This window comes from Rhodococcus sp. NPDC057135 (assembly GCF_042670865.1).
Classification (GTDB): Bacteria; Actinomycetota; Actinomycetes; order Mycobacteriales; family Mycobacteriaceae; genus Rhodococcus_F.
This window is the reverse complement of record NZ_JBHUUU010000005.1, coordinates 1-226,516: the sequence shown is the minus strand read 5'-3', so window position 1 is coordinate 226,516 and position 226,516 is coordinate 1. Positions and strand designations below refer to the sequence as shown.

Annotated in this window: 226 protein-coding genes and 3 riboswitches; of the genes, 101 read left to right on the top strand and 125 right to left on the bottom strand. The window is 62.9% G+C overall.

Translation table 11 applies throughout. From position 1 onward, the window contains the following. Positions 1–208: 208 nt before the first annotated feature. The 5 genes from ACFT1A_RS11815 to ACFT1A_RS11795 form a co-directional block, all read right to left on the bottom strand. The gene (locus ACFT1A_RS11815; RefSeq protein ID WP_003402602.1) at positions 209–310 is read right to left on the bottom strand and encodes a 30S ribosomal protein bS22; all 102 of its coding nucleotides are present in this window, start codon (positions 308–310) and stop codon (positions 209–211) included. A gap of 244 nt (positions 311–554) precedes the next feature. Next, entirely contained in the window at positions 555–791 is a 237-nt protein-coding gene (locus tag ACFT1A_RS11810) for a helix-turn-helix domain-containing protein (protein WP_003941845.1), read from the bottom strand. A gap of 126 nt (positions 792–917) precedes the next feature. Continuing rightward, entirely contained in the window at positions 918–1,733 is an 816-nt protein-coding gene (gene proC / locus ACFT1A_RS11805; protein WP_378447127.1) for a pyrroline-5-carboxylate reductase, read from the bottom strand. A 34-nt stretch (positions 1,734–1,767) separates the two neighbouring features. Then, positions 1,768–2,613 (bottom strand): thioesterase family protein, encoded by an 846-nt coding sequence (locus ACFT1A_RS11800; protein ID WP_378447126.1) that lies wholly within the window; start codon positions 2,611–2,613, stop codon positions 1,768–1,770. Then, complete coding sequence (locus ACFT1A_RS11795; protein WP_378447271.1) at positions 2,610–3,248, bottom strand: MerR family transcriptional regulator; 639 nt, start codon at positions 3,246–3,248, stop codon at positions 2,610–2,612. The genes ACFT1A_RS11800 and ACFT1A_RS11795 overlap by 4 nt, the downstream gene beginning before the upstream one ends. A 151-nt stretch (positions 3,249–3,399) precedes the next feature. On the opposite strand from ACFT1A_RS11795, the gene ACFT1A_RS11790 reads away from it, so the two are divergent. From ACFT1A_RS11790 to ACFT1A_RS11775, 4 genes are all read left to right on the top strand, one after another. Then, positions 3,400–4,023, top strand: a complete 624-nt coding sequence (locus ACFT1A_RS11790) for a TetR/AcrR family transcriptional regulator (protein ID WP_214882357.1) — start codon at positions 3,400–3,402, stop codon at positions 4,021–4,023. Positions 4,024–4,178: 155 nt separating this feature from the next. Then, positions 4,179–5,645, top strand: coding sequence for a wax ester/triacylglycerol synthase domain-containing protein (locus tag ACFT1A_RS11785; protein ID WP_378447125.1), 1,467 nt, complete (start codon positions 4,179–4,181; stop codon positions 5,643–5,645). A gap of 3 nt (positions 5,646–5,648) precedes the next feature. Next, positions 5,649–7,985 carry a glycerol-3-phosphate 1-O-acyltransferase gene (locus ACFT1A_RS11780; RefSeq protein WP_378447124.1) on the top strand — a complete coding sequence of 779 codons (2,337 nt, stop codon included), beginning with the start codon at positions 5,649–5,651 and terminating at the stop codon, positions 7,983–7,985. Beyond that, positions 7,982–9,415, top strand: a complete 1,434-nt coding sequence (locus ACFT1A_RS11775; RefSeq protein ID WP_378447123.1) for an HAD-IB family hydrolase — start codon at positions 7,982–7,984, stop codon at positions 9,413–9,415. The genes ACFT1A_RS11780 and ACFT1A_RS11775 overlap by 4 nt, the downstream gene beginning before the upstream one ends. Here ACFT1A_RS11775 and ACFT1A_RS11770 read toward each other — a convergent pair. Genes ACFT1A_RS11770 through ACFT1A_RS11760 form a run of 3 tightly spaced genes read right to left on the bottom strand, consistent with a single transcriptional unit; the run spans position 9,395 to position 12,337 of the window. Further along, positions 9,395–10,279 carry a sugar phosphate isomerase/epimerase family protein gene (locus tag ACFT1A_RS11770; RefSeq protein ID WP_378447122.1) on the bottom strand — a complete coding sequence of 295 codons (885 nt, stop codon included), beginning with the start codon at positions 10,277–10,279 and terminating at the stop codon, positions 9,395–9,397. The genes ACFT1A_RS11775 and ACFT1A_RS11770 overlap by 21 nt on opposite strands. A gap of 7 nt (positions 10,280–10,286) precedes the next feature. Further along, entirely contained in the window at positions 10,287–11,387 is a 1,101-nt protein-coding gene (locus ACFT1A_RS11765) for a hypothetical protein (protein ID WP_378447121.1), read from the bottom strand. Beyond that, positions 11,387–12,337, bottom strand: a complete 951-nt coding sequence (locus ACFT1A_RS11760) for a Ppx/GppA phosphatase family protein (protein ID WP_003941975.1) — start codon at positions 12,335–12,337, stop codon at positions 11,387–11,389. The genes ACFT1A_RS11765 and ACFT1A_RS11760 overlap by 1 nt, the downstream gene beginning before the upstream one ends. Before the next feature lie 66 nt (positions 12,338–12,403). On the opposite strand from ACFT1A_RS11760, the gene ACFT1A_RS11755 reads away from it, so the two are divergent. Further along, positions 12,404–13,189, top strand: coding sequence for a hypothetical protein (locus ACFT1A_RS11755; RefSeq protein WP_003941928.1), 786 nt, complete (start codon positions 12,404–12,406; stop codon positions 13,187–13,189). Between the two features lie 88 nt (positions 13,190–13,277). Here ACFT1A_RS11755 and ACFT1A_RS11750 read toward each other — a convergent pair whose 3' ends face one another. The 8 genes from ACFT1A_RS11750 to ACFT1A_RS11715 form a co-directional block, all read right to left on the bottom strand. Continuing rightward, positions 13,278–13,967 carry a response regulator transcription factor gene (locus ACFT1A_RS11750; protein ID WP_003942020.1) on the bottom strand — a complete coding sequence of 230 codons (690 nt, stop codon included), beginning with the start codon at positions 13,965–13,967 and terminating at the stop codon, positions 13,278–13,280. After that, positions 13,964–15,199, bottom strand: a complete 1,236-nt coding sequence (locus ACFT1A_RS11745) for a cell wall metabolism sensor histidine kinase WalK (protein ID WP_283304914.1) — start codon at positions 15,197–15,199, stop codon at positions 13,964–13,966. Before ACFT1A_RS11745 ends, ACFT1A_RS11750 begins: the two co-directional genes overlap by 4 nt. A 162-nt stretch (positions 15,200–15,361) precedes the next feature. Further along, the gene (locus ACFT1A_RS11740; RefSeq protein ID WP_378447120.1) at positions 15,362–16,117 is read right to left on the bottom strand and encodes a phosphoglyceromutase; all 756 of its coding nucleotides are present in this window, start codon (positions 16,115–16,117) and stop codon (positions 15,362–15,364) included. 46 nt (positions 16,118–16,163) lie between these two features. Further along, positions 16,164–17,765, bottom strand: coding sequence for an AMP-binding protein (locus ACFT1A_RS11735; protein WP_378447119.1), 1,602 nt, complete (start codon positions 17,763–17,765; stop codon positions 16,164–16,166). A gap of 139 nt (positions 17,766–17,904) precedes the next feature. After that, positions 17,905–18,402, bottom strand: a complete 498-nt coding sequence (locus tag ACFT1A_RS11730) for a YbjN domain-containing protein (RefSeq protein ID WP_003941943.1) — start codon at positions 18,400–18,402, stop codon at positions 17,905–17,907. After that, a complete protein-coding gene (gene mshA, locus ACFT1A_RS11725) occupies positions 18,399–19,727 on the bottom strand; it encodes a D-inositol-3-phosphate glycosyltransferase (RefSeq protein WP_378447270.1) in 1,329 nt (442 codons plus the stop codon). The genes ACFT1A_RS11730 and mshA overlap by 4 nt, the downstream gene beginning before the upstream one ends. A 42-nt stretch (positions 19,728–19,769) precedes the next feature. Further along, positions 19,770–20,597, bottom strand: a complete 828-nt coding sequence (locus tag ACFT1A_RS11720) for an alpha/beta fold hydrolase (RefSeq protein WP_058038159.1) — start codon at positions 20,595–20,597, stop codon at positions 19,770–19,772. Continuing rightward, a complete protein-coding gene (locus ACFT1A_RS11715) occupies positions 20,543–21,769 on the bottom strand; it encodes an MFS transporter (RefSeq protein WP_378447118.1) in 1,227 nt (408 codons plus the stop codon). Before ACFT1A_RS11715 ends, ACFT1A_RS11720 begins: the two co-directional genes overlap by 55 nt. A gap of 111 nt (positions 21,770–21,880) precedes the next feature. Between ACFT1A_RS11715 and ACFT1A_RS11710 the strand changes: the two genes are divergently transcribed. The 3 genes from ACFT1A_RS11710 to ACFT1A_RS11700 all read left to right on the top strand — a co-directional run bounded on the left by ACFT1A_RS11710 (position 21,881) and on the right by ACFT1A_RS11700 (position 24,113). Further along, entirely contained in the window at positions 21,881–22,654 is a 774-nt protein-coding gene (locus ACFT1A_RS11710; RefSeq protein WP_019744397.1) for a PIG-L family deacetylase, read from the top strand. 65 nt (positions 22,655–22,719) lie between these two features. Beyond that, complete coding sequence (locus ACFT1A_RS11705) at positions 22,720–23,112, top strand: PaaI family thioesterase (protein WP_003942017.1); 393 nt, start codon at positions 22,720–22,722, stop codon at positions 23,110–23,112. Next, entirely contained in the window at positions 23,109–24,113 is a 1,005-nt protein-coding gene (locus tag ACFT1A_RS11700; protein ID WP_378447117.1) for a tocopherol cyclase family protein, read from the top strand. Before ACFT1A_RS11705 ends, ACFT1A_RS11700 begins: the two co-directional genes overlap by 4 nt. On the opposite strand, the gene ACFT1A_RS11695 is transcribed toward ACFT1A_RS11700, so the two are convergent. Next, positions 24,079–24,948, bottom strand: a complete 870-nt coding sequence (locus ACFT1A_RS11695) for a LysR family transcriptional regulator (RefSeq protein ID WP_378447116.1) — start codon at positions 24,946–24,948, stop codon at positions 24,079–24,081. The genes ACFT1A_RS11700 and ACFT1A_RS11695 overlap by 35 nt on opposite strands. Positions 24,949–25,018: 70 nt before the next feature. Between ACFT1A_RS11695 and ACFT1A_RS11690 the strand changes: the two genes are divergently transcribed. Then, entirely contained in the window at positions 25,019–25,378 is a 360-nt protein-coding gene (locus ACFT1A_RS11690) for a YybH family protein (RefSeq protein ID WP_378447115.1), read from the top strand. Positions 25,379–25,393: 15 nt separating this feature from the next. Here the strand turns inward: ACFT1A_RS11690 and ACFT1A_RS11685 are convergent, their stop codons facing one another. Continuing rightward, positions 25,394–26,665: an ROK family protein gene (locus ACFT1A_RS11685; RefSeq protein ID WP_378447114.1), complete on the bottom strand. Its 1,272-nt coding sequence runs from the start codon at positions 26,663–26,665 to the stop codon at positions 25,394–25,396. 342 nt (positions 26,666–27,007) lie between these two features. On the opposite strand from ACFT1A_RS11685, the gene ACFT1A_RS11680 reads away from it, so the two are divergent. From ACFT1A_RS11680 to ACFT1A_RS11670, 3 genes are read left to right on the top strand one after another with little or no spacing between them, the layout of a single operon-like run. Beyond that, positions 27,008–27,985: a TauD/TfdA dioxygenase family protein gene (locus tag ACFT1A_RS11680; RefSeq protein WP_378447113.1), complete on the top strand. Its 978-nt coding sequence runs from the start codon at positions 27,008–27,010 to the stop codon at positions 27,983–27,985. Continuing rightward, positions 27,982–30,303, top strand: a complete 2,322-nt coding sequence (locus ACFT1A_RS11675; protein ID WP_378447112.1) for an arylsulfatase — start codon at positions 27,982–27,984, stop codon at positions 30,301–30,303. Before ACFT1A_RS11680 ends, ACFT1A_RS11675 begins: the two co-directional genes overlap by 4 nt. Positions 30,304–30,318: 15 nt before the next feature. Further along, the gene (locus ACFT1A_RS11670) at positions 30,319–31,068 is read left to right on the top strand and encodes an SDR family NAD(P)-dependent oxidoreductase (RefSeq protein ID WP_378447111.1); all 750 of its coding nucleotides are present in this window, start codon (positions 30,319–30,321) and stop codon (positions 31,066–31,068) included. 15 nt (positions 31,069–31,083) lie between these two features. On the opposite strand, the gene ACFT1A_RS11665 is transcribed toward ACFT1A_RS11670, so the two are convergent. From ACFT1A_RS11665 to ACFT1A_RS11650, 4 genes are all read right to left on the bottom strand, one after another. Then, entirely contained in the window at positions 31,084–31,842 is a 759-nt protein-coding gene (locus tag ACFT1A_RS11665; protein WP_378447110.1) for an ESX secretion-associated protein EspG, read from the bottom strand. Further along, on the bottom strand, positions 31,839–33,389 hold the full coding sequence (locus ACFT1A_RS11660; protein WP_378447109.1) for a hypothetical protein: 1,551 nt from the start codon (positions 33,387–33,389) through the stop codon (positions 31,839–31,841). The genes ACFT1A_RS11665 and ACFT1A_RS11660 overlap by 4 nt, the downstream gene beginning before the upstream one ends. Positions 33,390–33,519: 130 nt before the next feature. After that, on the bottom strand, positions 33,520–34,716 hold the full coding sequence (locus ACFT1A_RS11655) for an Ig-like domain-containing protein (RefSeq protein WP_378447108.1): 1,197 nt from the start codon (positions 34,714–34,716) through the stop codon (positions 33,520–33,522). Positions 34,717–34,748: 32 nt separating this feature from the next. Continuing rightward, positions 34,749–35,840 carry a UDP-N-acetylmuramate dehydrogenase gene (locus tag ACFT1A_RS11650; protein WP_378447107.1) on the bottom strand — a complete coding sequence of 364 codons (1,092 nt, stop codon included), beginning with the start codon at positions 35,838–35,840 and terminating at the stop codon, positions 34,749–34,751. A 26-nt stretch (positions 35,841–35,866) separates the two neighbouring features. Here ACFT1A_RS11650 and ACFT1A_RS11645 point away from each other — a divergent pair, with 26 nt between their 5' ends. The 3 genes from ACFT1A_RS11645 to ACFT1A_RS11635 all read left to right on the top strand — a co-directional run bounded on the left by ACFT1A_RS11645 (position 35,867) and on the right by ACFT1A_RS11635 (position 37,761). Further along, a complete protein-coding gene (locus ACFT1A_RS11645; RefSeq protein WP_378447106.1) occupies positions 35,867–36,364 on the top strand; it encodes a DUF2505 domain-containing protein in 498 nt (165 codons plus the stop codon). Positions 36,365–36,464: 100 nt separating this feature from the next. Beyond that, positions 36,465–36,965 (top strand): DUF2505 domain-containing protein, encoded by a 501-nt coding sequence (locus ACFT1A_RS11640; protein ID WP_378447105.1) that lies wholly within the window; start codon positions 36,465–36,467, stop codon positions 36,963–36,965. Positions 36,966–36,972: 7 nt separating this feature from the next. Continuing rightward, entirely contained in the window at positions 36,973–37,761 is a 789-nt protein-coding gene (locus ACFT1A_RS11635) for a class I SAM-dependent methyltransferase (protein ID WP_230816907.1), read from the top strand. Positions 37,762–37,831: 70 nt separating this feature from the next. On the opposite strand, the gene ACFT1A_RS11630 is transcribed toward ACFT1A_RS11635, so the two are convergent. The 3 genes from ACFT1A_RS11630 to ACFT1A_RS11620 all read right to left on the bottom strand — a co-directional run bounded on the left by ACFT1A_RS11630 (position 37,832) and on the right by ACFT1A_RS11620 (position 42,280). Continuing rightward, positions 37,832–39,874 (bottom strand): Ig-like domain-containing protein, encoded by a 2,043-nt coding sequence (locus ACFT1A_RS11630; RefSeq protein ID WP_378447104.1) that lies wholly within the window; start codon positions 39,872–39,874, stop codon positions 37,832–37,834. 81 nt (positions 39,875–39,955) lie between these two features. Continuing rightward, entirely contained in the window at positions 39,956–41,389 is a 1,434-nt protein-coding gene (locus tag ACFT1A_RS11625; RefSeq protein ID WP_378447103.1) for an Ig-like domain-containing protein, read from the bottom strand. 312 nt (positions 41,390–41,701) lie between these two features. After that, positions 41,702–42,280 carry a hypothetical protein gene (locus tag ACFT1A_RS11620; protein WP_378447102.1) on the bottom strand — a complete coding sequence of 193 codons (579 nt, stop codon included), beginning with the start codon at positions 42,278–42,280 and terminating at the stop codon, positions 41,702–41,704. A 127-nt stretch (positions 42,281–42,407) separates the two neighbouring features. On the opposite strand from ACFT1A_RS11620, the gene ACFT1A_RS11615 reads away from it, so the two are divergent. Beyond that, positions 42,408–43,178: a DUF2993 domain-containing protein gene (locus ACFT1A_RS11615; protein WP_378447101.1), complete on the top strand. Its 771-nt coding sequence runs from the start codon at positions 42,408–42,410 to the stop codon at positions 43,176–43,178. On the opposite strand, the gene deoC is transcribed toward ACFT1A_RS11615, so the two are convergent. Continuing rightward, a complete protein-coding gene (gene deoC / locus ACFT1A_RS11610) occupies positions 43,175–43,840 on the bottom strand; it encodes a deoxyribose-phosphate aldolase (protein ID WP_317552510.1) in 666 nt (221 codons plus the stop codon). The genes ACFT1A_RS11615 and deoC overlap by 4 nt on opposite strands. A 64-nt stretch (positions 43,841–43,904) precedes the next feature. On the opposite strand from deoC, the gene purU reads away from it, so the two are divergent. Further along, entirely contained in the window at positions 43,905–44,792 is an 888-nt protein-coding gene (purU, locus tag ACFT1A_RS11605; protein ID WP_003941509.1) for a formyltetrahydrofolate deformylase, read from the top strand. Between the two features lie 12 nt (positions 44,793–44,804). On the opposite strand, the gene ACFT1A_RS11600 is transcribed toward purU, so the two are convergent. The 5 genes from ACFT1A_RS11600 to ACFT1A_RS11580 form a co-directional block, all read right to left on the bottom strand. Next, positions 44,805–45,836 carry an alpha/beta fold hydrolase gene (locus ACFT1A_RS11600; protein WP_021333908.1) on the bottom strand — a complete coding sequence of 344 codons (1,032 nt, stop codon included), beginning with the start codon at positions 45,834–45,836 and terminating at the stop codon, positions 44,805–44,807. Between the two features lie 145 nt (positions 45,837–45,981). Then, complete coding sequence (locus ACFT1A_RS11595) at positions 45,982–46,278, bottom strand: DUF2516 family protein (RefSeq protein ID WP_003941505.1); 297 nt, start codon at positions 46,276–46,278, stop codon at positions 45,982–45,984. Positions 46,279–46,373: 95 nt separating this feature from the next. Further along, positions 46,374–47,201 carry a heparin-binding hemagglutinin gene (locus ACFT1A_RS11590; RefSeq protein WP_378447100.1) on the bottom strand — a complete coding sequence of 276 codons (828 nt, stop codon included), beginning with the start codon at positions 47,199–47,201 and terminating at the stop codon, positions 46,374–46,376. Further along, positions 47,194–47,700, bottom strand: a complete 507-nt coding sequence (locus tag ACFT1A_RS11585; protein WP_230816898.1) for a helix-turn-helix domain-containing protein — start codon at positions 47,698–47,700, stop codon at positions 47,194–47,196. Before ACFT1A_RS11585 ends, ACFT1A_RS11590 begins: the two co-directional genes overlap by 8 nt. Before the next feature lie 103 nt (positions 47,701–47,803). Beyond that, complete coding sequence (locus ACFT1A_RS11580) at positions 47,804–49,084, bottom strand: DUF445 domain-containing protein (protein ID WP_378447269.1); 1,281 nt, start codon at positions 49,082–49,084, stop codon at positions 47,804–47,806. Positions 49,085–49,255: 171 nt separating this feature from the next. Here ACFT1A_RS11580 and ACFT1A_RS11575 point away from each other — a divergent pair, with 171 nt between their 5' ends. Together ACFT1A_RS11575 and ACFT1A_RS11570 are read left to right on the top strand one after the other, a co-directional pair. Beyond that, the gene (locus ACFT1A_RS11575) at positions 49,256–49,990 is read left to right on the top strand and encodes a TetR/AcrR family transcriptional regulator (RefSeq protein ID WP_378447099.1); all 735 of its coding nucleotides are present in this window, start codon (positions 49,256–49,258) and stop codon (positions 49,988–49,990) included. 57 nt (positions 49,991–50,047) lie between these two features. Next, positions 50,048–50,902, top strand: coding sequence for a polyphosphate kinase 2 family protein (locus tag ACFT1A_RS11570; protein ID WP_378447098.1), 855 nt, complete (start codon positions 50,048–50,050; stop codon positions 50,900–50,902). A gap of 16 nt (positions 50,903–50,918) precedes the next feature. Here the strand turns inward: ACFT1A_RS11570 and ACFT1A_RS11565 are convergent, their stop codons facing one another. Next, the gene (locus ACFT1A_RS11565; RefSeq protein ID WP_378447097.1) at positions 50,919–51,140 is read right to left on the bottom strand and encodes a hypothetical protein; all 222 of its coding nucleotides are present in this window, start codon (positions 51,138–51,140) and stop codon (positions 50,919–50,921) included. 114 nt (positions 51,141–51,254) lie between these two features. Between ACFT1A_RS11565 and ACFT1A_RS11560 the strand changes: the two genes are divergently transcribed. Next, the gene (locus tag ACFT1A_RS11560) at positions 51,255–51,827 is read left to right on the top strand and encodes a DUF2231 domain-containing protein (RefSeq protein ID WP_378447096.1); all 573 of its coding nucleotides are present in this window, start codon (positions 51,255–51,257) and stop codon (positions 51,825–51,827) included. Positions 51,828–51,849: 22 nt separating this feature from the next. Here ACFT1A_RS11560 and ACFT1A_RS11555 read toward each other — a convergent pair whose 3' ends face one another. Further along, positions 51,850–52,263 carry a DUF6292 family protein gene (locus ACFT1A_RS11555; RefSeq protein ID WP_378447095.1) on the bottom strand — a complete coding sequence of 138 codons (414 nt, stop codon included), beginning with the start codon at positions 52,261–52,263 and terminating at the stop codon, positions 51,850–51,852. A gap of 120 nt (positions 52,264–52,383) precedes the next feature. On the opposite strand from ACFT1A_RS11555, the gene ACFT1A_RS11550 reads away from it, so the two are divergent. Further along, positions 52,384–53,652, top strand: coding sequence for a glycosyltransferase (locus ACFT1A_RS11550; RefSeq protein ID WP_378447094.1), 1,269 nt, complete (start codon positions 52,384–52,386; stop codon positions 53,650–53,652). A 54-nt stretch (positions 53,653–53,706) separates the two neighbouring features. Here ACFT1A_RS11550 and ACFT1A_RS11545 read toward each other — a convergent pair whose 3' ends face one another. Next, the gene (locus ACFT1A_RS11545; RefSeq protein ID WP_283304882.1) at positions 53,707–54,150 is read right to left on the bottom strand and encodes an STAS domain-containing protein; all 444 of its coding nucleotides are present in this window, start codon (positions 54,148–54,150) and stop codon (positions 53,707–53,709) included. A 391-nt stretch (positions 54,151–54,541) separates the two neighbouring features. On the opposite strand from ACFT1A_RS11545, the gene ACFT1A_RS11540 reads away from it, so the two are divergent. Next, positions 54,542–54,973, top strand: coding sequence for an ATP-binding protein (locus ACFT1A_RS11540; protein ID WP_230816889.1), 432 nt, complete (start codon positions 54,542–54,544; stop codon positions 54,971–54,973). Continuing rightward, complete coding sequence (locus tag ACFT1A_RS11535) at positions 54,970–55,764, top strand: RNA polymerase sigma factor SigF (RefSeq protein ID WP_020906739.1); 795 nt, start codon at positions 54,970–54,972, stop codon at positions 55,762–55,764. The genes ACFT1A_RS11540 and ACFT1A_RS11535 overlap by 4 nt, the downstream gene beginning before the upstream one ends. Positions 55,765–55,769: 5 nt before the next feature. On the opposite strand, the gene ACFT1A_RS11530 is transcribed toward ACFT1A_RS11535, so the two are convergent. From ACFT1A_RS11530 to aceA, 4 genes are all read right to left on the bottom strand, one after another. After that, positions 55,770–56,810, bottom strand: a complete 1,041-nt coding sequence (locus ACFT1A_RS11530) for an NAD(P)-dependent alcohol dehydrogenase (RefSeq protein ID WP_378447093.1) — start codon at positions 56,808–56,810, stop codon at positions 55,770–55,772. A gap of 72 nt (positions 56,811–56,882) precedes the next feature. Then, complete coding sequence (metE, locus tag ACFT1A_RS11525) at positions 56,883–59,189, bottom strand: 5-methyltetrahydropteroyltriglutamate--homocysteine S-methyltransferase (RefSeq protein ID WP_378447092.1); 2,307 nt, start codon at positions 59,187–59,189, stop codon at positions 56,883–56,885. A 92-nt stretch (positions 59,190–59,281) separates the two neighbouring features. After that, positions 59,282–60,178, bottom strand: a complete 897-nt coding sequence (locus ACFT1A_RS11520; protein ID WP_003941541.1) for a 3-hydroxybutyryl-CoA dehydrogenase — start codon at positions 60,176–60,178, stop codon at positions 59,282–59,284. Between the two features lie 200 nt (positions 60,179–60,378). Further along, the gene (gene aceA / locus ACFT1A_RS11515) at positions 60,379–61,668 is read right to left on the bottom strand and encodes an isocitrate lyase (protein WP_003941533.1); all 1,290 of its coding nucleotides are present in this window, start codon (positions 61,666–61,668) and stop codon (positions 60,379–60,381) included. 514 nt (positions 61,669–62,182) lie between these two features. Between aceA and ACFT1A_RS11510 the strand changes: the two genes are divergently transcribed. The 4 genes from ACFT1A_RS11510 to ramB all read left to right on the top strand — a co-directional run bounded on the left by ACFT1A_RS11510 (position 62,183) and on the right by ramB (position 66,058). After that, positions 62,183–62,815: a serine/threonine protein kinase gene (locus ACFT1A_RS11510; RefSeq protein WP_378447091.1), complete on the top strand. Its 633-nt coding sequence runs from the start codon at positions 62,183–62,185 to the stop codon at positions 62,813–62,815. A 79-nt stretch (positions 62,816–62,894) separates the two neighbouring features. Next, entirely contained in the window at positions 62,895–63,182 is a 288-nt protein-coding gene (locus ACFT1A_RS11505; RefSeq protein WP_378447090.1) for an FmdB family zinc ribbon protein, read from the top strand. Between the two features lie 81 nt (positions 63,183–63,263). Then, positions 63,264–64,523, top strand: coding sequence for a formamidase (fmdA, locus tag ACFT1A_RS11500; protein WP_019744435.1), 1,260 nt, complete (start codon positions 63,264–63,266; stop codon positions 64,521–64,523). A 122-nt stretch (positions 64,524–64,645) separates the two neighbouring features. Beyond that, complete coding sequence (ramB, locus tag ACFT1A_RS11495; protein ID WP_230816883.1) at positions 64,646–66,058, top strand: acetate metabolism transcriptional regulator RamB; 1,413 nt, start codon at positions 64,646–64,648, stop codon at positions 66,056–66,058. Positions 66,059–66,063: 5 nt separating this feature from the next. Here ramB and ACFT1A_RS11490 read toward each other — a convergent pair whose 3' ends face one another. The 9 genes from ACFT1A_RS11490 to ACFT1A_RS11450 all read right to left on the bottom strand — a co-directional run bounded on the left by ACFT1A_RS11490 (position 66,064) and on the right by ACFT1A_RS11450 (position 75,283). After that, complete coding sequence (locus ACFT1A_RS11490; RefSeq protein WP_378447089.1) at positions 66,064–66,954, bottom strand: alpha/beta hydrolase; 891 nt, start codon at positions 66,952–66,954, stop codon at positions 66,064–66,066. Between the two features lie 143 nt (positions 66,955–67,097). Then, complete coding sequence (locus tag ACFT1A_RS11485) at positions 67,098–68,117, bottom strand: alpha/beta hydrolase (RefSeq protein WP_378447088.1); 1,020 nt, start codon at positions 68,115–68,117, stop codon at positions 67,098–67,100. A gap of 68 nt (positions 68,118–68,185) precedes the next feature. Beyond that, the gene (locus ACFT1A_RS11480) at positions 68,186–69,826 is read right to left on the bottom strand and encodes a class I adenylate-forming enzyme family protein (protein ID WP_378447087.1); all 1,641 of its coding nucleotides are present in this window, start codon (positions 69,824–69,826) and stop codon (positions 68,186–68,188) included. A 9-nt stretch (positions 69,827–69,835) separates the two neighbouring features. Then, positions 69,836–70,540: an ABC transporter ATP-binding protein gene (locus ACFT1A_RS11475; RefSeq protein ID WP_378447086.1), complete on the bottom strand. Its 705-nt coding sequence runs from the start codon at positions 70,538–70,540 to the stop codon at positions 69,836–69,838. Between the two features lie 2 nt (positions 70,541–70,542). Further along, complete coding sequence (locus tag ACFT1A_RS11470; RefSeq protein WP_378447085.1) at positions 70,543–71,316, bottom strand: ABC transporter ATP-binding protein; 774 nt, start codon at positions 71,314–71,316, stop codon at positions 70,543–70,545. Then, positions 71,313–72,272: a branched-chain amino acid ABC transporter permease gene (locus ACFT1A_RS11465; RefSeq protein WP_378447084.1), complete on the bottom strand. Its 960-nt coding sequence runs from the start codon at positions 72,270–72,272 to the stop codon at positions 71,313–71,315. Before ACFT1A_RS11465 ends, ACFT1A_RS11470 begins: the two co-directional genes overlap by 4 nt. Positions 72,273–72,340: 68 nt before the next feature. Continuing rightward, positions 72,341–73,216 (bottom strand): branched-chain amino acid ABC transporter permease, encoded by an 876-nt coding sequence (locus ACFT1A_RS11460; protein ID WP_054186876.1) that lies wholly within the window; start codon positions 73,214–73,216, stop codon positions 72,341–72,343. Between the two features lie 15 nt (positions 73,217–73,231). After that, positions 73,232–74,416, bottom strand: coding sequence for an ABC transporter substrate-binding protein (locus tag ACFT1A_RS11455; protein WP_378447083.1), 1,185 nt, complete (start codon positions 74,414–74,416; stop codon positions 73,232–73,234). A 126-nt stretch (positions 74,417–74,542) separates the two neighbouring features. Then, the gene (locus ACFT1A_RS11450; RefSeq protein ID WP_378447082.1) at positions 74,543–75,283 is read right to left on the bottom strand and encodes a TetR/AcrR family transcriptional regulator; all 741 of its coding nucleotides are present in this window, start codon (positions 75,281–75,283) and stop codon (positions 74,543–74,545) included. Between the two features lie 267 nt (positions 75,284–75,550). On the opposite strand from ACFT1A_RS11450, the gene urtA reads away from it, so the two are divergent. From urtA to ACFT1A_RS11410, 8 genes are all read left to right on the top strand, one after another. Further along, positions 75,551–76,807 carry an urea ABC transporter substrate-binding protein gene (gene urtA, locus ACFT1A_RS11445; RefSeq protein WP_378447081.1) on the top strand — a complete coding sequence of 419 codons (1,257 nt, stop codon included), beginning with the start codon at positions 75,551–75,553 and terminating at the stop codon, positions 76,805–76,807. A 54-nt stretch (positions 76,808–76,861) separates the two neighbouring features. Beyond that, the gene (urtB, locus tag ACFT1A_RS11440) at positions 76,862–77,746 is read left to right on the top strand and encodes an urea ABC transporter permease subunit UrtB (RefSeq protein WP_095970422.1); all 885 of its coding nucleotides are present in this window, start codon (positions 76,862–76,864) and stop codon (positions 77,744–77,746) included. Continuing rightward, positions 77,743–78,849 (top strand): urea ABC transporter permease subunit UrtC, encoded by a 1,107-nt coding sequence (gene urtC, locus ACFT1A_RS11435; protein WP_317552531.1) that lies wholly within the window; start codon positions 77,743–77,745, stop codon positions 78,847–78,849. The genes urtB and urtC overlap by 4 nt, the downstream gene beginning before the upstream one ends. Next, positions 78,846–79,676 carry an urea ABC transporter ATP-binding protein UrtD gene (gene urtD, locus ACFT1A_RS11430; protein WP_378447080.1) on the top strand — a complete coding sequence of 277 codons (831 nt, stop codon included), beginning with the start codon at positions 78,846–78,848 and terminating at the stop codon, positions 79,674–79,676. The genes urtC and urtD overlap by 4 nt, the downstream gene beginning before the upstream one ends. A gap of 3 nt (positions 79,677–79,679) precedes the next feature. Next, a complete protein-coding gene (gene urtE / locus ACFT1A_RS11425; protein ID WP_050656708.1) occupies positions 79,680–80,372 on the top strand; it encodes an urea ABC transporter ATP-binding subunit UrtE in 693 nt (230 codons plus the stop codon). A gap of 1 nt (position 80,373) precedes the next feature. Beyond that, positions 80,374–81,063, top strand: coding sequence for a GntR family transcriptional regulator (locus tag ACFT1A_RS11420; protein WP_378447079.1), 690 nt, complete (start codon positions 80,374–80,376; stop codon positions 81,061–81,063). 190 nt (positions 81,064–81,253) lie between these two features. Further along, complete coding sequence (locus tag ACFT1A_RS11415; RefSeq protein ID WP_378447078.1) at positions 81,254–81,637, top strand: hypothetical protein; 384 nt, start codon at positions 81,254–81,256, stop codon at positions 81,635–81,637. Positions 81,638–81,682: 45 nt separating this feature from the next. Beyond that, positions 81,683–82,171: a hypothetical protein gene (locus ACFT1A_RS11410; protein WP_378447077.1), complete on the top strand. Its 489-nt coding sequence runs from the start codon at positions 81,683–81,685 to the stop codon at positions 82,169–82,171. Between the two features lie 358 nt (positions 82,172–82,529). Here ACFT1A_RS11410 and ACFT1A_RS11405 read toward each other — a convergent pair whose 3' ends face one another. From ACFT1A_RS11405 to ACFT1A_RS11395, 3 genes are read right to left on the bottom strand one after another with little or no spacing between them, the layout of a single operon-like run. Beyond that, entirely contained in the window at positions 82,530–83,135 is a 606-nt protein-coding gene (locus tag ACFT1A_RS11405; RefSeq protein ID WP_378447076.1) for a signal peptidase I, read from the bottom strand. 10 nt (positions 83,136–83,145) lie between these two features. After that, positions 83,146–83,748 carry a hypothetical protein gene (locus ACFT1A_RS11400; RefSeq protein ID WP_378447075.1) on the bottom strand — a complete coding sequence of 201 codons (603 nt, stop codon included), beginning with the start codon at positions 83,746–83,748 and terminating at the stop codon, positions 83,146–83,148. A gap of 22 nt (positions 83,749–83,770) precedes the next feature. Then, positions 83,771–84,400, bottom strand: coding sequence for a SipW-dependent-type signal peptide-containing protein (locus ACFT1A_RS11395; protein ID WP_378447074.1), 630 nt, complete (start codon positions 84,398–84,400; stop codon positions 83,771–83,773). 227 nt (positions 84,401–84,627) lie between these two features. On the opposite strand from ACFT1A_RS11395, the gene ACFT1A_RS11390 reads away from it, so the two are divergent. The 6 genes from ACFT1A_RS11390 to atzF all read left to right on the top strand — a co-directional run bounded on the left by ACFT1A_RS11390 (position 84,628) and on the right by atzF (position 90,816). Then, entirely contained in the window at positions 84,628–85,617 is a 990-nt protein-coding gene (locus ACFT1A_RS11390; protein ID WP_039973481.1) for an LLM class flavin-dependent oxidoreductase, read from the top strand. 9 nt (positions 85,618–85,626) lie between these two features. Beyond that, a complete protein-coding gene (locus ACFT1A_RS11385; protein WP_378447073.1) occupies positions 85,627–86,880 on the top strand; it encodes an MFS transporter in 1,254 nt (417 codons plus the stop codon). 96 nt (positions 86,881–86,976) lie between these two features. After that, positions 86,977–87,783, top strand: a complete 807-nt coding sequence (locus ACFT1A_RS11380) for an SDR family NAD(P)-dependent oxidoreductase (RefSeq protein WP_378447072.1) — start codon at positions 86,977–86,979, stop codon at positions 87,781–87,783. After that, entirely contained in the window at positions 87,780–88,313 is a 534-nt protein-coding gene (locus tag ACFT1A_RS11375; protein WP_378447071.1) for a carboxymuconolactone decarboxylase family protein, read from the top strand. The genes ACFT1A_RS11380 and ACFT1A_RS11375 overlap by 4 nt, the downstream gene beginning before the upstream one ends. Positions 88,314–88,388: 75 nt before the next feature. Further along, complete coding sequence (locus ACFT1A_RS11370; RefSeq protein WP_378447070.1) at positions 88,389–89,090, top strand: GntR family transcriptional regulator; 702 nt, start codon at positions 88,389–88,391, stop codon at positions 89,088–89,090. Next, positions 89,050–90,816, top strand: a complete 1,767-nt coding sequence (gene atzF, locus ACFT1A_RS11365) for an allophanate hydrolase (RefSeq protein WP_378447069.1) — start codon at positions 89,050–89,052, stop codon at positions 90,814–90,816. The genes ACFT1A_RS11370 and atzF overlap by 41 nt, the downstream gene beginning before the upstream one ends. A gap of 3 nt (positions 90,817–90,819) precedes the next feature. Here atzF and ACFT1A_RS11360 read toward each other — a convergent pair whose 3' ends face one another. Further along, complete coding sequence (locus ACFT1A_RS11360) at positions 90,820–91,395, bottom strand: TetR family transcriptional regulator (protein WP_378447068.1); 576 nt, start codon at positions 91,393–91,395, stop codon at positions 90,820–90,822. Positions 91,396–91,463: 68 nt separating this feature from the next. Between ACFT1A_RS11360 and ACFT1A_RS11355 the strand changes: the two genes are divergently transcribed. Next, entirely contained in the window at positions 91,464–93,065 is a 1,602-nt protein-coding gene (locus ACFT1A_RS11355) for an MFS transporter (protein WP_378447067.1), read from the top strand. 52 nt (positions 93,066–93,117) lie between these two features. On the opposite strand, the gene ACFT1A_RS11350 is transcribed toward ACFT1A_RS11355, so the two are convergent. Beyond that, entirely contained in the window at positions 93,118–93,969 is an 852-nt protein-coding gene (locus ACFT1A_RS11350) for an SDR family oxidoreductase (protein ID WP_378447066.1), read from the bottom strand. A gap of 118 nt (positions 93,970–94,087) precedes the next feature. Here ACFT1A_RS11350 and ACFT1A_RS11345 point away from each other — a divergent pair, with 118 nt between their 5' ends. Then, positions 94,088–94,537, top strand: coding sequence for a winged helix-turn-helix transcriptional regulator (locus ACFT1A_RS11345; RefSeq protein ID WP_378447065.1), 450 nt, complete (start codon positions 94,088–94,090; stop codon positions 94,535–94,537). Here ACFT1A_RS11345 and ACFT1A_RS11340 read toward each other — a convergent pair. The 3 genes from ACFT1A_RS11340 to ACFT1A_RS11330 all read right to left on the bottom strand — a co-directional run bounded on the left by ACFT1A_RS11340 (position 94,513) and on the right by ACFT1A_RS11330 (position 98,128). Beyond that, positions 94,513–95,505 carry an iron-siderophore ABC transporter substrate-binding protein gene (locus ACFT1A_RS11340; RefSeq protein WP_378447064.1) on the bottom strand — a complete coding sequence of 331 codons (993 nt, stop codon included), beginning with the start codon at positions 95,503–95,505 and terminating at the stop codon, positions 94,513–94,515. The two genes, ACFT1A_RS11345 and ACFT1A_RS11340, sit on opposite strands and share 25 nt — an antisense overlap. Positions 95,506–95,688: 183 nt before the next feature. Next, the gene (lpdA, locus tag ACFT1A_RS11335; RefSeq protein ID WP_003941477.1) at positions 95,689–97,092 is read right to left on the bottom strand and encodes a dihydrolipoyl dehydrogenase; all 1,404 of its coding nucleotides are present in this window, start codon (positions 97,090–97,092) and stop codon (positions 95,689–95,691) included. 49 nt (positions 97,093–97,141) lie between these two features. Continuing rightward, positions 97,142–98,128 (bottom strand): dipeptidase, encoded by a 987-nt coding sequence (locus tag ACFT1A_RS11330; protein WP_378447063.1) that lies wholly within the window; start codon positions 98,126–98,128, stop codon positions 97,142–97,144. A 233-nt stretch (positions 98,129–98,361) separates the two neighbouring features. On the opposite strand from ACFT1A_RS11330, the gene ACFT1A_RS11325 reads away from it, so the two are divergent. The 3 genes from ACFT1A_RS11325 (at position 98,362) to ACFT1A_RS11315 (ending at position 102,807) form a co-directional block, all read left to right on the top strand. Next, positions 98,362–99,411, top strand: coding sequence for an alpha/beta hydrolase (locus ACFT1A_RS11325; RefSeq protein ID WP_378447062.1), 1,050 nt, complete (start codon positions 98,362–98,364; stop codon positions 99,409–99,411). 243 nt (positions 99,412–99,654) lie between these two features. Beyond that, positions 99,655–100,671: an alpha/beta hydrolase gene (locus ACFT1A_RS11320; protein ID WP_378447061.1), complete on the top strand. Its 1,017-nt coding sequence runs from the start codon at positions 99,655–99,657 to the stop codon at positions 100,669–100,671. An 84-nt stretch (positions 100,672–100,755) separates the two neighbouring features. Continuing rightward, positions 100,756–102,807, top strand: a complete 2,052-nt coding sequence (locus ACFT1A_RS11315) for a prolyl oligopeptidase family protein (protein WP_378447060.1) — start codon at positions 100,756–100,758, stop codon at positions 102,805–102,807. Between the two features lie 4 nt (positions 102,808–102,811). Here the strand turns inward: ACFT1A_RS11315 and ACFT1A_RS11310 are convergent, their stop codons facing one another. Beyond that, positions 102,812–103,645, bottom strand: a complete 834-nt coding sequence (locus ACFT1A_RS11310) for an alpha/beta fold hydrolase (RefSeq protein ID WP_042450422.1) — start codon at positions 103,643–103,645, stop codon at positions 102,812–102,814. A gap of 51 nt (positions 103,646–103,696) precedes the next feature. After that, positions 103,697–104,611 (bottom strand): polyphosphate kinase 2, encoded by a 915-nt coding sequence (ppk2, locus tag ACFT1A_RS11305; RefSeq protein WP_283567056.1) that lies wholly within the window; start codon positions 104,609–104,611, stop codon positions 103,697–103,699. 145 nt (positions 104,612–104,756) lie between these two features. Between ppk2 and ACFT1A_RS11300 the strand changes: the two genes are divergently transcribed. After that, entirely contained in the window at positions 104,757–104,960 is a 204-nt protein-coding gene (locus ACFT1A_RS11300) for a PspC domain-containing protein (protein ID WP_003941534.1), read from the top strand. A gap of 93 nt (positions 104,961–105,053) precedes the next feature. On the opposite strand, the gene ACFT1A_RS11295 is transcribed toward ACFT1A_RS11300, so the two are convergent. The 6 genes from ACFT1A_RS11295 to ACFT1A_RS11270 form a co-directional block, all read right to left on the bottom strand. Continuing rightward, positions 105,054–105,197, bottom strand: a complete 144-nt coding sequence (locus tag ACFT1A_RS11295; RefSeq protein ID WP_003941503.1) for a hypothetical protein — start codon at positions 105,195–105,197, stop codon at positions 105,054–105,056. 63 nt (positions 105,198–105,260) lie between these two features. Next, complete coding sequence (locus ACFT1A_RS11290) at positions 105,261–105,446, bottom strand: hypothetical protein (protein ID WP_223304379.1); 186 nt, start codon at positions 105,444–105,446, stop codon at positions 105,261–105,263. A 212-nt stretch (positions 105,447–105,658) separates the two neighbouring features. Continuing rightward, positions 105,659–107,104, bottom strand: coding sequence for a wax ester/triacylglycerol synthase domain-containing protein (locus ACFT1A_RS11285; protein WP_378447059.1), 1,446 nt, complete (start codon positions 107,102–107,104; stop codon positions 105,659–105,661). A 136-nt stretch (positions 107,105–107,240) separates the two neighbouring features. Further along, positions 107,241–108,701, bottom strand: a complete 1,461-nt coding sequence (locus ACFT1A_RS11280; protein WP_378447058.1) for a wax ester/triacylglycerol synthase domain-containing protein — start codon at positions 108,699–108,701, stop codon at positions 107,241–107,243. Positions 108,702–109,161: 460 nt separating this feature from the next. Next, on the bottom strand, positions 109,162–109,356 hold the full coding sequence (locus ACFT1A_RS11275) for a hypothetical protein (RefSeq protein WP_031331808.1): 195 nt from the start codon (positions 109,354–109,356) through the stop codon (positions 109,162–109,164). 236 nt (positions 109,357–109,592) lie between these two features. Continuing rightward, the gene (locus ACFT1A_RS11270; RefSeq protein ID WP_153212751.1) at positions 109,593–109,736 is read right to left on the bottom strand and encodes a hypothetical protein; all 144 of its coding nucleotides are present in this window, start codon (positions 109,734–109,736) and stop codon (positions 109,593–109,595) included. Positions 109,737–110,301: 565 nt separating this feature from the next. Between ACFT1A_RS11270 and ACFT1A_RS11265 the strand changes: the two genes are divergently transcribed. Next, positions 110,302–111,138 (top strand): DUF559 domain-containing protein, encoded by an 837-nt coding sequence (locus tag ACFT1A_RS11265; protein ID WP_378447057.1) that lies wholly within the window; start codon positions 110,302–110,304, stop codon positions 111,136–111,138. Positions 111,139–111,292: 154 nt separating this feature from the next. Here ACFT1A_RS11265 and groL read toward each other — a convergent pair whose 3' ends face one another. The 3 genes from groL to ACFT1A_RS11250 form a co-directional block, all read right to left on the bottom strand. Beyond that, a complete protein-coding gene (groL, locus tag ACFT1A_RS11260; RefSeq protein WP_003941476.1) occupies positions 111,293–112,918 on the bottom strand; it encodes a chaperonin GroEL in 1,626 nt (541 codons plus the stop codon). Positions 112,919–113,191: 273 nt separating this feature from the next. After that, positions 113,192–113,749 carry a DUF6764 family protein gene (locus tag ACFT1A_RS11255; protein ID WP_019744475.1) on the bottom strand — a complete coding sequence of 186 codons (558 nt, stop codon included), beginning with the start codon at positions 113,747–113,749 and terminating at the stop codon, positions 113,192–113,194. A gap of 81 nt (positions 113,750–113,830) precedes the next feature. Next, positions 113,831–114,616 carry an HAD-IIA family hydrolase gene (locus ACFT1A_RS11250; RefSeq protein ID WP_064443292.1) on the bottom strand — a complete coding sequence of 262 codons (786 nt, stop codon included), beginning with the start codon at positions 114,614–114,616 and terminating at the stop codon, positions 113,831–113,833. 82 nt (positions 114,617–114,698) lie between these two features. On the opposite strand from ACFT1A_RS11250, the gene ACFT1A_RS11245 reads away from it, so the two are divergent. Both ACFT1A_RS11245 and ACFT1A_RS11240 read left to right on the top strand, forming a co-directional pair. Beyond that, positions 114,699–115,844 (top strand): PucR family transcriptional regulator, encoded by a 1,146-nt coding sequence (locus tag ACFT1A_RS11245; protein ID WP_378447056.1) that lies wholly within the window; start codon positions 114,699–114,701, stop codon positions 115,842–115,844. Positions 115,845–115,999: 155 nt separating this feature from the next. Next, positions 116,000–117,253, top strand: a complete 1,254-nt coding sequence (locus ACFT1A_RS11240; RefSeq protein ID WP_378447055.1) for an NAD(P)/FAD-dependent oxidoreductase — start codon at positions 116,000–116,002, stop codon at positions 117,251–117,253. Here ACFT1A_RS11240 and ACFT1A_RS11235 read toward each other — a convergent pair. Beyond that, on the bottom strand, positions 117,225–118,616 hold the full coding sequence (locus ACFT1A_RS11235; RefSeq protein WP_378447054.1) for an amino acid permease: 1,392 nt from the start codon (positions 118,614–118,616) through the stop codon (positions 117,225–117,227). The two genes, ACFT1A_RS11240 and ACFT1A_RS11235, sit on opposite strands and share 29 nt — an antisense overlap. A gap of 189 nt (positions 118,617–118,805) precedes the next feature. Here ACFT1A_RS11235 and ACFT1A_RS11230 point away from each other — a divergent pair, with 189 nt between their 5' ends. The 8 genes from ACFT1A_RS11230 to ACFT1A_RS11195 all read left to right on the top strand — a co-directional run bounded on the left by ACFT1A_RS11230 (position 118,806) and on the right by ACFT1A_RS11195 (position 127,583). Beyond that, the gene (locus ACFT1A_RS11230) at positions 118,806–119,276 is read left to right on the top strand and encodes an SRPBCC family protein (protein ID WP_378447053.1); all 471 of its coding nucleotides are present in this window, start codon (positions 118,806–118,808) and stop codon (positions 119,274–119,276) included. 34 nt (positions 119,277–119,310) lie between these two features. Further along, complete coding sequence (locus tag ACFT1A_RS11225) at positions 119,311–119,763, top strand: hypothetical protein (RefSeq protein ID WP_378447052.1); 453 nt, start codon at positions 119,311–119,313, stop codon at positions 119,761–119,763. After that, positions 119,753–120,772: a MerR family DNA-binding transcriptional regulator gene (locus ACFT1A_RS11220; RefSeq protein WP_378447051.1), complete on the top strand. Its 1,020-nt coding sequence runs from the start codon at positions 119,753–119,755 to the stop codon at positions 120,770–120,772. Before ACFT1A_RS11225 ends, ACFT1A_RS11220 begins: the two co-directional genes overlap by 11 nt. A gap of 72 nt (positions 120,773–120,844) precedes the next feature. After that, the gene (locus ACFT1A_RS11215; protein ID WP_003941540.1) at positions 120,845–121,558 is read left to right on the top strand and encodes a phosphatidylserine decarboxylase; all 714 of its coding nucleotides are present in this window, start codon (positions 120,845–120,847) and stop codon (positions 121,556–121,558) included. Between the two features lie 59 nt (positions 121,559–121,617). Next, positions 121,618–122,448, top strand: a complete 831-nt coding sequence (locus tag ACFT1A_RS11210; protein ID WP_230816953.1) for a phosphatidylcholine/phosphatidylserine synthase — start codon at positions 121,618–121,620, stop codon at positions 122,446–122,448. A gap of 21 nt (positions 122,449–122,469) precedes the next feature. Beyond that, the gene (locus tag ACFT1A_RS11205) at positions 122,470–124,647 is read left to right on the top strand and encodes an AAA family ATPase (protein WP_378447050.1); all 2,178 of its coding nucleotides are present in this window, start codon (positions 122,470–122,472) and stop codon (positions 124,645–124,647) included. A 9-nt stretch (positions 124,648–124,656) separates the two neighbouring features. Then, entirely contained in the window at positions 124,657–126,279 is a 1,623-nt protein-coding gene (locus ACFT1A_RS11200; protein ID WP_378447049.1) for an amidohydrolase, read from the top strand. Positions 126,280–126,344: 65 nt separating this feature from the next. Beyond that, positions 126,345–127,583, top strand: coding sequence for a DUF222 domain-containing protein (locus tag ACFT1A_RS11195; protein WP_378447048.1), 1,239 nt, complete (start codon positions 126,345–126,347; stop codon positions 127,581–127,583). A gap of 88 nt (positions 127,584–127,671) precedes the next feature. Here the strand turns inward: ACFT1A_RS11195 and ACFT1A_RS11190 are convergent, their stop codons facing one another. The 3 genes from ACFT1A_RS11190 to ACFT1A_RS11180 are packed head-to-tail and all read right to left on the bottom strand — an operon-like array spanning position 127,672 to position 130,762. Continuing rightward, on the bottom strand, positions 127,672–128,691 hold the full coding sequence (locus ACFT1A_RS11190; RefSeq protein WP_378447047.1) for a DUF2804 domain-containing protein: 1,020 nt from the start codon (positions 128,689–128,691) through the stop codon (positions 127,672–127,674). A gap of 2 nt (positions 128,692–128,693) precedes the next feature. Continuing rightward, on the bottom strand, positions 128,694–129,446 hold the full coding sequence (locus tag ACFT1A_RS11185; protein WP_007730096.1) for an isocitrate lyase/phosphoenolpyruvate mutase family protein: 753 nt from the start codon (positions 129,444–129,446) through the stop codon (positions 128,694–128,696). A 47-nt stretch (positions 129,447–129,493) separates the two neighbouring features. After that, positions 129,494–130,762 (bottom strand): cytochrome P450, encoded by a 1,269-nt coding sequence (locus ACFT1A_RS11180; RefSeq protein WP_378447046.1) that lies wholly within the window; start codon positions 130,760–130,762, stop codon positions 129,494–129,496. Between the two features lie 128 nt (positions 130,763–130,890). On the opposite strand from ACFT1A_RS11180, the gene ACFT1A_RS11175 reads away from it, so the two are divergent. The 4 genes from ACFT1A_RS11175 to ACFT1A_RS11160 are packed head-to-tail and all read left to right on the top strand — an operon-like array spanning position 130,891 to position 135,805. Beyond that, the gene (locus ACFT1A_RS11175; protein ID WP_378447045.1) at positions 130,891–131,526 is read left to right on the top strand and encodes a TetR/AcrR family transcriptional regulator; all 636 of its coding nucleotides are present in this window, start codon (positions 130,891–130,893) and stop codon (positions 131,524–131,526) included. A gap of 9 nt (positions 131,527–131,535) precedes the next feature. Next, positions 131,536–132,951: a hypothetical protein gene (locus ACFT1A_RS11170; protein WP_378447044.1), complete on the top strand. Its 1,416-nt coding sequence runs from the start codon at positions 131,536–131,538 to the stop codon at positions 132,949–132,951. Between the two features lie 13 nt (positions 132,952–132,964). Further along, positions 132,965–134,377 carry a hypothetical protein gene (locus tag ACFT1A_RS11165; protein WP_378447043.1) on the top strand — a complete coding sequence of 471 codons (1,413 nt, stop codon included), beginning with the start codon at positions 132,965–132,967 and terminating at the stop codon, positions 134,375–134,377. Positions 134,378–134,425: 48 nt separating this feature from the next. After that, a complete protein-coding gene (locus ACFT1A_RS11160; RefSeq protein WP_378447042.1) occupies positions 134,426–135,805 on the top strand; it encodes a hypothetical protein in 1,380 nt (459 codons plus the stop codon). Here the strand turns inward: ACFT1A_RS11160 and ACFT1A_RS11155 are convergent. Further along, on the bottom strand, positions 135,762–136,187 hold the full coding sequence (locus ACFT1A_RS11155) for an NUDIX domain-containing protein (protein WP_378447041.1): 426 nt from the start codon (positions 136,185–136,187) through the stop codon (positions 135,762–135,764). The genes ACFT1A_RS11160 and ACFT1A_RS11155 overlap by 44 nt on opposite strands. A gap of 190 nt (positions 136,188–136,377) precedes the next feature. Here ACFT1A_RS11155 and ACFT1A_RS11150 point away from each other — a divergent pair, with 190 nt between their 5' ends. Genes ACFT1A_RS11150 through mnhG form a run of 6 tightly spaced genes read left to right on the top strand, consistent with a single transcriptional unit; the run spans position 136,378 to position 142,717 of the window. Then, a complete protein-coding gene (locus ACFT1A_RS11150; protein WP_378447040.1) occupies positions 136,378–139,215 on the top strand; it encodes a Na+/H+ antiporter subunit A in 2,838 nt (945 codons plus the stop codon). Then, a complete protein-coding gene (locus tag ACFT1A_RS11145; protein WP_230816834.1) occupies positions 139,212–139,844 on the top strand; it encodes a Na(+)/H(+) antiporter subunit C in 633 nt (210 codons plus the stop codon). Before ACFT1A_RS11150 ends, ACFT1A_RS11145 begins: the two co-directional genes overlap by 4 nt. Continuing rightward, positions 139,841–141,541 (top strand): Na+/H+ antiporter subunit D, encoded by a 1,701-nt coding sequence (locus ACFT1A_RS11140; protein WP_378447039.1) that lies wholly within the window; start codon positions 139,841–139,843, stop codon positions 141,539–141,541. Before ACFT1A_RS11145 ends, ACFT1A_RS11140 begins: the two co-directional genes overlap by 4 nt. Next, on the top strand, positions 141,538–142,110 hold the full coding sequence (locus ACFT1A_RS11135; RefSeq protein WP_378447038.1) for a Na+/H+ antiporter subunit E: 573 nt from the start codon (positions 141,538–141,540) through the stop codon (positions 142,108–142,110). Before ACFT1A_RS11140 ends, ACFT1A_RS11135 begins: the two co-directional genes overlap by 4 nt. Next, positions 142,107–142,376, top strand: a complete 270-nt coding sequence (locus ACFT1A_RS11130; RefSeq protein ID WP_003945061.1) for a monovalent cation/H+ antiporter complex subunit F — start codon at positions 142,107–142,109, stop codon at positions 142,374–142,376. The genes ACFT1A_RS11135 and ACFT1A_RS11130 overlap by 4 nt, the downstream gene beginning before the upstream one ends. After that, on the top strand, positions 142,373–142,717 hold the full coding sequence (mnhG, locus tag ACFT1A_RS11125; RefSeq protein WP_378447037.1) for a monovalent cation/H(+) antiporter subunit G: 345 nt from the start codon (positions 142,373–142,375) through the stop codon (positions 142,715–142,717). Before ACFT1A_RS11130 ends, mnhG begins: the two co-directional genes overlap by 4 nt. Here mnhG and ACFT1A_RS11120 read toward each other — a convergent pair. From ACFT1A_RS11120 to ACFT1A_RS11100, 5 genes are all read right to left on the bottom strand, one after another. Continuing rightward, complete coding sequence (locus ACFT1A_RS11120; protein ID WP_378447036.1) at positions 142,683–144,050, bottom strand: DUF5933 domain-containing protein; 1,368 nt, start codon at positions 144,048–144,050, stop codon at positions 142,683–142,685. The genes mnhG and ACFT1A_RS11120 overlap by 35 nt on opposite strands. A 107-nt stretch (positions 144,051–144,157) precedes the next feature. Continuing rightward, positions 144,158–145,282 (bottom strand): glutamate--cysteine ligase, encoded by a 1,125-nt coding sequence (locus tag ACFT1A_RS11115; protein WP_003945034.1) that lies wholly within the window; start codon positions 145,280–145,282, stop codon positions 144,158–144,160. A gap of 90 nt (positions 145,283–145,372) precedes the next feature. Continuing rightward, entirely contained in the window at positions 145,373–146,074 is a 702-nt protein-coding gene (locus tag ACFT1A_RS11110; RefSeq protein ID WP_007730117.1) for a superoxide dismutase family protein, read from the bottom strand. 95 nt (positions 146,075–146,169) lie between these two features. Continuing rightward, entirely contained in the window at positions 146,170–146,766 is a 597-nt protein-coding gene (locus ACFT1A_RS11105) for a LytR C-terminal domain-containing protein (RefSeq protein ID WP_317825021.1), read from the bottom strand. 53 nt (positions 146,767–146,819) lie between these two features. Next, entirely contained in the window at positions 146,820–147,170 is a 351-nt protein-coding gene (locus ACFT1A_RS11100) for a DUF3263 domain-containing protein (RefSeq protein ID WP_378447035.1), read from the bottom strand. 244 nt (positions 147,171–147,414) lie between these two features. On the opposite strand from ACFT1A_RS11100, the gene ACFT1A_RS11095 reads away from it, so the two are divergent. The 3 genes from ACFT1A_RS11095 to ACFT1A_RS11085 are packed head-to-tail and all read left to right on the top strand — an operon-like array spanning position 147,415 to position 149,783. Next, positions 147,415–148,014, top strand: a complete 600-nt coding sequence (locus tag ACFT1A_RS11095) for a peptide deformylase (RefSeq protein ID WP_230816827.1) — start codon at positions 147,415–147,417, stop codon at positions 148,012–148,014. Between the two features lie 40 nt (positions 148,015–148,054). After that, positions 148,055–148,966, top strand: coding sequence for a GNAT family N-acetyltransferase (locus ACFT1A_RS11090; RefSeq protein ID WP_378447034.1), 912 nt, complete (start codon positions 148,055–148,057; stop codon positions 148,964–148,966). Between the two features lie 16 nt (positions 148,967–148,982). Beyond that, on the top strand, positions 148,983–149,783 hold the full coding sequence (locus ACFT1A_RS11085; RefSeq protein WP_378447033.1) for an exodeoxyribonuclease III: 801 nt from the start codon (positions 148,983–148,985) through the stop codon (positions 149,781–149,783). Positions 149,784–149,827: 44 nt separating this feature from the next. On the opposite strand, the gene ACFT1A_RS11080 is transcribed toward ACFT1A_RS11085, so the two are convergent. Continuing rightward, positions 149,828–150,178: a GNAT family N-acetyltransferase gene (locus ACFT1A_RS11080; RefSeq protein ID WP_283307539.1), complete on the bottom strand. Its 351-nt coding sequence runs from the start codon at positions 150,176–150,178 to the stop codon at positions 149,828–149,830. A 248-nt stretch (positions 150,179–150,426) separates the two neighbouring features. On the opposite strand from ACFT1A_RS11080, the gene thiD reads away from it, so the two are divergent. Then, positions 150,427–151,269, top strand: coding sequence for a bifunctional hydroxymethylpyrimidine kinase/phosphomethylpyrimidine kinase (gene thiD, locus ACFT1A_RS11075; protein ID WP_378447032.1), 843 nt, complete (start codon positions 150,427–150,429; stop codon positions 151,267–151,269). 18 nt (positions 151,270–151,287) lie between these two features. On the opposite strand, the gene ACFT1A_RS11070 is transcribed toward thiD, so the two are convergent. The 7 genes from ACFT1A_RS11070 to thiO all read right to left on the bottom strand — a co-directional run bounded on the left by ACFT1A_RS11070 (position 151,288) and on the right by thiO (position 157,749). Next, positions 151,288–152,139 (bottom strand): adenylate/guanylate cyclase domain-containing protein, encoded by an 852-nt coding sequence (locus ACFT1A_RS11070; protein WP_230816822.1) that lies wholly within the window; start codon positions 152,137–152,139, stop codon positions 151,288–151,290. 121 nt (positions 152,140–152,260) lie between these two features. Then, on the bottom strand, positions 152,261–153,712 hold the full coding sequence (locus ACFT1A_RS11065) for a M20/M25/M40 family metallo-hydrolase (RefSeq protein WP_378447031.1): 1,452 nt from the start codon (positions 153,710–153,712) through the stop codon (positions 152,261–152,263). A 132-nt stretch (positions 153,713–153,844) separates the two neighbouring features. Further along, complete coding sequence (locus ACFT1A_RS11060; protein WP_003945038.1) at positions 153,845–154,615, bottom strand: ABC transporter permease; 771 nt, start codon at positions 154,613–154,615, stop codon at positions 153,845–153,847. After that, positions 154,615–155,604: an ABC transporter ATP-binding protein gene (locus ACFT1A_RS11055; RefSeq protein ID WP_378447030.1), complete on the bottom strand. Its 990-nt coding sequence runs from the start codon at positions 155,602–155,604 to the stop codon at positions 154,615–154,617. Before ACFT1A_RS11055 ends, ACFT1A_RS11060 begins: the two co-directional genes overlap by 1 nt. A gap of 129 nt (positions 155,605–155,733) precedes the next feature. Beyond that, a complete protein-coding gene (locus ACFT1A_RS11050) occupies positions 155,734–156,486 on the bottom strand; it encodes a thiazole synthase (protein WP_378447029.1) in 753 nt (250 codons plus the stop codon). Continuing rightward, entirely contained in the window at positions 156,479–156,694 is a 216-nt protein-coding gene (gene thiS, locus ACFT1A_RS11045; protein ID WP_378447028.1) for a sulfur carrier protein ThiS, read from the bottom strand. The genes ACFT1A_RS11050 and thiS overlap by 8 nt, the downstream gene beginning before the upstream one ends. Beyond that, positions 156,691–157,749 (bottom strand): glycine oxidase ThiO, encoded by a 1,059-nt coding sequence (gene thiO / locus ACFT1A_RS11040; protein WP_378447268.1) that lies wholly within the window; start codon positions 157,747–157,749, stop codon positions 156,691–156,693. Before thiO ends, thiS begins: the two co-directional genes overlap by 4 nt. A 20-nt stretch (positions 157,750–157,769) precedes the next feature. Further along, positions 157,770–157,916: riboswitch (TPP riboswitch) on the bottom strand. A 26-nt stretch (positions 157,917–157,942) separates the two neighbouring features. Here thiO and thiE point away from each other — a divergent pair. Together thiE and ACFT1A_RS11030 are read left to right on the top strand one after the other, a co-directional pair. Beyond that, positions 157,943–158,638 carry a thiamine phosphate synthase gene (gene thiE / locus ACFT1A_RS11035; RefSeq protein WP_230816258.1) on the top strand — a complete coding sequence of 232 codons (696 nt, stop codon included), beginning with the start codon at positions 157,943–157,945 and terminating at the stop codon, positions 158,636–158,638. A 249-nt stretch (positions 158,639–158,887) separates the two neighbouring features. Then, entirely contained in the window at positions 158,888–159,019 is a 132-nt protein-coding gene (locus ACFT1A_RS11030; protein WP_269068504.1) for a hypothetical protein, read from the top strand. Between the two features lie 93 nt (positions 159,020–159,112). Here the strand turns inward: ACFT1A_RS11030 and ACFT1A_RS11025 are convergent, their stop codons facing one another. Continuing rightward, positions 159,113–159,724, bottom strand: a complete 612-nt coding sequence (locus tag ACFT1A_RS11025) for an NUDIX domain-containing protein (RefSeq protein ID WP_378447027.1) — start codon at positions 159,722–159,724, stop codon at positions 159,113–159,115. A gap of 161 nt (positions 159,725–159,885) precedes the next feature. Between ACFT1A_RS11025 and ACFT1A_RS11020 the strand changes: the two genes are divergently transcribed. The 3 genes from ACFT1A_RS11020 to ACFT1A_RS11010 are packed head-to-tail and all read left to right on the top strand — an operon-like array spanning position 159,886 to position 164,583. Next, on the top strand, positions 159,886–161,247 hold the full coding sequence (locus ACFT1A_RS11020) for a hypothetical protein (protein WP_378447026.1): 1,362 nt from the start codon (positions 159,886–159,888) through the stop codon (positions 161,245–161,247). A gap of 47 nt (positions 161,248–161,294) precedes the next feature. Beyond that, positions 161,295–162,248: a glutamate ABC transporter substrate-binding protein gene (locus ACFT1A_RS11015; RefSeq protein WP_378447267.1), complete on the top strand. Its 954-nt coding sequence runs from the start codon at positions 161,295–161,297 to the stop codon at positions 162,246–162,248. 7 nt (positions 162,249–162,255) lie between these two features. After that, positions 162,256–164,583, top strand: coding sequence for a tetratricopeptide repeat protein (locus ACFT1A_RS11010; protein WP_378447025.1), 2,328 nt, complete (start codon positions 162,256–162,258; stop codon positions 164,581–164,583). Between the two features lie 32 nt (positions 164,584–164,615). Here the strand turns inward: ACFT1A_RS11010 and ACFT1A_RS11005 are convergent, their stop codons facing one another. The 6 genes from ACFT1A_RS11005 to ACFT1A_RS10980 form a co-directional block, all read right to left on the bottom strand. Then, the gene (locus ACFT1A_RS11005; protein ID WP_378447024.1) at positions 164,616–165,815 is read right to left on the bottom strand and encodes an acetate kinase; all 1,200 of its coding nucleotides are present in this window, start codon (positions 165,813–165,815) and stop codon (positions 164,616–164,618) included. 2 nt (positions 165,816–165,817) lie between these two features. Further along, complete coding sequence (gene pta / locus ACFT1A_RS11000) at positions 165,818–167,896, bottom strand: phosphate acetyltransferase (protein WP_317552592.1); 2,079 nt, start codon at positions 167,894–167,896, stop codon at positions 165,818–165,820. Positions 167,897–168,042: 146 nt separating this feature from the next. Beyond that, on the bottom strand, positions 168,043–169,056 hold the full coding sequence (fgd, locus tag ACFT1A_RS10995; protein ID WP_003944371.1) for a glucose-6-phosphate dehydrogenase (coenzyme-F420): 1,014 nt from the start codon (positions 169,054–169,056) through the stop codon (positions 168,043–168,045). Between the two features lie 95 nt (positions 169,057–169,151). Next, on the bottom strand, positions 169,152–169,499 hold the full coding sequence (locus ACFT1A_RS10990; RefSeq protein ID WP_230816265.1) for a YidH family protein: 348 nt from the start codon (positions 169,497–169,499) through the stop codon (positions 169,152–169,154). Further along, positions 169,496–169,969, bottom strand: a complete 474-nt coding sequence (locus tag ACFT1A_RS10985; RefSeq protein WP_378447023.1) for an RDD family protein — start codon at positions 169,967–169,969, stop codon at positions 169,496–169,498. Before ACFT1A_RS10985 ends, ACFT1A_RS10990 begins: the two co-directional genes overlap by 4 nt. Then, the gene (locus tag ACFT1A_RS10980; protein WP_378447022.1) at positions 169,969–170,703 is read right to left on the bottom strand and encodes a hypothetical protein; all 735 of its coding nucleotides are present in this window, start codon (positions 170,701–170,703) and stop codon (positions 169,969–169,971) included. The genes ACFT1A_RS10985 and ACFT1A_RS10980 overlap by 1 nt, the downstream gene beginning before the upstream one ends. 115 nt (positions 170,704–170,818) lie before the next feature. Between ACFT1A_RS10980 and ACFT1A_RS10975 the strand changes: the two genes are divergently transcribed. Then, entirely contained in the window at positions 170,819–171,760 is a 942-nt protein-coding gene (locus ACFT1A_RS10975; RefSeq protein WP_317552595.1) for an alpha/beta hydrolase family protein, read from the top strand. Positions 171,761–171,801: 41 nt separating this feature from the next. Here the strand turns inward: ACFT1A_RS10975 and ACFT1A_RS10970 are convergent, their stop codons facing one another. The 15 genes from ACFT1A_RS10970 to ACFT1A_RS10900 all read right to left on the bottom strand — a co-directional run bounded on the left by ACFT1A_RS10970 (position 171,802) and on the right by ACFT1A_RS10900 (position 186,494). Further along, complete coding sequence (locus ACFT1A_RS10970) at positions 171,802–172,944, bottom strand: LLM class flavin-dependent oxidoreductase (protein ID WP_378447021.1); 1,143 nt, start codon at positions 172,942–172,944, stop codon at positions 171,802–171,804. Beyond that, entirely contained in the window at positions 172,941–173,765 is an 825-nt protein-coding gene (locus ACFT1A_RS10965; RefSeq protein ID WP_378447020.1) for a DUF1684 domain-containing protein, read from the bottom strand. The genes ACFT1A_RS10970 and ACFT1A_RS10965 overlap by 4 nt, the downstream gene beginning before the upstream one ends. Continuing rightward, entirely contained in the window at positions 173,762–175,132 is a 1,371-nt protein-coding gene (locus ACFT1A_RS10960; protein ID WP_378447019.1) for an NtaA/DmoA family FMN-dependent monooxygenase, read from the bottom strand. The genes ACFT1A_RS10965 and ACFT1A_RS10960 overlap by 4 nt, the downstream gene beginning before the upstream one ends. A gap of 24 nt (positions 175,133–175,156) precedes the next feature. After that, the gene (locus ACFT1A_RS10955; RefSeq protein WP_378447018.1) at positions 175,157–176,275 is read right to left on the bottom strand and encodes an LLM class flavin-dependent oxidoreductase; all 1,119 of its coding nucleotides are present in this window, start codon (positions 176,273–176,275) and stop codon (positions 175,157–175,159) included. Next, positions 176,262–177,884 (bottom strand): dipeptide ABC transporter ATP-binding protein, encoded by a 1,623-nt coding sequence (locus ACFT1A_RS10950; RefSeq protein WP_378447017.1) that lies wholly within the window; start codon positions 177,882–177,884, stop codon positions 176,262–176,264. The genes ACFT1A_RS10955 and ACFT1A_RS10950 overlap by 14 nt, the downstream gene beginning before the upstream one ends. Next, the gene (locus tag ACFT1A_RS10945) at positions 177,881–178,771 is read right to left on the bottom strand and encodes an ABC transporter permease (RefSeq protein WP_378447016.1); all 891 of its coding nucleotides are present in this window, start codon (positions 178,769–178,771) and stop codon (positions 177,881–177,883) included. Before ACFT1A_RS10945 ends, ACFT1A_RS10950 begins: the two co-directional genes overlap by 4 nt. Continuing rightward, the gene (locus ACFT1A_RS10940) at positions 178,764–179,762 is read right to left on the bottom strand and encodes an ABC transporter permease (protein ID WP_378447015.1); all 999 of its coding nucleotides are present in this window, start codon (positions 179,760–179,762) and stop codon (positions 178,764–178,766) included. Before ACFT1A_RS10940 ends, ACFT1A_RS10945 begins: the two co-directional genes overlap by 8 nt. Positions 179,763–179,764: 2 nt before the next feature. After that, complete coding sequence (locus ACFT1A_RS10935) at positions 179,765–181,405, bottom strand: ABC transporter substrate-binding protein (RefSeq protein WP_378447014.1); 1,641 nt, start codon at positions 181,403–181,405, stop codon at positions 179,765–179,767. A gap of 148 nt (positions 181,406–181,553) precedes the next feature. Then, positions 181,554–181,643, bottom strand: coding sequence for a putative leader peptide (locus ACFT1A_RS10930; protein ID WP_310504006.1), 90 nt, complete (start codon positions 181,641–181,643; stop codon positions 181,554–181,556). Between the two features lie 8 nt (positions 181,644–181,651). Beyond that, a riboswitch (SAM riboswitch) is annotated at positions 181,652–181,746 on the bottom strand. 17 nt (positions 181,747–181,763) lie between these two features. Beyond that, positions 181,764–182,354 carry a GNAT family N-acetyltransferase gene (locus ACFT1A_RS10925; RefSeq protein ID WP_378447013.1) on the bottom strand — a complete coding sequence of 197 codons (591 nt, stop codon included), beginning with the start codon at positions 182,352–182,354 and terminating at the stop codon, positions 181,764–181,766. A gap of 8 nt (positions 182,355–182,362) precedes the next feature. After that, on the bottom strand, positions 182,363–183,472 hold the full coding sequence (locus tag ACFT1A_RS10920; protein ID WP_378447012.1) for an FAD-dependent oxidoreductase: 1,110 nt from the start codon (positions 183,470–183,472) through the stop codon (positions 182,363–182,365). 10 nt (positions 183,473–183,482) lie between these two features. Beyond that, entirely contained in the window at positions 183,483–184,454 is a 972-nt protein-coding gene (locus ACFT1A_RS10915; protein WP_378447011.1) for an ABC transporter substrate-binding protein, read from the bottom strand. Positions 184,455–184,488: 34 nt separating this feature from the next. Then, positions 184,489–185,274: an amino acid ABC transporter ATP-binding protein gene (locus tag ACFT1A_RS10910; protein ID WP_378447010.1), complete on the bottom strand. Its 786-nt coding sequence runs from the start codon at positions 185,272–185,274 to the stop codon at positions 184,489–184,491. Further along, positions 185,271–186,245 (bottom strand): amino acid ABC transporter permease, encoded by a 975-nt coding sequence (locus tag ACFT1A_RS10905; RefSeq protein WP_378447009.1) that lies wholly within the window; start codon positions 186,243–186,245, stop codon positions 185,271–185,273. Before ACFT1A_RS10905 ends, ACFT1A_RS10910 begins: the two co-directional genes overlap by 4 nt. Positions 186,246–186,416: 171 nt before the next feature. Continuing rightward, the gene (locus ACFT1A_RS10900) at positions 186,417–186,494 is read right to left on the bottom strand and encodes a putative leader peptide (RefSeq protein WP_378447266.1); all 78 of its coding nucleotides are present in this window, start codon (positions 186,492–186,494) and stop codon (positions 186,417–186,419) included. A gap of 7 nt (positions 186,495–186,501) precedes the next feature. Next, a riboswitch (SAM riboswitch) is annotated at positions 186,502–186,596 on the bottom strand. A gap of 199 nt (positions 186,597–186,795) precedes the next feature. On the opposite strand from ACFT1A_RS10900, the gene ACFT1A_RS10895 reads away from it, so the two are divergent. The 8 genes from ACFT1A_RS10895 (at position 186,796) to ACFT1A_RS10860 (ending at position 193,359) form a co-directional block, all read left to right on the top strand. After that, positions 186,796–187,563 (top strand): sulfite exporter TauE/SafE family protein, encoded by a 768-nt coding sequence (locus ACFT1A_RS10895; RefSeq protein ID WP_317552607.1) that lies wholly within the window; start codon positions 186,796–186,798, stop codon positions 187,561–187,563. Positions 187,564–187,600: 37 nt separating this feature from the next. Beyond that, on the top strand, positions 187,601–188,416 hold the full coding sequence (locus ACFT1A_RS10890) for an HAD-IIA family hydrolase (RefSeq protein ID WP_378447008.1): 816 nt from the start codon (positions 187,601–187,603) through the stop codon (positions 188,414–188,416). Between the two features lie 287 nt (positions 188,417–188,703). Beyond that, positions 188,704–189,282, top strand: coding sequence for an alternate-type signal peptide domain-containing protein (locus tag ACFT1A_RS10885; protein ID WP_007726829.1), 579 nt, complete (start codon positions 188,704–188,706; stop codon positions 189,280–189,282). 7 nt (positions 189,283–189,289) lie between these two features. Beyond that, positions 189,290–189,877 (top strand): hypothetical protein, encoded by a 588-nt coding sequence (locus ACFT1A_RS10880; protein ID WP_378447007.1) that lies wholly within the window; start codon positions 189,290–189,292, stop codon positions 189,875–189,877. 29 nt (positions 189,878–189,906) lie between these two features. Continuing rightward, the gene (locus tag ACFT1A_RS10875) at positions 189,907–190,566 is read left to right on the top strand and encodes a signal peptidase I (protein WP_378447006.1); all 660 of its coding nucleotides are present in this window, start codon (positions 189,907–189,909) and stop codon (positions 190,564–190,566) included. Further along, the gene (locus ACFT1A_RS10870) at positions 190,556–191,155 is read left to right on the top strand and encodes a hypothetical protein (protein ID WP_378447005.1); all 600 of its coding nucleotides are present in this window, start codon (positions 190,556–190,558) and stop codon (positions 191,153–191,155) included. Before ACFT1A_RS10875 ends, ACFT1A_RS10870 begins: the two co-directional genes overlap by 11 nt. Before the next feature lie 6 nt (positions 191,156–191,161). After that, positions 191,162–192,775: a signal peptidase I gene (locus ACFT1A_RS10865; protein WP_378447004.1), complete on the top strand. Its 1,614-nt coding sequence runs from the start codon at positions 191,162–191,164 to the stop codon at positions 192,773–192,775. Beyond that, positions 192,775–193,359, top strand: a complete 585-nt coding sequence (locus ACFT1A_RS10860; RefSeq protein WP_378447003.1) for an alternate-type signal peptide domain-containing protein — start codon at positions 192,775–192,777, stop codon at positions 193,357–193,359. Before ACFT1A_RS10865 ends, ACFT1A_RS10860 begins: the two co-directional genes overlap by 1 nt. Before the next feature lie 4 nt (positions 193,360–193,363). Here the strand turns inward: ACFT1A_RS10860 and ACFT1A_RS10855 are convergent, their stop codons facing one another. The 3 genes from ACFT1A_RS10855 to ACFT1A_RS10845 are packed head-to-tail and all read right to left on the bottom strand — an operon-like array spanning position 193,364 to position 195,484. Continuing rightward, positions 193,364–194,587, bottom strand: coding sequence for an O-succinylhomoserine sulfhydrylase (locus ACFT1A_RS10855; protein WP_378447002.1), 1,224 nt, complete (start codon positions 194,585–194,587; stop codon positions 193,364–193,366). Continuing rightward, positions 194,584–195,012, bottom strand: coding sequence for a rhodanese-like domain-containing protein (locus tag ACFT1A_RS10850; protein ID WP_230816478.1), 429 nt, complete (start codon positions 195,010–195,012; stop codon positions 194,584–194,586). The genes ACFT1A_RS10855 and ACFT1A_RS10850 overlap by 4 nt, the downstream gene beginning before the upstream one ends. Positions 195,013–195,058: 46 nt before the next feature. Continuing rightward, positions 195,059–195,484, bottom strand: a complete 426-nt coding sequence (locus ACFT1A_RS10845) for a hypothetical protein (RefSeq protein ID WP_378447001.1) — start codon at positions 195,482–195,484, stop codon at positions 195,059–195,061. A 230-nt stretch (positions 195,485–195,714) separates the two neighbouring features. Between ACFT1A_RS10845 and ACFT1A_RS10840 the strand changes: the two genes are divergently transcribed. Both ACFT1A_RS10840 and ACFT1A_RS10835 read left to right on the top strand, forming a co-directional pair. Beyond that, complete coding sequence (locus ACFT1A_RS10840) at positions 195,715–197,112, top strand: FAD-dependent oxidoreductase (RefSeq protein WP_378447000.1); 1,398 nt, start codon at positions 195,715–195,717, stop codon at positions 197,110–197,112. Positions 197,113–197,221: 109 nt separating this feature from the next. After that, on the top strand, positions 197,222–198,061 hold the full coding sequence (locus ACFT1A_RS10835; RefSeq protein ID WP_317552612.1) for an amidohydrolase family protein: 840 nt from the start codon (positions 197,222–197,224) through the stop codon (positions 198,059–198,061). On the opposite strand, the gene ACFT1A_RS10830 is transcribed toward ACFT1A_RS10835, so the two are convergent. From ACFT1A_RS10830 to ACFT1A_RS10805, 6 genes are all read right to left on the bottom strand, one after another. Then, positions 197,965–198,447: a DUF456 domain-containing protein gene (locus tag ACFT1A_RS10830; protein WP_378446999.1), complete on the bottom strand. Its 483-nt coding sequence runs from the start codon at positions 198,445–198,447 to the stop codon at positions 197,965–197,967. The two genes, ACFT1A_RS10835 and ACFT1A_RS10830, sit on opposite strands and share 97 nt — an antisense overlap. After that, entirely contained in the window at positions 198,444–199,679 is a 1,236-nt protein-coding gene (gene purT, locus ACFT1A_RS10825; protein WP_378446998.1) for a formate-dependent phosphoribosylglycinamide formyltransferase, read from the bottom strand. The genes ACFT1A_RS10830 and purT overlap by 4 nt, the downstream gene beginning before the upstream one ends. Positions 199,680–199,719: 40 nt before the next feature. After that, positions 199,720–201,225 (bottom strand): diguanylate cyclase, encoded by a 1,506-nt coding sequence (locus ACFT1A_RS10820; RefSeq protein WP_378446997.1) that lies wholly within the window; start codon positions 201,223–201,225, stop codon positions 199,720–199,722. A gap of 258 nt (positions 201,226–201,483) precedes the next feature. Then, entirely contained in the window at positions 201,484–201,630 is a 147-nt protein-coding gene (locus ACFT1A_RS10815) for a hypothetical protein (RefSeq protein ID WP_003944356.1), read from the bottom strand. A 362-nt stretch (positions 201,631–201,992) separates the two neighbouring features. Further along, on the bottom strand, positions 201,993–202,115 hold the full coding sequence (locus tag ACFT1A_RS10810; protein WP_378446996.1) for a hypothetical protein: 123 nt from the start codon (positions 202,113–202,115) through the stop codon (positions 201,993–201,995). A gap of 209 nt (positions 202,116–202,324) precedes the next feature. Then, the gene (locus ACFT1A_RS10805) at positions 202,325–202,447 is read right to left on the bottom strand and encodes a hypothetical protein (RefSeq protein ID WP_378446995.1); all 123 of its coding nucleotides are present in this window, start codon (positions 202,445–202,447) and stop codon (positions 202,325–202,327) included. A gap of 320 nt (positions 202,448–202,767) precedes the next feature. On the opposite strand from ACFT1A_RS10805, the gene ACFT1A_RS10800 reads away from it, so the two are divergent. The 3 genes from ACFT1A_RS10800 (at position 202,768) to ACFT1A_RS10790 (ending at position 207,772) form a co-directional block, all read left to right on the top strand. Continuing rightward, positions 202,768–204,501 carry an ABC transporter ATP-binding protein gene (locus tag ACFT1A_RS10800; protein WP_378446994.1) on the top strand — a complete coding sequence of 578 codons (1,734 nt, stop codon included), beginning with the start codon at positions 202,768–202,770 and terminating at the stop codon, positions 204,499–204,501. Continuing rightward, on the top strand, positions 204,498–206,564 hold the full coding sequence (locus ACFT1A_RS10795; protein ID WP_378446993.1) for an ABC transporter ATP-binding protein: 2,067 nt from the start codon (positions 204,498–204,500) through the stop codon (positions 206,562–206,564). The genes ACFT1A_RS10800 and ACFT1A_RS10795 overlap by 4 nt, the downstream gene beginning before the upstream one ends. Positions 206,565–206,671: 107 nt before the next feature. Beyond that, positions 206,672–207,772 (top strand): CaiB/BaiF CoA transferase family protein, encoded by a 1,101-nt coding sequence (locus tag ACFT1A_RS10790; RefSeq protein WP_378446992.1) that lies wholly within the window; start codon positions 206,672–206,674, stop codon positions 207,770–207,772. Positions 207,773–207,831: 59 nt separating this feature from the next. On the opposite strand, the gene ACFT1A_RS10785 is transcribed toward ACFT1A_RS10790, so the two are convergent. Together ACFT1A_RS10785 and ACFT1A_RS10780 are read right to left on the bottom strand one after the other, a co-directional pair. Next, entirely contained in the window at positions 207,832–208,935 is a 1,104-nt protein-coding gene (locus tag ACFT1A_RS10785; protein ID WP_378446991.1) for a class I SAM-dependent methyltransferase, read from the bottom strand. 47 nt (positions 208,936–208,982) lie between these two features. After that, positions 208,983–210,458 carry a PLP-dependent aminotransferase family protein gene (locus ACFT1A_RS10780; RefSeq protein WP_378446990.1) on the bottom strand — a complete coding sequence of 492 codons (1,476 nt, stop codon included), beginning with the start codon at positions 210,456–210,458 and terminating at the stop codon, positions 208,983–208,985. Between the two features lie 61 nt (positions 210,459–210,519). Here ACFT1A_RS10780 and ACFT1A_RS10775 point away from each other — a divergent pair, with 61 nt between their 5' ends. Beyond that, a complete protein-coding gene (locus ACFT1A_RS10775) occupies positions 210,520–210,750 on the top strand; it encodes a hypothetical protein (RefSeq protein WP_378446989.1) in 231 nt (76 codons plus the stop codon). 45 nt (positions 210,751–210,795) lie between these two features. Then, positions 210,796–211,266 (top strand): hypothetical protein, encoded by a 471-nt coding sequence (locus ACFT1A_RS10770; RefSeq protein ID WP_378447265.1) that lies wholly within the window; start codon positions 210,796–210,798, stop codon positions 211,264–211,266. A gap of 52 nt (positions 211,267–211,318) precedes the next feature. Here the strand turns inward: ACFT1A_RS10770 and ACFT1A_RS10765 are convergent, their stop codons facing one another. Further along, on the bottom strand, positions 211,319–212,608 hold the full coding sequence (locus ACFT1A_RS10765) for an adenylosuccinate synthase (protein WP_003944351.1): 1,290 nt from the start codon (positions 212,606–212,608) through the stop codon (positions 211,319–211,321). Positions 212,609–212,890: 282 nt separating this feature from the next. On the opposite strand from ACFT1A_RS10765, the gene ACFT1A_RS10760 reads away from it, so the two are divergent. From ACFT1A_RS10760 to ACFT1A_RS10750, 3 genes are all read left to right on the top strand, one after another. Then, entirely contained in the window at positions 212,891–213,565 is a 675-nt protein-coding gene (locus ACFT1A_RS10760) for a hypothetical protein (protein ID WP_378446988.1), read from the top strand. Next, on the top strand, positions 213,562–214,332 hold the full coding sequence (locus ACFT1A_RS10755) for a site-2 protease family protein (protein WP_378446987.1): 771 nt from the start codon (positions 213,562–213,564) through the stop codon (positions 214,330–214,332). Before ACFT1A_RS10760 ends, ACFT1A_RS10755 begins: the two co-directional genes overlap by 4 nt. A 70-nt stretch (positions 214,333–214,402) precedes the next feature. Continuing rightward, positions 214,403–214,891: a GNAT family N-acetyltransferase gene (locus ACFT1A_RS10750; RefSeq protein WP_378446986.1), complete on the top strand. Its 489-nt coding sequence runs from the start codon at positions 214,403–214,405 to the stop codon at positions 214,889–214,891. An 85-nt stretch (positions 214,892–214,976) separates the two neighbouring features. Here ACFT1A_RS10750 and ACFT1A_RS10745 read toward each other — a convergent pair whose 3' ends face one another. Continuing rightward, the gene (locus ACFT1A_RS10745; RefSeq protein ID WP_378446985.1) at positions 214,977–216,215 is read right to left on the bottom strand and encodes a DUF222 domain-containing protein; all 1,239 of its coding nucleotides are present in this window, start codon (positions 216,213–216,215) and stop codon (positions 214,977–214,979) included. Between the two features lie 94 nt (positions 216,216–216,309). Next, the gene (locus ACFT1A_RS10740) at positions 216,310–216,807 is read right to left on the bottom strand and encodes a winged helix-turn-helix transcriptional regulator (RefSeq protein WP_378446984.1); all 498 of its coding nucleotides are present in this window, start codon (positions 216,805–216,807) and stop codon (positions 216,310–216,312) included. A gap of 58 nt (positions 216,808–216,865) precedes the next feature. On the opposite strand from ACFT1A_RS10740, the gene ACFT1A_RS10735 reads away from it, so the two are divergent. Both ACFT1A_RS10735 and ACFT1A_RS10730 read left to right on the top strand, forming a co-directional pair. Beyond that, positions 216,866–218,281 carry an MFS transporter gene (locus tag ACFT1A_RS10735; RefSeq protein ID WP_378446983.1) on the top strand — a complete coding sequence of 472 codons (1,416 nt, stop codon included), beginning with the start codon at positions 216,866–216,868 and terminating at the stop codon, positions 218,279–218,281. After that, on the top strand, positions 218,278–219,447 hold the full coding sequence (locus ACFT1A_RS10730) for a thiolase family protein (RefSeq protein ID WP_378446982.1): 1,170 nt from the start codon (positions 218,278–218,280) through the stop codon (positions 219,445–219,447). Before ACFT1A_RS10735 ends, ACFT1A_RS10730 begins: the two co-directional genes overlap by 4 nt. Before the next feature lie 27 nt (positions 219,448–219,474). Here the strand turns inward: ACFT1A_RS10730 and ACFT1A_RS10725 are convergent, their stop codons facing one another. Next, positions 219,475–220,131 (bottom strand): class I SAM-dependent methyltransferase, encoded by a 657-nt coding sequence (locus tag ACFT1A_RS10725; protein WP_378446981.1) that lies wholly within the window; start codon positions 220,129–220,131, stop codon positions 219,475–219,477. A 240-nt stretch (positions 220,132–220,371) separates the two neighbouring features. Between ACFT1A_RS10725 and ACFT1A_RS10720 the strand changes: the two genes are divergently transcribed. Beyond that, positions 220,372–221,313, top strand: a complete 942-nt coding sequence (locus ACFT1A_RS10720; RefSeq protein ID WP_378446980.1) for a DUF808 domain-containing protein — start codon at positions 220,372–220,374, stop codon at positions 221,311–221,313. 4 nt (positions 221,314–221,317) lie between these two features. On the opposite strand, the gene ACFT1A_RS10715 is transcribed toward ACFT1A_RS10720, so the two are convergent. After that, on the bottom strand, positions 221,318–222,262 hold the full coding sequence (locus ACFT1A_RS10715; RefSeq protein ID WP_378446979.1) for a helix-turn-helix transcriptional regulator: 945 nt from the start codon (positions 222,260–222,262) through the stop codon (positions 221,318–221,320). A 64-nt stretch (positions 222,263–222,326) separates the two neighbouring features. On the opposite strand from ACFT1A_RS10715, the gene ACFT1A_RS10710 reads away from it, so the two are divergent. After that, positions 222,327–222,791, top strand: a complete 465-nt coding sequence (locus tag ACFT1A_RS10710; protein ID WP_378447264.1) for a pyridoxamine 5'-phosphate oxidase family protein — start codon at positions 222,327–222,329, stop codon at positions 222,789–222,791. Here the strand turns inward: ACFT1A_RS10710 and ACFT1A_RS10705 are convergent. The 3 genes from ACFT1A_RS10705 to ACFT1A_RS10695 form a co-directional block, all read right to left on the bottom strand. Beyond that, entirely contained in the window at positions 222,781–223,710 is a 930-nt protein-coding gene (locus ACFT1A_RS10705; protein WP_003944295.1) for a cation diffusion facilitator family transporter, read from the bottom strand. The two genes, ACFT1A_RS10710 and ACFT1A_RS10705, sit on opposite strands and share 11 nt — an antisense overlap. A 91-nt stretch (positions 223,711–223,801) precedes the next feature. Next, on the bottom strand, positions 223,802–224,947 hold the full coding sequence (locus tag ACFT1A_RS10700; RefSeq protein WP_317552631.1) for an FUSC family protein: 1,146 nt from the start codon (positions 224,945–224,947) through the stop codon (positions 223,802–223,804). Beyond that, positions 224,934–225,350: a DUF3151 domain-containing protein gene (locus ACFT1A_RS10695; RefSeq protein ID WP_042452165.1), complete on the bottom strand. Its 417-nt coding sequence runs from the start codon at positions 225,348–225,350 to the stop codon at positions 224,934–224,936. Before ACFT1A_RS10695 ends, ACFT1A_RS10700 begins: the two co-directional genes overlap by 14 nt. Positions 225,351–225,475: 125 nt before the next feature. Here ACFT1A_RS10695 and ACFT1A_RS10690 point away from each other — a divergent pair, with 125 nt between their 5' ends. Further along, a complete protein-coding gene (locus ACFT1A_RS10690; protein WP_378446978.1) occupies positions 225,476–226,492 on the top strand; it encodes a nuclear transport factor 2 family protein in 1,017 nt (338 codons plus the stop codon). Positions 226,493–226,516: the final 24 nt, after the last annotated feature.

Sequence of the window (226,516 nt, the reverse complement as noted above, 5' to 3'; positions counted from 1 at the left end):
CTCTGCCGAAGCGTCCCTCCCGCGATTTTCCCCCACTTTACGGGCAGAGGGGGTCCCGCGCTGACTACCCAGATTTCGGTCATTCAAGACAAACCGCCCAGACAATGAGACGGCCGACACATCTCTCCCCGGAGGTACGTCGCCCCTCCCCTGACATACATCGATGCCCGCCACCCCGGAAGGGGCGGCGGGCATCAACAGGTATTGCTTATTTACCGAGTTTCCTGCGCTGTACTCGGGTACGACGAAGCAGCTTGCGGTGCTTCTTCTTCGACATGCGCTTGCGACGCTTCTTGATCACTGAACCCATAGCGGGTGTCCCTCACGTTCTTCTCTAGCGTTCCTGCGCACGCCGGTCACGTACGCCTGCGCCAAGCAATTGGCGCCTGGCCCTCGTTTTAACTAGCTCAGCGCCTTACGACACCAGCTTGCTGGTACGACAGTGACTCATCGTACCGGTGTGGACTCACTCGGCATAAACCGAGCCTCCGGCACAGCAACCGCTGTGCCCGCGACTCGGCTCACGCCGAGGTCATCCTCTTCGAACCGGCTGGTCAGCCGGCGTCGAAGTACGAGGTTTCGAGGTAATCGTGCACTGCCTTCGCATGTACACGGAACGAACGGCCCACTCGTACAGCGGGCAATTCGCCACTGTGTACCAACCGGTACACAGTCATTTTCGACACCCTCATCAAAGTTGCTACCTCAGCAACAGTGAGGAATTGCGTGCCGGCCACTGCCGGCTTTCCGTCGTGGGACGAACCCATGGACGGCTTGTTTGCAGACACCATTAATCCACATACCTCCAGCACGACTCGCGCCGCCGGCTTCCCCTCCGGCGGAACAGACACGTACGTACTAAGTCGAGCTTAGCTGTACTGGTGGGGTTAAAGCGACGGGTGTGGCTAAACGGACGACTATTCCGCAGCTGCACCCATCGCGGCCGAGCGCGACTTGGCGGCATCCAAGGCATCGAAGAACGCCGTCCGCAGGCCGCCCGCTTCGAGCTGACGCAGTGCTGCAGCCGTCGTTCCGCCCGGTGACGTCACCGCGGCGCGAAGATCCGTTGCGCTGTCGCCGGTGCGATCGAGCATCGCTGCCGAACCGACCATCGTCTGCACCACCAATTCGGTAGCGACCGGGCGCGTCAGGCCGAGACCGACTCCCGCGTCGATCATCGCTTCGGCAACCAAGAAGAAGTAGGCCGGCCCGGAACCCGAGACAGCCGTGACCGCGTCGATCTGCGATTCGGGAACTGTGACTACCTTGCCGACGCTGCCGAGGATGCCGCGTACAAGCTCGAGATGCTCGGCCTTGACGTGGCGTCCGGGTGACAGAACGCTCACGCCCTCCCCCACCAACATGGGGGTGTTCGGCATGACGCGGACGACCGGGAACCCTGCCGGCAGACGCGTTTCGAAGAACCCGGTGGGGATTCCCGCCGCGAGAGAAACGATCAACTGCTCGAGGTCACCGTCCAGATCGACCTTCGTCAACGCGGTGAGCGCTGATTCGACGTCGCTGGGCTTGACCGCGATGACGATGACGTCTGCACCCTCCGCAGCATCGGCGACCGTGCTGACGCGGATGGAGTATTCGGCAATCAATTCGTCTGCGCGAGGCTGATACTGCTCGGCGACAACCAGATCCTTGATGGCGTGGCCGGCCTGCAACAGCCCGGAGATCAGCGCCTCGCCGATCTTGCCGCCACCGATAATCGCAATTCTTGTCATGGCGAACAGCCTGCCACGACCGCACCGATCGACCCTAGCGGGGCATCATCGCCAGCTGACGGCTCTGTACGACAACCGCTCCCGCCGAATCGAGAACTGCATGGTCCTCTTCGAACCACGTGCTGCCCAGAACATCCGAACTTGCTCGCACACGAAGCCATCCCGGTGTCGGCAATCGGCGCAGGTACGTCGTCAACTGCACTGTCGGCGCCCACCCGAACAAGCCGCGGTTCATCGTCACCGGCGCGCTGATGTCACCTGCCATGATGGCGAACAGCACAGCAGTGTCGAGATCGTTCTCGTCCTCGGGCCGGGGGCGGACCCACATCCTGACCTCGGCCTCGCCTTGGCTGCCGGTCAGGAAGTGCGCCGAGGTGGTGTCGATTCGCATGTCGCAGCCCTGCCCGACGTGCACGACCTGAGCCATCGGATGATCACCGATGACGGCCACCGCACTCTCCGGCGGTTCCGGTGACATGTCGTCGATCGACGAGGCCGTCACGAAAGTGGGGTCGCCGTCATCGGGGAATCCGAGCGTGACCGCCGCGCGCACAGCGCTGCGACCGGCCTGGCTCAATTCGACGTCGAACAACGCGACCTGCCGTCCCTGCTTGCGGACCGTCACTTCCAAGTCGACTTCACCCGGATCTGGGGCGGAGAGATAGTTGGCGCTCACCGCGAGTGGCTGCATCTTCAGAAGCGAGTCGTTCTCACCTGCGCCGTCTCGCAGACATTGACGCGCGGCAGCAGCACACACGGCCATCATGGAGCCGCCGTGCACCTTCGGCCCGATGGTCCAGATCGGGTCGATCGTTGCGGTGTACCGCCCGTCGCCGAGCGAGGTGAGGCGATTGAGATCTTGAAAGGGGCTGGTGCTCATCGATTTTCCTGTTCAGTGCTTTCTCGGTGTTGCGGGAAATGTCGTGCGGCCAAGTCTTGGTGCGCCAAGCGTCGCAAAGCTGTCAGGACGGGTTCGTACATGGCGGTTCCGAGGACCGCATAGCGAATGCCGTCCTCGGTCGAACTGGTAGGCATCAGCTCGATTTCCACTTCGGCAATTCCTCGGATGTGCTCGCCGTAGGCGCGCAATCGCTCGTCCGAGAGGCTCAGTCCGGCATCCTCGAGGCCGATCAGTGCCCGCTCGAGGTGCGCGACCGCCACGTACCTCGGCTCGAAGACCTGACCGAGAAACTCCAGAACCTTGCGAGCTCTTGGGAACTCTGGATCCGGTTCAGGTTCGACGTAGGGCGGTAGTTGTGCGATCGCGCGGCCGAAAGTCTCGAATTCGGATCGCTCGTCACTGTCCACCAATTCGAGCACCGCGCGAATCCGTGGAATCGCGAGTCCCGCCCCGGCCAGGGCCCTGATCAACGCGAGTCGCCGGACGTGCTGTTCGCCGTACCTCGCTCCCGTTGCGCTGGTCGGCTCACCCGGCATCAGCAGACCCTCACGGAGGTAGTACTTGATCGTGGCCAGTGCGACGCCGGACTGCGCGGCCAGTTCGGAAACCTTCACCGCTCCTCCGTCCGTCGTCTCGCCGAGTGTCACTGGATAGTGATGCTATCCAATGGTGGCCGAGCATCGGTAAGGAGGACACGCCTTGCGCTAGGGTTGAACCTTCTTTGCGCACACCACCAGAAATTTCCGAACGGAGCGAACAGGCGGAATGACGGATTTGCAGTCGGAGGCTCAGCCCGACGAACAGTGGCGCATCGTCGAACCACTGGCGCTGACTCCCCTGCTCACCGCCGCACTCGAGGTGTTCCACGAACTCGGTTACCACGGAGCGTCGGTTCGTGACATAGCCAAACGCGCCGGCGTCACCGTGCCGACGCTGTATTACCACCACGGCAACAAACAAGGCATCCTCGTCGCACTGATGGAACCGGGAATCGAGAACGTCACCGCGCGCGCGAGCGCTGCCGTCGACGCTGCCGGGCCGTCGCCGACGGCACAGTTCGGCAATCTCATCGAGGCCTGCGTCCTTCACATGACCAGTCGATCCGACATCGCTTTCCTCGATTCCGAACTCCGATACCTCGAGGACGCGGAACGAAAGAGCTACGCGGCCAAGCGAAAGAAGCTCGAGAACCTACTCGTCGACGTGCTGACTGCAGGCGTCGAGAGCGGTGAGTTCACGGTCCCGGACATCACGGGCACCGGCCGCGCACTGCTTGGCATGTGCCAGTCCGTCGTGCTCTGGTATCGACTCGACGGACCGCAGACTCCACGCGAAGTCAGTGTCCTCTACCGCGAAATAGCCCTGAAAGCCGTCGGAGTTACTTCGTGACGTCCGAACTTCCCGCCATGTCCGATTAGCCCTTAACTGACGAACGTCACACCTCCCGGCTGACACCGAAACCGGGACGCGCCTGCGGTCGCGGGTCCACACTTAGAAGCAGAGATGCGCGGGGTGGATCCGCAGACCGAGGGAGTTCTTGACGTATGGCCAACAGCAATCCATTTGTTCCTCCTAGCGCGGTCGACGTCGACCTCTCTGCGGTCGCCTGGGGGGCGAACCGCACGATGTCCGACTTCGAGACTGGAATGTGGCGAATGGAAGAGGCGCAGCCGCAACTGCGCTCACCGATCGTCGCGGTAGAGGTCCTCGATCGCGCCCCGGACTGGGACCGTCTGCTCGACGCAGTCGAGTGGGCATCGCACGTGGTTCCGCGCATTCGTATGCGAGCGGTGGAACCGGCGATGCAGTTGGGTAATCCGGTGTGGTCCGTTGATCCGGAGTTCGACATCGGCTATCACCTACGACGGGTTCGCTTGCCTGCACCCGCGGATTTCGATCACGCGCTGCGCATGTGTCGCCACCTGGCCACCGAACCTTTCGACAAGGCTCGGCCGCCGTGGAGCGCGCTGCTCATCGAAGGTCTCGACGACGGTCGCGCCGTGTTCGTGGTCAAGACTCACCACTCCATCACCGACGGCATGGGCGGCATCCAGATGATGACGCTCCTGCACAGCAGGCGCCCGGATCCCACCCCGAACAAGCCCGACCGCACGCCGCCGGCTCCTGAGCACCTGTCGTCGGTAGGCGCCTTCGGCGAGGAGGTCGTCAGCGAGATCCGGCGGGCGCCCTCGCGTATCGCCAAGCTGGTCCGCGGCGCCACCAATGTTGCGACCACGGCGATCTCGAGTCCGATCACGACGGCTTCCGAGGTCCTCGGTTACGCCAATTCACTCCGCAAGATCGTCACTCCCCCAGCTCGTTCCGGTTCCCCTCTGCTCCACGATCGTGGTCTCGGACGGTGGTTCGGAACTCTCGAGGTGGGTGTTCCCGAGCTCAAGGCCGGGGCGAAAGCTGCCGGCGGTTCACTCAACGACGCGTACGTCGCTGCCCTGCTCGGCGGCTTCCGTCGCTACCACGAAGCCTTCGGACAATCCGTCGACAGCATTCCGATGGGTATGCCGATCAGTATGCGTACCGGCGCGGATGCGAACGGCGGCAACCGGTTTGCAGCAGTTCGCTTCAACGGTCCGGTCGCCGAGACCGATCCGGCCAAACGCATCAGGCAGGTACGAGAAATCGTCCTGGGTCTGCGTGAGGAACCAGCGTTGGATGCTCTCGACGTCGCTGCCCCGATCCTCGCCCGCCTGCCGAATTATCTGCTCGCGAACTGGTATCTGTCCCAGTCGACTGGACTGGATCTGCAGGCGAGCAATGTCGCCGGCGTACCGGTACCGGTGTATCTCGCCGGCGCGAAGATCGAGCGGATGTTCCCGTTCGGCCCGGCTCCCGGCTGCGCGGCGATGGCAACGCTGGTCTCCCACGTCGGAGTGTGCTGTATCGGAATCAATCTCGACACCGCTGCGATCACGAAACCCGCCTTGCTGATGCAGTGCCTGCAGGAGAGCCTGGACGAGATCGTGGCCCTCGGAGTTCCAACGGAAGGTGCGTGAGTCATGAGTGAAAACACGACCAACCCGCGCGTGTACCTCACCGAAACCATGACAGAGGCCGAAGCCGGCGTGCTGCGAAAGTGGCTTGCCGACAAGGCAACCGCATCCGAAACACGGCCGGTCACCGTCAACATCACCGACAAGACCCTGGCCGAACTGGCGGCGCGGACCGACGACCCGATGCTCGCGCCGCTTCGCGTGGTGTGGATCCCGGACACCCATACCAAACACAACGTCGCGGTGCGGGTGCGCGATGCACTGGCACCACGCGACCCCCTCCACCCCGGACGCGGCGCGCAGCGCAGAACCCTGCGCACCGACCCGTCGCGGTGCCAGGTCATCGAAGGTGAACCCGCGCCACTGAGCGATCTCGAGCGTCGACTCGAAAAGAGCGGTGGCGGTTCGCTACCCGAGTTCATCCGTCGTCAGGCCGCGCTGGCGCTCGAGCGCGCCGAGTTGGGCCTACTGGGTGGCCAGTACAAGGTGTCGCGGTTCGTCGTCGACGAGATCACCGACACCCGCCGGTTCGCCACCGAGGTCATGGCTTTGGCCGACCGGCTGAACATCGCCGTCGCCGACGTCGATCGCCGTGCGCGCGAAGCTCTCGAAGAAATGGTTGCCACCCAGAGTCGCCAAGCCATCGCGGTGTGGGATCGCCTGGGCCGCTACTTCGCTCGCGCCTACAAGCTCGACGTGGACACGAGCCGCTTCGAGGAACTCCGTGAGCTGAACAAGGAACACTCACTGGTCTTCCTCCCCAGTCACCGTTCGTATCTCGATCCCCTCGTCCTGCGTCCGGCGTTGATCGCGAACGGCTTGCCGCTCAATCACGTCATGGGCGGACTCAACATCAGCTTCTGGCCCATGGGCTCGATCCTCAAGCGCAGCGGCACCGTCTTCATTCGTCGAAGCATCGGCAACGACGAGGTCTACAAGTGGTCGATGCACGAGTACATGCGCTACCTACTGACCAAGCGCTTCAATCTGGAGTGGTACATCGAGGGTGGACGCGGTCGCACCGGGAAACTACGCCCGCCGCGCTTCGGTCTCCTGACCTACCTGACCAAGGCCTTTCAGGTCAGCGGCGCATCCGACGTGTACCTCGTCCCGGTCGCGCTGAGCTACGACCAACTCTACGAAGTCGGGGCCATGGCTGCCGAGGCGCTCGGCGCCGAGAAGACACCGGAAGGCCTGCGCTGGATGGTGGGTTACGTACGCGCACAGGGCAAGCGCAACGGGGTCGCGCACGTGACCATCGGCAGGCCGCTCTCACTCGCGGATGCACTCAGCCAGGAAACCGACCAGCGTCTCGCCATTCAAAAGGCCGGAATCGAGGTGTGTCACCGAATCAACGAGGTCACGCCGGTGACCGTGTCTTCACTGGCAATGTTGGCGTTCCTCGGAATCGAAGACCGGGCGTTGACCGTTCGCGAACTCACGGCGATCCTCACGCCGCTGTTCGGGTACATCACCGCGCGCAACCTTCCGATCGCCGGCGACGTCGAACTGTCCGATCCGCGTGTCATCGAGAAGGCGTTGCAGACACACGTCGATTCCGGTGTGCTCGAGCGCTTCGATCGCGGCGGCGAGCAGGTCTTCTACCTCGGCAAGGACCAGCATCTTGTCGCTGCCTTCTACCGCAACAACACTATTCACTTTCTTGTCGTGCGTGCCATCACCGAACTCGTACTCCAGGCAGCCGTCGAAGAGCGGTTCGAGGATCCCATCGGGGACGGGTGGGCAGAGGCCAAGCGCATCCGAGATTTGTTGAAATTCGAGTTCTTCTTCAGCGACCGGGACACGTTCGAGCAGGAGATGCGGACCGAGCTGACGTTGATCGACCCCGAGTGGGAAACCGTCATGGCCGACGACAAACGAACCGAGCACATGATCGAGACGGTTCGCCCGTACCTCGCGCACCGCGTGCTCCAACCGTTCCTCGAGGCGTACCAGGTTGTCGCCGATCAGCTTGTGCTCGCGCCGATTTCGACGTCGTTCGACGAGAAGTCGTTCATCAGCAACTGTATCGACGTCGCACATCAGCGTCGACTGCGGCAGCAGATCGCCAGCAACGAATCCGTCTCCGGCGAATTGTTCGCCACCGCACTGAATTTGGCGCGCAACCGTAACTTGATCGAAGTCGACGACGACGGAGTCCGGGCACGGCGCCTGGCATTCGCTGCCGAGATCAAGGTTCAGGTCGAGCGCCTGCGTCACCTTCGCGCACTCGCGCATGCGCGACTCGATCAGGTGGCGATGCCGGTACCGGACGCCGCTGCAGTAGTGACCATTCCAGAAGCAAACCGAGCGCCCGCCGCGAACGAGGAAGTAGGACTGTGACCGGACTCGAGCGTCTGCACTCCGCCATCGAAGCCGCCCCGCCCGGGCCCGGAACGATTGCCGCCTTCGACCTCGACGGCACCTTGATCAGCGGGTACTCGGCCAGTGTCGTGTACCGAGACCGCCTGCGACGCTTGGACATCAGCGTCGGCGAATTGTTGCGCACCACCGGTGCCGCGATCGACACGCAGTTCCGCGGCGCTGATGTCGGAGCACTGATGGACATCGGCGTTCGCGCCCTGGGCGGCCGGACCGTCGAGGAACTGAACGACTGGGGCCGACGGTTGTTCAAGCAGGAGATCGCCGCGATGATCTACCCGGAAGCACGCGGGCTTCTGGCAGCGCACCGGCGCGCCGGCCACACCATCGTGATGGCCACGTCGGCGACTCCGTTCCAGGCCAAATACGTCGCCGAAGATCTCGACATCGAAGACGTGCTGTGCACCGAACCCGAAGTCGTCGACGGAATGCTGACCGGCGAACTGTCCTCACCCGCTTTGTGGGGTCCGGCCAAAGCCAATGCCCTTGCGGGATATGCCGAGAAGATGGGCGCCGACTTGAAGAACGCGTTTGCGTACTCCAACGGCGTCGAAGATGTGTTCATGCTCGAGGCCGTCGGGCGACCTGTCGCACTGAATCCCGATCGTGGTCTGGCCAAGATCGCGTTGCGCAATCACTGGCCCTCGGTCAACCTGCGTAAACCGCAACGCGGCGCAACGCCGATCTCCACGATCCGAACGGCAACGGCGATGGGCGCGCTGGCGGCAACCGCCGCCCTCGGCGCGTCGGCGGGCATCGTCACCGGCAATCGTCAGCTGGGCGCGAACCTCGTCGGTACCTACGGTCCCGACATCTCGCTCTCACTGCTCGGCATCGACGTGGAGATCGACGGCGAGCACAACGTGTGGGATCACCGCCCGGCGGTGTTCATGTTCAATCATCAGAGTTCCCTGGACATGTTGGTCCTCGGCACCGTCATCAAGCGTGACGTGACCGGTGTCGCGAAGAAGGAAGCGGCAAGCGATCCGCGGTTCATGCCCGTCGGCGCCCTGCTCGACGTCGCCTACATCGACCGCACCGACACCACCAAAGCGAAGGCCGCATTGCAACCGGCGGTCGACAAGCTGAAGAACGGCGTCTCGATAGTCATCGCTCCGGAGGGCACCCGTTCTCCGACGCCACGCCTGGGCCCGTTCAAGAAAGGTGGATTCCACTTGGCGATCCAGGCCGGTGTGCCGATCGTGCCCGTGGTGATTCACAACGCGGGCGAAAGAATGTGGCGTAATTCGCTTGTCGCCCATCCGGGCCCGGTCTACGTCTCGGTGCTCGATCCCATCTCGACCGAAGGCTGGGAGACCAAGGACCTCGACGCGCACGTCGAGAAGGTACGTGCGCAGTTCGAAGCTGCGCTACTTGCCGGCCACCGCTGAACGTGCCAGGTGCTCGCGTGCAAACGCGAGCGCCTGCGCCAGCATCGACGACCGCTCCCGCCTGGTACGGGCGTTCTGAGTGTTGATCTCGATGACGGCCTGGCCGCTGAATTCGCTCGCGGCCAACTGCTGACACAACTCCGCGCACGGCTGTGAACCATGCCCGGGGATCAAGTGCTCGTCCATCGACGCCCCGCGACCGTCGGCCAGGTGCAGATGCTCGAGTCCCCTACCCATCCGGGAGGCCAACTCCAAGGCATCCATGCCCGCCGTCGCGGTGTGCGACAGATCGAGTGTGTAGTGAGCGTGATCGGAATCGGTCGGGTCGTACGACGGGCTGAATGCCGACAGCGCCGCGCCCGGACCGCCACGTTTGCGTAGACGCTCCGCAGACTTGTCTTTACCGCCGAAGAAGCTGTCCGCGCGCATGGGGAACATGTTCTCCACCGCCACGACGACGCTGCTCTTCGATTCGAGGTCGACAACCTGTTCGGCGAAGCCTTCGGCGTACTTGCGCTGCCACCGGAACGGTGGGTGGACGACCACCGTCGTCGCACCCAAGGTTTCGGCGGTGCGAACCGAACGCTCGAGTTTCTCGACCGGATCGGAACCCCACACGCGCTGCGAAATCAGCAGACACGGCGCATGCACAGCCTGCACCGGGATCGCATATTTGCGAACGAGGGCAGCAACAGCACCGACGTCCTGGCTGACGGATTCGGCCCACACCATCAGTTCGACACCGTCGTATCCGAGATCGGCGGCGTAACGAAATGCTGCTTCCGTGTTCTCCGGATACACCGAAGCCGTCGACAAGCCGACGGCTATCGGCCGACGAATTCTGCGCTGCGATCCCCCGATCATCGTCCGATCAACCCGAAGTCAACAAGAACGCCAATGGACCGAGCGTGACGATCATGCCGACGACCACCGCGATCACAAAACTCGTGATGTCGTCCGTCTTGCGCAGAACCCGCACGACGGCCACCAGGCCGACGATCACGATCAGCGCGAGCACCAACGCCACCCACGGCAGCATGTCCCACAGCTTCTCGAAGCCCTTGAACATCGCGCCGCCGACGATCAGTGCGACGACGACCTGACCGGCAAGCACTGCCCATTCACGGATCGAGTTACGTTCGCCGGCCTCTTCCGCGGCCGGTTCGGCTTCGACATCGGTCTCGGGCTCAGCGACGGCAGCGGACTTTTTTGCACTGTCGGTGACTGCCGGCGCCTTGACCAGATCGACCACTGCGGTCGATTCGGCCTCGGTGGAATCCGCGTCTGCGATCTTGTCGATCAGTTCGGTGCTGTCGTCCGGAGCGGCCGGAGCAGGTGTCTTGGCGACGGGAGTGGGGACACGCGGCGGCAGGATCGGCGGACGCAACGACGGTGACTGAGTTGCGGCACGTTCCTGACGCATCAGGTCGCCTGCCAGGGTCTGACCCGACAGCAGTGCCGGTTCCTGCGTTACCTGCGTCGGCGACGAGGAGTTGAGCGGTGCCCGGCTCACCCACTGTCCTGGCGAGGACTTCGAGGTCTGTCCTGGCGAAGGTGTGGAAGTCGGCTTCGGAGTGGTCGGCGGCGCGGCAACCGGCTTCGACTCGGCCTTGGGTGCCTGCGGCTCGTCGTCGTCATCGTCGTCGTCGAACGAGACGGCGAAGGCGGCAGTGCGGTCGGCGGGAACCTTCGGTGCCGGCGCGGTGGGCTTCGCGGTTTCCGCAACAGCCTCGGCCGGTGCAGCAGTTTCAGGCGCTGCGGTTGCCGGCTCGGACGCTGCTGGTTCGGCCGACTCGGGCTCGGCTGCCGCGCGCGATCCCGACTGGCGAACGATCGGGATCTCACCCGTCAGTTCGGCGACGGAGATGCCACCGGCTACGCCGCGCCGGCGTCGTCCACCTCGGGATTCGACGCTCTGACCGTTCCGCTTGAGCAGTTCCGCTACGGAAATCTGCTGACTGTCCTCGGTCATCAAGCACTCACCACCAATTCACCGCCCATTTCTGTGTCGAGCTTTCGCAGAATCAGACCCTCACGCAGTGCCCAGGGACAAATTTCCAGTTCGTCCACTCCGAGCGCCCGCATGGTTGCCTCTGCGATGAGCGCGCCGGCCACAATCTGCTGTGACCGATCCGAGCTCACTCCTTCCAATTCTGCACGGTCCGCTGCCGTCATCCTGGATATGAAGGCTATGAGTTGCCTGAGTCCGCTGGAAGTCAGGGTCCGTTTGGCCCGGGGGCCTGCGGCAGAAGGGGCCGCGCCGGTGAGCCGAGCCAGCGATCGGAAGGTCTTCGACGTCCCGACCGTGCGGTCCCAGTCGCCGGCGGCGCGCAGTTCCTTGGCTGGTCCGACCAGCTCCGCGTCCAGCCAGTCGCGCAGGACAGCGACCCGGCGCTTGCCCGGCGGATCGGCCTGGAGCCAGTCGCGCGTCAACCGTCCCGCACCGAGTTGCAGTGAGAAGGCGACGTCCGGATCCTCGTCACCACCTGCGGTGAGTTCGAGCGAGCCGCCGCCGATGTCCAGGTTCAGGATGCGTCCGGCGCTCCAGCCGTACCAGCGACGCACTGCCAGAAAGGTCAAACGGGCTTCGTCGACCCCGGAGAGAACCTCGAGATTGACTCCGGTCTCCGCGCGAACGCGGGCGAGCACGGCTTCGGAATTGTTGGCGTCACGGACGGCGGAAGTGGCAAAAGCCATCATTTCCTCGCATCCGGACGTCTTGGCGATACCGGCGAATTCGGAGACCGTCGAGACCAACCGATCGGCTCCTGACGTGGTGATATCGCCGCGGTCGTCGGTGTTCTCTGCCAGCCTCAACGTGGACTTGGTCGAGCTCATGGGTGTTGGGTGGCCGCCCCGATGGGCGTCCACAACCAATAGATGGACGGTATTGCTTCCGACGTCGAGTACCCCTAGTCGCACATCGCCACGTTACTGGGTCTACGGTCGGCCCTTGTGACAGCAGGTAACCCAGACCGGTCCCACAAGATGACTCCGAGCCCCGAGGTCGATCTCGATTTCCCGCGCGAATGGGTCGAATTTGTCGATCCGGATAACTCCGAACACCTCATTTCCGCTGATATGACGTGGTTGCTCTCGCATTGGACCTGCGTGTTCGGCACGCCGGCATGTCAGGGCATCATCGGCGACCGCCCGGACGACGGCTGCTGCTCGCACGGCGCTTTCCTCTCCGATCAGGAAGATCAGGACAAGCTCGATGCGTCAGTGAAAATGCTCACAGCCGAAGACTGGCAGTTCATGGAAAAGGGTCTCGGCAAGAAGGGCTACGTCGAAGAAGACGACCTCGAGGACGAGCCCGCGCTGCGCACCCGCCGCTACAAGGGTGCGTGCATCTTCCTCAACCGGCCGGGTTTTGCCGGCGGCGAGGGCTGCGCACTGCATTCCATGGCGCTCAAGAAGGGCATCGAGCCGCTCGAGGTCAAGCCCGACGTGTGCTGGCAGCTACCCATCCGCCGCACTCAGGACTGGGTCGACCGGCCGGACGGCGTGCAGATCCTCAAGACCACGATCACCGAGTACGACCGCCGCGGCTGGGGTGAGGGCGGCGACGACCTCGCCTGGTACTGCTCCGGCTCCCCCGACGCTCATGTCGGGGAGCGGCAAGTCTGGCAGTCCTACGGGCCGGAACTGACGGAGCTTCTCGGAAAGCGCGCGTACGACGAGCTGGCTCGCCTCTGCAGGCGTCGCGCTGGCCTGGGCCTCATAGCGGTCCACCCGGCGACCACGATCGCTCAGAACAAAGCTCAGGGCTGACTCCGCGTAAACCGAAAAATTTCAGCCGCTCACACGATCGTGTGAGCGGCTGAATTCTTTCTCGACATTTCTTCTCGACGAGGTTCGATCACGCTTCGAGCTTGTAGCCCAATCCGCGGACGGTGACCAGATGTTCCGGCTTGGCCGGATCCGATTCGATCTTCGAACGCAACCGCTTCACGTGTACGTCAAGGGTTTTGGTGTCACCGACGTAGTCGGCTCCCCAGACGCGGTCGATCAGCTGTCCGCGGGTCAACACCCGGCCGGAGTTGCGGAGCAGGTACTCGAGGAGGTCGAACTCCTTGAGCGGCAACGTCACCGGGTTACCGGCCACCTGCACGACGTGACGTTCGACGTCCATCCGTACCGGTCCGGCCTCGAGCACACCGTTGTCGGAGGCGAGGTCTGCCTCGTTCTCCACCCCGCGGCGCAGCACCGCACGGATGCGGGCGATCAGCTCGCGCGCCGAATACGGTTTGGTCACATAGTCGTCCGCACCGAGTTCCAGGCCGACGACCTTGTCGATCTCACTGTCGCGCGCCGTCACCATGATGACGGGAACGCCGGAGCGCGATCGCAGCGCCTTGCAGACGTCCGTGCCACTCATGCCGGGCAGCATGAGGTCGAGCAGGACGATGTCCGCTCCGGAGCGATCGAATTCCGCCAACGCCGACGGTCCGTCGTTGACGATGGTGGTCTCGAAGCCTTCCTTGCGGAGCAGGAACGCCAGCGGGTCCGCCAAGGACTCCTCGTCCTCCACGATCAGCACACTCGTCATCGTTTGGCCTCCATGCCGTTTTCTCTACTGCCTTGTTCTCGTCTGCCGATCCGCGTGGAACCGGCGGTTCCCGCGTCGTCAGAGTCGATGTCGTCGTCCGACTCCACGTGTGCGGGTATCTGCAACGTGAAGGTAGACCCTGTTCCCGGTTTGCTCCACAGTTCGATGGAGCCGTTGTGATTGGCCGCGACGTGTTTGACGATCGCCAGCCCCAGACCGGTTCCACCGGTCTGCCGTGACCGCGCCTTGTCCACGCGGAAGAATCTCTCGAACACTCGCTCCTGGTCCGCTTTCGCGATGCCCTCGCCTCGGTCGGTGACCGCGATCGCGACATTGTCGCCGCGCACCGATCGACTGACGGACACCGGAGAACCTTTGGGCGAGTACGCAATAGCGTTCTCGATGAGGTTGGACAGTGCTGTCACGAGGAGGGTCTGATCTCCGAGCACCTCCAGCCCGCTCGGATGGTCGGTGGTGACGGTGATCCCGGCGGCCTCGGCCGAGAGATTCGACCGCGACAGCGCCTCGGACACCACCGTGTCGACGTCGACCACGTCGAGATCCGGCAGCTTCTCGGCACCTTGCAGACGCGAGAGAGCAATCAACTCGGTGACCATCTTGCCCAGACGAATCGACTCACCGAGCACCCGTTCACCGAAGTGACGCACCGACTCCGGATCGTCCGCGGATTCGAGCAGTGCCTCCGCGAGCAAACTCATCGCGCCGACCGGGGTCTTCAGTTCGTGGCTGACGTTCGCGACGAAATCGCGTCGTGTCGCCTCCATGCGGACCTGCTCGGAATCGTCGTCGGCGAACAGGACCACGAAGTTGCGGTCGTCCTTGCTGAGCAACCGAGCGGTGCCACGAACGGCAATCTTGTCGCGGCCGCGCTGCGCGGTCTGCGCTGTCAGATCCACCTCGACGGTCTGTCCTGTCCGCAGGACTTCCTGCGCTGCCCGCCACGCTCGCTCGTCGACCAGACGATTCTTGACCAAGCCGAGTTCTTCGGCGCGAGGGTTGAAGAGCACGACGTCGTGGAAACCGTCGACGACGGCGATGCCGCTTTCCGACGCCAGCACGATGAGGTCGAGGACCTGGGACATCGTGAGCCCGGTCTGTTCGTCCGAGCGCTGACTCTGGCGCGACGACAGCCTTGGCACCAGCACCCCGCCGACGAGGTAGCCGACCAAGCCGGCGACCACGACCAGCAGCACTGCAATCACGACACTCACGGCGCAATCGTACGTTCGCGCGAAGTGTCGGTTACGGCGGGTTCGGACGTTCCCGCCCGCGTAATCCGCCAGGTGGACGGCGTTGGTTCGTCGTTCATCTGTTGTTGGCCGAGGCCCCCCGACAACACTGTTCGGAGGGCCTCGACGCACATCATCGGGTTGCTACTTTCCGCCCTGATTCGCCACCGCGGCGGCGCCGGCAGCGGCGGCCTCCGGATCCAGGTAGGTGCCACCCGGGTTGAGAGGCCTCAGGTTCTCGTCGAGGTCGTAGCGCAGCGGGATTCCGGTCGGGATGTTCAGGCCCGCGATGTCTTCGTCCGAGATGCCGTCGAGGTGCTTGACCAACGCACGCAGCGAGTTGCCGTGCGCGGTGACCAGCACGTTCCGGCCGGCGAGCAGCTCCTGGGAGATGGTGTCCTCCCAGTACGGGATCAGGCGCTTGACGACGTCGAGCAGGCACTCGGTCAGGGGAACCTCGTCGAGGTTCGCGTACCGGGGATCGGTGTCCTGGCTGTACTCGCTGCCGGCTTCGATGGCGGGCGGAGGGGTGTCGTAGCTACGACGCCAGAGCATGAACTGCTCGTTCCCGTACTCTTCCTTGGTCTGAGCCTTGTTCTTGCCCTGCAGAGCGCCGTAGTGGCGCTCGTTGAGGCGCCAGTCGCGAACTACCGGGATCCAGTGGCGATCGGCGGCGTCGAGTGCGAGGTTGGCGGTGCTGATCGCGCGGCGGAGGAGAGACGTGTAGAGAACGTCGGGCAACAGGTTGTGCTCGGCGAGCAGTTCGCCGGCGCGCTTGCCTTCGGCCATGCCCTTGTCTGTCAGGTGTACGTCCACCCAGCCGGTGAACAGATTGAGTGCATTCCATTCGCTCTCGCCGTGGCGGAGCAGGACCAGGGTTCCGATACTCATGGCGTTCATCCTGGCACGAGTACCGGAACCCTTCTTGGTCAACCCTGTCTGGAAATCAGCTCGGGGCTACTTCCGCAGTTCGCAGATCCTTGCGGAGGATCTTTCCGGCCGCGGATTTCGGCACGGTGCTGATGAACGAAACCTGGCGGACCTTCTTGTGCGGCGAGACGCGCTCGGCGACAAACGAGATCACGTCGGCTTCGGTCAACTCGGCGCCGTCCTGGAGAACGACGAATGCCTTCGGAACCTCTTCGCCCTCGGCGTCGAGCACACCGATCACGGCGGCGTCGGCGATCTGCGGATGCGTCAGCAGCAGAGCCTCGAGTTCGGCCGGGGGAACCTGGTAGCCCTTGTACTTGATCAGTTCCTTGAGGCGATCGACGATTTTGACGACGCCGTCTCCGTCGACGGTCGCGATGTCACCGGTGTGCAGGTAACCGTCGTCGTCGAGGGTGTCCTTGGTGGCCTGGTCGTTGCCGAGGTAGCCCACCATGATGTTCGGGCCCTTGCACCACAGTTCACCGGGCTCGCTGACCCCGTCCGTGCCGAGTGCCGGGTACGCGACCTCTTCGCCCGTTCCGGGGTCGACGAGCTTGCATTCCATGTTGGCGATGGTGGGACCGCAGGTGTCGAGTGCGATGTCGTCACGATCGAACGGGATCGCGTGCGAGACGGGGCTCATCTCGGACATGCCGTAGCCCTGGCGGACGTGGCAGTTCAAACGGTCTGCGACGGCCTTGCCGAGCGCCGCGTCGAGCGGGGCCGCACCGGAGAAGATGGTGTGCACGCTCGAGAGGTCGTACTGGTCGACCAGCGGGTGCTTGGCCAGCGCGACGGCAACGGGCGGTGCGACGAAGATGTACGTCGACTTCTGCTCGGCGACGATCCGCAGGAACTCCACGAGATCGAACTTCGGCATCGTGATGAGGCTCGCGCGGCGGTACAGCGCGGCGTTGAGCAGCACCGTCATGCCGTAGATGTGGAAGAACGGCAGGACCGCGAGGATCTTGTCGTCGGTCTCGATCCCCATCCGCGGGATGATCTGGCAGACGTTGGCCACGAGGTTGCGATGGGTGAGCATGACGCCCTTGGGCCGGCCGGTGGTGCCCGACGAGTACGGCAACACCGCGAGCTGGGTGGCCGGGTCGAAGGAGACCTCGGGCGCCGCTGCACCCTCGCCGAGCAGATCTCGCAGCGACAGGTGGCCTTCGGCTCCGTCGAGCACGAACACGTTCTCAGCGGGGATGCCGACCTGATCGGCAGCTGCCTTGGCCTGCGGCAGCAAAGGCGAGACGGTGAAGAGGAACTTGGCCTTGGAATCGGTGAGCTGCTTGGCGATGTCCTCGGCGGTGTAGAGAGCGTTGATCGTGGTCGCGACACCACCGGCACGAAGGATGCCGTGGAAGACGGAACCGAAGGCGGGGACGTTGGGCGAATGCAACCCGACCACGTCTCCGACGGCGAGTCCACGCGCAGCGAGAGCGCCTGCAACGCCGTTGATCTGTGCGATCAGCGATGCGTATGTGGTGACCGCGCCAGAACTGCCTTCGACGAATGCCGTCTTGTCGAGGTCTGCGGGGTCGGTGTTTCCGAACAGGAAGTCGTAGACGCTGAGGTTGGGGATTTCAACGTCGGGGAACGGACTCTTGAAGCTCACTGTGCTCCTCGAAAAGTTGCGCGGCAGGGTGGTGTGACCAACTTACTGTGACTCACGGGAACAGTATTATTCCGTGACGACAGTCACAAGTAAAGGCCACTTTACGTGACACATCAGCGATGTGTCTCACCCCGCTCGGTCAGCTTTGCGCGGGCTCCTCCTCGATGAGGTGCTTGAACGGTTCGAGATTCGCCAGCGACTCACCTCGCGACACCCGCCACGCCCACTCACGCTTGATCGACGAAGAGAAACCGAGTTCGAGGATGACGTTGAAATCGCCGTCGGCGGCTTCGAGAACCTGACCGAGCACTCGATCGAGTTCATCGCCGGTCACGGCATGCTCGGCGATCTTGCCGACCAGGTAGATGTCCCCGACCTTGTCGAGTGTGTACGCCACCCCGTACAGACGGCGGTTGCGCTTGAGCAAGAACTTGTAGACGCCTTCGAAGTTCTCGTCCACCTTGCGGCACACGAAGGCCTCGACCCGCACGCCGTGATTGCCGACGGTGAGCAGAGTCGACGTCTTGAGTTTGTGCTCGCCGGGAAGTTCGACGATGAAATGCGCGTCGTCTTTTCTGGTGAACTCGAGTTCGCGCTCGGTGAGGGCCTGCTCGATAGTGTCCGAAATGCTGCTCATGTACGCACTCCCCCGGTCCGGCGCAGACGCCACAGACCCCGCGCACGGCGGGGCGAGAAGTCGCTGGGACCGGTTCCGTTGTTGTAGTTGACTGCGGCTTTGCGATAGCTCTCGAGCAAACCGTCCGCGGTGTGTTCCCACGAGAAATTCTCGGCGTGCCGCGGCGCCTGCGCGGCGAGTTCGGCCAAGCGCTTCGGCGTTGTCACCAAAGATTCGAGGGCGCCGGCCCAGTCTTCGGTGCGGTGTCCTTGAACCAGCAGGCCCGTCTCACCGTTGCGTACGGCCACTCCCAGTCCGCCGACGTCGGCGGCGATCACCGGAGTTCCGCAGGCTTGAGCTTCGATGGCTACCAACCCGAAGGACTCCGAATAGCTCGGCACCGCAACCAGATCCGAGGCACGGTAGACATCGGCGAGACGCTCCGGCGCCTGCGGTGGCAAGAACGTCACTTGCGCCGTGATGCCGAGCGAACGTGCCAGTTCGATCAACACGTCCGGCCGCGCGAGCCCGGTTCCGGAAGGCCCACCGACAACAAGGATGCGCAGGGGCAAACCGGGCCGGCGGCTGATCACTTCGGCTGCAGCACGCAGCAGCACGTCCGGCGCTTTGAGCGGTTGGATGCGGCCGACGAATGTCACGACCACTTCGCCGGGGTTCAATCCCAACAACGCGCGGGCAGCATCGCGGTCACCCGGTCGATAGCGGGTGAGGTCGGCGCCCGGCGCAACTACGTCGATACGCGTGGGATCTGCGCCGTACAACTCGTGCAGCGCTTTGGCTTCGTCGGTGGTGTTGGCGACCAGCCGATCGGATTCGGCGACAACTTGCTGCTCGCCGATCTGCCGTGCTGCGGGCTCCGGGGTGTCCCCCTCGGCCAGCGAAAGATTCTTCACTGCCGCGAGGGTGTGCGCGGTGTGGACGAGGGGCACGCCCCAACGATCGCGGGCCAGCCAGCCGACCTGCCCGGACAACCAGTAGTGCGAGTGAATCAGGCTGTAGTACCCGGGTTCGCGTCGCGCTTCCTCCCGAAGAACTCCCGCGACGAAGGCACACAGTTGAGTCGGCAGATCTGCCTTGTCCAGTCCTTCGAAGGGACCGGCTGCGATGTTGCGAACCCGCACCCCGGGAGCGGCGTCCACGACGGGCGCGTCCGCGGAAGACGTCGCGCGGGTGAATATCTCCACCTCGACGCCACGTTTGGCGAGCTGAATGGCAGATTGCAGAACGTAGACATTCATCCCACCCGCGTCACCGGTGCCGGGTTGCGCCAATGGCGAGGTGTGGACCGAGAGAACGGCCACCCGGCGAGGGCGCGAAATGTGCATGGGCGTCACCACTCCATACTGCCCCCTCACCGGGCGCGAACTCTAACCGAGGCTCGAGATGAAGGTTCGCACTTCGGACACGAATCGTGTCGGATCCTCCACGAACGGGCCGTGATTGCAGCCTTCCCAGTACGACGCCTGCGACTTGGGAATCAATTCCTCGGCGTGCTTACCTGCACTCACGTCGACGACGGAGTCCTCGGTTCCGTGCAGAACGAGGACCGGGATGTCCAGGTTGCGGAGCAGGTCGTCGTGACCGACGGCACGGTTGAACAACGCTGCGCGCACCCGCGGACGCGTCGAGAGGCTGTACCCGAACAATGCCTGCGACGCTGCGCCCTTGCCCTCGGGTGGGCCGGTGAGTGCGTTGCCGAAAGCGCCGAGTGCCCGGATCGCCTCGCGGGGATCTTCGGACATCGCGCCGGGAACCGCACTCCGCATTGCCGAGCCGACCTTGCCGCCCTTCTCCCCGCGCCCGATGCTGGTGATCGCACCGACCAGAACCGCACCCGCCACCGCTCCGGTTCCGTGCGCTGCCAGGTAATCGCAGATCACCAGACCGCCGTACGACCAGCCGAGCAGGATCGCGTTCTCGGTGACGCCTTCGGCAGCGAGAACCGCCGCGACGTCGCCGGCCCAGTTCGCGGAGTCGTCGTATCCGGATTCGGGCGCATCGGAGTAACCGTGGCCGCGCAGATCGACGGCGATCAAGCGGTAGTCCGCAGCCAGGTCCGCGAGGACCTGCTCGCCCCAGCACTGTGACGACTGAGCCCAGCCGTGCAGCAGCACCAGCGGGGTCCCAGCCGAATTTCCGGTTACTCGATAGACGATGGACGTGCCGTCGACGCTGACGGCTTCACGAATAGACATGCCGTCACGATAGAGGCTGCGACTGCGGCGCCGACGGCGAGCATGTAGGCGGAGGAGACGTCGTAGCGGTCGATCAGCTGTCCGGCCAGCGCAGAGCCGAGCGCCACACCGACGCCCAGGCCGGTGACCGTCAGGGTCATTCCCTCCGTGAGCTTTTCCGGTGGGACGATCTGTTCGACCAAGGCTGTCGCGATGATGAGCGTCGGAGCGATGGTCGCGCCGGCCAGGATGTACGCGCCCGCAAGTGCGGCCACGTTTCCGACCAGGAGAAGCGGGACGCTGAGAAGGGCGACCGCGGCGGACGCGATCATCAATTGCCCACGCAGCGATCGCGCCGGGTGCATCGATCCGAAGATCAGACCCGCGATTCCCGAACCGCCGGCGAACAACGCGAGGACCAGCGTCGCGGAGCCAGGTGAATTCTGTTCCTTGGTGAACGCGATGGCTCCGACGTCGATGACACCGAAGATCGTTCCGAGCATCACCATGATCACGATGACGATCCACATCACGGGGTTACCGAGTACCGACCGCCCGCGGCCGGGTCGACGCGGATGCACCTTCGGCTCTGTTCCGCGCTGGATCACCAGCAGCAAGGTCCCCGTGACCAGCAGAATCAACCCCGCAAGTGGTCCAGCCTCGGGGAAGAGTCCGATGCTCAGACCCACCGAGATGACCGGGCCCGCCACGAAGCAGAGCTCGTCCACCACCGATTCGAAGGCGAAGGCGGTGCGCAGCTGAGGTTTTCCGACGTAGATCGCGACCCACCTGGCGCGAATCATCGCCCCGATCGTCGGCGTGGCGCCGCCGGGAATTACCAGGACGAAAAGCAGCCAGTCGGGGGCTTCCATCCGGACTGCGAGCAAGAGTGCCCCGATCGCGGTGACGCTGACGGCCGCGGCAATCGGCAGGACCGCCCTCTGCCCGAAGCGGTCGACCGCGCGCGAGACCGCGGGCGCGATGATCGCCGACGAGAGCGCAAAAACCGCGGCGAGCGCGCCGGCGAGCGCGTAGTCACCACGAAGTTGCGAGATCATCGTCACGATTCCGATGCCGATCATCGCGATCGGCAGCCTTGCGACAAATCCGGCGGCCGAGAAGGCAACCGATCCCGGGGCCGAGAATATCTCGCGGTAGGCGCTCAGCAGGCCTTTGTTGGTGGATTCGCTCATGTCAGCTTCTCGTGCACTGAACAAGGTTCACAGAGCCGAGGCCGACTCGACAAATCGTTTTCACTGTGCGCTCGGGTTGACCTGTCGGTAACTTGCCTTACGATTGCGCGAATGAGTGTCCTGGTGTGTTTCCACGCCCATCCCGATGACGAAGTTTTCACTACGGGCGGCGTGATGAGAATGGCCGCCGACGCAGGTCACCGCGTCGTAGTCGTCACCGCTACCGACGGTGCTCTCGGTGAATTCCCCGACGGACTGTTGGACGAATACGAGACGTTGGCTCAGCGCCGCAGCCGTGAGCTCGAGGCGTCCACCGACGCGTTGGGTGCCAATCGCGTCGTGTCCCTGCACTACCCGGATTCCGGGATGGTGGGTACGCCCGAGAACGAGAATCCGGAAGCGTTCTGCAACGTCGACGTCGAGAAGGCAGCCGAGCGTCTGGCCGAGGTTCTTCGTGAGGAGAACGCCGATGTCCTGACCATCTACGACCCCAACGGCGGATACGGGCACCCGGATCACATCCAGGTTCACCACGTCGGAGTTCGGGCTGCGGAACTCGCGGGCACGCCGTTCGTCTACGAGGCGTCCACCAACCGCGATCACATGAAGATGCTGATGCAGGCCAACCCCGAGTGGACCGAGGAGGCGCAGCCGCCGGACATCGAATCGTTCGGGCTTCCGGCAGACCAACTCACCACGGCCGTCGATGTCAGTTCGGTGATCTCGTCCAAGCGCGCGGCCATGTACGCACACGCGACGCAGGTCGGCGATTTCGGCCCGTTCCTCGAAATGCCGACGGAGCAGCTCGCCGCGGCCTTCGGCACCGAGTGGTTCCGTCGCCGCAACGCGCCGGAAGGTCTGTCCGAAACCGCCCTTCCCCTCTGAAGTCACCGCCCTCGATAAACCGAAGTCCCGACGGAGGTTTCGGCGGCTCGTTACCATCGGTAGGCATGGACCTCGAACAACTTGTCGCGAGCATGCCTTTTGCAGTTCATACCGGAATTCAGTTGGACAGCGCGGCACCCGAACAGGTTGTCGGCCATCTGGATTGGGACAGCCACCGCACCACCGCCGGCAACGGAATGCACGGCGGCGCCTTGATGACGCTGGCAGACAGCGTCGGCGCCGTCTGTGCATTCCTCAATCTTCCGCCGGGCGCAAGTACGTCCACCACCAGTTCGTCGACCGTGTTCACCCGCGGGGTTCGTAAAGGCACGGTCACCGCAACTGCCCGTCCATTGCACGCGGGACGCAGCACCGTCGCGGTCGTGACCGAGATTCGTGACGACGAGGGCCGTCTCGTCGCTCAGGTCACCGCATCACAGGCAGTGCTGGGACCGTGAAGCTTCCCTCGTACCGCGCCTCCGGTGCCACCCTGCCGTTCGGCAATCTGCTTGCCTCCCATGACGTTGCGATGGAGGGCTACTTCTGGCGATTCACGATGCCAGAGAGCGGGCGGGTGGTGATTGCGCTCGCCGGAATCAACAAGTCCGATGGTGGCAACTGGTCGACGCTCGGTCTCGCGGCGCATCCGGGCGGATTCCTCCGTACTGCTGAGCACCCGAGCGGATCGGCCGATTCCCGCATCCTGGGGGCGTACGCCGACAACGCTTTCCGTGGCAACGCCGATCGACTGCAGGTCGATTTCGGCGACAGCCATCTCGACGTGCGCATCAGTAATCAGCGATTCTGGCCGCACCTCCGCTTCGGGGGATCGAGTTACTTCCAATCAGTTCCCGCACTCAATCAGTACTGGCATCCGTGGCTGCTCGGCGGCCGGGTCGAGGGAAGCGCCGTCATCGACGGACAGAGCTGGGATCTCACCGGGGCACAGGTGTACGGCGAGAAGAACTGGGGAAAGGGAGGATTCCCGGAATCCTGGTGGTGGGGGCAGGCCCAGGGATTCACCGACCCACGAGCCTGTGTGGCTTTTGCCGGCGGCCAGGTCAGCGCCGGGCCTCTGCGCACCGAAGTCACCGCCGTGGTGGTCGCATTGCCAGACGGCACAGTGCTGCGTCTGGGCAATCCGCTGACGTCCCAGGTGGAGACGACCGTGTCCGACGATCGCTGGACGCTTCGGGGTTACAGCCGAAAGTGGAGCGTCGACATCGACGGGACCGCGCCCATCGCCGACGCGCACATACTTCCGGTTCCCATTCCTGCCGAGCGTCGAAACGTACCCGGAGCGCTCGAGCATCTCGGTGGAACCATGTCGGTTATCGTCCGGCGACGCGGCACCATAGTCTGGAAGGACAGATCACGATTGGCCGCTCTCGAGCACGGCGGATTGGATCGGGCGCAGGCCGAACTCACTCGGCGGGAACAGCTCTCGCAAGATCGATGAGAGCGGATGCCGCCGGGTTCTTGCCGCCCGACGAACGCCAGACCAATTCCAACCGGGATCGAGCTTCCGGTTCGAGATCGATCCGATGCAACTCCCCCACTGTCGACTCGGGAAGCACAGCCATTCCCAACCCCTGTGCGGCCAACGAAACGATGATGCCGAGGTTGCTTGCCTCGAGCGCAACCGTCGCCTTCGTGCCGGCCGCGGCGCACGCGAAGTCCAGACACGTCCTGATACCGGTTCCCTCCGGAAGGCAGATGACCGATCGCGTGGCGAGTTCGGCAAACGGCAGAGACGACAACTCGGCCAGCGGATGATCCGCCGCCACGGCGGCCACCAGTCGTTCGTCGGTGATCACTCTTGATTCGAGTCCTACCGGCAGCTCCCCCGCAACCCCGATGACGGCTATGTCGAAGGTTCCGTCCACCACTCCGGCAAGCAGGCTGCGCGAATCGTCCTCGGCCAGCGAAATGTCCAAACCTGGGTGTCTGGTGTGTAGACGACTGAGCAGATCAGTCAGATCGGCGGAAGCGCAGGCGGTGACCATGCCGACTGAAACGGAGCCCCGAACCAGTCCGTTCAAGGCGTCGACAACGTCGCGACTGCTCTGCACGGAAGCAAGTGCAGCGCGGGCGTGCGGGAGGACGGCTCGCCCGGCATCGGTCAGACGAACGGTTCGACCACTACGATCGAGCAACTCCTGACCCAGCTCACGTTCCAGTCTTTTGACCTGCGCACTCACACCCGGCTGCGCTACGTGAAGCCGCTCGGCGGCGCGAGTGAAATTGGCTTCCTCCGCTACCGTGACGAAATATTCCAGCTGCCGAAGTTCCATAACTGTTGATTCTAGCTTTGAGACAAACTAGATCTTGGACTTATCGAAACTGTGCTTGCACGATGGAAGCATGACAACAACACATGAAGTTCAGAAGGCAACAACCCCCGAAGACATTGCCCGACTCTTCGTCCAGTTCGCGAACGCCGGAAACGCAGACGCTGTCGCCGGGCTGTACGAGGAAAACGCTGTGATGGCGTTTCCACCCGGCTCCCTCACGATCGGCCGTCAGGCTATCCGCGAAGTGATTTCTCAGATGCTCGCAGCGGCACCGACATTCACCGTCGAGGAAGCCCTAACAACGGTGATCAGCGACGACCTCGCCATGACCTCGACCAAACCGTCCGACGGAACCGGCGGACGCACACAGGTGGCGCGCCGCCAGCCCGACGGTTCGTGGTTGCGGGTGCTCGATCGACCGGAACTCTGACTGCCCTCTTCGCAGTCAGACGGCCGACGCACGCCGCATGGCCGCCGCCGGATCGGCGAACAGCGAGCTCAGTGACACGACCGTCGAGGCGTATTCCTGAACGCGATTGCCGAAACCGGTGATGCGAATGTCCTTGCGCTCCAAGGAGGATGCCGACGAGAAAGCCTCGGCGACGTGCGGCACGCCGGCCGGATAGTCGGTGAACGCCTGGCCACCGAGGATCACCCGATCCGGGTTGAACAGGTCACGCAACATCGCCACTGTCCGGCCGAGCACGCGCGCCCGGTCGACCAGAAGTTCGTGGGCCGGAATGGAACCCGCCGACGCAGCACGATAGACATCGGCGATCGTGACACGCTCACTGCCCTGGATCACTGCGCCCGAAGACAGCGCCTGCGCGACGACCGCTCGGTCGCTGATCGTCGCTTCCAAGCAACCCACCGCGCCGCAGGTGCACCGCGCCGACGAGCCGGTGGGCAGGTGCGCGATCGAACCGGGCCCGCTGGACGGAGTGTGCACTCGCCCTTCGAAAGTGATTGCGATACCAGCAGTTTCACGGGCATAGAAGTACAGTCCGGTGGTTCCCGGCGTCGGCGCCTCGGCGCGGTCGTTGCTGAGCAGAAGTTCCGACGCGGCCATCGCCTCGACATGGGCGGCAACCGAAACGGGGAGGTCCAAGCCGGCTCCGATGATGGATCCGACCTTGGCGCCCTTCCACCCCAGGCGCGGGTGATCGACTACTCCGGTCGCTGAATCGACGCGACCGCCGATGGCCACGCCGACGGCGAGCGGGCGACGCTTGTGCCACCGTGAGGCAAACGATTTGGCCGACCGCGCAATGGTGGCAAGTGCGACAGCGGAATTGGTGGCGGGCGTCGGAATCTCGACGGCGCCGAGCACCTTGCCACGAATGTCGCTGGCGATGATGCTGGTGACTACGGCACCGATGTGGATCCCGACGGTCAGGTACGGCTCGTGATTGACCTCGAACGGAACCCGCGGACGCCCGATGGCGCCGGAGGCTGTCAGGTCTGCGCGTTCGCGCAGGATTCCGAGGTCGAGCAGGCTCGTGACCTGCCGGTTCACGGTGGCAATACTCAGTCCGGACGCTTTCGCGGCGGTATCGCGAGAGAGCGGTCCGCGGGATCGAGCAATGCGCAACACAGTCGCGGACGGACCGTCGGCAATGCGCAGTTCGGGCGCAACGATCTGGGTACGGGTCCGGGTTCCCGAGAGCGCGGTTCGCGATCGGATGTTCGGAATGGCAGAGATGGTGGGTGTCGACATGGCTGTCCCTTGCAGAAGGAGGAGAAGGCGCATATCTCTGTCGACCGAAAAATCAGCGTTTCCACTGGTCACACGAAGAAGAAGACAGAAAAGGCGCAGAAATTAGCTGCAGAAAGAACGGCGGCGACAACACAGCTCTCGCGCCAGAGGCAGACGCGAACCAAGCGCAGCGGTCACATAGGTGACCCGCAAAGCGGCAGGCTGGTCGGTCGACATGGCTCCAAAAGTAGCAGCTTCACCGAGATTCACAAATCAGGTGCGGTAACGATCACACTGAACGCAACCCTGTCGTGGCGAAATCTCGCGTGTTTGGGTGGGCACACTCCCCACGAAAGGTGCACCATGTCTACAGCTTTCGCCAAGCCGACCCTCACCAATGCGGCGTCGACGAACGGAGCGGCTGCTGACGCCGCTCGCGGCACTGTCACCACCCTCGGCGCGCATATCGGCGCCCGCATCGACGGAATCACCCTCGGCGGGCACCTCGACCCGGCGACGATCTCACTTATCCGACAGGCACTTCTCGAACACAAGGTGATCTTCTTTCGCGGGCAAGACCACCTCGACAACGATTCGCAGTACGAGTTCGCCCAGCTACTGGGCACCCCGACCACTGCCCACCCCACGGTGAAGTCGCACGGCGCAAAAGTCCTCCCCATCGATTCGGACCTGGGCAAAGCCAACAGTTGGCACACCGACGTCACCTTCGTCGATCGCATCCCCAAGGCGTCGATCCTGCGCGCGGTGCAGCTACCCGAATACGGCGGTTCCACGACGTGGGCGTCAGGGGTAGCCGCGTACAACGGACTGCCGGATCCGCTCAAGACGCTCGCGGAGAACCTCTGGGCCCGCCACACGAACGTCTACGACTACGCGGCCACCAGTGCCGAGCGGCTCACCGAAGATCGCACGGCCGCCTACCGCGAAGAGTTCCAGTCCACATACTTCGAGACGGAACACCCGGTGGTGCGTGTCCACCCCGAAACCGGAGAACGCACGCTCGTCCTCGGACACTTTGTCAAGAACTTCGTCGGGTTGAGCACCGAACAGTCGAACGGCGTGTTCAAGCTCCTGCAGGATCACGCCATCAAGCTCGAGTACACGACGCGCTGGAACTGGGCGGCGGGTGATGTCGCCATCTGGGACAACCGCGCCACCCAGCACTACGCGATCGCCGACTACGACGATCAGTACCGCCGTCTGGAGCGCATCACACTTGCCGGTGACATTCCGGTCAACATCCACGGGGAACGAAGCAGCAGCATCGCCGGCGACGCTTCCGAATACTCGATTATCGAAGGTGCCTCGACTCTCCCATGACTTCGCCGGATTCCATCCTTCCTCCGCATGCCCGCGGTTACGAAGGCTTCGAGGGCCGAATCGGCCGCACCGCAGCCGATTCGGCCCCGTCGTGGCCCACCGCCTCGACCCCGACTCCCGGATCACCCAACATCGTCGTGGTTCTGATCGACGACATGGGATACAGCGACATCGGGCCGTTCGGCTCCGAGATCGAGACTCCGACCCTCGATCGGCTTGCCGCACAGGGTGTTCGGTTGACCAACTATCACACGACACCCCTCTGCTCACCCTCACGCGCCGCACTTCTCACCGGCCTCAATCCGCACCGCGCCGGGTACGGATTTGTCGCCAACGCCGATCCGGGATACCCCGGGCTTCGTCTGGAATTGGCCGACGACGTGCAGACACTCCCCGAAATCCTGCGCGGCGCAGGCTATGCGACCTATGCGGTCGGCAAGTGGCATCTCGTGCGCGACGCAAACCTCGCCCCGGGGCGAAGTCGCGATTCCTGGCCGACGCAGCGCGGTTTCGATCGATACTACGGCTCGCTCGAAGGCCTCAATTCCTTCTACTATCCCAATCAGCTGATCTCCGACAATTCGGTGGTCGACGTCGACGAGTATCCCGAGGGCTACTACCTCACCGACGATCTGACCGACAAGGCCGTCGGGTACATCAAGGATCTGCGCGCCCACGATCAGGACAAGCCGTTCTTCCTCTACTTCGCACACGTCGCGATGCACGGACCTTTGCAGGCCAAGCCTGCCGATCAGGCAAAATACCGCGGTCGCTACGACGAGGGCTGGGATCGAATCCGAGAGTCTCGGTTCGCCTCTCAGCTCCTGCAAGGACTCTTTCCGGAAGGAACACGGCAGGCTCCGCGAAACTCCGAACCCGGCTTCGACGTCCCCGAATGGCATTCGCTCACACCGGAAGTGCAGTCTCGGTTCGCCCGCTACATGGAGGTGTACGCGGCGATGGTCGACTCGATCGATCAGAGCGTCGGACGCATCGTCGACACCCTGGACGAGCTGGGCGAGCTCGACAACACGATCATCGTCTTCACCTCGGACAACGGCGGCACCGCCGAGGGAGGTTCGGACGGAACCCGAAGCTACTTCGCACAATTCGCGCACATCCAGGATCCGGACTGGGTCGGCGATGTCCCCCACGACGAATCCCTGATCGGCGGACCGGAGTTGGGCGTCCACTATCCACGTGGATGGGGGCAGACGTCCAACACCCCCTTCCGGTTCTACAAAGGGCAGTCCTTCGCGGGAGGAATTCGTGTTCCCTTCGTCCTGTCGTGGCCCGCGGGGTTGAAACCCGGAGCAGGCGACAACGGAATTCGCGACCAGTTCGCCTACGTCACCGACCTGACCCCCACGCTGCTGGACCTGGCCGGAATCGACGCACCGAGCGTACGAAACGGGCTTCCGGTGAAGGAGTTCGACGGTGTCTCGACCGCACCGGTTCTGCGATCGTCCACCGCTCCGAGCACTCACACCGAGCAGTACACCGAGATGACCGGCAACCGCGGCTACTACAAGGACGGCTGGAAACTGCTGGCCCTGGCGCCGGACGACATCGACAAGCCACACTGGCAATTGTTCGACGTCCGCACCGACCCGACCGAGCTCGACGACCTCGCATCACGGTTTCCCGACAAGGTCCGCGAACTCGCCGAGGCCTGGGACCACTCGGCGTGGGCGAACACCGTCTTTCCGCTACTCGGCAACTCGGTGGGCGCAGTCCGGCGGCCGGCGGAGGAGGCACTCTCGCGCCCGGTCCGTCTGCTTGCCGGAACACCTCCACTGGAGCGCTACCGGTCGAGCAAACTGATCGGGTTCCGCGACTTCGACATCACCGTCGAACTCGACGGTTACCGCACCGGTGACGCCGGTGTCCTTGTCGCTCACGGTGATCCACAGGGCGGATATCTTCTCTACGTCGAGGACGGGCACCTGCATCTCGGATACAACGCATTCGGTTCCTACTCCGTGGTCGACGCAGGCCCGTTGGCGATCGGCAGCAAGCGCATCGACGTGTCCGTGACGGTGGTACCGCGGCTGCGTTGGGATCTCCACGTCAGCGTCGACGGAATCCATGCGGGTCAACTACTCGGGCAGGTACAACTGGTCGGGATGGCGCCGTGGACCGGCATTTCGGTCGGCGTCGACGCGAGAGGGCCGGTGTCGTGGGATGTGCGCCGACGCCACGGACCGTTCCGGTACAGCGGCTCTCTGCGCGCCGTCACCTACACACCCGGGCGGATACAAGTACCGCGTCGTCACATCGAATCCATCGAACGGGAAGCAGAGTATGCCGCCGACTAGCCCTACGATTGCATCATGACCATTTCTTCCGATGCCCGCATCGCCGTAGTCACCGGAGCCAGCTCCGGAATCGGTGAGGCCACCGCCCGCACCCTGGCAGCTCAGGGATTCCACGTCGTGATCGGTGCTCGCCGCGTTGATCGTCTCGAGAAGATCGCCGAGGAAATCGGTGGTACTGCTCTCGAACTCGACGTCACCGACGAGGATTCCGTCGACGCGTTTGCGGCCGTGGTCCCCCGTGTCGACATGTTGGTCAACAACGCGGGTGGTGCAAAGGGTCTGGCGACGGTCCTGGACGCCGATCTTGACGACTGGCGGTGGATGTGGGAGACCAATGTCCTGGGCACGTTACGTGTGACGAAAGCACTGCTGCCCAAGCTGATCGATTCGGGTGATGGTCTGGTCGTGACCATCACCTCGGTGGCCGCGCTGGAGGCATACGACAACGGCTCGGGTTACACCACCGCCAAGCACGCTCAAGCCGTGCTTCACCGGACATTGCGCGGTGAACTGTTGGGCAAGCCCGTTCGTCTGACCGAAATCGCGCCGGGAGCCGTCGAGACGGAGTTCTCACTCGTCCGGTTCGAAGGTGATCAGGACAAGGCAGACAAGGTGTACGAGGGAATCACACCGTTGGTGGCGCAGGACATCGCCGAGATCATCGGTTTTGTCGCCTCGCGGCCGTCGCATGTGAACCTCGATCAGATCGTCGTCAAGCCGAGGGATCAGGCAAGCCCCGGCCGGTTCCACCGCACCACCAGCTAGTTCGAATCGTTCTGACTAACCAGTGCGAATCGCCCGGTGTAGGACGAGGCCGAGATTGCGTGCAATCTCGGCCTCCGTCATTTCCGCGGAAGCGCCGCGGGCACTGACGGTTTCACCCGCGGTGATGATGTACCGACCGTCATCGGCATAGTCGTACCAGTGGAACGTTATTCCGTCGTCGGTCGGTCTGCTGTCGACGGCTCCGCCTGGGTATGCGGTGACTTCACCGATCGAGGTCCGTGCTCGACCGAAGAACCTGCGCACTTCCTCGCTTCCGCGTGCACTGCCGGCGCTGCTCAGAAAGCTCTGTCCCCCGGCAGGTTTCGATCTCTCGATGCTCACACCACGCTCCGATCCGGCGGAGCAGGCGGGCAGCCGATCGACCAGCATCCGCGGAATGGCCGACGGATGCGCCACGCTCAGAACCACGTCGGAGCCACAGTCCGAAGTCCTGCCGGGCAGTTGGTTTGCGAGCACGCCCAGATCGCCGGCAACGACGCCGTGCAATCGCGTCACTGTACTCATGTTCGGCCCGTGAAAACCGGAAACCTCCACGCGCGCAGCTGGATTCGCAAGAGCTCCGAGAACGTGATGCAGCCGATCGTCAAGCATGGAAGACAGGCGCACTCCCGCTCGACGGCGCTCCGCTGTCAGCTCGTTCATGGTTTCGGCCGTCGAACGAAACCGAAGCGGGTACGGGAGGCGGTCACGTCCGACCGCTTCCCAGAGGATCGAGAATTCGAGGCCGGTGAATTGCCACTGCTTGGTCGTCATTCGCCCAACACCGCCGGGGAGACCATGGGTAGGTCGCCGATCAGGGCGTTGCCGTTCTCGACCGTGACGAGGTAGCCGGGGGTGTCGTGAACGTTGTCTTCGTCTTGTCCTTGTCCGCGTCCCGGTGCCATGCCGCCGACGCCACCCATCGCGCCCCGACCGCTCTGCGCGCCCGTCGCCGAGGTACCGCCAGTTCCGTTGACGCCCCCACGCCCGCCACCGGCGAGGCCGCCCACGCCGCCAGGGCCGAGAGCGCCACCTCCAGTTCCGCCTGGCCCGAAGCCGCCGGTACCGATTCCACCTGCGGAACCACCACCCGAACCGCTACCCATGAGGCCTGAAGGCACTCCGGAACCGAGCTGAGCAGCATTCGGAGTTGCACCTGCCAGGCCACCTGGCGCTGCACCGGCCGGCAGTGGGCCGGCATGTGCCGCGGCAGTCCCGGCCGGGCCGGAATCGTTTGCGAACCGGGCAGCATCGGCACCCGAATTCCCTTGGGCATCAACGCCGCCACGGTTGTCACCATTTCCGGAATTGGTGCCGGATGGGTTCTGACCGGAACCGTCTCCGGCCGGGTTCGCACCGCCGAGGTGTCCACCGTCCGCTCCTCCACCAACTCCGCCACCCGATGTAGATGGCGTGCCGAGCCCGGTCCCCGAACCCGAAGTGTTCCCGCCGCCGGAACCACCGCCACCGAATGCGCCGCCCCCAGACCCTCCACTGCCGGCACCTCCACTGCCAGCCCCGCCACTGCCGGTGACCGGATTGAACGCGGCCGGGAGGATCGGCACCTGGTCGTCCGCGCGCTTCATGTACGGCAGATACACGTCCTTCATCACCTGGCGCGCTTGACGTTCGGCTTCTTCCGCTTCGTATTGGGCCTGCTTCCACGTAGCCCCGGGAACCACGCTGAGGATCATCTCGACCGTCGAGGCGCCGTCGGGTGCCGGAATCGAGCGTTTGGCCTCGTGGAGTGCGATCTTCGCCTCCTCGATCTTGTTCGAGATCAGATCGACCCGCACCTTCAGCTCACCCGCATCTGCCGAGTAGGCCAGCACGGCCGCCAACGCAGCCGAGCCGCCCCGCCCCTGCCAGCCTTCGGTGATCGCGCCGTTCACATCGTTCTGGAACTTCCCGATGCCGGCTTCCACCCGGCCGGCAATAGCCTTCCAGGCCTCGCCGATTGCGCTCAGGGTTGCCGGATCCATCTCGTTGACGTGATCGAAGATTTCGGAGTGCGACATCGCGTCGAACGGATCGTCGTCCACGATTGCATGTTCGCTGTACTCCAGCGACGAGGTCTGAGCGGTGAGGGCATCGCGCTCACCCCAGGCTCGTGCGCGCTCTGCATCGGCGTCCGCAGTCGCAGCAGCCATCTCGCCGTCGAACGCGCCGCGGTCGTCGGTCACGGATTGAACCAGAGCAGATGTAGCGATTGCGCTCGCGACAGGAATGCCGACAACTGGCAATGCCGCCACGCCGGAAGGGACGGCCTGCGTCGCTTCGGAAATTCTGCCCAGCACGTCTTCCAGAAATGGAATGCCCACTGCCGTCCCCCTGACGTCGAAACCTCCGTCAGACTCCCCCGAGCCGACAGCACTTACCTGTACTGACGCAAGCAACGCCCGGATGGTTCCGAACTTCGCCAGATTGCTCGGTTCACAGCGACAAATCGGTTTACGGCAGTGCGGACATCGACTTCCAGGTCGGCAGATCGATCGCCCAGTCGTAGATGTCGCCGTCCGCAGGAGACAGGTCGATCGACGTGCCGGTCACCTCGACGGGGTCACCGTAGAGGGCCGTTCCGAAGTACTCCTGCGCGTCGGACGTCGACAGGTTGATGCAACCGTTCGTGACGTTCGACGAACCCTGTACCCCGGTGGTTTCAGGATTGGCGTGGATGAATTCGCCGTTATTGGAGATGCGCACCGCCCAACGCTCGCGCACGTTCTCGTAGAACGGCGGGTTGGACATCATGAAGTCTTCGTACTTCTCGGTCACCATGTGAATGCCACTGCGCGTGACGTTTCGGGGTTCGTTGCCCTCGCCGTAGCTGACGGGAATGTCCATGATCGTCTGGCCGTCGCGCACCACCTGCATGCGGTGGCTCGGTGCATTCGCCTTCACGATCTGGCTGCGACCGATCGTGAAATCGAGGGTGAGATCCTGGTCGCCGTAGGCGCCACCGCCGTAGTTCAAACCGTAGAGCTTGGCATCCAGATGGACAGTCGTTCCTGGCACCCAGTAATCGGCCGGGCGCCAATGAGCCCGAGATCCGCCGTTGTCGTCAGCCAGCCAAGCCCACGATCCGGCGGTGGGCGGCACGGTGGTCACGACAAGTGCCTTCTCGACGGCCGCCTTGTCGACGACAGAGTTGTCGAACTGCACGGTGATCGGTGCCGCGATGCCAACTTCCTGGCCGTCGGCGATGTTGAGGGTGGCGCCGGTGGTCGACTCCGGGGCAACCGTCGTAAAGCTCCCTTGGACCGGCACGGATTTACCATCGGTTCCGGTTGCCGAGCCCGACCACGAATACGTGGTGCCGTAGCCGAGTGCCTCACTGACGGTGAACGATGTCTTGTCGGGCGACAGTTGTCCGGCGACGGCTTTACCGGCCGCGTTGCTGAGGTTGACGTCGGACAGCGTTCCCTGGGTCACCGCTACCGAGACGGGGGCGACCGGGCTGACATCTTTGGTGCCGGGCGCCGGCGTCGACACCACGGTCGCCACCGGTGCTGGTTCGGCGGCCGCCGCGCCGCCCTGTCCGTCCTTGCCGCCGATCGTGCAGCCGACGACGGCCACCATCACAGCGAGCAATACAGCTACCAACGCAACAAGACGCGAACGACTTCTCCGACCACCCAGCTCATGCACTTCAACAGGCTACCTGCGGGCTCTGTCAGGAATCAGACGGTGCAGCCCACAGTTACCGGTTCCGGTTCCAGGCGGACGCCGAACGCGGCCTCGACCCCGTCGCGCACTGCCCGCGCGAGCGAGACCACATCCGCACTCGTTGCGGACCCTCTGTTGGTCAACGCCAAGGTGTGCTTGGTCGACAGCCGGGCCGGTGCATCTTCGCCGGGATAACCCTTCGAGAATCCGGCCCGTTCGATCAACCATCCGGCTGAGAGCTTGGTTCCACCACTGCCGGGGAACTGCGGCACGTTGACGTCGCCGAGCTGTTCGGCGATGGCTGCGAGCACGGCAGGCAGCTTGTCGCCCGGCACCACGGGGTTGGTGAAGAAGGAACCCGCGCTCCAGGTGTCGTGATCGTACGGATCGAGGACCATCGCCTTGCCTGTCCGAAGTCCCAGAACTGCCTCACGGACCTGCGACGCAGGCAACCGCGCGCCTTCTTCTGCCCCCAGCGCGGTGAACAGTTCGCGGTACGCGAGCGGGGCGCTCAATCCGTCGGTCGACGCGTCGAATTCGACGGCGAGAACCAGTGCTGCGTCCGAATGCTTGAGGACGCTCGACCGGTAACCCAATTCGAGTTTCGACGGTTCGACCCACGACACTTCGCCATTGCGTCGGTCGAGCAGTTGAACTCGCCGGAGTCGCGAGCCCACCTCGACGCCGTACGCGCCGACGTTCTGTACCGGCGTCGCACCCGTGGAGCCCGGAATCCCGGAGAGACACTCGAGGCCACCCAACTCCGCGGCGACGGATTGGCCGACTACTTCGTCCCACACCGCGCCCGCTTCGGCAACGACGCGGTCCGTGTCGAGGCTCACGGTGGTGTTGGCCACACGAACGACAACTCCGTCGAATCCCTCGTCGGAAATCACGAGATTCGATCCGCCGGCGAGAATCAGCGTCGGGATCTGCTCGCGATCGAGCAGCGTCACGACGTCGATCAACGACTGCGTCGTCGGGCATTCTGCGAGCAGCCGCGCCGGTCCCCCGATTCGGAGCGTCGTCAATCCTGACAAGTCAACGTTCTCGGATACGAAAGCGCCTGATTCCACGACGCGTCTGCCAATGGTTACGTCCCACACATCGATAAACGGTAGCCTCCACAATCGTGAGCCGTCGCATCGAGCATTCGTCGAAGTACACAGTCCCCGCCGAGAAGGTCCATGAGGCGGTGACCTCCGAGCAGTACTGGCGCGACCGAATCGTCGCTGTCGGTGGTCCCGGCGCAACGATCGAAGAGCTGACCGTCCGCGACGAGACCGTCGCGGTCACGATGTCGCAGATCATTGCCGCCGAGCACCTCCCGAGCATGGTGTCGAAGGTCGTCAACGGCGACATCGTCATCAAGCGCAGCGAAACGATGGCACCGTTCAAGGACGGCAAGGCCACCGGTACCTTCTCCGCCCACGTCGACGGTGTTCCCGCCCGTATCGAGGGCACCCAGATACTGACCGGTGACGAGAACTCCGCCACCCTCGAGGTCGACGGTGAGGTCGAGGTCAAGATCCCGTTCCTCGGTGGAAAGATCGAAAGCGCGATAGTCGACGAGGTTGTCCGGCTCATCCAGGCCGAACAGGACTTCACCCGGGAGTGGATCGCGAAGTAGAACCCTGCGGGCGGCGATAGTTGTGGATACAGCCATTTTGGCGTCTTTTGATACGGCCAATTTGGCTTGTCACAGCGTGTAACAGGTATTCTTTCCGATCATGGCTCGCCGCATCGACTACTCCGCCCGCTATCAGCACTCCCCCGAGCAGGTCTATGCGGCGCTGGCGGACCGCTCGTACTGGGAGGCCCGCGTCGAGGAGATGCGCAAGCATTCCGAGAACCATGTGGAACATTTCGAGGTCACCGATTCCGGAATCGATCTCGTGCTCCACCACATTCTTCCGCGCACCGATTTGCCGGACATCGCTCAGACGGTGATGAAGAAGGATCTTGTCATCACTCGCAAGGAGTCGTACGGCACCTTCGGTGACACCGTGACCGGAACATATGAGGCTTCCATCCCCGCCGGGCCGGGAAGTCTGTCCGGAACCATGGAGTTGTTCGCTACCGATACCGGGTCCACACTGCGAACCACCTCCGAGGCCAAGGTATTCATCCCGTTCATCGGCGCGAAGTTGGAACAGCTCATGCTGATCAACCTCGTAGATCTGTTCCGCACCGAGGCACAGGTCACCGCGACCTGGCTCGCCGCGCGCTGAAGCCGGCGTGAAGAAGGCTCCACCCCCGAAGATCGAGGGGGTCATCACCCGTGGCACGACGGGGATCAACAGACTGCGACGAAGTGACCGGTGGATCGTCCATAACCGCACGATCGCGCACGCCCTGAACAACGCAGCCGATCCGTTGATAGTCGACCTCGGCTACGGGGCGAGGCCGGATACCACCTTCGAGATGGCAAGCCGCCTCACCGCTGTCCGGCGGGACCGACGCGTCATCGGACTCGAGATCGACCCCGCCCGCGTGGTCGAGAGTCGTGACGGTGTCAGCTTCGCCCGCGGTGGATTCGAACTAGCTGGTCTCACACCCGTTTTCGTGCGCGCATTCAACGTTCTCCGGCAGTACCCGGAGGACGCGGTCGATTCGGCCTGGTCGCACATCCAGTCCGGTCTCGCACCGGGCGGACTGTTACTCGACGGCACCTGCGACGAACTCGGGAGGCGTTGCGCCTGGGTACTTCTCGACGCCGATCGTCCGCTGACGCTGACATTGGCTTGGGACCCCTTCGACATCGAGCGACCGTCCGACATCGCGGAACGACTGCCGAAGGCTCTCATCCATCGCAATGTTCCGGGCGAGCCGATCCATGCGTTGCTGAGCGCTGCCGATCGAGCCTGGGCCACTGCTGCACCGCACGCCTCGTTCGGCCCTCGCCACCGGTGGGCCGCCGCCTTGGAAATTCTTCGGGCACAGGGAATTCCCGTCCAACCCGCGCGTCGACGCCTTCGTGACTGCATCTTGACCGTGCCCTGGCATGTCGTAGCGCCGAATCCCTGAACTCACAGACGGGAAACGCCCCGCCGCGGAGGTGTTCTCCGCAGCGGGGCGTCGTTGTGCCGGCGTCAGGCTAGGACCCGAAGATGTTTTCCAGGCTTCCCAGCGAACCGGTCGAACTGCCGCCGTTGCCGGGATCGCCGCCGTCAGACTCTGCCGTGACCTTGACGGTGACTGCAGCCTGGGTCTCGGAACCGAGGTAGCCGTCAGTTCCGCTGAACACCGCGGTGATTCGACGATCGCCGAGTTCGGTGAAAGTATGCGAGAGCGTGGCCGTGCCGTTCACCACGGCAACCGGTCCCCCGATCTGGGTGGCTCCATCCATGAACTGGACCGTTCCTGCGCTGAGCGTAGGTACCACTGCCGCAACAAGATCGACCTTCGCGCCCTTGACCGCTGAGGCCGGGGCGCTCACGGTGATGGACGTTTCCTGATCCTCCGCGGCCGGAGCCGTAACCGAAACCGCCCGCGCGGCCGAGGTAGAGGTGAGGAATCCTGTGGCACCCGAGTACACGGCCGTGATGTCATGCGCGCCGACGCTCGCGAACTCGTGCATGATCGACGCCTTGCCGTCGACGACCGACACCGGCGAGCCGAGATTGCCCGAACCGTCCTTGAACTGCACCGTGCCGCCTACCGGAGTCGGCGTGACGATCACGGACAGACCAACTGCCGTACCGGTTTTTGCGTCCGCCGGAACGGTCAAGGCCGTTTGGGTCTGCTGGTCGGTGGGAGCCGGCGCCTTGACGTTCACAGTCTGGATGTTCGAGGTCGAACCCAGGTAGTTGCCCGAGCCCGAGAACACAGCGGTGATGCTGTACTCGCCCGCCACGTTGAAGGTCGGCGTGGTTGTTGCCTTACCCGAGGCGTCCACGGGAATCGGGGAGCCCAGATCCCTGCCACCTTCCTTGAACTGCACGGTTCCGCCTGCAGCACCGGTCGAGACGGAGGCGGTGAACGACAAGGCCTCCCCTGTCGAACCTGTCGACGGGCCGACGAGGGTAGTCGTGGTGCTCTCCTCGACCACTACCGGAGCGACCGTCAACGCATGCGGCGCAGACGTCGAGGCCTGGTACACACCTGAGCCGGAGTACACCGCCACGATCGAATGCGCGCCTTCTGCAAAGGAATTCGTCAGCGAAGCCTTGCCGTTGGCATCAACGGCGACGGCGCCGCCGAGGTCGGTTGCACCGTCCTTGAACTGCACCGTGCCACCCGCCGGAGTAGGCGACACCGTAGCCTCGACGGTCACGGACTCACCCGCCACCGTACTTGCGGGACCGGTGATCGTGGTGGCAGTGCTCTTGTCGGCTTCGGAGACGACGACGTCGACAGCCGAAGACGTCGAGGTCGACACCTTCGCATTGCCGAGATATTTGGCCGTCACGCTGTGCGTTCGGACGTCAGCCGGTGTCCAGGCAAGTGTTGCAACACCATTGGCGAGCGCGCCCGCACCGATCTTGGTGGCGCCGTCGAAGAACTCCACCGAATCACCGTCGGCACCACCGGTCACCGTCGCGCTCAACGGAACAGGTTGTCCCAACTTCACGCCACTGGCAGGTGACAGCGTCGTCGTCGAGACATTTTTCGACACTGTCACGGTCGGACCCTTGTTCTGGAAATCGGAACTCGTCACCGATGCGTTGTAATGCACCGACGTATCCAACGGCATCTCCCGCGCGCAATCGGCGCCCACCGTGTACTTGAACTCGAACGTCTTCGAGTCGTTGTTGTACAGCGGCCACTCTGTCAGTGACCCCTTCACTCGAACGAAATCAGCACCCTTGGACTCCACACTCCGCGTCGAACCGTTCACCTTCGCCGAACCCTCGACGTACGTCAGACACGTCGGATGAACATCCTTGATCGCATACAGGTAATCCACGACGATGTTCTTCCGTTTGAACACAGTCTTGACGGTGATCGTCTCGCCCTCGGACGGAGTCACATTGCTGATGGTCCGCGTGTATTCGTAGTTGTTCGCATTCCACGTCAACGAACCCGGTGTCTCTGGTGCAGCTCCTGCGATACCGACACCCGCAACCACCGCGAATCCCGCAGCAACAGCAAACACACTCAAACCTGCAACTGCACGGCGTGCAGAACCTACAGACATAGCTTTTCCTTCTCGAGAAGTGAGCGAAATGGGTGATGCCCCACCGCCGAACGCGGGCGGGGCATCACCAGGTGTCGGCGGCTAGGAGCCGAAGATGTTGCCGAGGCTGCCGAGCGAACCGGTCCCGCCGTTGCCGGGTTCTCCACCGTCAACCGGTGCGGCGATCTGGACGGAGACCTGATCGGACGACGCCGTCACCGTGCCGGCGCCCGAGTACTCGGCAGCGACAACTCGCTGACCCTGAGTTGCGGGCTTCCACGAAAGGCTGGCCTTTCCGGATGAATCGACCGTAGCCGTGCCGATGACGGTCTCGCCGTCCTTGAAGGTGACTGTGCCACCGGCATTTGCGGGGCTGACCTGAGCGGAGATGGTCTGCGCTACGCCCACCTGCCCCGCTCCTACATTGAGATCTGTTGTGGAACTGGTTGTTCCAGCCGGCTGCTCGGCAACTGTCACATTTGCGGTGGTACTCGACCCGGTGACGCCCGATCGGCCGGAGAATACTGCTTCCACCGTCTGTGCACCGGCAACCGTCGGAACCCAGGCGTAGGTGGCTTCACCGTTGCCTGCCACCGGTACCGAAGCCAGCACCGTTCCACCGACCTTGAACGTGACCGTTCCGCCGGTGCCCGATGCAGATACCGTCGCTTTGAGAGTGGTCGACTTGCCGACCTGCGCGCCCGAGATCGGCGCCAAGGTCGTACCGGACTGAGCATCGGCCTGCGAAACGTTCACGATCAGCGCAGCCGAAGCCGAACCGACAGCCCTCGCCGTGTCGGCGAACTTCGCTGTGATCGAATGGTCGCCACGGGTGGTCGGCGTCCAGGAAAGTGTTGCAACACCATTGGCGAGCGTGCCCGCACCGATCTTGGAACCGGCGTCGAAGAACTCCACCGAATCACCGTCGGCACCACCGGTTACCGTCGCACTCAACGTCACCGGTTGCCCCACCTGAGCCCCACTGACCGGCGACACGGCAGTCGTCGAAACATTCTTCTGAACATTGATCGACGGACCACGACCATTTGTCGTGTCGTCAACGAACACCGTGCCGTCGAAATGCACCGTCGTCGACAAATCGGTACCACGCGCACAATTCGCACCAACGCGATACTGGAACTCGAACGTCTTCACGTCGCCGCCCCACATCGGCCATTCCGTAGCACCCGCACTCAACCGAACAGAATCAGCCGCCACCTCGTTGACCCTGAACGCACTACCGTTCACCGTCGCCGAACCGTCGACATACGTCATGCACGCCGGATGAAAATCGCGCACCGCATACAGATTGTGAACCGCAGCAGTTCGCTTGAACACCGTCTTCGACGTGATCACATCACCCTCGGACGGCGTGCCGTTGCTGATCGTCCGAGTCACCTTGTACCCATCGGAATTGAACTCGGCCGTCACCGGAGCCGCACCGGCAACCCCGACACCCGCAACCACCGCGAATCCCGCAGCAACTGCAAACACACTCATTCCACCGACAACACGACGAACACCACGCACGGACATCCACAACCCTCTCGACAAACGGGGGCAGACAGCCGTCCAGGACAAGCGTCCGTCTGCTTTTGATGCCGTGACGTTATCCCATTGACTGTAAAGTAACTACGCTTTTCGTAGATTTAGTTCATCTGCGACATCGCTGAGCTGCAGTGAACACGGGTCGAAAGTCCCGAACCGCCAAGCCAGGTACCGCTTTACCTGCGCGAAAGGCAAGATATTCGCCCCGAAGTAGCGCACTTCAAATCTCTGATATCGGCGTCATATTCGATTTCGGACGTAATGCCAGAAGGTCGCAGAAGCATAAAAAATCAATCTCGATTACAGGCTTGCGGCGAGCGCCAACTCCACTCGAACAGCAACATCCACACTCGCGTTCTCACACGAGAGATACAACTCGTGCGCGTCGAGTCGACCGATCGCCACCGCATCGGCGACTACTTCGTTGAGTAGGACTTGGGAAATTCCACCGGAAGCGAGGTCGTGCACGGTACGCAACGGCGTGGTGATGCGGATGGGCCCGATCTGTTCACACTCGTCGTCCGCGAGTGGCAGTCGATGCAGTGCGACCTGGCGGGTCGGCGCCGCGAGAGGGTGCGCAACGGAAAGATGAATGAAGCGAGGTTGCAGGTGGCCGAGACCATGCAGATCTGCGGCACTGTAGTGCGAGACGGTGGCGCTACCGGCGAACCATGTACACCACTTCGCAAACTCGTCCAAGGCTGTATGTCTGACGCGCTCGAGGCGAAAGAGTCCTCGACACTCATACGTCCAAGCTCCGGATTCCGTCATCTCGTCCATCAGGGCCAGACCGAAACCCAGTTCGGAGGCCTGGAGAGCCGTGACAAATCCACACTGTCGTAGCGCCAGCAGCTCGAGTGACTCGTAGTCCGAAGCCATGACCACCTCCGGTGACCGTCGAAAACGCCGTTTCGAACAGACTACGGGCGACTGTGTCGCGCATCACAGGAATGAGGAAGTGCGTATTCACAGAGTTCGTTCAGACTCGTCGGGAAGAATCTGGCGAATGACTGTCGCAGCGAACAACCCTCGTCCGCGCAACCGAGTGCTCATCATCCTTCTCGTGGTGATCGCCGTACTCGTCGCGGCACTCGTCGGTGGAGAACTGTACGTACGCAACCAGGTGAAGACCTGCATGGCCGACCAGTTCCAGAGTGAACTGGGATCCCAGGTCGATGTCGGGTTGAGCTGGAAGCCAGTACTCCTGCAGGCAGTCGACAAGAAGGTGCCGTACATCAGCATCGACAGTGACGACTCTTCGTTCGGCCCCGCAACGGGAATGCAGGTTCACGCGAAGGTGAACGACATCAACTTGCAGCCCTCGGCGGGTAACAGCGGCACCATCGGCAGCTCCAGCGCCGACGTCAACTGGTCTACCGCAGGCATTCTCGCCACCTTGCAGGAGCAGACCTTCGGTGGCCTCGTCTCCGGCGTCACCGCCGACTCGAGCGCCGGAACACTCGCCTTCGACGTCGGACCGGTCGGGCTCGCGAAGCTCACGGTCAAGCCCACCGTCACCAACGGTGTGGTCGACGTTCAGACCGTCGGCGCCGAGATTCTCGGATTGGGTCTGCCGACCGACCTGGTCGACGGCATCGTCCAGACACTCACCGACAGCCTGCAGACGTACCCGCTGGACATGAAGCCCACCAAGCTGACCGTCACCGACGACGCTATCGAGATCTCGCTCGAGGGTGGCGCCTACGCCATGCCCGTCGCCGACGCGAACAACCAGAACACCTCGGCGGTGCCGGACAGCTGCGGCCTGCTGACCTAGTCGGCCAGTCCGTCCAGTACTGCTCGGGTTCCGGACAATCCGAGGCGGGTGGCACCGGCCGCGATCATGTCGAGTGCCGCCTGCGTCGTACGTATTCCGCCACTGGCCTTGACTCCCACGCCCGGGCCGACGGTCTGCGCCATCAGTGTGACGGCCTCGACGGTTGCCCCGCCTGCAGGGTGGAATCCGGTGGAGGTCTTGACGAAGTTCGCCCCGGCGCGCACGGCTGCGCGGCAGCATTCGACGATGGCCTCGTCGGACAGCGCTGCGGTTTCGAGGATCACTTTGAGGATCGCGCTCTCCCCCATCGCCTCGCGGACGGTGAGGATGTCTGCCAATACCGCGCTGTAGTCGCCGGCGACCGCCGCTCCTACGTCGATGACCATGTCGATCTCGGCTGCGCCTTGATCGACGGCCAGTCGCGCTTCAGCGCCCTTCACCAGTGAATGATGCTTCCCCGACGGGAATCCGACGACGGCCGCCGTCACCAGTCCGTCGGCGCGAATCGGCAACATCGACGGCGAGACGCAGACCGCGAGCACACCGAGGCTGCGTGCTTCGTCGATCAAGGCGGTGACATCGGCCGCGGTGGCTTCGGGTTTGAGCAGAGTGTGGTCCACCATCGCGGCAACCTGGGAACGAGTGAGTGCAGCTTCAGACATGGTGGAAAGCTTGGCACACCACCACGCGACCGTCGCCGCAGCCGCACCTGAGAGACTAGGCCGCATGACCGCTGCACCTTCGATCGACGATCGTCGCTATGTTCTGTCCCTCGGCTGCCCCGACACCACGGGCATCGTCGCACGCATCTCGACCTTTCTCACCGACGTCGGTGGATGGATCGTGGAAGCTGCGTATCACGCCGATGCCGACACCGGATGGTTCTTCACACGGCAGGCGGTCCGTGCGTCTTCGGTGAGCATGAGCATCGACGAGCTTCGTGAACGGTTCAAAGCTGTTGCAGCCGAGATCGGTCCGGAAACCGAGTGGACCCTTCACGACTCGGGTGCTCCCAAGAAGATCGTGCTGCTCGTGAGCAAGGAAGGCCACTGCTTGCATGACCTCCTGGGCCGCGCTGCGGGCGGGGAACTCCCGGCAGAAATCAGCGCCGTCATCGGCAATCACGAGGATCTGCGCAGTGTCACCGAGCGCCACGGGATCGATTTCCACCACGTTCCGTTCGCCAAGGATCCTGCCGAACGGGGACCGTCCTTCGAGAAGGTCCGCGCCCTGGTCGACGCTCACAACCCCGACGCCGTGGTTCTTGCACGCTTCATGCAGGTCCTGCCCGAATCACTGTGCGAGCACTGGGCCGGCCGCGCGATCAACATCCACCACAGCTTCTTGCCGTCGTTCATCGGTGCTCGCCCGTACCACCAGGCCTTCGCGCGCGGTGTGAAACTGATCGGCGCCACCTGCCACTACGTCACCGCCGAACTCGACGCAGGCCCGATCATCGAGCAGGACGTGATCCGCGTCGACCATGCCGACGATGTCGCCGACATGGTCCGTCAGGGTCGAGACATCGAAAAGCTCGTACTCTCACGCGGACTGCGCTGGCACCTCGAGGATCGTGTTCTGGTCCACGGGCGCAAGACGGTTGTCTTCAGCTAGAGCAGCGTTGCGCTAGAGGTTGCGCAGTCGCACGATTTCCTTGTCGAACTCGTCGATGTTCTCGATCGACGACATGTGACCGACGCCCGGCAACACGATCAACCGTTCGAGGTTGCCGGCGTCGTCGAGGACCTGTGCAAGCTTGCGCGCATGGACCGGCGGAGTGAGCCGATCGAGCGAACCGACCAGCACGGTGGTCGGCACTTCGAGATTGTCGAGTCCCTCGTGAATGTCCAGGGTGCTCAGCGCTGCTCCCCAACCGCCACGGATGCGGGGCTTGCACTCGCGAACGATGTTCTCGCAGAACTGAATCTCGGCCTTGGTCGCGTTCGGTGACATCGAGACGTATTGGATCGCCTTCGTCATCGCACCCGAGGAGACGAACGGAACGGGCGAGCTGAGGATGGCGCGGCCCACCGGGACCGGCACCCGAGGAAAACGATTGGGCAGCGGGATGACCGTGGTCTCCGCGATCAACCTCTCACTTGCGGTGCTCGCGAGCATGACCGCCGATGCGTACTTCTTGACCTCGTCGGGATGGCGACCAGCCCAGGCGATGATGCTCATCCCGCCCATGCTGTGACCGACGATGACGGCCTTCTTGTCCTCGCGAACCGTGGCTGCCAGCACGGCGGAGAGGTCGTCGGCAAGGACGTCCGGGCCGAGCGGAAGATTGCCGACGGTGCTGCGGCCGTGACCGCGCTGATCGTAGGTAATGACGCGATATTCGCCGGCAAGCGCATTGACCTGCGGGTACCAGAATTCGGTAGAGCACGTCCAGCCGTGACTGAGAACGATCGGATCGCCGTCGACGGGACCGTAAGCCCGGACATTGATGATCGCACCGTCGTCGGTGGTCAGTTCGCTGATATCGGCTTTGAGCGTCGGAGTCTTCAGGAGTGCGTTGGGCTCGACATCGCTCGAGAGGGTCAGACCGCGCGTGGATCGGCGATGACGGATCCCCGCGACTGCCGCGACGAGTGCCCCCACTCCGACGGCGCCTGCCAGTACTCGAAGCTCTGTGGTGCGCGAACGACTGGACATGCATTTACCCCTGACTGCTGCTGACGACAGACGGATGCAATCTATGTGTGACTGCCGTTAACCGACACTATCACTCGAACAACGCTCGTTGTCAGCGTTGGAGCGAAGAGTGGGGCAGCACACGATGAGCGGGAACCGCAGCACACTACCAGCGAGAACCGCCGTGCTGGATGTCATCCACCCGCGGGCGAACGTCCACGAGATACACGCACACTGCAACGACCGCGATGATGCCCAAGAGGCCGACAGGAGACGTCGCCAGAAGAATCAATGCCGCGACGATCAGAATTCCCAGCCAGATCGGCTTGGTCAATTTGTTGACGGCAGTGAAGGCGTCCGGGCGCTGCCTGACGGCATGGACGATCGCGTAGACAGCACCCACCAGCGCGAGCACTTTGAGTGCGAGAAAGATCAGACCGACTAGCCCATCGACTTGAGTCACAACTACATCCTAAGTTCTCATCCGGTTCCCGACGAACACGAAGGCTCCCACACTCGGCTGAGCGCGGGAGCCTTCGTCAGGTGGAGCTGGGCAAATCAGGCCTTCTTGGCCGGAGCGGCCTTCTTGGCCGGAGCCGGCGCGGTGGCCTTGGCCGGTGCAGCCTTCGCGGGAGCAGCCTTGGCCGGAGCGGCCTTCTTGGCGGCGGTGGTTGCGCGCTCCTGGACGTCGGAAGCAGCAGCGGTCACGCGAGCGGCAGCTTCCTTGGAAGCCTCGTCAGCCTGGTCACCGAGGTCGAGGACCTTCAGTGCGGCCTCGTCGCCGGCGTCGGCAATCTTCTCGCCGGCGTCAGAGATCTTCTCGCCGACCTCTTCTGCGGTGTCGGAGATGCGTCCGGCAGCGCGGCCGGCCAGCTTGGCGGCCTGCTCGCCCACGGCGCGCGTCTGACGAGCAACGGTTCCGAGTGCGTCTTCGGTCAGCTCGACGGCGTCGCCGAGTGCCGACTCTGCAGCAGCGATGCCCTCTTCGACTGCGGGCTGCTTGCGGATGCGCTCGACTGCGTCTTCGCCGCGCTCTGCGAGGGAGTTGTACAGATCGCCGGCAACCTTGAGGTATGCCTCGGCGACCTTGCGGAGCTCCTCGGGTGCGAACTTCTCGCGCAGCTCGGCGAGCTCCTCGGGCAGCTCGGACGGGAGGCCGGCGAGACGCTCGCGCAGTGCCTCGACGCTCTCGGCGACGTCGCCCTGAACGGAAGCAAGCTTCTCGCGGGCACCGTCGACACGGCCGTTGACGTCACCCTGGGTGTTCTCGGCGCGCTCACGAACCTGAGCAACAACGTCGGCTACGGCCTGGACGACGAGGTCGCCTGCACCGACGGCGGCGTAGAGCGAGGTCTTGACGCTGTCGATGGCGTTCTTGTCAGTCATCTTTTTCTCCTAGTGAAGTCTCGGTGTCTGGAATTGCGGCCGATTCAGCAAAATCGGGCGCTGCGGCTGGTCTGGACGACTCGTTCTCGCGACAGAACGAGTCGTAGATTTCGAGCAGTACTTGCTTCTGCCGTTCGTTGATGGCCGTCTCGGCCAACACCGCGTCCCTGATGGGACTGTGCGGGCGCTGTTCGAGATATCCCGCTTGGACGTACAGAACTTCCGAGGAGACTCGAAGGCCCTTGGCAATTTGCGCCAGTACGTCTGCCGACGGTTTGCGCAATCCGCGTTCGATCTGACTCAGATACGGATTGCTGACGCCGGCGAGTTGGGCAAGTTGGCGCATCGAAACTTGGGCGGCTTCCCGCTGTGCACGAATGAACCCCCCGATGTCGTGTGCCGCAGAGCTGACGACGCGAGCTGCCAAGTCGCTTGCTCCGGCTGCGGCACCGGATGATTCACGATCTCCGTCATCGGAGTTCGTCGACTTCGCTGGCATTGCGTCCTCCCTTTCCAGTGGACATTTCCCAGGATAGGAGAGGGTGCTAACTATTGCAAGCACTACTGCTAGCACTCGTGGTGGACGTCACATACCGGACAGTTCAGCCGAAGATGAGCGTCGAGATCGTATAGATCAGCAGACCGGCGATCGACCCGACGACGGTGCCGTTGATACGGATGAACTGAAGGTCTCGACCCACCTGCAATTCGATCTTTTCGCTTGCTTCGTCGGCATCCCACCGCTCGACCGTGTCGCTGATGACCCCGGTGATCTCGTCGGTGTAGTTCTCCGCGATGTACTTCGTGCCCTGCACCAGCCAGCCGTCGACCTTCGCGCGCATGGAGTCGTCGTCGCGCAGCCGAACTCCGAAGCCGGCCACGTTCTCCGCGACCTTGGTTCGCAGGGTGCTGTTCGGATCGTCGACGGACTCCATGATGAGTCGCTTGGCGACCTGCCACGTCGACGACGCCAGACCGGTCACTTCCTCGCGGCCCATGATCTCGGCCTTGATCCCCTCGGCCTTCTTGATGGTCTCCGGGTCGTTCTGCAGATCATCGGCAAAATCGATCAGGAAGCGATTGGCAGCGAGGCGCACCTCGTGCTCGGGATTGGAACGAACTTTCCAGGTGAACTCGACGAGCTCCTTGTAGATCTTCTCCCCCAGCATGGCGTCGACGAACTTCGGCGACCATGCCGGCGAATCACGAACGATCACACGATCGATCGTTTCCTGGCTGCCGAGAGCCCACTGATGCGCGCGCTCGGCCAGCAGTTCGATGATCGGCAGTTGCTTGTTGTCCTTGAGAAGCTCGCCGAGCACTCGGCCGATCGGTGGTCCCCACATCGGCTCGGCGAGACGCTTCACGATCGTGTTGTCGATGATCTGGGCGATGTCCTCGTCGCGAAGAACCTCGACCATGCCGCGCAAGACCGTCGACGTCTCGGCGGCGACGCGAGCGGCATTGGCAGGTTCAGCCATCCACGTGCCGAGTCGGAGCGGAATCTGCGCCTGCTGCACCTTGGCCGACACAACTTCGGGAGCCAGGAAGTTCTGACCGACGAACGAACTCAGACTGGCCCCGAGCTGGTCCTTCTTGCGCTTGATGATCGCGGTGTGCGGGATGGGAAGCCCCATCGGGTGACGGAAGAGTGCGGTGACGGCAAACCAGTCGGCAAGTGCGCCGACCATGCCGGCCTCCGACGCGGCCCGGACGTATCCGACCCACTCTCCGGCACCGCGGGATTCCTGCCACCGGCAGAAGATGTAGACCACCGTCGCGAAGCCGAGGAGGCCCGTGGCGAAGACCTTCATCTTGCGAAGGTCCCGACGCTTGGCGGCGTCGTCGAAGGCGGAGAGGCTCAGTTGCTGCACCCTCGCCATTGTGCCGAAAGGTGTGACGCGGCGTAGCGCGAGCGACACGATGTCTGATTCTGCAGGACCTAATCCCCCTAACTGCCGATGTGAGTGCCCGAGATAAAGGCACGGACATTAAGCTGGAACGGAAAAGTAGACCGATCGGACGTGGCTCGCACCACAGATATGAGATGACTCGTGGCCAAGAATGCCGTGCAGGACAACGAGCAGGTAGACGGCACAGTCGTTGCTGATGCGAAGCCCGAGAAATCCGACGGCCGCAAGCGTCGTTGGCGTGAGCACAAGATCGCTCGCCGCGAGGAACTCGTCGACGGCACCATCGCCGCCATCCGGGCGCGCGGGCGTGAGATCGGCATGGACGAGATCGCATCCGAGATCGGTGTCTCCAAGACGGTCCTCTACCGCTACTTCGCCGACAAGAGCGACCTCACCACCGCCACGATGATGCGGTACGTCGAGACCATCCTCTCGCCGCGCATCTACGAAGCGATCAGCGGCGATCTCGACGATTTCGAACTCACTCAGGCCAGCATCACCGCGTACGTCGAGACGGTGGCATCCGACCCGGACATCTACCTCTACGTCATGGCCAACGGCGCCGGCGCCAACCGCGACGTCGTTGCCGACTCCGAGCGCATGATCGCCGAATTGCTCTCCACGGTGTTGGGCAATCGACTTCGCGAGATGGAGATGGATTCCGGCGGCTCCCTGCCGTGGGCATTCGGGATCGTCGGCGGAATTCAGCTCGCGACGCACTGGTGGATCTCCAACAAGTCGATGTCCGCTGAATCGCTGATCGACTACCTCACGATGATGACGTGGGGCGGCATCACCGGCATCGCGGCGGCCAACGGATCACCGGCCAAGTTCAAGTCGGTTCCGCATCCCCTCGTCAAGCCTGCCGAGGACTGACTCGCCCGAGACCTGACTTTCGGGCCGCAGGGGGCGATCCTGTGGCACTCTTTCGGCATGGCACAAGACTCGCTGTGGGAAACACCGGCCGTCAAGACCTTGCGGGCAGAGCCCGGGTTCGAAATCGATCAACTCGATCGCAACAGCACTCCGGGATTCACCGGAAACAAAGCTGACGGCGAACGCCTGCTCGAGGAGCGCGGCGCGGTTCTGTCCGACCTACAGGAGTTGCTGTACGCCAACGGCCGGTCCGGGGACAGCCGCTCGATTCTGCTGGTCCTGCAAGGAATGGACACCGCAGGCAAGGGCGGCATGGTCCGGCACGTGATCGGTCACGTGGATCCCTCGGGAGTTCAGCACGCAGCTTTCGGTGTCCCGACCGAAGAGGAGAAGCAACACCACTACCTCTGGCGGATCAAGAAGGAACTGCCCCGCGGCGGCTATCTCGGTGTGTTCGATCGCTCGCACTACGAGGACGTCCTGGTCGTGCGCGTTCACGATCTTGTCCCGGAGGATGTCTGGAGCAAGCGCTACGACGAGATCAACCAGTTCGAGAAGGAACTCGTCGACGCCGGAACCACCATCGTGAAGGTCGCGATGTTCGTCTCGCTCGACGAGCAGAAGAAGCGACTCGAAGAACGTCTCGACCGTCCGGACAAGTACTGGAAGTACAACCCGGGCGACGTGACCGAGCGTGGTTTGTGGCCGGCGTATCAGCAGGCGTATCAGGCAATGCTCGACAAGACGTCGACCGAGCACGCACCGTGGTACGTCGTGCCGTGTGATCGCAAGTGGTACAGCCGAATTGCAGTCACGGAGCTACTGATCGACGCTCTCGAAAAGCTCGATCTCGACTGGCCGCCTGCCAACTTCGACATCGAGGCGGAGAAGGCGCGACTCGCACAGTCCTGATCAGAAGCAGTCCTGATCAGAACAGGTGTGGGGATTCGCGGTGCACTTTGTGGTCGTGACGCACAGTGCTGGCGTACAGGGCTACCGCGAGGCCGATGGACGCGACGCCGGCGAGTCCGGCGACCAATGCCCAACCACCCTGTCCTGAGCCTGCCGCCACCAGGAAACTGCCGAGGCAGACCACTGTGGCCAATACCAGGAAGTACGACGCCCACGCTGCAAAGAGATTGAGCTTCATCGTTCGCTCCTCCGGTCGGATCTCTTTCGTTTCGACCGTACGCCGGAGCATGACGGTCGACAAGACACACTCGTCGCGAGGTTTCCCGACGACTACGCCGGGTAGCCGAATTACATGGACATCGGAACTCTTTACCGCGGAATCGAATCGGCGCGCGGACTGGACGGTCCGTCCACTGGCATGAGGCGCAGGATCCTCGCGATCACCGAGCGATCAGACGGGTCACGCACTGTCGCAGCGCTTCTCCGGGGCGCTGCTGTCGGGCATCCCATCCATCCCGCCCTCGTGGCCATTCCGGTGGGCGCCTGGACGGCTTCGCTGATCTTCGACACCGCGCTCCGTGACCCGCGGACCGCACGACGATTGATCGGGCTCGGCTTGGTCTCGACGCCACCGGTTTTGCTGACGGGCTGGCTGGACTGGTCCGAACGTGGCGACGTCGCCCGCCGCGTGGGACTGGTGCACGCTGCGTCGAATGCAGTGGGTATCTGGTCCTTTGCCGCGTCGTATCGGTTGCGCGGGAAGGACTCATTAGCGCTGGCGCGGGTTCTCTCGGCGCTGGGACTCGTCGCGGTCGGCGTCGGTGGTGCGCTCGGCGGTCACATCGTCTTTCGACTCATGGACGATCCGGGCGTCGAAGCTGCCTCGACGCCCGTTCTCGATCCCATCCTGGACGTGGTCAACTGAGCTGATCGAATCTGAATACTGTTCAGGCGTAAGCACTTCCGGAATAGCTCCGCAGTTCTCGCGCGGTCTCGTCCGAATCCGCCAGCGGCCTGTTCATCACCCAATGCGGGCTGCGGGTGCCCAGTGTCGCGGCAAAGTCGGCAACGGCGCCGGGGGCAGGCACCGCGTGTTCGCCCAGATATCCGAGAACGATGAGGTCCTCCCCTGAACGAGTCTCCACGGCCAGGGCCCAACCGCACGTCTCCTCCCAGAGCAACGCCACCTCACGCCCGGGAAAACGCGGCACCGTTCGGTCCAACGCGATGTAGGCCTCCAGAGGGTGCTCGCGCCTGCAGCACCATTGCTCGATGCCGGCTCCCACGCCGACCGCCACACGTTGAACGTACCGCTCGAACCCGAGTCCGACCGTTGCGTCGACCAGCATTTGTTCTGTCATCGAACCTCACTCCTCGCCATCGTGTTTGGAATGTGCCCAGCGCCGACCGCGCCGAAACCCGGTTCAGATCATGGACTCCGGGTATCCCCAGACGAACCGATCAAGTGGAGAGGGGACCCGATGAAGTACTCGCCCGCTATGGCTCCCGGACGAATGCTCAAGATCTCCATGGTGTCGGTCAACGCCGATCCACTCGCACCGGTGGGCTGCTCGGCAGCTGGTGCACAGAACCTGCACGTCGACGAACTGTCCGCGGCCTTGGTTCGCGCCGGACACGACGTCACTGTTTTCACCCGGAGGGCGCATGTCGGTGGACCGGACCGCGTTCGCGCTCGCGCCGGGTACTGCGTCGACTATCTCGAGGCCGGCCCGACACAGGCTCTCCCGGATGCCGACATCCTCCCTCACCTGGGAACCTTTGCCAGCATTCTGCGCGCTCAGTGGAGTACCGACCGACCCGATGTGGTGCACTCACACTTCTGGATGTCTGGTGTGGCAACGGAACTCGCGACCCGCTCGCTCGGCATCCCTGTACTTCAGACATTCCATTCCCTGGGATCTGCGGCGCACCGCCACCTCGGAGCAGCCGACGACAGCCCCTCGGAGCGGACTCACCTGGAACCGTTGATCGCCAGGGGCGCAACCCATGTCATCGCGACCAGTTCGGACGAAATCTTCGATCTGGTTCGGCAGGGATCACCACGATCACGGACCACGATGGTGCCCTCGGGCGTCGACACCGAAGCATTCACCCCCGAGGGACCCGCCGCGAAGAAGACCGCACCGCATCGATTGATCTGCGTCGGAAGGCTGGTGGAGCAGAAGGGCTTCGATGTTGCCGTCGCCGCGCTGGCTTCGCTGCCGGACACGGAGTTGGTAGTGATCGGTGGACCGCCCGTCGCACAGCTGAGCACCGACGAGGTGGCGATCCGCTTGGTCAAGCTTGCCGAGCGACTCGGCGTCGCAGATCGAGTCCAATTATTGGGACGGGTTCCGCACCGCCAACTACCGAAATTGATGCGATCGGCCGACGCCCTCGTCTGTACCCCCAGATACGAACCGTTCGGAATCGCGGCTCTGGAGGCGATGGCGTGCGGAGTGCCGGTTGTGGCGACTCCTGTTGGCGGACTGCGGGATACCGTGATCGACGGGCTCACCGGGCGGCGGGTCCCGGTCAACAATCCGGTGGAAACCGCACGGGCAGTCCGGCATCTTCTCGACGACGAGGACGAAGGCGCAGCGTTTGCACGGCAGAGTCGCGCTCGCGCGTGCGAATCGTATTCGTGGGATCACGTCGCCACCGAAGTGGTTCGAACCTACGGCCGGTGCGTCACAGCACCGCCGAGAGCCCGCCAGCACAAGGGCACTCACCGAAGTGAAGTGCACTGACGCTGACGGGCTCTACGAACCTGATTTCACGAAGTTTGGAGTGAAGCTGCGGAATCAAGCCGGGAAACGTCGGGTCTCTTCGAGGCCGATCGCGTGATCCAGGGACTCGTAGCAGGCAAACATCGACTCCTGACCAGCTGCTTTGAGCAACCTTTGAACCGGGCGAGCGCAGACGAGCGCCAGTGTGCCGCCCACATCGCGTGATCGCGTCGACAGCACCGACAGTACGGAAAGGCCGCACGTCCCCATGAATTCGAGTTCGGAGAGATCGACGACCAGTGTCCGGTCCGCTGCCACGTGGTACGTCAAGTAGTCACGAAAAGCATTGGCGCTCATCAGGTCGATCTCGCCACGAACTTGAATCACAGCGGTCTGTGCACTGATGCGGTGCGCGTGAAATGATGCGGTCGCTGTTCCGGTCGCGGGAGGTCCGTAATCAACCGATCCCTTCGCCGCGTTCGTAAAGCCTGAAATAGATGATCCTGGAACAACAGTCATGGTTCTCCCATCCCGCAACGGTTTACACTCTGCAAAAGAGAAGGGACCTCCGAAGGAGACGCACGATGAACGGGTCTCCAGAATTACGGATAAATCCCTCATCGGCTGTGTGCTCAACCTCGGTTTGAAACAGTACGCCAGCATGACCGACGTCACAAGTGCGTTGCGACCATTCGTTTCGGTGTTCCGAACAAAAATGTGGTTTGGTCTGCGGTTCCGCGAGGTAATCCGATGTTGCGACCGCCAACGGTCGTGAGCAGAACTGTGTCGATTACCCCGGCACCACCATCGACGAAATTTCGTGTTCGGGGGTCACTGTGAAGGTCGAGATGGGTATCGTTCTCGGCACCAGACTTCACGGCGACCCCTGGTACGACGATCCGGAGAACTTATGGCACACCTCAGCGCACTCGAGCCCGATCAGGATCAGACTCAACCGGTCGTGGAGTTGAGGATTCAAGCGACTCTCGATCAGCTGTCGATTTTGCGTGCACTGGCTGCCACCGTTGCCATTCAGGAAAATTTCGATCTCGACGCCATCGCCGACATCAAGCTGGCCATGGACGAAATCTGTACCCACCTGATTGTTCGTGCTGCCCCTGATTCGGTTCTGGTGTGTCGGTTCGTCTTCACTCCCCCACAACTGCACGTGTCTGTTTCGACGACCACCACGGAGTACGAGGACGGTAGTCAGCGCTCGTTCGGGTGGCACATTCTCACCGAACTGACGGATTCGATTTCGCTCGACCAGGAAGAGAACCTCGGCGGTGCCGGCTACATCACGACCATGAAGTTCACCAAGGCCCTCAGCGGGCGCCTGTGACCGCTTCCGCAGACGGCCCCTCACGCCCGCGTCGGCGGTCCACCGACGAATATCGGGACGTCATACCAGTTTTCGAGGAAATGCGGACCCTCGAACCCCACAGCCCCGAGTACGAACGAGTGCGCACTGCGCTCATCACCAGGTGCCTACCGTTGGCCGAGCACATTGCCAGGCGATTCGACGGGCGCGGTGAGGCGCACGACGATTTGGTTCAGGTGGCGCGGCTCGGTCTGGTCAACGCCGTCGACCGTTTCGATTCCACGCGCGGCTCCGATTTCGTCTCGTTCGCAGTTCCCACCGTGATGGGTGAAGTTCGGCGACACTTCCGTGACACCGGTTGGGCGCTACGCGTTCCGCGTCGGATGAAGGAGTTGCATTTCCAACTCGGGCAGGCGATCAGTGAGCTGTCCCAGCAACTCGGGCACGCGCCGACCGTCGACGAGTTGGCCGAGACGTTAGGAATCGAACGCGAAGAAGTCGCCCAGGCGTTGATCGCCGGCAATGCGTACCAGACCGTCTCGGTCGACGGCGCCGCGTCCAATCACACCGACGATCTTCCGCTCGTGGAAACACTCGGTGACTACGACGCAGCTCTCGAGAACGTCGAAAATCACGAGGCGTTGCGCCCTCTTCTCGACAAGCTTCCCGAACGAGAGCGGACGGTGTTGATGCTCAGATTCTTCGGAAACCTGACGCAGACACAGATCGCCGAGAAAGTCGGCGTATCCCAGATGCACGTGTCGAGGTTGCTCGCGAAGACACTGAGTAATCTTCGCGAGCAACTCGACTGAGCGGGTCAGATCGTTGCGGTGTCGATCACGAATCGGTATCGCACATCACTCTTGATCACGCGCTCGTAAGCGTCGTTGATGTCGCTCGCCGGGATCAGTTCGATTTCCGCGCCGATGCCGTGCTCGGCGCAGAAGTCGAGCATCTCCTGTGTCTGCGGGATACCGCCGACCATGGAACCGGCGAGACTACGACGGTTTGCGGCGAGCGAGAATGCCCGAACTTCGATCGGCTTCTCCGGCAGGCCCAGTTCGACGAGAGTGCCGTTGATGGCGAGCAGGGACATGTAGGCGTCGATGTCGAGATTGACCGAGACCGTGTTGAGGATCAGGTCGAACTCGCCGCGAAGAACCTTGAACGTCTCACGGTCGTTGGTCGCGTAGTAGTGATCGGCGCCGAGGCGAAGCCCGTCATCTTTCTTGCCGAGTGTCTGGCTCAGGACGGTGACTTCCGCTCCGAGCGCCTTGGCGATCTTCACACCGACGTGACCGAGGCCGCCGAAACCGATGATGGCGACCTTCTTGCCGGGGCCGGCGTTCCAGTGCCGCAGCGGTGAGTACAAGGTGATGCCTGCGCACAGCAGCGGCGCGGCAACGTCGAGTTCGATGCCCTCGGGGATCGAGAGAACAAAATGCTCGGTGACGACGATGTGCGTCGAGTAGCCGCCCTGAGTGCGCTCACCGTCGCGGCCGGTGGCGTTGTACGTACCGGTCACACCCTTGCGGCAGTACTGCTCTTCGCCGGCGGTGCAGGCTTCGCACTCCCCGCACGAGTCGACGAAGCAGCCGACGCCGACGCGGTCGCCGACCTTGTGCTTGGTGACATCGGAACCCACGGCGGCGACGACACCGGCGATTTCGTGTCCGGGGACGATCGGGTACTTGGCTCCGCCCCACTCGTTGCGAGCGGTGTGGATGTCGGAATGGCAGATGCCGGCAAATTTGATGTCGATGAGAATGTCCAGTGGACCGAGCTCACGGCGTTCGACGGTGGTCTTCTCGAGGGGACCGTCAGCGGACGTCGCGGCATAAGCAGCAGCAGTAACCATGCACACATGCCTACCCGTGCATGGAGGGACCTGCAAATCGCAGGCCCCTCCATGACTTGTTCTTTACGTGACTTACCCGGCGTCGCGCTCAGCTTGCTCGGCGCGACGACGCAGGCGCCTCGCGGCCGCAACCATGTTGCGCAGCGAAGGCTCGAGCTGCCACGGATGGCGGGTCTTGAGGCCACCGTCCGGGTTTGCCCACAATCGATCGAGAGAGATCGATTCGCTTGCCTCAGTGAGCAATTCGTCGAGCTCGTCGATGTCCGGAATCCGAGCCGACCGAGATTCGTAGACACCGGGGCCGACGCCGTGCGTGAGCGCGCCTTCCTTGAGTGCTTCGAGAACCCACGTGATGGAGCGGGTCGCGACGATTGCCGTCACATCTGCGTCCAACCGTTCGATGGCGTCGACCACCGACGACCGAGCGGAGTACGTCAGATGTGTGTGGATCTGTGTTTCCGGCTTCGCTCCACCTGTTGCCAGACGGAACGCGTCGACGGCCCACTCCAGGTAGGCCTCCCGGCCGTCCTCACGCAGTGGCAGCAGTTCACGAATTGCCGGCTCGTCCACCTGGATGATGGCGATTCCGGCGGCTTCGAGATCCGCGATTTCGTCTCGAATCACAAGTGCCAGTTGCTCTGCCGTTTCGTAGAGCGGCTGATCCTGACGAACGAACGAACGAGCGATCATGGTGACAGGACCCGTCAGCATGCCCTTGACCGGCTTGTCGGTCAGCGACTGCGCGTACGCAATCCACTCGACCGTCATCGGCTTCGGACGGGCGATGTCTCCGTAGAGAATCGGCGGACGCGTACAACGAGATCCGTAGGCCTGAACCCAACCGTTGTGCGTGAAGGCATAGCCCTCGAGCAGTTCGGCGAAGTACTGGACCATGTCGTTGCGCTCGTGCTCGCCGTGCACGAAAACATCGAGACCGATGTCCTCTTGCAGACGGATTGTGCGCTCGATCTCTTCCTGGATGCGCTTGTAGTAGTCGTCCCACTCCAAACGCCCCTGGCCGAGTTCGTAACGAGCCTGGCGAATCGCGTCGGTCTGCGGGAACGAACCCAGTGTCTGGGCCGGAACCAAAGGCAGGTTCAACCGTTCCTGCTGAGCTTTGCGACGCTCCTCGTACGGTGCACGCACACGATCTTCGGGCTTGATCGCGTTGACCCGAGCACGGACTGCGTGCTTGAGCTTGAAGTGCACCTTCGTCGGACGCTTACGCCACTTGTCCGAAGGGCCTTCGGTGAGCGCCTTCGCCAGTGAGACGACCTCGCCGACCTTCTGCTTCGCGAAAGCCAAACGGTCTGCGACGTCTCCCGGGATGTCGTACTCGGAGAGCACGTCGTACGGCACGTGCAGCAGCGACGACGACGTGGAGACGACGAGGTCAGGCACGACGTCCTTGAGTTCGTTCAGGTACGTCAAGGTGTTGAACCGGTCGACGCGCCACACGTTGCGACCGTCGACGACGCCTGCGTAGATGCGCTTGCGCTTGATGTTCGGCACCGCGGCCAGTTCCTCGGCCGTGATCTTGCCGTGCACCAAGTCCAGACCGAAGGCCTCGATCTTGGTGGGCGCCAAGATGTTGAGGGCTTCGCCGAACTTGCCGTAGGGGCCCGTCACCAACAGGCGCGGGCGCAGCGGGGCCGTCGAAAGCTTCTCGTATGCACGTCCCAGAGCGGCGAGCTCCTCGGCGGTGCGGTCCTCGGTCACCGAAGGCTCGTCCAACTGAACGCAGGTGGCACCGGCCTTGGCGAGCTGCTCGAAGAGCTTCTCGTACTCGGGCAGGATTGCGTCCAACAGATCGAGTGGGGTGAAGTTCGGATCGGACTCCTCGGTGGCAGGCCCGACCTTCGAGAGCAGAAGCAGCGAAACGGGTCCCATGATGACGGGGCGCAATTCGATGCCGCGCGCCTTCGCACGTTCGAACTCGTCGAGCAGCGCTTCCGAGTTGAGCGAGAACACCGTGTTCGCGTCGATCTCGGGCTGACGGTAGTAGTAGTTCGTGCCGAAGAAGCGCACCAGCTCGAGAGGCGGGAAGTCGGGGCGACCGCGAGCCATCGTGAAGTAGAAATCGAGCGGATCGAGTGCGCCCTCGAGCGGCTTGAACCGCTCCGGCACTGCGCCGAAAAGCAGCGCATTGTCGAGCACGTGATCGTAGAAGGAGAAGGTGTTGCCGGGAACCTGGCTCAATCCCGTCGCAGCCAATTCGCTCCAGGTCGATTCCTGGAGTTCCTTGGCGACCGCGAGGAGTGCGTCCTTGTCCGAAGTGCCGTGCCAGTAGGACTCGAGGGCGCGCTTGAGCTCACGGCGCGGCCCGATGCGCGGATACCCCAGGACGCTGGAGCCGAATGCTGCAGTGCTGCTGGACATGCGGTCGACCTTTCTAACCGAGGGGCGCGAGCGCCCTGTGCGCCTTTGTGGTAGCCGGAACTACCAGAAAGGCGCACAGGGGGCTTTGGGCCTTAGCTTGCCTGCTTGGTGGAGCGACCGTTGTCGGCGTATTCGTAGAAGCCCGCGCCGGACTTCTTGCCGGTCAATCCGGCTTCGACCATACGCAGGAGCAGCGGCGGAGCGGAGTACAGCGGCTCCTTGAACTCTTCGTACATGGAGTCGGCGATGGACTTGACGGTGTCGAGGCCGACCAGGTCCGTCAGCGCCAGCGGACCCATGGGGTGCGCGAGGCCCAGAACCGTTGCCTTGTCGATGTCTTCCTTGGTAGCGAAGCCCGACTCGACCATGCGAATCGCCGAGAGCAGGTACGGCACCAGGAGTGCGTTGACGACGAAGCCGGAGCGGTCGGCACTGCGGACGACCTGCTTGCCGAGGATGTCGCTGGCAAAAGCCTCGGCGCGCTGCGAGACGGAGGCACTGGTCTTGAGCGTCGTCACCAATTCGACGAGCGGCAGAACCGGCACCGGGTTGAAGAAGTGCATACCGATGACTCGCTCGGGACGCTTGGTCGAGATGCCGAGCTTCATGATCGGGATCGACGACGTGTTGGATGCGAGAACCGCATCCGGGTCCGTCACGACCGCGTCGAGCTCGGCGAAGATTTCGCTCTTGATCTTCTCGTCTTCGACGACGGCCTCCACGACGAGCTGGCGGTCCGCGAAATCTCCCAGATCGGAGGTGAAACGCAGACGCCATGCGGCCTGCTCACGCTCGCGTTCTGTGATCTTTCCGCTGCTCACGCCGCGGTCGAGCGAACGCAGGATGCGTGAACGCCCGGCTGCTGCAAGCTCGCGAGTCTGCTCGAAGACCAGAACATCGACATGTGCGCGGGCGCACACCTCGGCGATTCCGGCACCCATGATTCCGGCGCCGATAACGCCGACGCGCTGAATTTTTTCGCTGGTCACGTCAGCTCCTTGTTTGTCTCGTGGAGTTTGTCTGGTGAAGGTTCTGCAGTCTGAAGGTGTTGCAAAGAAAGCACTTCGAACTGCGTCGACGCTGGTGGCCGATGCAATTGGAACTGCCTTGAAGACGAGAGAAAGTAGATCGGTGATACAAGCAGGGGAGAGACCCGAAGCCGAGCCTCTCCCCCACCCGAAGTCAGTTCTTAGTGGAACTGGCCCTCTTCGGTGGAGCCCTTGAGAGCTGCCGTCGAGGTGTTGGGGTCAACGGTGGTGGCGATGGTGTCGAAGTAGCCGGCGCCAACCTCACGCTGGTGCTTGATGGCGGTGAAGCCACGCTCTTCAGCAGCCTTGAACTCGCGCTCCTGCAGGTCGACGAATGCCGTCATGCCTTCGCGGGCGTAGCCGTAGGCCAGGTCGAACATGCCGTAGTTGAGCGAGTGGAAGCCGGCCAGCGTGATGAACTGGAACTTGAAGCCCATTGCGCCGAGCTCCTTCTGGAACTTCGCGATGGTCGCGTCGTCCAGGTGCGCCTTCCAGTTGAAGGAAGGGGAGCAGTTGTAGGCCAGGAGCTGGTCCGGGAATTCGCTGCGAACGGACTCGGCGAACTTCTTTGCAACCTCGAGATCCGGCACGCCGGTCTCCATCCAGATGAGGTCTGCGTACGGTGCGTAAGCCTTGGCGCGAGCGATGCAGGGCTCGATGCCGTTCTTGACGCCGTAGAAGCCTTCAGCCGTGCGGGTTCCGTCGAGGAACGGGCGGTCACGCTCGTCCACGTCGGAGGTGATGAGGGTTGCGGCCTCAGCGTCGGTGCGGGCGATGATGACGGACGGAACGTCCGCAACATCGGAAGCCAGGCGAGCCGAGGTCAGGGTGCGGATGTGCTGCTGCGTGGGGATGAGCACCTTGCCGCCGAGGTGGCCGCACTTCTTCTCCGAAGCGAGCTGATCCTCCCAGTGGACACCGGCAGCGCCGGCGCCGATCATGGCCTTCTGCAGCTCGTAAGCGTTGAGAGCGCCACCGAAGCCGGCTTCGGCGTCGGCAACGATCGGAGCGAGCCAGTTGCTGACGGAGGTGTCACCCTCGGTCTTGGCGATCTCGTCGGCGCGCAGCAGTGCGTTGTTGATGCGACGGACGACGGTCGGAACCGAGTTGGCCGGGTAGAGGCTCTGGTCCGGGTACGTGTGGCCCGAGAGGTTCGCATCGCCGGCAACCTGCCAACCGGAAAGGTAGATGGCCTTCAGGCCGGCGCGAACCTGCTGCACAGCCATGTTGCCGGTAAGTGCACCGAGGGAGTTGATGTAGTCCTCGTTGTTCACGAGATCCCACAGGATCTCGGATCCGCGACGAGCGAGGGTCTGCTCCTCGACGACGGTGCCCTGGAGCTTGACGACCTGATCGGCCGTGTAGTTACGAGTAACGCCCTTCCAGCGAGGGTTGGTGTCCCAATCCTGCTGGAGCTCAGCTGCGGTCTTCGGGGTGCCGGTGGTCGACATCAAGACTCCATCTCTTTGATCTGCTGGTCCGGCCTGTTGTGAGCAGTACGTGCGTACTACTTCACATACTTGCCAGGCCCTTCTTGTGTACTTACCGAGAATGGCACATCGAAAAAGTGCCGTCTACCTGTTGCTAATGCCAATCTTCGCTACCTTTTCAACACACTTTGCTAAGTCTGTGAAGATTCCTACACGGCGAGCACTACCCATTCGGACAGGTTCCGTACTGGCGAGTAGTAATGAAACCGCAGGCTGTGAACGAAATGCACTCAACTCCGCCACTGGTGAATTACGCCTGTTCGCGCAGCGCACGGAACGGGCCTGTCCGCTACTTCGGAGTCAACTTCATTGCCCGCAAGTGACCGCAATCACTTCGTCGCAACGGCATTCGCGCGAGCACTTTCCCGAGATCGAGGTCTCGCAAAGCCCCCGACAACCCGTTCGCCGGCCATATGCTGTCGAACCATGACTTGTCGTTCGACGCCCTCGACACCACTGAACGGGCGATAAAGCTGTGCCGGACAACTATCAGCAGCCACCGAACAACCAGGCATGGTCGCAATCCGGGCCTCAACCGCCGCAGTTGGGATACCGGGCCTCGCCGCAGTCCTATCCCCCACCGCAGGGATTCCCGCCTGGTCCGCCACGTGGAAATCCGCCGCCACGACGACCCGGCTGGGTGATTCCGGTATCGATCATCGGTGTCATCACCGTGTTGGCTCTTTTCGGCGGGCTTGCATGGGTTCTGTGGCCGAAGGACGTCCCCAACTCGACAGCCGGTGGAGCCGCCCACTCCACCACCGCCGCCGCGAACACACCCGGCACCGCCGGTGCCACGACAACTGCTCCCAGCACGACATCCCCGACGACCACACGCGCCGCGAACTTCCCGGCAGGCGCGTCCGCCTGCCCCGGCGGGCAGCCGGCCGGAAGTTACAAGGAGTCCGCGACCAGTGGGGGCAAAACTTCGTGCGAGTTTGCCGAGGCAGTTCGGATCGCCTACGGAAACTCCGGTGCCGCCGGTCGATCCAGCACGGTTTCCGCACGTAGTCCGGTGACCGGCAAGGAGTACACGATGGCGTGCAAGGTGGCCTCCGGCATCGTCACCTGTACCGGCGGAGACAACGCGGTTGTGTACTTGCGCTGACGTGCGCACTTGCGGCGGCAGCAACCCGGCGCTTGTCGTTCCAGTGTCGTACTGACTGATCCTCCGATAGCGTGACCGCATGCCCCTGTACGAGTTTCGCTGTACCGGCTGCGGCCCACTCGAGCGGTCGTTCGCGATGGCCGAAGTGCCCCAGTCGATCAGTTGCCCCCAGTGCAGCCTCGAATCCAAGCGGGTGGTCTCGTCTCCCCGCTTGAGTCACGCGTCGTCAGCCGCGATGAGTCTGCTGGACAGCACGGCTCGATCGGCTCACGAGCCTGCCGTGGTCAGTGGGTCACTACCGGGCCGCGGCCGAAAAACTGCCCCGACCACATCCAATCCGTTGCACCGCAAGCTACCTCGCCCCTGAGCACCCTCGCCGCGAGTCACGATCCGACACGAAAGTCCTGCCGCCACGAGTTTTCCGTTTCTTCGAGAATGAGGAGTGCATATGCCTGAACTGCTGTTTCCACTCGATTCCGCCAAGAAATTCACCGACCAGGCGATCGTCGGCCACAATCGGTGGCACCCGGACATCCCGGCAGCGGTGACGGTGAAACCCGGTGATGCGTTTCGTGTCCATTGCCGCGAATGGTTCGACGGCGCAATCCACAACGACGACTCCGCCGACGACATTCTCAATGCACCACTGACCACGGTCCACACGCTGTCCGGCCCCTTTTCCGTCGAAGGCGCGAAGCCCGGCGACCTGCTGATCGTCGACATCTTGGATATCGGTCCTATCCCCCAAGAGGATTCGGGTCCGTTGGCCGGCCAAGGCTGGGGGTACACCGGCATCTTCCCTCGGAACAACGGCGGCGGATTCCTCACAGAACAGTTCCCCGACGCGTACAAGGCTGTCTGGGATTTCTCCGGACAAACGGCGACGTCGCGCCACATTCCGCATGTCTCGTTCACAGGCATCGTCCACCCGGGACTCATGGGCACGGCTCCGTCGGCAGCCCTGCTCGCCAAGTGGAATGCCCGCGAGGGTGCCCTGATTGCCACCGACCCCAATCGGGTTCCCCCGCTTGCGCTTCCGCCTGAGCCCCGCGATGCCGTTCTGGGAACCTTGACCGGTGACGAGTACACACGCGTGGCCGGCGAGGCGGCTCGCACCGCTCCCCCGCGCGAGAACGGCGGAAACCAGGACATCAAGAACCTCACCAAGGGCAGCCGAATCTTCTATCCGGTGTTCGTGGACGGTGCGAATCTGTCGGTCGGCGATCTTCACTTCTCCCAGGGCGACGGTGAGATCACGTTCTGCGGTGCCATCGAAATGGGCGGCTTCATCGACCTTCGTGTGGACATCATCAAGGGCGGCATGGATACCTACGGCGTTTCCGAGAACGCGATCTTCATGCCGGGCAACACGGATCCGCAGTATTCCGAGTGGCTTGCATTCTCGGGCACTTCTGTCACGTTGGACGGCGAACAGAAGTACCTGGATTCGCATCTGTCGTACCAGCGTGCGTGCCTGCACGCGATCGAATACCTGACCAAGTTCGGCTACGCACCGGAGCAGGCGTACCTGCTACTCGGTGCGGCACCGATCGAGGGCCGTCTATCGGGCGTCGTGGATATCCCCAACTCGTGCTCGACGGTGTATCTCCCGACCGCGATCTTCGACTTCCCTCTCGCACCGTCGTCGAGCGGACCGTTCCAGATCGATCCCGGAATCGGCGCCCCTCGCTCGGAGAACAGGGTCTAAGCCTTCGGCCCGTGAGTGGTCAGGGAGTGCCGAGGCTCCTTGACCACTCACAGGCCGGGGCCCTGTGCGAAGACTGCGAACCCACCTTTGCGAAGCCGGACCGTCACTCGTATCCTGGGAAAATGTCGAAAACCTTTGTCGGTGTCCGGCTCCGCCAACTGCGGACCGAGCGCGGGTTGAGTCAGGCTTCGCTGGCCAAGACGCTGGAGATCTCGGCAAGCTATCTCAATCAGATCGAGCACGACGTCCGGCCACTCACAGTGCCGGTCCTCCTGCGAATCAGTGAAGTCTTCGGTGTCGACACCACCTTCTTCTCCCCGCAGGACGACACACGCCTGATCGCGGAAATGCGTGAAGTTGCCCTCGATCAGGAGATGGGTATCGACGCCGACGCCCACGAAATCGCGGAGATGGTCTCCACCCACCCCGGCCTCGCCAAGGCGATGGTGAACATGCATCGCCGCTTCCGCAACACGACGGCCCAGCTCGCTGCAGCCACGGAGGACCGTTTCTCGGACGGCAGCGGCAGCGGTTCGATCACCATGCCGCACGAGGAAGTGCGCGACTACTTCTATCAGCGACAGAACTACATCCACGATCTCGACACCGCAGCCGAAGAACTCACTGCCCGGATGCGCTTTCACCGTGGCGACGTCGCCGGCGAGATCGCCAGACGCCTCGAATCCGTCCACGACGTGCAGATCGTTCGACGAGTCGACTTGGGCGAGAACATACTTCATCGCTACGACCCCGACACCAGGGTGCTGGAGATCTCGGCAAGGCTCTCGGGCGGGCAACAGGTCTTCAAGTTCGCGACAGAACTCGCGTACCTCGAGCATGGCGAACTGCTCGACTCGTTGGTGGCCGAGGGCAACTTCACCAGCGAAGCATCGGTCTCCCTGGCGAAGCTTGGCTTGGCCAACTATTTCGCCGCGGCCACCGTGCTGCCCTACAGCCAGTTTCACGAGGTTGCAGAGGACTTCCGCTACGACATCGAGCGCATGTCTGCCTTCTATTCCGCGAGCTACGAGACGATCTGCCACCGCCTCTCGACCCTGCAGCGCCCCAAACTTCGCGGGGTTCCGTTCATGTTCGTACGTGTCGACCGTGCCGGAAACATGTCGAAGCGTCAGTCCGCCACGGGATTCCACTTCTCCACCAGCGGCGGCACATGCCCGCTGTGGAACGTCTACGAGACGTTCTCTTATCCAGGCAAGATCATGCCGCAGATCGCGCAGATGCCCGACGGTCGCCGATACCTGTGGGTCGCACGCACGGTCGAACGTCGAGCGGCTCGATACGGACAGCCCGCAAAGATCTTCGCCATCGGACTGGGATGCGAGATTCGCCACGCGCATCGACTCGTCTACAGCGACGGTCTGGATCTCGACGAGTCGAATCCGGGAACGCCGATCGGCTCGGGCTGCCGTGTCTGCGAACGCCTCAACTGTCCGCAGCGCGCCTTCCCTCCATTGGGTAAAGACCTCGACATCAGCGAGCACCGGAGTTCGATTTCGCCGTACGTGATTCGCTGAGCGCGCTAACGCACGTAGTTGTGCAGGAACGCGACTGTGCGATCGAACGCGATCATCGCGTCGACGGTGTCGAGGTCGAACTGATATTCGTGGTCGAGCGCAGGCTCGTGATCGTCGGGGTAGAACAGTGCGTCTACTTCGACGCCCAGATCGGCGAGCCGATCTGCCATGGGTTTCGACTGGCTGGCGGTCAGTGGGTCGACATTTCCGCCGGTGATGAACGTCGCTGGAAAGTCCGAGGTCACATGGCCCAACGTCGACATCTGACCCACTGCAGTCGACCCGTCGAAGTCCCTCGTTCCGAGATACCCCCACAATGACTGCTTGTCGACGCCCCAACCGAAGTACTTCCCCTGCGACAGTAGCGGTTTCAGATCGAAGACCCCGCAGTCGAGGACAACTCCGCGTATCTGCTCGGGTCGTAATGCCGGTTCCAACCCCATTTCCGACGCGTAGTCAGGGCTGGTCATGACGGTCGCCAACTGACTGGACAACTGCGCGCCTGCCGAATCTCCCGCAAGAAAGAGATTGTTCGAATCGACATGCAACCTGTCCGCATGGCTCACGATGAATCGATACGCGTCGTTCAGTTGATTCACTGCGGTGGGGTAATACGCCTCGGGCCCCAGTGAATAGTCCACCGAAATCACAGTGAAACCTTGATCTGCCAACAGTTTGTAGTAACCGTCGGCATCAGTTCTCGATCCCGATATCCAACCACCGCCGTGCACCCAGACCACCGTCGGTAGCGCTGACGTGGACTCCGACGGGTAGTACACGTCCAGTTGCGCATCGTCGTCGCCGTCGCGGTACGACTGATCGAGGACCGAGACGATTCCTGGCGGTGCATGCCTGTCGAGTTGTGCGTGAGTCGCTTCTGAGCCGCCCGCTGACATCCACCGTACGAGGAGAACTCCTGGTGTCGGATCGGATCTCCCCAGGCTAGACCAAAAGGACTAACTGGGAATTCCCTGCAGACACACCCTCGGAGCTTTGTCCGAAATGACCATTTTCGCAGTGGTTCACCACAATCCGACATTTAGCCGGTACGAGCGTCGAGAAACTGAACCGTGCGATCGAGCGCCGTGAGGCCGTCGGCATTGTCCAGATCGAACTGATACTCGTGACCGAGCGCCGGAACGTGATCGGCCGGATAGAACAGTGTGTCGACCCCCACTCCCATCCCCGTCAATTTCTCAGCCAAAGGTTTCGACTGAGAATCGGTCAACGGATCCGCGTTACCGCCGCTGATGTAGGCGGGCGGAAATCGATCGGTGACGTAGTTCAAGGTCGACATCTGATCCGCTGCATCGGTACTCATGAAGTCGCGCACACCGGTATATGCCCAGAGGGACCGATCAACTCCCCAACCGATGATGCCGGGTCCGCCGACCATGTTCCCGACGTCGTAGATTCCACAGTTCAGGATCACTCCGCGTAGCTGATCCGGCCGCAGCGACGGGTTCACGCCCACGCGGTCCGCATACGCGGGATCAGTGACGAGAGTGGCGAGCTGACTCGAGAGTTGCGCTCCCGCAGAATCACCGGCGAGAACGATCTTCGTCGGATCAACATGCAGCCGTTCCGCATTCGCGACGACGTACGCGTGTGCGTCGTTCAGCTGTCGCACCGCTGTCGGGTAGTGATGCTCGGGCCCGAGTGAGTAGTCCAGGGACACAACGGTGTATCCGTGAGAAGCCAGCAGCTCGTAGTACGACGCGTAGTTGGATTTGCTTCCCGAGATCCAGGCACCGCCATGAGTCCAGATCACCGTGGGCGGCGTGGCCGTCGTCGCTGCAGGAAAGTAGACGTCCAGATATGCGTCGTCGTCATCGGCGCGATAGTGCTGGTCCTTGATCGAGTCGACGCCACCTGGAGCATGCTTCTCGAGCGCCTCGGTGATTTTCACCGCATCACGATCGAAGACCCAGCGCACGGTGAGCGCGCCGGGTCTCGGGCTCAGTACAAAAGCCAGAACCACGGCTCCGACAAGGACTATCACTGTCCCGAGAGTCCACAGTGCTCGCTTGCGCCATCGGTGCGGTGAAGGGTTCGTCATCGGGTTTCCCTCACTCTCGGCACAATGTCCGGATCAGCGTAGCGCGAAGCCGTTACCGCCAGGCTCGATCAGCCGAGTTCCGCGATCCGCCTCTGCGCGAGCGCCTTGACTTCACCCTTGGCTACCTTGCCCCCGGCCGCCATCGGCAATTCGGCGACCGTCATCACGTACTCGGGTATGTACTCGCGGGTCACTCCTCGGCTCTGCAGCCAGGCAGTCAAGTCCTCCGAACTCAGATCGTCATCAGCGGACACGACGACCGCACAGACTTTCTCACCGAACAGCGGATCGTCGACTCCCACTACCGAGACCAGTTCCACCGAAGGGTGCGCGCGTACATACTCCTCGACTTCGACCGCGGAAATGTTCTTGCCGCCTCGAATGATGATGTCGGCTTTTCGCCCGACCACACGCACCCGTCCTGTCTCGTCGATCTCGACGATGTCGCCGAGAAGCATCCAACCTTCGTCGGTGTACAACTCGTCGTTCGCATCGACGTCACCCCAGTACCCTTGGCACATCAGTGGGCCGTTGACCGCAGGCTGACCTCGACGGACGGCTTCGGTCACTTCCTTTGCCGCATCGTCGAATACACGAACTTGCATTCGATCAATGACGTGACCGCACGTCTTCAGGCGGGTGTCAGGATCGTCCAAGACCGTCGTCACCGAGACGGCGCCGGTTTCGTTCGATCCGTAGAACTGCAGGACTGCCGCCCCGGTACGTTGCTCGAAAGCCAGTGCCTCCGAATACGGCACGGCTTCACCACCGGTGAACATGAAACGAAGTGACGAGAGATCGGCCGATTTCGCGGCCTCCGAGCGCAACAGCATCTTGAATTGTGTACTCACACAATTCAAAGCAGTTACCCGTTCGCGCTCGATCAACTCGATCATCACCGAAACGTCGAAGCGTTCCATGACGACATTACGAGCACCGAGTAGCGCAGGCAGGAAATGCGAAGTCCAGAGACCGAATCCGAAAGGTGCCGGAACCGCGCCGAGGAACACCTCGTCTGCACCGATTGCCGCCGCCTCGGCTGCAATCTCGGAGAAGGCAACCCAACGGTCCTCGGTTTGAGTCACCAGCTTGGGCAGGCCCGTCGTGCCGGAGGTCGAGTTCAGCATCGAAACGCCCGACGGGACAAAGCACGGACTGGTTGCGGGGAAACGCTTGATTTCGACCGGCAGCGAAGTGAATTCGCCACCTGCGCCCGCGCGTTCGAAAATCACGTCGGCGCGTTCGTCGGCGAAGACGACGTCCAGTCCGGGATGCTCGGCCCGAAGACTCGCCACGAGTTCGGCGGTGTCGACGCCTCGCAGTGTGCGCGCGGTGACCAGAACGGATGCTTCGGAGCGGGCGATCAGATGAGAGATCTCGCGAATGCCGGAGCGCGAACCGATTCCGACGGCAACGCGGCCGGTCCGAAATGCTGCGCAGAGAGCCGCATGGAAGACAGCGGTGTCGGGAAGCAACACGGCCACGTGCCCGTATCCCTCACCCGCTAGGTCCAGTGCCGACGCGATGGCATCGGCAGCGGCGTCGTACTGTTTCCACGAGACCCTCGACTCCGGGGTGACAAAGGCAGTTTCGTCCGGGATGGTCTCAGACCAATGCCTGACCATCTCGCTGATGCTGACACCGGCGAACCGGGCCGGATTCGTGGCGAATTCACCGACGGTGAAGTCGAGTGTCTTCGTTTCAACCATGATCGTCGATCATCTCCCGTCGGCGCTGAGTACGCCCATCGATTGTTTGTACGCGTTGTCCAGTGTCGCTGCGGAATCGCATTCGCGGACGAGTTCGCCGCGTTGCATGACATATCCGCGGTCGACAACCGACTTCAGTGCAGCCAGAGCCGGTTCCGTCACGACGACGGTCACTCCCTCGGCGGCCAGATCGCCGACCAACGCTCGCAGTTCCGCGACGATTTTCGGTGCCAGCCCGGTCATCATCTCGTCGAGGAGCAACACCTTCGGAGTTTCCAGAAGGGCCCGCCCCAGAACCAACATCTGCTGTTCACCACCGCTGAGAACCCCGGCATAACTTTCCGAGCGTTCGCGCAGGATCGGAAACCTCTCGAAAGCTGTTTCCACGGCCCCGGCCTTCAAACCCATCAGGTCGGCGCCGACGCGTAGGTTCTCGCGAACGGACATACGCATGAACAGTTGCCTGCCTTGGGGGACATAGGCAAATCCGCTACGGACTCGGGCGAGAGCCGAAAGCTTCTGAATCTCACGACCGTCGATCGTGATTTTCCCGGTAGCGGGAACCGAGCCGTAGATTCCTCCGATCAAGCTGGTCTTGCCTGCACCGTTCGGCCCCACAATCGCGGTCACTTCACCGGCCGGGGCGGTGAGGGAGACGTTCCTGACGGCAACCGCGGAGCCGTATCGAACTGTGACTCTGTCGAGTTCGAGCATCGTCAGGCACCTTCCTCGTATTCGGAACCGAAATAGACGTCGCGCATCGCATCGCTGGCCAAGCACTCTTGCGGCGGTCCGTAGAACGCCACCGATCCGAAATTGAGCAGAACGATCTTGGTTGCGAGCGCCGCGATGAGATCGACGTTGTGATCGACCAGAACCACTCCCTTGCCCTGTGCAGCAATCGATCGAACAGCACCGGAAATCGCGGCGATACCATCGTGATCCGCACCGGCAAACGGTTCGTCCAGCAAAAGGACTTCGGGTTCGCTCGACATCGCGCGCGCTACCTCGACCAGGCGCTGCGCACCCAAACTGAGATCCCCGCAGGCACTTTCGACATCGGTAACCGAGTACCGGGCGGCAATCTCCCGGGCCCGCTGCGCTGCGCGATCCCAGTTCTCGAACGGCCCTTTGATCGCCCACCACAGCGAGTGCAGCGGTGAGGTGATCTTGTGTCCGTACAGTCCCGGAATGATGTTGTCGATCGCGTCGAGTTCCGCTGCGAGCTGTGGATGCTGGAACGTACGCGAGAGCCCCTGCCGTGCACGGCGCTCCGACGGCCCGGTCAAGGCAGCACCGGCGAGCGTGACCGCTCCGGAATCTGCTTGCTGTGTGCCGAAGATGCAGTCGACGAGTGTGGTCTTGCCTGCACCGTTCGGACCGACCAGGCCGATCACCTCACCCGGTCCGACGCTGAACGAGACGTCGCTGACTGCGCGGACCCCGCCGTAGGACTTGTGGAGCCCGCTCACTTCGAGTAGCCGAGTCATCGGTTGCCACGCTCCTTGTACAGACGGTTCATTCGGCCCAGAACGTTCTGGCTCCATCCGATCACCCCGCCAGGCGCGACGATGAGGATCACCAGGACGGCTCCGGCGAGCAGCAGTTCACCGCTTCCCTGGTACCCGGGCATGTTCAGCGTCACGATCACCACGATCAGTGCACCGAGCGGAGCACCCCACGCGGAACCGCGACCACCGATGATCGGCATGAAGATCGCGAGGAAAACAATACTGAGAGTGAATGTTTCAGGAGTGAGCGCTTGCACCGATACGGTGAACAGCGATCCACCGGTCGACGCGATGGCGGCACCGATCGCCAGCGCCACGACGGTCAGGTGAGCGGGATTGACGCCGGAAGACCGTGCGACATTGCGATTGTCGCGGGCAGCTTGCAACATCAGACCCCACACGGATTTCCGAAGCCGATCGACAGCGACCGCGATCAGACACACGAACAGGATCGCGAACACGACCAACGCGTAACGCGGTGGCTCCCAACCGAACATCGTCGCAGTCTCGACACCCGAGATCCCGGCCGAACCTCCGGTGAAGCTCGGCCCGTCGATCAGCCAGTGCTCGAAGGCGATACCGAACAACAAAGTGACCGCGGCGAGGTAGAACCCGGAGAGTTTCTGCGTCGCCAAGCTGAGGAGCACTGCGACCGCTGCGGCGGCGAGGGCGCCGAGAATCCATCCCCACCACATCGACAACCCGGTCCGAACAGAGATCAGCGCAACGGCGTACGCACCGATCGCGGCGTACGCGCTGTACGCCATCGACAGTGATCCGGCCAGAACGAACGGCACATACATTCCGAGAGCGATCAACGAATAGGTCGCAGCGAGGAACACCAGATCCTGCCGATACAGACTCGGCCCCATCCACAGCAGCACGGCGGCAACCACTGCCACAGTGATCAGAGCTTCCCGTGACACCGCAAGCATTCTCGTCCTGGAACCGCCACCTGAAGTGGGCGGACTTGACGTGAGCGGACTGGTAGAAAGCGAGGCCATCAGACGCGAACCTTCCTCGAGAGCAGGCCTTCCGGACGGAAAGCGAAGAACACCAGTGCAATCAGCAGAATCGCGGTTTGAGCAGCACTCGCGCCGAAGTAGTACGGGGCGAATACCTGGACGACGCCCAACACCATTCCGCCGATCAGCGGAGCCCAACTCCGGCCGGTACCGCCGATGACAAGCGCGATGAACGCCGTCAGGGTCCACGACAGGCCGCTCGTGAACTGAACACCGGCCTTGGGAGCGAACAGAAGTCCGGCAACGGCGGCGATCACACCGGCGAGGGTGAACGCGATAAGCCGGACACGGTCCACCGGCAACCCCAGGACACGGGCGGCATCCGGACTGTCGCCGACGGCGCGAAGCAGACGGCCTGAGGTGGACCGGTTCAGCCACAGTCCGATACCGACGAAGATCAGAGCAGTTCCGACGACGAGTACTACGGTCGAACTGTCGACGGTGGCGCCGAGCACCGATATCGGATCGAAGTCGAAGATCTTCTGTCCGGGAAGCGGTGTGCGGCCGAAGACCGTGCCGGCGAGCTGCTGGATCCCGAACAGGACCGCGGTCACAGCCACCAACGCCGGTAGTTCCCCCCGACCCGAGCGCTTCTGAACCTGCTTGACCACAAGCTTTTCCGTCAGAATCGACAGCGCCACTGCCACCGCGATCCCCAGCGGCATGGCAATCCAGAGAGCGAGCCCGTAATTGATCGCGACCCAACTCGACGCCATGGCCGCAGCCATCGCGTACGGGCCCATCGCAAAGTTGAAGAAGTCGGCGCCGACCACCACGAGATACATTCCGAGGGCTATCAGCGAGAAGAATGCACCGATCTCGATGGCTGCGAGCCACAGTTGTGCGTCTGTCATGTCAAGGCTCCTCGGTTATCCGCACGGGGGTTGGTAGGAATCCCACGGATCGGCCGGTTTGTTGTCCTCGCCGAATTCGATGAGCACCAAACCGCAGAGGCTGTCCGGAGCCAGGTGATCCTGTGGGGAGAACGACAGTGTCAGTCCGTCCTGTCCGAAGCTGGCGGGGAGTGCCGAAACCTGTTGAAGAGCATCACGAACGGCCGTCCGATCTCGGTGATCGCCGGCAATTTCGATGGCCTCGGCCAACATCATGACGGCGTCGTACGCCTGTGCGTCGTAGGCAGTCAGTTGATAATCAGGGCCCTTCACCGCCTGCACCTTGCTGCGCAGTTCGGCGGTTCTCGGGTTGTTCGCACTCAGTGAGCCCATGTACACCATGCCGCTCAACGCCTTCGGGTCCGCCAAAGCCCAAGATGCAGGCTGGTTTCCGATGGAAGCGAGTGAGAAGCGTTGCGTCTGCGGGGTGATTTTCGACAGGGTGTTGTGAGCGAGAATCTCGAAGTGCCCGCCGATACTGGCGACCAGGATTGCGTCCGGTTCAGTTTCCGCGAGACGCGACACCTGTGCGGTGATGTCCGCCGCATCGACCGGCGCCTTTTCGACTGCCGTCACTCTGGCGCATTTCTCGAGCGCCGGCCGCAGGGTCTTGATGATTCCGTCGATGGACGCACTAGCGTCACCGAGAATTCCCAGGGATTTGTACCCCATCTTCTCGAAAGCCCCGCAGTACACCTGGGCATACTGCTTCAACGAGTTCGGAATCATGAACGAGTAGTCGTTGTCGGGCGCCGAGGCAAAAGCGTCGCTGAGAACGACCGGAGCTATCGCAGGAATCTTCGACTGCTGGAGAATCGACTTGGCTTGCAGGACCGACCCGCTGCCCGTGGCGAGGATGACCGCACTGGATCCGTGATCGACCAACTTCCGAATGATCGACGGTGTCTTGGTGGGGCTGCTCTCGTCGTTCTCGACAACCAATTCGACTTGCTTACCGTTGATTCCGCCCGCCTGGTTGATCAGGTCGACGGTCATCCGTACGGTCTTGCCGGCGATCGTGCTGTACGACGCACCGGGGCCGGTCGAGTCCTCGTCCAAACCGATGACGATGGTGTCTTCGGGAATGACACCGGCAGATGCGCACGCGCTCGCCCCGAGCACCACTGCCGCGCAGACGGCAATCGCCTTTCCGAGTCTCACATCGAACTCCCGTCCAAACTCTGCTTGGTAAATCAAACAAGCGCTTGATTTACGACTGTGGACAGAAGTATGCACTGGGTCACACCGATAGTCAAAATCCGAACTACACGCGCAGGAACTGCGGTGTTACGGCTTCTGAAGGTGCCGGATCGAGGAGCTGAGTTCGCGAATGACGGACTTCAATTCATCAACATCAGAGCGGAGTTCGGCTAATTCAGAGTCGGGAGATTCGGTCTGCGCATCCTTCTTCGCGGTGCGCCGCGCAATGCGCGCCACCGGCTCTCCGTCGCCGGAACGTGCGGCGAAGCCGTCCAGGAATACCGAGATCAGATTGCGCTGCAGATCGTCGGCAAACTCGGAAAGCTGCGGGCGATACTGCGCGACGGTGGACCAGACGGATTCACGCAGGAGCCGATGAAACTGCTCGGGATCGATGTCCTCCCGAAACTCCCCGTCGGCAATTCCGCGCGCGATGGCCGATCGCCAGTAACTGTGGGCCTTCTGCACCAGGACCGTGATGGGAGCGTCGGCCGGCTGCGACGAAAGAATGGCCTCGCCCTGATACACCTCGGTGGCATACGGGTGATCGACCGCAGAGGCGAACGACACCGAAACCATCGTGGCCAGGCGATCGCGAGCGGAACCTTCCGGCTCGATCGAGTCCTCGTACCGGACGTTGAGATCTTCGAGGAACCTGACGACGATCTCGTTTGCTATCGCATCCTTGGAGTCGAAGTAGTGATAAAGGCTCCCGGAAAGGATCCCGACTTCGTCGGCGATGTCGCGCACCGTCGTCGCAGCGATTCCCCGCTCGCTGAACAGCTTGGCCGCATGAGCGAGTATTTCGTCCCGTCGGGTCGAGCGCACGAGAAGATCCTTCCGACGTTCCGATTGTCAAGCGAGTGCTTGATCGATTTCTCGTCGATGCTAACACCGCACCCCTGCTGACCTGCGGTGTGAGGTCCCGGACATCGAATGGAAACACCGGACACACACTTGTCACCGACAGTCATTCCACCGCAACAACTTCCACCTACTCTGTGCACTCGACGAATACAGCGTTGTATACGCACCCCGGATACAGATCTGTCAGAGCCATTGTCTGCCAGAGCCATCGACACGAAAGGCCCGTACATGCGAACCTTCTCGAAGCGCACCCTTGCCGCGCCGGCCGCTCTCGCCGCGCTGGGCTTGGTTCTCACCGGCTGCGGAAGCAAGGCAACAGACACCGCAGCGGGAGATTCGACGGCTGCGTCGTGCGTCGACACCTCGGGGGACACGATCAAGGTCGGTTCCCTGAATTCACTCTCGGGCACCATGGCCATCAGTGAAGTGACGGTCCGCGACTCCATCTCGTTGGCGGTGCAGGAGATCAACGATTCCGGAGGTGTGCTGGGCAAGAAGATTCAGATCGTGGCGGAGGACGGCGCGTCGGAGCCGACGGTGTTCGCTGAGAAGGCCGAGAAACTGATCAGCAGCGATTGCGTCGCAGCAGTTTTCGGTGGCTGGACCTCCTCGAGCCGTAAGGCCATGCTGCCGGTGTTCGAGGACAACAACTCTTTGCTCTACTACCCGGTCCAGTACGAGGGACTCGAAGATTCCAAGAACATCTTCTACACGGGTGCGACGACCAACCAGCAGATCATCCCGGCTCTGGACTACCTGAAGGAGAAGGGCGTCAAGTCGCTGTATCTGGTCGGCAGCGACTACGTGTTCCCGCAGACCGCTAACCGCATCATCAAGGCGTACGCGGCAGCGAACGGCATCGAGATCAAGGGCGAGGATTACACGCCTTTGGGCTCGACCGACTTCTCCACCATCGTGAACAAGGTGCGCACCGCCGACGCGGATGCCGTGTTCAACACACTCAACGGTGATTCCAACGTCGCGTTCTTCCGTGAATACTCGAATGTCGGTCTGAAACCTGCCGACATGCCTGTCGTCTCCGTTTCCATCGCGGAAGAAGAGGTCGGCGGTATCGGTGTCCAGAACGTCGAAGGCCAGCTGACGGCGTGGAACTACTACCAGACCATCGACTCCCCTGAGAACAAGAAGTTCGTCGCGGCGTACAAGGCGAAGTTCGGCCAGGACAAGCCCACGTCCGATCCGATGGAAGCGGCATACACCTCCGTCTACCTCTGGAAGAACACCGTCGAGAAGGCCAACTCGTTTGCGGTCAAGGATATTCAGGACAACGCCGACGGTGTGACCTTCCAGGCACCCGAAGGACTCGTCACCATCGACGGCGACAATCACCACATCACCAAGACTGCTCGGATCGGCGAAATCCGTTCCGACGGACTCATCTACACGGTCTGGGATTCGGGACAGCCGATCGAGCCGGATCCGTACCTGAAGAACTACCCCTGGGCCGAGGGACTCGGCAGCTGATCGAGGAAAGGCGGAATTGACGGAATCGACGAGTAGAGAGGTGGAGCGTCTGTCATGGATGTTGTGATCGGACAGTTGTTCACGGGTTTGAGTATCGGATCGATTCTCCTGTTGGCAGCGTTGGGATTGTCTCTCACGTTCGGGCAGATGGGTGTCATCAACATGGCACACGGCGAGTTCATCATGGCCGGCTCTTACACCGCATACGTAGTGCAGCAGGTGATCTCGAATGCAACGGGATCGTTGATCATTTCTCTGCTCGTCGGTTTTGTCGTCGGCGGACTGATGGGTGTCGTGCTCGAAGTGGTCCTGGTATCGCGGATGTACCACCGACCCCTCGACACCCTGTTGGTGACGTTCGGCGTCGGATTGATCCTTCAGCAGTTGGCACGAGACATCTTCGGGGCGCCGGCAGTCAACGTTTCGGCACCGACTTGGCTTTCGGGTGGGGTCGACATCTTCGGCGCCGTGGTCCCGAAGACCCGCATCTTCATTTTGGTATTGGCGATCGCTGCGGTGATCGCGCTTTCGGTCGCGCTGAAGCAGTCGTCGATGGGTAGACGCATCCGCGCCGTCGTACAGAATCGCGATCTGGCCGAGACGAGCGGAATCTCTTCTCGTCGTACGGACATCACGACCTTCTTCCTCGGATCCGGGCTCGCCGGCGTAGCGGGTGTCGCGTTGACGCTCATCGGTTCCACCAGTCCGACCATCGGCCAGTCCTATCTGATCGACGCCTTCCTGGTTGTTGTCGTCGGCGGCCTCGGTCAGATGAAGGGAGCTGTGATCGCAGCCTTCGCCCTCGGCATCTTGAACTCGTTCATCGAGTACTCGACGACGGCGTCGATCGCGAAGGTGATCGTGTTCGTCATCATCGTCGTCTTCCTTCAAGTCCGGCCACAGGGCCTGTTCGCAGTCAAGACGAGGAGCCTCGTATGAGCATCCTGAACAATTCCCGAATTCGGGTGTGGGGCGGTTTTGCACTCGCCGCGATCGTGCTGTTCGCCATCGCTCCGGCTGTACTCTCGGACTTCAGGCTGTCACTGTTGGCCAAATTCCTGTGCTTCGCCATAGTCGCTGTCGGCATCGGTTTGGCTTGGGGCAGAGGCGGAATGCTCACGCTCGGCCAGGGCGTGTTCTTCGGAATCGGCGCATACGTGATGGCGATGCACCTCAAGATCGCCGATGCCGAACTCAAGGGCGACGCGGTCCCGGACTTCATGTCCATCGCCGGCAAGACCGAACTGCCGGGATACTGGCAACCGTTCGCCTCGCCATTCGTGGCGATCTTCGCCATCCTTTTCCTGCCGGCCGCTGTTGCCTTTCTCCTCGGACTCGGTGTGTTCAAGCGGAGGGTCAAGGGCGCGTACTTCGCGATCCTCTCGCAAGCACTCGCCGCAGCTTTTGCGATCCTCTTGATCGGACAACAATCGATCGGTGGCAGCAACGGCCTCAACCGCTTTCGCACGTTCTTCGGTTTCAACCTCAATGATCCGGCGAACAAGCAGATGTTGTTCTTCATCGCCGCCGGAGTTCTTCTCGCGTCGGTAGCTCTGATTCGCCAGCTGATGAACTCCCGATACGGCGAACTGCTCGTCGCGGTCCGCGATCAAGAGGAGCGCGTGCGTTTCCTCGGATACGATCCGGCGAACATCAAACTGGTCGCCTACGTGACCGCGGCGTTCCTCGCCGGTATCGCCGGCGCGCTCTTCGTTCCGATCGTGGGCATCATCTCCCCCGCCGACGTCGGGATCGTGCCGTCCATCGCCTTCCTCATCGGAGTTGCGATCGGCGGCCGCGCCACGCTTCTGGGTCCGGTACTGGGTGCGATCGGCGTCGCATGGGCGCAGTCGACATTCTCGGAAAAACTCCCATCGGGATGGATCTACGCGCAAGGGCTGATGTTCATCGTCGTAGTCGGATTCTTCCCGGCAGGTGTGGCCGGATTGTTCGCTCTGATGCGCCACCGCAAGAAGCGTGAGACACCGATCGGCCCGCCGGTCAAGGTCTCCCAACCCGAACCAGTCGAGGTGTCGTCATGACCAACACAACCGCCACCACCGAGCCGGCACTGGGCGGCAACGCCGGAATGTCGTCCGAGTACCTCGAAGTACGGAACCTTTCGGTCAGCTTCGACGGTTTCAAAGCAGTTGACGGCGTCGACTTGACCCTCATGCAGGGCGATCTGAGGTTTCTGATCGGTCCGAACGGAGCTGGAAAGACAACGCTGGTCGATGCCATCACCGGGCTGGTTCCCGCTACCGGTTCCATCACGAAGTCCGGCGAGCAACTGCTCGGCAAGAAAGTTCACAAGATCGCCCGTCTCGGGGTCGGGCGAACCTTCCAGACGGCAAGCGTCTTCGAAGAGCTCTCGGTGCTGCAGAACCTCGACATCGCGGCCGGAGCCGGCCGATCACCGTGGAACCTGCTCAGAAAACGCAAAGGTGTGCTTCCCGAGATCGAAGAGGCACTGGAGACAACCGGTTTGGAGCACCTCAGGGACACTCCCGCGGGCATTCTCGCACACGGCCAGAAGCAGTGGCTCGAAATCGGAATGTTGTTGGTACAGAACTGTTCCGTACTTCTGCTCGACGAGCCCGTCGCAGGTATGAGCCTCGAGGAGCGCGAGGAGACCGGGAACCTTCTGCGGCGCATCGGCGGTGCGCGAACCGTCGTCGTCGTCGAGCACGACATGGACTTCATGCGATCCTTCGCCACGTCCGTCACGGTGCTCGCCGCTGGGAAAGTGCTCGCCGAAGGGACCGTGGCCGAGGTCCAAGCCGACCCCAAGGTGCAAGAGGTCTATCTCGGCACAGCCGCTGCCGGAACCGATCTCGGCGCCGACACCGAACCGACCCCGGAGGACTGAATCATGCTCGAACTCGTCGACATCCGCGCCGGCTACGGACGTACCGAAGTGATCCACGGCGTTTCCCTACTGGTTCCCAGCGACGGGGTTGCGGCAGTCATGGGTCACAACGGTGCGGGCAAAACCACCTTGCTGCGCGCCGCCGTCGGACTGATCAAACCCACACGCGGAAAGGTACTTCTGAACGGTGAGGACATCACCGGCCTGCGGCCCAGCGCCCGTGTCGCTCGCGGACTTGCCTATGTACCCCAGGGTCAGCAGTCGTTCGGACAACTGACAACTGCCGAGAATCTTCGAGTGGTCGCCGACGGGCGCAAACGCGGAAAAGCGCTCATCGCAGAGGCATTGGATCTGTTTCCGGCACTCACCACGCTGCTCGATCGACGGGCCGGGCTTCTCTCCGGTGGGCAGCGACAGCAGCTTGCCATCGCTCGCGCACTGATCACCGAACCCAAGATCCTCATCCTGGACGAGCCGACCGAGGGCATTCAGCCCAACGTGGTCGCCGAAATCGAAAGGACCGTCATGGAACTCACCGAGCGAGGCGATCTCGGTGTCCTCCTCGTGGAGCAACACATCGGTTTCGCGCTCCAATCTGCGCAGCATTACAGCATTCTCGCGGCCGGACACGTGACCTCGACCGGTGAGGGCGGCACCACGTCCACCGACGCGGTTCGTCGAGCGATGGCAATCTGACATGAGTGTGCGGCCGCCGCTGCGCGAGCAGGTCTACCGCTCGATCCGGAACGATCTGATGTCCGGTCAGATCGCGCCATCCGAACGACTCGGTGAGGAACGGTTGGCTCATCTCTACGGCGTCTCGCGAACACCGGTCCGCGAGGCGCTCGCAAAGTTGGAATCCGACGGGCTCGTCGAACGCGACGAACACGGCCTCTTTCCGTACCGGCCGCACCTCGACGAGTTGGGTGGCCTCTACGAGCTGCGCGTACTCCTCGAGGTGCACGGGCTTCGGCGGGTACTCGACGGTGAAGCCCCCGTCCATGACAAAGACGCGCTCGGTTCCGAACTGGACCGGTGGTACGCGTTTCGCAAACAGATGCCGTCGCCGGACGCGGGTTTCGTGACCCTCGACGAGGAGTTTCACATTGCGCTCCTCGCCTCGTCCGGCAACCACGCACTGGTCGACGCTCTTCAGGCCGTCAACTCGAAGCTGCGCCCCGTGCGGATGTTCGACTACCTGACTCCCGACCGTATGAAGGCCACCGTGGAGGAACATATCTCCGTCGTCGAACTGGTTCTGGACGGCAAGATTCCGCAGGCGCACGAGGCACTGGTATCGCACATCGACATCTCTCGCACGGTCGTCCTCGACCGCGCCCGCCAAGCCCTCTCGTTGGCCGCTATGGCCAATGCCGTGCGGAATTGATCAGGTTCGTGTCGCCGACTCGAGGGTAACGACTTCGGTGACGTGGTCTCTCGTCAGCGGGATCAGCAGATACTCCCCCGGTACGGTTGGCTTCGGACCGAGCTCAGAGCCTGGGACAGTACCCGTTGTGCCATCAGAACATTCGACGGCAACTTCGCCCGCGTAGTCCACATCAGTCGCAACCTCACAGGTGAGTCCGTCATCCGTAGTGAAGGCGGAGATACTCGAATCGCCAGGGCCGTGGATTTCCGTCCCGGTTGGATCTGCCGGCGCCGGCGTACTCGTGGTTTGTGTGCCAGTCGTTGTGGTGACGGGTGTTGTGGTGAGCGGTGGACTTGTCTGCAGCGTGGTGGCTGTTGCCGCGGTGGTTGTGGCGGTGGCGGTGGTGGTTGTGGCGGTGGTGGTTGTGGCGGTGGTGGCCGCTGTAGGTTCAGGCGTCGTCGTTCCCGTAGTCGGCGTGGTGGTCACGGGAACAGCTGTCGATGTTGTCGATGTGGGCTCGGCGACTCGCGCTGCCTGTCCGGTGACAAGGCTCAAGGGCGTCACCGGGGGTGAGGAGTCGAGTCCGCACTGAGCGGCCGACAGATTGACGGATATGTTCGTCGATCCGAGGATGACTGTGACCAGTCCTTCACCCAAGATCGACAATGCGACGGTTACGGCCTCAACAGTGAAGCTCACCGAAACAGCGGAGGAAGCAACAACAGGCGCGGAACCGGAAGCCGCTCGGGTGCTGGTGACCTTGATGTTCGAGAAGCGCGCTTCCACCCGCGCGAGCAATGGGACATTCGCCATCACGAAGGTCGCAGTAGTCGGCGACGTCGACGTGGCCGAACCGTTTGCACCCACTGCTGGGATGGCAACGGTGGCGCCGCCGACTTTCACGGTTCCTGTCGGCTGGTCAGTAGCCGCCGACGTACTCGCACAGCGCGCGTTTGTCTTGACGCTCGTGCTCGTGATCGCGTCCGCCGGTATCAACGTGATCCCCAGTACCGAAAGCAGATTCAATTGCAGGCCCAACGTAGAGGTAGTTTCCGCGTCCGCATCCGACCCGGCCACCCCACATGGGGTCGATGCCGACGCTCCTACGAGATACGCGGCGCACTGAACGGCGCTACCCGTGCGGCTGAGTGCGGGCAACCCCAGCAGTACACCGGAGTTGTCCGCCAACGAAACGGTCCCCGTGGTTTTGCCCGGCGACAGTTGAGTTTGCAAGGTCGGATGTTCGATCAACGAACCGCCGAGATTTCCTCCCAGAGTTATCAATCCGCCGGTCGCCGTTCCTTTGCCCGACGTCGATCTGCCGTACCCACTCGTCGTCCATGAACCGGTGGAAATCGGGCCTGTCACGTACTCGGAGTCTGTCCACGCCGCTTCGGTCTCTCCGAGCAGTGGGTGAGACGAGAAACCGGAGCCCAGAACAACCGCAACTGCCAATACGATGACTGAGAACAGGTGGCGACGCTTCATTGCCTACCGCCGTCCGGCGGGAGAAGAACCTGAATGGGTTCGGTTTTCGGGTCGGTCGAGTCAGAATCGTCGTCATCGGTATTGCGCGGCCAGAATACCGCGACCACCAAGGCCGCCATTGTCAGCGTGATCGCCCCCAGAACAAGAGGATTCGAGAAGTAGACGATCACCCGCGCCAATCCCGGAATGTGCCAGAGCACTTTCCGAACTGTGGTGACCTCGTATACCGCGGGATCAGCCGTGGCGTTGGCATCACCCTTGAGATCGAGAATCGTGATGCCGTTGTCCTGGGTACGAGCGGAAACGACGCGGTGCGTCACCGGCAGTTCGGAGCTGCCCCGATCGACGGTGACGACGTCGCCAACCTCGACGGAACCCGCAGGTACTTCACGCACTACGGCGAGCGAACCCGTCGGAATGGTCGGCGACATCGAGCCCGTCTTGAACATGATCAGTGTGATGTCGAAGGCGAAGGCACAGATCACCAAAGCGATACAAACGACCCCACCGGCAGCGAGAACCTGAAGGATGCAGTCCCCGATGATCGTCGGGACCGAACGCTTCTTCGTCCGGGCATGTGTTGTCCGGGCACGTATTGGCATTGCAGCTCCTTCAGGGTGTTGCACTGAACTGCCAAGTGGGAGTTGCCGTTTTGCCGATCAGCGCCGAGTTGCTCCAATTGGCCGAGGTTCCGGGCAGCGAAATCTCGAAGCACAGCGCCACCGCTCCCCCCGGCGACGCTCCACCGGTCGGTAACGCGATGGCCCCGACTGCGGAACCAATTGAGAGCGGAGGAAACACCGACGCACTTCCCACCACGAATTGCGGTGTTCCCGTGGAGAATGCCGATGAATCACAGGTGGTCGACTTGACCACCCGATACCGCAGCGCCGACGCCAGCGTGGAGTCTCCGGCAACCGTCGCCGACTGCAGAGTGACAGATGCTGCCGGCGAGACCGGCACCGTTCGAAGAGAGACCGGGCCGTACGAGAGCGCACCGGGGCGAATCAGGAGCGCCGAGGGTGTATACGTGAAAACGCCAGGGGCACTGGATGAATGCGACGACCATCCACCGCCGACGTTCGACTCGATTCCGAATGTCCCAGTGCGAAACGATGCATCGCCCATCGTGCTGTCCACCCAACTGGCAGCCACGGTGCTTACACCGATACCCAGGACGATCCCCGAGGCCGCTAGTGCGTACACCTGACGCATTCGCCGTGTGACCACGCAGGCGTCAGGGGGTGGACTGGCCGGTGAACTGCCAGAGCAAGCGCCCGGTGTCCTTGCCCGACACGATCGAAGGGTCGACTCCGGCAGGCAGCGTGACCGCGAAGCACAGTTCTACCGGCACACCCGTGCCTAGCAGGGTGACATCCGAACCCGAACCTGCCGTCAAGGCCACCGGACTAGCTGTCGTGCCCACCCATGCTGTGCCTGCTCCAATTCCCGCCGCCGTGCAGGTCGTCGAGGAGACACCTCGATACACCGAGTACCGCAGGGCGGGTTTGAGATCGGCATCACCGCCCGTCGCACCGAGTAGTTGTACCGTCGCGCCGAAAGTGCTGGCCGTGGGACCGATCCGTAGCGCTACCGGCGCATATACCGTCGTTCCGGGTGAGAGTGTGTTGAATCCCGTGCTGAATTGGAAGTGGCCGGCGGAAGCGTCGACTTGATACTCACCCCAGGAGGTCTGCCCGTCGAAACTGCCCTGGAGATTCCAAGTTCCGGTCTTGAACTGTGCGTCGCCGAAAACGTTATCTGTCCACGCCGCCAAGGTGACGGCGGCGCCGATACCGAGGACAAGTCCTCCGGCTAGTAACGCACGTACTTTGCGCTTGTTTACAGCCTTCCGATCAGTGGCCATGCTGGTCTCGATTCACTTGGAATGCGAAAGAACCTCCGATTCGGGAAATCTAGCCCCCAATTTCACCCGAAATATCCGAAATGACCGAAATCGAGACAAAGACTTCACGCCTTCTCCGCCTCGCCGCCTTACGTGGGCGCTGACCAGGCGGAAATAGGAAAGCCGGCCAGATGGTTGCACCTTCCAACGACACTTGCGTTCTATTCGCTGAGAAAGGCACCACATTCATGGCCGTCCCACTTTCCATTCTCGATCTCGCCCACATCGGCGACAACGAAACCGCCAAAGACAGCTTCGACGCCAGCGTGACCTTGGCGCAGCGTGCCGAGGAGTGGGGCTACAAGCGAATCTGGTACGCCGAGCACCACAACATGGGTTCCATCGCGTCTTCGGCTACGAGTGTTCTGATCAGCCACGTCGCCGCGCACACCAGCAAAATCCGCCTCGGCGCCGGTGGGATCATGCTCCCCAACCACGCGCCGCTGACGATCGCCGAGCAGTTCGGCACCCTCGAGACTCTGCACCCGGGTCGTATCGATCTCGGGCTCGGCCGCGCACCCGGTAGTGATCAGAAGACGATGCAGGCTTTGCGACGCGACCCGAGTTCTTCGGACAGCTTCCCGCAGGACGTACTCGAGCTTCAGGGCTACCTCGGCGACACCTCACGCGTCCCCGGAATCAACGCCGTTCCCGGCAAGGGCACTCACGTTCCGCTCTACATTCTCGGATCGTCACTGTTCGGCGCCAAGCTCGCCGCGATGCTCGGCCTGCCGTATGCATTTGCCTCGCACTTCGCCCCCAACGCCCTGCGCGATGCCGTTGCGATCTACCGCCGCGAGTTCAAGCCGTCGGAGCAGTTGGCAGAGCCGTACGTCATCGCCGGCGTCAACGTCATCGCCGCCGACACGCATGAGCAAGCTCAGCAGGACTTCCTCGCTGCCAAGCGTTCGCGCGTCAGCCTCCTTCTCGGACGTGGACGCAAGTTCACGGACGACGAGGCGGACATGCTGCTCGACTCCCCCGCCGGTCAGCAGGTTCTGCAGATGACCAAGTACAGCGCCATCGGCACGCCTACGGAGGTCCGCGCCTACCTCGACGAGTTCACCGAGCATGCGCAGGCCGACGAGCTGATCACGGTGTCGACCGGCACCAACCGCGAGGCATGGTTGCGCACGTTCGAACTCCTCGCCGACGTGAGCGATCTGGTGCCCGCCTAAGCTGCCGGTATGGGCGATCCTTCCCGTCGCGGGTTCATCTCGGTACTGGCCGTTCTGCTTTCGACGGGTTGGGCCGCCAACCACTTTGCCTCGCTCATCCCGGTTCTCCGGGTGGACGAGGGCCTCTCGCACACCGTGCTCGACGGTGTTTTCGGCATCTACGCGCTCGGGCTGCTGCCCGGCCTGTTGACCGGTGGAGCTGTGTCGGACCGCGTCGGTCGAGCTGTCGTTGTCCTGCCCGGAGCGCTCATAGCCTCGCTCGGAACCTTGATTCTTCTTCTCTGGCACGACGCGCCGGGACTCATGGTCGGACGCCTTGTCGTCGGCGTCGGTGCCGGTCTGGCGATCGGCGCCGGTACCGCGTGGGCGGCCGACCTTCGTGGCAAGTCCGGCACCGTCATGGCGGGCGTCGTACTTACCTCGGGTTTTGCACTGGGACCGCTGTTTTCGGGTCTGTTGGCGGAATTTGCCGCCTTCCCACTCGCCACGCCCTTTATCGTCTCGGCCGTCTTGTCGGTGGGTTCGGTTGCCGCGGCGGCTGTGTGGAGTCGTACACCTGTTCCCGTAGAAGCCGCGACCATCACACCCGTCCCAGACGGCGCGGAGCGCTCCGTCGCAAATGCGCCAGACGGCGCGGAGCGCTCCGTCGCATCTGCACCAGACGGCGCGGAGCGCTCCGTCGCATCTGCTCTGTTCTGGGCACTTCCGTTGGCTCCGTGGGTGTTCGCCAGCGCAACAGTCTCTTTCGTGACCATGACGGCCAGGCTCGGTGACCGCTACTCCGGGCCGCTCCTTCCGGGGTTCGCGGCGGCGCTGACCCTGGGTGCTGGAATCCTGGTTCAAACCGCTGCGCGCCATCGCAATTGGGGTCCCCAGGCCGGCACGGTCGGCGCCGCACTGGCGGCACTCGGATACCTTCTTGTCGCGGTCGGCGGTGCACACCCCGCGCTCGGGTTGTTCATCGTCTGCGCGCTCGTCCTCGGTACGGCCTACGGACTGTGCCTGCGTGAAGGCCTGCTCGATCTCGAGTCGCTGGCTCCCCCAGCCTCGCGGGGCGCGTTGACCGGGATCTTCTACGTCGGCACCTATCTCGGATTCGGACTACCGGTGCTGCTGGTCGTCATCGAACCCACGATGGGCCCGTCACTGCCGTTGGTGATCCTCGCCGCTGTTGCCGCCGTCGTTGCCGTGGTCCGATTCCGCCGATTGCGGTCGACACAGGCTTCCGCGTCACATCCTCGTCTCGAAGCCGCATCGGTCTGAGCGTCCATTCGGACAGAGTTGGCGGTACTTGCAGTCGCAGCTACCCGGCGGTGTTAGCGTCGGAGGACCAGAAAGTAACTGCGTAGGGACACAGCAATGGGCAAGAGCGAGGCGGGCAAGGCCGAATTGGCCAAGAGCAGTGCGGACGACCTGACGGGTCGGCGCATCTTGATCACCGGCGCCGCCCGCAATATCGGTTCTTCGCTGGCCAGACGCCTCTACGACCGCGGTGCATCCGTCGGGCTCCTCGGACTCGAGCCGGAACTTCTCGAACAAGTCGCCACCTCCTGCGGCCGCGCGCCCTGGCAGTTGTGCGATGTCGCCGACCTCGCGCAGGTATCTCGCGGCGTCGACTACATAGCCGAGAAGCTGGGCGGCATCGACGTCGTCGTCGCCAATGCCGGCGTCGAGGCGAACTCCTCGATCCTCGGCGGCGACCCTGCGGACATGCGCCGCGCCGTCGAAGTCAATCTCATGGGCACGTACTACACCCTGCGCGCAGCCGGTCCGCATATCAGTCACGAAAACGGTTACGCCCTGGTGGTCGCATCCGCCCACGGCGCCGCCAAGCACCCGTTTCGCGGACCGCTTCGTGCTTCGCGCGCCGGCGTCGAAGCCTTGGGAGACGCATTGCGCCTGGAGATGAAACACCTCGGCACCAAGGTGGGCGTCGCGTACATCGGCGACATCGACACCGACACCACCGCTTTGTCGTTCGACGGAGCACGCGGAACTCTCGCCAGCGCCGGCACAACGACCGTCGCTGACGCCGTCGACGCGTTCGAGCGCGGTATCGTCGGCCGAAAGTCGCGCGTACATGCACCCCGTCGCAGCGCAGCGGTTCGCCACATCGCGCAACGAGCTATCGACCTCCGTCCCTCTCATATCCGTGGAGTCGCATGAACCCCCGTATCCCGCCCGGCCGATTCAAGGACCTCGGTCCGATCAACTGGGGAATCTGGCGTGTCCTGTCGAAGGCTGCCGGAGCACCCGATGCGCATCTGTTCAGCACATTGGGGCGCACGGGCGGACTCTTCCGCGGTTGGCTGCACTACTCCGGCTCACTCATGCCCGGCGGCAAGATCTCTCGGCACGACACCGAACTGATCATCCTGCGAGTCGCGCACCTGCGGGACTGCGGTTACGAGATGGATCACCACATAAGGCTCGGCCGCAAAGCCGGAATCGACGCAGAAGAACTGGCCCGAATCATCGAGGGACCTGGCGCTTCCGAGTTGAGTCCGCGTCACCGTGCGATCTTGACTGCGGTCGACGAGCTGGTCGCCACCAAGGACGTCACCGACACCACGTGGGGAACGCTTTCACAGCATCTCGACGATCGTCGGTTAATCGAATTCACCTTGCTGGTTACCCAGTACGACGGCCTGGCCACCACGATCGGAACCTTGCGGGTTCAGCGCGACTTCTCCTGAAGTTCGCGGCGGCCGTAACTCAGCTCTAACCCGAAGACACCTGGACGAAACACCTGATCAATAGCGTATACAGGTATGTCGACAGGGATGAATACGGCTCCGGAGCCACTACGTGAGGTGGTCTACCGGGAACTACGGACCGAACTGGTCAACGGGACCATCGGGTTCGATCAGCGCCTGACGGAACCGAAGCTCTCCACGCGTTTCGGTATCTCTCGTACTCCGGTACGGGAGGCGCTGACGATGCTGTGTGCCGATGGACTCCTGCGCCGGGAAGAGTACGGGTTCTCCGCCGTGCGCCCGAGCATTCCGCGGATCCGAGATCTGTACGAACTCCGAATCACTTTGGAACTGCAAGGAATTACCCGGGCGATCGCGGATTCGACGATCCGGCACGACCGAACAATTCTCGACGACGAGTTGGCGCGGTGGCGTGCCCTTGCTCTCGATCCACCGGCTCAGGAGCCGGGGTTCGTCGAACTGGACGAGGAGTTCCACGTCGCTGTGCTGAGGGCGTCGGGCAACAACGAACTGGTCGCGTCACTGCTGTCCGTGAACTCCCGTATCCGGCACGTTCGGATGTACGACTTCATGGTCAACGGCCGCATCGACACCTCGATCGCGGAGCACATTCGCATCCTCGAAGAACTACTTGCCGGCAACTTGCCCGAGGCCCGCACGCTTTTGCACCAACACATCGGCGAGTCTCTCGACGTCGTTCTCGACCGGGTGACCCGTGCGATCACCGCGCTCTCACTCGCCCACATCACGGACTGATCGGAGCAGTACACACATGACCGTCGCAGCAGAAGTTTTCACCCCGACTGCCCGGGTCGAGCAGGCTTTCCACCGGATCGAGGAGGTCGATCGCCCCGAAGTCTGGATCACGTTGCGCAGCAAGGACGATGTGCTTGCCGACGCCGCCTCGGTCGAGGCCAGACTCGCCGCAGGCGAACAGCTTCCCCTGGCCGGGCGTCTGGTCGCCGTCAAGGACAACGTCGACGTCGCCGGTCTGCCGACCACAGCGGCGTGCCCCGAATTCGCGTATGCGCCGGATGAAACAGCCAGTGCCGTGACGCGGTTGATCGAGCGCGGCGCTGTTGTTCTGGGGAAGACCAACCTCGACCAGTTCGCCACCGGACTGGTCGGAACGCGGAGCCCTTACGGCGCGGTTCGCTGCGCCTGGAACGAAGAGTTGATCTCGGGCGGTAGTAGTTCCGGATCCGCCGTCGCCGTCGCACTGGGAATCGTGGACATCGGAATCGGCACCGACACTGCCGGTTCCGGCCGAGTCCCGGCAGCGTTCCACGGGATCTACGGACTCAAGCTCTCGCTCGGCGTCATCCCCGTCCACGGAGTCGTACCCGCCTGCGTCGACTATGACGCTTTGACCGTGTTCGCCGGCGACCTCGAATCGGCAACCGCGGCAGCGGCAATCATGGTCGGCCACGAATCGCGTGATCCCCGCAGCAGAGTCTGGCCTTCGGATGTTCGTCTCGCGGCAGCGCCGAATCCCCGTGTCGCCGTGCCCCGAATCGAGGATCTGGCACAACTGAGCCCGTCGTACCTGGCAGCGTTCCAGGACACCGTGGCAGCCCTGGTAGCAGGCGGCGCCGACACCGAGACGATCGACATCTCCGAACTGCTCGATGCGGCCCGATTGCTCTACGACGGCGCCGTGGTGGCGCAGCGATATGCAGCGGCCGGCGAGTTCCTCGAAACTCGCCCTGCCGGAGCCGATCCCGCGGTGTCCGACATCGTGCTCGGCGCGAAGCACCCCGCCGGGTACCAGTTGGTCGACGATCTCGATGCGCTCACCCGTGCCAAGGCCGCTGCACGGGCACTCCTCGCCGGGTTCGACGCCCTACTGCTTCCGACCACCACCGAACATCCGACCATCGCCGCAGTGACCGAGGATCCGATCGGAATCAACCGCCGGATGGGAACTTTCACAAACTTCTGCAACCTGCTCGACATGGCAGCCGTCGCGGCGCCCGGGCACCGCACTGCCGAAGACCACCCGTTCGGCGTCATGTTCGTCGTACCCGCGTTCGACGACCAGATCGCCATCGACCTCGCTGCGCGACTCGGCGGCGTGCCTTCACCTACCCTCGTGGACACCGGAATCGACCTCGCAGTGTTCGGCGCTCACCTGCGCGGGCAACCCCTCAACACACAGTTGGTCGACCTCGGTGCGCGGTACGTCGAAACGGTCACCACCTCGGATGCCTACCGGCTCTTCGCTCTCGACACGACGCCACCGAAGCCCGGCCTGGTGCGCCGCGGTCCTGGCCTCGGAGCGCCAGTCGTCGGCGAGATCTTCCGAATCTCACCGGCAGGTCTGGGAACGTTCCTCGCTGCACTGCCTGCGCCGATGGCGCTCACGAGCGTCGAGTTATCCGACGGCAGAACGACTGTCGGTTTCAGCTGCACCCATGACGCCGTAAACGGCGCAGCTGACATCACCGGCTACGGCGGTTGGGCCGCGTACCTCGCTCGCTGACAGCTAGGGCTTGCAGATTCGCGTGACGGCCTCGCGCACCACTTCACGGCGGCGCGCAATCTCGTCGGCGTCGACGTTCTGGTTGTCCGCCACACCGGGTGCCACCACCCAGCCGAACACGAGGCCGAACAGCATTGTGATCAAGTCCTGGGGATCCCAGTGCTTCGAGATGATGCCGTCGTCCTGTGCCTTGCGGATCGTGGCCATTCGCGGAACCCAACTGGAATGTTCCTCGGCCAGCTTCTTCATCCGTGGCGCCTCACCCTGCAGTTGACCCCAGATCATCATCCGTTGAATCTGCGGTTTGCCGAGCATCGCGTCGAACAGTTCGACGGCATGCGCGGGCATGTCTTCACCGGTGAACTCGACAGACTCCATTGCCTGCTCGAAGTCGACGTCGAGCACCGCGTGGAACAACGCGACCTTGTCGCCGAAATAGGCGTAGAGGCGCTCCTTGCTGGCGTTTCCGTTCTTTGCAATCCGATCGATGCGCGCACCGGCAAGCCCGTAGGTGCCGAATTCTTCTTGCGCGGCGTCGAGGATTCGCTGTTTTGTCGCGGTCACATCAGTGGGAGCCATAGTGATGATGGTAACCGAACGAACTATTTCGTTTGACTCACCCGAGAAGGCTGGAATACCTTTTTCGAATGACCACCACGTCCCACGTCGACGGCGGCACTCTGCCACCGATCCCGGCCGCCTCCGAGAATCCGAATCATCAACGTCGCTGGCTGGTGCTCTGCATCGTCGCCTTCGCTCAACTCATGGTGGTGCTCGACGGCACCATCGTCTCCATCGCGCTACCCGCGGCCCAGGAGGAACTGGGCATCAGTGACCTGGACCGCGCGTGGGTGGTCACGTCGTACGCCCTGGCGTTCGGAGCGCTGTTGCTCCTCGGCGGCCGAATCGCCGACTACTGGGGCCGCAAGCGCTCCTTCATCGTCGGCATGGCGGGCTTCGCGGTTGCCTCCGGCATCGGTGGCATCGCGCAGAGCGGTATCGAACTGTTCATCGCCCGCGCCGGCCAGGGCGTCTTCGCCGCCCTGCTCGCGCCCGCAGCACTCTCGATGCTCACCACCACCTTCATCGGCGAGAAGGAGCGCGCCAAGGCTTTTGCGGTCTATGGCGCAATCTCCGGCGGTGGCGCTGCCATCGGCCTGCTCCTCGGCGGAGTTCTGACGCAATACGTCGACTGGCGCTGGTGCCTGCTCGTCAACATCCCGATCGCGCTGATCGCCATCGCTGCAGCCGTCCCGATCGTCAAGGAGACCAAGGCGCACGGCGACACGAGCTACGACCTTCCCGGCGCGATTCTCATCGCGCTCGGCCTCGGCTCACTGGTCTACGGATTCACGCGCGCCGAGCACGGCTGGGGCCAGGCAGACACCCTGCTGTTCATCGCTCTGGGCCTGGTCTTCCTCGCGATCTTCGTGGTCGTCGAGAGCCGCAGCAAGAATCCGCTTCTGCCGCTGAGTGTTCCGTGGCATCGTGATCGCGGCGCCGCTCTGATCGGCTCCATGTTGGTGGGCGCCGCCCTGCTCGGCGGCACGTTGTACCTGACGTTCTACCTGCAGATCGTGCTCGGATTCAGCCCGGTCATGGCCGGCGTCGGATCGCTGCCGATGGCATTCTTCATCGTCTTGGCGTCGACCATCGCAGCGCAGTTGTCCACCAAGATCGGCCCCAAGCCGCTCATGGTCGCCGGCCCGCTGGTGGCGGCGGTAGGACTGCTCTTGCTCACGCAGATCGAGGTACACAGCTCCTACTGGACGCACGTGTTCCCAGGCCTCGCGATCTTCGGATTCGGACTCGGCCTGCTGATGGTGCCGATGCAGAACCTCGCACTGATCGGTGTTCCCGACCACGACGCCGGCGCTGCCAGTGCCCTGGTCAACGCCACCCTGCAGATCGGCGGCGCACTCGGCACCGCACTGTTCACGACGATCTACGCTTCGGCCAAGTCGGCCTTCAGTGCAGACAACGCGATGCCGACGCCGCCGGAAGGCATGCCCGTCGACATGTCGAACGCGACCATCCCGACCGGGGACCAACTGGCGCTACTCCCCCAGCCGGTGCAGGACTTCGTCGCCTCGATGACGGACTACTTCTTCGGCGCCGAGGTATCCGGATACTCCGCCGCATTCGGTTGGGCGGCAATCCTGTTGGCGATCATCGCACCGGTTGTGCTGGTGCTGGTCCGCGCCAAGAAGGGTGATCTGCCCGCCGAGGGTGCAGTCCACATGGGGTAAACCCCTGTGCGCCTTTATTAACCGCCCGCGGTTAATAGAGGCGCACAGCAGGTTAGGCCTGCTTCAACACCTCAGCCACCGGAGTGCTGCTGCGTCCGATCAACTTCTGCAGGTCACCCGACTCGGTGTCCAACGCCCCCTTGGCAATTGCAGCATCGGAATCAGCGAGGATCTGCGCAACCGGTGCGGGCAGTCCGACGCTCTCGAGAATGCCTTCGTATGCCTGCTCGTCCACGAACTGATACACGACGGGCTTACCCGCGAATTCGCTGATCTTCTCGGCAAATTCGGCGTAGGTGAGCCTCTCGTCACCGCCCAACTCGTACACGGCGCCCTCGTGACCATCGGTGGTTGCGACCACTGCGGCGGCGTCGGCGTAATCCGCACGCGCTGCAGCGGCAATCTTTCCGTCGGCTCCCGCACCGACAAGTGCGCCGCGATCGATCACGCCGGCCAGATCGTTGGTGAAGTTCTCCCAGTACCAACCGTTGCGCAACAGTGCGAACGTAATACCGCTCCGAGTGAGTACGTCCTCGGTCGCCTTGTGCTCGGCAGCAAGCTTCATCGGAGTGTCCTGAGCGTCCAAAATGCTCGTGTAGGCAATGAATCCGACACCGGCAGCCTTCGCCGCCTCGATGATGTTGGTGTGTTGTGCGAGCCGTGACCCCACTTCACTTCCCGAGATCAGCACCAGCTTGTCGACGCCCGCCAATGCGGTTTCCAACGCCGAGGCATCGGCATAGTCCGCTTGACGTACAACTACTCCGCGGGCGGCGAGGCTTTCCGCCTTCTGTGGATTGCGGACCACTGCGACGATGTCGGATGCGGCGGTACCCCGCTCGATCAGCGACTCGACAACAAGTCGTCCGAGGTTTCCGGTTGCGCCGGTGACTGCGATGCTCATGCGAACTCCCGATCCAGGTTGAAATGCAAATGCGTTCTGCAACCATCATGCACTTATTTTTCGTAAGTGCAACACTTCGAGTTAGCGCTATGGGATCGTGCAGTAGTAACCTGGGTACATGACCAGCACCGACTCACCTTCACGTGCTGCCCGGACTCCTGATCCGAATGCCGACGTCGTGGATCCCACGCTCGAGGCTGACGTCTTCGCTCGCGGATGCAACTCTCGGGCGGCGTTGCAGAATGCAACCGGACGCTGGGGCGCACTCGCACTGGCAGCGCTGAACGAAGGCCCGTACCGGTTCAGTGCCCTCCGTCGGCGCGTCGACGGAGTCAGCGAGCGCATGCTCTCGCAGACGCTGCAAACACTCGAGCGGGATGGCCTCGTGCACCGTGAGGTACTCGAAACCATCCCGCCCAAAGTGGAATACAGCCTGACCGAACTCGGCGCCGACGTCGCCGCAAAGATCACGGCCCTGATCGAATTACTCGAATCGCAGGTGCCGAAAATCGTTGCGTCACAAGCGTCGTACGACGCCCGGAATCAGCTCAACTTGTCCGAGAGCTGAGCGATGAACTCGTCGAACGCGTAAGGAACGCTCAGCACGGTCGGAGCAGATGTAGCCATCGCGTAGTCCATTCCAACCAGGCGAACCAGACGGCCGTTCGACACCGAGGTCATGTTCGCGAACGGACCGAAGGACATCAGCTTGTCCAGGTTGGTGCCGTCGGCGTCGATGAGAATGAAGACATCGGCGTCGAGCGTGTCGATCGATTCCATCCCCACGGACACCGAACTGTCGCCGGAAGTGCACACTGCGTCGACACCGGGCGAAGTCTTCACCCCGAGCTGGCCGAGAAGACGGATCCGCGGGTCGGTGCCGCAGAAGACGATCAAACCCTCGTCGGTGCGCATCGCATACGTGGCGGTTTTGCCCTGGAACTGCGGGTGATCAGCGGCCTGCTTCTCGAAGTACGCCCCGGTCTCGTCGATCAGCGTCTGAGCCTGCGCCGGCTGTCCGAGCGCTGCGCCGATCATGCTCATCTGCTTGTCCCATGCCGTATCCCACGGCTGGTCGGGGAACGCGACGGTCGGCGCGATGTCGCTGAGACGCTTGTACTCGCCCTCGTCGATGCCCGAGTAGACGGCGAGGATCACGTCGGGGTCGAGCCCGAGGATCTGCTCGAACGGAATGTCCGGATTGGTCGTCATGAGAACGGGCTTGGCACCGTTCAGACGCGAAGCGTCCCAAGGCAGGATGTTGTTCTCGATGCCGTCGCCGGAGAAGCTCTCCATCGCGACCGGGACCTTGTTCAGTGCGATCACCGAATCCTGACCACTCCATCCGATGGTCACGATGCGCATCGGCTCCGCGTCGATCGTCGTCGAGCCGTAAGTGTGGTCGACGGTCACGGGGAAGGCCCCCGCCTCGGCGGCGCCCGAAGCTTCGGTGTCCGATCCGGAATCACCTGAGGTTCCACAGGCGGAGAGCGTCAGCGCGACGCAAGCCGCGAGCAGTACGGAACGAGTTTTCATGAGTGGTCCTTCGAAAGCCGGATGGTCGACTCGGGACGCTAATGCGTTGCGCGCCTACACCCCGACTCGAAGGCCTCAGATGGCGGTTTCGCAACACAACTCGACACAAAAGACGAAAAACCCCGTGCGCCTTTCCGGTAGTGCGAACTACCAAAAAGGCGCACGGGGCCGAAGGCCCTGCCGTCAGAAGTTGATCATGTGGCCGGCGAGGCCGTGGATCGCTTCCTGCAGTGCCTCACTGAGTGTGGGGTGGGTGTGGACGTTGCGTGCCAACTCGTTGACCGTGAGGTCCCACTTCTGGGCCAAGGTCAGCTCGGGCAGCAGTTCCGAAACGTCCGGCCCGATGAGGTGTCCACCGAGCAGTTCGCCGTACTTCTTGTCGGCGATCAGCTTGACGAAACCGGTCGGGTCACCGAGACCGTGCGCCTTGCCGTTGGCGGCGAACGGGAAGTTCGCGACCTTGACGTCGTAGCCCTCGGCCTTGGCCTGCTCCTCGGTCAAACCGAACGAGGCGACCTGCGGCTGGCAGAACGTCGCACGCGGCATCATGCGGTAGTCACCGAGTGTCTGCGTCTCCGCGCCGCCGATGGTCTCGGCAGCGACGACAGCCTGAGCTTCCGCGACGTGCGCGAGCTGCAGCTTGGCGGTGACGTCACCGATCGCGAAGATGTGCGGGACATTGGTGCGCATGTAATCGTCGATCGCGATGGCGCCGCGATCGGTCAACGCGACACCGGTGTTCTCGAGGCCGAAGCCCTCCACCCGCGGAGCGAAGCCGACGGACTGCAGAACCTTGTCGACGACCACGGTCTCGATCTCGCCGGACTTGTTGTCCTTGATCGAGACGGTGACCTTGCTGCCGTCGTCGCTGATGGACTGCACAGCGGCACCGGTCTTGATGGTGACGCCGAGCTTCTTGTACTGCTTGGCGATTTCCTTCGAGACGTCGGCGTCCTCGTTGGGCAGTGCCCGATCGAGGAACTCGACGATCGTGACGTCGACGCCGTAGTTCTTGAGGACGTAACCGAACTCCATGCCGATCGCGCCGGCACCGACGATGAGGATCGAACCCGGAAGGTCACGGGTGAGGATCTGCTCTTCGTAGGTCACGACGTTCTCGCTCAGCGAGGTACCGGGCAGCAGCTTGGTGTACGAACCCGTCGCGATGATCGCGTTGTCGAACGTGATCGTCTCGGTGCCGCCCTTGCTCAGCTCCACGCTGATGGTGTTGGCGTCGACGAACGTGCCCTTGCCGTCGTACTCCGGGATCTTGTTCTTCTTCATCAAGAAGTGAATGCCCTTGACTCGCCCGTCCGCGACCTTGCGGCTGCGATCGAAAGCGGAGCCGAAATCGAAGGACACGTCTCCGGACATGCCGAACGTCTTCGCTTCTTTCGTGAAGATATGCGCGAGTTCGGCGTTACGGAGAAGCGCCTTGGACGGAATGCAGCCGACATTCAGGCATACACCGCCCCAGTACTTCTGCTCGATGATGGCGGTGCTCAGGCCCAGTTGTGCCGCGCGGATAGCAGCGACGTACCCACCGGGGCCGGCTCCGAGGACAACGACGTCATAGTGTGAGGTCACGATTCACCAGGGTAGTCCTGCATCGTTTCGCTGTCCCCAGATGGTCGCATTACCCGTCGGTAGCCCACACTTCTCGGGCAACTCGGGCGAAATTTCCGCCGTACACAGCCTCGATCGACGGCTCGTCGAACCCCCGGTCACGCAATACCTGATCGAGTGTCAGCACGTCCTCCGGAGGAGTCCACTGCAGTGGCCCCCACGCGGTGTACGCCTCGGAGAACGACGACGGGTTCTGTTCGATCTCTTCGCGGAAGTCCTCCGTGTCGAACGAGAAGTCGGAGCCGATCCCGACATGATCGATGCCGACGAGTCCGACAGCCTCTTCGACGTGGTCGGCCATCGCGGACAGCCGAGCCCGGTCGTCATCCGGTCCGTTGACTCCGAGGAAAATGCCGACGCCGTTGATCCCGATGACACCCCCGGTCTGCGCGCAGGCTCGCACCTGATCGTCGGTGATGTTGCGCGGATGCTCCCACAACCTCCGGAGGTTGGAGTGGCTGTAGATCATTGCTCGCTGGGTGATAGCTGAGATGTCCAAACCTGTCTGCACCGAACAATGAGAGCCATCGACCGTCATTCCGACGCGATTCATCTCCGCAACCAGGTCACGGCCGTAGCCGCTCAACCCCGTGTCCGCCAGGTCCAGGCAGCCACAACCAGCGGCGTTCATGTAGTTGTAGGTCGGCAGCATCGAGCGAACCCCGAGGTCGTAGAAGTACGAGACGTTGCCCGGATCCCCCTCGAGCGGATTCGAGTCCTCCAGGTCGAAGGCCAGGGCAATTCCACCGGACTCCTGCACCTCGACGACGTCGTCGACGGTGAAGACGGGGGTTATCTCCGGAAACTCGACCCGCGCCTGCCACGCGAAACTCTTGGCCATTGCCGTCGAGTCCGCGCGAGTCTGCGGCGAGTATCCGACGTTCACCGAAACGTAACTCCCCGCTGGGCGCTGATATCGGAGAAGATCATCGATGGACGCGTTCGACTGCAGAGGTAGGCAACAGTGCTGTTCCCATAGTGGATATGTCCGGTTCACTCACTAATCCCGTCGATGATCAGGGAAATTCACCTGAAACTGGTCGTACGTTCAGCAAATCTCTGGTTCACTGGCGGATAACGCACCGATGAGGTAGAACTTACAAGACTCACAGGCCCTGTATCTATCGACACGGCATGTAAACAGCATGAAGTCCCGCACGGGAACAGCAACAAAGGACCGTTCACTCCTGGGCGGATTCGAAGGAATTTTAGGTGGAGGTTTCTGAACGTATGCGTGCTCGCACTTTCAAGCGTGGCCGTCTGGTCGCCGCTGTAGCAGCAGTATCCGTGCTGCCGATGCTGATCAGCCCTGCCGTGTCGTCCGCAGGTGGGGACCCGTCAACCACCACGGCAACTGTAGCCAAGGTCAACACAACGGGTTCCAAGCTCTCGAGCCGCACGGACAGCGGGCGCATCGCCACCATCAAGGTGTACTCCCCGTCCATGAAACGCGATATTCCGCTCGAAGTCATCCTCCCGGCAGATGGCAGTGAACCCCGCCCCACGCTTTACCTGCTGAACGGTGCAGGCGGCGGCGAAGACCGGGCGACCTGGCAGCGCCAGACCGACGTCAACGAGTTCTTCGCTGACAAGAACGTCAACGTCGTCACCCCGCTCGAGGGTGCATTCAGCTACTACACCGACTGGGTGAACGACGACCCGTCTCTCGGCCGTCAGAAGTGGCAGACGTTCCTGACCCAGGAACTCCCGCCTGTCATCGATGCCGAGTTCAACACCAACGGTGTCCAGTCGATCTCCGCGATCTCCATGACCGCGACCTCGGTTCTCAACCTCGCCATCGCAGCACCGGGCCTCTACAAGGGCGTCGGCGCGTACAGCGGATGCGCCGAGACCAGCACCCCCGTCGGCCAGTCCTCCATCGAACTGGTTGTGGGCATGCGCGGCGACGCTGACGTGACCAACATGTGGGGCCCCCTCGACGGACAGGGCTGGATCGACAACGACCCCGTCGTCAACGCCGAGAAGCTCCGCGGCACCGAACTCTTCATCTCCACCGGCTCCGGACTCCCCGGCCCGCACGACACCCTCAACAACGAGGCGATCAACGGTGAAGTTGGCACCCTCGCCAACCAGGTCATCGTCGGCGGCATCATCGAGGCAGCAGTCAACTACTGCACCCACAACCTCGCCTACCGCCTCAACGACCTGAAGATCCCGGCCACCTTCGACTTCAAGCCGACCGGCACCCACTCGTGGGGCTACTGGGAAGACGATCTCCACAACTCCTGGCCGATGCTCGCTCGCTCGATGGGCATCTGACCGAAATCGTTTCAGCTCGACCCCGCTCCCATGCACTTCCGGGAGCGGGGTCGAGTTCTTTTCAGGGCTAGTTCGAGGGTTAATTCGAGGGCCAATTCAATTGTCAGGCAAGCAAATCGCGTCACTTTCTGCTGCCGCTCTGCTTTACTGACACATAACAAAAGTGAACCTGTTCCAGTAAGGGCTCACAGGCACTTCGATCCGTTCCGGATCCGAAGACATTCAGGTGGAGGATCCGAACGTATGCGTGCTCGAATTTTCAAGCGTGGCAGTGTGATCGCAGCTCTCGCAGCGGCCACGGTGCTGCCGATGTTGATCGGTCCGGCGACGGCTTCTGCGGGCGGTGACACATCCGGATCGCACGTCGTGAGCAACACCAAGACCGGTGACCGCAAGGTCACCATCTCGGTCTTCTCCCCGGCGATGGATCGCAACATCCCGCTCGAGGTCATCCTCCCAGCGGATAGCAGTGAACCCCGCCCGACGCTCTACCTGCTCAACGGGGCAGGCGGCGGCGAAGACTCGGCGACCTGGCAACGCAAGACCGACGTCATGAACTTCTTCCAGGACAAGAACGTCAACGTCGTCACTCCGCTCGAAGGCGCATTCAGCTACTACACCGACTGGGTGAACGACGACCCGGTTCTCGGTCGCCAGAAGTGGCAGACGTTCCTGACCAAGGAACTCCCGCCCGTCATCGACGCCGAGTTCAACACCAACAAGGTCCAGTCGATCTCCGCGATCTCCATGACCGCCACGTCGGTCCTCAACCTCGCCATCGCAGCTCCCGGCCTCTACAAGGGCGTCGGCGCGTACAGCGGATGCGCCGAGACCAGCACTCCCGTCGGTCAGAGTGCGATCGAACTTGTCACAGGTACCCGCGGCGGAGCTGACATCACCAACATGTGGGGCCCGCTCGACGGTCAGGGCTGGAAGGACAATGATCCGGTCCTCAACGCCGAGAAGCTCCGCGGCACCGAACTCTTCATCTCCACCGGCTCCGGACTCCCCGGCCCCCACGACACTCTCGCCAACCCCGCGATCAACGGTCAGGTCGGTGCGCTCGCCAACCAGGCGATCGTCGGCGGCATCATCGAGGCAGCAGTCAACTACTGCACCCACAACCTCGCCTACCGTCTGGGCGACCTGAAGATCCCGGCCACCTTCGACTTCAAGCCGACCGGCACCCACTCGTGGGGCTACTGGCAGGACGATCTCCACAACTCCTGGCCGATGCTCGCTCGCTCCCTGGGCGTCTGACCCGATTCGTTCTCACTCGACCCCGCTTCAGCGTTTCGGGAGCGGGGTCGAGTGCTGTCGGGAGTGAGCAGTAAGAATGGACGTATGACTTCCGATCCGCAGTCCACCACCGGCGACGACCCCTACCTCTGGCTCGAAGACGTGACGGGTGAGTCTGCACTCGATTGGGTCCGTCAGCACAATGCCGTGACCGAGGAGCAGCTCACCGACAACGAACGCTTCGGTCGACTGCAAAGCGACGTGCGCGAGATCCTCGATACCGACGCGCGAATCCCCTACGTTCGCCGTCGCGGTGAGTTCCTCTACAACTTCTGGCGAGACAGCACCCACGTTCGCGGATTGTGGCGACGCACGACGTTCGATCAGTACGTCACCGCTGACCCGGAATGGGACGTCCTCGTCGACCTCGATGCCCTGGCCGAGGCCGAGGGCGAGAACTGGGTCTGGAAGGGCACACAACTTCTGCGCCCACACCGCAACCGTGCATTGATCAGCCTCTCCCGCGGTGGGGCAGACGCGGCGGTCGTTCGCGAGTTCGACATCGAGAAGCGCGAGTTCCTCGCTCCCGAGGGCGAGAATCCCGGCTTCTACCTTCCCGAGGCCAAGACCGACATCGACTGGATCGACATCGATACCGTCTACGTCGGAACGGATATCGGCCCGGGGTCGCTCACCGATTCCGGATACCCCCGCCTGGCTCAGCGCTGGAAGCGCGGCACTCCCCTCTCCAGCGCAGAGTTGGTGTACGAGGGCAATGCCACGGACGTGGCGATCTCGGCTTCGCACGATCCGACGCCCGGGTTCGAACGGGACTTCGTCACTCGCTCGGTCGATTTCTACAACTCTCAGCATTTCGAAGTTCGCCCCGACGGTGAACTGGTACTCGTGGACGTCCCCGAGGACGCCGGGATCTCGATTCACCACGAGTGGTTGTTGATCCGCACCAAGTCCGTGTGGGTCGTCGAGAACACCGAATATCCGACCGGCGCGCTGCTTGCCATCCGCTACGACGATTTCCTTGCCGGCTCACGAGCACTGACATCGATCTTCGAACCCGACGCACATTCCTCACTCGAGCACTACACCTGGACACGCGATCATCTGATTCTCGTGGTACTCACCGACGTCCGCACCACGCTGCGCATCCTGACACCGGGCGAAAACGGCTGGGAGGAACGGCCTTTCGAAGGGCTCCCAGAACTGACCAGTATCGAAATTCTCGACACCGACCCCGATGTCAGCAATGAATACTTCGTCAACTCGAGTGGATACACCTCCCCTGCAACTCTTCTGCACGGCGTGATCGGCGAAACCGAACCCACTGCCCTCAAGCAGGCTCCCTCGTTCTTCGATGCCGAGGGCATCACCACAGAGCAGTTCTTCGCCACCTCTGCCGACGGCACCCAGGTTCCGTACTTCGTGGTGCGCAGTCCGCGTAGCGAGCCCGGCCCCACCCTGCTCTACGGGTACGGCGGATTCGAGATCTCGCTGACGCCGTCGTACAGCGGTTCTCTGGGCCGTGCCTGGCTGACGCAGGGCGGCACCTACGTGGTTGCGAACATTCGTGGTGGCGGCGAGTACGGACCCGGTTGGCACACACAGGTTCTCAAGGCCGGGCGCCACAAGGTGCACGAAGACTTTGCTGCCGTCGCGAGGGACCTCGTCGATCGCGGAATCACGACCCCGGATCTTCTGGCAGCTCAGGGCGGAAGCAACGGCGGCCTGCTGATGGGCATCATGCTGACCAAGTACCCCGAACTCTTCGGCGCCATCGTCTGCCAGGTTCCGCTGTTGGACATGCGGCGATTCCATCTCCTGCTGGCCGGCGCTTCGTGGATGGCCGAATACGGTGACCCCGATGTCCCGGAGGAGTGGGCATTCATCTCGGAGTACTCGCCGTATCAGAACATCGACGCCGCCGCGTCGTACCCACCGATCCTGATCGCGACGTCCACCCGCGACGACCGCGTCCACCCTGCGCACGCCCGCAAGATGGCTGCAAAGCTGGAAGAGGTCGGCAAGCCGGTGCTGTATTTCGAGAACATCGAGGGTGGCCACGGCGGCGCCGCGGACAATGCTCAGCTGGCCTTCAAGACTGCGCTGACCTACGAGTTCCTCTGGCAGAAACTCGCCTGATCTTTCAGCGGTCGCGTAACCACGCGACGACGCGCTCGCTCACAGCGGTGGGATTGCGTATCCAACCGTTGTGACCGAGTGGTTCGTCGATGTGCGTCATCGTCACCTGGGCCCCGGAGAGCTTGTCCACCAGGTTCTTTGCCGACCGGCGCGGAGCGAGATCGTCCCCTTCGATCGTGATCGACAGAACCGGCAGGGTCAGGCGAGCGATCCGCTCCTCGTAGTCGATATCCGCACCGACGGGTTCCATGCGACCCGTCCTGGCGAACCGGGCCCAATCGGTGATCAGTACCTTCGACTGTCGACCGAAGCCGCCCACATTGACCCGGTCTCCCGGCCAGAAACCGGCGATGTTGGCCGTCACCGACATCGCGGACGACCCCAGATAGAGTCCGGGCGCGCGGATTCCGGGGAATCCACGGTGATACGGCGATCCGGACGCAACCAGGATCAAACCGCCGAGCCGGCCCCGAATCCTCGACGCGTACATCACCCCGATCTGGCCGCCCATGCTGTGCCCCATCAGAAATGGCGTGCTGGCCGGAAACCGCTCGCGCACCACCTCGAACGTCGCCGGACAATCGATCGAGACCAGTTCCTGATATCCGAAAGCGCTCGACGCGCTCGGGCGCGGTTTGCTGTCACCTTGGCCGCGCAGTTCACCGATGGCCGCATTGAAGCCGGCTTCGACCAGGGCCTGCGCCACCGGATCGTAGAACCCGGCGGGAACTCCGAGCCCGGGCAACATCACCACCACGGGCGCGTCGTCGTTCGGTCCGGGAAACAGACGGATCGGGGTCACGGTGCCGTCGGGGAGTTGGATCGGTACGGTCTCCATTCAACTCACACTAACCACCCACGCCGCGGATGGGCAGAGCCCACGCGCCGACTATTCGAGGCTGCCCACGATCAGCGGATCCGGAGTACCCACGATCTCGTAATCCTTGTTGTCGTAATCGAACTGACTGAGCACATGACGCATTGCGTTTATCCGCGCGCGTTTCTTGTCGTTGCTCTTGATGACGGTCCACGGAGCGGTGGCGGTATCGGTGAACCGGATCATCTCTTCCTTCGCCGCCGTGTACGCATCCCACTTGTCCAGCGAAGCGATGTCCATCGGCGAAAGCTTCCACTGCCGCACCGGATCGACCTGTCTGATCGCGAACCGCGTGCGCTGCTCGAGCGGTGAAACCGAGAACCAGAACTTGATCAAGCTGATGCCGTCATCAACGAGCATCTGCTCGAACAACGGCACCTGGCGCAGAAAACGCTCGTGCTCCTCGTCGGTGCAGAAGCCCATGACCCGCTCGACCCCGGCCCGGTTGTACCAAGACCGATCGAACATCACCAGTTCCCCGGCTGCGGGAAGGTGCTGCACATAGCGCTGGAAGTACCACTGCGTCGACTCACGGGCCGACGGCTTCTCCAATGCGACGACGCGAGCGCCACGAGGATTGAGGTGCTCCATGAATCGTTTGATCGTTCCGCCCTTGCCGGCAGCGTCGCGTCCTTCGAACACGATGGCGTGCCGTGCGCCGGTTTCCTTCGACCAGTTCTGCAGCTTGAGGAGTTCGATCTGCAGCAGACGCTTGGACATTTCGTACTCGTCCCGAGGCATCCGTGCGTCGTACGGGTAGCCCTCCCGCCAGGTGTCGACCTCGAAACCCTCCGGCGACGTCAGCAGCACCGGATCATCGTCGTCGTTGTCGTCGACGGTGAAGGCGGCGGTGTCGGCCAGATCGACGGCGGTCGAGAGATCCGCGAAGGCGCTGAGGAACGGTCGGCGTTCTGCTAAATCGGTCACCGCCGACAAGTTAGTCTCCCGCAGCAACCGTTCGGTGACGCTGGGATGAACTACCGGGGTATGACACGGCGGTCTCAAAAGATCAGGGTGCAGATGGGGGTCGTCCCCGATGGTGCGCGGCGCCATCTCGCTTCAGAATTGAAGCATGACATTCGAAAGCAACACACCTCGCCCCTTCACCCGTTCCAACGACAAGAAAATGTTCGCCGGAGTGTGCGGCGGAATTGCAGATTACTTCGGCGCCGACGTAAATCTTGTCCGTCTACTCGCCGTTATCGCCGCTATTTGCACGGGCGGAACCGCGGCTTTGGTATATCTCGCCGCCTGGATGCTCATGCCGTTAGGTTGAGAATTCCGGCAATTGACATGGCGAGAATTACGCGCCGCCAAAAGGTATTTCGGGGCCTACGCGCCAACACGAGCAGGCCCCGAAATCAACAATCTACTTGGCGGCCTTCAACTCTCCACCGCTGAGCGCAGCGAGGGCCTCGAGACCCTTGACGGCCAGGCCACTGACGCTGCCCAACCCCTGACCGATGATCGCACCGACTGAGCCGGCAGCGTCCATGACAGATCCTTCAAGCATGACGTTCTCCTTTAGATGTTCAGTGGTTCACTTGGGACGAGCAAATGACGCCGATCAGAAAACTCAGGGAACGACAGGCGGCGTAAAGCTGAGGGTGTCGAGAGATCCGAAGATTCCACCGGCGGTGTCAGCCAGTGAACCGAAGAGGTTTGCACCGACATTGTCCAATCCCAGCAGCATTGTCAGCAAAGCCTGCATCGGTGCACCGTCCCCATTCGGACCACCGAGAATATCCATCAACGAACCCATGTTCAGCTCCTCGCGTAGGTGATTCTTTTTACCGTCGGTGACGATTATCGAACCAGTCCGGCGGTAGACACTCGACGTGTCGACAGTCACATTAATCCGCGAGATAACGACTCGACCCCACTACGGACAATTACCTTAATTAGGACGAATTCGACAGAAATTTCCCGAACACAAATCGTCGATTCACCACAAGTTCCGACGCAAGTTGCTCTTTATCGTTCGACTACCTCACGATTTTGTTCAGAAACTGCCTGCAGAAGCGTCGTGAACCCCACCCGCAACAATTCGACATAGTGCTCGATATCCGGCATCGTCTCTCGCGAGACGATGACATTGAGCGTCAGAGAACCTCCACGCGCGGCAATGAGGAAGTGGCGCAGAATGTCTCCGTCGACCGGCGCCTGCCCGCCGAGAACTGCCACCGCCGGCGCACCTTCGAAAACATTGCCGTCGACCGATACCGGGACATTGCTGATCGTCGTGTTCTGAATGACCTTGTGCGAAGGGTCCAGCTTGTTGAGCCGACGCGAGAGACCGGTGAGTCTGAGCAGAGCCGCAGGCGAGGTTTCGATGCGTGTGCCGTAACGACGGACGGCTGGGTGCGCACTCCGCCCCTTTGCCATCAGCGCCGAATCCCTGATCAGTGTCAGCCGCTCGACCGGATCTTCGACGTCCGTGTGCAGATCGACCGTCAACAGCGCCAGTTGGTTGGCCGATTCCCATTCGGCTATCTGCCGCATCGATCGGGGAACCATCGCCGCCAACCCACTGGCCGACTTCTCGCCCTTCTCCGACAGGTAGGCGTCGAGAGCACCGGCGACGACGGTCAGGAAGATGTCGTTGACCGTCACGTCCGGAACGGCCGCTCGGATCGCTTTGATGTCTGCGCCGTCCAGCGTCAGGAAATCGATCGTGATGTCTCCACCCAGCACGCCGTTGAATCGGGTCGGTAGGCGGTCGGCCGAGTACGTAGGTAGCTCTCCGGCCTCTTCCGCCTCCCGAACCGTCTCGGCCGCAACCTTTGTCACGGACAGACCCCGGCCGAAACGGATCGCCTGGCCGGGCAGACCCACGACCGTGCGCCCGATCAAATCCAGCGACGAAAGCCCCGAACCGGCACGCTTCGTCTCCGGTTTCGGCGGACCGGAGAACAGAAGGTTGGTCAGATCGCGGATCGCCAGACCGTCACCGGCCCCGTGGTGGGTCTTGAGCATGATCAGCGTCAGATTGCCAGGTAGCTCGTCGATCCCGTGCACGCCGGTCATGACGTGCAACTCCCAGGGCGGCCGGGACAGGTCCATCGGCTCCCCGAGCGAGCGCCCGAGCAATTCACGAACCGGCGCCCACCCGGCAACAGGGGCACGATGGACGTGCACGTGATCATCGACGTCGAAATCGGCCGGGACCCAATAGGGATAATCCAGATCCAGCGGAACTCGCTGGAGTCGACTCGTGAACAGTGGCCAGTACCCGAATCTTTCGGTGATCCACCGAACCGCGTCGTCGTGCGTCATCTCTGCGAGCGGATGGCCCGTCGTGTCGAAGAAGTAGGCGCAGACCATGTGGCTCAGATGTCCGCCGGACTCGTTGTAGACGAACTCCGCGTCTCGCGGTCCCATCTGAGATACCGCGGCTGGCAACGAGTTCCGAAAGATCATGCATGCCCCTCAATTCCGACGCTGAACGAATGTCCGAATTGTAGCGAGCTGACATGCAGATCCTCTGGGTTCTGCTCGGAATCGTTGGGTATCACCGGATCCAACAATCGGAGAAGGTGCCTGCGATTCCGATCGATCAGGAGGCAACCTCTTGGTTAGGTGAATCCGCAGTCTGCATCGCGGCTGCCGCCGCCAAATCATCGAAACTTGCTCGCAGTAGTTCGATGTAATGGTGGAGATCGGGCATGGTCGCGGTATCCGCGATGACGTTGAGGGTCAGTCCCCCACCTGCTGCGGCGACCATGAAATGCCGTAGCCCGTCTCCGTCGATGGGCGCTTGCACTGCAAGCACAGCCGCGCCTGGGGCGCCGGCAAGCGTCAACCCTTCGACCGAAAGAGGAATGTTACTCACCATGGTGTGCTGGTAACGCGGTCGATCGAGGCTGTGATCGTTCTGCTTGCGCGCGTACGCCATCAATCGCATCAACGGCGCCGGCGTGGTCTCGACTGCGGCCCCGGCACGCCTGACCGCGGGATGGGACGTGCGCGCCTTCTCCGACCGTGCCGAACGCGAAATGAGCGCCAACCTCTCCAACGGGGACTTGACCTGGGTATGCATATCCACCAGCAGAGCCACCAACTGATTCGCCGACTCCCACGCTTCGACCTTGCGTACCGAGCGAGGAACCATCGCGATCAAGGAATCGCTTGGCCTTTCATCCTTTTCCGTGAGGTAGCGCGTCAGAGCGCCTCCGACGACGGCGAGCAGAACGTCGTTGACAGTGGCACCGGGCACCGAATCCTTGATCGCACGGACCTTCTCCCCGGACATTGTCATCGGTTCCAGTGAGGCAACTCCACTCACCTTGCCGTTGAATCGAACTGCAGGCCTCTCGGTGAGGCTCTCCACCCATTCTCCTGCCCTCTTCGCGACGTCAGCATCTCTCTGAGCGCGTCGGTTGCCTGGTACCTGCCGTGCGAAGCGATATATTCGGCCGGGAAACCCCAGTAGCGACTTGGTGAATATCCTCGCTCGCACAAACGGCACAGACGGTTCGGCCCCAGCCTGCTGCGCGGTGCCCGAAAAGATGGTTTCGCCCAACATCCTGATGGCGATACCGTCAGCTGCACAGTGGTGAGATTTGAGCACCACCGCCGTCAGTCGGCCCGGCAATTCTTCAAGTCCCTCCAAACCCACGAAGAAGTGCAGTTCCCACGGCGGGCGGCGCAGGTCCATCTTGGTGGTCAACAACGCGCTCAACGGCTTTTGCAGTGCTGCCCATCCTGTGTCATTGATCTTGTTGACGTACACGTGCTTTCGCACGTCGAAGTCGGGGTCTTTCACCCAGTAGGGATGGTCGAGTCCCAACGGAGTCCGTTGGACTCGTTGAGTGAACATGCGATCACATCCAAGGCGTGCGGTAACCCAGTCCACTGCCTGTTCTGCCGTGAATTCCGCGCTTGGGTGTAACGATGTCTCGAAGAAGTACACAGCGATCAGATGGTTCAGGTGACCATCGCCCTCGTGATAGATGAATTCGGCGTCGCGTGGGTTCAGTTGTGCCACCCTTGCGCCTGACATGTTGTACGCGCCCATGGAACTCCTTGTATCGCGACTGGTTGCCCGCACATTCGCCTGAGCGTGAAAATGACTGTAAATCCCATGATTGCAAAACCGATGGTCCCCGAAGCCACAGGGCTACGGGGACCATAGTTTCAAGCAAGTTCAGATTGTGCAGGTTCGCCTGTCTGCTCCGCTACGATGCTGTCCTCGACAACCGAACTATATGCAGTCGCTCGAGTGATCACGGCTTTTGTGGAGGATCCTTGATGATCTTGCTTCCAGTGGAAGTGAGACCAAGCATGTTCGATACCCACGTGATCATTCCGGTTAAATAAGTTTGCAGCATGACCGATTCCGTTCTTCTATGGCGTGGGGGAAGACGACAGCGCGTTCAAATACTTCACAAACGTGCCCACGAGATCGACCGATCCGAAATCGACGATCTTGGACAGGTAGTCCAGGAAGAGATCGAACATCTTTTCTCCTTCTCCTTTTACAGGCCGGCTACGGAGCCGAGGACCGATTGGACGCTGCCCGCCGCAGCCTCACCGAGCGCACCGCCCATGTTGAGGCTTCCGGTGATCGACACGAAGATTCCGTCAACGACCTTGACCAAGTAGAACAGTGGATCCACGAGGGATCCGACGTCAACGCTTGCGAGCGCACCTATCAAACTAGCTGTGTCCACCGTATTTCACACTCCTTGAGATTGATTTCGTTCACTGGGTAAAGCAATTCACTTCTCAGTCGACGTTCGGGAACCACCCGAAGTCAACCGAGGCGATAAACGGGGTAAACAAAGCCATCCCGAGAATGTTTTTGATCAACCCCCCGGCCTCGCCCTCGAGAACGTCCGCAATCGATCCCAGATCCATCATTCGCTCCTGTCATCAAAAACATTGGAAGAAGAACTTGCAGGTGCCGTCAACTGAGGTCGATTGCCGAAACCAACGATCCGGTGACCCCGTCGATTCCCGGCATGAGCGAACCGGACCAGACGTTACCCAGCAGGTCGGTGAACAATGCCGCCGTTGTCTGCAGGAACATGACGATCATATTGAATCCCACGCTTTCGATTGGCCGCGAATACTCACGGAACATTTACATTGGAATGCTTGATGCAGCCCACAAAGAACCGGTCCGAGCAGCAATTAAAGAATCCCAGTCGAACGATGAAGCCGAGATCCTCCGGGGCTGGTGCCCACTTTCCGCGGCTGTGACTGACATCAAGGTAGTGCAATAGGATCCGGTTTGGGTGCTTTTTGCCCAAGAATTTCAGATGGATCTGAAACCTGTTCCATATTCGCAGGTCTAGCGTCCAAGATGCCTGAAAATCAAGCAAAATGGAATAGCAACCGGAATTCACGTCGTCCGAAAGGCTTAGTACTTGAGGGTATTCAGGACAGAATTATCCACCAAAAGAACTAGAGGTATCCGCACTTCACAGGTTAGCGGAGGCGAACAATCGGGACGGAAAATATCAAACATCCTTCAACATTCGGATAGATGAAGCTTCTCGTTCCCCACCTTCTCGATACACCTGTTACGCCATGAGGTTGTCCACACACACGCGGCCATCCACAAAGTGGCTTCTGAAACCGCGCCGTCAGGCCCTTGCCGCCACAGTGCATACGTGGAAGTTGTCACGAGAAACCAGTTGCTCGAGCAGGGCACTTCGAGCAGTTCGATCTCCCGATCCACGCGGTCAGGGCGTCTCCATCGAATCCTGCCGTCGGTGTACTCCACCGAAGAACCTGGATACTTCGAGCGTTGCGTCGCGGTCACACTGTGGAAGCCCGAGGCCGTCCTCAGCCATACCAGCGCGGCCTGGCTGTGGGATCTCCTGCCGGAGGAACCACGCTTCGTCGAAGCCACCGTAGCTCCCAGCGTCCGAGCAGGCAGTCCGCAGTGGGTACGGCTTCACCGACGAACAGGAGTCTCGTCGGATGAATGGATGGGTTTACCGATCGTGCCGATCGAGCAGTGCTTCATCGACGTCGCGACCACGTTGCCACGGCCGGAACTCGAGGCCTTCTTCGACGCGGCGGTATCGACCCGAGTGCCGTGGAAGTCGATGGCCCAACTGTGTGATGCGAGCCGCGGCAGGCACGGGATCCGCGCCGTACGGGAACAACTCCGCACCTGTTGCCCGCTCACTCGTTCGGAACCGGAGCGAGCAGTCGCCCGTGCGCTGACTGCGCGCAACGTCCACCTGGAGATCAACGCTCGGGTCGGCCCCTACTTCGGCGACCTGGTCGACACGCGAGCCCGGGTGATCGTGGAGATCGACGGGCGCGAATTCCATACCGACCCCGCAACTTTCAACAACGATCGACGGCGTCAGAACGCACTCGTTCTCGACGGATGGATGGTGTTGCGTTACTCCGCCGCCACCGCGATGGCCCATCTAGACGCTGTGGCGGACGAAATCATCACAGTGGTCCGAAGACGCCGACACAACCGGGCGTAAGCGCGGGCGTAAACGCACACAGCATCGAGCGTGCAACGGGAAACCGCGATCGCGTCGCAGTAGTGGACAAAAATGCCCGCATTTATCTCCAGACAAGCAAAAGCCCGGCCCACCAAACGGTGGGCCGGGCTCTAGGAGCTAGGTGGAGATGGACTCAGAAGTCCATGCCGCCCATGCCGCCGGTCGGATCGCCTGCAGGCGCTCCGGCCTTCTCCGGCTTGTCAGCGACAACGGCTTCGGTCGTCAGGAACAGAGCCGCGATGGACGCTGCGTTCTGCAGTGCCGAGCGGGTGACCTTGACCGGGTCGTTGATGCCTGCAGCGAGCAGGTCGCCGTACTCGTTGGTCGCAGCGTTGAGGCCGTGACCTGCGGGCAGGTTGGAGACCTTGTCCGCAACAACGCCGGGCTCGAGGCCTGCGTTGAATGCGATCTGCTTGAGCGGAGCGGACAGTGCAACGCGAACGATGTTCGCGCCGGTTGCCTCGTCACCTTCGAGCTTGAGGTCGTCCAGTGCGGGAGCTGCCTGGAGAAGTGCAACGCCACCGCCGGCGACGATGCCCTCTTCGACAGCTGCCTTTGCGTTACGCACTGCATCTTCGATGCGGTGCTTGCGCTCCTTGAGCTCGACCTCGGTAGCAGCGCCGGCCTTGATGACTGCAACGCCGCCGGCCAGCTTGGCCAGACGTTCCTGCAGCTTCTCACGGTCGTAATCCGAGTCGCTGTTCTCGATCTCGGCGCGGATCTGGCTGACACGACCGGCGATTGCGTCGGCGTCGCCGGCACCCTCGACGATGGTGGTCTCGTCCTTGGTGATGACGACCTTGCGTGCCTGGCCGAGGAGCTCGAGGCCTGCGGTCTCCAAGGAGAGTCCGACCTCTTCGCTGATGACCTCGCCACCGGTGAGGATGGCGATGTCGGCGAGCTGAGCCTTACGACGGTCACCGAAGCCGGGAGCCTTGACGGCAACAGACTTGAAGGTGCCACGGATCTTGTTGACCACGAGGGTGGAGAGAGCTTCGCCCTCGACGTCCTCGGCGATGATCAGGAGCGGCTTGCCGGACTGGATGACCTTCTCCAGCAGGGGCAGCAGGTCCTTGACCGTGGAGATCTTGGAGCTGACGAGCAGGATGTACGCGTCTTCGAGGACGGCTTCCTGACGCTCTGCATCGGTGGCGAAGTACGCCGAGATGTAGCCCTTGTCGAAGCGCATGCCCTCGGTGAGCTCGAGCTGCAGGCCGAAGGTGTTGGACTCCTCGACCGTGATGACGCCTTCCTTGCCGACCTTGTCCATAGCCTCGGCGATGAGCTCACCGATGGACGGGTCGCCGGCGGAAATACCGGCGGTAGCAGCGATCTGCTCCTTGGTGTCGATCTCCTTGGCGGTCTCGAGCAGGCGAGCTGTGACAGCCTCGACAGCCTTCTCGATGCCGCGCTTGAGGCCGAGCGGGTTCGCGCCGGCTGCGACGTTGCGCAGGCCTTCACGGACCAGAGCCTGTGCGAGAACGGTAGCGGTGGTGGTGCCGTCGCCAGCGACGTCGTCAGTCTTCTTGGCGACCTCCTTGACGAGCTCGGCGCCGATCTTCTCGTACGGGTCGTCGAGTTCGATCTCCTTGGCGATGGAAACACCATCGTTGGTGATCGTGGGGGCGCCCCACTTCTTTTCGAGAACGACGTTGCGACCCTTGGGGCCCAACGTCACCTTGACAGCGTCGGCGAGGGCGTTGAGGCCTCGCTCGAGGCCACGACGTGCCTCTTCGTCGAACGCGATGATCTTTGCCATTGCGAAGTGATCCTCCGGATAGGGGGTGACACACAAGGTGACCGCTCGTCGGGTCACCTCATCGGCACAAGGCGACCGTTTGACCAGTCACCTCATTACACGGGCGACCGATTTGCCTGGTCACCCATCTACGCCTGTGGTCTAGTCAGTGCCCGCGACGGACGACCGGGGGTGTCTATGGTTCCCGGTCTCACTGCCTCGACCTGGCACTCACGGTTCGCGAGTGCCAACTGCATTTTTAGCACTCGAGCGTGCCGAGTGCAAGGTCGAGCCTCAGCCCGCGATGCAGAACTGTCCGTTACTCAAATTGACCGCAAACGAGAGCACTCCGACGCAGTCGACGCCGTTGGCATCAGCCGTCGCACCCGCTCCGTAACCGGCGATGGCGAAGGTGACGTTTCCGTCAGCCGCCCCGGCCCGCGCGATACCGCCGCCGAGCGCAAATGCCTGCGCCTGACCGTTACCGCGAGAAGCCCCCAGCGCGGTTCCGAAGCCGTTTGCATATGAATTGGAGTAGCCGTTGTCGGCGGCGACGCTCACGGCGGTACCGCTCTCGGCAGCACCGGCCTGCGAGCGGCCGGCTCCGACGGACTGCGCGCCGCAGCTCGCGGTCTCGGAGACCTGGATGTCATTGGCCGACGGCGGCGAGACACACGTGACGGGGGCTGCCGAAGCAGCTCCCGCACCGGTCAGCGCCAGCCCGGCGGCGAGCCCCATACCTACAGTCATCACAGCCCCTGTTCTCGCCAGGCGGCCCCCCAACCGACTACTGGAAATTCCGCTGACTCGAGAGGATGAGCGACGGAACCAGACTGACGAGATCAAGGGCATAGAAAACTCCTTCGTGGAACAGGTTCATTGGATTCGGGCGCGAGAGTACCCGCTCGAGTGAAGTCCGTCACCCCCGGCTGGTCAAGCCTCGAGGACGACCCCGAGAAGGGCCGGAAGATCGGCGACCGAATCGATGACGTGGTCGGGCTTCTGAACCGAGAGGTCGAGCACTGTTTGCCGAAACTTGCCTGTGCGCACCAGAACTCCGGTCAAGCCGACTCGTTGTGAGGAAAGGACGTCCCCGATCAGATCGTCGCCGACCATCACCGTCGCCTCCGGTTCGACATGCATCAGCTCCGTGGCTGTCAGGAACCCCGTGAGAGACGGTTTACCCACTGCCGCGATATTTACACCTGCCACTTCCTCGAAGCCCGGCAAGTACGTCCCGGTGTCGATCCGAAGGCCGCCTGACGTCTCCCACATCATCCCGCGGTGCATCGCGACGACGGGCACACCGGCGAGCAGAAGTTCGAGCACTCGACTCAGCGCCTCGTGGGTGAACTCCGGGCCGGCGCCGCCGAGAATCACGACCTCCGGATCGGCGTCGTCGAATTCGATTCCCTCGAGATCGGCAGACACGTCACCGTGATTGAGGACCCACGCCCGCGCGTCCGGATACGTCGCCCGCACGTACTCCCCCGTGAGCCTGGCGGCAGTAACTATCTGGCTCGCCTCGACCTCGATACCGGCGTCGCACAACCCCTGCGCGATGAGCGTCGAACTGCGCGAGGTTGTGTTGGTCAGAAACCCACAGGCCAATCCCCGCCGCCGAACTTCGCGTACTGCTTCCCCTGCTCCCTCGATCGGCTGCCAGGACGTGAGCAGGACTCCGTCGATATCGAACAGAACACCTTCGATGTCGGCCATTGCACCAGCCTATATTCGCCATCGAGGTCCTGCCGAGGCGTCGTAACCCGAAATCCGTCGATCGCTCAGTAGGCTCCCACCCATGGACCTGCGCGACGACGACCTCTTCTCCGTTGCCGGTTCTCTGGCCGAATTACTCGGCGCTCCCGTCACGATCGAGGACGAGAACTCGACTGTCCTCGCATACTCCGGCGGCGAGCAGGCCGTGGACGAAGCTCGCATCGGCACGATACTCGGCCGGCAGGTACCCAGCCGATTCCGCCAATTACTCTCCGATGCAGGAGTATTCGATCGCCTCCACCGAGAGAGCGATCCCATCTACGTCGACCTCGAAGACCCTGCGATCACTCCGCGCCTGGTCATCGCAGTTCGCGAGAACGATCACCCCGTCGGCTCGATCTGGGTTGCACTCGCCGGAACACCGACGCCCACACAGGAATCGATACTTCGTTCCGCGGTATCCGTCGTGGCCGAGAGAATCGCCTCGGAGCGTGACCGGGTCGACAGCACACGCCGTCGCCAGTCCCAGCGCGTCCAAGCTCTGATCGGCGGTGGCGAACCGGCTTTCCGCGCCGCAGACGACTTGCGGTTGGCAGGCCCGCTCACCGTCGTCGCCGTCGGAACAATCGCGGGACCACTGCCGGCGGGGTTGGTCGCGTCCTTGAGCCTGTACCTCGACACTCTGGCCGTCGACGCCGTTGCCGCTCAACTGTCCGAGACCATCTACCTTGTCATCGCGGCCGACGAGACCAACGCTCGCCGATTGTCCGCCGACTTCCTCACCCGCGCTCGCGGTCGCGAATTCCTTGCAGTAGCCGTCGGCCGGACCGTGAAGTCTGCAAGCGAATCACATCTTTCACGTTCGGACGCCGACCATGTTCTCGGAGCGCTTCGGCATGGCCGGTCCGGCGGAACCGTCGCGGGAATGAGGGACACGTTGGCCTCCGTACTCGCCCTGCACGTCGCCGACATCATCGACGGACTCGGCGACGCCACACCACTCGGAAGCCTCGAACGTCACGACTCTCAGCACGGCAGCGATCTGGTCGCGACGGCAAAAGCCTTTCTCGAGCACGGCGGTGACGTGGCGAATTCTTCTGCCGCACTGCATGTTCACCCCAACACGCTCCGCAACCGCTTGCGTCGAGGCAAGGAGATGTGCGGCGTCGACCTGACCGACGCCGACACCCGCTTGATTCTGATGCTGCAGTTCAAACTCGCTCGCTGAGCAGGCGCGGCGGCGCGTTGTGCGAATCCACAACGAGGTAGCTCCGACGATGGCCGAACGGCCAGTCCTTTTGCCGGCCCCGCGATTCATGCTTGAGACAGACCCGGATGTGACCGGCGTCTCGGTTCGAGCAGAGTCTGTAGAAGGAGTGCGTCATGGGAACTCGTCAGAGCCCCGATCGTGTGGTCGTGGTCGGTGCGGGTGTTGTCGGATTGTCGACGGCCTGGTTCTTGCAGGAACGTGGAGTCGAGGTCACCGTCGTCGATCGCGACGGCGTCGCAGCCGACGCGAGCTGGGGCAACGCCGGTTGGCTTGCCCCCGCATTGACGCTTCCGCTGCCCGAACCCGCAGTGCTCCAATACGGCTTGCGCGCGATGCTCAGCCCGTCGTCCCCGGTGTACGTGCCACTGACCACCGATCTGAAGCTGATTCGGTTCCTGGTCGGGTTCGCGCGCCACTGCACGCCGTCGAAGTGGCAGGAAGCGATGTCGGTCTACACCGAGGTCAACCGAACAGCCTTGGGCGCGTACGACGAACTCGCCGACGGTGGCGTCCGAGAGCTGACCCGCCTGGCCGATCCTTTCCTTGCCGCGTTTGCGTCCGAGAAGGACCGACAGACTTTGGTGGACGAGTTCCATCACGTCGAAGCTGCCGGCGGCGAAGTCGACTTCGACCTCCTCGACTACGACGCGATTCATTCGCTCGAGCCTTCACTCGGCCTGGGTGTGAAAGCCGGTTTGCGTCTGCGCAATCAGCGTTTCATCGATCCCCCGTTGTTCGTGAACTCGTTGGCGGACGCAGTCCGTGAACGCGGTGGAGAAATCGTCAGCGGTTTCGACGTCACGCAGATCGACGATCGGGTCGGCGGAGTCAGTGTTCGCAGTGCACACGGTGATTCACGCGACGGTGACGCCGTGGTCATCTCGAGTGGTGCCCGCTTGAACAAGCTCGCAGCACCGTTCGGCGTACGCAAACTGGTGCAGGCCGGACGCGGCTACAGCTTCAGCGTCAAGCCCGAGCACCTCCCCAAGAATCCTGTGTATTTCCCCACCCAGCGCGTTGCATGCACGCCGTTGCACGATCGCTTCCGAGTGGCCGGGATGATGGAATTCCGCAGCCCCGACGCGCCGTTGGACCCGCGCCGCGTGCAGGCGATCATCGATGCGGCCAAGCCGATGCTCAGCGGCATCGACTGGACTGCGCGGGAAGAGGAATGGGTGGGCTCACGGCCGTGCACTACCGACGGCTTGCCGTTGATCGGAGCCACGCGCTCGCCGCGCGTGCACGTCGCCGGTGGTCACGGGATGTGGGGAATCGCCCTGGGTCCGTTGACCGGAAAGATGGTGGCCGACTCGATGACCGGCGCTCAGACGCCGACCGTCATGCGTCACTTCGATCCGCTGCGCTGACAGCCGGTTTCACCCACTTGTAGTACGCGCCCGTCAGCAGAACCAGCCATCCGGCACCGACGAGCAGCGCAACTCGGGTATCGGCGATGACGCCGAGCAACACGATGACAAAAGCCAGGAACACGATCGCGAAGATCTGACCGTACGGCCACAGCGGCACTGGAAACTTCAGTGCCGCTGTTTCGTCTGCACTCATCTGAGCGCGGGAACGGAACTGCGAGAGCAGGATCATGATCCAGACGAAAATCGTGGCGAAGGTCGCCAGCGAGGCGATGACGAGGAACACCTGGTCCGGGATCAGGTAGTTGAGCAGTACTCCCACCAACAGGGCACCGGTCATGATGACAACGGTCATCCACGGAACACCGTTGGCGGAGACTCTCTTCATCACCTGCGGGGCCTGACCGGCATGCGACATTCCGAACATCATGCGACCCGCACCGAAAACGTCGCTGTTGATGGCGGACAGGGCCGCGGTGATGACGACAATGTTGAGGATCGATGCGGCCGTTCCCAATCCGAGGTTCTCGAAGATCTGGACGAACGGGCTGTTGTCGGAGTTGATGGTCTGCCACGGAATGATTGCCATGATGACGGCGAGGGTGCAGATGTAGAAGAGAATGATGCGCACCGGGACCGTGTTGACGGCTTTCCTGATGGTCTGCGCCGGATCCTCGGCTTCGCCCGCGGTGATACCGATGATCTCGGTGCCACCGAACGCGAACATGACGATCGCGAAGCACGCGACGAATCCGCCGAAGCCCGTCGCGAAGAACCCGCCGTCCGACCAGAGGTGGCTGATTCCGGCATCGGTGTCGTGAACGCCGAATCCGAACACGATGATCGCGATGCCACCGGTGATCATCGCAATGATGGCGGTGATCTTCACGAGCGTGAACCAGAATTCCAGTTCGCCGAACACCTTGACGCTCAACAGGTTTATCGCGCCGATGAAGAAGACGACGGCCAGAACCCAGATCCATCTCGGTACGTCCGGGAACCAGAACTGCATGTACAGGCCGAAGGCCGTGACGTCGGCGAGGCACACGATCACCATCTCGAACGTGTACGTCCACCCGGTCATGAAACCGGCGAGTGGTCCGAGGTGCTTGTTCGCGTACTCGCTGAACGAACCGGAGACCGGGTTGCGGACCGCCATCTCGCCGAGCGCTCGCAACACCAGATAGACCGCGATACCGCCGATCAGGTAGGCCAGGAGCACCGACGGGCCGGCTCGTTTGATGGCCTCGGCGCTGCCGTAGAACAGTCCGGTTCCGATGGCTGATCCGAGGGCGATGAAGCGGATATGGCGCGCTGTCAGCCCTCGCTTGAGGCCATCCTGCGTCGCGGCGTCGCTGTTCACTTCTCGGTACTCCAGTCGGATGGATCGTCATACGTGCGCGAACCATTGTCCGCTACCACCGCGCGTGTTCCCGCACGACCCTGTTGGACGGCCGTACAGTGACCTGACACACATGGTCCATTGACGGATCGCTTACGATCGACAAAAGTGTTTGTAACTTTACGTAGCATCAACTCGACTGGAGAGACTGTGTCCAACACGCTCGAAGCAAGCATCGACATCGACGCATCACCGCAGGACGTGTGGGCAATCGTCGCCGACCTGCAGCGCATGGGCGAATGGAGCCCCCAGTGCAAGGTGATGAAGGTAATCGGCGGGACCGTGCGTGAGGGTGCCAAGACGATCAACGTCAACCGCAAGGGCCTGCTGGTCTGGCCGACGTCATCGAAGGTCGTTCGCTTCGAACCCAACAAGTCGGTGGCGTTCCGCATCGCGGAGAACCGCACGATCTGGTCCTACGAACTCGAGCCGACCGCCACGGTCACAAAAGTGACCGAGCGTCGCGAGGCTCCCACCGGAACGTCGAAGGTCTCGCAGTTCCTCGTCAAGACCGTCCTGGGCGGAAACGCCGACTTCGAGGTCGAACTCGTCGAAGGCATGAACGCCACCTTGAAGCGTGTGAAGAGCGAAGCCGAGGCGGCTGCACGCACCTCTGCTTGACCCTCGACCTGGTCGAGGCATCAGGATCCGTTCCATGGATCCCGTGATGACACAGATAGCGCAGGCACAAGAATTGGCGAGCTCCGGCGATCGAGCCGGGGCTCGCTCTGCGTTCGAGAAGGTATGGGAAGAGATCAGCGCCGCCCCAGACGCGCTCCACATCGTCTCCCTCGCGCACTACATGGCCGACGTGCAAGACGATCCCGCTCAGGAGCTCTGCTGGGACCTGCGCGCCCTCGACGCTGCCGATTCGTTGACCGACGCGCGAGCCCAGGAACACCACGCGTCACTGCAGGTTGCCGGTTTCTATCCGTCCCTGCACCTCAACCTGGCTGCCGACTACCGCAAACTCGGACGCGACACCGAGGCCGTCGAGCATCTGACGAAGGCCGAGGCGTCGGTCGGCATACTCGCCGACGACGGTTACGGCCGGATGATCAGGGGCGCCATCGAGCGACTGCGGGCAGAATTGATTCGTGACCACTAGTTCCGCCCTCCTGACGATCGGTGAGATGTCCCGAGCGTCGGCGCTTCCTATCAGCGCGCTGCGGTTCTACGACAAGGAAGGCGTGCTCGTCCCGCATTCCGTCGATCCGCACACCGGTTACCGCTGGTACACCGACGACCAGCTCCGCGACGCCCGCGTGATCGCCGGTATGCGACGCGTCGGTGTTCCGATCCGCGCCATGATGGCCGTCCTGACCGGACCGGAACCCCATTCGTGCCTGGACGCCCATCTGCGCAACCTCGAGGACGGCCTCGCCGACGCCCGCGCCGAACTCGAGAGAATCCACCGCCTGATCGACTCGCTACCTGCCTCCGGCGGCGTGGACATCGACTCCTGGGATCTACGACGCGCACTCGACGCCGTGCTGTTCGCCGTGAACGAGGAATCGGAGTTCCCGATACTTCGCGGCGTCCACCTCGACATTCACGACGGCGTCGCTGCGTTTGTCACCACTGATCAGTTCCGGCTCGCGGTCGCCGAGGTGAAAGTTCACTCCGCTCTGGCAGTGTCCGCCGTCGTTCCCGTGGCCTTCGCGCGATTGTTGCGCGACGTCGCCGGCGTCGTGACGTTGACTTTCTCCGCGCGCGCGGTGACTGCGTCGTATCCGGGAGGCGAGGTGTCCAGTCCCCTGATCGAGGACGGCGAGTTCCCCGATCACCGAATCCTGCGCGAGCACCACAACGCCGTCGAACTGAGCGGCGACCACCTGGCCGCCCTGCTCAACGGCACCGAGGACAGTGCCGTCGTCAGCGTCGGCGAAGACGGTGGTGCCCGGGTGGATCCGGGCGGAATGGATCCCCGTGAGAGGTTCCGAGTATTAGTCGACCGGCAGCGACTGCGCGACGCCGCCGCAGCGCAACCGGGGCGGCAACTGGTGATCCGAGTAAGCGGTGCGACGCTCCCGCTGGCGATACGCACGGGCGACTGTGTCGGGTACTACTCGTACTTGATGCCACTACAGCCTGTAGGAGAGAAGGCGTTCACGTAATCTATGGATGCTCTACCACCCCGTACTGTCAGTGCGACCAGCAGAAGACCTACCGAGTAGTTAGAGGAGCCTGTGGCACGCCGACCCACACCCCCCGGAACCCCGCAACCCACCGGGATCGGACATATCGTCGATCTGGTTCGCCATGCGATTCCGCCACTTCATCCCGCCGGCCTGCCGTTCGTGCTGGCCCCGCTGGGAGTTGCAGCACTGGGCCGCAACCGTAAGTGGGTGCGCCGAGCCGGTCTGACCACCGCCGCCGCATGCGCCACGTTCTTCCGTCACCCGCACCGGGTGCCGCCCAACCGCATCGGCGTCGTCGTCGCACCCGCCGACGGTGAGGTGGCTCTGGTCGACAACGCCGTTCCGCCCGCCGAGCTCAATCTCGGAAGCGAACCGCGCCCGCGCGTCAGCATCTTCCTGTCGGTTCTCGACGTGCATGTCCAGCGCAGCCCTGTCGGTGGAACGGTCAAAGAGGTCGTTCACCAGGCAGGCAAGTTCCTCTCCGCAGATCTCGCCGACGCCAGCGAGGTCAACGAGCGCAACAGCATGCTCATCGAAACCGCCGACGGTCACGACGTGGCAGTTGTCCAGATCGCGGGACTGCTCGCGCGCCGCATCGTCTGCTACGCCGGTGTCGGTGACGTCCTGCCGATCGGCGACACGTACGGACTGATCCGTTTCGGCTCACGCGTCGACACGTATTTCCCCGCCGGAACCACTCTCCTGGTCGAGCCGGGACAACGCACGATCGGTGCTGAAACAGTTATCGCGCAACTGCCGTGAAGACGCCGAAGATGAAGTCAGCCGTGAAGAAGCCGGGAGCAGCCCAACCCGGCGCGAAGATGCCCAAACGCACCCAGGCGGTGCGGTTGCTGCCGTCCGTCATCACCATCCTGGCGCTGTGTGCCGGGCTGTCCGCCGTCAAGTTCGCTCTCGACGGACAACCCGGTACCTCGCTCGCGATGATCGGCGCCGCAGCCGTCCTCGATTCACTCGACGGCCGCATCGCGCGACTGCTCGACGCCACCAGCAAGATCGGCGCCGAACTCGACTCACTGGCCGACTCCATCTCCTTCGGCGTGGCCCCAGCTCTGGTCCTGTACGTGACCTTGCTGGACGGCACCAGCATCGGCTGGATCATCGCGTTGATCTACGCGGTCAGCATCGTGTTGCGACTCGCACGTTTCAACACCCTGCTCGACGACGACGACGTCCCCGCGTACGCACGTGAGTACTTCGTCGGCGTTCCGGCTCCGGCCGGCGCACTCATCGCCCTCACCCCTCTGGCCGCGACGGCTCAGTGGGGTGACGGCTGGTGGTCCTCGCACATCGTCGTCATCGTGTGGACGCTCTTCTCGGCTGCACTGATCGTCAGCCGCATCCCGACGCTGGCGATGAAGTCGGTATCCGTGCCGCCGCACATGGCGGCCGGCCTGCTCGTACTGGTGACGTTGGCTGCGGCCGCACTCATCACCTACCCGTACATCCTGCTGATCGTTCTCATCGCGATCTACCTGGTGCACATCCCGTTTGCCGTGCACTCGAAGCGGTGGGTGGCAGCGCGTCCCGAAACCTGGGACATCAAGCCTTCCGAACGCCGCGCGATCCGACGCCAACCCAACGTCGGTGGCCGCCGCTCGGCCGCTCGTCTCGGATTGCGGCGACCCCGCTAGTCCACGACGTACTCTCGAGAGGTGACTTCGCCGGAACTCGCCCTCACCGTTCGACTCAACACCTCTGCCGCCGACCTACGCCGCGGGGTCGTGCGCTTGCACCCCGAAGCGTTGGCGGCGTTGGGCATCCGCGAATGGGATGCCATCGCACTCATGGGCGCCCGCGGCACCGCGACCGTCGCGGGCCGTGCGCCCACCGGAACCCCGGCAGGCACGATCCTTCTCGACGACGTCACCATGTCGAACGTCGGCCTGACCGAGAACTCTTCCGTCGTGGTCGGTCCGGTGACGGTGTACGGAGCGCGATCCGTCTCCGTCACCGGATCTTCGATGGCGACAAATTCGATCAGTTCGACGGTTCTGCGACAGGCCCTTCTGGGCAAGGTCGTCAGCGTCGGCGACACGGTCTCGCTCCTCCCCCGCGATCTCGGTCCGGGTACGAGCACTTCCGAAGCCACCCAAGCGCTTTCCCGCACCTTCGGCGTCGCGTGGACATCCGAACTGCTCACCGTCACGGCCGTCGAGCCTGCCGGTGGTCCGGTCAGCGTCCAGCCGAATTCGGCGGTCAACTGGGGTTCCGGCTCGGCGGGCACACTGACACCGAGTGCGCTTGTTTCCAGTCCGGCCGCCGTCGCGATCGAGCCTGCACCGTCGGTTCCGCTGGATCACCTCGTCGGCGCGCAGGCGCAGGCAGCCAAGCTGACCGAGTGGCTCGGCCTGGCACTCGACGAACCAGAACTGCTCCGTACTCTCGGCGCCTCACCGCACCTCGGCGTCCTCGTCACCGGCCCCGCCGGCGTGGGCAAAGCCACGCTGGCCCGCTCGGTCTTGTCCTCGCGCAAACTGGTCGAACTCGACGGCCCGGGAGTCGGTGCCACCGAGGCGAATACCCGCCTGCAGCGAATCGTCGACGCCGTTGCTGCCGTGCGCGGCGGTGGTGTACTGCTGATCAGTGACATCGACGCTCTGCTTCCTGCCACCGCGGAACCGGTGTCCGCGCTGATCCTCGAACAACTGCGCAGCGCCGTCGCCACCCCGGGCGTGGCATTCGTCGCGACCTCCGCCCATCCGGAGACCGTCGACGCGCGCCTTCGCGGCCAGGATCTCTGTGACCGAGAACTCGCACTTACCCTGCCGGACGGCGCAACCCGCAAGGCGTTGCTCGAACTCCTGCTCCGCCGCGTGCCCACCGGAACCCTCGAACTCGACGCCATCGCCTCGCGCGCACCCGGATTCGTGGTCGCCGACCTCGCGGCGCTTTGCCGCGAAGCTGCTTTGCGAGCGGCGACGCGGGCGTCCAAATCCGGTGATTCTCCGGAGATCACGCAGGAAGATCTTGTCGGTGCACTCGAAGTGATTCGGCCACTGTCCCGTTCGAGTACCGAAGAACTGTCGATCGGCAGTGTCACCCTCGACGACGTCGGCGACATGGTCGAAACCAAACAGGCGCTCACCGAAGCAGTTCTGTGGCCACTGCAGCACCCCGACTCCTTCGCGCGCCTCGGAGTCGACCCGCCCCGCGGCGTGCTCCTCTACGGCCCTCCCGGCTGCGGTAAGACGTATCTCGTTCGTGCCCTTGCCAGCTCGGGTCATCTCAGCGTCCACGCCGTCAAAGGTGCGGAGCTGATGGACAAGTGGGTCGGCGCCTCCGAAAAGGCCGTACGCGAGTTGTTCCAGCGCGCACGCGATTCGGCGCCCTCGTTGATCTTCCTCGACGAAATCGACGCCCTCGCCCCACGTCGCGGTCAAAGTTCCGACTCGGGGGTGTCGGATCGCGTCGTGGCGGCGTTGCTGACCGAACTCGACGGCGTCGAGCCGCTACGCGACGTCGTGGTGTTGGGCGCCACCAACCGACCGGATCTGATCGACCCGGCTCTTCTGCGCCCCGGCAGACTCGAACGACTCGTATTCGTACCGCCGCCGGATGCGGAGGCTCGCAAAGCAATTCTGCGCGCTTCCGGAAAGTCGGTACCGCTCGCCGAAGATGTCGATTTGGACATTCTGGCCGTCGATCTCGAGGGATACTCGGCAGCAGACTGCTCGGCTCTCCTGCGTGAGGCTGCACTCGCCGCCATGCGTCGGAGCATGGACGCGGCCGACGTGACGGCCGCGGACGTGGCAACCGCCCGTGAGAAGGTACGTCCCTCACTCGATCCCGAGCAGGTGGCACACCTACAGGCGTACGCGGACAACCGATAAGGACTGACCATGGCTGCTGATCTGGTTCTGTACGGCGACATCGTGACCATGCACGAGGACTCACCACGCGCCCGGGCACTCGCCGTGACGGGAGGCCGGATCACAGCCGTCGGAGCACGGACGGACGTCGAGAAACTGGTGGGGCCGGATACCCGCGTCGTCGACGTCGGAGGTGCCGCCGTTCTGCCGGGGTTCATCGAGCCGCACGGTCACCCTTTGGAAGAAGCGATCGTGCTCGGGCCTGACGTCGTCGACGTCCGGCCTGTCACGATCGCCGAGGCAGATGCCGTGGTTGCGGCCGTCGTCGACACCGTTCGGTCGCGGGGTGCTGCAGGCGCTTCTCTGAACGGTTGGGACCCGTTGCTGCAGAAGGGCCTACCCGACCCGACCATCGCCTGGCTGGACTCCGTCGCACCGGAGTACCCGCTCGTGATCATGCACAACTCGGGCCACGTCGCGTATTTCAACACGGCGGCAGCAGTGCAGGCCGGCATCACCCGCGATACCCCCGATCCGATCGGCGGATCGTACGGCCACGACGCGACGGGCGCACTCGACGGATCCGCGTACGAAATGCCTGCCGTGTTTGCAGTCGCGGGCCACGCAGTCACTATCGGCGACGACTTCCCCGCATTGGTGGCGGCCGAGTGCGCCCGGCTGAACGCCGCCGGAATCACCACCATCGCCGAATTGTCGTTCGACCCCAAGATGCGGCCCGCCCTGGCCGCGATAGCCGATGCCGGACTGCTCACCACCCGCTTGCGGCTCTACGAAATGTCCAACGATGCGCGCACTACCGAGGCATCGCCGGGCGACGGAAACGACCTGGTGCGCCAGATCGGTATCAAGGTCTGGTCCGACGGTTCGCCCTGGGTCGGCAACATCGCCACCAGTTTCCCGTATCTCGATACCGAAGCCACCCGCGCGCTCGGGATCGCCTGCACACACGGGCATGCCAACTACACCGGCGAACAGATCCACGACATCAGTTCCGCTTACTTCGCCAACGGGTGGCAGATGGCGTGCCACGCCCACGGTGACGACGCGATCACCATGGTTCTCGACGCGTGGGAGCAACTTCTGAAAGAGCATCCCCGGCCCGATCACCGGCTGCGTCTCGAACACGTCGGCGCGATGCGTCCGGATCAGTTCGTCCGCGCAACGGAACTGGGCGTCACGGTCAGCATCTTCATCGACCACCTGCACTACTGGGGTGACGTTCTGGTGGATGACCTGTTCGGCCCCGAATACGGATCCGTTTGGGCCGCAGCAGGATCTGCGCTCGCGGCCGGCCAACGGTTCACCTTCCACAACGACGGACCCGTCACCCCCGCCAATCCGCTACGGAACATGCAGGACGCCGTCACCAGACTTTCACCCAGCGGCCGCGTCGTCGCACCCCAGGAACGGATCCCCGTGGACGCCGCCGTGCGCGCCCATACGGTCAACGCCGCATGGCAGCTGTTCAGCGAGGATCACATCGGGTCCATCTTCCCCGGCGCCTACGCGGATTTGGTTGTGCTGTCGGCAAATCCCCTCAACGTCGAGCCGGCCGAGCTGGCCGACATCACGGTGCTCGCCACCGTCCTGGAGGGCCGGACGGTGTACGGGGACCTGAGCGCGATCGGCTGATCTCGAACTCAAAGTCGTCCGATATGTCCCTGGTTATCGAAAGTATGTTCGATTAAACTTCCGGTATGGACAGTCGGGAAGCGTGGCAACTGGATGGTGAGGGCCTCAAGAGTGAGGTTCTGGATCTGGTGCGTGTCCGGCATGAGTTGCAGTCGCGGATGGTGTTGTTGATCATGGAGATGTTTTCCCGGGAGACTGTGGTCGGGAAGGGTTTTCGGGCGATCGCGCAGTGGTTGCATGGTTCGACGAATTTGGAGATCGGTGAGTGCAGCCTGTTGGTCAGTCTGGCGCGGTTGTTGTTGCTCGAACCTGTTGTCGCGGATGCGTTCCACCGCGGTGATGTGGATGCGTTGAAGGCCCGTCAGGTGGCGTCGTTTTGTCAGCATCCGCCCAAGAACATGACTCCGGCGGATGTGGACAAGGCCCGCGGGATTTTGCTTGATCTGGCGTCGAAGAACATTGCCGATTGTGATGCGGTGCGGGCGGCGATCCGGCGGATCGAGAAGCAGTACGGAAAACGTGAGGACGGCGTCCCGGTGGGGGAGGATTCGGAGCGCAATGAGTTCTATGCCTCGAAAGGCTTGTACGGGCGCGTGTCGGTGAAGGGTGATCTGGATGCCGTGAACGGGGCACGTTTGATCACGTTGTTGTCGAGTTTGTCGGCGCCGACGCCGGAGAAGGACGGAGTCAAAGACGCCCGCACTCCGGCGCTACGGCGCGCGGACGGGTTCTGCGAACTTCTGCGGCGGTACGAGCGGGCGGGACTGGGTCCGATCGAGGGCGGAGTGAAACCGCACATCACGGTGACTGCTTCGGCGAAAGACATGACGGACCTCAAAGCCTTGAAGGATCTACTGCCGTCGACCGATGAACTCGGGTTCGCGTGGACGGATTGGGTGGGCCCGGTCAGCATCGACACCACACGGATGTTGGCCTGCGACTGCACGGTCACCCGGATTTTGTTGGATGAGAACGGTGTTCCGCTCGACTGCGGCAAGGAAGCAAGAACCGCGACGGTTCCGCAAAGGCGGGCGTTGGCTGTGCGTGATGGTGGGTGCGCGTTTCCAGGGTGCGGAACTCCATCAGGGTGGTGCGATGCCCATCATATTGTTCACTGGAATGACGGTGGCCCAACGGATCTCGACAATCTGATCTTGTTGTGTGGCCATCATCATCGGACGATGCACCACACCGAATGGCGAGTGGAGATCGGCCCCGACCGAAAAACAGTGTTCTATCCGCCGATGTCGATCGACCCGTTCCAGCATCCGATCGGTGGGAACAGTCCACCGACAGCGGCGTGAACCGCGGCAACTGAAGACGCGAGCACCGGGGCACCTCCATGCCTCGGTGCTCGTGCTGCGTTCCGACATCTTCGCGGAGACGTACGGCTTACCAGCGGTTCCGAACCTCCTCGGCAAATCCGAGGAGATCTCGAACCACCAGAGACGAACCGTCATCGAGGATCACTGTGCCGGAGAACTTTCCGAACACCTGATGCTGAATCGAACGCAACACCCCGACATCGAAAGTCGCGGCACGGTCAATGATCGGCTCGAAAGTCATCTCGAAGCGACCATCGCTGCTCGAGAAGGTCCACGGGGCGCCGTCGTACGTTCCCTGCGGGATATCGAAGTCGATCCGGTCCAGTTTGTGCGCCCGCCCGCCGACAAACACGATGTTCTCACTGGCCGCCGTAGTGTCCCCGAAGCCGTAACCGATGTTGAATCCGAACCGCTCGCCGCTCACCAGTCCGGATGCAGAACCCCAGTACCAGGTGTTGTCGTAAGTCCAGACTCCCCTACCCCAATCGAGAACGCCGAACGAGTCTACCGAGTGAAATGTGAAGTCGTCGCTCCCGATTCGCACGCTTCCAGTCGCGGGAAGGCAGTTGACCTTCTGGTTGTAGTAAAACGACCGGGGCGCCTTCGGAAACGGCGTGGCGATCACCATCCGGTCATCGGCAGGACTCGCCAGAAACAGATCTGCATGTAGACCTCGTCCACCGTCGAAAGCCGGATAGTCGACGATCAGGTGTCGCCCGCCGTCTACATGGCGAAACTCGAACCGAACCTTACCTTTCGACACCACCACATCACCGTCGTCCGCACTTTCGGGCAGACCGAGCCTTCCCATCGGGAACGGCAGCATCACGTTTTCGGTGATCTCGTGCGGTGTTCGGAAATCGAGCCAGGACACCCCGAGCAAGCCCATGTACCCATTGTCGGCGACGGTCAGCGCGATGCCGTAATCCGCAGTGAGAACGCAGTAGTAGTCCCACTCCTTGATTCGGAACTTCGGGGCGGTGATTGCGGAGCGTCGATACTTGCGAATCTCCGATGAGGCCCAACCCGTCTCGACCAGATGTCCGCGATCGTCGAGCAGCGGGCCGGGCGACATCAGTGTCTGCATTCTTACTTCCAGCGTCCCAAGATCTCGTTTGCGCGGTTGGCCAAGGCCATCTGGAAGAACGGACCGAAGCTCACACGCGCCACTCCGAGCGGACCGAAACTTGCCGGGTCGTCCTGATCCGGGATTCCGATCGCATTGATCGGAAGTGGGAGTTCGGACGTCAAGCGGCGCTGGGTCGCGTCGTCGTGACGCCCGACGGGGTAGAGAACGTCGGCACCGGCATCGGCTGCCAACTTGAGGCGTGCAATGGCGCGATCGACGCGATCGGACTCGTCACCGACCTGCTTCACGAACAGGTCGGTACGTGCGTTGACGACAACGTGAACTCCGGCGGCGTCGGCGGCCTGGCGAAGCCCACCCACGAAGTCGGCGTGCTCTTGCGCCTCTCGCAAGCGTCCGCCTTCACTGTGAACGGTGTCCTCGATGTTGAGTCCGACAGCGCCGGCATCGATCAGCCCGTCGATGAGAACTGCCGGCTCGAGCCCGTAGCCACCCTCGATGTCCACCGAGATCGGGGCGTCGACCGCACCGGTGATCTGCTTGATCCGGTGCAGAAGTTCGTCGAAGGTAATGCCCTCGTTGTCCGGCTTGCCGATGGAATCGGAAACCGGGTGGCTGCCCACCGTCAGGGCTGCAAAACCTGCAGCCACCGCAAGATTCGCCGACCACGCGTCCCAGACTGTGGGGAGAATGACCGGGTTGCCTGGCTGGTGCAACGCCAGTAGAGCTGTTGCCTTGTCGTTGATCGAAGTCATGCGGTGGCTCCTCGAGATCGTGGGGTGGTACCTCTCACCTACCGACTCTAGTGAGCGACCGGGCAGCCTGTGCTCTTGTAATCGACCTGGAACTCCTTGATGCCGTTGATCCAACCCGAACGCAGACGGCGCGGATCACCGATCTTGGTGATGTCCGGGACGTTGTCGGCAATCGCGTTGAACATCAAGTCGATCTCCATGCGAGCGAGGTTGGCACCGATGCAGAAGTGCGCGCCCGTTCCACCGAAGCCCAAGTGCGGATTGGGGTTACGAGTGATGTCGAACGTCATCGGGTTCTCGAACACGTCCTCGTCGAAGTTCGCGGAGCTGTACAGCATCACCACGCGCTGTCCCTTCTTGATCGACACTCCTGCCAAGTCCGTGTCCTCGAGCGCGGTGCGCTGGAACGCGGTGACCGGCGTCGCCCAACGAACGATCTCGTCGGCCGTCGTCTTGGGACGTTCCTTCTTGTACAGCTCCCACTGCTCGGGGTTGTCCAGGAACGCGATCATTCCGTGCGTGATGGCGTTGCGGGTGGTCTCGTTGCCCGCCACCGCCAGGATCAACACGAAGAACCCGAACTCCTCCGGGCTCAAAGAGTCGCCGTCGATATCCGCCTGGACCAGTGTGGTGACGATGTCGTCTGCCGGGCAGGTACGACGCGCGTCTGCCATTTGGTACGCGTATCCGAGGACCTCGGTGGACGCGACTGCCGGATCACCCTGGTATTCCGGGTCGTCGTAGCCCATCATCTCGTTGGACCACTTGAACAGCTTGTCTCGATCGTCCTGCGGCACACCGATCAGATCCGCGATCGCCTGGAGCGGCAGCTCGCTGGCAACCTGCTTCACGAAGTCGCCCGGACCTTCGCTCACAGCGGTGTCGACGATGCTCCGCGCACGACGATCCAACTCGTCGCGCATGCCGTTGATCGCGCGCGGCGTGAACAGCTTCGAAATCAGCTTGCGGAGCTTGGTGTGCTCCGGCGCATCCTTGTTGAGCAGAAGATGGCGGAGCATCTCGACGGCCTCGCGGGGCATGTCGTCGGCGAAACGCGCGATCGCGGTGTTCTCCCAGCTCGAGAACACATCGCTGCGCTGGCTGACCTCTTTGACGTCAGCGTGACGCGAGACCACCCAGTAGCCCTCGTCCTGGAATCCGCCGACCGTCGGCGGCTGCTCACACCACCACACGGGTGCGTTGCGACGCAGTTCGGCGAACTCCTCGAAAGGGATCCGCTCCCCGAGGACAGCAGGATCGGTGACGTCGAATCCGGCCGGCAGGTCAGGCGTGCGTGTTGTATCCGAGATGGTCATGGCGTCCTCTGATCGGTCGAATGTGCGCTACACCACAGAGTAGCTTTCACTAACGGCCTGTCAAGTGAAAGACGGGGAGTCTCGTGCAACCGTCCCGCAAGAGCCCCCGCGGCACTAGGATCCCGGTAATGACAGATACCTCCGGCAGACTGACGCTGCGAGAGAAGCAGAAGCAGCGAACCCGCGCAGACCTCGTGGACGCCGCCGGTGCGCTCTTCACCGAACGCGGATACGCGGCTGTCACCGTGGAAGACATCGCGGGCCGGGTCGGCTGCAGCCGAGCCACCTTCTACCTGCACTTTCCCGGAAAGATCGACATTCTCAAGGCCCTCGGCTCGAACACTGTCGTATCCAGCACCCTCGCCATATTCCAGGATCTCGACCATGTACTCGATTCCGGTTCGCGCGAAGAATTCGCCGGCTGGATCGCACGCGCTCTCGACTGGTGCCGCGATCACCACCACATGATGCGGGCGTGGGACGAGGCCATGGTCCTCGAACCAGAGTTCCGCACACTGGCCCGCGAAGGCATCTCCGCACTGCCCAACGCGATGCCTTCGTACCTGGCCCGGTGGCCGCAGGACCGGCATGACGAAGCAAAACTCCGAGTAGAGCTCCTGCTCACACAAATCGAGCGTTTCTTCATTCGCTGGGCCGAGCAGGGCGCAATCACCGCGGGTGCGGACGTCGCAGCAGACGTTCTCACCGACATCTGGTTTCCGGCACTCACGCCGCCCGCTACCGAAGTTGCGGCGCCGCGATAGGTTGGCCCGATGCCACTCGATCTTCGAGCGATCCTCACCACCGTCGCTGCGCTCCTGTCCGCGATACTCGCTGCGCTGGCCCTGACCAATCCCGTTCTTCGTGACTGGGCCATCGTCGCCTCCCCATCGGAAGTGGATCGCTGGATCAGCAGTGGACCCACTGCTGTCGGACTCGGCGCCGTAGTTGCCGTGCTTGCCTGCGCACTCTCACAGCGTCGCGGTTCCCGTCGGGCAGCCTGGATCGCGATCGCTGTCGGGGTCGCCGTCATCGCGATCATTCGTGCAGTCGTACCCGAGGTTGCGTCACTGGACCTGCTGATCGCCTTGATCATCGTCAAAAGTGTTGCAGCCGGCACTATTCTGGGCTGTGTGGTTGCCGTCAGTTGGGACCGCACTGCCACGAAGAACGCGACACTCCTCGGAGTACTCGCCACCTTCCTCGCGATCCGCACGTTCGCCGGTGGGACAGCCAGGATGACGACGTCTTCGGTGGGTGAGCCGTCATGGTTGCTGATCGGCGCCACGGCCGCAGCAGCAATCGCCTGCGCAGTGACCGCGCAATCCGGCTTCCGGATCCGCAAGCCCGACGCGGGTGAAATCCGCATCGCTCTCGTGGTGATCACCGCGCTGGCGATCGGGCATCGCGTGCTCGGCGCCGTGATCGACCGCCAGCAATACGCGTCCGAAGCGACCGCCTGGATTGTCATGGTTTTGGCGGCAGGTGCTGCGCTCGCGTTGACGTGGATCGCCGCCTACCGTCTCGGCGACACCTCCGGTGCTGGTGGCAAGTTCCTCTGGGCGGCAACCGCGTTGGCAGCTGCTTCGGCTCCGTTGTTCGTCGACATCGCGAAGGGTTCCGGTCACTGGGGAGACCTGAAGTCCCCTTGGGTACTGGTGCTTTTCGCAGCCCTGCCGGTCGCCGTCGGATTGAGACTGCACAAGCAGGTGCCACACCTCGTGCCCATCGCCGTTCTCATTGCGGTACCACTGTCAGAACTACTGCCCTTCGACTCCGCGCACGGTGTCTGGTCAATCGCACTGAAGATTGCCGCGCTGGGCCTCGCCGCCGGATTGCTGTTCGGTTCCCTGGCTCCCGGCAGCTTGGTCGACGCCACACTCGGACTCACCATTCCCTTTGCCGCGATGACCTTCTCGTCGATCGCCATCCTCACCGATCAGCTCTCTTTCCCACCGATGATGACGTCGATATACATCCAGGGCCAGCTCGACATCGACGCGGTCTCTCCCCACGGCGACGGAGGATTATTCGGACGCGGCATCGGCATCACCGTCGACTACGTCACCACTCAGACCGTCGGCGCAGCGGTACTCTTCACGCTGATCATCGGCTTCTGCGGCGCGGCGATCCTCCGACGACCTTCACATCCGCCCGTCGAGGTACCGGAACCCACCGAGACTGCCTGATCAGGACAGACCGATGACCATCGACGTCCGATCAAGCACCGGCGCCCTTGCAGCCTTGCTCTCGGGAATCCTTGCGGCCGTGGCGCTGACGAGCCCAGCCCGCATGAGATGGCCTGTCACCGAGCCGCAGTCGAAGATCGACCAATGGATCAGCAGCCAATCCACCAGCGTCGTGGTCGGCGCCATCGTCGCGGTGGCGGCCTGCGTGTATCTCCAGCACCGCGGTTCTCGCAGGCGCGCGTGGGCATTTGTGTACGTAGGCGTCCTCGTGCTGATTCTGATCAGATACGTCGTCCCCGAAGAACTTGGTCTTGATCTGCTGAGCGTTCTAGGTTTTGCCAAAACCATTGCCGCAGGACTCATCCTGGGTGGCGCGGTCGCCGCCTCGTGGGACAGTCGCATCGGTCGCAACCTACTGATCGTGGGCTTGGTGTCGACGTGGTTGGCCGCGCAATCGTCCACCGGAGATTTGATACCTATCAGCACGTCGTCCATCGGTGAACCCGCCTGGGCACTTCTGTGGCTGACGTTGATCTGCGCAGTAGCGTGCGCCGTCACCGTTGACACCGAATCTCGGTTAGGTAAAAGCGAACCGGGCGTTGCCGCAGCCACTCTGGCGGTTGTCACCGGGCTCGCCGTCACTCAACGGATTCTGAGTTCGGTCATCGACCGGCAAGAGCGCCCGTCGACGTATTCGGGTTGGCTGGTCATGATCGCGTCCACCGTCGCCGTCCTCGCCCTGACCTGGTTCTGTACGAGGAAACTCGACGCAACTTCAGACAGCGGCGGATTCCTCTGGGCCGCAACCGCCGTTGCCGCCGCCGCCACGACGGTGTTTGCCGATCTGACCGACCGCTTCTTTCTCGACGGTGACCGAACCTCGCCGTTGGTGATCACTGCCCTCGCGATCATCGCAGTCGTCTTCGGGTTGAGGCGTTCTCGACATCGAGATCGCAGGATCGCAGCTCTGGCACTCCTCGCTGCGATCCCGTTGTCGGAGTGGATCTTCAGCGGCGATCACGAACTGGCTCTGTTGCTCCGGATCGTCGCGCTAGGCGTCGGAACGGGGCTACTGTTCGGATCCGTCTTGCCCTCGAATCCCGTCATCGGGGCGCTGGGGTTGACCATTCCTTTCACTGCCCTGGTCTTCATGTCGATCGGGCAGCACGACATCGAGACTGTGTCACCAACGTACGTCCGGCCCGATCCACCCTCGACGTACTTCCAGCAGGACTCCGCACTGCGCGGCTACATCGACGCGATCGAGCCCGGCGCAGCCTTTCGGGCCGAAGCCTCGACGATTGCCTACGCGTACGAGGCGCCACCACGTTCCGTCGGCACCGCGCTTCTGATGTGTGTGGTTGTCGTCGCCTCCGGGATCGCGCTCCGCCGCCGAAACGCCGTTGACACACCGTCACCGGACTGAGACCTGCTATTGCGGTGCAACTGGTACTGGATTGACTATTTTGGAGCAGTGCCCATCGCCCGCAGGACGCTGCTCGTCGCACTGAGTGGTGTGACGGCATTCGTCGTCACCGTCGCCGCTTTGGCGCCCTTCGTCAACAGCCAGTCGACGTCGATTTCGACCGGCGACCGATTCTGGTCGATTTCGACCATCGGCGCCGGCGTCTTGGCTGTCGTCGCGGTCGGGACAGCCGCGATGATGGCCCGTTGCCGGTTACGGACCGCTGCCATGACGGCATTCGGTGGGCTCCTCCTCGAACTGCCCGGACTCTACGATCACAACTTCGAGGCACTCTCGCCCGTCGGTGCGGGAGTCGCTGTCGGCGCGGTCACGGTTGCTGCCGCTCCCCGCGTCCGAGCCGCTTCGGTCGCGGGAACGATTGTTGCCGTGCATGTCTCGGATTCGCTCCTGGACGAGGACGCAGTTCCTCGGCGGTACGCGGACTACATCGCCGACAACACCAACCAGTTTCAACCACCAGTGCTGGCGGCAACACTGATCGCACTGGCATTGACCGCCGCGTGTGTCGCCGCGTTCTGGTTCCACGATTTCGACAAGGACCACCCCAAGGAACGGATGGCCGTTCGGCCGGTGACGATCGCAGCGGTGCTCACCCTCTTCGGCGTCGCGGCAAATTGGTGGTTCGACATCACCACCGTCACGGCGGCGGTGCCCCTGCTACTCGTCGCGCTGGTGATCACGGTGATCTGTGCGCGGGTGTTGGGCGACGGCAGCCGGATCCTGCTGATGTGTACCGCTGCCGTCGCAACTCTGGCGGCGGTCTCGGCGAACCGTCCGGCAACCGAGGCAATGGAGTGGTCGAAAACCCCGGCCTCGACCGCCGTCGTGATCGGCGTCGTCATCGTTGCCGCGGCAGCCGTCGGCGCTCTCGCACCGTCCCGCGTCGTCGGCTACGGATTGCTCCTGACGGTGACGGTCGCCGGGATCGTCAGCTATGCCACGTCGCCTTCGCCGAAGATCGGTGACCTTCTCACGATCAGCGATCTTCTTGTCGCCTTCACCGCAGCGGTCGTCACCTACGCGATCGCCAGCGCGATGTACCGGGAACCACCGCGGACCGGAGCGTCACGAGCCCTCGTCGGACTCGGTGTCATCTTCGGCCCGACGGCGCTGGCCCTGCTCGTCTATCCGCAGTTCGACTACGGATGGACGGCGTACACCCCGCTGGACGAGAACAAGCCCTTCAACGGCATCACGACGGTCGGCCCGTTCGAGATCTCGACCGACATCCTGATACTCGACGCCGTGGCGCTGATCATCGTGGCCGTTTGCGCCTATACGAGTCTGCGATTGGGCCGGATCACACGATCCGTGCCTCCGTCGATCAGTCGATCAGATCCATCGACGCCAGGCGATGGAACACTTTGAGCGATCCCGGCGCCACCTCGTCCATCGCCGCGTACTCGGCGAGCGTGAAGTATCGGAACTCGGCGATCTCGCTGGTCGGGTGCGGGTCTCCGGCCATCTCCGCCAGATAGCAACTCATGTGCAGCCCGGTGTCCGCGGAATGACCGAAAGCGTGAGCCTCGAAGACGTCGAGGAACTTCACCGTTCCGTCGACCAGATCGACGTCAAGTTCCTCACGAATTTCGCGGTGCAGCGCCTGCTCGGGTGTCTCGCCCGGGTCGATCTTTCCGCCGGCCATGTAGAACGCGGTCTTGCCCACGGAGCGGGTCTGGATCAGCTTGCGGTCACGAATGTGCGCGAGGGCAGCGGTACGGATGATCGTGGTGGGAGTCGGCGAATTCACGTCGTCCAACCTACGTGTATCAGCGAGTGCTGAATATGTCCGAATCGACTCGCTGCACATCGAAACTGCCACGCCCGGTAATATGTACGCAAAGACAACCTCTCCGACTAGGTGAATTGTCTCGTTAATCCGATAGGTTCGATTTTGTTCGGACACCCCGCCGCCCGCTGACAACACGACGGAGTGCCTTTTGCTCGCTATCTTGCTTGCCCATGCCGTTGCCGCCCTCTTGGCTCCGCTTGTGGTGCGCAGGTTAGGGCGAAACGGCTTCTTCCCCCTCGCGATAGTCCCCCTCGCCGGCCTCGGCTGGGTCATCGACAAATGGGGCACCGTCGAGACGCTGCACATCACCTGGGTCCCTGGCCTGTCGATGGACATCGACTTCAGATTCGACGCGCTCTCGGCCATCATGGCCGTCCTCGTCCTGGGCGTCGGCACGCTGATCCTGATCTACTGCGCCCGCTACTTCAACGACGACGAACCTCGACTCGGTATCTTCGCCGCCGAGATGGTCGCCTTCGCAGGTGCCATGTTCGGGCTCGTGACCAGCGACAACATGCTGCTTCTCTACGTGTTCTGGGAACTGACGACGGTCCTGTCGTTCCTGCTGGTCGGTCACTACGCCGAGCGCGCCACCAGTCGCCGCGCCGCAACCCAGGCACTGCTCGTCACCACCGCCGGTGGTCTCGCGATGTTGGTCGGCATGATCATCCTCGGCCAGGTCGGCGGTAGCTACAACCTGTCCGAACTGGTCGCGAACCCGCCGACGGGTTGGCTCCCGTCCGTCGCGATCGTACTGATCCTGATCGGTGCGCTCTCCAAATCGGCAATCGTGCCGCTGCACTTCTGGCTGCCCGGTGCAATGGCCGCGCCCACCCCCGTCAGCGGTTATCTCCATGCTGCCGCGATGGTCAAGGCCGGTATCTACCTGGTCGCGCGTCTGGCTCCCGGGTACGCCGATTCGCCGCCGTGGCGCATCACCATCATCAGTTTGGGTCTGCTGTCGATGATCCTCGCCGGTTGGCGAGCCATGCGTGCGTACGACCTCAAACTCGTCCTTGCCTTCGGAACCGTCAGCCAACTCGGCTTCATGATGGTCCTGGTCGGCATCGGCACGCGTGACGCCGCCCTCGCCGGCATGACGATGGTCGTGGCGCACGCGATGTTCAAGGCCGCGCTCTTCATGGTGGTGGGCATCATCGATCACACCACCGGCACCCGTGACCTGCGCAAACTGGCTCACCTGGGCAAGGCGGCACCAGCTCTCGCGATCATTGCGAGCCTCGCTGCCGCCAGCATGGCCGGTCTGCCACCACTCCTCGGATTTGTCGGCAAGGAAGCCGCACTCGAATCGGTGCTCGAAACGAACGCGCTCGGGCACTGGTCGTCCATCGCCGTCGTCACGGTGATCGTGTTGGGCTCGATCCTGACGGTCGGCTACAGCGTCCGCTTCATCTGGGGTGCCTTCGGACGCAAGACCCTGAGCAAGCCAAGTCCGGCCGTGAGCAAGATGCACAAGCCTGGTTGGCTGTTCCTGTTCGCACCCGGCCTACTCGCTGTTCTCGGTCTGGCCGCAGGCATTCTCTCGCCCCAACTCGAGAAGCTGCTGACGCCGTACTCCACCACGCTGGCTCCCGGACCGCACGCCGATTACCACCTCGCGCTGTGGCACGGATTCAACACTCCGCTGCTGCTGACCTGCATCGTCATCGCGGGCGGCATCGCGCTCTACATCGCGCAGCGTCAGATCAGCCGCCTGCACTTCGAGCACCCGCCGCTCGGCAACGCCGACCGTATCTACGACGCAACCCTGCGCGGCATGGACACCATCTCGATGCGCCTGACCGGCGCCACTCAGCGTGGTTCGCTCCCCCGCACGCAGTCGACGATTCTCGCGACGCTGGTCGTCGTTCCACTGTTCTTGCTGATCATCGACACCAAGGGCGGCGGAGTCGACCTTCGGATGTGGGATTCGCCCATCCAGTTCACGATCGCGCTGATGATGATCTCGGCCGCCATCGCCGCGACGCTTATGCGCAACCGCCTCGCCAGCGTCATCCTGGTCGGACTCACCGGCTACGGCTGCGGCGTGTTGTTCGCGCTGCACGGTGCACCCGACCTCGCGCTGACCCAGTTCCTCGTCGAGACGCTGACACTGGTGATCTTCGTGCTCGTGCTCCGGAAGTTCCCCGCCGAAGTCGACGAAAGCAAGGCGATCGGCTTCAAGTGGCCGCGTGCCGCACTCGCCGTCGCCGTCGGTATCACCGTCACCACCATCGCGGCCTTCGCGACCAATGCACGAAACACTCGTCCGATCTACGAGCTGCTTCCCGACGCGGCCTACGACCTGGGCAACGGCAAGAACGTCGTCAACGTCCTACTCGTCGACATCCGCGCATGGGACACCCTCGGTGAGATCTCGGTGCTGCTGGTCGCGGCAACCGGCGTCGCCAGCCTCGTGTTCCGCAACCGCCGCTTCGGCATTGCGCCTCGCGTCGCCGACGCACCCTCCGTCATCGTCGACAAGGCGGCCGCCAACTCTGACACGACGTGGTTGCGCGGCGGAGACCTGATCGATCCGCGACACCGTTCGCTGGTTCTCGAGGTCACCACGAGGTTGATCTTCCCGACCATCATGGTGTTGTCGATCTACTTCTTCTTCTCCGGCCACAATGCTCCCGGCGGCGGTTTCGCCGGCGGCCTGACGGCGGGCCTGGCACTGGTACTTCGCTACCTCGCCGGTGGCCGCTACGAACTCGGTGAAGCCGTACCCATCGACGCGGGCAAGATTCTCGGCCTCGGTTTGGCGCTGGCCGCGGGCACCGCCCTGGTGTCGCTGTTCCTCGGCGCCCCGGCACTCTCGTCGGCCGTCTTCGAGTTCACCCTCCCGCTCATCGGCCACGTCAAACTGGTCACCGCACTGTTCTTCGACCTGGGCGTCTACCTCATCGTGGTCGGCCTGGTCCTGGACGTACTCCGAAGTCTCGGCGCCCGCCTCGACGCAGAAATCGAGGTGAAAGCACCATGAGCGCAAACATCGGAATGCTGATCCTGATCGGCGTCCTCACGTCGGCCGGTGTCTACCTCCTGATCGAACGAAGCATCACCCGGATGCTCCTCGGCTTGCTCCTGTTCGGCAACGCCATCAACCTTTTGATCCTGACCGTCGGTGGATCGGACGGGAATCCGCCCATCGTCGGCCGAGATTCGGTCCACGAGGAGATAGCGGATCCGCTCGCTCAGGGCATGATCCTGACGGCCATCGTGATCACGATGGGTATCGCCGGCTTCGTTCTGGCACTGGCGTACCGGTCCTTCAAGATCAACACGGCCGACGCCGTCGAGGACGATCCCGAGGACACCAAGATCCTCAAGCGTCGCCTGCCCGCCGACGCTCCCGACCACGACCGCTCCGACGACCCGCTCACCGGTGCCCCGAGCATCGGCGGCGACGCATTCGACAAGGACGGCAACCCCATTCCCCTCGAACAACTGGTCAACCTCGAGGACATCGAATGCTACGACGACCTCCACGACGGCGACTTCGAGGACGAACCGGTACCCGACTGGGCCACCGACCTTGCTCGTAAGAAGGAATCCGAGAAGCGGCGCAAAGACGCTCGCCAGACCAAGATCGAGGGAGGTGGAGGCGCATGACCATCTCGGACAACCTGATGGGAGCCCTTGCGCCCCTACCCGTCCTGATCCCGATGCTGGCCGCAGCCGCGACGCTGGTCGTCGGCCGACGTCCGCGCTTCCAGCGTGTGATCACCCTGATCGCGCTCGTCGGCGTCGTCGCGGTGTCGGGCCTGCTTCTGTACCTCGCAGACCGCGACGGTACGACCGCGGTTCAGGTCGGCGGCTGGGATTCGCCCATCGGCATCACACTCGTGGTCGACCGTCTTTCGGCAATGATGCTCGTGGTCTCGTCGGTGGTACTGCTCGCCGTCATGATCTACGCGATCGGTCAGGGTATTCGCGACGGCAGCGAGGCCCAGCCGGTCTCGATCTTCCTGCCGACCTATCTGGCGCTGACTGCCGGTATCTCCAACGCGTTCCTCGCCGGTGACCTCTTCAACCTGTACGTCGGTTTCGAGGTCCTGCTCGCCGCGAGTTTCGTGCTCCTGACGCTCGGTGCCAGCGCCGACCGCGTCCGGGCCGGCGTCTCCTACGTGATGGTCTCGATGGTGTCCTCGCTGATCTTCCTGGCAGGCATCGCCTTCGCCTACGCAGCGACCGGCACCCTCAACATGGCCGACATGGCCCTGCGCTTCGACAACATTCCGCCAGGAACACGCACCGCCATCTTCGGTGTCCTCCTCGTGGCATTCGGCATCAAGGCTGCGGTCTTCCCGCTGTCGGCGTGGCTCCCGGACTCGTATCCGACCGCGCCCGCACCGATTACCGCCGTCTTCGCGGGGTTGCTCACCAAGGTCGGTGTGTACGCGATCATCCGGGCGCACTCGCTGCTGTTCCCGCAAGGAGAACTCGACAACGTACTGATGGTGTGTGGCCTGCTGACGATGGTGGTCGGCATCATGGGTGCCATCGCGCAGAGCGACATCAAACGTCTGCTCTCGTTCACCCTGGTCAGCCATATCGGTTACATGATCTTCGGTATCGCGTTGTCCACGACGTCCGGACTGTCCGGCGCGATCTACTACGTCGCCCACCACATCATCGTGCAGACGACGCTCTTCCTCGTGGTGGGTCTGATCGAACGACAAGCCGGGTCGTCGTCGCTGCGCCGTCTCGGCGGTCTCGCGGCGGCCAGCCCGATCCTTGCAATCGTCTTCCTGATCCCGGCCCTGAACCTCGGTGGTATCCCACCGTTCTCGGGCTTCATCGGCAAGGTCGCACTCCTGCAAGCCGGTGCGTCCGACGCCAGCGCGCTGGCCTGGATCCTCGTCGCCGGCGGCACGATCACCAGCTTGCTGACGCTCTACGCGGTCGCCCGCGTGTGGACCAAGGCATTCTGGCGAGCCCGCGCCGACGCGCCCGAAGGTGACCTCGCCGACGTCAGCCCGTCAGCATTGATCGACGAATCCGAAGAGGACATCGCGTTCGTCGACCGCGAGGACGTCGGCAAGATTCCGATCTTCATGCTGATTCCGACGGTCGGGCTCGTCATCGTCGGCCTGGGGCTGACGGTATTCGCGGGCCGGATCATCGACATCAGCGACCGAGCGGCGAAGGATCTGCAGGATCGGTCCATCTACATCGACGCGGTTCTCGGCAACCACCGACCCGTTCCGGTCGACGAGGCTCCCGTCGCTGCAGACGACCCTGCAAAAGCTCCCAGTACCGATGCCCCGAACACCGAGACCCCGAACACCGAGGAGGCTCCGCGATGAAACGCGAACAGGTACTCCGCGTCGGGATCCTGCTGTGGCTGATGGTCGTGTGGATCCTGTTGTGGGGCAACATCAGTTTCGGAAACATCTTCGGCGGACTCGCCGTCGGCCTGATCATCATGGTCCTGCTTCCCCTCCCCCGCGTACCGGTCGAGGGCCGGGTGCATCTGCTCTCGATCCTGCGTCTGCTGTGGATGATCGTGTACTACGCAATCCAGTCGAGTATCCAGGTCGCCTGGCTGGCGATCCGTCCGTCGCCGCCGCCGGTCACCGGAGTTCTGCGGTACCAACTCGGGATCAAGTCGGACCTGGTTCTCACGCTGTGCATCGACGTTCTGAACCTGATCCCGGGAACGATGGTTCTCGAGATCGACCAGAACCGGCGCATCGTCTACGTCCACGTGCTCGACGTCGGCTCGCAGAAAGCCGTCAGCGCGTTCTACCGCTCGGTGGAGGATCTCGAGCGGTTGTTCATCGCGTCGTTCGAACGTGATTCGGACTGGCGGCCCAGCCCGTGGCACCAGCGCGACTACGAATTCGATGCACCCCGGCAGGAGGACCGACCATGAACGGGTTCATCACCACGATCTTGATCATTTCGGGAGTGATTCTCCTGATCGCCGCAGTACTGACCACGTTCCGATTGCTCGACGGGCCGAGCTCACTCGACCGCCTCGTCGCTCTGGACACGATCATTGCGGTCTCGATGTGTGGGCTCGCGGTCTGGGCCGCGTACAGCAAAGACACGACCATCGTTCCCGCGATCGTCGCGCTGGCACTGGTCGGCTTCATCGGTTCGGTGTCCGTCGCACGCTTCCGGGTGAGTGACCAGTGATCGGCAACATCCTCGACACAATCGGGGCAATCTCCATCTTCCTGGGCGCGCTGCTCGCGCTGACCGCCGCAGTGGGAATCGTTCGCTTCCCCGACACCCTGCGTCGTATGCACGCGGCCACCAAGCCTCAAGTGGTCGGGCTCATTCTTGTTCTGATGGGTGCCGTGTTCCTGCTTCGCGGGAGCGTCGACATCTGGATGTTGGTACTGGTCGGCATTTTCACGCTGCTGACCGCGCCCGTCATCGCACACAGCGTCGGACGCGTCGCCTACCGCGAACAGCGCGAGGAGGACGACCTCATGAAGATCAACGAACTGGAAGACCCGGACTCTCTCCAGTAGCGGCATCCCACTCACCGTCGCGCTCGCCCCACACTGCAAGAGCGGTGCCGGGGCGGGCGAAGAAGGTGGCGAAGTACGCCACCGACATGAGAACCAGCACAGCCATCAGCAGCGGACCGAAGATCGCCGGGTACTCGGCCATCTGCACCGAAGCGAATCGGTACGAGAGCAACAACCCCGCGAGCAGTGCCGAGCCGCCGATCAACAGACGCACTCGGAACCAACCCCAGCCGCGCTCCGGATCCCGCAGCGCCGCATCGAGCGTCAAGCACAGAACCGCACCGGCAATGAGGTCGACGCCGTAGTGGAATCCGAAACCGAGCGTCGCCGTCAGGGTCGCGACGAGCCAGAACGATCCCAGGCTGCGAATCCACCACGGCCCGCTGCGAGAGTGGATGAACAACGCGACTGCCCACGCGGTGTGCAGGCTCGGCATGCAGTTCCGCGGCGCGGCGTCGTCGAACGGTAGCGACGACGGTGACGCGAAGTCGAAGTTGGGCACGATGTTCGGCCAGTAGTCACCGATCTGGAACCCGAAACCACGCGGGCCGAAGGCGAACACCGGACCGACCACCGGGAACAGGACGTAGAAGATCGGGCCGATCAACCCGATGAGCAGGAACGTACGGAGCAGGTGATGCGACGGCCATCCCTTGCGTACTTGATAGAGAGCAACCACGATCACCGCGACCGGTAGTTCGACGTAGATCCAGTCGAGCGCTGCGGCGCCGACGGGGCCCATGGCGTCGACGATCTGGCCCATCACCCACGACGGGTTCCCGAGAGCCTGGTCTGCGAGGAAGACGTACTCGTCCCACACATCGGTGCCGACGAGAATGGTGATCTCCAGCCACGTCTCGGCAACCTTGGCCGCGATGATGAGCAACGCGCCCAGCGCAACGCCGTGCAGAACGCTCAGTCGACGCTCACCGGACAACTTCCACACCGCGTACACCGCGATGGCCGTCAGCACCCAGGTGCCGCCGGTGCCCATCGTCAGCGGCCCACCGGAGAACCAGCGGATCGCGCCGACGACCACGTCGATCGCAACGGCCGCGGATACCGCGTAGATGCGCTCCTTGTTGTTCAGTCCGACCAGCGCGAGAGCGAGGCCAACCCAGGGCATCGTCGCGGATCGGGGAACGAGGAAGTAGTCACCGAACAGGCTTTCCACCGGACCGAGATAGCCCTTGTACGACGCGAACGCCTGCACGCCCAGGACCAGCACGGTCAATGCTGCTGTGCCGACCAGAAGGACTCGATGAGAACTCGACCACGAACGATCCGACTGTCCGGGTGCGTCCCCTCGTTGGGACCAACTGTCTATCAGCACCGGACAATAGTAAACGGCGCGTGAACCGAATATGGACACCCACTGGACAAACGGTTGGTATGCCCGAATTTCCAGCCCACGAAACAGCCATTCGCGCGTTGAGCCTGCTAGGTGCCCAACTCTGCGACCAGGGCGTCGACGACCGCAACCAGATCGCCGCCCGTCGCTTCCGCGACACGGCGTTGACGCTGGTAGGACGCGCCACGACGGGGAATGTCCGCTACCGACGCCAACTCGTCCGCGCACCCGAGTGAGACCGCAATCGGCGCCAGGTCGTCGAGCAGGCGATCCAGATCGTCAGTGACGAGGCACTCGTTCGCGTCGGAGTCGAGGATGATCTCGGCGTCCAGTCCGTATCTCGCTGCGCGCCACTTGTTTTCCTTGACGTGCCACGGCTGCATGTTCGGCAGAGTCTCACCGGCGCTCAGTCTGCGGTCCAGGTCGACGATGAGGCAGTGGACCAGAGCAACCAGTGCGCCGAGTTCCGCACGCGTCGAGACGCCGTCGAACACCCGGACCTCGATGGTTCCCCACTTCGGTGCGGGGCGGATGTCCCAGTGCATGCCACCGATCTTGGTGATCACACCGGTCTTCATCTGGTCGTCGATGAACGACTCGTATTCGGCCCAGTTCTCGAACTGGTACGGAAGGCCTGCGGTGGGAAGCTGCTGGAACATCAATGCGCGATTGGAGGCATATCCCGTATCCACACCGGCCCACATCGGCGAGGACGCCGACAGTGCCAGCAGGTGCGGATAGCGCTGCAGCAGTGCGTTGATGATGGGGAACACGCGGTCCGCGGACGAGACACCCACGTGAACGTGCACGCCCCAGATCAGCATCTGCCGGCCCCACCACTGCGTGCGTTCGATGAGTTCGTCGTAGTCGGGCGTCCGCGTGACCAACTGCGTCGACCATTGCGCGAATGGGTGCGTGCCCGCGCTGATGAGGTCGACGCCGAGCGGATTCGCCGCGCGGCGAAGCAGATCCAGTGACCTGTCGAGATCACTCATCGCCTCGCCGACCGTCGAGTGAATACCCGTGACGAGTTCGACGGTATTTCGCAGTAGTTCCTTGGTGATGTGCGGGGTCTCGGAGCCGGCAAGCTCTTCGACCGCCGAAAACACCTCGGCTGCTGTATTGGAGAGATCTCTGGTCTTGCGATCGACCAGCGCGATCTCCCACTCCACGCCCAGCGTCGGGCGCGGCGAACCTGGAAATGGAACTACCACGCAGAGAATCCAATCACAGTGTCGGTAAAAACACCGTGCTGGCTACTGCGTGGTAGTCGCCGGAAGTGATGCAAAACTCAGGTGAGTTTGTCAGCTCTTGGTGATGACACCGCAAGCAACGCGTCCGCCTGCGTCACCGGTGTCGAGGGTCTGCTGATCCGGTGCCGGCGCGTAACGCGTCGGGATGTTGCCGAAGTTGTCTGCACCGGCGTGGATCATGACGGAAGTTCCGCCGTTCGCGACCAGTTCGTCGACGGTGAATGCGTCGGTCGTGGTGACCAGCGTGGCAGTGCCGTCTTCGAGGACCTGGACCGAAGTGAGGTCGCCGCTGGCCGGATGGCCCGTGTGGCCCTCGGCCTGGAAGTGTCCGCCTGCCGAGAGGAAGTTACCCGGCTCTCCGCCGCTGGGAGCTACGGAATTGGTCTCGCACTTGGCAACCTGGTGAACGTGGAATCCGTGGAATCCAGGGGTCAGGCCCTTGGCGTCGAGGGTGACCTTGACGTCGCTACCTTCCTGGGCGAACGTGACCGTTCCGACCTTGGCGCCGTCGGTGCCGTTCAGTGTTGCGGTGACCGTCTCGGCAGAAGCGCCGGCGTGAGCCGTCTCGGAACCGTGGCCGCCCGCGCTTTCGTGCGCGCTGGGATCGGCTGCACCGGTCCACACCGGAGGAGTCGTGCCGGGGACGCTGCTGGGCTCTTCGCTGTTACTGCAAGCGGTCAAGCCGAAAGCGGCAATCGCGACTACAGGGGCAACGACGCGCCAGGACATACGCCGGGTGCTGCTGGGGGCCATCGAACCGCTCCTTTGAGGTGGCGAGAAAGTGCTTCTGATCATAACGGCGTGTGTAGTAGCTGGAACCGACGGGTCAGTTCCACCTTCACGACCGGTCAGTTGGAGGTCACGATCACGATCACGCCAGGTGACGCGTTCGCGATGCCGGCGAATCGAGGTTCTGCGGTGACTCCGAGTTCAGCTGCGATCTTCTGCGCCGCTGCCTTCTCCGCCGCGGACGATCCGTAGTACACCGTCGTCGTACTGACGGTGCCCTCGCTGTAGTTACCCGTCTCCTCGACGTTCCAACCTGCTGCCGTCAACTCCTCGGCAGTGCCTGCTGCCAGACCGGAGACGGTGCTGTTGTTGAGAACTCGAACGCTGACATTCGACGTGTCGGTGCCGCTCGCGGAGCTGGAAGTCGTGGTCGTCGCAGTTCCCGAGGGTCGCGACGTGGTGGTGGTATCGCCCGAAGCGGGTTGCGTCGTCGCTGCCGGCTTGGAGGTGGCAGGGGCCGCAGCGGGAGCACTCGTCGTGGCAGGCGCCGAAGATTCGGTCTGCTCTGCTGCAGTGTTCTCGTCGCCCGATCCACCGTCGCCCGATCCACCGAGAGAGGCTGCTCCGAGACCGATGAACACGATCGCGAGAGCGATCAACACCATGGCGATTGCGCGAAGCGGAGGTCCGGACGGCTGCTCTTTCGGGGTACTCACGATGTCGACCTTATCGCCAGTACGTGGACAGCCCGCTCATATGTGCGCGTGATTCAGGTGACCTCGAAGCCGAGGCGACGGGCGGCCCTGGCCTTCTGACGGCTGGCACGCAGACGACGCAAGCGCTTGACCAGCATGGGATCAGCCGCCAAGGATTCGGGGCGATCGACCAAGGCATTGAGAACCTGGTAGTAGCGGGTTGCCGACATGTCGAACAACTCCTTGATGGCCTCTTCCTTCGCACCGGCGTACTTCCACCACTGGCGCTCGAAGGAGAGGATGTCGTGTTCCCGGCGGGTGAGGCCGTCGTCGCCGACCTCGTGCATGCCTGCTGTATCTACTACCGAATCGTCGGCGCCAGTGCCTTCGGACTGGTTCCGACTACGCGCGGTTGCGCCGTCCATGTCACTCCTCGACTGCTGTGCTCGGCGTCAGCGAGACTCGTATGCCCGGTGTTCTTTTTCCGACCGAATTCTCGCGGCCGTGAGTTTCCCGGTCCCCTGGCCCGAAGGTAACTCACAATTTCCCCCGCGGCCCACGTTCCGACCGAGCAACGAATTACATCGCTGTTCTTCAGCAACCATTGAACCATGATCGAGTGTGCGGGCCGTGATAACTACGCGGGCGCGCCGCACTATCCTTGTCCGCATGGCTATCCTCCCCATCCGAATCGTCGGCGACCCGGTACTGCACAAGGCGACAGAGCCGGTCACTCAGTCCCCGGCCGAGATCGCCGAACTGATCGCAGACATGTACGAGACGATGGACGCCGCCAACGGCGTCGGTCTGGCGGCCAATCAGGTCGGTGTTTCACTCCGAGTCTTCGTCTACGACTGCCCCGGTGACGACCGCACCAGCGAGCGTCGCCGCGGTGTCGTCGTCAACCCGGTACTCGAGACCTCCGAGATCCCCCAGACGATGCCCGACCCGGACGAAGACTTCGAGGGTTGCCTTTCCGTCCCCGGCGAGCAGTTCCCGACGGGCCGCGCCGATTGGGCGAAGGTCACCGGCACCGACGCCGACGGCAACCCGATCGAGGTCGAGGGCACCGGATTCTTCGCACGGATGCTCCAACACGAGACGGGCCATCTCGACGGCTTCCTCTACACGGACGTGCTGATCGGCCGCAACGCGCGCGCCGCCAAGAAGATCATCAAGCGTTCCGGTTGGGGCAAGCCCGGCCTGACGTGGACGCCGGGCACCGTCGACGATCCGTTCGGTCACGACGACGACGATTACGAAGACTGAGAATTCTGCTCTGAACGGCAACATTTCGATCGGTAGCCGGGTGGTCTTGCGATACAAGCTCCCACCCGGCTACTCGCATCCCATGACCGACGTCATCGGCATCCTCGAGGGCACCGATCCCATCGCCGTCCGCGCCGGCGACGGTCGTCTGGTCCAGGTCTCCGCCGATCAGGTGATTGCGCTCAAGACTCTCTCGGCCCGCCCGATTCGCATCGGCGAGATTCGAAATCTCGAAACGGCTGCCGCGGCGGCATGGCCGGGGGTCGAGCAGGCCTGGATCGACGGTTGGTTGCTGCGCGCCGGTCACGGGTTCACGGGCCGCGCCAATTCGGCTTTGCCGCTCGGCGGTTCGGGGACGGTGGCCGGCTTCGACGCGAGCACTCTCGAACGGATACGCCAGTGGTTCGGTGACCGCGATCTGCCTACCCTGCTGCTCCTCCCCGATCGGCTCGGCACCGCTCCGGACGGGTGGACCTGCGAGAAGGAAACCATCGTGATGGCGGCCGATCTGGGCAACGTCACGCTGCCGCCAGGCCCACCGGTCACGTCTTTCGCCGACCGCCCCGACCACAACTGGCTGTCGATGTACGACGCCAACGCCGATCCCACACACGTCGAGGCGGTTCTCACCGCTGTAGTGGGCAGCGCAACTTTCGCCGCGATCGGAAACACCGATACGACGCTCGCCATCGGTCGCGCTGCGCTCACCGAGGCGCCAGACCACAAGCGCTGGATCGGGCTCACCGGTATTCACGTCGACCCCGAACACCGTCGTCACGGAATCGGGTCGCTGATCTGCGGGGATCTACTCTCCTGGGGTCGCGAGAACGGTGCGACGCACGCGTACCTCCAGGTTTCGGCCGGGAACTCCGCGGCGATCGCGCTCTACGAGCGGCTCGGGTTCGTCGAACACCACCGCTACCGATACGCCACCGATCCTGTCGGCGGCTGACGCTAGGCTTGCCCTCGTGCGCATCGCTACTTGGAACGTCAACTCCGTCCGTGCCCGTACCGACCGGATCATCGACTGGCTCGGTCGATCCGACGTCGACGTCCTGGCAATGCAGGAAACCAAGTGCAAGGACGAGCAGTTTCCGTACGAGCGTTTCAAGGAGATCGGCTACGAGGTCGCCCATGTCGGGTTGAGCCAGTGGAACGGTGTCGCGATCGCTTCCCGCGTCGGCTTGGAAGACGTGCAGATCGGCTTCGAGGATCAGCCCGGCTTCGACAAGGACCCCGAGGCCGATCCGGTCCGCGAGGCACGTGCGATCGGTGCGACCTGCGGCGGTGTGCTGGTGTGGAGCCTGTACGTCCCCAACGGCCGTGAGCTCGAAGACCCGCATTACGCCTACAAGCTGGATTGGCTGGCCAAGCTGCGCGACGACGCGGAGGGCTGGCTCAAGCAGGATCCCGACGCGCAGATCGCCCTGGTCGGCGACTGGAACGTCGCTCCCACGGACGACGACGTGTGGGATCCCGCGTTCTTCGAGGGCAAGACCCACACGTCGGAGCCGGAGCGAGCGGCCTTCACGGCGTTCACCGAATCCGGGTTCGCGGACGTCGTCCGCCCGTACACCCCTGGCCCCGGTGTGTACACGTACTGGGATTACACGCAGCTTCGCTTCCCGAAGAAGCAGGGCATGCGCATCGACTTCATCCTCGGTTCACCGGCATTCGCAGCGCGCGTCGAGGCGGCCGAGATCGATCGGAACGAGCGAAAAGGCAAGGGCGCCAGCGATCACGCTCCGGTGATCGTAAATCTCGGGTAAGCGTCGATCTCGGAGCCTGATCGTCTGTTCATAGTTGCGGGCGGTCAGTCTTCGACGAGCAGTTCCAGATACTCGGGATGCTCGCCGAGGTACCGCTGAACGTAGGTGCACACGGGCCGTACCGACCATTCACGGTCACGGGCACAGTCCATCGCGAACTGCACGAGTACCGCTGCCAGCCCCTGCCCGCCGTACTCTTCCTTGACGACGGTGTGCATGTACGCGACCACGTCGCCGGCTTCGGCTCCGCTGCCCAGAATCTCGTCCTCGTCGCGGTACCCGAGGATGCCGACCAACTCGTCGCCGGAGAGCAGTTCGAATCGTTCGTGCGACGGATTGTCCACGAGCGTCACTTCCGGTGAGGTTCCGGTTTTCGAGTTTTCGATGTCGTTCATAGCGGCGACCTCCACGGCACGATGTGCACCTGCGCGATCGGCGACAGCTGCGTTCGCACGCTCTCCATAACTGTGATCCATGCCACTCATAGAATCAGCTGCCGACGACGCTGTCCCGGATTCGACCAATTTTTGCACCGGAAGCGACCGGATGGCAATCGCAGTTCGCGCGGTCGTTCGTGCGGTCGTTCATGCAAGGGGTGGACCGAGCTGCCGTTTCCCCAGGTCCGATCGGTAGGCTCGTCGTCGTGAAGCTGCTGCCCCTGACCCCCGCCGGACAGACCCCGATTCGGGCATTGACCATCGCCGGAACCGATTCCGGCGGTGGAGCCGGTATTCAAGCCGATTCCCGCACGATGGCGATGTGTGGAGTGCACGCCTGCGTGGCCGTCGCAGCTGTGACGGTCCAGAATTCGGTGGGCGTCAGCGGTTTCCACGAGATTCCGCCGGAGATCGTCGCCGACCAGGTACGCGTCGTGGTCTCGGACATCGGTGTCGGCGCAGCGAAGACGGGAATGCTGGCATCGACGACGATCATCGAAGCGGTAGCCGCGGTGGCCGCCGAGGTGGGGATCGGGCGCGACCGACCGATCCCACTCGTGGTCGACCCGGTGTGCGCGTCGATGCACGGTGATCCGCTGCTGCACGAAGAAGCGCTCGACGCGGTCCGCAACACCTTGATTCCGGCTGCCACGGTGGTCACTCCGAACCTCGACGAGGTTCGGTTGATCACCGGCATCGAGGTCGTCGACGACAAGAGCGCCCGCCAGGCGGCAGAAGCGCTGCATGCCCTCGGCGCTCAGTGGTCCATCGTCAAGGGCGGCCACCTTCGTACGTCGGAGTTGTCCACCGACCTGCTGTTCGACGGCGACCGTTTCCTCGAATTCAGCAGTGCCCGGATCGACACCGGCAACGATCACGGCGGTGGTGACACACTGGCTGCTGCGATCACTTGCGCTCTCGCACACGGCTATTCCGTTCCGGATGCAGTGGCATTCGGCAAGGAGTGGGTGACCAAGTGCCTCGAGGCGTCGTACGGTCTGGGCGCCGGCCACGGTCCGGTGTCCCCACTCTGGCGACTCCAGGTCTAGCGCTCGGGGTCCAGTGCACTAGTTCCGTCGTACGCGCCAGATTCCCAGATCGACGGGAACTCCGTTGGGCGTGGTGGCGAAAAACCCTCGCCGCCATGGCCGAATCGTGAGATCGAGATCCTCGAGGGTGCCGGCTTCGAGTTCCTCGAGGGTGGTCGCCGACATCATGACGTTGCCGTCGCCGCCCAAGCCCATCATCCGGGCGGCAATGGTTACGTCGACACCGAGCCAGTCGTCGCCGATCTGACGCGGAGTTCCCGTGTGGAGGCCCACGCGCATGCGTGGGGTGTATCCGTCGAGGTCGACTCCCGCGAGCGCGTCCTGTGCGTTGAACACCGCCTTCAAGGCCGCATCCGGGCGAATGAACACCGCCATCAGGCCGTCGCCCATTCGTTTGACGACGTGTCCGCCATTGTCGGTGATCGGAGTTTCCACGGCCTGCGCCACCGCGCGCAGAAGTGTCAGCGTGGCGCCGTCACCGGCTTCGAGCGACCAGGTGGAAAAGCCGACCAGATCGGTGAAGACGATGGTCAGTTCTTGATCCCCGCGGCCGCGGCCCATCTTTTCCAGCGCTGCCTGCCATACCTGCAGTGCTCCGAGGCTCACTTCGCGAGTGGCTGCCGGTTTCTGATCGAGCAATCTGTCAGCGACGCGGGCCACGGCGCGGGCACCACCGGGGCCGGCGAGCGAGAGCGGGTCCCCGAACCCGGGATCGCCGGGTAATGCCCGCCTGAGCCGCCGTAGCGCGTCGATGAGCTGCTGCCGACGGTTCAGCTCTGCCGCAGAGTTCAAGACGACGTCGACGACGCCTCGAACCGAGGAGGAGGAAGCACCTGTCGTGTCGGTGCTCTCCGGGGACAGATCAGCCATAACTCAAGCGTAACTCAGAGTTACAGACAGTGTGCTGCCGCGGTTCTCGCACAGTGGCCTCCTGGTCGCTCGCACAATCGAGCAGTCGATCATTCGGTCAGTCGATCATTCGGTCAGTCGATCATTCGGTTCTGGCCTGTGTCCGGGCATCGCCGACGGGCACTCCGTTGGGCCCGCTCAAGTCCTGGGCATACGTCGCAACTCCGAAGGCTACTGCAGAAGCATTGGCAGCGAGCGCTTCGCGATCGATGTTCGCGAGGTTGTCCTGGGCACTGTGGTAATTCGGGTCGAAGGTCTCCTCCGCTTCTCCGCCCCACTTCTCCGCCTGTGCCGGCGTCTTGCGTTCGTCGGCGCCGCTGAACACTCCACCCGCCGGGATCCCGATCTCGATGAACGGGCCGTAGTCGGAGCGCCCGTCGAAGTCCGTTCCGTCCGCCGCAATCCCCCGCCCGGCGAGAAAATCGACGAAAGTGCGCTCGATGCCCGCCGAACCCTCCGGCCCGGGCCCCTCCCCCACGGCATCCGAGTTGTCGCCGTCGTAAGCCAGGTATCCCGCGTTGGGCGAACCGAGCATGTCGAAATTCAGGTACAGGGCGATGTCGGCCCGTTCCTGATCACTCAGGCCCTCGACGTAGCGAGTGGAGCCGACCAATCCCACTTCTTCCGCTCCCCAGAATGCGAAGCGCACGGCATTTTCGATGCTTGGTGAGCTTCCCATCTGCAACGCGGTTTCCAGTACGGCTGCGGTACCGCTTCCGTTGTCGTTGATTCCGGGACCTTCCGGCACGCTGTCGAGGTGGGCGCCCACGACAACCACGTTGTCGGTCGCGCCGGTCTTGGTCTGCGCAATCACGTTGCGCGACTTCGTCGTTTCCGTCGACGTGTCGAGAATCAGCGTGAGATCTCCGGGAGTTGCGGCAAGAGCCTCGCCCGACGCCTTACTCACCCCGCCCGTCGGGATGCGGGCGTCTTCGGGTTCACCCAAGGTAGCCCCGCCCAACATTGCGTCCTCGTTGTTCGCAACCAGCAACGCTGCCGCGCCGCGCTCTGCGGCGATCTTCTGCTTGTCGCCGAACGGGCACACTCCACGGGTGACCAGCACGATGGCACCGTTCACGTCGCGGCCGTCGTAGTCGGTGGCCTCGCAACCGGGGGTCTCGTCGGCGGGAATCGCCACCAGACGCGCCGTGATTCCGGTCGGTCCCGTGGACGTCGAATACGTCAACGCCCGCACCGGAACATCGGAGCCGTCAGCGGCTTTCAGGGATTCGGTCCCGGGATCGAAGGAGCTGAAGTCGAATTCCGGGGTGCTGACGTCGAAGCCCTTGTCTTCGAGCAGGTTTGCCACGTAGTCGACACTGGCGTCGTAACCGGGCGTTCCGGCCGATCGATTGCCGTCGTTGTTAGCGGCGATCTTCTCGAGTTGCTCCAGATGCCCCGTCACGGCGTCGACCGTGACGGTCTCGGAGAATGCAACCGGGTCTGTCGGGACGGCCGCTTCACTTCCCGACGAGCATCCACTCACCACGAGTGCTCCAGCCATTGCGACCACAACCACACCGAAGAGTCTCATCTTCGGAGGATATCGGCCGAAGCACAGGAAAGGGACCCAGTACGAATGGTTTTTCGTACTGGGTCCCTACTCTGCTGTCACTCCTGGTTCTCGGTAGGTCTCCCGACAACACCTACCGAGGGAGCGACAAGATCAGGCGTCGCGACGATTCACGATGACGATACTTGCTCCGAAAATCACCAGAACGAAGGCCGCGAAGTAAATCAGGCTGCCCCAGGGTCCCCAGTGGAAATCAAGGCTTCCGCCGCCAGGGCTGAGGAAGTGGTTTGCATTCGCGAACGGCAGGAACGGAGTGATCTTCTCGCCGACACTGCCGAACAGTCCGAACAGGCTCTCGATGAGCAGCGGCCAGAGCAGGAGCAACGCAATAGCGCCGGCCGACTGACGGATGATCGATCCGACGCCGACAGCGAGGATCACGCACAGGAAGGCGTAAACCGGGATGCCGTAGATCGCACGCCAGTCATCGCCGGTCGACAGGGTCAGACCCGTGCTGGCCTCGGAACCGGCCATGGCCTTGGCCACCGCGTAGGACCCGAAAGCGAGGACAAACGTCAGCACCGCACCGAAGGCACCGATGAGGCCGGCCTTGGCGATCAGAACCGAGGCACGGTTCGGAACTGCCTGGAAGGTGGTGCGGATGGTCCCGAAGCGGTACTCACTGGTGACCGCGAGGGCCGCCATGATCATGAGAACCATGATTCCGAAACCCGAGATGCCGGCCGTGGCGACGGCGGTGTCGAGGTCGGGTGCCCCCTGGACGTCCGAAGACGTCAGAGCCGACTTGGCAACGGCGCCCATGATGGCGGCGAAGCCGAGAGCGAGCACGACGATGATGACCGAGCACCACAGCGGCGACTTGGTCGTGGTGATCTTGATACGTTCAGCACTGAGAACAGCCATTACAGTGCACCTCCCATAGCCTGCTGTGTGTTTGCCTGGTGTGCATTTGCTTGGTGGGCTCCAGCGCCCGGATCGATACCGGACGCGTGGTACTGGACATCGTCTCCGGTCAACTTCATGAACGCATCCTCGAGCGACCCCTGCTGGGACGCCAACTCGTACAACACGATTCCCTGCGAACCAGCCAAACCACCGATCACATCAGTGGTCGAATCCACCACCACCAATGCCGGCGCAACACCGGAACCGTCTTCACGCACCGTCAACCCCTGCGAAAGCAACACACTGCGCAACGCATCGAGCTGAGGACTACGCACCCGCACCGTCGACTCCGACGAACGATCCACGAACTCCGCGACCGTCGAATCCGAAATCAACCGACCCCGACCGATCACCACCAACTGCTCCGCCGTCAACGCCATCTCCGACAGGAGGTGACTCGACACCAGCACCGTGCGGCCCTCCGCCGCCAACCGCTGCATGAACTTACGAATCCAGACGATGCCTTCCGGATCGAGACCGTTGACCGGCTCGTCGAACAACAGCACCTTCGGATCACCCAACAACGCACCGGCCAACCCGAGACGCTGCGACATGCCGAGCGAGAACCCGCCGGCCTTCTTGCCCGCCACCTCGGACAATCCGACCAACCCGAGCACCTCGTCGACGCGGGACTTCGGGATCCCGTTCGAGGCGGCCATCCACTGCAGATGCGCCCGCGCACTGCGATTGGGGTGCACCCACTTCGCATCGAGCAACGCGCCCACCGTCCGCAACGGTGTCTTGAGCTCCCGGTACGGCTTCCCCTCGATCAACGCCGCACCCGACGTCGGCTGATCCAAACCCAGGATCATCCGCATCGTCGTCGACTTACCTGCACCGTTCGGGCCCAGAAAGCCCGTCACGATGCCCGGCTTGACCGTGAACGACAAATCGTCCACCGCTTTCGTCGGTCCGTAAACCTTGGTCAATCCCCTCAGTTCAATCATGAGGAGAACTTTGCCCTACCGGCAATGACCAGCACATCGGCCACAGGTCTAGTTCCGAGTGGTACTCAGGTAGGACACGAAGCCGGGCAATCCGGGCATAACCCTGAGAAAACACCCGGAAATGGTCCGTCAGGACGATGCTTGGGCCCAGAACCGCTTGGGAATCCGGCCGGCGTGACGCGCCTCGAAACCGGCTACAACTGCGTGCCGCATCGCCGACGCCATCAGTGCGGGATTCTTGGCGCGCGTCACCGCTGTCGCAAGTAGGACTGCGTCGCAGCCCAACTCCATGGCAAGGGTGGCGTCGCTGGCCGTTCCGATTCCGGCGTCGAGGATGACGGGCACGCCGGCGCGCTCGACGATCATCTCGATGTTGTGCGGATTCGCGATACCAAGCCCGGTGCCGATGGGTGAACCGAGCGGCATGACTGCCGCGCAGCCGACCTCTTCGAGGCGAAGCGCCAGAACTGGATCGTCCGTGGTGTACGGCAGGACGGTGAAACCGTCGTCCACCAATTGTTCTGCGGCGGAGACCAGTTCGATCGCATCGGGCAGCAGCGTCCGCTCGTCGGCGATGACTTCGAGTTTCACCCAGTTCGTCTCGAGCGCTTCCCGTGCCAGCTGCGCCGTCAGCACTGCTTCAGCGGCGCCGCGACAACCGGCGGTATTCGGGAGCGGTTCGATTCCGAGGCGGCGGAGCAGGTCCAGAACACCGGTGCCGCCGGCCGCGTCGACTCGCCGCATCGCGACGGTGGTCAGTTCGGTGCCCGAGGCCACCAGAGCTTCTTCGAGCACCGCGAGGTTGGCGGCGCCACCTGTCCCGGTGATGAGCCGGGAACCGAAACTACTGCCCGCAATGGTGAGAAGATCCTGCTCAGCCACCCTGCACCGCCGTGAGGATCTCGATTTCCCAACCACGTCCGACGGATTCGTCCCAACGCCCGCGCGGAAACAGTGCACCGTCGACGGCGACGGCGATGCCCTTGCTGGGCAACTCGAGGTGCGTCAGTAGTTCGGTCACCGTGACTGCTCGATCGAACTCGAGATCTTCGCCGTTGACGGTGATCCCGATCGGGATCTGCTCACTCATGAATTTTCCTTAACTACTGCGAACCGCTCGGGTTCGGTTCCTTTTACCTCGACCAAAGATGTGCCGTTCAACAACGCGAGCGTTGCATCGGCGGTGACGGGCGTCAGTAGAACGCCGTTGCGGCCGTGCCCGGTGGAGACGACAACACGATCGGACACGCGCCCGATCAACGGCAGGTTGTCCGGCGTCATCGGACGCAGACCTGCCGCGCATTCGTAGAGTTCGTATTCGCCGATCGCGGGCATCAGCGCCTCGGCGTCGTTGATCAGGTCCCGCACTCCCGCCATGGTGACCTGTGTGTCTTCACCGGACTCGTATTGTGTTGCGCCGACAACGATTCCGTCGCCGCGCGGGACGAGATACGCGGGTCGCCCGTGGACGCTTCCGCGGATTGTGCGACTGGGCGCCGGAGTGACTCCCGGCCTGCTACGCAGGCGAAGGATCTCACCCTTGACCGGTCGCACCGGCAGTCCGGGCCACAGCTTGGGTGACGCGATACCGGCGGTGAGCACTATCTGATCGGTATCGAGTTCGGCAAGGTCGTTGACGGCACGCGCGATCAATTCGACGCCGGATTCCGCACAGGCCTTCTGCAAGGACTCCAGCAGAAGTCTGTTGTCGACGGCGGACTCACCGACAGCCATGAGTCCCGACCGGATGCCGCGGCCGAGCATCGGTTCGAGTTCACGGATGCGGGCGCGACCGAGGATTTCGAGTTCATGGCCCTGCGAGCTCACCCATTCGGCGATGGTCTGCAGGTCCTGCGCATCGGCAGCATCGAGAGCGACCGTCAGCGAGCTGTCCGCAGTGAAGACCGAGGGACCGAATTTTCCGAGCTCTTCACCGAACGTCGGCCACCGCTCCAGGGAGGCCGCGCCGACGGTCAACGCTGTTTCCTCACCCGGCCAGCCTTCGGACAGTGGGGCAAGCATTCCGCCCGCCACCCACGAAGCCCCTGATCCGATGGACGGGTCGTACAACCGAACAGTCCAACCGTCGCGGGCTGCGCGCCACGCTATGGCGAGACCGATGACACCGCCGCCGACCACCGACATCGTACGAGCGTGTGTATTCACGAAACTCCACCTCCACTTCCTGCGCCGGCATGATCCGGGTCAGGTCTGACGGTCGGGATCTGGTCGCGATCCCCTCTCAGCCCTACGAACCTCGCAGTCACGACAAAAAGTGACGACGACGTTTCAGGACTCCCGTGTCGAACCTTGCTCCCTAGAGGCTACCGTTTGCTCCGTGCACCCCACACATCCCAGTAACGTCATCGACCGGCGCGAGCGCCTGGCAGCAGCACGGCTGTACCTGTGCACCGACGCGCGCCGCGAGAAAGGCGACCTCGCGCAGTTCGCCGAGGCAGCATTGTCCGGCGGAGTCGACATCATCCAATTGCGCGACAAGGGCTCTGCCGGTGAGCGCGAGTTCGGCCCGCTCGAGGCCAAAGACGAACTGGTAGCGCTGGGCATTCTCGCAACTGCAGCGCGGCGTCACGGCGCATTGTTGGCCGTCAACGACCGCGCGGATCTCGCAATGGCTTCTGGTGCCGACATCCTCCACCTCGGCCAGAACGACATCCCCGTCCCCTACGCGCGAACTGTTGTCGGCGAAGACGTCGTCATCGGCCGTTCGACGAGCAGCCGCGCGCAGGCGAGTCTTGCCGCCATCGAAGAGGGCGTCGACTACTTCTGCACCGGGCCGGTCTGGGCTACACCGACCAAACCGAATCGAAGTGCTTCCGGCCTGGAACTGGTTCGATCGACTGCCGACGCCGCACCGCCGCGACCCTGGTTCGCGATCGGCGGCATCGACGAGGAACGCCTGCCAGAGCTTCTCGATGCCGGCGCCACTCGCATCGTCGTCGTGCGTGCAATCACGCAAGCATCGGATCCCCAGGCGGCCGCGCAACGCCTCGCCGCGGCAGTCGCCGGACGCTGAAAACCGGTAACTGGCGACCGTCAACTGTTTGCCGGGACAAATCCGCACAGTTACGGGTCAGCACGCCTCGTGTGAAACATGAACGGAAGTTGTCCGATCAGACAACAAACCCCCAGTTCCTAGGTGCGATTGGATGTCCAATAAGTCCGATTAGGTGATCTTGATCACACTTATTTCGATTGCGTGTCGCATCCCGTTCGGTTTGTTGTAGTTTACTCCCAGTTACTAACTGAAACCTAGGAGTTTTAAATGGGATCCCTCGACACCGGCTCACTCAGCACCGAATCACTCGAAGACCTGAACCTCGGCAAGGTCAGCGAGCTGCTCAAGCTCGGTATCACCGCGGTCAGCTTCATCACGGCGCTGAACTCGCTCAGCTGAGCCTCGTTTCGGTCGACGACCGAAACACAGAAGGGCCGGACTCCGCAGGAGTCCGGCCCTTCTGCTGTGTACGAACTGTCAAAACTCGAGTTGTTACGACTGGGTACTGCTCGCCGTCCTGCTCGCCTCGGACAGGTTCTGCTCGCTGTCTTCGTGGGCGCTGTCTTCGGGGGAACTACCCGACAACCATCCGAATCCGCCGTCCTCGAGCACGACGGTGTGCGGATCGGCGTCCACCGACACAACCGGCGCAGTCCGGAGTTCGGGCCACGAGGAACCGAATCCCGGATGCAGTGGCAGCGAGTCGACGTCGGCTTCACGGACCCACCGCAACTCGGTGCTCTCACCGTTGGCAACCGTCGAGAGTGGATGCGCCGCGTCAGCTACGACGGTGGTGTAAGTCCACCCGCTCTCGGCGCGCATGGTGACTACCTCTCCGCGAACGCGGACGGCGTCCTCGGCGATACCTGCTTCTTCGTGAGCCTCCCGGACCGCGGCGTGCGTCGTGCTCTCGTGTGAGTCCCGCGCTCCGCCGGGCAGTGCCCACGTTCCGCCCTGATGGCTCCACGCAGCACGATGCTGCAGCAGGACCATGGGCGATCCGTCCGAATCGGGGGCGCGCAAGAGCAGCCCGGCAGCACCGTGTTTACCCCAATGCCGCGTACCGTCCGACCCGATGGACCAACCGTCACCGTCACCACGCATCGACTACCTCGCTCCGCCTGCTCTCGCCGTTGTCCCACACTAACCGTTTCAATCTGCTCCAGGTGTAGGTGATGCTTATATGCTCGCGAAGATGCCCTGAATCATTTCTCGGCGACATCATTTCTCGGTAGCCCGCGTACAGCAGCGAAGTGAGGTGCTCGATGGTCGACCGTGTCGTCCCGTCCATCGAACCCCGGTCGCTGCCACCCTCCGAGGCCACGACAGTGTCGGCGGAGGACGAGCAGGCACTTCTGCGGCGCGAACTCCAGGCATTCATGTCGTCCACACCTGGTCGGCTGACCGTCATCGGACTGATCCTGATCGCGATCACCCTGATCGCCGGACTTCTCGCCACTGCAGCGATCGAGAACCGTCAGGCAAATCTCGACCTCCTCCTCGTCGAAACCGAACCACTCGCCAACTCCGCCCAGAATCTCTACAGCGCGCTGTCGTTGGCAGACGCCGCCGCGGCCACTGCCTTCATCTCCGGCGGCCTCGAACCCGCCGACGTACGCGACCGATACACACAGTCGATCGGTGAGGCGTCGGCGGAGATCGTGCAGGCATCGGCCGGCCTCGACTCGACGGATCTCGCCGGCCACAGCGCGTTGACCACCATCTCGACCGATCTGTCCGTCTACACCGGATTGGTCGAAACTGCACGGGCAAACAATCGCGTCGGAAACCCCGTCGGGGCAGCGTATTTGAGCGAGGCCTCGCAGTTGATGCAAACCTCGCTGCTGCCGATGGCTCAGCAACTGCACGCGTCGCAGGAGACTCTGGTTTCCCAGGTACAGCGCGATTTCGAGACTCCACCGTGGTGGCCCATCGTGGCATTCGTCCTTGTCCTGTGTGCGTTGGTCGCGGTGCAGGTGTACTTCTCCCGCAAGAGTCGCCGACGCTTCAATCTCGGGTTGATCCTCGCCTCGCTCGCGGTCGCGGCAGCGCTGCTGTGGCTGCTCACAGTCGGACTGGTCTCCGCGCTGGCCACCGGGCGCGCTCTCGATGCGGGTGCCGAGCCACTGCACGAACTGACCGAAGCACGAATCATGGCGCAGCAAGCACGCACCGTCGAAACTCTCACCCTGGCGAGGCGGGATTCAACCGCCGAGGACAACGTGACGTTCACCCGCAAGGTCGACGCTCTGCGCGACATCCTCGAGCGCCTGCAAGACGATGATCGCGCCCGAGTGAACAGCGAAGTGCTGACCGCCGCACTCGACTCGCGCCAGCAGTGGGTGGCTGCGCACACGCGCATGTACGACCGTCTCGGAAACGGCGACTTCACGTCCGCCGCAGCCATCACCATCGGCGCCGGAGAACAGGATTCGGCCGCGGAGTACGGAAAGCTCGATCACGAACTCTGGCAGGGAATCGTGGATTCGCGTACAAATCTTCGATCCGACGTCTCGTACGCCTCACGTGTGTTGGCGGCCTCCGCACCGGGCATGACTGTATTGGCAGTTCTCGGTGTAGCCGGAATTTTCATCGGATTCTGGCCCCGACTGCGGGAGTACCAGTGACTGGAACAGCAGGGTTACAGCGGAGGCGCCCGGTTGCGTGCATCGCGATGCTTGTGGTGGCCGTGCTGCTACTCGCTGGGTGCGGTGCGGGACGAGTCGAAGACCTGAACAACGCAGCCGTGACGTCGTACACGGAACCGCCGCTACCCGCCGAAGCCACGATCGCTCCCAGCCCGACGCCGACGACCACGGCCTCGTGCACCAACCTCACCGCAAGCCTGCGGCCGACCCCCGCGGACGCATCTCCGCGGCCACCCACCCCGAGCCTCGACGCCATCCGAGCGCGCGGACGTCTGATCGTGGGCCTGGACACCGGTTCCAATCTCATGAGCTTTCGCGATCCGGCCACCGGACGCCTCGAAGGTTTCGACGTCGACATCGCCCGCGAGATCGCCCGCGACCTGCTCGGCGACCCGGAGAAGATCGAGTATCGGATCCTGACGTCGGACGACCGGATCGCTGCGCTGCAGGAATCGATGGTCGACGTGGTCGTCAAAACCATGACCATCACGTGTGACCGGCGCGAGAAGGTCGACTTCTCGACTCAGTACTTCTCCGCTGAACAACGAATTCAGGTCTTGCAGGGGTCACCCGTCCGCGGCATCGACGACCTCGCAGGCAAACGGGTCTGCGCTGCGCGGGGAACGACGTCGGCCACTCGCATCCAGCAACTCCAACCGGAAGCCACCGTCGTGACCGTACCGATGTGGTCCGACTGCCTGGTCGTCCTGCAGCAGGGGCAGGTGGACGCGATCAGCACCGACGACACGATTCTCGCCGGGCTCGCCTCGCAGGATCCGTACCTGATGATGGTCGGCGAATCACTGGGCGTCGAACCGTACGGAATCGGCGTCAACAAGGACAACCCCGACCTGGTCCGATTCGTCAACGGAACACTGGATCGGATCCGGGGCGACGGGACCTGGAACCGTATCTACGACCGCTGGCTCAGTGTCCTCGGTCCGTCACCCGGTCCCCCGCCGGCCGTCTACCGGGATTGAGGCTGACATGACCGAAGAGACCGGCCCCGAGCCCGACGCCACCCAAGCCTCCATGCGCCCCGAGCCCGAAGCCACCGGCGCCTACGAGCGTCCCGAACCCGAAGCCACCGGCGCCTACGAGCGCCTCGAGCCGACGTCGGCCCAGATACGGGGAACCACGCCGTCCGCGTCCTCCTCCCCCACCGGTCGCTCCACTCGATCCCGCCGCAGCCGGTCGGGACGCAAGCTGCGCCTCGGCGGCGGCCTGGTGGAGGTTCCCCCCGTCCCGCAGATCGACCCGGCATCCGCGGTGATGAGTGACCCGACGGTCCCCGAGCGCAAACGCTTCTGTTGGAAGTGCAACGAGCCGGTCGGCCGTAAGAGTGCAAGCACCAAGGCAACTCAGCACGGAACCTGCCCCAAGTGCGGTTCCACCTTCGACTTCCGCCCACTGCTCGAAGAGGGCGAACTGGTGTCGGGTCAGTACGAGGTCCAGGGACCGATCGCGCACGGCGGCCTGGGATGGATCTACCTCGCGATCGATCGCAATGTCAGCGACAGGTGGGTTGTTCTCAAGGGACTCTTGCATTTCGGTGATTCCGAAGCACAGGCCGTCGCGGTGGCCGAGCGTCAGTTCCTCGCCGAGGTCGCCAACCCCAGCATCGTCAAGATCTTCAACTTCGTCGAGCATCCGCGCCCGGACGGCACACCCATGGGGTACATCGTCATGGAGTACGTGGGCGGACGATCGCTGCGCGAGGTGCTGGCCGAATTCCCGGACGGCAAGCACATGCCGATCGAGCAGGCGATCGGCTACGTACTGGAAATCCTTCCGGCGCTGAGCTATCTGCATTCCACCGGCCTGGCGTACAACGACCTCAAACCCGAGAACGTGATGGTCACCGAGGATCAGTTGAAGCTGATCGACCTCGGCGCCGTGTCCGGAATCGAAGACTACGGATACCTGTACGGCACTGCCGGTTATCAAGCACCGGAGATCATCGAGACCGGCCCGACTATTGCTTCCGACATCTTCACCGTCGGAAGAACACTCGCGGTTCTCACCCTCGACATGCCCTCGAAGCACGGAAGGTATCTCGACGGCCTCCCCGAACCCGAGGACGAGCCACTGCTGCGAGACCACGAGTTCTTCCACCGCCTGCTGTTGCGCGCCACCGACCCGGACCCGAAGAAACGATTTCAGTCTGCCGAGGAGATCGCGGGCCAGCTCACCGGCGTTCTGCGAGAAATCCTCGCGGAGCAGACCGGGCAGGAGAACCCCGGACTTTCACTCGTGTTCAGCAGGCAGCGAACGTCTTTCGGCACCGACGAGTTGGTCGGGCAAACCGATGTGTACGTCGACGGTGTCAGCCACGACGCCGCTCTCGATCCGCGCGAAGTCGCGCATGCGCTTCCTATTCCACTGGTCGACCCCACCGATCCCAGTGCGCCGTTGCTGGCGGCAGCCGTTCACAGTGAGCCGTCGCAGACTCTCGATGCGTTGAAACACGCCCGTGAGAACGGAATCGACCGAACATCCGGCACACCCGCGGCCTCCGTCTCGGGCGAGGTTCGACTGGCCGAGGCCAAGGCTCATCTCGATCTCGGCGATCCGGAAACCGCACTGACTGTTCTGGGTGAGCTCCAGCAGAACATCGGGGACCACTGGAAAATCGAGTGGTATCGAGGACTTGCGGCGTTGCAATCAAGCCGATTCGAGCCTGCTTTCAGTCATTTCGAGACAGTCCTCACCGCGCTGCCAGGCGAGGCTGCACCCAAGCTGGCGTTGGCAGCGACAGCAGAACTGATTCTCCAGCACTGGGAGAGCGACGACCCGGACCAGTGGTGCCGCTTCTCCGAGAAGTACTACCGCACCGTCTGGCGGACCGAACGGAACTACGTGAGCGCCGCATTCGGGCTCGCTCGCCAACTCGCCGACCACGGCAACAAGAAGGCAGCCATCGCCGCCCTCGACGAAGTACCCACGTCTTCCCGGCACTACAACGTCGCACGGATGTCGAGCGCGTTGACGATGCTGTCCGGCGTTCCGATCGCCGAACTCGACGAATCGACTCTGCGGGAAGCCGCACGTCGCGTTCGGGCGCTACCGGCCGAGGAGAGCCGAAGCCTGCAGATGCGAACCCTGGTGTTGGGCACGGCACTCGATTGGATTCGCTACGGCAACCGCTCGCACACCGAACTCGAACCCATCCTCGATCTACCCTTCACCGAGCAGGGTCTGCGTACGGGAGCCGAGGCCTGCCTTCGCGCCCTTGCCCGCGTCACGACTTCCCGTACGCACCGCTACGCCCTCGTCGACCGGGCGAATGCGGTGCGTCCGCGAAGCAATTTCTGACGGACGCCCCGAGAACTACAGTGTTGCCGGAACTACAGTGCGGCCACCAAAGCCTTTGCCGCACGGGCGATCGCCAATTCCTCGTTCGTGGGGACCACGAGTACCTCGACGGCCGAGGACGACGCGGAGATACGACGCTCGTTGCGACTCTTCGCCTCGTTGAGAGCCGGGTCGACCTCGATACCGAGACGGGAAAGGCCGGCCAGGCTGTCGCGTCGTACGTCGACGTTGTTCTCCCCGACGCCGCCGGTGAAGGTGATGACGTCGACGCCGCCGAGTTGAACGATGAAGGCACCGATGTACTTACGCAGCATATGCACGTAGACGTCGTACGCAAGTTGTGCGTCTTCGTCGCCGCCCTCGATCAGTGCGAGCAGAGCGCGGAAATCGTTGACCCCGGAGAGCCCCTTCAAACCGGAACGACGGTTGAGGAGGTCGTCGATCTCGTCGACCTTCATTCCCGAGTTGCGGTTGAGGTGCAAGATGATGCCTGGATCGATGTCGCCGCTGCGAGTGCCCATGACAAGACCCTCGAGCGGGGTGAGGCCCATCGTGGTGTCGATGGCCTTGCCGCCCTTGATCGCCGAGGCCGAAGCGCCGTTTCCGAGGTGCAGAACTATCTGATTCAGTTCGGCCGGATCCTTGCCGAGGAAGTCCGCGACGCGGCCCGACACGTATTCGTGTGAGGTCCCGTGGAAGCCGTACCGGCGAATCTGGTTGGCCTTGGCCACGTCCCGATCGATCGCGTAGGTCGACGCTGCCGCGGGCAACGTATGGAAGAAAGCGGTGTCGAAGACGGCTACGTGCGGAACGTCGGGCAGTTCTTCGCGTGCCACCTCGATACCGATCACGTTGGCCGGATTGTGCAGCGGCGCAAGGTTCGACAGATCCGCGATGGCTTTCACGACGCCGTCGTCGATGAGCGTCGGCGAATAGAAGATGTCACCACCGTGCACGACGCGGTGACCGACCGCGATGATTCCGGCCTCGCTCAGCGGCCGTCCGACCTCGGCGACGATGTCGAGCACCATCTTCAGGCCCGCGCGGTGATCGGCGATGGGAAGGCTTCGATCTTCGACTCCGGTGCGGTGGTTGTAGACGATGTGTCCGTCGGGTTCGCCGATGCGTTCGATGAGACCGTGCGCCACCGATTCCGCCGTATCCGGATGCACGAGTTGAAATTTGATGGATGACGAGCCGGAATTGATGACCAGTACGGTGCCGTCGCTCACTCTTACGCTCCCTGTGCCTGAATTGCCGTGATAGCCACGGTGTTGACGATGTCCTGGACCAACGCACCACGCGAGAGGTCGTTGACCGGCTTGTTCAGTCCCTGCAGAACCGGGCCGACAGCGATTGCGCCGGCGCTACGCTGCACTGCTTTGTACGTGTTGTTGCCGGTGTTCAGATCCGGGAACACGAACACCGTGGCTTTGCCCGCCACCAACGAATCCGGCATCTTCTTGTCGGCCACACTCTGCTCGACAGCGGCGTCGTACTGAATGGGTCCTTCCACCAACAGGTCCGGGCGACGCTCGCGCACCAAAGCGGTCGCGCTACGAACCTTGTCGACGTCGGCTCCGCTACCCGAATCGCCGGTGGAGTACGAGAGCATCGCGATACGAGGATCGATCCCGAACTGCGACGCCGTCTGCGCCGACGAGATCGCGATGTCCGCCAACTGCTCCGACGTCGGATCCGGAACCACGGCGCAGTCGCCGTAGGAGAGAACGCGGTCGGCCAGGCACATCAGGAAGATGCTCGAAACCGTCGAGACGCCGGGGGCCGTCTTGATGATCTCGAAGGAGGGCCGGATCGTGTGTGCGGTGGTGTGGGCGGCGCCGGAGACCATGCCGTCGGCAATACCCAAGTGCACCATCATCGTTCCGAAGTACGAGATGTCGGCGATCACCTCGCGGGCCCGCTCGATGGTCATGCCCTTGTGTGCTCGCAGCGCGGTGTATTCCTGTGCGAAGCGCTCGGTGTACTCGGACTGCGCCGGTGCGAGTACCTGTGCGCCACTGATGTCCACGCCGAGTTCCGCTGCGCGTCGACGCACACTCGGTTCGTCGCCGAGGATCGTCAGATCGGCAACCTGCCGTTGCAGCAGTCGACCGGCGGCGCGCAGGATCCGGTCGTCGTCACCCTCCGGAAGGACGATGTGCTTGCGGTCGCGTCGAGCGCGGTCGATCAGCTTGTACTCGAACATCTGTGGGGTCACGACCGACGGGATCGGCAGTGCCAGTCGGTCCATCAGGACGTCGGCGTCGACGCGCTGTTCCATCAAGCTCAGCGCGGTGTCGACCTTTCGCTGCGAACCGACGGCCACGCGTCCGCGGGTTTGGGCTGCGGCGCTTGCGGTGTCGAAAGTACCGAGGGTTGTGGTGAGGATGGGAAGACGCTGTTTGAGGCCGGCCATCAACGCCGCGATGGCCGGGTGCGGTGTGATCCCGCCGTTCATGATGATGCCCGCGAGCGACGGAAATCCCTCCGCCTCATGCGCATTGAGCAACGCGAGCAGGACGTCCGAGCGGTCGCCCGGTGCGATCACGACCATGCCCTCGACGAGACGCTCGAGGATGTGCTCGGCGGTCATACCGCCCACCATCACCTTCAGTGCCTCGCGGTGCAGCAGTTCCGGGTCACCCGAATACAACTCGCCGCCGGTGGCCTCCATCAACTCGGCCATCGTGGGTGAGACGAGCAGCGGAATCTCCGGCAAGCTCCACGTCGGAACACCGATGTCGGACAGCGCTGCGGTGACCTCGTCGAGCTTGTCCGGATCGCAGCGGTTGGCGACGACGGCGAGTAGATGAGCGTGGTTGGCGGCCAACTCTGCAGCGCACAGGTGCGCGAGCTGAGCGACCTCCTCGACGCTGCGCCGAGCGCCTCGTACCGCCAACAGGACCGGGGCGCCGAGGTTCACGGCGATCCGGGCGTTGAAGCTCAGTTCGCTGGGGCTGGCGACGTCGGTGTAGTCACTGCCGATGATGACGACGGCGTCGCACTGCTCTGCGACGGTGTGATACTTCGCGACGATGTCGGCCAGCGCGGCTTCGGGGTCGGCGTGAACCTGCTCGTAGGTGACGCCCAGCGCGTCGGCATAGGAGAGATCGGCAGTGGTGTGCTCGAGCAGGAGTTCGAGGATGTAGTCGGTTTCCTCGGTCGAGCGGGCGATCGGGCGGAAGACACCGACCCGGGCGACGGTGGCGCACAGCATCTGCAGCACGCCCAGCGCGATGGTGGATTTTCCGGTGTCACCTTCAGGAGAGGCGACGTAGACACTCGACACGGCAGCGGGCGCTTCTGGCATGCCCAACAGCCTAGTGTGGGCCGCCACCCACCTTGCCACTGATCGTGGCCACGCTCACGCTCGTGCCGATAACCGGCAGCTACGAGAAAGACGAACGGTGCCTGCCACACGTCGAGTGGCAGACACCGTTCAGTCGATCTCGAGGATCAGCCCAGAGCGCGCAGGCGCGGCGCGAGGTCGCGCTCGAACAGTTCGAGGAACCGGCGCTGATCATGGCCCGGTGCGTGGAACACCAGGTGGTTCAGGCCGGCGTCGACGTAGGCCTTGACCTGCTCGACGGCGTCGTCGGGATCGGAAGCGACGATCCAGCGCTTGGCCACCTGCTCGATGGGCAGAGCGTCGGCGGCAGCTTCCATTTCGATCGGATCCTCGATGCTGTGCTTCTGCTCCGGTGTCAGGGACAGCGGCGCCCAGAAGCGGGTGTTCTCGAGCGCAGCCTCCGGATCAGTGTCGTAGCTGATCTTGATCTCGATCATCTTGTCGATGTCTGCGACGTCGCGCTCGGCCTTGGCTGCGCCCTCGGCAACGGCTGGAAGCAGCTTCTCGGTGTAGAGCTCCATGCCCTTGCCCGAGGTGCAGATGAAGCCGTCGCCTGCCCGTCCCGCGTACCGGGCGACAACCGGCCCACCGGCCGCGATGTAGACGGGTATCCCGCCCTCGGGAACGTCGTAGATCGAGGCGCCGCGAGTGGTGAAGTATTCACCTTCGAAGTCGACGCGATCACCGAGCCACAGCTCACGCATCAACCGCACGGACTCACGCAGCCGCGCGAACCGTTCCTTGAACTCGGGCCACTCGCCCTGGAAGCCGGTCGCGATCTCGTTGAGAGCCTCGCCGCTGCCGACGCCGAGCATGATGCGGCCCGGGTAGAGACATCCCATCGTCGCGAACGCCTGAGCGATGACTGCCGGGTTGTAGCGGAACGTCGGCGTCATCACGGACGTGCCGATCTGCACACGCTCGGTGCGCTCACCGACGGCCGTCATCCAGGCGAGCGAGAACGGTGCGTGTCCACCGTTGTGGCGCCATGGCTGGAAATGATCGCTCACCGCAACGGAATCCATGCCGTGCTGCTCGGCCAGAACTGCCAGCTCTACCAGTTCGCGAGGGCCGAATTGCTCAGCCGAAGCCTTGTATCCGAGCTTGAGTTCCTGCGCCACCGTGCACTCCCTTGTCGTCTGTTTCGTTTACTTCTCTGACATGCTTCTCGTTCTTTGCAGACTATCCAGACACCGCACGGACTTCTCTGCGTATCTCAGCGAGCAAGGCTGGTGACCACTGTCGCGATACCGGCTGCGACGGCAACCCCCGCCAACGCCAGGGCAAACAGCCACAGTGCGTGCGGTTCCGGCATCGCGGCTCCGTCCTCGAGCGCCTTCTTCACCTGTAGCCAGCGTCGCATACCTACCAAGGCTGCTGCCGCCGAGAGTGCGATCAAGATCAGACCGAGCGCCGTGCGGACCCACCCTGTGCTCCACTCCGGCACCAACTGGACGACGGCGATGCCGCCCGCCAGCAAGGCAAGTGAGCTACGCATCCAGGCGAGAAAGGTGCGCTCACTGGCGAGAGTGAAGCGTTCGTCCGGGCGATTGGGTTCGCTCATGCGTGCTCGCCTCCGTGCGGTGCAACCAGATCCGGGTCCTGACGCCAGTCGTAGACGACCTCGGTGCGTAGAACGATGTCCTGCAGCGATCGTCGTCGTCGATCGACCGCCGACCACAACAATCCGAAGGCGAAGAGTACGCAGAGCACCGCGCGGACCAACGCCAACGGCCAGCGCACGAGGCGATGCCCGGACGTGATCACGCGGAGCCCCATCACGAGGGAGCCGACGGTTCGACCGGTGGTCGCCCAGCAGGCAGTCAGATAAGCCACCGAGACACCGAGAAATGCCGTCGTGGACAGAAAGATTCCTGGTTCGGAGAACGTGAAACTCTGCGGTGAGAAGAGCAGTCGGACGAAGGCGAAGCCTACGTACACGGAACCCATCAGGAGTAGGACGACGCCCAGGTCGATCAATCCGGCGAGACCACGGGTGACGATGCCGGCCGGGCCGGAACTCTCCTGGGCCACTAGCGTTCGCCTGCGTTCGTATTCGGATCGGCCTCGGGTGACGGTTTTTCTGGTGACGGCTTTTCTGGTGACGGTGCGTTGTCGCGGCCGAACAGTCGCCCGACGAATCCCGCGACGGCGTCGTCCGCCTGCATGCCCTGCACCCGCGCTCCGTGCACGGCTTCCGTGGAGAGTGAGCCGGTCGATTCACGAATTATCTGCGGGAGGTCGACGCCCTCGATGACCTGGTCGGCGATCTTGACGAGGTCGATGCGGTTGACCTGGCGTTCGAGGTCGACCGTGTCGACTATCCCGTCGAGGTCGAGGCGATCGATCACCGCTTTGACGTCGAGGCGACTTGCGATCTCGTCCACGTCGACGCGGTCGATGATCGGTTCGAGCGAGACCCGCTCGGCAATCTTGTCCACGTCGATGTTCTCGGCGATCCTGTCGATGTCCACGTGGTCTACGACGATTTTCGTGATGTCGACTTCGGCCAGAGCAGCATCGACGACAGCTTTGATCACCGTCCGCAAGGTGGAGTCGGCGAACTCCGCGGTCGAACGAATCGCTTCGGTGCCACGGGTGGTGACCTGGGTGATCGCGTCGTCGAGAGTGCCACCGACTACGGGGATCCGCTGCACCGAATCAAGGGCGAGACCAGCGGTTCTGCGCGCCGCACCGGCCGTGATCGCGGCGAGCCCGAAGGCCAGCCGAATCACGTCGGATTCGGGGTGGTGCGACTGCGATCCCACGCAATTGTCTCCATCTTCTTATCGGACTGTTACCCGGACATTCGTCACTCTTCTTCGCATTGTGCCACTGTTGGAAGGCACAAATACGCTGTCCGGCTTGCGCCTGGGGGGAAATATGAAGACACGTCGTTTCACGGTTCGACTGACGATGGCGGTGGCCATGGCTGCCGGCTTTCTCGGCCTCAGTGCGCCGACTGCGAGCGCGGATTCCGTGGTCAGTCGCATCGACGTCTACTCCCCCTCGATGGACCGTTGGATCGCCAACGACGTGATTTCCCCGGCCGGCGGCGGCGCTGCCCCGACGTTCTATCTGTTGACGGGCGTCGGCGGCGGTGAGGACGGGATCTCGTGGTTCAACAACACCGGAGTTCGTGACTTCTTCAACGACAAGCACGTCAACGTGGTCATGCCGGTCGGCGGCAAGTTCAGCATGTACACCGACTGGAACGCCGACGATCCGGTGCTCGGGCGCAACAAATGGCAGACATACCTCACCAAGGAACTACCGGCTGCAGTCAACGCTCGGTACAACACGACCGGCGTCAACGCGCTCGGTGGTGTGTCGATGGCCGGTGGACCGGTCCTGGACCTCGCGATCCAGTCGCCCGGCACCTACCGCGCCGTCGGCTCGTACAGCGGCTGCCCGCGCGCCGGCGACCCGCTCGGTCAGGCAGCGGTGCGTTCGATGGTCGAGATACTCGGCGGCGGAAACGCGGGCAACATGTGGGGGCCGTGGGGTAGCCCGCAGTGGGCCGCGCACGACCCGCTGATCAACGCCGAGAAACTGCGCGGTACAGCACTGTTCATCTCCACCGGCAACGGACTTCCCGGCCCGGTCGACGGAATCAACTCGCTGGCGATGGCTGCCGGGGTCGTTCCCGGCGCTGTGCTCGAAGGCATCACCAACATGTGCACTGCCGCGTTGCAGGGTCGTTTCGGTCAGCTCGGCATACCCGCGACGTTCAGCTTCCGCCCCGAGGGCACCCACACCTGGGGGCTCTTCGAAGCTGACATGCGTGCGTCGTGGCCGATGATCGCCGGTGCTATCGGAGCGTGAGCTTCGCGCCCTGATCTTCGCCGCCGCACAGTGCGGCAACCTCACGCTGCCAACAGCGCGGGCAGTCCCCATTCCTTGGCGAGCAGTTCGTACGAGCGCAGGCGATCCTCGTGTCGATAGGTCACTCCGGTGATCACCAATTCGTCCGCCCCGGTGAGCTTCTGCAGACTGTCGAGCCTGTCGGCGACGGTGGTGGGCGAACCGACGAACTGCGTGATCAGCCGATCCTCCACCACTGCTTTGTCGGCATCGGAGAGTGGAAGCGCCGTCTCCGGATCGGGATACGGGATGGCGCCGTGCCCGCTGCGAATGCTGTGCGTCCAATGCCCGAACGTCGAGGCCAACTCTCTCGCCGTCGCATCGTCCTCCGCGGCAACAACATCCGCGGACACGACGACGTACGGCTCGGAGAGAACTGCCGACGGCCGGAATGCCGCACGGTATGCGTCGACGGCATCGAGCGTACTCGACGGCGCCACATGGTAATTCGCACCGAACGGCAACCCGAGCCGTCCGGCGAGTTCGGCACTGGGGCCCGCGCTGCTTCCGAACACCCACAGTTCGACGTCGGCATTCTCGCCGGGACTGGCGTGCAATTCGATGCCGTCGCGGGTTCTGTAGGTACCGTTCAGGAGCGAGCGTATGTCGTCGACCTGCTGCTCGAAATCGGGCGCCTGCGCGCCCGGAAACGCCAATGCCTCGAACGACGCCTGCAACCGCGGTGACGTGAGAAGACCGGTTGGATCGAAGTGCGCCGGGATCACGACGCCGTCGCGTACGACGTTCCCCCGCTTCGATTCTGCCGGCGCAGGCGTTCCGGCAGCGACGGCGCGAAGTGCCTCCACCCGACGCTGTCCGCTGCGCCCGATACCGAGATCGATACGACCCGGATACAACGCTTCGACGGTACCGAAGGCCTCGACCACCTGAGCCGCCGTGTTGTTGCCCAGCAGCACGGCGGCCGAGCCGACGCGAATGGTGTTGGTGGCGGCCGCGATCAACCCGACAAGCACTGCTGGTGACGAGGAGGCGACACCGACGAAGTGGTGTTCGGCGACCCAGTAACGCTTGTATCCCCACGCTTCGGCAGAACGAGCGAGGTCCAGCGAGTTCCGCAAAGCTTGGCGGGCCGTGCCGCCCTCACTGATCGGCGAGAGGTCGAGTACGGACAGCGGCGCGCTCACCTCGGTGCGCTTCCGTCGCGGGTATTCGGTGTCTTCTCTCCGGCTTCCACCGCGAACGGCAAACGATTTTCGGCGGGGGCGACGGGGCACGTCGCGTAATCGGTGAAGGCGCAGGGCAGGTTCGACGCCCGATTGAAATCGAGGACTACCGCGCCACCGGGTTCCGGTGCACTCACGTGCAGCGAGCGTGCGGCCGGGTAGGTGGACACACCGCTGGTCGCGTCGGTGAACAGGATGTGAAAGCCGTTGTCCTTGCCCGCGAACGCAATCAGAGTCCGAGTTTCTCCGTCGTGTTCGAAGCTGATGGTTCCGCGAGCGTCGTGATGATGCTCGAGGCGCTCGACGACCGCACCGGTCGTCACCGTGCGTGCCTCCTCGAAAGCTGTGAAGACACCGTCGATGCGCCACTGCGGGTTCGGCTCGAAGGTCGGGATACCACTGAACTGCGCCAATGCCGGGGCCGACGAATCGTGGATCCGCAGGGCCACCTCGCCGGTGCGGCGGATGACCTCGACCAGCCGCGCGCCCTGCTTGACGATCAGACCCGGCGCACCTTCGATCGGATTCAGGATGGCTGAACCGTCGACTGCGACACCGTCGATCGAGAGATCGTCTGCGGGCGTCGCGGTGACGACTACGGCATTCGCGTCGGCGCGCCATGCACCAGGAAGGTCTCCGAAGGTGGAATCGGTGTCCACCAGCCAATGCAACGCAGTCAGGCTCAGCCAGCCGAGTGGTTCGCTGAAGGTGGCGTCGCGCGAGGCGTGCCAGGCATTCCAATCGCCGGTGAAGGTGCTGGTGGACGTGTCGGTAACGGTCATGATGCGCGGACTCCTTCAGCCTGCTCGTGCGGGTGGCGCAGCCCGAGATGGCTGCGCAGGGTGGTTCCTGAGTACTCGGTCCGGAAACTGCCGCGGTCCTGCAGTTCTGGTACGACGGTGTCGATGAACTCGTCGAGTCCCGCGGGGGTGAGGTGGGGAACGAGGATGAAGCCGTCGCTCGCGTCGCCCTGGACGTAGCTGTCGATCTCGGCAGCCACCTCGGCGGCACTGCCCACGAACTGTTGGCGGGCAGTCACGTCGATGATGAGTTCACGGATGCTGAGGTTTTCGGCCTCTGCCTTCGCTCGCCACTGATCGGCGACTGCTCGCGGATCCTTGACGTGACGGACGCGTCCGCGAGTGATGTTGACGTCGTCCGACGGATCTTCCTTCGGCAACGGGCCGTCGGCGTCGTACTGCGAAAGGTCTCTGCCCCACACCTGTTCGAGAAAAGCGATGGCAGTCTGGGGTCCGACCTGCTGCCGCCGGATGTGATACGCCTTCTCCTGTGCGTCCGCTGCGTTGTCACCGAGGACAAAGGTGGCGGCGGGGAGAATCTTGAGGTCTGCGTGCGTACGTCCGTACTTGGCCAAGCGCCCCTTCACGTCGGCGTAGAAGGCCTTGCCCGCTTCGAGCGTTCCGTGCCCGGTGAAGATGGCATCGGCCTTGGCCGCGCCGAACTCGCGTCCTTCGTCGGAGTCACCGGCCTGCAACAGAACTGGGTGCCCCTGCGGACTCCGTGGAACTTCGAAGCGTCCGGCGATGTCGAACTGCTTACCGGAGTGCTGGAACTGACCGACCTGCTGGTCGGTGGCGAAAACACCGCGCTCACGGTCGACGATCGGACGGTCGACGCTCCAACTGTCCCACAGCGTCCGTACTGCGTCGACCAACTCGTTGGCGCGTGCATACCGCTCAGAATGCTCCAGATAGCCACCGCGGCGGAAGTTCTCGCCGGTGAAGGCGTCCGAGGAGGTGACCAGGTTCCAGGCGGCGCGGCCGTCGGAGAGATGATCGAGCGTCGAGAACTGCTTGGCCAACTCGTACGGTTCGTTGAACGTGGTGTTGATCGTCCCGGCCAGGCCGAGATGCGTTGTCACACCGGCAACCGCGTTGAGAATACTGAAGGTGTCCGGGCGACCGACCACGTCGAGGTCGTGAATTTTGCCCTGATGCTCGCGTAGGCGCAAACCCTCTGCGAGGAAGAAGAAGTCGAACAATCCGCGTTCGGCACTGCGTGCGAGATGCTCGAACGAGCTGAACTCGATCTGACTCTTGGACGCCGGATCGGTCCACACCGTGGTGTTGTTCACGCCGGGAAAGTGAGCGCCCAGATGAACTTGCTTGCGAATCCTGTTCTGTGTCATCGGTGTTCCTGTTCTCTACTCGCGCTACGCGAACTGATTGACGGGCAACTCGAAGCCCAACCGCTCGCGCAGCGTCGGGGCGGTACTCGGTCGCGGATTGAGAGTTGGCACTACGTCCGTCGCGATCTTGTCCACGGCGGCGGCCAGCGCCAGTGGACGCAGAACCACACCGTCGATCCCGGCGAGCCCACCGATCTCACGCAGCAGCGCAGTCAAACCCGCGCTGTCACCGCGATAGAACAGCGAGTGCGGGGCATACGGCGCTCCCGCCCATTCCTCGAGTTCCGCCAAAGCGTCGTCGGCGGCACCGCGATCGGCTCCGAGAAGCACGTCGACATCGAGGAGCACTCTGACGCTGCGCCCGAGGGCAGCCGCACTCGTGTGGACCAGCTTGGCCGTAGCTTTGGCCTCGGCGAGGTCAGTTGCCGAAATCCGAATCAGATCTCCGCGCGCAACGACGAGTTCGCGGGCCTCAGGTCGACTCGCGTCGACGGCGATCAGCGGCTGGCCCTGTGGCGAGCGTGGCGTGATGGACGGGCCCTTGACGGAAAAGTTCTTTCCCTCGAAATCGATGTAGTGCAGCTTGTCGCGATCGATGAAACGCCCGCTCTCAGCATCACGTATCTCGGCGTCGTCCTCCCAGCTGTCCCACAGCCGACTGACCACCTCGACCGCCTCGACCGCTTCCTCCCACGCAGACTCCGGACCCTGCACTGCCTTTCGGCCGAACAACGCCGCCTGCTCGGTGGTGTCGGACACCGCGACCTGCCAGCCGGCCCGCCCAGCGGAGGAGTAGTCGATGCTCGCGACGGCCTTGGAGATGTGGAACGGTTCGGTGTGCGTGACTGTCGCAGTGGGGATCAGGCCGATGCGCGAGGTCACAGCACTCAGCCTCGCCGCAGTTGCCACGGCCTCCAACCTGCCCCGCACAGCGTGCTGACCCTCGGATTGGAGCCCGAATGAATCAGGGAGGAACGCCAGATCCACCCCACCCTGATCCGCGGCAGTCACCAGGTCCACCCAATACGACGGCGTGAACAGATCTTCGGCGCGTGAATCCTCGCGTCGCCAGGAGTACGGATGAGCTCCGGTGCCCTCGAATTCGAGGCCGACCAGGAATGCTCCGGAACTACGCTCGGACATGTTCGGCCTTTCCTGTCGAATGATCCCGCCCGGGGATCGCGTCGAGAAGTGTGCGTGTGTACTCGTTTCGGGGATTGTCGAAAATTTCGGCGGTAGTGCCGATTTCGAGCAATCGCCCAGCTTGCATGACGCCGACTACGTCGCTGATCTGGCGGACTACCGCCAGATCGTGGGAGATGAAGAGATAGGTCAGGCCCAGTTCTCGCTGCAAATCGTCGAGTAGTGCCAGGATCTGCGCTTGAACCGAGACGTCGAGAGCGGATACCGGCTCGTCGAGAACGAGTAGATCCGGCTTCAGAGCGAGCGCGCGAGCGATCGCCACCCGCTGACGCTGGCCGCCCGAGAGTTCGGCCGGCTTGCGGCTCAGGAACTGCTCGGGAAGTGCAACCTGATCGAGCAGCTCGGCGGCACGGCTCTGCTGCTGGCTGCGTCCTCCAACCTTGAAGGCCCGCAGCGGCTCTGCCACGATGTCTTGGACGGACAATTTCGGGTCGAGTGACGCGTAAGGGTTCTGATACACGAGCTGAATCTTTCGACGCAGCTCGCGCAGGTCGCTGCCCTTGACCTTCGTGATGTCCTGTCCGTCGAAGGTGATGGTGCCGGCGTCCGCCTGCTCCAATCGCACGGCAATCCTCGCGGTGGTCGATTTGCCGGAGCCTGACTCCCCGACCAGCGATACCGTCTGCCCCTTCGGAACAGTCAGCGATACGTCGTTCACCGCGGTGATCGAACTCCCGCGGCCGACGTTGAAACGCTTGGTGATCCCCGTCAGGGTCAGCAGCGGGCTGGTGTCCTGACGGACCGGGCGATCGGCCGGCCCCGAGGACAGGCTCGGCGCAGAGCTCAGCAGCTTCTTCGTGTACTCGTCTCGCGGGTCTCCCAGAATATCTGCGGTACGGCCGGATTCGACGATCCTGCCGCCGTGCATGACCAGGATCCGGTCCGCGCGGTCTGCGGCCACACCCAGGTCGTGCGTGATCAGGAGCACGGCGGCACCGGATTCGGCGATTCGTTCGTCGAGGTGGTCGAGAATGCGTCGTTGAACCGTGACGTCCAGAGCACTGGTCGGCTCGTCGGCGATGATGAGGGCCGGGTTCGCCACAAGAGCGATACCGATCAGAACTCGTTGCCGCATACCGCCGGACAGCTCGTGTGGGTACTGGCGTGCCCGGATTTCCGGGCGGTCGATACCCGCACGCTCGAGCACGGCGACGGCATCCAACCGCGCTGTGCGCCGGTCGGCGAGACCGTGGATCCGCAGGACTTCTGCAACCTGGTCGCCGATCCGGGTTACCGGGTTGAGCGAGGTCGTCGGATCCTGCGGCACCAGTCCGATACGAGCGCCGCGGATTCGCTGCCACGCGCGGTCGGAGTACGAATCGATTCTGTCGCCTTCGAACTCGACGCTTCCGCCCGTGACGTGGCCGCTACCGGCGAGCAGGCCCAGTATCGCGTGGGCCGTTGTCGACTTTCCCGAACCCGACTCCCCCACCACCGCGACCACTTCGCCGCGGCCGACGGTGAAACTCACACCGGATACCGCGGGCTCGCTGCCATAGGAGATCTGCAGGTCGGTAACGGAAAGCAACTGTTCCTCATTCGTACTCATCGCCGGTTGCTCCTTTCGATCTCGTGGCCGATACGGTGCGCCGAGATGACCACGGCGACAATCGCGAGACCGGGAAGTGTTGTCATCCACCAGGCATTGGCGAGGAAGTTGCGCCCCTCGGATACCAGCGATCCCCATTCCGGGGTAGGCGGAACCGCGCCGAATCCCAAGAAGCTCAGTGCCGACACCGCAAGAACTGCCTGCCCGAACTCGACTGCGGACAGCGCGACCACGGGCGCGTACGAGTTGGGCAGCACGTGCCGACGTAGGACACCGAGCCACTGCACGCCCGAACTGAACGCGGCCTCGACGTACTGAGCGCCGCGCACCCGCATCACTTCGGCACGCATCACTCGCGCAAAATTGGCGACCATACTGACGCCGACCGCGATGGCGACGTTGATGGTGCCGAAGCCGAGGGCGGTCACCAATGCCAACGAGAGCAGCAGCGCGGGAATGGACAGCAGGACATCGACGATGCGCATCAGAACGGCGTCGACGACTCCGCCGACAAAGCCCGCGAGCAGACCGATGATCGATCCTGCTACCAACGCGATTCCCACCGCCACCAAAGTCGCGGTCAGGGACAGCGCGGCGCCGTGCACGAAGCGTGTGTACAGGTCACGCCCGAGGTTGTCGGTTCCGAACCAGTGAGCCAAGCTCGGTCCCTGCAATTTGTCCGCCGGGACGCCGGACAACGGATCACCGCTGGCGAAGACCCCAGGCGCGACGGCAAAGCCGATGGCAAGCAGCACGATCAGCACCGGAATGACCAGACCGGGCTTACGGATCAAGCCGATGGCAGTCGACCTTCGGCGCGAAACGACTGGCGCCTTGGCCTCGACGCGCGGATCGAGAAGTAAGGGTTCGATCAATGTGTCAGACATGGGCCGGCTCCAGATCGGTCGAGCTTTCGGTATTCGAGTTTTCGGCATGTGTCTTCTTCGCCTGAATGATTCGTGGATCGATCAGGGGGTAGAAGAGGTCGACCGCGAGGTTGACGAGCACGAAGACCAGGGAGGCGAACACAACGACTCCCTGCACCACCGGGATGTCCTGCGCCATCACCGACGTCTGGGTCAGACGGCCGACGCCTGCGCGGGAGAACACCGTTTCCACGACCACCGAACCAGCCAGCAAAGTTCCGACCAGTACACCGGCGATGGTGAATGCCGGAATGCTCGCCAGTCGCAGCGCGTGACGGGTCTGCACGCGCCAACGGCTGGCGCCCTTGGCATATGCAGTCTCCACGTGCGGCGAACGCAGCGTCGACTGCAGGCTGGTCGTGAGGACCTGCGCGATAACGGCGCCGGTCGGGATCGCCAGGGTGATCGCGGGGAGAATTACCGTTGCGAATCCCTTGTCCCCGAATGCCGGGAAGATGTGCAGACGGAACGAGAAGAGTTGCAGGAGGATCAGACCCACCCAGAAGGTCGGCACTGCCACACCCAGCGGCGGCAGCGAGAACAACAGGTTCGCCAGCCACCGCCTGCGGGTGTAGGTAGCGAAGAACGCGATCGCCACTCCGAACAGCACGGCCAGAACCAAAGCCGTGGTTGCCAGTACCAGAGTGCTGGGCAGCGCCGAGAAGATGGCATCCGTCACCGACTGGCCGGTGGAGATCGACGTACCGAAATCGCCGCGAAGAGCGTTGGTCAGCGACGTCCAGTACTGCACCCACACCGACTGGTCCAAGCCGTATCGTGCCCGAAGCTGATCGAGCGCAGCCTGATCCACTGCAACGCCCTGCCCGGACGAGTCCGCAGCCATGCTGACCGGATCACTCGGCAGGAGGAACAGAATCACGAACGAGATGGTGAAGGCGGCCCACAGGACAACCGCGGCCTGGCCCAGTCGGGTGAGTACGTATCGAGTCATGATTACTTACCCGACAACCATGCGTCGTAGAACTGCAGGCGTGACGAGGCTTCGAAGTTCAGATCCTGAACACTCGACCCGGCGCCGATTGCCTGCGAGAGCTCGATGGTGGGGATGGAGAGCCCACGGTCGAGGATCAATTCCTGTGCGGTGGATACCAGTTCGCCGCGCTGCCCGTTGTCGGTGGCTGCAAGCTGCTCGGTGAGAACCTTGTCGAGCTCCGGATCTGCGCCGCGACGGTTGAGGTTGCGGCCCTCGGTGCTGAACGACGCCCGCAGGATGTCGGCGTCGGCCCGAGTGCTGTTGTAGTACAGCGAATCGTAATCACCCGACACCCCCTTCTCGGTCCATTCACCGTTCGAGACCAGATTGAGCTGCAGGTCGACGCCGACCTTCTTGAGCTGCTGCTGAACGAGCTCGAGGATGGCCTGATTACCCGAGAACACCGGGCTGAACGTGACGCTGAAAGTGAGCTTCTGCCCGTCCTTCTCGCGGATACCGTCGCTTCCGGCCTTCCAACCGGCTGCGTCGAGAAGCTTCGCCGACTTGTCGGCGTCGTACGTCACGACACTGGATTCGTCGCTGTAGAGCGGAGTGGTGTGAGCCAACGGACTCGTTGCCGGGAAGAACGACGGATCAAGAACGGTGTCGACGAGCTCTTGCCGGTTGATCGCCGGAATGATGGCCTGGCGCACAGCCTGATCAGCGAGAACTCCACGACTGACGTTGGGCTGGAAGAAGAAGCTCACACCCGGGTTCGGCCGGGTGAGGATGCGTCCACCGGCGCCCTCGATCTGCGGTGCGTCCTGTGGGAGCGCATCGCTGACCGCATCGAGCTGGCCGGAAGCCACGCTGCCCGCGCGCACACCGGATTCGGGGACCACGGTGAAGTCGACGCCGTCGAGGTAGGCCTCGCCTTGATGCGCGACCGCGTCCGACGCCCAGTTGTATCCCGCGCGCTTGGCGATCTTGACGCTCTTGTCCTGCTGCCAGTCGGTGTAGACGAACGGGCCGGAGGCGATCACCGCTGCACCGGGGCAGCGCTGCTCGGATGCGAGTGCGGTAGTGGAATCGGCGAGGATTCCGAGCTGCGGCGTCGAAGTTGCCTGCAGGAACTGAACATTGGGTCCGGAGAAATTGATCTTCGCCGTGTGTGCATCGACGACGTCAGTACCCGTGTAAGAGGACAGGTAGCTCTTCGCCAACGACGCGTTCGGTCCGAGGTTCTTGACCGAGTCGAAGGTCTTCTTCACCGAATCCGCCGTCACCGGTGTGCCGTCACTGAAAGTGGCATCGTCGCGAAGGACGAACGTGAAGCTCGCGGCGTCGGGGCTGATCTCCCAACTCTTGGCGAGCCACGGGGTGATCTCTCCGGAGTCGGGATTTTGATCGGTCAGCGAATCCACCACGGTACGAGTGACATACACGGTCTGGTTGCTACCCGCCTGGGCCGGATCGGCGCACGTCGGCGCCTGCGAGAGGCCGTAGCGAAGGGTTCCGCCGGACTGCGCGGGACCCGCGTCGGCACCGCTGTCACTTCCGTTGCTGCTGCAGCCGGCGAGGACGGTTCCCAGAACCGAGACAGCACCGATACCGGCGATTACGGTCGCGCGTTTGCGGGCACCGAATGAGGGCGAAGACACCAAGAACTCCTAAAGAGGCATGCCGAAGAGCGCACCCGTCGCTGTGAAGCAAGAAGCTCCGAGAAGGCGACCGAGCACGAATCACTTGTGCAGAGAAGAGAAAACAGACTTGTCGACGACTCGCCTGAGTGTGAATGACTGACCGAGGTCAGTTGGTACAGAAAGATCCCGCGGTGCGGCACAGGTCTACGTGACGACGCGACCAGGCGGTATCGAAACCGCCTTCGACTGCCTTCATTTCGTGTTCCTCCATCGGTCCTGGCGGTAGCACCCGCACCCGATCACTCGGGGGGTTGCTGCGACTTCAATGAGCCAGGTCTCTCGGTCGCTCTGGATGGTCGTTCGCAAGTGTACGAGGTCAAACCCGGGTGTTGTCAACCCGGTCGGTAGGAATTGCTGCTCGGGTCACATTTTCGAGCACCCGAAGTTGTTTTTCGAACGGGTGGACGCCCACTTCTTCGGGTGAAAGTGACGCGTCGTAGAGCGGTGTGTATCCACTGGACAGATACAGCGCGAGCGCCTCGGGTTGCCGAGGACCCGTCGTGAGGAACACCCGGTTGTATCCGCGTAGCTCGATCTCTCGTTCCAACTCGCGAACGACGACCTTGCCGAGGCCGCGCTTCCGATAGTCGACCGATGTCCAGATTCTCTTCAGTTCGGCAGTGGTGGAATCGAATTGACGAAACGCACCACCGGCGATCGGTAGGCCGTCGTGGGTGAGCACCAGAAGCGCTCCCTGCGGGTAGGCAAATTCTTCTGCCGGATACGTCGTGAGATCCTCGAGCATCGCTTCGCGAGTTCCGCCGTAGCGCGAACTGTATTCGAGCGCCAACTCCGCGATCAGTGGAGCTGCCAAGGGATCGTCCTGCGATACCGCGTAGACCTCTACCGCGCCGATACCCTCGAGCTGCCGAGTCCCGAGCTCCAGTGCCACAACACTTTCCTCCATGAATCTGGTCAACGCTCCCCCAGCCGAAAAGCTTCCGGAGCGAGAGTGGTTCCGTCGACGAGGTCCGATACCAGTTCACCCAGGGCCGGACCGAATTTGAATCCATGACCCGAGAATCCCGCCGCGACCGTGACGGCGCCGACTCGGTCGATGACGAAGTTACTGTCCGGTGTGCTCGTGTACAGGCACGTGATCGACTCGACCTGGGTGGAATCGACGCCGGGCAACCACGACTCGGCGTACTCCACCAATCGTTGCTCTCCGTCGACATCAGGGGTGTAGTCGCGGGTCTGCGGAGTCACGACCGGCCCGGTCGCGTGCTCGCCGATCTTGATACCGTCCTCGGAACCGAGCCCGTAGATCCCCGCGGTCTCCAATTCTGCGCCGGTGTGGTGAACGAAACTCGGCCACTCGACTCCCGGATCGAGCGGTGCGAAGTGGGCCGGTTGCTCCTGCGTCGTGCGCAGCGTCGGGAGCACGATCTCGGAACCGAGTCCGCTGTCTACGATCAGGTTCGCAGTCCACGCACCAGCACCGATCACGACCTGACGAGCCGCGAGCGTTCCACTGTCCGTCACCACGTCCACGCCGTACGACGCTCGCGCGAGTGCCAGTACCCGAACGTCGTGACGGACCTCGGCACCAGCGAAGACCGCTCCCGCCTTCAGCGCGGTCACGGCGCGATCCGCGTGCAACCGGCCTGCATCGGGGTGATGGAGCACCGTGGTGTCGAATCGCAGCCCCGGCCAGCGGGCGGACGCCTCGGCGGGAGTGAGGATCTCACCCTTGATGCCCGCCTCGACCAATATCTGCGCCTTGGACTGCACTGCTTGCGGCAGGCCGTGATCGACGGCACCGGTCAGTTCCAGGAACCCGATGTCCGTCGTGGTCTCCAACTCCCGCCACAGTGGTAGCGCGTCGGCCGCCAACCCTGTGTACAGGTGATTGTCGTAGGCCTGCCGGTAGATACGCGAAGTACCGTGCGACGCACCGTGCTTGTGCCCCGGCCCGAACTGTTCCAGCTGTACGACGCTACGTCCGCGCGCCGCGAGCCGCCATGCGGCGGAGGACCCGACGAGTCCTCCGCCGATGACGATCACATCGAGAATCTCACTCATGGACGAGAGCTCACTTGGTCTTCGGAAGGCCGGGCGGGTTGATCAGGGACGTGTCGACGGCTTCATTCGTGATGTTCCAGCGCTCGAGGATCTGCTGGTACGTACCGTTCTCGATCGTGTGGTTGATCGCGTCGTTGATCGCCTTGATCAACCCGTTGTCCTTCTTCACCAGCACCGCGATCTGTCCCTGCAGAGTGTCGCCGGCGCCGGAGAACTCACCGACAACTTCAGTTTCGCCCGACTGCTTGGCGTGGAACTGCGACGACGGATTCGGGCCGAAGTAGGCGTCGATCCGGCCGGACTGCAGCGGGAGGTAGTAGTCGGTGGTGTTCTGGTAGTAGGAGATGTCGGTGGGCGCCAGGCCGGCCGCGACGTTCTGCTCACTCCACTTGACCAGCAGCGCTTCCTGATTGGTGCCGGAACCTACCGCAATCTTCTTGCCTGCGACGTCCTTGGGTTCCTTGATGGAAATTCCGGCGCCCTTCTTGGCTTCGAAGGCGAGGGTGTCGAGTCGGTAGGTCGCGAAGTCGTACTTCTCCTTACGCTCCTCTGTGACAGTCACATTGGAGAGGAAGGCGTCGGCCTCGCCGGAGTCGACGCGGACGAAGTTCTGTGCCCAGTCAGCTGTCTGCAGGTCGACCTTCAAACCGAGAACGTCACCGATCAGGTAGGCGAAGTCGGTCTCGGAGCCGATGAGGGTGGTGTCGTCGTCGGCGTAGAAGCGAAGCGGCGGAGCGGCACCGGCACTACCGGTGACTCGCAGCGTGCCGCGGTCGCGGATGTCCTGAGGAACCTCGGCAGCGATGGAATCCACCTTGTCGGTGGTGATGCGATTCTGGTCGGCGGTGAGGTTGTAACCCGCGGCAGCGGTGACCTGGGCTCCGTCGGACTCGGCGTCAGCACTGCTGCACGCTGCGCTGAGCAGTCCGACGGTGGCGATAGCCGAGATCAGGAAAGTGGCGCGACGGGATGGGGAGAACATCAATTTTTCCTTTCGGGAATGTGTCTTGGTCGCGTCAGAGAACGCGGGAGAGAAAAGCCTTGGTTCGTTCGTGAGTCGGATTGTCGATCACCTGCGACGGCGGGCCCTGTTCGACGATGACGCCGCCGTCCATGAAGACCGCGGTGTCCGCCACTTCCCGAGCAAATCCGACCTCGTGCGTGACGATCACCAAGGTGGCGCCGTCACGGGCCAGCTGAGCCAGGACTTCGAGAACCTCGCCTACCAGTTCCGGGTCTAGCGCCGAGGTCGGCTCGTCGAAGAGAATGACCGCCGGCCGCAGTGCCAGCGCTCGCGCTATGGCGACGCGCTGTTGCTGGCCGCCGGAGAGCTGGCGGGGATACTCGTCTGCCTTGTCGCCCACCCCCACTCGCTCGAGCAGAGCGCGAGCTTCGCGGTACACCTCGTCACGGTCTCGTTTCTGGGCCGAGAGCGGAGCTTCCACCACGTTTTCCAGCGCAGTCAGGTGCGGAAACAGGTTGAAGTTCTGGAACACGAATCCGATGTGTGAACGCTGCTTCAGGATCTCTCGATCACGCAGTTCGTGAAGTCGATTTCCCTTGCGCCGGTATCCGATCAGTTCTCCGTCGATCCGCACGGTCCCGCGGTCGACCTTCTCGAGGTGGTTGAGGGTGCGCAGCAAGGTGGACTTACCGGAACCGGACGGGCCGAGAATGACGGTCACTTCACCCTTGCGGACCAGGAGATCAACGCCGGCAAGTACTTCCAGCGCGCCGAACGACTTGTGGATTCCGCGCGCTTCGACGGCGTACACCGTCTCTTCGGCCAGTTCTGCGGTCATCGGGTCGCACCTCTCGGAATATCGAGACGCGCATCACGAATCTCTTCGAACTTCTTGCGCGCCTTCCGTATCGGAGTCAACGGAAGGGCGCGGGCGGATCCACGTGCGTAGTGCCGCTCCACGTAGTACTGACCGATCGAGAGCAACGTCGTCAGGATGATGTACCAGATTGTGGCGACCATCAGCAGGGGCACAACTCGTCCGTTGCGGCCGAAGATGACCTGCACTTGGTAGAACAGTTCGGCGATCGCCATGGTGGAGACGATGGACGTTCCCTTGAAGAGTCCGATGACCTCGTTGGCAGCGTTGGGGAGGATCGCCCGCATCGCCTGCGGGAGAATGATCTTGAAGAACTGACGACTGCGCGGAATACCGAGCGAGTGAGCAGCTTCGATCTGACCGTGATCAACCGAGATGATTCCGGAGCGGATGATCTCGGCCGAGTACGCGGCCTGGTGCAGCGCCAAACCGATGACTGCTGCGGTGAATCCGCCGATCACACCACTGACCTGGAAGGTGAAGAACTCCGGCCCGAAAGGTATTCCGAGAGAAAGCGTCTGGTACAGGTACGTGATGTTGAACCAGAAGAGCAGCTGCACGATGAGCGGAATCGAGCGGAAGGCCCAGATGTAGGTCCAGGCGATCACCTGCAGGACCGGGTTCTTCGACAACCGGCCGAGTGCGAGGAAAACACCGAGACCGAATCCGAGGATCGTCCCCCACAGGGTCAGTTTGATCGTCATCCACAACGCGGCGAGCACTGATTTCGCGGTGAAGTACTGCGCGAACGTCGGCCAGTCCCAGCCGGGATTGACAACGAGTCCGTGAATGAACTGAGCAAGCAATACCAGCACAACTGCGCTGATCACCCAGCGCAGCGGGTGCCAGGTACGAGCAACGACAAGTTCCGAGTCGGGAAGTTGCGGCTCGGCCACCGACTTTTCGGGGCGGATATCGGTGGGCGCGCTCACGGCGCACTACCTGACGGAGTGGACATCACGAATAGACCTTTCGGGGAATGGGAACGCAGCTGTGTTCTCGAGGTGGCGTACTCGAGTTGCGAAGACGACGACAGTTCGGTCGGTGACAGTGAGGTCAGAGACAGTGAAGGTCAGCGACAGTGAAGGTCAGCGACAGTGAGGTCAGCGACAGTGACACGAAGCGGTGCGGCACAGATCGATGTGACGACGCCTGTGCGCAGCATGCGAAGTGGAACCCATGTGATGCCTTCCATCGGTCCTGGCGGTAGCACCCGCTCCCGATCACTCGGGGGGTTGCTGCGACGTCGACGAGCCAGGTCTCTCGGTCGCTCTGGATGGTGAGCAAAGACTAGACGCGAAATCCCGAGTCGTCAAATGTCGTATTTCCCTGCACTGCAAGGGAAATGAAGGTCTCACCACGTTGAAATCGCACTGATTCCAACGGTGTCCGAAGCCTTGCTCGCCGTGTTCAATGGAGTGTTCGAATCAAGACCGGGACCGCCGTCCGGACTGACTTTTCCTCTGCCGTACCGTCTGCGGAGTGAGTGGAATCGACGCTTTCTTCATCTTGTTGGCCGGCATCGGTGCGGGCGCGATCAATGCCGTCGTCGGCAGTGGAACGCTGATCACGTTTCCCACCCTGGTCGCCTTCGGCATGCCGCCGGTGACCGCGACCATGTCCAACGCGGTCGGGCTCGTTGCCGGCGGGGTTTCAGGCACGTGGGGCTACCGGCGTGAGTTGTCGGGACAGTGGGATCGACTGAAGTGGCAGATTCCGGCGTCGCTCGCCGGCGCGCTCCTCGGTTCGTGGTTGCTCATGCATCTACCCGAGAAACTGTTCGAGACCATCGTTCCGGTGCTGTTGATCCTGGCTCTCGCACTTGTGCTCCTCCAACCACGTATCCAGGCGTGGGCGAAAAAGCGCTCCACCGAAGAAACGACGCTGTCCACCAAGAGGCTGATGCTCCTGACCGCCGGCACCTTTGCAGTCGGCATCTACGGCGGCTACTTCACCGCCGCGCAGGGCATCCTCCTCATCGGTGTGATGGGTGCCATCCTCCCTGAAACCCTCCAGCGCATGAACGGCGCGAAGAACCTGCTCTCACTGCTCGTCAACATCGTCGCAGCCGGAATGTACATCACTCTGGCCTTCGACCAGATCAATTGGGCAGCAGCCGGTTTGATCGCTGTCGGCTCACTCGGTGGTGGCGTTCTCGGTGCCCGCTACGGACGACGCCTGTCCCCCACTGCACTGCGCTACACGATTGTCGTCGTGGGCCTGATCGGCTTGTGGCGTCTTCTCGCTTGACCGCCCACATCGGGCGGCGCCCGCACATACTGGAGATATGACCAGAACAGACGATCAGACCGGCTGGACCTACCTCATGGACATGGACGGGGTTCTCGTCCACGAGGAGCACTTGATACCCGGAGCAGACACGTTCCTGGCAGAACTGGCGTCGAACGACATTCCATACATGGTGCTCACCAACAACTCCATCCGCACCCCGCGTGACCTGCGAGCACGCCTCCTCAATTCGGGACTCGACATCCCGGAGAAGTCGATCTGGACGTCAGCGCTCGCTACCGCGACCTTCCTGGCCAACCAGCGTCCGGGTGGCAGCGCCTACGTGGTCGGCGAATCGGGACTGACCACTGCACTGCACGACATCGGCTACGTCCTGACGGACAGTGACCCCGACTACGTCGTCCTCGGCGAGACGCGCACCTACTCCTTCGAGGCGATCACCACGGCCATTCGTCTGGTCGAGCGCGGATCGCGGTTCATCGCCACCAACCCGGACGCCACCGGACCGTCGCGAGACGGCTCGCTGCCGGCCACCGGCTCTGTCGCGGCACTCATCACCAAGGCGACCGGACGCGATCCCTACTACGTCGGCAAGCCCAACGCCTTGATGATGCGCTCTGCCCTACGGTCCATCGGCGCTCATTCGGCCAACACGTTGATGATCGGTGATCGCATGGACACCGACATCGTCTGCGGACTCGAAGCCGGACTGCAGACGATTCTGGTGATGACCGGGATCTCGACCCGCGCGTCGGTAGAACTCTTCCCGTACCGCCCGACCGTCGTCCTCGAGTCGGTCGCGGATCTGGTCGGAATGACAACCGATCCATTCCGCAACAACGCAAACAATTGAAGGAATTGTAAAACAAAATGGAGGGTCGGTAATTAACTGGTAAAAAACATCGAGTTTGCTCGGATCTGACTCGTCCGGTTTGTCCAACTGGACAAACAAACGGTTTTCTTCGCACTGCAATTACATACTGATAGTTATTCGCAGGTCAAAGCCGCTTTCAACGGGGATTGATGTGTGGATCGCAGTCGAAAAAGAAATTTTCAAAAAGTAGTAACGAATCGTTTGCCGTGGCTGATACTCATGTCTGAACGACCCATTTCGGGTCCCAGACATGAAATGAGATTTTCATGAAGAAGCAGACCAAGGGTGCGATCGCTGCTGCGGCGGCCGGTGCCCTCCTCCTCGGTGGTGCGGGCTCGCTCGCAATGTGGAGTGACAGCGAAGTTGTCGGCGGCGGCGGCGCTGTCACAGCGGGCACGTTGCAGCTCGCCCCCTGCGCCCCGGTATCCGGAACGGGGTGGCAGTCCACGAACCCCACGGTGAAGCCGATTGCGGATATCACCGCATGGCGAATTGTGCCGACCGAAGTGCTCACCTTCGACTGCACAACTTCGATCACCGCAGATGGCGATCGCCTCGCCGCAACTATCGCAGCGGACACGAGCACCATCACAGCCGGCACGACGGCTGCTCCAGGAGCCACCGCGAATCAACTCAAAGACAACATCACGGCAACAACGGTGGTGACCGTAGGCGGCACCGTAGTCACGGCCGCATCCCCACTGACCGAAGCCGACAACGGCAAGCCTGTGACCGTGAAGGTCACATTGACCTTCGCTGACGTTCAGCTTCTTGTGGCTCAGGGCGCCTCGGTCAACTTGTCGAACCTCGCCATCAAGCTGCAACAGCAAGCCATCCCGGCATAAACGATCCATGAAGGGGAGAGCTTGGGGAGCCCTTGCGGGCGCGTCGGTGATTGTGTTGATGTTCGCGTCAGCGCAAGGCACCGGCGCGCTTTGGAAGTCCGCTGCCCCGATCAGCAACGACGTACTGACCGCCGGTGGTAGCACGTTCGCACTCAAGGTGGGTTCTACGGCTGCCAACGCCGCCAGTACCTACACCTGGAGCACGTTCGCGGGCAGTGGGATGACGGCTGCAACCGCCGTTCAGATGCCGCTGACCATCGTGAATCCGGCTACGAACAACGCTGCACTGACATTTCGATTGGCCTCGGTGACTGCCACCAATGCGAATCCCGTTCTCGACCTCAAGATGTCGACCGTGACAAGTGCCGCGACCTGTCCGAACACCGCGAACACAGGCACAGCCCTCCCCGGAGCCCAGGTCTATTCGGGACCGGCAACAAACGCCGCGTACCCGTCGGCCGCGAACCCCGGAATCTCGTTGACCAACGGCAGTTCCACGGTCTGGTGCATGCGCGCGTCGGTGAACATGACAGGAACCACCGCGGGCGGGGTGTCGACCAAGCTCGTTTTCACCTTCACGGCAAAACAGTCGTAGGACTCGATCGAGATGACAGGCGCAGGCGAATGACTACAAAAAACTCCCATCGACGTGAACGGACCGGCCCGCTGTGGTGGGTCAGCTCAGTTGTGACCTGGGTTTTGCTGTTCGCTCTGTGCGCGGTAATCGTCGTCACGATCGTGATACCGATCGTCACAGGCTCACAACGATTTACGATCCTCACGGGCTCGATGCGTCCTACCTACGAACCTGGCACACTCATCATTGTCAAACCTGTGGACGAGGGCGATCTGACCGTCGGAATGCCCATCACCTACCAACTCGAATCAGGCCAACCGACTGTTGTCACGCATCGGATCATTTCGATGAGCATCAGCACCAAGGGCGAACGCACGTTCATCACGCAGGGCGACGCCAACAACACCCCCGACGAGAAGCCGGTGCTCCCGGTACAGATTCGCGGCAAGGTGTGGTACTCGGTCCCCTATCTTGGTCACGTCAACAGTTGGCTGACCGGCGACCAGCGCAAGATCATCCTGACCGTTACGGTCGGCACGCTGGGTGTGTACGCGTTGTACATGATCGCCAGCGGGACACGTGAAAGTGTGCGCTCTCGCAACAAGAATCGGAGCGAGTCACAAGGATCCGCACCAGACGATTCAGCGAACACCGCAAATCCGGAAACAACCACGTCGACGAAAGATGGTGTGCACCATGGCGGGTAATGACACCTCGTTGCGTCAGCGTTTTTCCGGAGCCCGAAGCACTCGTATTCGGGCGCTGCTCTCACTCGGTATGGTGCTCGGAGTCGGCACTTTGAGCACCATGGCGGCCTGGGGTGCAACAGCCACATCCACGTCAGGAGACTTCTCCGCGGGAACCGTCAACCTGGTCGCCTCGAGCACTAACGTGGCCGAGGCAAAGAACATCACCATCAGCCTGTCGTCGAGCGCCATGACATCCACAACCGCTGTGACACAGAGTCTGACCGTGAAGAACACCGGGTCCTTCGGCGCCTCTCTTGACATCACGGCCCAGTCTCCCGCATCGACTCCGCCGAGTTTCGCTGCGGCGCTGAAAATCTCGGTGTATATGGATAGCACATCCTCTGGGTCGGCGTGCTCCGGCACTGCGCAAAAGGCAGAGCTCGCGCTGGTCGGCGGTGGCAGTACAGCGGCGCTCCTCGCAAGCCCGATAACGCTGGCTGCTGGGAACAGCAGGAATCTGTGCGTGAAAATGACTCTGGCCGCAGGTACTCCGGCAGGCGGAATCCTTCCCTATACGCAACTCAACATCGTGGGAACGGCGGTCTGAATCGATATGTCACACCACAACCGTCCGGACACGATCAATCGCCTCAAGCAGGCTGCGCTGACAACAGGCGCAGTACTCGGAATTCTGTGCATCATCGCCACGGCACTGTCATTTGCCTTCGGCATCAAACCCGTCGTCTTCCGATCCGGCTCGATGTCTCCCGCAATACCGACGGGCTCGTTGGCATTTGTGAAATCCCAACCAGTATCCGAATTATCGGTTGGCGACATTGTCAGTGTCACCACCAGCGGTGGCGAGAGACTCACTCACCGCGTGTACGGAATCGATCAGCTGGACAACAATCTGTCGTCGCTGACACTCAAAGGTGACGCAAACAATGCTCCCGACAGCGAAACATACGCTGTGGCCGACGCAGACCTGGTTGTATTCAGCATGAGTCGAGTCGGCTACGTCCTTGCGTGGCTGTCCGGCCCGATCGGAATCTTCGCCGGCGGATTGTTTGCCGGATCGCTGTTGATGATCGCATTTCGTCCAGCACCACGCGGCGAAGGTCCACCGAACGGCGGCACGCCTGGAGAGGGTATACCCAACGACACTCCGACTACACCCGAACACAATTCGCCTCGTTCACGTTCGACGCAGGTCTCGTCGCGCATCCTCACAGCACCCTGGCGGCAAAGGGAATTGATCCTCGTTACAGCTGCCGGACTGGGCGCACTGCTTACGATGTCACCGATCGGAAACACCGCCGCCTTGATCACCGACACCGCAACCGCAAAGACCGGCCAATTCGCCACAGTTCAAACCTTCACATGCGAGAACTTTTCACCCGGCTTTCTTTCCTCTGGCGCCCGAGTCACGTGGACGGCGCCAGGTGCAGGAATCTACACCTATCGCATCCTGGTACTCGACCCCGACGGCATCACCTATAGCGACAACATGCAGAGCGCCACCACCGTCGATATCACGCTCCCACCCGCACTTCTCGATCTGAGCGGCTCGTCTACAGTACGGATCTACTCGATTGAGAACGGACTGACGGCCCCCAGCTGGACAGGTTTCACTCTGGACAAAGGCTTCCTCCTCGGCGGAACATATTGCGGCTCGAAGATTTCCGGAACCAGCGCCGCCAGCAGAATGGCTGCCAGTGCGCCCACATCGACTCAGTCGACCGTAACCACTACTCCGGCAACAACAACACCGACGGTAACCACCACCACAGGTACCACCGAACCGACTCCATCCACGTCCGCGTCGACCACAACGACAACTACACCGACCACAACCACGCCGACGACTACTGCAAGCACAACACCGGAAACCACGACCACTACCGAGATCACAGCGACAACAACTACCCCACCCCCGACTGACACACAGGTCGGATCCGATCTCGTGTCAACAGGTCGGGACTCATACACCGCCCGCAAAATCCATAGCGACACAGGTATTTTCCTTGACGTGTACGACGCGCTCGGAACTCGGATCTATCGCACGTCCATCGAATCGACCGATGTACTGCACTGGCTCTCCGGCACCAACCAGTTGTGGATCATCGGCACGGCAGGCGCTGAATTCGTGGAATTCACAGCAGGAGCGGGATTGCGACAAAGCGCACCGGGCGACCTTCCGGCCGAGATCGAGGATTTGGTGCCCTGATGCAGAGGCAGATAAAGGGCGCGCTCGCAGCGACTGTCGCGCTGGTGGTCATGCTCGGTGGGGGGAACTCACTCGCAAAATGGGTCGACCAGGAAACACTGTCGGGCGCGAAGGTCACGGCAGGCACGCTGTCACTTGGGGCGTGTGTCAAAGATGGCGCGAGCGGGTGGTCCGAAAGGGTGTACGCGCCAGACCCCAACCCGAACACCTACACCGAAATTGCCGATATCGCTTCGTTCAGACTCCGGGCCGGCTACGACTACGTCTATTACTGCCATTCACGGGTTTCAGCTACCGGCCCCCGGTTGCGAGCATCGGTGACCGCGGACCCATCACTTGCCGGCGGCACTCTACCAACTACTGTCAACGCGTTCAGAACCTACGTAACAACACAGGCGAACGTCGAATTGTACAACAGCACACTGACTCCCAAGATTCGCAGCGACCTCACCTCTGCACAGAACGCCCAAGACATCTTGGTAACCGTGGCGTTCACCATCCTTCCGAACGACCCACTCAGTGCAGGCGGAACCCTGACCATGGCCGGCCTCAGCCTGGTCACCCAACAATTGGCGCCAACCTGAGCGACTAGCCGAGCGCTCGCTTCAGATCAGCCAACAGATCGGCGGTGTCCTCGAGCCCGACGGATAGACGCACGACGCCATCCGTAATACCCACTGCCGCACGGCCTTCCGGACCCATGGCCCGGTGCGTCGTCGTGGCGGGATGGGTGATCAAGGACTTGGAGTCACCGAGGTTGTTGGAGATGTCGATGACTCGCAGGCCGTTGAGAACCTCGAATGCCCGCTTCTTGCCCTCACCATCGGGGGCGTTGAGCTCGAACGTGACTACAGTTCCGCCGCCGCTCATTTGAGACTTCGCGAGCTCGTGCTGCGGATGGGAAGTCAGGTACGGGTACTTGACCCACTTGACGCCGGAGTGCCCTTCGAGGAATTCTGCGATCTCCAGGGCCGAAGCCACGGAGTGCCGAATGCGGACCGGCATGGTCTCGAGGCCCTTGAGCAGCGTCCAGGCATTGAACGGGCTGAGCGCAGGTCCGGTGTGCCGCATCAGTTCTCGAACGGGACCGCTGATGTACTCCTCGGTTCCGAGGATCGCACCGCCGAGCACGCGGCCCTGACCGTCGATGTGCTTGGTGCCGGAGTACACAACGACGTCGGCGCCCAGATCGAGGCTGCGCTGCAGCAGCGGTGTCGCGAAAACGTTGTCCAGCACTACCTTTGCCCCGGCTGCACGAGCAAGCTCCGACACCCGTCGAACGTCGACGAGGGACTGCATCGGGTTGGACGGCGTCTCGAAGAACACCGCCGTGGTAGGCACGGACAGCGCCTCTTCCCACTGTGCGTTGTCCTCGCCGTCGACAAAAACGACCTCGACGCCCCAGCGTGGGAGGATCTCGTTGCACACCACGAAGCAGGATCCGAAGAGGCTGCGCGCGGCAACCAGTCGGTCGCCGTTGCCCAACAGCGCACCCAACGCCGTGAAGACGGCCGACATTCCGCTGGCCGTCGCAAAGCAGGCTTCCGCGCCTTCGATCAGACGCAGACGCTCTTCGAACATCTTGACCGTCGGGTTGCCGTAGCGAGAGTAGACAAAGTGATCCACCTCGCCGGTAAAGGCTTGTTCGGCGGCTTCTGCACTCTCGTAAACGAATCCGGAGTTGAGGAACAGCGCTTCGGACGTCTCCTCGAACCCGGTACGCATCAGTCCGCCGCGAACACCGAGAGTGCCGAGACCGACGTCGTCCGGCAGCGCTCGTTGAAATGCGCCACCCTGGGGAATTCCGCTCACTGCTGCCTCCATGGCAAACCGATGGCCCGCCAACCTACAAGTCCGCGATGTCCGTCGGCACCCAATGCGCCTTCGAACCCGTCGAGCACGTTGAACGACGGGCCGATGCCCGCCGCAGTCGCAGCTTCCGCCGCACCGATGGAACGCTGTCCGGATCGACACAGGAAGATCACCGGACGCTCCGACCCGGAGGAATCGGCAGTGATGCCGGCTTCCTTCAACTGGTCGACGAAGTTGTCATTGCGCGCGCCGGTCGGGTGGCTCACCCATTCGATCAGTGCGGCCTGCTTGCCGAGGGAAGAGACGTCGGGGACACCGACGTACTTCCACTCTGCATCGGTCCGCACGTCGACCAGCACGGCGTCGGGGTTTTCGCGGAGCAGCTCCCAGGCTTGCTCCGGCGTCAGATCGCCTGCGTAACTCACGTAGTCCATGTTTTCACAAGACTGCCGTGAGCGCCTGAGCGGGCCGTCAGTTACAGACGACCCAGCGGTTGCCGTCACGGGTCAGTGCCCAGGTCGAGACTCGATCTCCCGCTCCGCCGCCGGTGATCGTCACGTCGGCCCTGCCGCGATCGCCGTTGACCTCGACCTTGTCCACGCCTTTGAGTTCGACGCTCCCGTCCACGCCCGCCAGCGGACCAGTGCTCGAGTTGAAGCTCGTGCAGGTCAGGGTCTTGATCGTCTCCGCATCATCGCGGTTCTCGGCATCGACGTAGTCGGTGACGGAACGGCTCACACGGTCGGACTCGGTGACGTTGTCCTCGGCCGGCGAAATCCACGACGCGACAAAGATGCCACCCAGAATCAAGGCGACGATGGCTACCGCCAAGAGGAATGGCCCCGCAGACGCCTTCTTGCCATCGATGTTGTCGGATTCGCGAAGCTTGTCACTCATAGTGCCAATACTCCCCCACAACTTGAAATTGTGGCCCGCCAAGGATCAGGCCCCTACCCCGAATACCCGAGACAACGGGAGAATGGGAAGAAAGAATAGGTTTACCCACAACCGATCGAGTGAGAGTGTGGATCCGTTCGGCCGCAACCGAGGCACTGTGCTTAGGTTCGGCTAAATTGGATACTTGTCGATATGTTGTCCGAACTTCGAAGAAGGTAGCTGTCCTCACGATGACTGACTCCAACCGCCCACTCCGGGTCGCGATCGTCGGCGCCGGCCCCGCCGGCATCTACGCCGCCGACGCCCTCATGAAATCCGACACCGCAGTCTCCGGCCGCGGCGTCAGCATCGACCTCTTCGAGCGCATGCCCGCGCCCTTCGGCCTGATTCGCTACGGCGTCGCGCCCGATCATCCGCGCATCAAGGGCATCATCACCGCCCTGCACAAGGTGCTCGACAAGCCTCAGGTACGCCTGCTCGGCAACATCGACTACGGCACCGACATCACCCTCGACGACTTGCAGTCGTTCTACGACGCGGTCATCTTCTCCACCGGCGCCAACGCCGACCGTGCGCTCGGCATCCCGGGTATCGAACTCGACGGCAGCTACGGCGCGGCCGACTTCGTCTCCTGGTACGACGGCCACCCCGACGTACCGCGTACGTGGCCGCTCGAAGCCGAGAAGGTCGCCGTCCTCGGCGTGGGCAACGTAGCGCTCGATATCGCCCGCGTCCTCGCCAAGACCGGCGACGAACTGCTGCCCACCGAGATCCCCGCGAACGTCTACGAGGGCCTCAAGAACAACAAGGCCGTCGAGGTTCACGTCTTCGGACGCCGCGGCCCGGCCCAGGCCAAGTTCACGCCTCTCGAACTGCGCGAACTCGACCACTCGCCGACCATCGAGGTCATCGTCGACCCCGAGGACATCGACTACGACGAGGGTTCCGAGCAGGCTCGCCGCAACTCCAAGCAGGTCGACATGGTTGCGAACACCCTGCAGGACTGGGCAATTCGCGACGTCGGAGCTCGCCCCCACAAGCTGTTCCTGCACTTCTTCGAGTCTCCCACCGAGATCCTCGGCGAAGACGGCAAGGTCGTCGGTCTGCGTACCGAGCGCACCCAGCTCGACGGCACCGGCAACGTCAAGGGCACCGGCACGTACAAGGACTGGGATGTCCAGGCCGTGTACCGCGCCGTCGGTTACCTCTCGCAGAACGTCACGCAGCTGCCGTTCGACGACCAGGCAGGCACTGTTCCCAATGACGCCGGACGCGTCGTCGCCGACGACAACGCCGAAGGCGCGGCCCGGTTCATGCCGGCCACGTACGTCACCGGCTGGATCAAGCGAGGCCCCGTCGGCCTCATCGGCCACACCAAGGGTGACGCCAACGAAACCGTCGCGAACCTCCTCGAGGATTCCGACAACTTCGCCGGCGCCGCAAACCCCGACGAGAACGCCGTCATCGAGTTCCTCGAAGGCAAGCAGGTGCCGTACACGACGTGGCAGGGCTGGTACCGCCTCGACGCCCATGAGCGCAGCCTGGGTGAGCCCGAGGGCCGTGAGCGCATCAAGGTCGTCGAGCGTCACGACATGTTGAAGGCTTCCGAGCCCGACCGCACCAACTGAGTGCACAGAAGTAACTGAACACAAGCCATCCGCCGGCCCGACGCGACCCAGGTCACATCGGGCCGGTGGTGTGTGCAGGCACCCAGGACAACAGGGCAAAATAGACTCCGTGTTTGACGCCCATGTGCATATCATCGACCCGCGCTTCCCGCTGGTCGAGAATCACGGGTACCTGCCTGAGCCCTTCACCGTGGCCGATTACCGGGCACGAGTTGCCTCGCTGAAGGGCCTGAGTGTGGACGGCGGAGCAGTAGTTACCGCGTCGTACCAGGGTAATGACCAGGAATACCTGAAGGCCGCACTGTCCGAACTGGGCGAAGGCTGGGTGGGCGTCACTGCTTTGCCACTCGATGCGACGGACGAAGACATCGTCGCTCTGGACGCGCTGGGGGTGCGCGCCGTCCGGTTCAACCTGCGCCGCGGCGCCACCGACCTGCGTCTGCTCGCCGATCTTGCCAACCGCGCATTCGATCTGGTCGGCTGGCACGCGGAGTTCTACGTCGATGCCACACTGTTGCTGTCGTTGGAACCTGTTTTCGCCAAATTGCCCGCGGTGAGCATCGACCATCTGGGGATGTCGACCCGCGGACTGCCGTATCTCCTCAACCTCGTCGACCGTGGGGTACGCGTCAAAGCCACCGGGTTCGGCCGCACCACCATCTCCGACGTCGGCGACGTTTTGCGACAGATCCACGCCGTCAACCCCGCTGCACTGATGTTCGGCACCGACTTACCCGGCACACGGGCACGTCGAGCTTTCGAGGTCCACGATCTGGACGTGATCGCCGAAGCGGTCGGCGACGACCTCTCCGCTGTCATGGGCGACAACGCCCGCTCCTGGTACCGCTGCGGTCAGGTGAACGCGACGGCGCCCAGCCACAGCCCCGCGGCGATCAGTGCTCCGAACAGTTCCACCAGCATGGACAATCCGACTGCCTTCACCGCGTGAAGCGTCGACGCCCAGGCGATGTCGTAGCGGCGCAGTCGCGCTAGTTCGGCGAAGTACGTTCCGGCGATGAATCCGAGGAACAACCCCACCACCGGGATCACGAAGAACCCGATGATGCCGACGACGCCGCCGACCACCACCGACAGGTTGGGCACTCCCCCGGATTTCATCCGCTTGCCGGGCCACGTGTACTTCACGATCCCGGTGACTACCAGCGCCAGCGTGGACAATGCGAACACCGTCCACGCCGTCGCGCCACCGGTCATGATCGCCCACACCAGAATTGCGCCGAAAACGAGAAGTGTCCCGGGCAGGATCGGAACGACGACTCCGATCAGACCGACCAGGATGACCAGCCCGACGAGGACCTCGGCCACTGGACTCATCCGACCGGACGCACTTTCGACGCGGCTTCACGGGCACGGGCGCGTGCGGTCGGGACATCAGTGGCCGTCGACACCGCAACACCCATGCGACGACGCGTGAAGCTTTCCGGCTTACCGAAGAGCCGCAGGTCCGTCTCGGGAACCGCGAGAGCTTCTGCGACACCGTCGAATCCGATCCCCTTTGCCTCCACGCCGCCGTAGATCACCGCCGACGCTCCCGGAGCCGTGAGCGTCGTGTCGACCGGCAAGCCCAGGATCGCGCGGGCGTGCAGTTCGAACTCGGAAAGTCGCTGCGTACGCAGAGTCACCAATCCGGTGTCATGCGGCCGTGGGCTCACTTCGGAGAAGAAGACGTCGTCGCCCTTCACGAAAAGTTCGACGCCGAAGATACCTCGCCCGCCCAGAGCTGTGGTCACCTTCTCGGCGACGTCTCGGGCCGAAGCGAGGGCAACCGCGGACATCTGCTGCGGCTGCCACGATTCGATGTAGTCGCCGGCCTCCTGCAGGTGCCCGATCGGCTCACAGAACGACGTCTCGACCTCACCGCTCTCGCCGACGGCACGAACCGTCAATTGGGTTATCTCGTAATCGAAATCGACAAAACCTTCGACGATCACCCGGCCGTGATTCACACGACCTCCGGCCATCGCGTAATCCCACGCGGCGTCGAGATCTTCGGCGGATCGAACCGTCGACTGTCCCTTCCCCGACGAGGACATGACGGGCTTGACGACGCACGGGAAACCGATTCGGTCTGTTGCTGCCTGCACTTCGGCAAGCGAGTCCGCGAAAGCGTACGGCGAAGTGGGCAGACCCAACTCTTCGGCTGCGAGTCGGCGGATTCCCTCACGATTCATCGTGAGCTGGGTGGCCCGAGCGGTCGGAATGACCACCGCGCCCCCACGCTCTTCGACGAGCGCAAGCGCATCCGTCGCGATTTCCTCGATCTCGGGAACCACGAAGTGAGGCTTTTCCAACTCGATGACGGCAAGCAGCGCTTCCGGATCGGTCATGTCGACGGTATGCGCACGATGAGCCACCTGGTGCCCAGGGGCGTCGGGATACCGATCCACCGCAATCACTTCGACGCCCAGACGCTGCAACGCGATGACAACTTCCTTACCCAACTCGCCTGATCCCAACATCATCACGCGGATGGAGTTCTCGGTCAGGGGAGTCCCGAATCGGAGTGGAAGCGTCGGCAGGTGCGAAGGCGTCGAATCAAGCTGCATGGGTGCGACTATATGCCAATCCCGATGCAGGTCAGCGCAGTTATCGGCCGTCCACCACACCTTCGCGGTGAAAACCTCGCCTGATCGTTCGTGGTACGGCAGGTTTGCGATAGGTGCGGGTGACCGTGTCCGGCTCGGAATTCTGTTGTGGCAAAGCGTCGTTGCCGACCTGACGCACTTTCACGAGGTTGCGCCCGGCACGCTTGGCGTCGTACAGAGCCTCGTCCGCGACGCTCATGAGGGTGGTCAACGTCGGCGTCGCATGATCGACCCACGCGACTCCGACACTGACGGTGCTCGTCACATCTGATTCGGCCGAGTACTCGACTTGTGCGCCGCGGACGGCCTCGGCGACGTCGACTGCTCGCGTGAAACTGCAGTCCGGAAGAAGAATGGCGAACTCCTCGCCGCCGAGCCTTCCGATCAGATCTCCGTCGGACAATCGGGCAGCGGCCCGTTCGGCGAAGTTCGCGAGAACGCTGTCACCGGTCATGTGTCCGTGAGTGTCGTTGATGCTCTTGAAGTGATCCAGGTCGAGCATCAGCAGGCCGACCGGGGACTGCGCTCGGGCCGCGTCGGCAAGTTCCGATTCCGCATGTCCGAGAAAAGCACCGCGCGAGAGGACCCCGGTCAAATGGTCGAATTCCACCGCGAGAAATAGTTCGCGCTCGGCTGCACGACGTTCCTCGGTCGCACAGGCCACCGCGATCGGCCCCAACGCGATCAACGTGACCGCAATGGACGTGATGACGTCCTCGTTCCAACTCGAGGTGCCCTGGTCCCCGATATCGAGTCGACCGCTACCCGCCATCATGAGTGACCACACCGACCAGACCACGGACACGAAGGCAGTACTCGGGACCGAGATACGAGTGGCACACCAGAGGAGAGCCGGAATTGGCAGGATCAGCGCGATCGGCCCTTCGATGTTGAGGGCGATCGGCACGCAGGCTGCAGTCGCGAGCAGGGGGACGCTCACTGTGGCGACAGTTTTGACGGTCAGTGTGCGGCGGAACTCGGCAAGGCTCGCGGGGACCGTGAAAGTGAGGATGAGGGGTAGAACCAGCAGGTACGCCATCACCTCGGTACTGCCCCAGTGCACGAAGGTGTCGGTGAACGACTGCCCGCGCAGCACTCGATCCAAGGCGCCCGCTGTGGCTGCGGTGCCGGTCGCCGCCGCGAACGAGACGAAGACGAGCCAGACCAGCGACTGCGAATCGACCAATCGGAACGGAGTGCGCTTCAAGTAGTGCAGAACAAGGACCCCGACCGTCACCCCGGCGAGATTCGCCCCGTTCAACTGCACCGCGAGCGACAGGGAGTTGCCGGTTACCAGGTCAGCGCAGACGTATCCGACCGACGCGGCGATCCACGTCGGCCACTCGATCAGAACCGGCCACCTGACCATCATTCCCAGCAGCAGCGCGTTCGCGCACCAGAACGTCGCGAGCAAACCTGGTGGGCGCGTGAGGATGCCGATCAACGAAGCCGCAAGCACGACGGACAGCACGAGGAGAAGACGCAGAAAGCGACTTGTCCTTACCATGCGTCACCTCGCGGTCGGCTACCTCTGAAGACAGGAGCACTGGAAGTCGCGACACGTTTGCATGCCGTCGACGGTATGTCGATGTCGTCGAACCATCGTACGCAGGTGCGCCCACCCACTGGCCTTCGTTCAATCGCCGAAACACCAGCTACGAAAGCCCCCGCAAATACGGGTGCCCTCCGACCACGAGAGTGGACAGAGGGCACCTGCAATGCAATCCGAAGTGCAGAGCCGAATGGATCTGCCGGAAAGGTATGACTATTCGGCGGATCCGCTGGAGAGACCCGAAAGCGAACCGGTGGACGAGCCCTCGCCCTCGCCGGACAGCGATTCGGTGGGAACGGACTTGAGGAAAGCTCCGAGCGCGGTGAGCAGGGGTCCGAGGGTGCTGAGTGATCCGAACATAGGAGTTTCTCCTGTATGTGAGGTGGTGTGATGTTCCAGCGCCAGACCGGCCGCAGGCGGTGACCGGAATGGTTCGGGAACTCCTGCCGCGCGGAAAGCGGAACCGCCCCCCGAACAACATCCCGAGCTGTGATGTAGCGCACTACCTTGGCGCTGTGTGCATTTATAGACCGACTATTCGCGCTTGTCCAGCTACCAAATAGCTACCACCGCGAACTGCCAGTAACACCTTTCGCCATAAGTGCAGCTAAACAGGCAATTTCATTGATCAAATCGTTCCTGAATGTGATTTAGCTCACACAGCATATAGAAGAAGTGTGGCTCGCAGACAACTGCGAGCCACACTTTCGGACAAACGGGACTTACTTATCAGCAGCCGAACCGGTTCCGGAGGTGAGTGAGCCACCACCGAGAGCCGTGAACAAGTCCTTGAGTACCGGAATGAACGTCTTGACGACGCCGCTGAAGTCTTCGAGTGAACCCATGTCGGGTCTCCTTTTCTCGGGATGCAGTTGAAGGAAGTGGGGACCGAGAACTACTCGGCGGCAGAACCGGCCGAGCCTGAGGAATCTGCCGATCCCGCATTGAGCTTGGTCACGAACGCCAGGACGCTCTTGAGGAAGGCGTCGAGATTCTGGATCGAGGTCATGCGACTACTCCTGTGTTTGTTTCGAAAAATGCCGGCGCTCGAACGTCAGGAGTTCGAGCTGGCCGAATCCAGACCCTGGAGGGTCTTGAGCATGTTGACCAGGGGGAGAAGCTGGAGAATGCCCCAGCCCATACCGTTGGCCTTGAGAAGGTTTCCGAGGGATCCCATGTGTGACTCCTTGCATGAATATCGATGACGCGACGCACGTTTTGTTCGCTCCGCCCCTTTGTAGCCAAGCTAAATACGTACGTCCAGTTTGTTTCTGTCCAGACAAAAACGTGACATATTGGATCAAAATGTAAACCTGCAGTTCAGCCGCTGTGACCTGAATCCAATCTCAAACTCAAGTGTGTCCGACATCACAGTCAATTAGGGCAAAAGAACGCAATCGTCAGAGTCGGTGCCGACCTCGACCGCGATCTGTCATACCGTGTGCGTGTGATCAATCGCGAACGAGCGGCAACCCACGCAACTCACCGGGAACCGTCGTGTTAGCAAAACTCCTCAAGGCGTACCTGCCGCCCTACCGCTGGTTGCTTGCCGGAGTCCTCGCACTTCAACTCTTCGGGGCCATCGCGTCGTTGGTCCTCCCCACGCTCAACGCGCGGATCATCGACGACGGCGTCGCCCGCGGCGACACCGGATTCATCATGTCCACCGGCGGGATCATGCTTCTGGTCTCGCTTGCGTCGATCATCGCGTCGATCGCGTCGACCTATCTGGCCGCAAAATCGTCGATGGGATTCGGCCACGACGTTCGAGGCGCCTTCTACAAGGCCGTCGGCAGTTTCTCGGATCGCGAATTCAACAGTTTCGGTGCGCCGACGCTGATCACACGAAACACCAACGACGTCCTGCAGATCCAGGCCCTGGTCATGCTGACGTCATCAATGCTCGTCAGTGCCCCACTGATGTGTATCGGTGGCATCATCATGGCGCTGCGCGAGAACCTGCAGATGTCCTGGCTCCTGACGATTTCGGTCCCGCTGCTCGGCATCACCGTCTCGGTTGTGGTCGCCAAGCTGATCCCGCACTTCCGGACGATGCAGACGCGGATCGACAACATCAATCGATCACTGCGCGAACAGCTCACCGGTATGCGTGTCATTCGCGCCTTCGTTCGCGAACCTGACGAGACGATCCGCTTCGACAAAGCCAACAAGGAACTGACCGATACCTCGCTCCTCATCGGTCGGTACCAGGCGGTTCTGTTGCCCACCGTCATGTTGATCGCCAACCTGTCGAGCGTCGCGGTGCTGTGGTTCGGCGCGCATCTGGTCGACACCGGTGACATGCAGATCGGTCAGATCAGCGCCTTCCTCGCCTACGTCATGCAGATCCTGATGTCGGTAGTCATGGCAACCATGTTGGCCGTCGTGATTCCGCGCGCGGCCGTGTGCGCCGACCGCATCACGGAGGTGCTCGACACCGAGCCGACCGTGCCTGCGCCCGCCCAACCTCTGCGCCCGACCAGTCCCTATGGTGTTGTCGAGTTCGGAGGAGCCGGATTCACGTATCCGGGAGCAGAAACGCCGGTCCTGTCGAATGTCTCGATGCGATGCATGCCGGGCACGGTCACCGCGATCGTCGGCAGTACCGGTAGCGGCAAATCGACCTTGGTCTCACTCATCCCCCGACTCTTCGACGTCACGGCCGGCGCTGTTCTGGTCGACGGCTTGGACGTCCGCGGTTGGGATCAGGACGAACTCTTCGCCAACTTCGGATACGTACCGCAGAAGGCCTACCTGTTCGCCGGCACGATCGCGAGCAATATCCGCTACGGAAACCCGACGGCCACCGACGACGACATCTGGGCAGCCCTCACCATCGCTCAGGCAGACGACTTCGTCAGGGAACTGTCCGACGGTCTCGAGTCACCCATCGCCCAGGGCGGCGGCAATCTCTCGGGCGGACAAAGACAGCGTCTCGCCATCGCCAGAGCTGTGGTCCGCAGACCCCGGATCTTCGTGTTCGACGATTCGTTCTCCGCACTCGACATGCACACCGACGCTGCAGTCCGGCGCGAACTTCGTACGGTCTCGACGCATTCGACTGTCATCATCGTCGCGCAACGCGTCGCGTCCATCATTGATGCAGACCAGATCATGGTCCTCGAGGACGGCGCTCCTGTCGGCCTCGGCGACCATCAGTTCCTCTTGGCCAACTGTCCGACCTACCAAGAGATCGTGGCTTCCCAGATTCCCGCGGAGATGAGCGCATGACCAGCCCGCAGGACCCGACATGGGGCAGTCCCAACAGCCAGTATTTCGACGATGCGCCGACCGTAGTGTTCGACAAGATCCCGAACGAACCGGAATCCGCGGACGGCGCGGCGAAGTCGAGCAACCCCGAAAATCCCGACAAAGAACCGAAGCCCGCGCTGACCGCGACGGACACCAAACCACGCCACTTCAAGGCGACGATGAAGCGGCTTCTCTCGCTTCTGCAGCCACACAAGTTTGCAGTCTGCTGTGTCGTCGTTGCGACGATCGCCAGCATCGCACTTTCCGTCGCAGTGCCGAAGATCCTCGGACACGCTACGGACCTCATCTTCGCCGGGTTCATCGGCAAGAGCCTGCCGGCCGGACTGACCCGCGATCAGGCAGCAGAGGCGATCCGGGCATCAGGAAATTCGACCTTCGCCGACCTCGTCGCCAACTCGACCGACGTCGTTCCCGGTGTTGGTCTGAACTTCGACGCCATCGGCAACGTCGTCGTGCTCGCGATCGGCGTGTACCTGCTCTCGTCGCTGCTGGCCTGGTTGGAAGCATTCCTCCTCAACATCATCGTCCAGAAGACCATCTACAACCTGCGTGCCTCGGTCGAGGCGAAGCTTCACCGCCTGCCCCTTCCGTACTTCGACAAGACACCGCGTGGCGAGATCCTCAGCCGCGTCACCAACGACATCGACAACATCTCGTCGACGTTGTCGTCGACCTTGACCTCGCTCCTGACGTCGGTGCTCACCGTCCTCGGTGTCCTGACGATGATGTTCGTCATCTCTCCGATGCTCGCCCTGATCGCGCTGATCGCCGTGCCGGTATCGGTACTGCTCGTTGCCAGGGTCGCCAAGCGCGCCCAGGTCTTGTACAAGGCTCAGTGGGCCGAGACGGGCAAGATCAACGCGCAGATCGAGGAGAACTACAGCGGTCGCGATCTGGTTCGCGTGTACGGACACCAGGCCGAAGCCGAGCGTGAATTCGCCGAGCAGAACAAGAAACTCCTCGACGCGTCCTTCGGCGCACAGTTTCTCTCCAGCCTGATCATGCCGGTCATGAACTTCGTCGGAAACATCACCTACGTGCTGCTCGCGGTGGTCGGCGCACTCAAGGTCGCCAGCGGCAACATGTCGCTCGGTGACGTTCAGGCGTTCATCGTCTACTCACGTCAGTTCAGTCAGCCGCTCACGCAGATCGCGTCCATGTCGACGAGTCTGCAGTCTGGCGCAGCCTCGGCCGAGCGGGTTTTCGAGCTTCTCGACGAGCCCGAGCAGTCACCCGACATCGACGTGCCGCTACTCCCGGAGCCTGCCGGACGCCATCGCAACGTCGGTCACATCGAGTTCGAGAACGTCTCCTTCCGTTACGAGCCGGACAAGCCGCTGATCGAGAACGTGTACCTGACGGCTCGGCCAGGGCAGATGGTCGCCATCGTCGGACCTACCGGCGCCGGCAAGACCACCCTGGTCAACCTGCTCATGCGCTTCTACGAAGTCGACTCGGGCCGAATCACTCTCGACGACGTCGACATCTCGCAGATGCGTCGCGCAGACCTGCGCAAGCACGTCGGAATGGTTTTGCAGGACACGTGGCTCTTCGGCGGCACGATCCGCGACAACATCGCGTACGGCCGACTCGACGCCAGCGAATACGAGATCCACGAAGCAGCACGCGCCGCCTTCGTCGACCGCTTCATCCACACGCTCCCGAACGGGTACGACACCGTGCTGGACGAGGAAGCGTCGAACATCAGCTCCGGCGAGAAGCAGCTCATCACGATTGCCCGCGCCTTCCTGTCGGAGCCTTCGCTGCTGATCCTCGACGAGGCAACCAGCTCGGTCGACACACGCACGGAACAACTTGTGCAGCAAGCAATGTCCGCGTTGCGCGTCGGGCGTACCAGCTTCATCATCGCGCACCGACTGTCCACCATCCGCAACGCCGATCTGATCGTCGTGATGGAGGCGGGCAAGATCGTCGAGCAGGGCACACACGACGAACTCATCGCAGCAGCGGGCGCCTACTTCCGTCTCTACAACGCCCAGTTCGAGGGTGCCGCCGTCTAGTGATCGGCGCCTCCCTCGGCGGACACAGTGCCCCGGAGCACACCTGATCGATCCGACAGGTTACCGTCGGGTCAGAAGTGTTGTCACCGTCTGAATTGGGAGTGCGTGTGTCTGCAGAAGCTGTGGAGAAGAAGGGCCCGCTCGCGGGCATTCGGATCGTGGAATTCGCTGGATTGGGACCGGGCCCGCACGCCGCGACGCTGTTGGCGGACATGGGTGCCGACATCGTCATCGTGCAGCGCGCAGGGCAGATTCCGCAGGACTCGAACGCAACCGACCAGATCAAGCGCGGCCGCCGCATCGTCGAGGCCAACTTGAAGGACCCGGCAGACGTCGCCAAGGTGCTCGATCTCCTGGACCGCGCCGACGTCCTCATCGAGGGCTTCCGCCCCGGCGTCATGGAGCGTATGGGACTCGGACCCGACGTGGTGTCGGAGCGCAATCCGCGTCTCGTCTACGGCCGCATGACGGGCTGGGGCCAGGAAGGCCCGCTCGCCAACGCCGCCGGTCACGACATCAACTACATCTCACTGACCGGTGTCCTCAACGCCATCGGACGCAAGGGTGAGCGCCCCGTTCCGCCGCTCAACATGGTCGGCGATTTCGGCGGCGGTTCCATGTTCCTGATCTTCGGCATTCTGTCGGCTCTCGTCGAGCGCTCGACGTCCGGTAAGGGCCAGGTCGTCGACGCGGCGATGGTCGACGGCACTCTCGCGCTCTCACACATGATGTGGGCATTCCGCGGTCGCGGCGTCTGGTCCGACGAGCGCGGCGTCAACCTCCTCGACACCGGTGCCCCGTTCTACGACACCTACGAGACCTCCGACGGCAAGTACATGGCCGTCGGATCCATCGAACCGCAGTTCTACGCACTGCTGCTCGAGGGCCTCGAACTCGATCCCGCGACGCTCCCCCATCAGATGGACACGTCCAAGTGGGACGACATGAAGAAGCTCTTCACCGAAAAGTTCCTGTCCAAGACACGCGACGAGTGGGCCAAGATCTTCCTCGGCACGGACGCCTGCGTCTCGCCGGTCCTGACGTTCGCCGAGGCACCGTCGAACGAACACATCGCGGCCCGCGGTTCGCTGATCGAGCTCGACGGCGTCACCCAGCATGCACCGGCGCCGCGATTCTCGCGCACGCCCACCACGACGCCCGCCGCCCCGGCGCGTGAGGCGACGGATATCGACACGGTCTGGACCTAGGGCCTTCGGCCCCGTGCGCGGTTAAGGAGCCTCGGGACTCTTCAACCGCGCACGGGGCGTCAGCCCAACCTGTAGAACCTGAACATCTCGTGCTCGATAGGCAGCACGTCCACCCGCTCGAAACCTGCTGCCTTGGCATAGCTTTCGAGTGTCGAGTGCCTCATCACCGTCCCGGTGCCAATGCTCCCCGGATGCGAAAGACTGTCCGGCAAGCAACAGGTCAGGGAAAAGCCGTACAGCAATTGCTCGATCGGACCCGCCTCGGGATCGAACGCATCCGCCGTTCGTTCGTCCATCACGATCACCGGAGCGCCCGGCTGGGCGATCGCCCGAGCCGTGGACAGAAATCCCACCGGATCCGGTACGTCGTGCAGGCACTCGAAAGCAAAGACGGCATCGTAGGTCCCGGCATCGGCTCGGCCGGTCTCGGGAGCTTGGCCGGCAACGTCGACCAACGAGAAATGCACGCGGTCCTCCACCCCGCGATCATGGGCGTTGCGACGGGCGGCGTTCACCGAGGCTGCGTCGACGTCGAAGCCGTGCACCTCGATCTTCGGGTAGCCGAGGGCGAGCGCGATCGACGACCAGCCCTCCCCCATTCCGAGATCGGCGACCCGCCCGCCGTCCGAAAGAACGGCATGCAGGTCGGTGACTACCGGCAGGAATTGCTGACAGAGCTGCTGCAGATACATCGGCCGGTTCAGCAGTGCCTGGCCCTCGCGAGCGTCGGGTCCCATCGATTCCCACGTGACTCCACCGCCGTGGCGATAGGCGTCCAGTAGACGTGGCATCGACCCCGTCGTCGCGACGAACAGCCTCGCCAGCGGCGTCAGGAACAGCAGGTTTTCGTCATCGACCAACACTTCGGCGTGGGCCGGCGACAGGCTGTACCGACGATTGGCATCCGAATTGACGTCCACATATCCGGCCACGGCCTGCTGCTCGAGCCACTCCCGCGCATACCTTTCGACGGTCCCCGTCCGGTCCGCCAGCTCCGTCGACGTGAGCGGGCCGTAATCACTCAGCGCGCGGTACCAGCCCAGCCGGTCGCCCAGATACACAGCCTGCAGCTCCGACGCGCCGAGTGTAGCCGCGAACAATCGCTCTGCCAGCGCCTCCGCCGCACTGGTTCCCGCTGCGCCTGTACCGTCTACGACCGTCATGCCTGACCTCCTGGTTTCACACCTCTTTCAGTGTGTGTACCCAGTTCTCAGACGACGACCATTCGTTGGTCGGCCGTGTCGCGATCCGTCGCGAGAGTGTCGTATGCAGCGGCGATGGATGCAACGCCGCGAATGAGGTCCTCAGGAGAACGCGCGTACGGCACGCGGATGAATCGTTCGAACGCGCCTTCGACGCCGAAACGGGGGCCGGCAGCGAGGAGCACTCCGAAGTTGGGTGCCACCGCCGCCAATGCCGTCGAGACGGGCGCCGACATACGCATCCAGACCGACATTCCGCCGGAGCCGATGGTGGGGCGCCAGTCCGGCAGACGCTCGGCCACCGCACCGAGGAGTACCGCGCGCTGTTCGCGCAGAACTTCGCGACGCTGTTCGAGGAGCGAGCGGTCGTCGGCGAGCAGGTAGGCGGCCGCAAGCTGATCCATGACGGGAGTACCGAGATCGATCGCGGCACGCGCTCCGACCAACTGTGTGATGAGCGCGGCGTCGGCGCGAATCCAGCCGACACGCAGTCCACCCCACAGCGACTTCGCCGTCGAACCGAGCGTCACCACTTCGGTTTTCGCGGCGCCTCGCCCGTGCGAGGCGACCGGCGCCGGCGGTGGTGCGTCGAGCCACAGGTCCACCATCGTCTCGTCGACGACCAGAGTCATCCGCGTTTCGTGCGCGATCTTCGCAAGTTCGGCGCGCCCGGCAGAATCCATGCAGAGTCCGGTCGGGTTGTGGAAATCGGGAATCAGGTACGCCATTCTGGCAGCGGTTTGCCTTGCTGCACTTCGAATCCCGTCGAGGTCCCAGGCTCCGGCTGCCGCGAATTCCGGCCGTACCGGTACCGGGACCGGTCGAGCACCGTTTCGCCGAATTGCTTCCAGCGCATTGGGATACGTCGGATGATCGACCAGCACTCGCTCGCCGGGCGAGGTGAGCACCGAGAGCAACAACCGAAGCGCGTGCTGCGCGCCCGAGGTCACCATGATCTGCTCGGCGGTGGTGGGCAGACCTCGCGCTGTGTAGCGCTGCGCGATCACGTCGCGCAAGTCGCCGATTCCGACCGGTTCCATCCCGTGTGTGGGCAGGTAGTTCGGAAGTTCCCGCAGCGCAGACGCATACGCGAGTTCGACTTGAGCCGCGGGAGCTGCCATCGCGGCATAGCTGAGGTCGACGACGGGTCCACTGGGCCCCGGCTGATGAGAGCGGAACATCAACCCGTTGGGCTGAGCACCGGCCGGTAAGGCCACCGTGCTTCGCGAGCCCTGCCGGCTGATCAGGTACCCCTCGTCGCGCAACACCGAGTACGACGACGTGATCGTGGTCCGGCTGAGTTCGAGCACCGTCGCAAGTTCGCGCTCACTGGGCAGCGCGACACCGAGCGGAACGCGACCGTCGTGCACGAGCAGGCGGATACCGTCGGCAAGCGCACGGTACGCGGGCCTGCGTCCGGACTCTTCCTGCCAGGAGCCGAGATCACGCGCAAGTGAACGGGCACCAAGAACTCGGGTCATCATGCAGTCCAGTATCGACAACTTGGCTATGTATTTCAATACCAGTCGAGTTGATCATATGTCCATGACTACCTTCGCAACCCTCATCGGCATCGGCCTCTTCGTGGCACTCGTCTACTTCTTTGCACCCGCCGAAGGTGAAGGTACCTACATTCGCGTCGAGCAGTTTCGCCTGGCAGCACCCCTCGGCGGTATCTTCCATGACGCGACTGCAGACTGCGAGAACAACCCTGTCAGACCTCTGTGCGATTGTGATCAAGGGGAAGAATTCACTGATCTCAGTCCAGTTCCATAAAACTGGACTCTTTGCGTACCCAGAAAGTCTCCAGAGAGGGTTTCCATACCGGCTTCCAAGAAGATTCTCTACATCGACCTCGACAACACCCTGGTCAACTTCCAGTCGGGCATCGATCGCCTGACCGACAGCGTCCGAGAAAAGTACAAGAACGACCTCGACGAGGCGCCGCACATCTTCTCTCGGATGGACCCCCTCGAAGGTGCTATCGACGCCTACCACCAACTGGCGCAGCAGTTCGACACCTACATCCTCTCGACAGCGCCGTGGAAGAACGCCACAGCCTGGCACGACAAGGTTCTGTGGGTCCAAGAGCACCTCGGAATGGAGGAGGGCAGCGTCGCGTACAAACGACTGATCCTCTCGCACCACAAGCACCTCAACCGAGGCGACTTCCTCGTCGACGACCGCGGAGCAAACGGTGCAGACCGATTCGAGGGTGAGTGGATCAAGTTCGGCACCACCAAGTTTCCCGACTGGAAGACCGTCACCGCACACCTGTCGAAGTTGGCTTGAAACACGAAATCCCCGTTCCTGCTTGCAGGAACGGGGATTTCGACGAAGCGAACTAGCGGACGATCTCGCGCCGGACGATCGTCTCGTCGCGGCCGGGGCCGACACCGATGCAGGAGATGAACGCACCTGAGAGCTCTTCGAGTCGAAGCACGTAGTTCTGCGCATTCTGCGGCAGTTCCTCGAAGGTGCGAGCCTCCGAGATGTCTTCCCACCAGCCAGGCATCTCTTCGTAGATGGGCTTGGCGTGGTGAATGTCGCTCTGCGACATCGGCATTTCGTCGTGGCGGACACCGTCCACCTCGTACGCGACACAGATCGGCACGGTGTCGAGGCTGCTCAGCACGTCCAGCTTGGTGAGGAAGTAGTCGGTGATGCCGTTGACGCGCGTCGCGTAACGCGCGATGACAGCGTCGAACCATCCTGTGCGACGTGCGCGTCCGGTGGTGACACCGACCTCGCCGCCCTGCTTGGCCAGGTATGCACCGTGATCGTCGAACAGCTCCGTCGGGAACGGGCCGGAACCGACACGCGTCGTGTACGCCTTCAGAATTCCGAGGACCGTGGTGATCTTGGTGGGACCGATTCCCGAACCGACTGCCGCGCCACCCGAAGTGGGGTTGGACGAGGTCACGTACGGGTACGTGCCGTGGTCGACGTCCAGCAGAGTGCCCTGCGAACCTTCGAGCAGAACGGTCTCGCCGCGCTCGAGGGCGAGGTTGAGTTCCAGGCGCGTGTCCGAGATGCGGTGCTTGAAACCCTCGGCCTGCGTCAGTACCTCTTCGACGACCTGCTGCGGGTCGAGTGCCTTGCGGTTGTAGATCTTGACCAGCACCTGGTTCTTGAATTCGAGTGCTGCTTCGACCTTCTGAGTCAGGATCTTCTCGTCAAGGACGTCCGCGGCACGAACACCGACACGGGCGATCTTGTCCTGGTAGCACGGGCCGATACCGCGGCCGGTCGTGCCGATCTTCTTCGCTCCCAGGAAGCGTTCGGTGACCTTGTCGATGGCCACGTGGTACGGCATGATCAGGTGCGCATCAGCAGAAAGCAGCAGGCGGGACGTGTCCACGCCGCGCTCTTCCAGGCCTGCCAATTCGGTCAACAACACACCCGGGTCGACGACGACACCGTTACCGATGACGTTGTTGACGGCGGGGGTGAGGATTCCGGACGGGATGAGGTGCAGTGCGAACTTGTCACCGTTCGGCAGAACCACGGTGTGTCCGGCGTTGTTACCGCCCTGGTATCGCACGACCCACTGAAGCTGCTCGCCCAGTAGATCTGTAGCTTTGCCCTTACCTTCGTCGCCCCACTGGGCGCCGATCAGGACGATTGCCGGCATGACGTTGTCTCCTACGGTCGACGTGCAGCAGTTGTCCCGCCGCATTGGTACTGCCTGGCTTCCGCGCACATGATGCAGCGCCGAACTGTTGCAGTGACCGAAGGAGCAGTCTAGCCCAGAGCACCAGACCAGACCTGACGGTCCAGAATTTGGCCGGTGACCATCACGATTGCGAGTCGACACAGACACTCGCACTAAGATCGTCGGCAGTGATTCGGACGGCCATTTCGGGGAAGGGTGGCGAGGTCCCACTACCCGAGAAGAAGTCTGATCGAGCTAGGAGTGGCTTTGACCCCTGTGGTGCTCAAATGTGGCGATTCGCCGGTTCCACTCCCCCTGGGTGAACTCACGTCGTTCACTGTCCCCGAGCTTCCGGAGAAGCAAGACTTCGACGAGGCACTGTCCCAACTGCAGGTCGTGACGGAGCCGCGCTTGATCGTCGTGGGCAACGACGGCGCGTTTGCCGCGGCATTGACGCGGTTGATGCGACTCGAGCGACTCCACGTCGAACTCGCCTACGTCACCGAGAACAGGTCCGATGCAACCGACGCGTACAAACTCGCGACCGGTGCACGGGCTGCGCGCACGGCGTTGAAAGGCGCAGTCCACACCGTGCCGCTCATTCGTGACGACGCCGGAATCGCGCTGGTCGGCGCAGCAACCGTCACGGGTCCAGCCGACGCCGCCGAACTGATCGGCGAGGCCTACGTCGACGACAACAAACTGTTCTCCGGCACAGTCCCCGGCATCCGGATCGTGCCGAGCCCCAAGCTCCCCGGCATCAAGGCATCTGTCGATCGAAAGAGTCGATGGGGCGGACGACGCTGGCTGGAAGGTCGAGCGATTCAGCTGGGCTCGCCGGCAGCGCGACTGGTTCGCGACGGTGTGCCCAACCCGCGCGATCTCAAGCGTTCGACCTTCTACCGGCACGACAAGACTTGGTTGTTGGTCAGGTGAGAACCGGAGCAGCACGGTCGGCGGTTCGACCCAGCCCCGTCTTCCTCGGCGTAGTTGCCGTCACCGTCATTGCCGGAGTCGTCGCTTGGAACTCGACGTGGGGTTCCATCGCGGGCCGCGCGGGTGTCTTTGTCCTCGTGGTTGCCGGCTGGGTGGTCACGCTGTGCTTGCACGAGTTCGCCCATGCGTATCTGGCGTGGCGTCACGGAGACACCGACGTCGAGGCTCGTGGCTACCTGACGCTCAACCCGCTCAAGTACAGCCATCCGATGCTCTCCATCGGACTGCCGGTGCTGTTCATCGCGTTGGGCGGCATCGGGCTTCCCGGCGGCGCCGTGTACCTGCGCACCGGGATGTTCCCGCCCAAGGTGCAAGCGCGAATATCGCTCGCCGGTCCGTTCACGAACGCCGTCGCCGCGGTGATCCTCCTCGTCGTCATACGTACGTACGGCTCAGGGGCCGAGCATCTGACGTTCTGGGCCGGCCTCAGTTTTCTTGCCTTCCTACAGGTCATGGCAACAGTCTTGAACCTGCTCCCCGTCCCCGGTCTGGACGGTTACAACGCGCTGGAGCCGTACCTCGCACCCAACACACGGCACCAACTCGAACAGTTCAAGCCGTACGGGCTGCTCCTGTTGGTTGCGCTCCTGTTTGTCCCGCAGATCAATGTCGTCTTCTTCGACGCGATCTACTGGATCTTCGAATTGAGCGGGGTGTCCGACTACTACGCCATGCTCGGTAACGCCCTCATGCGTTTCTGGACGTGATCGAGTGCGCTGGAGGAGACTCGTGAGAGTCTGACATTTCAGACATTCATTCTTCTTCAGGGGAGCATCGATGATTGCGACGTCATTTCAGTCCGGCGGAGTGGAGTACACCCTCACGCGGGCCGAGATTCGACACGTTGAAGCACTGATCGACTTGCTCGCCGACGACCCGATCGGGAGCACTCGGGAGACGACCAACCCCGAGGCCCGAATGATCTACGAGGACGCGTTCAGACGAATCGACGAGGATCCGGCGCAACTCCTCGTCACAGTTCTTGTCGGCGACGCTGTCATCGGCACAATGCAATTGACCTTCATTCCGGGTATGAGCCGGATGGGCGCGACGCGACTGCAGATCGAAGCCGTTCGCGTGCACGAGGACTTCCGTAGCAAGGGCATCGGCAGTTCGATGATCCGCTGGGCCTGCGAAGAAGGTGCCCGGCGCGGCGCCTTCCTGGCGCAGCTCACCTCGGATCAAACTCGCAAGGAAGCTCACGACTTCTACGAGCGACTCGGATTTGTCGCCTCCCATGTCGGGTTCAAGAAGTCACTGAGCTGACGCCCAGCCACCAAGACTCCAGAACACAGGCTCGAGCACCGGGGCATGATTGTGCCCCGGTGCTCGCGTCTTCAGTTGTGGAGGTTCACGCCGCTGTCGGTGGACTGTTCCCATCGATCGGATGCTGGAACGGATCGATCGACATCGGGGGGTAGAACACCGTTTTCCGATCCGGGCCTATCTCCACTCGCCACTGCGTGCGGTGCAGTGTCCGATGATGACGACCACACAACAAGATCAGATTGTCGAGATCCGTTGGGCCACCATCATTCCAGTGAACAATATGATGAGCATCGCACCACCCCGACGGTGCCCCGCACCCCGGAAACGCGCACCCGCCATCACGCACCGCCAACGCCCGCCGCTGCGGAACCGTCGCGGTCCTTGCTTCCTTGCCGCAGTCGAGCGGAACACCATTCTCGTCCAACAAAATCCGGGTGACCGTGCAGTCGCAGGCCAACATCCGGGCAGTGTCGATACTGACCGGGCCCACCCAATCCGTCCACGCGAACCCGAGTTCCTCCGTCGACGGCAGTAGATCCTTCAAAGCCTGCATATCGGTCATGTCTTTCGCCGACGCAGTCACCGTGATGTGCGGTTTCACCCCGCCCTCGATCGGACCCAACCCCGCCCGCTCGTACCGCCGCAACAACTCACAAAACCCATCCGCCCGCCGTAGCGCCGGAGTGCGGGTGTCTTTGACGCCGTCTTTCTCCGGCGTCGGCGCCGACAAACTCGACAACAACGTGATCAGACGGGCCCCGTTGACCGCATCCAGATCGCCTTTCACGCTGACCCGCCCGTACAAGCCTTTCGAGGCATAGAACTCGTTACGCTCCGAATCCTCACCCACCGGAACGCCGTCTTCACGCTTGCCGTACTGCTTCTCGATCCGCCGGATCGCTGCCCGCACCGCATCACAATCCGCGATGTTCTTCGACGCCAGGCCAAGCAGAATCCCGCGGGCCTTGTCCACATCCGTCGGCGTCATGTTTTTCGGCGGATGCTGACAAAACGACGCCACCTGACGTGCCTTCAACGCATCCACATCGCCGCGGTGGAACGCATCCGCCACAACAGGTTCGAGCAGAAGCAACCGCGCCAGACTGACCAATAGGCTGCACTCACCGATCTCCACATTCGTCGAACCGTGCAACCACTGCGCGATCGCCCGAAAACCCTTCCCGACCACAGACTCCCGGGAAAACATCTCCACGATCAGCAACACCATCCGCGACTGCAACTCGTGCCGGACGCGCACCAGATCCAGAACCTCACTCTTGAGGCCCTCACCATCCAGCTGCCACGCTTCCCGACTGTCCATACCGAAAGTTTAATCGAACATACTTTCGATAACCAGAGACATAACGGACAACTTCAAAACAGACCAACAGCTCGAGAGCTGTTGAGATGCATCGCTATTCGCGCAACCGCCCGCGCGATTTGTTGACAGATACCCGCAACTCCCCCAAAGGCACTTCACGTCCCGACTCACTGCGCACCTCGACGCGAACGCGCTCGCCGGTAGCGTCGTCCGCCACCTCCAACGGTCCACCTTTTCCGCCGTGCAGATACTTGTCCCCCCACTGCATCAGCGCAAGAACTGCCGGCAGCAGGTCACGACCCTTCTCGGTGAGCACGTACTCGTGCCGCGTCCGCTTTCCAGGTTCCTTGTACGGCACACGCTCGAAGAGGCCCGCCTCAGTGAGTGCTTTCAGCCTCGCCGACGCAACCGCCTCGGTGATGCCGACTCGCGACGCAAAGTCGTCGAAACGGGTTGTGCCGTAATAGGCCTCTCGCAGAATCAGCATTGCGGAGCGAGTGCCGACCACCTCCATGGCCCGTCCGATCGAACAGTGCGTGGCCCGCCAGGCGTCGCGATCTTCGAGCACCCCGGTCAGTCGTACAGCGTCCATGCAATTCACCATACCCCCTGGCTTGCCATAACCATAGCCAGAGTCTAGATTGCTGACTATGGAACTTCATAGCCAGCAGGTGCGGACAGGGCCCCTCCTCGCCATACTGTCGGGGGCGCCGTTTGTCGCCAGCCTCGATCTTTTTGTGGTCAACGTGGCCTTCGGAGACATCGCCAAGAGCTACCCGGGTCACTCGCTCGGCGAGTTCAGTTGGATTCTCAACAGCTACGCGATCGTCTACGCCGCGCTGTTGATACCCCTCGGACGCTGGGCGGACAGGATCGGACACAAGCGCGCCTTCATCGCCGGCCTCGCGCTGTTCACACTCGCCAGCGCCGCCTGCGCTTTCAGTCCGTCATTGTGGGCACTGGTGGCATTCCGCATCATCCAGGCAGTCGGCGCCGCAGCGCTCACCCCGGCCAGCCTCGGCCTCCTCATCAGTGCACTCCCGGCTGCGAAACGCCAATCCGGCGTGCGCATCTGGGCGGCGGCCGGTGCGGCAGCAGCGGCATTCGGCCCTGTCGTCGGCGGGATTCTCGTCGAAGCGTCGTGGCGCTGGGTTTTCCTGATCAACGTTCCGGTGGGGATCGTATTGCTTTACTTGGCAGTCCGACTCGTCCCGGATACGACACACAAAGACACCGATGCCGGAATCGACTTCTTCGGCGCTGCCCTTCTCACGGTCGGAATCGGCTCTCTTGCACTCGCTCTCGTCCAGGGTCCGGACTGGGGATGGACCGACAGCCGCGTTCTGATCGCCTTCGCCGTCGCCGCCGTCACCCTACTCTCGTTCTGGTGGAGCAACTCTCGCCATCGCACTCCATTGATTGCTCCCGACCTTCTGAAGATCCGCTCATTTGCCTGGTCCAACGTCACCGCCATCCTGTTCAGCGCGACATTTGCCGCCGGCCTGCTCTCGAACATCCTCTGGCTGCAGGAAGTTTGGGGATACTCGGCATTGCGAACCGGCTTCGCCGTCTCGCCGGGTCCGCTTCTGGTTCCGCTGTTCGCGATCGCCGGAGGGTCGCTTTCGCGCAGGTACTCGGCCGGACGCGTCGCCGCACTCGGCAGCATTCTGTGGGCCGCCGGAACGGTATCTGTCCTCGTCTCGGTTGATTCAACGCCCAACTACGCGACCGGACTCCTGCCGGGCTGGATCATCGCCGGAATCGGTGTCGGCCTTGCCCTCCCGACCATTCTCTCCCAGGCCACCGCAGATCTGGCGCCGGCCCGATCAGCCACCGGTAGCGCAATCGTCAGCATGAGCCGACAGATCGGAACCGTTCTCGGCGTGAGCGTTCTGATCGCGGTTCTCGGCTCCTCCGTCGACCCTGACACCTTCCGTCAAGCCTGGTGGGTGATCTTCGCTGTCGCGCTTGCCTCCGCGCTGGCATCGCTGGGAATGACCCCAGCGGCTGCACCCACCCCAGTTGTCCCCGCTGAATCCGCCATCCCTGAAAGGAATTTGTCATGAGAGACGCAGTTATCGTCGAAGCCGTTCGCACTCCGATCGGCAAGGGAAAGGCCAACGGCGCACTGCACGGCATCAATGCCGTCGACCTGCTCGCCCACAGCCTGAAAGCGGTGGTAGAGCGAACCGGAATCGATGCCGCACTGATCGACGACGTCATCGGCGGTGCGGTCAGTCAAGTCGGCGAACAAAGCCAGAATGTCACTCGCACTGCACTTCTTGCCGCCGGCTACCCCGAGTCGGTTCCGGGGACCACCGTCGACCGACAATGTGGAAGTAGCCAACAAGCGGTTCATTTTGCCGCTCAGGGCGTCATCGCCGGGGCATACGACATCGTCGTCGCTGCCGGAGTCGAGTCGATGAGCCGAGTGCCGATGGGCTCGAGCAGCGTCGGGCGTGAGTCACTCGGTGTAGGTTTCGAAGAGCGTTACCCGGACGGTCTGGTTCCGCAGGGAATCAGCGCCGAATTGATCGCCGCCAAGTGGGGACTGAGCCGTACCCAACTGGACGAGTTCTCGGCGTCAAGTCATCGAAAAGCCGCGCTGGCAACCGAAAGTGGCTACTTCACCAAGGAACTCGCCACTCTCCCGCAGCTCTCGATCGACGAAGCGATCCGCCCCGGCACCACTGTGGAGACCCTTGCCGGTCTGCGGACTGCTTTCGAATCCGACTACTACGCACAGCGATTCCCGCAGATCGACTGGTCCATCACCGCGGGAAACAGCAGCCCGCTTTCGGACGGCAGTTCGGCGGTGATGATCACGACCAGTGAGATCGCCGCGAAACTCGGCCTCACCCCGAAGGCACGGTTGCACAGCTTCGCCGTCGCCGGCGACGATCCGCTGTACATGCTCACCGCGGTCATCCCTGCTACCCAGAAGGTCCTGGCCCGCGCGGGGTTGACGGCCTCGGACATAGATCTGTTCGAGGTCAACGAGGCCTTTGCCCCAGTGGTCCTCTCGTGGGCAGCGGATACCGGCGTCGATCTGTCCAAGGTGAACGTCCACGGCGGCGCCATCGCACTCGGTCACCCGCTGGGCGGCAGTGGAACGCGGATCATGACCACCCTGGTCAATGCGATGGAACAGCGCGGCGCGCGCTACGGGCTCCAGACCATGTGTGAGGCAGGTGGGTTGGCCAACGCGACCATCCTGGAGCGCCTGGGCTGAGCAAACTCCATGGACGGTGCTCGGACATCAGTGTCCGAGGGCCGTCCATTCAGGATCCGGCTTCCTCGCCACCACCCGAAACACGATTCCGCCCCGTCCGCTGCGCTGCACCTCGTCGATCAGGAAGCCGGCGTTTTCGAGGTATCCGACCGGTTCGCGGGTGAGGTGATCAGCACCGAACCGAACGAAAAGCGGTTCCACGGCCTTCATCAACGTGCGCGCAACAACGTTCTTGCTCGGCCCGTGCTCCGCGAGAACGAATCGACCACCAGGCACCAGGACCCGAAATGCTTCACTCGCAACTCGGTCCGGATCGGGGATCGTGCAAAAGGCGTACGTGGATACCAACGTGTCCACGCACTCGTCGGGAACGTCGAGTGCTTGCACGTCGCCGAGACGTAGGTCGACTTCGGTCTTCACCCCCTCGGAGACCTTGACCCTGGCCTGATCGAGCATCGCACTCGAGATGTCCACGCCGATGACGTAATCGACGTCATCCCCGTAGAGAGGCAGGTTCAGCCCGGTACCGACGGCGATCTCGACCACGCGGCCATGCGCCTGGTCGACAGCCCATTTCCGGGCGTCACCGAGCACAAAGCGTTCGAAGCGCCCGATCTGTCGGTCGTAGTGCGCCGCCATTGCGTCGAAAGTCTTGGCGACCTGTGCAGTGTCTGGTTCACGCATAGTGCCCCGTTTCGATCGATCTTCTGTGCAGTCTTACATGCGAGCACCGGGTCGGGAAGACCTTTCGTGACGAAGGGCAACCGACCGAGCGAGGTCGTCCATGACGGATGCCCCCGGTATCGTTCCAGGTGACCTGACCTCACCTACGACGATCATGGATAGAGACCTCGTGCGATCAAGTAATTGCGTCACCGGTTCGGTCCGGCCACCTTTTTCCACTGATTCCACTGGAGGTCTGTGATGGCCGGCGGACTCTTCGCCCTGCTCGACGACGTGGCAGCCCTGGCTCGTATGGCAGCCGCCTCGATCGACGACGTCGCCGCCGCAACCGGTAAGGCGACCGCAAAAGCTGCAGGCGTAGTCATCGACGACGCAGCCGTCACACCGCAGTACGTCCGCGGGCTCGCGGCCGAACGCGAACTGCCGATCATCAAGCGCATCGCCATCGGATCACTGCGCAACAAGCTGCTGATCATTCTGCCGATCGCTCTGCTGCTCAGTCAGTTCCTTCCCTGGCTGCTGACTCCCCTGTTGATGGTCGGCGGCTGTTACCTCAGCTACGAAGCAGTGCACAAGATCTGGGGTGCAATCTTCGGCCACGGTGACCACCACGAAACGGCCGACGAGCATCCTCGCGACGAAGAGGCTGTGGTTTCGGGCGCCGTGCGCACCGACCTGATCCTGTCCGCCGAGATCATGGTGATTGCACTCAACACCATCGCGGGCGAAGGTTTCTGGAGCCGGTTGGTAATTCTTGCCGTCGTCGCCGTGGTCATCACCGTGGTCGTCTACGGCGTCGTCGGACTGATCGTGAAGATGGACGACATCGGCTTGAGGATCGCCGAGACGTCGTCGGGCTTCACCCACAAGGTCGGCCGAGGCCTGGTTCGCGGCATGCCTCACGTGATGTCGGTGCTCTCGGTGGTGGGTACCGCCGCGATGCTGTGGGTCGGCGGCCACATCCTGTTGGTCGGCATCGACGAACTGGGCTTCCACCCGCTCTACGACGCCGTTCATCATGGCGAAGAAGCAGTCAGTGACATCGCCGGAGTCGGCGGTGTATTGGCGTGGATCGTCAACACACTTGCGTCGGCAGCGCTTGGCCTGGTGGTTGGCGCGATCATCGTTGCAGCTCAGCTAGGCATTACCCGTCTGCTGGCAAAGCGTTCTGCGACGGCCTGATCACCTAGCCGTGGCGGAGCAGCATCCGCTCCGCCACGGTGCGCATCCCGTCACGCAAGGACGAGGGTTCGAGCACTTCGACGTCCGATCCCAGCCCGATCAACTGTGAGAGCGCGACATCTTCGCTTTCGAGTTTCAGCTCGGCACTCACCCATCCGTCGTCGTCCTCTGGTCCCACTTCGACTGCAGCGGCAAGCTCTCCCACCACATCGGGCAATCGGCGCCTTCCCTCGGGTGACACCCGCACCCGGCAGTGGAAACGGAGCAGCGACCGGTCGAACTCGGCCATCGACGCCGCCCACCACGACGACAGGTCGAAATCCACCGGCCGGGCGAACGAATCATCTTCTATCACGACGTTTTTTATGCGGCCGACCCGGAACGAGAGCGTACGTCCGTTCAAACCCGCCACGAGGTACCAAACGCCGGCTTTGATGACCAACCCCAGCGGTTCGACCGTCCGCTCACGATCGCGATAGTTGAAGCGCAGCCGACGCGAGTCGAGCACGGCAGATGTGACGATCGGAAGCGCTGAAATGTCGTCGACGCCGCCGAACCAGCCTGGGACGTCCACCAGGATTCGGTCCTGCCACAAGCGCGCGCTCTCGCGCAGCGGGCCGGGCAGGGTGCGGAGCAGTTTGGCCCCCGCCGAGCCGACGGCGTCGGATCGCCCGAGATCCGCAGCGATGGACGGCACGCCCAACAACATGAGTGCGGACGTCTCGTCGTCCGTCATGCCGGACAGCTTGGACTGCCAACCGTCGAGCAGACGGATGCCACCGCCCGGTCCGCTCTCGGTCCAGATCGGCACGCCGGCAGCCGACAACGAGGCCACGTCGCGGTAGATCGTTCGCACCGATACACCGAACTCGTCGGCCAACTGATCGGCAACGACGCCACGACTGCCCTGCAAACGCAACATGAGTTGGAGCAACCGCGCGGATCTCATGACGCGAACATTACCGAGAATCACTGACAGAACTTGTCAGGAATAGGGGTGCACAATGACCGTCATGGTCACCTGGAAGCAGTTCTCCGAAGAAGTGCCCGCCCTCGCCGACGCGGTCCAAGCGCGATTCAAGGCCCACAAGCATCACGTCCTCGCAACGCTGCGCAAGGACGGTTCACCGAGGGTCAGCGGCACCGAAGTCGAAATCCTCGACGGGCGTCTGGTGCTCGGTTCGATGTTCGGCGCGCTCAAGGCGAAGGACCTCATCCGCGACGGGCGCTACGCCCTCCACAGCAATCCCGGCGAGCACACGATGGAAGGCGGCGATGCGAAGATCGCCGGAACCGCACGCGAGGTGACCGGCGACGAGTTCGAAGCCGTGCTGGCAAGCTACACCTACGAGGTTCCGAAACCCCTGCACCTCTTCGTTCTCGACATCGACGAGGTGGTACACACGACTGTCGACGACGAGCACATGTACGTAGACCTCTGGAAGCCGGGCAAGGAGATCACCCGCTTCACCAAGTGACGTTCTTCTCGCAATGCTCGCCGTTGGCACACGATTCCACCTGGACGGTGGCGTGGGAAAGACCGTGACTCTCGAGGACGGTGCGCGCGGATTCCAGAACGTTCGATGAATTCGCGTCACTGGTCAGGTGGACCGTCGCAACGTCCATTCCGGTCGTGAGCGTCCAGACGTGTAGGTCGTGAACACCCATCACGCTCGGCAGCGCGGCCAGGTCGGCCTCGACGGCTTCGACGTCGACGTCGGCCGGCGACGCCTGCGTCAGAATGCGCAGCGATGCTGCGGCCAATTTGATCGCACGCGGCACCACCCACAGCGAGATGAGAACACCGACGACGACGTCCGCCCATGTCCAGTTGAACAGCAGGACAAGGCCACCGGCGATCAGAACACCGACGCTACCGACGGCGTCGGCAAGCACTTCGAGGTAGGCGCCGCGCACCGCCAGGCTGTCCTTGGAGTCGCCGCGCAGCATCAGCATCACGACGATGTTCGCGGCCAAACCGGCAGCCGCAGTGATGATCAGGGCGCCGCCCGGAATCTCGGGTTCGTTTCCGATCCGGCCGATTGCCTCGTAGAAGACCCAGGCCGCGACGGCCAGCAGCATCACCGCATTGGCCATGGCGGTCAACACTTCGGCGCGATGCCAACCGAAGGTCCTGGCCGCGGTGGTGCTGCCCTTCTTCGCGAGTAGCAACGCGGTCAGTCCCATGGCCATACCCACCACGTCGGTGAGCATGTGACCGGCGTCGGCAAGCAGAGCCAACGAGTTGATCAGGATGCCGACCGTGGCTTCGAGCACGAGAAACGCGACGAGGATCGCAAGTGCGATCGCCATTTTTCTGATGCGCTGCGGTGACGGTCCCACGCCGACCGAATCTGCTGCCGAGTGGCCATGTGAGTGGCCGTGCCCTGCTCCCATTTGTCCTGTTCCCTCCCAAGTCCTTCTCAGAGCATATGCATACATTCGCATACATACAATGAGTTGCTCAGTGAGCGGGAAAGGGCAGAGGTCAGTGATCCGGCTCGTACGCCGGGTGCGGCACAGTCGGCGGCAGAGTGGCGATCGACGAAATGCGCTTCATGCCTGCAACCTGCAAGAGGTCGACCACCAACGATCGAATCTGGGCGAACACCACCGTCGAGGACAGGCCCGCGTTCTCGACTATCGCCGGTTTCAATTCCTTGGCCACCGAGCGCAGGACACGTGCTGCCTCGGCTTGATCGGGCTGCTCCCCCGGCTCTGCCAGGATCATGTCCTTCAGCACTTCGACGGCTTTCGACAAACGCTCGACCTGAGCCACCAGACGCGGATCGAGAATCTCGTCGTCTCTGACCAACGTCAACGAACGACGCGCGAGCACTCGAATATTGCGCAACGCATTGTCGATGGGATCGGCTGTCGCCATGAGCCTTTCGAGGCGAGGTCTACTGTTCCAGTACAGCGGGGAGATCCGGCTGATTTCGCGCCCGCCGAGGAGGTTGGTGCGCAATCCGTCGATGGCACCTTGGGTTGCGCGCGCCTTCTGGAGCGCCTTCACGATCGGGTCCGGATCGTTGGCAACAAGCCCGTCTGCCACCAATTGCAGTACCTCGGAAGCTGTTCCGAGAATCGATGCAGCATCCTTGCGTGCGCGTCGGACCGGATGGGTGGGGATGATCGCGACAACCGCGATGCCCACCAGACCACCGACCAGGGCATCGATCATGCGATCGGGCCCGCCGCTGCCACCCGGTGGGATCAGCGTCGCCACCAGCACTGCCGAGTTTCCGGCCTGCATCGAGAAAATCGGCCCGCTGTTCAGAAGCACCGCGACGGACATCGCCAGCACGACGACCAAACTGATCTGCCACGGTCCGCTCCCGATACCGGAGATGATCAGGTCACCGATTCCGATACCGACCGTGACTCCCGCAACCAACTCGAACGAGCGCCGCAACCGGGCGCCCAGCGACAGACCGAGCGAGACCACGGCGGCAATGGGCGCGAAGAACGGCGCATGGTGCCCGATCACCGTAGTGGCAACCCACCACGCCAATCCGGCCGCCAAGGCACATTGAATGATCGGTAGCGCCGACGTCTGAAGCCGACGCACCGATTTGCGAGCACGGTCCTTGATGCCGGCCCGGCTCGGACGGAAACTGCTAACCGAGGCCAAGCGCTTCGGCGGCGTTGGGATCGCAGTCTTCGAGCAGATCGAGGCAACGCGCGTACTCGTCGGCCTCACCGATCGTCTTCGCGGCCTTTGCCAAGACAGCAACGCAACGCAGGAAGCCACGGTTCGGTTCATGGCTGTAGGGCACGGGACCGAAACCCTTCCAACCGTTACGGCGCAGTTGGTCGAGTCCGCGGTGGTAGCCGGTACGCGCGTAGGCGTAGGCAGTAATGGTTTCGCCCTTGTCCAGGGCAGCCTCGGCGAGGTAGGCCCACGCAATAGAGGCAGTGGGATGGTCGGCCGCGACCTGGGCCGGGTCAGCGTGGTTGAGCAGTGCCGATTCCGCGTCGTCGTCGCCGGGAAGCAGAGTGGGCTTGGGTCCGAGCAGGTCACCGAATTGGGTCATGCGCTCATTGTGCCCGCTACACCTTTCCGCCACAGGACCGCCTCGCCGACGGTCGGAGTTATGCAGGCTACATACCGGTCGTTACCCTGACATGGTCATTGCTGCATAAGACCGAAGGGTTACCCGTGCCGGACTCGAAAGACGACAACTCGAAAAAGAGCGCAGCCCCGAACGGTGCGCCGGAGAAGTCGGCCCCGACCGAACCTGCGACTGTGGCGATCGAGAAGGCAGGCAAGGGCTCGGCGGCACCGAAGGCGGACGCCGGAGTCAAGGCACCGAAGGCGGACGCCGGAGTCAAGGCACCGAAGGCGGACCCCGGAGTCAAGGCACCGAAGGCAGACGCCGAAAGCAAGGCACCGAAAGCGGACGGCGAAGGTACGGCAGCGAGTGCGCCAACCGTCGCGATCCCCAAGGCAACTCCGGCCCCGAAAGCAACGGCAACACCCACAGCAGCACCGAAAGCAACAGCAGCACCGACACCCCAGCCGAAACCGGAGCCGGCAACCGTCGCGATTCCGAAAGTCGCGCAGCCGACACCACCACCCCGGCAGGCTCCGACACCCCGGCAAGCTCCGACACCCCCTCGAGCTCCGACACCACAGCCGCAGCGCGCCGCTCCTCAACGAGTAGGCGTCGCGCCAACCCCGCCTCCGGCCCAGCCGATGCCGACTCGCATCGAGCCTGCCGCGCCGGAAAAGACCAAGCGCAGCGGCAAGGGCTGGTACATCGCGGCGGCTGCGGCCGGCGTCGCCGTCCTCGCGGCAATCGGCATCGCAGTCTTCGTCTCGTCCAACAGCGGTAGCGGCGAAAGCTCACCCGAGGCGCAGGTTCAGACCGCCATCTCGACGTACGTCGACGCACTGCAAACCGGCGATCTGGCGACTCTGCGAACGTCGACGTGTGGAGCGCTGGGCGAGTACTACCGGACCATTCCCGACACTGCGTTCGCTCAGGTCCACGACAATGCCGTCGCGCAGAAGACGATCCCGCAGGTCGGTGCCGTCGACGCTGTTCGCATCACCGACGACACCGCGATCGCTCAGGTCCAGGCAAGTTTGCCGAGCACCGGCGAGCAGTCGTGGCGCACGTTCGACCTCGAGCGCCAGGACGGCACGTGGAAGGTTTGCGACCCCAGCAAGTAGGCACCTGAACAGAAAATGCGCGCC

Coding starts and splice junctions, on each gene's coding strand:
- ACFT1A_RS11620 (WP_378447102.1), bottom strand. CDS start 42,280: ATGGCTTCGGACTACGAGTCACTCGAGCTGCTGGCGCTACGACAGTGT.
- ACFT1A_RS11025 (WP_378447027.1), bottom strand. CDS start 159,724: ATGCGTGGTGACGGTGACGGTTGGTCCATCGGGTCGGACGGTACGCGG.
- ACFT1A_RS11200 (WP_378447049.1), top strand. CDS start 124,657: ATGGCTGCTGATCTGGTTCTGTACGGCGACATCGTGACCATGCACGAG.
- ACFT1A_RS11345 (WP_378447065.1), top strand. CDS start 94,088: ATGACCAGCACCGACTCACCTTCACGTGCTGCCCGGACTCCTGATCCG.
- ACFT1A_RS11195 (WP_378447048.1), top strand. CDS start 126,345: ATGGACAGTCGGGAAGCGTGGCAACTGGATGGTGAGGGCCTCAAGAGT.
- ramB (WP_230816883.1), top strand. CDS start 64,646: ATGTCGAAAACCTTTGTCGGTGTCCGGCTCCGCCAACTGCGGACCGAG.
- ACFT1A_RS11550 (WP_378447094.1), top strand. CDS start 52,384: ATGAAGTACTCGCCCGCTATGGCTCCCGGACGAATGCTCAAGATCTCC.
- ACFT1A_RS10910 (WP_378447010.1), bottom strand. CDS start 185,274: ATGACCGCAGAACTGGCCGAAGAGACGGTGTACGCCGTCGAAGCGCGC.
- ACFT1A_RS11740 (WP_378447120.1), bottom strand. CDS start 16,117: ATGAACGCCATGAGTATCGGAACCCTGGTCCTGCTCCGCCACGGCGAG.
- ACFT1A_RS11020 (WP_378447026.1), top strand. CDS start 159,886: ATGGTCGACCGTGTCGTCCCGTCCATCGAACCCCGGTCGCTGCCACCC.
- ACFT1A_RS11350 (WP_378447066.1), bottom strand. CDS start 93,969: ATGAGCATCGCAGTCACCGGCGCAACCGGAAACCTCGGACGACTTGTT.
- ACFT1A_RS11460 (WP_054186876.1), bottom strand. CDS start 73,216: ATGACAGACGCACAACTGTGGCTCGCAGCCATCGAGATCGGTGCATTC.
- ACFT1A_RS10830 (WP_378446999.1), bottom strand. CDS start 198,447: ATGAGTCCAGTGGCCGAGGTCCTCGTCGGGCTGGTCATCCTGGTCGGT.
- ACFT1A_RS11570 (WP_378447098.1), top strand. CDS start 50,048: ATGGCACAAGACTCGCTGTGGGAAACACCGGCCGTCAAGACCTTGCGG.
- ACFT1A_RS11705 (WP_003942017.1), top strand. CDS start 22,720: ATGGACCTCGAACAACTTGTCGCGAGCATGCCTTTTGCAGTTCATACC.
- ACFT1A_RS11360 (WP_378447068.1), bottom strand. CDS start 91,395: ATGGCTCCCACTGATGTGACCGCGACAAAACAGCGAATCCTCGACGCC.
- ACFT1A_RS11320 (WP_378447061.1), top strand. CDS start 99,655: ATGCGTGCTCGAATTTTCAAGCGTGGCAGTGTGATCGCAGCTCTCGCA.
- ACFT1A_RS11340 (WP_378447064.1), bottom strand. CDS start 95,505: ATGAAAACTCGTTCCGTACTGCTCGCGGCTTGCGTCGCGCTGACGCTC.
- ACFT1A_RS11210 (WP_230816953.1), top strand. CDS start 121,618: ATGCCCAAACGCACCCAGGCGGTGCGGTTGCTGCCGTCCGTCATCACC.
- ACFT1A_RS10795 (WP_378446993.1), top strand. CDS start 204,498: ATGACCAGCCCGCAGGACCCGACATGGGGCAGTCCCAACAGCCAGTAT.
- ACFT1A_RS11685 (WP_378447114.1), bottom strand. CDS start 26,665: ATGTCGACACCCACCATCTCTGCCATTCCGAACATCCGATCGCGAACC.
- ACFT1A_RS11810 (WP_003941845.1), bottom strand. CDS start 791: ATGGTGTCTGCAAACAAGCCGTCCATGGGTTCGTCCCACGACGGAAAG.
- ACFT1A_RS10725 (WP_378446981.1), bottom strand. CDS start 220,131: ATGCGTGAACCAGACACTGCACAGGTCGCCAAGACTTTCGACGCAATG.
- ACFT1A_RS11100 (WP_378447035.1), bottom strand. CDS start 147,170: ATGGACGGCGCAACCGCGCGTAGTCGGAACCAGTCCGAAGGCACTGGC.
- ACFT1A_RS11080 (WP_283307539.1), bottom strand. CDS start 150,178: ATGAACGACATCGAAAACTCGAAAACCGGAACCTCACCGGAAGTGACG.
- ACFT1A_RS11675 (WP_378447112.1), top strand. CDS start 27,982: ATGACTTCGCCGGATTCCATCCTTCCTCCGCATGCCCGCGGTTACGAA.
- ACFT1A_RS11585 (WP_230816898.1), bottom strand. CDS start 47,700: ATGCCAGCGAAGTCGACGAACTCCGATGACGGAGATCGTGAATCATCC.
- ACFT1A_RS11530 (WP_378447093.1), bottom strand. CDS start 56,810: ATGGTTACTGCTGCTGCTTATGCCGCGACGTCCGCTGACGGTCCCCTC.
- ACFT1A_RS11185 (WP_007730096.1), bottom strand. CDS start 129,446: ATGACTTCGATCAACGACAAGGCAACAGCTCTACTGGCGTTGCACCAG.
- ACFT1A_RS10940 (WP_378447015.1), bottom strand. CDS start 179,762: ATGACTCGATACGTACTCACCCGACTGGGCCAGGCCGCGGTTGTCCTG.
- ACFT1A_RS10880 (WP_378447007.1), top strand. CDS start 189,290: ATGAAGGGGAGAGCTTGGGGAGCCCTTGCGGGCGCGTCGGTGATTGTG.
- ACFT1A_RS11095 (WP_230816827.1), top strand. CDS start 147,415: ATGGCTATCCTCCCCATCCGAATCGTCGGCGACCCGGTACTGCACAAG.
- ACFT1A_RS11295 (WP_003941503.1), bottom strand. CDS start 105,197: ATGCTTGAAGGATCTGTCATGGACGCTGCCGGCTCAGTCGGTGCGATC.
- ACFT1A_RS11390 (WP_039973481.1), top strand. CDS start 84,628: ATGGCCGTCCCACTTTCCATTCTCGATCTCGCCCACATCGGCGACAAC.
- ACFT1A_RS11785 (WP_378447125.1), top strand. CDS start 4,179: ATGGCCAACAGCAATCCATTTGTTCCTCCTAGCGCGGTCGACGTCGAC.
- ACFT1A_RS10695 (WP_042452165.1), bottom strand. CDS start 225,350: ATGACCCAATTCGGTGACCTGCTCGGACCCAAGCCCACTCTGCTTCCC.
- ACFT1A_RS10780 (WP_378446990.1), bottom strand. CDS start 210,458: ATGATGACCCGAGTTCTTGGTGCCCGTTCACTTGCGCGTGATCTCGGC.
- ACFT1A_RS11630 (WP_378447104.1), bottom strand. CDS start 39,874: ATGTCTGTAGGTTCTGCACGCCGTGCAGTTGCAGGTTTGAGTGTGTTT.
- purT (WP_378446998.1), bottom strand. CDS start 199,679: ATGCAGCTTGATTCGACGCCTTCGCACCTGCCGACGCTTCCACTCCGA.
- ACFT1A_RS11640 (WP_378447105.1), top strand. CDS start 36,465: ATGGCTCGCCGCATCGACTACTCCGCCCGCTATCAGCACTCCCCCGAG.
- ACFT1A_RS11580 (WP_378447269.1), bottom strand. CDS start 49,084: ATGGCGAGGGTGCAGCAACTGAGCCTCTCCGCCTTCGACGACGCCGCC.
- ACFT1A_RS11405 (WP_378447076.1), bottom strand. CDS start 83,135: ATGCCAATACGTGCCCGGACAACACATGCCCGGACGAAGAAGCGTTCG.
- ACFT1A_RS11255 (WP_019744475.1), bottom strand. CDS start 113,749: ATGCCCTTGATCTCGTCAGTCTGGTTCCGTCGCTCATCCTCTCGAGTC.
- ACFT1A_RS10960 (WP_378447019.1), bottom strand. CDS start 175,132: ATGACACAGAACAGGATTCGCAAGCAAGTTCATCTGGGCGCTCACTTT.
- ACFT1A_RS10975 (WP_317552595.1), top strand. CDS start 170,819: ATGAAGACACGTCGTTTCACGGTTCGACTGACGATGGCGGTGGCCATG.
- ACFT1A_RS11420 (WP_378447079.1), top strand. CDS start 80,374: ATGAGTGTGCGGCCGCCGCTGCGCGAGCAGGTCTACCGCTCGATCCGG.
- urtD (WP_378447080.1), top strand. CDS start 78,846: ATGACCAACACAACCGCCACCACCGAGCCGGCACTGGGCGGCAACGCC.
- ACFT1A_RS11135 (WP_378447038.1), top strand. CDS start 141,538: ATGAAACGCGAACAGGTACTCCGCGTCGGGATCCTGCTGTGGCTGATG.
- ACFT1A_RS11730 (WP_003941943.1), bottom strand. CDS start 18,402: ATGAGCAGCATTTCGGACACTATCGAGCAGGCCCTCACCGAGCGCGAA.
- ACFT1A_RS10720 (WP_378446980.1), top strand. CDS start 220,372: ATGGCCGGCGGACTCTTCGCCCTGCTCGACGACGTGGCAGCCCTGGCT.
- mshA (WP_378447270.1), bottom strand. CDS start 19,727: ATGCACATTTCGCGCCCTCGCCGGGTGGCCGTTCTCTCGGTCCACACC.
- ACFT1A_RS11055 (WP_378447030.1), bottom strand. CDS start 155,604: ATGATTGAACTGAGGGGATTGACCAAGGTTTACGGACCGACGAAAGCG.
- ACFT1A_RS11240 (WP_378447055.1), top strand. CDS start 116,000: ATGGGAACTCGTCAGAGCCCCGATCGTGTGGTCGTGGTCGGTGCGGGT.
- ACFT1A_RS11720 (WP_058038159.1), bottom strand. CDS start 20,597: ATGTCTATTCGTGAAGCCGTCAGCGTCGACGGCACGTCCATCGTCTAT.
- ACFT1A_RS10990 (WP_230816265.1), bottom strand. CDS start 169,499: ATGAGCGAACCCAATCGCCCGGACGAACGCTTCACTCTCGCCAGTGAG.
- ACFT1A_RS10775 (WP_378446989.1), top strand. CDS start 210,520: ATGACTACCTTCGCAACCCTCATCGGCATCGGCCTCTTCGTGGCACTC.
- ACFT1A_RS11470 (WP_378447085.1), bottom strand. CDS start 71,316: ATGACTCGGCTACTCGAAGTGAGCGGGCTCCACAAGTCCTACGGCGGG.
- ACFT1A_RS11245 (WP_378447056.1), top strand. CDS start 114,699: ATGGACCTGCGCGACGACGACCTCTTCTCCGTTGCCGGTTCTCTGGCC.
- ACFT1A_RS10745 (WP_378446985.1), bottom strand. CDS start 216,215: ATGGACAGTCGGGAAGCGTGGCAGCTGGATGGTGAGGGCCTCAAGAGT.
- ACFT1A_RS10955 (WP_378447018.1), bottom strand. CDS start 176,275: ATGTCCGAGCGTAGTTCCGGAGCATTCCTGGTCGGCCTCGAATTCGAG.
- ACFT1A_RS10870 (WP_378447005.1), top strand. CDS start 190,556: ATGGCGGGTAATGACACCTCGTTGCGTCAGCGTTTTTCCGGAGCCCGA.
- ACFT1A_RS11695 (WP_378447116.1), bottom strand. CDS start 24,948: ATGGAACTTCGGCAGCTGGAATATTTCGTCACGGTAGCGGAGGAAGCC.
- ACFT1A_RS11555 (WP_378447095.1), bottom strand. CDS start 52,263: ATGACAGAACAAATGCTGGTCGACGCAACGGTCGGACTCGGGTTCGAG.
- ACFT1A_RS11280 (WP_378447058.1), bottom strand. CDS start 108,701: ATGGGCGCGTACAACATGTCAGGCGCAAGGGTGGCACAACTGAACCCA.
- urtC (WP_317552531.1), top strand. CDS start 77,743: ATGAGCATCCTGAACAATTCCCGAATTCGGGTGTGGGGCGGTTTTGCA.
- ACFT1A_RS11485 (WP_378447088.1), bottom strand. CDS start 68,117: ATGACGAACCCTTCACCGCACCGATGGCGCAAGCGAGCACTGTGGACT.
- ACFT1A_RS10930 (WP_310504006.1), bottom strand. CDS start 181,643: ATGAAGGCAGTCGAAGGCGGTTTCGATACCGCCTGGTCGCGTCGTCAC.
- ACFT1A_RS11690 (WP_378447115.1), top strand. CDS start 25,019: ATGACAACAACACATGAAGTTCAGAAGGCAACAACCCCCGAAGACATT.
- ACFT1A_RS11505 (WP_378447090.1), top strand. CDS start 62,895: ATGCCCCTGTACGAGTTTCGCTGTACCGGCTGCGGCCCACTCGAGCGG.
- ACFT1A_RS11315 (WP_378447060.1), top strand. CDS start 100,756: ATGACTTCCGATCCGCAGTCCACCACCGGCGACGACCCCTACCTCTGG.
- ACFT1A_RS11250 (WP_064443292.1), bottom strand. CDS start 114,616: ATGGCCGACATCGAAGGTGTTCTGTTCGATATCGACGGAGTCCTGCTC.
- ACFT1A_RS11070 (WP_230816822.1), bottom strand. CDS start 152,139: ATGGCTGATCTGTCCCCGGAGAGCACCGACACGACAGGTGCTTCCTCC.
- ACFT1A_RS11030 (WP_269068504.1), top strand. CDS start 158,888: ATGGGATCCCTCGACACCGGCTCACTCAGCACCGAATCACTCGAAGAC.
- metE (WP_378447092.1), bottom strand. CDS start 59,189: ATGTCCAGCAGCACTGCAGCATTCGGCTCCAGCGTCCTGGGGTATCCG.
- ACFT1A_RS11625 (WP_378447103.1), bottom strand. CDS start 41,389: ATGTCCGTGCGTGGTGTTCGTCGTGTTGTCGGTGGAATGAGTGTGTTT.
- ACFT1A_RS11755 (WP_003941928.1), top strand. CDS start 12,404: ATGACTCCGAGCCCCGAGGTCGATCTCGATTTCCCGCGCGAATGGGTC.
- ACFT1A_RS10915 (WP_378447011.1), bottom strand. CDS start 184,454: ATGTTCTCCCCATCCCGTCGCGCCACTTTCCTGATCTCGGCTATCGCC.
- ACFT1A_RS11465 (WP_378447084.1), bottom strand. CDS start 72,272: ATGCTTGCGGTGTCACGGGAAGCTCTGATCACTGTGGCAGTGGTTGCC.
- ACFT1A_RS11765 (WP_378447121.1), bottom strand. CDS start 11,387: ATGACCGAGGACAGTCAGCAGATTTCCGTAGCGGAACTGCTCAAGCGG.
- ACFT1A_RS11715 (WP_378447118.1), bottom strand. CDS start 21,769: ATGAGCGAATCCACCAACAAAGGCCTGCTGAGCGCCTACCGCGAGATA.
- ACFT1A_RS11490 (WP_378447089.1), bottom strand. CDS start 66,954: ATGTCAGCGGGCGGCTCAGAAGCGACTCACGCACAACTCGACAGGCAT.
- ACFT1A_RS10945 (WP_378447016.1), bottom strand. CDS start 178,771: ATGTCTGACACATTGATCGAACCCTTACTTCTCGATCCGCGCGTCGAG.
- ACFT1A_RS11800 (WP_378447126.1), bottom strand. CDS start 2,613: ATGAGCACCAGCCCCTTTCAAGATCTCAATCGCCTCACCTCGCTCGGC.
- ACFT1A_RS10875 (WP_378447006.1), top strand. CDS start 189,907: ATGACTACAAAAAACTCCCATCGACGTGAACGGACCGGCCCGCTGTGG.
- ACFT1A_RS11170 (WP_378447044.1), top strand. CDS start 131,536: ATGCCACTCGATCTTCGAGCGATCCTCACCACCGTCGCTGCGCTCCTG.
- urtE (WP_050656708.1), top strand. CDS start 79,680: ATGCTCGAACTCGTCGACATCCGCGCCGGCTACGGACGTACCGAAGTG.
- ACFT1A_RS11190 (WP_378447047.1), bottom strand. CDS start 128,691: ATGCAGACACTGATGTCGCCCGGCCCGCTGCTCGACGATCGCGGACAT.
- ACFT1A_RS11480 (WP_378447087.1), bottom strand. CDS start 69,826: ATGGTTGAAACGAAGACACTCGACTTCACCGTCGGTGAATTCGCCACG.
- proC (WP_378447127.1), bottom strand. CDS start 1,733: ATGACAAGAATTGCGATTATCGGTGGCGGCAAGATCGGCGAGGCGCTG.
- ACFT1A_RS11475 (WP_378447086.1), bottom strand. CDS start 70,540: ATGCTCGAACTCGACAGAGTCACAGTTCGATACGGCTCCGCGGTTGCC.
- ACFT1A_RS11145 (WP_230816834.1), top strand. CDS start 139,212: ATGAGCGCAAACATCGGAATGCTGATCCTGATCGGCGTCCTCACGTCG.
- ACFT1A_RS10865 (WP_378447004.1), top strand. CDS start 191,162: ATGTCACACCACAACCGTCCGGACACGATCAATCGCCTCAAGCAGGCT.
- ACFT1A_RS11290 (WP_223304379.1), bottom strand. CDS start 105,446: ATGGGTTCGTTGATGGATATTCTCGGTGGTCCGAATGGGGACGGTGCA.
- aceA (WP_003941533.1), bottom strand. CDS start 61,668: ATGTCGACCACCGGCACCCCGAAGACCGCAGCTGAGCTCCAGCAGGAT.
- urtA (WP_378447081.1), top strand. CDS start 75,551: ATGCGAACCTTCTCGAAGCGCACCCTTGCCGCGCCGGCCGCTCTCGCC.
- thiS (WP_378447028.1), bottom strand. CDS start 156,694: ATGAGTGAGCAGATCCCGATCGGGATCACCGTCAACGGCGAAGATCTC.
- ACFT1A_RS11175 (WP_378447045.1), top strand. CDS start 130,891: ATGACAGATACCTCCGGCAGACTGACGCTGCGAGAGAAGCAGAAGCAG.
- ACFT1A_RS11790 (WP_214882357.1), top strand. CDS start 3,400: ATGACGGATTTGCAGTCGGAGGCTCAGCCCGACGAACAGTGGCGCATC.
- ACFT1A_RS10860 (WP_378447003.1), top strand. CDS start 192,775: ATGCAGAGGCAGATAAAGGGCGCGCTCGCAGCGACTGTCGCGCTGGTG.
- ACFT1A_RS11355 (WP_378447067.1), top strand. CDS start 91,464: ATGACCACCACGTCCCACGTCGACGGCGGCACTCTGCCACCGATCCCG.
- ACFT1A_RS10710 (WP_378447264.1), top strand. CDS start 222,327: ATGGTCACCTGGAAGCAGTTCTCCGAAGAAGTGCCCGCCCTCGCCGAC.
- ACFT1A_RS11680 (WP_378447113.1), top strand. CDS start 27,008: ATGTCTACAGCTTTCGCCAAGCCGACCCTCACCAATGCGGCGTCGACG.
- ACFT1A_RS11130 (WP_003945061.1), top strand. CDS start 142,107: ATGAACGGGTTCATCACCACGATCTTGATCATTTCGGGAGTGATTCTC.
- ACFT1A_RS10705 (WP_003944295.1), bottom strand. CDS start 223,710: ATGGGAGCAGGGCACGGCCACTCACATGGCCACTCGGCAGCAGATTCG.
- ACFT1A_RS11815 (WP_003402602.1), bottom strand. CDS start 310: ATGGGTTCAGTGATCAAGAAGCGTCGCAAGCGCATGTCGAAGAAGAAG.
- ACFT1A_RS11165 (WP_378447043.1), top strand. CDS start 132,965: ATGACCATCGACGTCCGATCAAGCACCGGCGCCCTTGCAGCCTTGCTC.
- ACFT1A_RS11710 (WP_019744397.1), top strand. CDS start 21,881: ATGAGTGTCCTGGTGTGTTTCCACGCCCATCCCGATGACGAAGTTTTC.
- ACFT1A_RS10715 (WP_378446979.1), bottom strand. CDS start 222,262: ATGAGATCCGCGCGGTTGCTCCAACTCATGTTGCGTTTGCAGGGCAGT.
- ACFT1A_RS10750 (WP_378446986.1), top strand. CDS start 214,403: ATGATTGCGACGTCATTTCAGTCCGGCGGAGTGGAGTACACCCTCACG.
- ACFT1A_RS10740 (WP_378446984.1), bottom strand. CDS start 216,807: ATGGACGCTGTACGACTGACCGGGGTGCTCGAAGATCGCGACGCCTGG.
- ACFT1A_RS10965 (WP_378447020.1), bottom strand. CDS start 173,765: ATGACCGTTACCGACACGTCCACCAGCACCTTCACCGGCGATTGGAAT.
- ACFT1A_RS10885 (WP_007726829.1), top strand. CDS start 188,704: ATGAAGAAGCAGACCAAGGGTGCGATCGCTGCTGCGGCGGCCGGTGCC.
- ACFT1A_RS11600 (WP_021333908.1), bottom strand. CDS start 45,836: ATGTCCAGTCGTTCGCGCACCACAGAGCTTCGAGTACTGGCAGGCGCC.
- ACFT1A_RS11370 (WP_378447070.1), top strand. CDS start 88,389: ATGTCGACAGGGATGAATACGGCTCCGGAGCCACTACGTGAGGTGGTC.
- fmdA (WP_019744435.1), top strand. CDS start 63,264: ATGCCTGAACTGCTGTTTCCACTCGATTCCGCCAAGAAATTCACCGAC.
- ACFT1A_RS11325 (WP_378447062.1), top strand. CDS start 98,362: ATGCGTGCTCGCACTTTCAAGCGTGGCCGTCTGGTCGCCGCTGTAGCA.
- ACFT1A_RS11590 (WP_378447100.1), bottom strand. CDS start 47,201: ATGACTGACAAGAACGCCATCGACAGCGTCAAGACCTCGCTCTACGCC.
- ACFT1A_RS11400 (WP_378447075.1), bottom strand. CDS start 83,748: ATGCGTCAGGTGTACGCACTAGCGGCCTCGGGGATCGTCCTGGGTATC.
- ACFT1A_RS10900 (WP_378447266.1), bottom strand. CDS start 186,494: ATGGGTTCCACTTCGCATGCTGCGCACAGGCGTCGTCACATCGATCTG.
- ACFT1A_RS11750 (WP_003942020.1), bottom strand. CDS start 13,967: ATGACGAGTGTGCTGATCGTGGAGGACGAGGAGTCCTTGGCGGACCCG.
- ACFT1A_RS10815 (WP_003944356.1), bottom strand. CDS start 201,630: ATGTTCGGATCACTCAGCACCCTCGGACCCCTGCTCACCGCGCTCGGA.
- ACFT1A_RS11395 (WP_378447074.1), bottom strand. CDS start 84,400: ATGGCCACTGATCGGAAGGCTGTAAACAAGCGCAAAGTACGTGCGTTA.
- ACFT1A_RS11015 (WP_378447267.1), top strand. CDS start 161,295: ATGCTTGTGGTGGCCGTGCTGCTACTCGCTGGGTGCGGTGCGGGACGA.
- ACFT1A_RS11310 (WP_042450422.1), bottom strand. CDS start 103,645: ATGGAGACCGTACCGATCCAACTCCCCGACGGCACCGTGACCCCGATC.
- ACFT1A_RS10845 (WP_378447001.1), bottom strand. CDS start 195,484: ATGAGTGACAAGCTTCGCGAATCCGACAACATCGATGGCAAGAAGGCG.
- ACFT1A_RS11560 (WP_378447096.1), top strand. CDS start 51,255: ATGGACATCGGAACTCTTTACCGCGGAATCGAATCGGCGCGCGGACTG.
- ACFT1A_RS10950 (WP_378447017.1), bottom strand. CDS start 177,884: ATGAGTACGAATGAGGAACAGTTGCTTTCCGTTACCGACCTGCAGATC.
- ACFT1A_RS10765 (WP_003944351.1), bottom strand. CDS start 212,608: ATGCCGGCAATCGTCCTGATCGGCGCCCAGTGGGGCGACGAAGGTAAG.
- deoC (WP_317552510.1), bottom strand. CDS start 43,840: ATGTCTGAAGCTGCACTCACTCGTTCCCAGGTTGCCGCGATGGTGGAC.
- ACFT1A_RS11010 (WP_378447025.1), top strand. CDS start 162,256: ATGACCGAAGAGACCGGCCCCGAGCCCGACGCCACCCAAGCCTCCATG.
- ACFT1A_RS10810 (WP_378446996.1), bottom strand. CDS start 202,115: ATGGGTTCACTCGAAGACTTCAGCGGCGTCGTCAAGACGTTCATTCCG.
- ACFT1A_RS11140 (WP_378447039.1), top strand. CDS start 139,841: ATGACCATCTCGGACAACCTGATGGGAGCCCTTGCGCCCCTACCCGTC.
- ACFT1A_RS10840 (WP_378447000.1), top strand. CDS start 195,715: ATGACTGACTCCAACCGCCCACTCCGGGTCGCGATCGTCGGCGCCGGC.
- ACFT1A_RS11665 (WP_378447110.1), bottom strand. CDS start 31,842: ATGACGACCAAGCAGTGGCAATTCACCGGCCTCGAATTCTCGATCCTC.
- purU (WP_003941509.1), top strand. CDS start 43,905: ATGACCGCTGCACCTTCGATCGACGATCGTCGCTATGTTCTGTCCCTC.
- ACFT1A_RS10820 (WP_378446997.1), bottom strand. CDS start 201,225: ATGGTAAGGACAAGTCGCTTTCTGCGTCTTCTCCTCGTGCTGTCCGTC.
- ACFT1A_RS10730 (WP_378446982.1), top strand. CDS start 218,278: ATGAGAGACGCAGTTATCGTCGAAGCCGTTCGCACTCCGATCGGCAAG.
- thiO (WP_378447268.1), bottom strand. CDS start 157,749: ATGTCGGTGGTCGGCGGCGGTGTCATCGGTCTCGCCATAGCGTGGCGC.
- groL (WP_003941476.1), bottom strand. CDS start 112,918: ATGGCAAAGATCATCGCGTTCGACGAAGAGGCACGTCGTGGCCTCGAG.
- ACFT1A_RS11300 (WP_003941534.1), top strand. CDS start 104,757: ATGACATTCGAAAGCAACACACCTCGCCCCTTCACCCGTTCCAACGAC.
- ACFT1A_RS11770 (WP_378447122.1), bottom strand. CDS start 10,279: ATGATCGGGGGATCGCAGCGCAGAATTCGTCGGCCGATAGCCGTCGGC.
- ACFT1A_RS11615 (WP_378447101.1), top strand. CDS start 42,408: ATGACTGTCGCAGCGAACAACCCTCGTCCGCGCAACCGAGTGCTCATC.
- ACFT1A_RS11225 (WP_378447052.1), top strand. CDS start 119,311: ATGGATCCCGTGATGACACAGATAGCGCAGGCACAAGAATTGGCGAGC.
- ACFT1A_RS11385 (WP_378447073.1), top strand. CDS start 85,627: ATGGGCGATCCTTCCCGTCGCGGGTTCATCTCGGTACTGGCCGTTCTG.
- ACFT1A_RS11180 (WP_378447046.1), bottom strand. CDS start 130,762: ATGACCATCTCGGATACAACACGCACGCCTGACCTGCCGGCCGGATTC.
- ACFT1A_RS10890 (WP_378447008.1), top strand. CDS start 187,601: ATGACCAGAACAGACGATCAGACCGGCTGGACCTACCTCATGGACATG.
- ACFT1A_RS10785 (WP_378446991.1), bottom strand. CDS start 208,935: ATGACGGTCGTAGACGGTACAGGCGCAGCGGGAACCAGTGCGGCGGAG.
- ACFT1A_RS10735 (WP_378446983.1), top strand. CDS start 216,866: ATGGAACTTCATAGCCAGCAGGTGCGGACAGGGCCCCTCCTCGCCATA.
- ACFT1A_RS10920 (WP_378447012.1), bottom strand. CDS start 183,472: ATGAGTGAGATTCTCGATGTGATCGTCATCGGCGGAGGACTCGTCGGG.
- ACFT1A_RS11110 (WP_007730117.1), bottom strand. CDS start 146,074: ATGGCCCCCAGCAGCACCCGGCGTATGTCCTGGCGCGTCGTTGCCCCT.
- ACFT1A_RS11565 (WP_378447097.1), bottom strand. CDS start 51,140: ATGAAGCTCAATCTCTTTGCAGCGTGGGCGTCGTACTTCCTGGTATTG.
- ACFT1A_RS11670 (WP_378447111.1), top strand. CDS start 30,319: ATGACCATTTCTTCCGATGCCCGCATCGCCGTAGTCACCGGAGCCAGC.
- ACFT1A_RS11780 (WP_378447124.1), top strand. CDS start 5,649: ATGAGTGAAAACACGACCAACCCGCGCGTGTACCTCACCGAAACCATG.
- ACFT1A_RS11065 (WP_378447031.1), bottom strand. CDS start 153,712: ATGAGACTCTTCGGTGTGGTTGTGGTCGCAATGGCTGGAGCACTCGTG.
- ACFT1A_RS11375 (WP_378447071.1), top strand. CDS start 87,780: ATGAACCCCCGTATCCCGCCCGGCCGATTCAAGGACCTCGGTCCGATC.
- pta (WP_317552592.1), bottom strand. CDS start 167,896: ATGCCAGAAGCGCCCGCTGCCGTGTCGAGTGTCTACGTCGCCTCTCCT.
- ACFT1A_RS11540 (WP_230816889.1), top strand. CDS start 54,542: ATGGCACACCTCAGCGCACTCGAGCCCGATCAGGATCAGACTCAACCG.
- ACFT1A_RS10925 (WP_378447013.1), bottom strand. CDS start 182,354: ATGGAGGAAAGTGTTGTGGCACTGGAGCTCGGGACTCGGCAGCTCGAG.
- ACFT1A_RS11380 (WP_378447072.1), top strand. CDS start 86,977: ATGGGCAAGAGCGAGGCGGGCAAGGCCGAATTGGCCAAGAGCAGTGCG.
- ACFT1A_RS11285 (WP_378447059.1), bottom strand. CDS start 107,104: ATGATCTTTCGGAACTCGTTGCCAGCCGCGGTATCTCAGATGGGACCG.
- ACFT1A_RS11060 (WP_003945038.1), bottom strand. CDS start 154,615: ATGGCTGTTCTCAGTGCTGAACGTATCAAGATCACCACGACCAAGTCG.
- ACFT1A_RS11545 (WP_283304882.1), bottom strand. CDS start 54,150: ATGACTGTTGTTCCAGGATCATCTATTTCAGGCTTTACGAACGCGGCG.
- urtB (WP_095970422.1), top strand. CDS start 76,862: ATGGATGTTGTGATCGGACAGTTGTTCACGGGTTTGAGTATCGGATCG.
- ACFT1A_RS10805 (WP_378446995.1), bottom strand. CDS start 202,447: ATGGGATCCCTCGGAAACCTTCTCAAGGCCAACGGTATGGGCTGGGGC.